Source organism: Phaeobacter sp. NW0010-22 (assembly GCF_040365955.1).
Classification (GTDB): Bacteria; Pseudomonadota; Alphaproteobacteria; order Rhodobacterales; family Rhodobacteraceae; genus OMPR01.
This window is the reverse complement of record NZ_BAABWT010000009.1, coordinates 1-230,686: the sequence shown is the minus strand read 5'-3', so window position 1 is coordinate 230,686 and position 230,686 is coordinate 1. Positions and strand designations below refer to the sequence as shown.

212 protein-coding genes, 1 tRNA gene and 2 pseudogenes (1 of these 215 cut by a window edge) are annotated in these 230,686 nt (G+C 54.5%); 97 read left to right on the top strand and 118 right to left on the bottom strand.

Going from position 1 to position 230,686, the window contains the following annotated elements; translation table 11 throughout:
* The 7 genes from soxB to ABWV33_RS19080 form a co-directional block, all read right to left on the bottom strand.
* Positions 1-1,625 carry the 5' portion of a thiosulfohydrolase SoxB gene (gene soxB / locus ABWV33_RS19110; protein ID WP_353333050.1) on the bottom strand. Its footprint begins 79 nt before the window's first position, so 1,625 of the gene's 1,704 nt are visible here — the first part of the coding sequence; the start codon lies at positions 1,623-1,625; its stop codon lies off the left edge, out of view.
* Between the two features lie 96 nt (positions 1,626-1,721).
* Positions 1,722-2,573: a sulfur oxidation c-type cytochrome SoxA gene (soxA, locus tag ABWV33_RS19105; protein WP_353333096.1), complete on the bottom strand. Its 852-nt coding sequence runs from the start codon at positions 2,571-2,573 to the stop codon at positions 1,722-1,724.
* Between the two features lie 39 nt (positions 2,574-2,612).
* Positions 2,613-2,942 carry a thiosulfate oxidation carrier complex protein SoxZ gene (gene soxZ, locus ABWV33_RS19100; RefSeq protein WP_113822624.1) on the bottom strand — a complete coding sequence of 110 codons (330 nt, stop codon included), beginning with the start codon at positions 2,940-2,942 and terminating at the stop codon, positions 2,613-2,615.
* Positions 2,943-2,976: 34 nt separating this feature from the next.
* Entirely contained in the window at positions 2,977-3,393 is a 417-nt protein-coding gene (soxY, locus tag ABWV33_RS19095) for a thiosulfate oxidation carrier protein SoxY (RefSeq protein WP_353333048.1), read from the bottom strand.
* A gap of 46 nt (positions 3,394-3,439) precedes the next feature.
* A complete protein-coding gene (gene soxX / locus ABWV33_RS19090; RefSeq protein ID WP_113822622.1) occupies positions 3,440-3,916 on the bottom strand; it encodes a sulfur oxidation c-type cytochrome SoxX in 477 nt (158 codons plus the stop codon).
* A gap of 176 nt (positions 3,917-4,092) precedes the next feature.
* Positions 4,093-4,671, bottom strand: a complete 579-nt coding sequence (locus ABWV33_RS19085; protein ID WP_164622191.1) for a thioredoxin family protein — start codon at positions 4,669-4,671, stop codon at positions 4,093-4,095.
* Between the two features lie 16 nt (positions 4,672-4,687).
* The gene (locus ABWV33_RS19080) at positions 4,688-5,425 is read right to left on the bottom strand and encodes a cytochrome c biogenesis CcdA family protein (protein ID WP_113822620.1); all 738 of its coding nucleotides are present in this window, start codon (positions 5,423-5,425) and stop codon (positions 4,688-4,690) included.
* Between the two features lie 96 nt (positions 5,426-5,521).
* Between ABWV33_RS19080 and ABWV33_RS19075 the strand changes: the two genes are divergently transcribed.
* The 3 genes from ABWV33_RS19075 (at position 5,522) to ABWV33_RS19065 (ending at position 7,488) form a co-directional block, all read left to right on the top strand.
* Positions 5,522-5,899, top strand: coding sequence for a thioredoxin fold domain-containing protein (locus ABWV33_RS19075; RefSeq protein ID WP_353333045.1), 378 nt, complete (start codon positions 5,522-5,524; stop codon positions 5,897-5,899).
* A 133-nt stretch (positions 5,900-6,032) separates the two neighbouring features.
* A complete protein-coding gene (locus tag ABWV33_RS19070; protein WP_164622189.1) occupies positions 6,033-6,368 on the top strand; it encodes an ArsR/SmtB family transcription factor in 336 nt (111 codons plus the stop codon).
* 61 nt (positions 6,369-6,429) lie between these two features.
* On the top strand, positions 6,430-7,488 hold the full coding sequence (locus ABWV33_RS19065) for a YeeE/YedE family protein (RefSeq protein WP_353333042.1): 1,059 nt from the start codon (positions 6,430-6,432) through the stop codon (positions 7,486-7,488).
* Positions 7,489-7,538: 50 nt separating this feature from the next.
* On the opposite strand, the gene ABWV33_RS19060 is transcribed toward ABWV33_RS19065, so the two are convergent.
* Positions 7,539-8,051: a PhnA domain-containing protein gene (locus tag ABWV33_RS19060; RefSeq protein ID WP_353333041.1), complete on the bottom strand. Its 513-nt coding sequence runs from the start codon at positions 8,049-8,051 to the stop codon at positions 7,539-7,541.
* 149 nt (positions 8,052-8,200) lie between these two features.
* On the opposite strand from ABWV33_RS19060, the gene ABWV33_RS19055 reads away from it, so the two are divergent.
* Positions 8,201-8,443: a CDGSH iron-sulfur domain-containing protein gene (locus ABWV33_RS19055; RefSeq protein ID WP_121999325.1), complete on the top strand. Its 243-nt coding sequence runs from the start codon at positions 8,201-8,203 to the stop codon at positions 8,441-8,443.
* 20 nt (positions 8,444-8,463) lie between these two features.
* Here ABWV33_RS19055 and ABWV33_RS19050 read toward each other — a convergent pair whose 3' ends face one another.
* The 4 genes from ABWV33_RS19050 to ABWV33_RS19035 all read right to left on the bottom strand — a co-directional run bounded on the left by ABWV33_RS19050 (position 8,464) and on the right by ABWV33_RS19035 (position 10,123).
* Positions 8,464-8,724 carry a DUF6455 family protein gene (locus ABWV33_RS19050; protein ID WP_113822614.1) on the bottom strand — a complete coding sequence of 87 codons (261 nt, stop codon included), beginning with the start codon at positions 8,722-8,724 and terminating at the stop codon, positions 8,464-8,466.
* Positions 8,725-8,729: 5 nt separating this feature from the next.
* Positions 8,730-8,990: a DUF6455 family protein gene (locus ABWV33_RS19045; RefSeq protein ID WP_121999324.1), complete on the bottom strand. Its 261-nt coding sequence runs from the start codon at positions 8,988-8,990 to the stop codon at positions 8,730-8,732.
* A 63-nt stretch (positions 8,991-9,053) separates the two neighbouring features.
* Entirely contained in the window at positions 9,054-9,425 is a 372-nt protein-coding gene (locus tag ABWV33_RS19040) for a YigZ family protein (protein WP_121999323.1), read from the bottom strand.
* Positions 9,422-10,123: a M48 family metallopeptidase gene (locus ABWV33_RS19035; protein ID WP_164622185.1), complete on the bottom strand. Its 702-nt coding sequence runs from the start codon at positions 10,121-10,123 to the stop codon at positions 9,422-9,424. The genes ABWV33_RS19040 and ABWV33_RS19035 overlap by 4 nt, the downstream gene beginning before the upstream one ends.
* 119 nt (positions 10,124-10,242) lie before the next feature.
* Between ABWV33_RS19035 and ABWV33_RS19030 the strand changes: the two genes are divergently transcribed.
* Entirely contained in the window at positions 10,243-10,500 is a 258-nt protein-coding gene (locus tag ABWV33_RS19030; RefSeq protein ID WP_113822610.1) for a DUF8831 family protein, read from the top strand.
* Between the two features lie 11 nt (positions 10,501-10,511).
* Here the strand turns inward: ABWV33_RS19030 and ABWV33_RS19025 are convergent, their stop codons facing one another.
* Positions 10,512-10,763, bottom strand: a complete 252-nt coding sequence (locus ABWV33_RS19025; protein ID WP_353333037.1) for a DUF167 domain-containing protein — start codon at positions 10,761-10,763, stop codon at positions 10,512-10,514.
* 986 nt (positions 10,764-11,749) lie between these two features.
* Between ABWV33_RS19025 and ABWV33_RS19020 the strand changes: the two genes are divergently transcribed.
* Positions 11,750-12,328: a nitroreductase family protein gene (locus ABWV33_RS19020; RefSeq protein ID WP_113822607.1), complete on the top strand. Its 579-nt coding sequence runs from the start codon at positions 11,750-11,752 to the stop codon at positions 12,326-12,328.
* Positions 12,325-13,020: an EI24 domain-containing protein gene (locus ABWV33_RS19015; RefSeq protein WP_353333035.1), complete on the top strand. Its 696-nt coding sequence runs from the start codon at positions 12,325-12,327 to the stop codon at positions 13,018-13,020. Before ABWV33_RS19020 ends, ABWV33_RS19015 begins: the two co-directional genes overlap by 4 nt.
* A 10-nt stretch (positions 13,021-13,030) precedes the next feature.
* Here the strand turns inward: ABWV33_RS19015 and ABWV33_RS19010 are convergent, their stop codons facing one another.
* Together ABWV33_RS19010 and mce are read right to left on the bottom strand one after the other, a co-directional pair.
* Positions 13,031-13,306 carry a DUF1467 family protein gene (locus tag ABWV33_RS19010; protein WP_113822606.1) on the bottom strand — a complete coding sequence of 92 codons (276 nt, stop codon included), beginning with the start codon at positions 13,304-13,306 and terminating at the stop codon, positions 13,031-13,033.
* A 49-nt stretch (positions 13,307-13,355) separates the two neighbouring features.
* Complete coding sequence (mce, locus tag ABWV33_RS19005) at positions 13,356-13,760, bottom strand: methylmalonyl-CoA epimerase (protein WP_121999317.1); 405 nt, start codon at positions 13,758-13,760, stop codon at positions 13,356-13,358.
* A gap of 145 nt (positions 13,761-13,905) precedes the next feature.
* Between mce and ABWV33_RS19000 the strand changes: the two genes are divergently transcribed.
* Positions 13,906-14,625 (top strand): response regulator, encoded by a 720-nt coding sequence (locus ABWV33_RS19000; protein ID WP_353333032.1) that lies wholly within the window; start codon positions 13,906-13,908, stop codon positions 14,623-14,625.
* A gap of 264 nt (positions 14,626-14,889) precedes the next feature.
* On the opposite strand, the gene aspS is transcribed toward ABWV33_RS19000, so the two are convergent.
* The 3 genes from aspS to ABWV33_RS18985 form a co-directional block, all read right to left on the bottom strand.
* Positions 14,890-16,743, bottom strand: coding sequence for an aspartate--tRNA ligase (gene aspS, locus ABWV33_RS18995; protein WP_353333030.1), 1,854 nt, complete (start codon positions 16,741-16,743; stop codon positions 14,890-14,892).
* A 159-nt stretch (positions 16,744-16,902) separates the two neighbouring features.
* On the bottom strand, positions 16,903-17,547 hold the full coding sequence (locus ABWV33_RS18990; RefSeq protein WP_353333028.1) for an aminotransferase class IV family protein: 645 nt from the start codon (positions 17,545-17,547) through the stop codon (positions 16,903-16,905).
* Positions 17,502-18,623 (bottom strand): aminodeoxychorismate synthase component I, encoded by a 1,122-nt coding sequence (locus ABWV33_RS18985; RefSeq protein WP_353333026.1) that lies wholly within the window; start codon positions 18,621-18,623, stop codon positions 17,502-17,504. The genes ABWV33_RS18990 and ABWV33_RS18985 overlap by 46 nt, the downstream gene beginning before the upstream one ends.
* A 181-nt stretch (positions 18,624-18,804) precedes the next feature.
* Here ABWV33_RS18985 and carB point away from each other — a divergent pair, with 181 nt between their 5' ends.
* The gene (gene carB, locus ABWV33_RS18980; RefSeq protein WP_215193501.1) at positions 18,805-22,149 is read left to right on the top strand and encodes a carbamoyl-phosphate synthase large subunit; all 3,345 of its coding nucleotides are present in this window, start codon (positions 18,805-18,807) and stop codon (positions 22,147-22,149) included.
* An 88-nt stretch (positions 22,150-22,237) separates the two neighbouring features.
* Here carB and ABWV33_RS18975 read toward each other — a convergent pair whose 3' ends face one another.
* The 6 genes from ABWV33_RS18975 to ABWV33_RS18950 form a co-directional block, all read right to left on the bottom strand.
* Positions 22,238-23,647 carry a bifunctional enoyl-CoA hydratase/phosphate acetyltransferase gene (locus tag ABWV33_RS18975; protein ID WP_353333024.1) on the bottom strand — a complete coding sequence of 470 codons (1,410 nt, stop codon included), beginning with the start codon at positions 23,645-23,647 and terminating at the stop codon, positions 22,238-22,240.
* 8 nt (positions 23,648-23,655) lie between these two features.
* A complete protein-coding gene (gene fabI / locus ABWV33_RS18970) occupies positions 23,656-24,423 on the bottom strand; it encodes an enoyl-ACP reductase FabI (protein WP_353333022.1) in 768 nt (255 codons plus the stop codon).
* A gap of 3 nt (positions 24,424-24,426) precedes the next feature.
* The gene (locus ABWV33_RS18965; RefSeq protein ID WP_353333020.1) at positions 24,427-26,193 is read right to left on the bottom strand and encodes a PHA/PHB synthase family protein; all 1,767 of its coding nucleotides are present in this window, start codon (positions 26,191-26,193) and stop codon (positions 24,427-24,429) included.
* 290 nt (positions 26,194-26,483) lie between these two features.
* Positions 26,484-29,516 (bottom strand): efflux RND transporter permease subunit, encoded by a 3,033-nt coding sequence (locus tag ABWV33_RS18960; protein ID WP_353333018.1) that lies wholly within the window; start codon positions 29,514-29,516, stop codon positions 26,484-26,486.
* Positions 29,517-29,527: 11 nt separating this feature from the next.
* Positions 29,528-30,568, bottom strand: a complete 1,041-nt coding sequence (locus ABWV33_RS18955) for an efflux RND transporter periplasmic adaptor subunit (protein WP_113822595.1) — start codon at positions 30,566-30,568, stop codon at positions 29,528-29,530.
* Entirely contained in the window at positions 30,565-31,038 is a 474-nt protein-coding gene (locus tag ABWV33_RS18950; protein ID WP_251134213.1) for a MarR family winged helix-turn-helix transcriptional regulator, read from the bottom strand. The genes ABWV33_RS18955 and ABWV33_RS18950 overlap by 4 nt, the downstream gene beginning before the upstream one ends.
* A gap of 168 nt (positions 31,039-31,206) precedes the next feature.
* Between ABWV33_RS18950 and ABWV33_RS18945 the strand changes: the two genes are divergently transcribed.
* Entirely contained in the window at positions 31,207-32,331 is a 1,125-nt protein-coding gene (locus ABWV33_RS18945; RefSeq protein ID WP_353333015.1) for a beta-ketoacyl-ACP synthase III, read from the top strand.
* A 127-nt stretch (positions 32,332-32,458) separates the two neighbouring features.
* Here the strand turns inward: ABWV33_RS18945 and ABWV33_RS18940 are convergent, their stop codons facing one another.
* Entirely contained in the window at positions 32,459-32,917 is a 459-nt protein-coding gene (locus ABWV33_RS18940) for a hypothetical protein (protein WP_113822593.1), read from the bottom strand.
* A gap of 352 nt (positions 32,918-33,269) precedes the next feature.
* On the opposite strand from ABWV33_RS18940, the gene ABWV33_RS18935 reads away from it, so the two are divergent.
* On the top strand, positions 33,270-33,869 hold the full coding sequence (locus tag ABWV33_RS18935) for a thymidine kinase (protein ID WP_113822592.1): 600 nt from the start codon (positions 33,270-33,272) through the stop codon (positions 33,867-33,869).
* 58 nt (positions 33,870-33,927) lie between these two features.
* Here ABWV33_RS18935 and ABWV33_RS18930 read toward each other — a convergent pair whose 3' ends face one another.
* From ABWV33_RS18930 to ABWV33_RS18910, 5 genes are all read right to left on the bottom strand, one after another.
* On the bottom strand, positions 33,928-34,878 hold the full coding sequence (locus tag ABWV33_RS18930; protein WP_353333012.1) for a 2-hydroxyacid dehydrogenase: 951 nt from the start codon (positions 34,876-34,878) through the stop codon (positions 33,928-33,930).
* The gene (locus ABWV33_RS18925; protein ID WP_113822590.1) at positions 34,878-35,216 is read right to left on the bottom strand and encodes a tRNA-binding protein; all 339 of its coding nucleotides are present in this window, start codon (positions 35,214-35,216) and stop codon (positions 34,878-34,880) included. Before ABWV33_RS18925 ends, ABWV33_RS18930 begins: the two co-directional genes overlap by 1 nt.
* Positions 35,209-36,024: a pyrroline-5-carboxylate reductase gene (gene proC / locus ABWV33_RS18920; protein ID WP_353333010.1), complete on the bottom strand. Its 816-nt coding sequence runs from the start codon at positions 36,022-36,024 to the stop codon at positions 35,209-35,211. The genes ABWV33_RS18925 and proC overlap by 8 nt, the downstream gene beginning before the upstream one ends.
* 37 nt (positions 36,025-36,061) lie before the next feature.
* Entirely contained in the window at positions 36,062-36,562 is a 501-nt protein-coding gene (locus ABWV33_RS18915) for a type III secretion system chaperone family protein (RefSeq protein WP_113822588.1), read from the bottom strand.
* Between the two features lie 320 nt (positions 36,563-36,882).
* Positions 36,883-37,131, bottom strand: coding sequence for an accessory factor UbiK family protein (locus ABWV33_RS18910; RefSeq protein ID WP_113822587.1), 249 nt, complete (start codon positions 37,129-37,131; stop codon positions 36,883-36,885).
* A 96-nt stretch (positions 37,132-37,227) separates the two neighbouring features.
* Between ABWV33_RS18910 and lgt the strand changes: the two genes are divergently transcribed.
* From lgt to ABWV33_RS18885, 5 genes are all read left to right on the top strand, one after another.
* Entirely contained in the window at positions 37,228-38,118 is an 891-nt protein-coding gene (gene lgt, locus ABWV33_RS18905) for a prolipoprotein diacylglyceryl transferase (RefSeq protein ID WP_353333007.1), read from the top strand.
* A complete protein-coding gene (locus ABWV33_RS18900) occupies positions 38,115-39,182 on the top strand; it encodes a class I SAM-dependent methyltransferase (protein ID WP_353333005.1) in 1,068 nt (355 codons plus the stop codon). Before lgt ends, ABWV33_RS18900 begins: the two co-directional genes overlap by 4 nt.
* Positions 39,179-39,934, top strand: coding sequence for a peptidoglycan editing factor PgeF (gene pgeF, locus ABWV33_RS18895; RefSeq protein WP_353333003.1), 756 nt, complete (start codon positions 39,179-39,181; stop codon positions 39,932-39,934). The genes ABWV33_RS18900 and pgeF overlap by 4 nt, the downstream gene beginning before the upstream one ends.
* Positions 39,935-40,084: 150 nt before the next feature.
* Positions 40,085-40,234 carry a hypothetical protein gene (locus ABWV33_RS18890; RefSeq protein ID WP_162930747.1) on the top strand — a complete coding sequence of 50 codons (150 nt, stop codon included), beginning with the start codon at positions 40,085-40,087 and terminating at the stop codon, positions 40,232-40,234.
* Between the two features lie 352 nt (positions 40,235-40,586).
* The gene (locus tag ABWV33_RS18885) at positions 40,587-41,369 is read left to right on the top strand and encodes a Hint domain-containing protein (RefSeq protein WP_353333001.1); all 783 of its coding nucleotides are present in this window, start codon (positions 40,587-40,589) and stop codon (positions 41,367-41,369) included.
* Positions 41,370-41,461: 92 nt separating this feature from the next.
* On the opposite strand, the gene ABWV33_RS18880 is transcribed toward ABWV33_RS18885, so the two are convergent.
* On the bottom strand, positions 41,462-41,962 hold the full coding sequence (locus ABWV33_RS18880; protein ID WP_113822582.1) for an Lrp/AsnC family transcriptional regulator: 501 nt from the start codon (positions 41,960-41,962) through the stop codon (positions 41,462-41,464).
* A gap of 213 nt (positions 41,963-42,175) precedes the next feature.
* On the opposite strand from ABWV33_RS18880, the gene trxB reads away from it, so the two are divergent.
* The 3 genes from trxB to ABWV33_RS18865 all read left to right on the top strand — a co-directional run bounded on the left by trxB (position 42,176) and on the right by ABWV33_RS18865 (position 45,310).
* Positions 42,176-43,120, top strand: coding sequence for a thioredoxin-disulfide reductase (gene trxB, locus ABWV33_RS18875; protein WP_353332999.1), 945 nt, complete (start codon positions 42,176-42,178; stop codon positions 43,118-43,120).
* Positions 43,121-43,125: 5 nt separating this feature from the next.
* Complete coding sequence (locus ABWV33_RS18870) at positions 43,126-43,461, top strand: ribonuclease E inhibitor RraB (protein ID WP_353332997.1); 336 nt, start codon at positions 43,126-43,128, stop codon at positions 43,459-43,461.
* A gap of 169 nt (positions 43,462-43,630) precedes the next feature.
* Positions 43,631-45,310: an adenylate/guanylate cyclase domain-containing protein gene (locus ABWV33_RS18865; RefSeq protein ID WP_353332995.1), complete on the top strand. Its 1,680-nt coding sequence runs from the start codon at positions 43,631-43,633 to the stop codon at positions 45,308-45,310.
* Positions 45,311-45,379: 69 nt separating this feature from the next.
* On the opposite strand, the gene ABWV33_RS18860 is transcribed toward ABWV33_RS18865, so the two are convergent.
* The 4 genes from ABWV33_RS18860 to ABWV33_RS18845 form a co-directional block, all read right to left on the bottom strand.
* Positions 45,380-46,249 (bottom strand): hypothetical protein, encoded by an 870-nt coding sequence (locus ABWV33_RS18860; RefSeq protein WP_353332993.1) that lies wholly within the window; start codon positions 46,247-46,249, stop codon positions 45,380-45,382.
* Entirely contained in the window at positions 46,246-47,136 is an 891-nt protein-coding gene (locus ABWV33_RS18855; protein ID WP_353333094.1) for a PhzF family phenazine biosynthesis protein, read from the bottom strand. The genes ABWV33_RS18860 and ABWV33_RS18855 overlap by 4 nt, the downstream gene beginning before the upstream one ends.
* Before the next feature lie 168 nt (positions 47,137-47,304).
* On the bottom strand, positions 47,305-47,529 hold the full coding sequence (locus ABWV33_RS18850) for a DUF1150 family protein (RefSeq protein ID WP_113822577.1): 225 nt from the start codon (positions 47,527-47,529) through the stop codon (positions 47,305-47,307).
* A 4-nt stretch (positions 47,530-47,533) separates the two neighbouring features.
* Positions 47,534-47,947: an Hsp20 family protein gene (locus ABWV33_RS18845; protein ID WP_174217219.1), complete on the bottom strand. Its 414-nt coding sequence runs from the start codon at positions 47,945-47,947 to the stop codon at positions 47,534-47,536.
* 165 nt (positions 47,948-48,112) lie between these two features.
* Here ABWV33_RS18845 and ABWV33_RS18840 point away from each other — a divergent pair, with 165 nt between their 5' ends.
* From ABWV33_RS18840 to ABWV33_RS18830, 3 genes are all read left to right on the top strand, one after another.
* Positions 48,113-48,337, top strand: coding sequence for a YdcH family protein (locus ABWV33_RS18840; RefSeq protein WP_113822669.1), 225 nt, complete (start codon positions 48,113-48,115; stop codon positions 48,335-48,337).
* Between the two features lie 78 nt (positions 48,338-48,415).
* Positions 48,416-48,904, top strand: coding sequence for a 5-(carboxyamino)imidazole ribonucleotide mutase (gene purE / locus ABWV33_RS18835; RefSeq protein WP_113822576.1), 489 nt, complete (start codon positions 48,416-48,418; stop codon positions 48,902-48,904).
* Positions 48,897-49,970, top strand: a complete 1,074-nt coding sequence (locus tag ABWV33_RS18830) for a 5-(carboxyamino)imidazole ribonucleotide synthase (protein WP_113822575.1) — start codon at positions 48,897-48,899, stop codon at positions 49,968-49,970. Before purE ends, ABWV33_RS18830 begins: the two co-directional genes overlap by 8 nt.
* Before the next feature lie 91 nt (positions 49,971-50,061).
* On the opposite strand, the gene ABWV33_RS18825 is transcribed toward ABWV33_RS18830, so the two are convergent.
* From ABWV33_RS18825 to ABWV33_RS18795, 7 genes are all read right to left on the bottom strand, one after another.
* Positions 50,062-51,213, bottom strand: coding sequence for an alpha-D-ribose 1-methylphosphonate 5-triphosphate diphosphatase (locus tag ABWV33_RS18825; protein WP_353332990.1), 1,152 nt, complete (start codon positions 51,211-51,213; stop codon positions 50,062-50,064).
* Entirely contained in the window at positions 51,210-51,980 is a 771-nt protein-coding gene (locus ABWV33_RS18820; RefSeq protein WP_164622151.1) for an alpha/beta fold hydrolase, read from the bottom strand. Before ABWV33_RS18820 ends, ABWV33_RS18825 begins: the two co-directional genes overlap by 4 nt.
* Positions 51,981-52,019: 39 nt before the next feature.
* On the bottom strand, positions 52,020-52,859 hold the full coding sequence (locus tag ABWV33_RS18815) for a DMT family transporter (RefSeq protein ID WP_353332988.1): 840 nt from the start codon (positions 52,857-52,859) through the stop codon (positions 52,020-52,022).
* 52 nt (positions 52,860-52,911) lie between these two features.
* The gene (locus tag ABWV33_RS18810) at positions 52,912-53,490 is read right to left on the bottom strand and encodes a GNAT family N-acetyltransferase (RefSeq protein ID WP_353332986.1); all 579 of its coding nucleotides are present in this window, start codon (positions 53,488-53,490) and stop codon (positions 52,912-52,914) included.
* A 180-nt stretch (positions 53,491-53,670) separates the two neighbouring features.
* Positions 53,671-55,320 (bottom strand): chaperonin GroEL, encoded by a 1,650-nt coding sequence (groL, locus tag ABWV33_RS18805; RefSeq protein WP_113822570.1) that lies wholly within the window; start codon positions 55,318-55,320, stop codon positions 53,671-53,673.
* Positions 55,321-55,372: 52 nt separating this feature from the next.
* Positions 55,373-55,660, bottom strand: coding sequence for a co-chaperone GroES (locus ABWV33_RS18800; RefSeq protein ID WP_113822569.1), 288 nt, complete (start codon positions 55,658-55,660; stop codon positions 55,373-55,375).
* A gap of 150 nt (positions 55,661-55,810) precedes the next feature.
* Complete coding sequence (locus ABWV33_RS18795; protein ID WP_353332984.1) at positions 55,811-56,482, bottom strand: DUF2161 domain-containing phosphodiesterase; 672 nt, start codon at positions 56,480-56,482, stop codon at positions 55,811-55,813.
* 109 nt (positions 56,483-56,591) lie between these two features.
* Between ABWV33_RS18795 and ABWV33_RS18790 the strand changes: the two genes are divergently transcribed.
* From ABWV33_RS18790 to ABWV33_RS18765, 6 genes are all read left to right on the top strand, one after another.
* Positions 56,592-57,512: a manganese-dependent inorganic pyrophosphatase gene (locus ABWV33_RS18790; RefSeq protein WP_353332982.1), complete on the top strand. Its 921-nt coding sequence runs from the start codon at positions 56,592-56,594 to the stop codon at positions 57,510-57,512.
* A gap of 680 nt (positions 57,513-58,192) precedes the next feature.
* A complete protein-coding gene (locus tag ABWV33_RS18785) occupies positions 58,193-59,068 on the top strand; it encodes a TIGR01459 family HAD-type hydrolase (RefSeq protein WP_121999287.1) in 876 nt (291 codons plus the stop codon).
* 101 nt (positions 59,069-59,169) lie between these two features.
* Complete coding sequence (locus tag ABWV33_RS18780) at positions 59,170-59,613, top strand: MaoC family dehydratase (RefSeq protein ID WP_113822565.1); 444 nt, start codon at positions 59,170-59,172, stop codon at positions 59,611-59,613.
* Between the two features lie 48 nt (positions 59,614-59,661).
* Complete coding sequence (locus ABWV33_RS18775; RefSeq protein ID WP_113822564.1) at positions 59,662-60,594, top strand: bifunctional riboflavin kinase/FAD synthetase; 933 nt, start codon at positions 59,662-59,664, stop codon at positions 60,592-60,594.
* The gene (locus ABWV33_RS18770) at positions 60,591-61,061 is read left to right on the top strand and encodes a YcgN family cysteine cluster protein (RefSeq protein ID WP_353332979.1); all 471 of its coding nucleotides are present in this window, start codon (positions 60,591-60,593) and stop codon (positions 61,059-61,061) included. The genes ABWV33_RS18775 and ABWV33_RS18770 overlap by 4 nt, the downstream gene beginning before the upstream one ends.
* Entirely contained in the window at positions 61,061-62,098 is a 1,038-nt protein-coding gene (locus tag ABWV33_RS18765; protein ID WP_353332977.1) for a threonine aldolase family protein, read from the top strand. Before ABWV33_RS18770 ends, ABWV33_RS18765 begins: the two co-directional genes overlap by 1 nt.
* Before the next feature lie 55 nt (positions 62,099-62,153).
* On the opposite strand, the gene ABWV33_RS18760 is transcribed toward ABWV33_RS18765, so the two are convergent.
* Together ABWV33_RS18760 and ABWV33_RS18755 are read right to left on the bottom strand one after the other, a co-directional pair.
* Positions 62,154-62,966: an alpha/beta fold hydrolase gene (locus ABWV33_RS18760; protein WP_353332975.1), complete on the bottom strand. Its 813-nt coding sequence runs from the start codon at positions 62,964-62,966 to the stop codon at positions 62,154-62,156.
* Positions 62,963-63,565 carry a 2-hydroxychromene-2-carboxylate isomerase gene (locus tag ABWV33_RS18755; protein ID WP_353332973.1) on the bottom strand — a complete coding sequence of 201 codons (603 nt, stop codon included), beginning with the start codon at positions 63,563-63,565 and terminating at the stop codon, positions 62,963-62,965. Before ABWV33_RS18755 ends, ABWV33_RS18760 begins: the two co-directional genes overlap by 4 nt.
* 108 nt (positions 63,566-63,673) lie before the next feature.
* Between ABWV33_RS18755 and ABWV33_RS18750 the strand changes: the two genes are divergently transcribed.
* Positions 63,674-64,693 (top strand): ribose-phosphate pyrophosphokinase, encoded by a 1,020-nt coding sequence (locus ABWV33_RS18750; protein WP_113822559.1) that lies wholly within the window; start codon positions 63,674-63,676, stop codon positions 64,691-64,693.
* A 97-nt stretch (positions 64,694-64,790) separates the two neighbouring features.
* On the opposite strand, the gene ABWV33_RS18745 is transcribed toward ABWV33_RS18750, so the two are convergent.
* From ABWV33_RS18745 to ABWV33_RS18710, 8 genes are all read right to left on the bottom strand, one after another.
* Positions 64,791-65,303 carry a GNAT family N-acetyltransferase gene (locus ABWV33_RS18745; protein ID WP_353332971.1) on the bottom strand — a complete coding sequence of 171 codons (513 nt, stop codon included), beginning with the start codon at positions 65,301-65,303 and terminating at the stop codon, positions 64,791-64,793.
* Between the two features lie 108 nt (positions 65,304-65,411).
* On the bottom strand, positions 65,412-65,762 hold the full coding sequence (locus ABWV33_RS18740) for an H-type lectin domain-containing protein (protein WP_113822557.1): 351 nt from the start codon (positions 65,760-65,762) through the stop codon (positions 65,412-65,414).
* Between the two features lie 116 nt (positions 65,763-65,878).
* Positions 65,879-66,283 carry a F0F1 ATP synthase subunit epsilon gene (locus ABWV33_RS18735; RefSeq protein ID WP_121999281.1) on the bottom strand — a complete coding sequence of 135 codons (405 nt, stop codon included), beginning with the start codon at positions 66,281-66,283 and terminating at the stop codon, positions 65,879-65,881.
* Between the two features lie 12 nt (positions 66,284-66,295).
* Positions 66,296-67,720, bottom strand: coding sequence for a F0F1 ATP synthase subunit beta (gene atpD, locus ABWV33_RS18730; RefSeq protein WP_113822555.1), 1,425 nt, complete (start codon positions 67,718-67,720; stop codon positions 66,296-66,298).
* A gap of 17 nt (positions 67,721-67,737) precedes the next feature.
* Positions 67,738-68,613 carry a F0F1 ATP synthase subunit gamma gene (locus ABWV33_RS18725; protein ID WP_353332968.1) on the bottom strand — a complete coding sequence of 292 codons (876 nt, stop codon included), beginning with the start codon at positions 68,611-68,613 and terminating at the stop codon, positions 67,738-67,740.
* A gap of 12 nt (positions 68,614-68,625) precedes the next feature.
* On the bottom strand, positions 68,626-70,164 hold the full coding sequence (atpA, locus tag ABWV33_RS18720; protein ID WP_113822553.1) for a F0F1 ATP synthase subunit alpha: 1,539 nt from the start codon (positions 70,162-70,164) through the stop codon (positions 68,626-68,628).
* Entirely contained in the window at positions 70,165-70,725 is a 561-nt protein-coding gene (locus ABWV33_RS18715; RefSeq protein ID WP_113822552.1) for a F0F1 ATP synthase subunit delta, read from the bottom strand.
* Positions 70,726-71,142: 417 nt separating this feature from the next.
* The gene (locus ABWV33_RS18710) at positions 71,143-71,889 is read right to left on the bottom strand and encodes a class I SAM-dependent methyltransferase (RefSeq protein WP_353332965.1); all 747 of its coding nucleotides are present in this window, start codon (positions 71,887-71,889) and stop codon (positions 71,143-71,145) included.
* Between the two features lie 62 nt (positions 71,890-71,951).
* Between ABWV33_RS18710 and gloB the strand changes: the two genes are divergently transcribed.
* The 3 genes from gloB (at position 71,952) to ABWV33_RS18695 (ending at position 76,175) form a co-directional block, all read left to right on the top strand.
* Positions 71,952-72,719: a hydroxyacylglutathione hydrolase gene (gene gloB, locus ABWV33_RS18705; RefSeq protein WP_353332963.1), complete on the top strand. Its 768-nt coding sequence runs from the start codon at positions 71,952-71,954 to the stop codon at positions 72,717-72,719.
* A 175-nt stretch (positions 72,720-72,894) separates the two neighbouring features.
* On the top strand, positions 72,895-75,216 hold the full coding sequence (gene clpA / locus ABWV33_RS18700) for an ATP-dependent Clp protease ATP-binding subunit ClpA (RefSeq protein ID WP_113822549.1): 2,322 nt from the start codon (positions 72,895-72,897) through the stop codon (positions 75,214-75,216).
* A gap of 62 nt (positions 75,217-75,278) precedes the next feature.
* Complete coding sequence (locus ABWV33_RS18695) at positions 75,279-76,175, top strand: M23 family metallopeptidase (RefSeq protein ID WP_353332961.1); 897 nt, start codon at positions 75,279-75,281, stop codon at positions 76,173-76,175.
* A 6-nt stretch (positions 76,176-76,181) separates the two neighbouring features.
* On the opposite strand, the gene ABWV33_RS18690 is transcribed toward ABWV33_RS18695, so the two are convergent.
* The 3 genes from ABWV33_RS18690 to ABWV33_RS18680 form a co-directional block, all read right to left on the bottom strand.
* Positions 76,182-78,524: a peptidoglycan -binding protein gene (locus tag ABWV33_RS18690; RefSeq protein WP_353332959.1), complete on the bottom strand. Its 2,343-nt coding sequence runs from the start codon at positions 78,522-78,524 to the stop codon at positions 76,182-76,184.
* A 3-nt stretch (positions 78,525-78,527) separates the two neighbouring features.
* The gene (locus ABWV33_RS18685) at positions 78,528-79,712 is read right to left on the bottom strand and encodes a biopolymer transporter ExbB (protein ID WP_353332957.1); all 1,185 of its coding nucleotides are present in this window, start codon (positions 79,710-79,712) and stop codon (positions 78,528-78,530) included.
* A 71-nt stretch (positions 79,713-79,783) separates the two neighbouring features.
* The gene (locus ABWV33_RS18680) at positions 79,784-80,314 is read right to left on the bottom strand and encodes a gamma-glutamylcyclotransferase (RefSeq protein ID WP_113822545.1); all 531 of its coding nucleotides are present in this window, start codon (positions 80,312-80,314) and stop codon (positions 79,784-79,786) included.
* Between the two features lie 68 nt (positions 80,315-80,382).
* Between ABWV33_RS18680 and ABWV33_RS18675 the strand changes: the two genes are divergently transcribed.
* Positions 80,383-81,384 (top strand): DUF2125 domain-containing protein, encoded by a 1,002-nt coding sequence (locus ABWV33_RS18675; RefSeq protein WP_353332955.1) that lies wholly within the window; start codon positions 80,383-80,385, stop codon positions 81,382-81,384.
* Here ABWV33_RS18675 and ABWV33_RS18670 read toward each other — a convergent pair.
* The 4 genes from ABWV33_RS18670 to ABWV33_RS18655 all read right to left on the bottom strand — a co-directional run bounded on the left by ABWV33_RS18670 (position 81,381) and on the right by ABWV33_RS18655 (position 85,791).
* Positions 81,381-82,190, bottom strand: a complete 810-nt coding sequence (locus ABWV33_RS18670; RefSeq protein ID WP_353332953.1) for an extensin-like domain-containing protein — start codon at positions 82,188-82,190, stop codon at positions 81,381-81,383. The two genes, ABWV33_RS18675 and ABWV33_RS18670, sit on opposite strands and share 4 nt — an antisense overlap.
* A 101-nt stretch (positions 82,191-82,291) precedes the next feature.
* Entirely contained in the window at positions 82,292-83,215 is a 924-nt protein-coding gene (locus tag ABWV33_RS18665; protein ID WP_164622122.1) for a prephenate/arogenate dehydrogenase family protein, read from the bottom strand.
* A complete protein-coding gene (gene hisC, locus ABWV33_RS18660; RefSeq protein WP_353332951.1) occupies positions 83,212-84,297 on the bottom strand; it encodes a histidinol-phosphate transaminase in 1,086 nt (361 codons plus the stop codon). The genes ABWV33_RS18665 and hisC overlap by 4 nt, the downstream gene beginning before the upstream one ends.
* A gap of 63 nt (positions 84,298-84,360) precedes the next feature.
* Positions 84,361-85,791, bottom strand: a complete 1,431-nt coding sequence (locus tag ABWV33_RS18655) for an aminotransferase class V-fold PLP-dependent enzyme (protein WP_353332949.1) — start codon at positions 85,789-85,791, stop codon at positions 84,361-84,363.
* 100 nt (positions 85,792-85,891) lie between these two features.
* On the opposite strand from ABWV33_RS18655, the gene ABWV33_RS18650 reads away from it, so the two are divergent.
* Positions 85,892-86,353 carry an Lrp/AsnC family transcriptional regulator gene (locus tag ABWV33_RS18650; protein ID WP_113822541.1) on the top strand — a complete coding sequence of 154 codons (462 nt, stop codon included), beginning with the start codon at positions 85,892-85,894 and terminating at the stop codon, positions 86,351-86,353.
* Here the strand turns inward: ABWV33_RS18650 and ABWV33_RS18645 are convergent.
* The 5 genes from ABWV33_RS18645 to ABWV33_RS18625 all read right to left on the bottom strand — a co-directional run bounded on the left by ABWV33_RS18645 (position 86,348) and on the right by ABWV33_RS18625 (position 91,378).
* Positions 86,348-86,863 carry a toxin-activating lysine-acyltransferase gene (locus ABWV33_RS18645; RefSeq protein WP_113822540.1) on the bottom strand — a complete coding sequence of 172 codons (516 nt, stop codon included), beginning with the start codon at positions 86,861-86,863 and terminating at the stop codon, positions 86,348-86,350. The two genes, ABWV33_RS18650 and ABWV33_RS18645, sit on opposite strands and share 6 nt — an antisense overlap.
* Positions 86,860-87,807: a Hint domain-containing protein gene (locus ABWV33_RS18640; protein ID WP_353332947.1), complete on the bottom strand. Its 948-nt coding sequence runs from the start codon at positions 87,805-87,807 to the stop codon at positions 86,860-86,862. Before ABWV33_RS18640 ends, ABWV33_RS18645 begins: the two co-directional genes overlap by 4 nt.
* Positions 87,808-87,961: 154 nt before the next feature.
* The gene (rpsD, locus tag ABWV33_RS18635; protein ID WP_113822538.1) at positions 87,962-88,582 is read right to left on the bottom strand and encodes a 30S ribosomal protein S4; all 621 of its coding nucleotides are present in this window, start codon (positions 88,580-88,582) and stop codon (positions 87,962-87,964) included.
* A 186-nt stretch (positions 88,583-88,768) separates the two neighbouring features.
* Entirely contained in the window at positions 88,769-89,833 is a 1,065-nt protein-coding gene (locus tag ABWV33_RS18630) for a Hint domain-containing protein (RefSeq protein ID WP_113822537.1), read from the bottom strand.
* Positions 89,834-90,730: 897 nt separating this feature from the next.
* Positions 90,731-91,378 carry an NUDIX hydrolase gene (locus tag ABWV33_RS18625; RefSeq protein ID WP_353332944.1) on the bottom strand — a complete coding sequence of 216 codons (648 nt, stop codon included), beginning with the start codon at positions 91,376-91,378 and terminating at the stop codon, positions 90,731-90,733.
* A gap of 1,593 nt (positions 91,379-92,971) precedes the next feature.
* Here ABWV33_RS18625 and ABWV33_RS18620 point away from each other — a divergent pair.
* Both ABWV33_RS18620 and ABWV33_RS18615 read left to right on the top strand, forming a co-directional pair.
* Positions 92,972-93,874, top strand: coding sequence for a YegS/Rv2252/BmrU family lipid kinase (locus tag ABWV33_RS18620; RefSeq protein ID WP_353332942.1), 903 nt, complete (start codon positions 92,972-92,974; stop codon positions 93,872-93,874).
* Positions 93,871-94,716, top strand: coding sequence for a YihY/virulence factor BrkB family protein (locus ABWV33_RS18615; protein WP_353332940.1), 846 nt, complete (start codon positions 93,871-93,873; stop codon positions 94,714-94,716). The genes ABWV33_RS18620 and ABWV33_RS18615 overlap by 4 nt, the downstream gene beginning before the upstream one ends.
* 46 nt (positions 94,717-94,762) lie before the next feature.
* Here ABWV33_RS18615 and ABWV33_RS18610 read toward each other — a convergent pair whose 3' ends face one another.
* A complete protein-coding gene (locus ABWV33_RS18610) occupies positions 94,763-95,761 on the bottom strand; it encodes an AraC family transcriptional regulator (protein ID WP_353332938.1) in 999 nt (332 codons plus the stop codon).
* Between the two features lie 272 nt (positions 95,762-96,033).
* On the opposite strand from ABWV33_RS18610, the gene ABWV33_RS18605 reads away from it, so the two are divergent.
* The 9 genes from ABWV33_RS18605 to ABWV33_RS18565 all read left to right on the top strand — a co-directional run bounded on the left by ABWV33_RS18605 (position 96,034) and on the right by ABWV33_RS18565 (position 104,822).
* Positions 96,034-97,611 (top strand): arylsulfatase, encoded by a 1,578-nt coding sequence (locus tag ABWV33_RS18605; RefSeq protein WP_353332937.1) that lies wholly within the window; start codon positions 96,034-96,036, stop codon positions 97,609-97,611.
* A 147-nt stretch (positions 97,612-97,758) separates the two neighbouring features.
* Positions 97,759-98,268 (top strand): DUF1269 domain-containing protein, encoded by a 510-nt coding sequence (locus tag ABWV33_RS18600; RefSeq protein WP_353332935.1) that lies wholly within the window; start codon positions 97,759-97,761, stop codon positions 98,266-98,268.
* An 84-nt stretch (positions 98,269-98,352) separates the two neighbouring features.
* Positions 98,353-98,763, top strand: a complete 411-nt coding sequence (locus ABWV33_RS18595) for a PRC-barrel domain-containing protein (RefSeq protein WP_353332933.1) — start codon at positions 98,353-98,355, stop codon at positions 98,761-98,763.
* Between the two features lie 103 nt (positions 98,764-98,866).
* Entirely contained in the window at positions 98,867-99,421 is a 555-nt protein-coding gene (locus ABWV33_RS18590; RefSeq protein WP_353332931.1) for an HdeD family acid-resistance protein, read from the top strand.
* A gap of 70 nt (positions 99,422-99,491) precedes the next feature.
* Entirely contained in the window at positions 99,492-101,210 is a 1,719-nt protein-coding gene (locus ABWV33_RS18585) for an alkaline phosphatase family protein (RefSeq protein ID WP_353332929.1), read from the top strand.
* A complete protein-coding gene (locus tag ABWV33_RS18580) occupies positions 101,207-101,992 on the top strand; it encodes a hypothetical protein (protein WP_353332927.1) in 786 nt (261 codons plus the stop codon). Before ABWV33_RS18585 ends, ABWV33_RS18580 begins: the two co-directional genes overlap by 4 nt.
* Positions 101,993-102,038: 46 nt before the next feature.
* Entirely contained in the window at positions 102,039-102,896 is an 858-nt protein-coding gene (locus tag ABWV33_RS18575; RefSeq protein ID WP_353332925.1) for a hypothetical protein, read from the top strand.
* A gap of 114 nt (positions 102,897-103,010) precedes the next feature.
* Positions 103,011-103,250 carry a hypothetical protein gene (locus ABWV33_RS18570; protein WP_353332923.1) on the top strand — a complete coding sequence of 80 codons (240 nt, stop codon included), beginning with the start codon at positions 103,011-103,013 and terminating at the stop codon, positions 103,248-103,250.
* 282 nt (positions 103,251-103,532) lie between these two features.
* Complete coding sequence (locus tag ABWV33_RS18565) at positions 103,533-104,822, top strand: AI-2E family transporter (RefSeq protein ID WP_353332921.1); 1,290 nt, start codon at positions 103,533-103,535, stop codon at positions 104,820-104,822.
* 60 nt (positions 104,823-104,882) lie between these two features.
* Here ABWV33_RS18565 and cls read toward each other — a convergent pair whose 3' ends face one another.
* Positions 104,883-106,292 (bottom strand): cardiolipin synthase, encoded by a 1,410-nt coding sequence (cls, locus tag ABWV33_RS18560; RefSeq protein WP_353332919.1) that lies wholly within the window; start codon positions 106,290-106,292, stop codon positions 104,883-104,885.
* 462 nt (positions 106,293-106,754) lie between these two features.
* Here cls and ABWV33_RS18555 point away from each other — a divergent pair, with 462 nt between their 5' ends.
* Entirely contained in the window at positions 106,755-107,699 is a 945-nt protein-coding gene (locus ABWV33_RS18555; protein WP_353332917.1) for a mechanosensitive ion channel family protein, read from the top strand.
* A gap of 8 nt (positions 107,700-107,707) precedes the next feature.
* Here ABWV33_RS18555 and ABWV33_RS18550 read toward each other — a convergent pair whose 3' ends face one another.
* The 4 genes and pseudogenes from ABWV33_RS18550 to ABWV33_RS18535 form a co-directional block, all read right to left on the bottom strand.
* The gene (locus ABWV33_RS18550) at positions 107,708-108,169 is read right to left on the bottom strand and encodes a hypothetical protein (RefSeq protein ID WP_353332915.1); all 462 of its coding nucleotides are present in this window, start codon (positions 108,167-108,169) and stop codon (positions 107,708-107,710) included.
* Positions 108,170-108,178: 9 nt separating this feature from the next.
* The gene (locus tag ABWV33_RS18545) at positions 108,179-108,448 is read right to left on the bottom strand and encodes a hypothetical protein (RefSeq protein ID WP_353332913.1); all 270 of its coding nucleotides are present in this window, start codon (positions 108,446-108,448) and stop codon (positions 108,179-108,181) included.
* A 199-nt stretch (positions 108,449-108,647) separates the two neighbouring features.
* Positions 108,648-109,325, bottom strand: a pseudogene (locus ABWV33_RS18540) (IS3 family transposase); the annotation flags it as partial.
* 186 nt (positions 109,326-109,511) lie between these two features.
* Entirely contained in the window at positions 109,512-111,794 is a 2,283-nt protein-coding gene (locus ABWV33_RS18535; protein ID WP_113822536.1) for an adenosylcobalamin-dependent ribonucleoside-diphosphate reductase, read from the bottom strand.
* Between the two features lie 178 nt (positions 111,795-111,972).
* On the opposite strand from ABWV33_RS18535, the gene ABWV33_RS18530 reads away from it, so the two are divergent.
* Both ABWV33_RS18530 and ABWV33_RS18525 read left to right on the top strand, forming a co-directional pair.
* Complete coding sequence (locus ABWV33_RS18530) at positions 111,973-112,404, top strand: DUF1489 family protein (RefSeq protein WP_353332911.1); 432 nt, start codon at positions 111,973-111,975, stop codon at positions 112,402-112,404.
* 220 nt (positions 112,405-112,624) lie between these two features.
* Positions 112,625-112,801 carry a hypothetical protein gene (locus ABWV33_RS18525; RefSeq protein ID WP_162930744.1) on the top strand — a complete coding sequence of 59 codons (177 nt, stop codon included), beginning with the start codon at positions 112,625-112,627 and terminating at the stop codon, positions 112,799-112,801.
* 87 nt (positions 112,802-112,888) lie between these two features.
* Here ABWV33_RS18525 and hisG read toward each other — a convergent pair whose 3' ends face one another.
* From hisG to ABWV33_RS18505, 4 genes are all read right to left on the bottom strand, one after another.
* The gene (gene hisG, locus ABWV33_RS18520; protein WP_113822534.1) at positions 112,889-113,587 is read right to left on the bottom strand and encodes an ATP phosphoribosyltransferase; all 699 of its coding nucleotides are present in this window, start codon (positions 113,585-113,587) and stop codon (positions 112,889-112,891) included.
* Positions 113,584-114,672, bottom strand: coding sequence for an ATP phosphoribosyltransferase regulatory subunit (locus ABWV33_RS18515; protein WP_353332909.1), 1,089 nt, complete (start codon positions 114,670-114,672; stop codon positions 113,584-113,586). The genes hisG and ABWV33_RS18515 overlap by 4 nt, the downstream gene beginning before the upstream one ends.
* A gap of 3 nt (positions 114,673-114,675) precedes the next feature.
* A complete protein-coding gene (gene hisS, locus ABWV33_RS18510; protein WP_353332907.1) occupies positions 114,676-116,172 on the bottom strand; it encodes a histidine--tRNA ligase in 1,497 nt (498 codons plus the stop codon).
* Between the two features lie 143 nt (positions 116,173-116,315).
* A complete protein-coding gene (locus tag ABWV33_RS18505) occupies positions 116,316-117,119 on the bottom strand; it encodes a crotonase/enoyl-CoA hydratase family protein (RefSeq protein ID WP_353332905.1) in 804 nt (267 codons plus the stop codon).
* Positions 117,120-117,217: 98 nt separating this feature from the next.
* Here ABWV33_RS18505 and ABWV33_RS18500 point away from each other — a divergent pair, with 98 nt between their 5' ends.
* Positions 117,218-117,412, top strand: coding sequence for a SlyX family protein (locus ABWV33_RS18500; RefSeq protein ID WP_121999265.1), 195 nt, complete (start codon positions 117,218-117,220; stop codon positions 117,410-117,412).
* A 12-nt stretch (positions 117,413-117,424) separates the two neighbouring features.
* A complete protein-coding gene (locus tag ABWV33_RS18495) occupies positions 117,425-118,042 on the top strand; it encodes a glutathione S-transferase (protein WP_353332903.1) in 618 nt (205 codons plus the stop codon).
* A gap of 1 nt (position 118,043) precedes the next feature.
* Here ABWV33_RS18495 and dnaE read toward each other — a convergent pair whose 3' ends face one another.
* Complete coding sequence (dnaE, locus tag ABWV33_RS18490) at positions 118,044-121,547, bottom strand: DNA polymerase III subunit alpha (RefSeq protein ID WP_353332901.1); 3,504 nt, start codon at positions 121,545-121,547, stop codon at positions 118,044-118,046.
* Positions 121,548-121,971: 424 nt separating this feature from the next.
* On the opposite strand from dnaE, the gene xdhA reads away from it, so the two are divergent.
* From xdhA to ABWV33_RS18455, 7 genes are all read left to right on the top strand, one after another.
* A complete protein-coding gene (gene xdhA, locus ABWV33_RS18485; protein WP_353332899.1) occupies positions 121,972-123,351 on the top strand; it encodes a xanthine dehydrogenase small subunit in 1,380 nt (459 codons plus the stop codon).
* The gene (xdhB, locus tag ABWV33_RS18480) at positions 123,348-125,660 is read left to right on the top strand and encodes a xanthine dehydrogenase molybdopterin binding subunit (RefSeq protein WP_353332897.1); all 2,313 of its coding nucleotides are present in this window, start codon (positions 123,348-123,350) and stop codon (positions 125,658-125,660) included. The genes xdhA and xdhB overlap by 4 nt, the downstream gene beginning before the upstream one ends.
* A complete protein-coding gene (xdhC, locus tag ABWV33_RS18475; protein WP_353332895.1) occupies positions 125,650-126,585 on the top strand; it encodes a xanthine dehydrogenase accessory protein XdhC in 936 nt (311 codons plus the stop codon). Before xdhB ends, xdhC begins: the two co-directional genes overlap by 11 nt.
* Positions 126,582-128,099 (top strand): ABC transporter ATP-binding protein, encoded by a 1,518-nt coding sequence (locus tag ABWV33_RS18470; RefSeq protein ID WP_353332893.1) that lies wholly within the window; start codon positions 126,582-126,584, stop codon positions 128,097-128,099. The genes xdhC and ABWV33_RS18470 overlap by 4 nt, the downstream gene beginning before the upstream one ends.
* A 54-nt stretch (positions 128,100-128,153) precedes the next feature.
* Positions 128,154-129,236 carry an ABC transporter permease gene (locus ABWV33_RS18465; RefSeq protein WP_353332891.1) on the top strand — a complete coding sequence of 361 codons (1,083 nt, stop codon included), beginning with the start codon at positions 128,154-128,156 and terminating at the stop codon, positions 129,234-129,236.
* Positions 129,236-130,156: an ABC transporter permease gene (locus ABWV33_RS18460; protein ID WP_353332889.1), complete on the top strand. Its 921-nt coding sequence runs from the start codon at positions 129,236-129,238 to the stop codon at positions 130,154-130,156. Before ABWV33_RS18465 ends, ABWV33_RS18460 begins: the two co-directional genes overlap by 1 nt.
* Positions 130,157-130,223: 67 nt before the next feature.
* On the top strand, positions 130,224-131,297 hold the full coding sequence (locus ABWV33_RS18455; RefSeq protein WP_113822521.1) for a BMP family ABC transporter substrate-binding protein: 1,074 nt from the start codon (positions 130,224-130,226) through the stop codon (positions 131,295-131,297).
* A 136-nt stretch (positions 131,298-131,433) separates the two neighbouring features.
* On the opposite strand, the gene ABWV33_RS18450 is transcribed toward ABWV33_RS18455, so the two are convergent.
* Both ABWV33_RS18450 and ABWV33_RS18445 read right to left on the bottom strand, forming a co-directional pair.
* On the bottom strand, positions 131,434-132,672 hold the full coding sequence (locus ABWV33_RS18450) for an HlyD family secretion protein (protein WP_353332887.1): 1,239 nt from the start codon (positions 132,670-132,672) through the stop codon (positions 131,434-131,436).
* Positions 132,673-132,675: 3 nt separating this feature from the next.
* Positions 132,676-133,110: a hypothetical protein gene (locus tag ABWV33_RS18445; RefSeq protein ID WP_353332885.1), complete on the bottom strand. Its 435-nt coding sequence runs from the start codon at positions 133,108-133,110 to the stop codon at positions 132,676-132,678.
* A 130-nt stretch (positions 133,111-133,240) separates the two neighbouring features.
* Here ABWV33_RS18445 and ABWV33_RS18440 point away from each other — a divergent pair, with 130 nt between their 5' ends.
* The 4 genes from ABWV33_RS18440 (at position 133,241) to ABWV33_RS18425 (ending at position 136,313) form a co-directional block, all read left to right on the top strand.
* Positions 133,241-134,179 (top strand): aldo/keto reductase, encoded by a 939-nt coding sequence (locus ABWV33_RS18440; RefSeq protein WP_353332883.1) that lies wholly within the window; start codon positions 133,241-133,243, stop codon positions 134,177-134,179.
* Positions 134,176-135,246: an NAD(P)/FAD-dependent oxidoreductase gene (locus tag ABWV33_RS18435; protein ID WP_353332881.1), complete on the top strand. Its 1,071-nt coding sequence runs from the start codon at positions 134,176-134,178 to the stop codon at positions 135,244-135,246. The genes ABWV33_RS18440 and ABWV33_RS18435 overlap by 4 nt, the downstream gene beginning before the upstream one ends.
* Positions 135,246-135,899 (top strand): DUF938 domain-containing protein, encoded by a 654-nt coding sequence (locus tag ABWV33_RS18430; protein ID WP_353332879.1) that lies wholly within the window; start codon positions 135,246-135,248, stop codon positions 135,897-135,899. Before ABWV33_RS18435 ends, ABWV33_RS18430 begins: the two co-directional genes overlap by 1 nt.
* A 75-nt stretch (positions 135,900-135,974) precedes the next feature.
* Positions 135,975-136,313, top strand: a complete 339-nt coding sequence (locus ABWV33_RS18425) for a carboxymuconolactone decarboxylase family protein (protein WP_113822516.1) — start codon at positions 135,975-135,977, stop codon at positions 136,311-136,313.
* An 89-nt stretch (positions 136,314-136,402) separates the two neighbouring features.
* Here the strand turns inward: ABWV33_RS18425 and ABWV33_RS18420 are convergent, their stop codons facing one another.
* From ABWV33_RS18420 to ABWV33_RS18405, 4 genes are all read right to left on the bottom strand, one after another.
* Entirely contained in the window at positions 136,403-138,910 is a 2,508-nt protein-coding gene (locus ABWV33_RS18420) for a GcvT family protein (protein WP_353332877.1), read from the bottom strand.
* 228 nt (positions 138,911-139,138) lie between these two features.
* Entirely contained in the window at positions 139,139-140,536 is a 1,398-nt protein-coding gene (locus tag ABWV33_RS18415) for an FAD-binding oxidoreductase (protein WP_121999251.1), read from the bottom strand.
* Positions 140,537-140,636: 100 nt separating this feature from the next.
* Complete coding sequence (gene ggt, locus ABWV33_RS18410) at positions 140,637-142,430, bottom strand: gamma-glutamyltransferase (protein WP_353332875.1); 1,794 nt, start codon at positions 142,428-142,430, stop codon at positions 140,637-140,639.
* Positions 142,431-142,628: 198 nt separating this feature from the next.
* On the bottom strand, positions 142,629-143,615 hold the full coding sequence (locus ABWV33_RS18405) for a 2-hydroxyacid dehydrogenase (RefSeq protein ID WP_121999362.1): 987 nt from the start codon (positions 143,613-143,615) through the stop codon (positions 142,629-142,631).
* 139 nt (positions 143,616-143,754) lie between these two features.
* On the opposite strand from ABWV33_RS18405, the gene ABWV33_RS18400 reads away from it, so the two are divergent.
* Positions 143,755-144,276 (top strand): SH3 domain-containing protein, encoded by a 522-nt coding sequence (locus ABWV33_RS18400; RefSeq protein WP_404932670.1) that lies wholly within the window; start codon positions 143,755-143,757, stop codon positions 144,274-144,276.
* Positions 144,277-144,303: 27 nt separating this feature from the next.
* Here the strand turns inward: ABWV33_RS18400 and ABWV33_RS18395 are convergent, their stop codons facing one another.
* Entirely contained in the window at positions 144,304-145,212 is a 909-nt protein-coding gene (locus tag ABWV33_RS18395; RefSeq protein WP_113822511.1) for a haloalkane dehalogenase, read from the bottom strand.
* Positions 145,213-145,528: 316 nt separating this feature from the next.
* Here ABWV33_RS18395 and ABWV33_RS18390 point away from each other — a divergent pair.
* From ABWV33_RS18390 to ABWV33_RS18375, 4 genes and pseudogenes are all read left to right on the top strand, one after another.
* A tRNA-Gln gene (locus ABWV33_RS18390) sits at positions 145,529-145,603 on the top strand.
* Positions 145,604-146,556: 953 nt separating this feature from the next.
* Positions 146,557-146,820: pseudogene (locus tag ABWV33_RS18385) on the top strand (DUF1330 domain-containing protein); the annotation flags it as partial.
* 103 nt (positions 146,821-146,923) lie between these two features.
* Positions 146,924-147,367 carry an MBL fold metallo-hydrolase gene (locus tag ABWV33_RS18380; RefSeq protein WP_353332872.1) on the top strand — a complete coding sequence of 148 codons (444 nt, stop codon included), beginning with the start codon at positions 146,924-146,926 and terminating at the stop codon, positions 147,365-147,367.
* A gap of 787 nt (positions 147,368-148,154) precedes the next feature.
* Positions 148,155-149,327, top strand: a complete 1,173-nt coding sequence (locus tag ABWV33_RS18375; protein WP_353332870.1) for an NAD-dependent epimerase/dehydratase family protein — start codon at positions 148,155-148,157, stop codon at positions 149,325-149,327.
* Here ABWV33_RS18375 and ABWV33_RS18370 read toward each other — a convergent pair.
* The 3 genes from ABWV33_RS18370 to ABWV33_RS18360 all read right to left on the bottom strand — a co-directional run bounded on the left by ABWV33_RS18370 (position 149,324) and on the right by ABWV33_RS18360 (position 154,049).
* Positions 149,324-151,180 (bottom strand): glycosyltransferase family 2 protein, encoded by a 1,857-nt coding sequence (locus ABWV33_RS18370; protein WP_353332868.1) that lies wholly within the window; start codon positions 151,178-151,180, stop codon positions 149,324-149,326. The genes ABWV33_RS18375 and ABWV33_RS18370 overlap by 4 nt on opposite strands.
* 4 nt (positions 151,181-151,184) lie before the next feature.
* Positions 151,185-152,822, bottom strand: a complete 1,638-nt coding sequence (locus tag ABWV33_RS18365; protein ID WP_353332866.1) for a hypothetical protein — start codon at positions 152,820-152,822, stop codon at positions 151,185-151,187.
* Positions 152,823-152,888: 66 nt separating this feature from the next.
* Complete coding sequence (locus ABWV33_RS18360) at positions 152,889-154,049, bottom strand: hypothetical protein (protein WP_353332864.1); 1,161 nt, start codon at positions 154,047-154,049, stop codon at positions 152,889-152,891.
* A 958-nt stretch (positions 154,050-155,007) separates the two neighbouring features.
* On the opposite strand from ABWV33_RS18360, the gene ABWV33_RS18355 reads away from it, so the two are divergent.
* The 8 genes from ABWV33_RS18355 (at position 155,008) to ABWV33_RS18320 (ending at position 164,494) form a co-directional block, all read left to right on the top strand.
* A complete protein-coding gene (locus ABWV33_RS18355; RefSeq protein WP_113822505.1) occupies positions 155,008-155,220 on the top strand; it encodes a periplasmic nitrate reductase, NapE protein in 213 nt (70 codons plus the stop codon).
* A gap of 18 nt (positions 155,221-155,238) precedes the next feature.
* The gene (locus ABWV33_RS18350; protein ID WP_353332862.1) at positions 155,239-155,709 is read left to right on the top strand and encodes a ferredoxin-type protein NapF; all 471 of its coding nucleotides are present in this window, start codon (positions 155,239-155,241) and stop codon (positions 155,707-155,709) included.
* Positions 155,702-155,959, top strand: a complete 258-nt coding sequence (locus tag ABWV33_RS18345; protein WP_164619152.1) for a chaperone NapD — start codon at positions 155,702-155,704, stop codon at positions 155,957-155,959. Before ABWV33_RS18350 ends, ABWV33_RS18345 begins: the two co-directional genes overlap by 8 nt.
* Before the next feature lie 50 nt (positions 155,960-156,009).
* Complete coding sequence (gene napA / locus ABWV33_RS18340; protein ID WP_353332860.1) at positions 156,010-158,505, top strand: periplasmic nitrate reductase subunit alpha; 2,496 nt, start codon at positions 156,010-156,012, stop codon at positions 158,503-158,505.
* A gap of 2 nt (positions 158,506-158,507) precedes the next feature.
* The gene (locus tag ABWV33_RS18335) at positions 158,508-158,975 is read left to right on the top strand and encodes a nitrate reductase cytochrome c-type subunit (RefSeq protein WP_353332858.1); all 468 of its coding nucleotides are present in this window, start codon (positions 158,508-158,510) and stop codon (positions 158,973-158,975) included.
* A complete protein-coding gene (locus ABWV33_RS18330; protein ID WP_113822500.1) occupies positions 158,975-159,658 on the top strand; it encodes a NapC/NirT family cytochrome c in 684 nt (227 codons plus the stop codon). The genes ABWV33_RS18335 and ABWV33_RS18330 overlap by 1 nt, the downstream gene beginning before the upstream one ends.
* Positions 159,659-159,928: 270 nt before the next feature.
* A complete protein-coding gene (locus ABWV33_RS18325; protein ID WP_353332856.1) occupies positions 159,929-160,630 on the top strand; it encodes a vWA domain-containing protein in 702 nt (233 codons plus the stop codon).
* 441 nt (positions 160,631-161,071) lie between these two features.
* Positions 161,072-164,494 (top strand): adenylate/guanylate cyclase domain-containing protein, encoded by a 3,423-nt coding sequence (locus tag ABWV33_RS18320; protein ID WP_353332854.1) that lies wholly within the window; start codon positions 161,072-161,074, stop codon positions 164,492-164,494.
* A 617-nt stretch (positions 164,495-165,111) separates the two neighbouring features.
* On the opposite strand, the gene ABWV33_RS18315 is transcribed toward ABWV33_RS18320, so the two are convergent.
* Positions 165,112-165,633 (bottom strand): GNAT family N-acetyltransferase, encoded by a 522-nt coding sequence (locus ABWV33_RS18315; RefSeq protein ID WP_353332852.1) that lies wholly within the window; start codon positions 165,631-165,633, stop codon positions 165,112-165,114.
* Between the two features lie 8 nt (positions 165,634-165,641).
* On the bottom strand, positions 165,642-165,899 hold the full coding sequence (locus ABWV33_RS18310) for a YjhX family toxin (protein WP_353332850.1): 258 nt from the start codon (positions 165,897-165,899) through the stop codon (positions 165,642-165,644).
* Positions 165,900-166,133: 234 nt separating this feature from the next.
* Here ABWV33_RS18310 and ABWV33_RS18305 point away from each other — a divergent pair, with 234 nt between their 5' ends.
* Positions 166,134-166,778, top strand: coding sequence for a hypothetical protein (locus ABWV33_RS18305; RefSeq protein WP_353332848.1), 645 nt, complete (start codon positions 166,134-166,136; stop codon positions 166,776-166,778).
* Positions 166,779-167,455: 677 nt separating this feature from the next.
* Here ABWV33_RS18305 and ABWV33_RS18300 read toward each other — a convergent pair.
* Entirely contained in the window at positions 167,456-168,394 is a 939-nt protein-coding gene (locus tag ABWV33_RS18300) for a LysR family transcriptional regulator (RefSeq protein WP_353332846.1), read from the bottom strand.
* 90 nt (positions 168,395-168,484) lie between these two features.
* Between ABWV33_RS18300 and ABWV33_RS18295 the strand changes: the two genes are divergently transcribed.
* Complete coding sequence (locus tag ABWV33_RS18295; RefSeq protein WP_353332844.1) at positions 168,485-169,330, top strand: TauD/TfdA dioxygenase family protein; 846 nt, start codon at positions 168,485-168,487, stop codon at positions 169,328-169,330.
* 13 nt (positions 169,331-169,343) lie between these two features.
* Positions 169,344-170,975 (top strand): arylsulfatase, encoded by a 1,632-nt coding sequence (locus ABWV33_RS18290; protein ID WP_353332842.1) that lies wholly within the window; start codon positions 169,344-169,346, stop codon positions 170,973-170,975.
* 325 nt (positions 170,976-171,300) lie between these two features.
* On the opposite strand, the gene ABWV33_RS18285 is transcribed toward ABWV33_RS18290, so the two are convergent.
* Positions 171,301-172,374 (bottom strand): LysR family transcriptional regulator, encoded by a 1,074-nt coding sequence (locus ABWV33_RS18285; protein WP_353332840.1) that lies wholly within the window; start codon positions 172,372-172,374, stop codon positions 171,301-171,303.
* Here ABWV33_RS18285 and ABWV33_RS18280 point away from each other — a divergent pair.
* Positions 172,360-173,940, top strand: a complete 1,581-nt coding sequence (locus ABWV33_RS18280) for an arylsulfatase (protein WP_113825049.1) — start codon at positions 172,360-172,362, stop codon at positions 173,938-173,940. The genes ABWV33_RS18285 and ABWV33_RS18280 overlap by 15 nt on opposite strands.
* A gap of 774 nt (positions 173,941-174,714) precedes the next feature.
* Here ABWV33_RS18280 and ABWV33_RS18275 read toward each other — a convergent pair.
* Positions 174,715-175,902, bottom strand: coding sequence for a carbohydrate porin (locus ABWV33_RS18275; protein WP_353332838.1), 1,188 nt, complete (start codon positions 175,900-175,902; stop codon positions 174,715-174,717).
* 89 nt (positions 175,903-175,991) lie between these two features.
* On the bottom strand, positions 175,992-177,383 hold the full coding sequence (locus ABWV33_RS18270) for a metal-dependent hydrolase family protein (protein ID WP_353332836.1): 1,392 nt from the start codon (positions 177,381-177,383) through the stop codon (positions 175,992-175,994).
* A gap of 151 nt (positions 177,384-177,534) precedes the next feature.
* Here ABWV33_RS18270 and ABWV33_RS18265 point away from each other — a divergent pair, with 151 nt between their 5' ends.
* Together ABWV33_RS18265 and ABWV33_RS18260 are read left to right on the top strand one after the other, a co-directional pair.
* The gene (locus ABWV33_RS18265) at positions 177,535-178,554 is read left to right on the top strand and encodes an AraC family transcriptional regulator (RefSeq protein ID WP_353332834.1); all 1,020 of its coding nucleotides are present in this window, start codon (positions 177,535-177,537) and stop codon (positions 178,552-178,554) included.
* 465 nt (positions 178,555-179,019) lie between these two features.
* Positions 179,020-179,199 carry a helix-turn-helix domain-containing protein gene (locus ABWV33_RS18260; RefSeq protein WP_353332832.1) on the top strand — a complete coding sequence of 60 codons (180 nt, stop codon included), beginning with the start codon at positions 179,020-179,022 and terminating at the stop codon, positions 179,197-179,199.
* Positions 179,200-179,282: 83 nt separating this feature from the next.
* Here ABWV33_RS18260 and ABWV33_RS18255 read toward each other — a convergent pair whose 3' ends face one another.
* The gene (locus ABWV33_RS18255) at positions 179,283-179,876 is read right to left on the bottom strand and encodes a TetR/AcrR family transcriptional regulator (protein ID WP_353332830.1); all 594 of its coding nucleotides are present in this window, start codon (positions 179,874-179,876) and stop codon (positions 179,283-179,285) included.
* Between the two features lie 104 nt (positions 179,877-179,980).
* Between ABWV33_RS18255 and ABWV33_RS18250 the strand changes: the two genes are divergently transcribed.
* Both ABWV33_RS18250 and ABWV33_RS18245 read left to right on the top strand, forming a co-directional pair.
* Complete coding sequence (locus ABWV33_RS18250; RefSeq protein WP_353332828.1) at positions 179,981-180,436, top strand: cupin domain-containing protein; 456 nt, start codon at positions 179,981-179,983, stop codon at positions 180,434-180,436.
* Positions 180,437-180,496: 60 nt separating this feature from the next.
* The gene (locus ABWV33_RS18245; RefSeq protein WP_353332826.1) at positions 180,497-180,919 is read left to right on the top strand and encodes a hypothetical protein; all 423 of its coding nucleotides are present in this window, start codon (positions 180,497-180,499) and stop codon (positions 180,917-180,919) included.
* 113 nt (positions 180,920-181,032) lie between these two features.
* On the opposite strand, the gene ABWV33_RS18240 is transcribed toward ABWV33_RS18245, so the two are convergent.
* Together ABWV33_RS18240 and ABWV33_RS18235 are read right to left on the bottom strand one after the other, a co-directional pair.
* Positions 181,033-181,512, bottom strand: coding sequence for a GNAT family N-acetyltransferase (locus ABWV33_RS18240; RefSeq protein ID WP_353332824.1), 480 nt, complete (start codon positions 181,510-181,512; stop codon positions 181,033-181,035).
* 15 nt (positions 181,513-181,527) lie between these two features.
* A complete protein-coding gene (locus ABWV33_RS18235) occupies positions 181,528-182,304 on the bottom strand; it encodes a methyltransferase domain-containing protein (RefSeq protein WP_353332822.1) in 777 nt (258 codons plus the stop codon).
* A 54-nt stretch (positions 182,305-182,358) separates the two neighbouring features.
* Here ABWV33_RS18235 and ABWV33_RS18230 point away from each other — a divergent pair, with 54 nt between their 5' ends.
* Positions 182,359-182,538: a hypothetical protein gene (locus tag ABWV33_RS18230; RefSeq protein WP_353332820.1), complete on the top strand. Its 180-nt coding sequence runs from the start codon at positions 182,359-182,361 to the stop codon at positions 182,536-182,538.
* Between the two features lie 453 nt (positions 182,539-182,991).
* On the opposite strand, the gene ABWV33_RS18225 is transcribed toward ABWV33_RS18230, so the two are convergent.
* From ABWV33_RS18225 to ABWV33_RS18210, 4 genes are all read right to left on the bottom strand, one after another.
* On the bottom strand, positions 182,992-184,623 hold the full coding sequence (locus ABWV33_RS18225; protein WP_353332818.1) for an oleate hydratase: 1,632 nt from the start codon (positions 184,621-184,623) through the stop codon (positions 182,992-182,994).
* A 419-nt stretch (positions 184,624-185,042) separates the two neighbouring features.
* Positions 185,043-186,551 carry an acyl-CoA synthetase gene (locus tag ABWV33_RS18220; protein WP_353332816.1) on the bottom strand — a complete coding sequence of 503 codons (1,509 nt, stop codon included), beginning with the start codon at positions 186,549-186,551 and terminating at the stop codon, positions 185,043-185,045.
* Between the two features lie 500 nt (positions 186,552-187,051).
* A complete protein-coding gene (locus ABWV33_RS18215; protein WP_353332814.1) occupies positions 187,052-188,485 on the bottom strand; it encodes a sensor histidine kinase in 1,434 nt (477 codons plus the stop codon).
* A 3-nt stretch (positions 188,486-188,488) separates the two neighbouring features.
* Positions 188,489-189,247 carry a response regulator transcription factor gene (locus ABWV33_RS18210; RefSeq protein WP_353332812.1) on the bottom strand — a complete coding sequence of 253 codons (759 nt, stop codon included), beginning with the start codon at positions 189,245-189,247 and terminating at the stop codon, positions 188,489-188,491.
* 134 nt (positions 189,248-189,381) lie between these two features.
* Here ABWV33_RS18210 and ABWV33_RS18205 point away from each other — a divergent pair, with 134 nt between their 5' ends.
* From ABWV33_RS18205 to ABWV33_RS18180, 6 genes are all read left to right on the top strand, one after another.
* Positions 189,382-190,638: an ABC transporter substrate-binding protein gene (locus ABWV33_RS18205; protein WP_353332810.1), complete on the top strand. Its 1,257-nt coding sequence runs from the start codon at positions 189,382-189,384 to the stop codon at positions 190,636-190,638.
* 101 nt (positions 190,639-190,739) lie between these two features.
* Positions 190,740-191,615: a carbohydrate ABC transporter permease gene (locus ABWV33_RS18200; RefSeq protein ID WP_113825091.1), complete on the top strand. Its 876-nt coding sequence runs from the start codon at positions 190,740-190,742 to the stop codon at positions 191,613-191,615.
* Positions 191,608-192,495, top strand: a complete 888-nt coding sequence (locus ABWV33_RS18195) for a carbohydrate ABC transporter permease (RefSeq protein ID WP_353332808.1) — start codon at positions 191,608-191,610, stop codon at positions 192,493-192,495. Before ABWV33_RS18200 ends, ABWV33_RS18195 begins: the two co-directional genes overlap by 8 nt.
* 4 nt (positions 192,496-192,499) lie before the next feature.
* Positions 192,500-193,615 (top strand): ABC transporter ATP-binding protein, encoded by a 1,116-nt coding sequence (locus ABWV33_RS18190; protein WP_353332806.1) that lies wholly within the window; start codon positions 192,500-192,502, stop codon positions 193,613-193,615.
* Between the two features lie 50 nt (positions 193,616-193,665).
* On the top strand, positions 193,666-194,628 hold the full coding sequence (locus tag ABWV33_RS18185) for a glucokinase (RefSeq protein WP_353332804.1): 963 nt from the start codon (positions 193,666-193,668) through the stop codon (positions 194,626-194,628).
* Between the two features lie 11 nt (positions 194,629-194,639).
* Positions 194,640-195,662: an oxidoreductase gene (locus tag ABWV33_RS18180; protein WP_353332802.1), complete on the top strand. Its 1,023-nt coding sequence runs from the start codon at positions 194,640-194,642 to the stop codon at positions 195,660-195,662.
* On the opposite strand, the gene eda is transcribed toward ABWV33_RS18180, so the two are convergent.
* From eda to ABWV33_RS18125, 10 genes are all read right to left on the bottom strand, one after another.
* On the bottom strand, positions 195,659-196,303 hold the full coding sequence (gene eda, locus ABWV33_RS18175; RefSeq protein WP_502930923.1) for a bifunctional 4-hydroxy-2-oxoglutarate aldolase/2-dehydro-3-deoxy-phosphogluconate aldolase: 645 nt from the start codon (positions 196,301-196,303) through the stop codon (positions 195,659-195,661). The two genes, ABWV33_RS18180 and eda, sit on opposite strands and share 4 nt — an antisense overlap.
* Before the next feature lie 2 nt (positions 196,304-196,305).
* Positions 196,306-198,123, bottom strand: coding sequence for a phosphogluconate dehydratase (gene edd / locus ABWV33_RS18170; RefSeq protein ID WP_353332798.1), 1,818 nt, complete (start codon positions 198,121-198,123; stop codon positions 196,306-196,308).
* Between the two features lie 33 nt (positions 198,124-198,156).
* Positions 198,157-199,608, bottom strand: a complete 1,452-nt coding sequence (gene zwf / locus ABWV33_RS18165) for a glucose-6-phosphate dehydrogenase (RefSeq protein WP_353332796.1) — start codon at positions 199,606-199,608, stop codon at positions 198,157-198,159.
* A gap of 13 nt (positions 199,609-199,621) precedes the next feature.
* Positions 199,622-200,659: a type I glyceraldehyde-3-phosphate dehydrogenase gene (gene gap, locus ABWV33_RS18160; protein WP_353332793.1), complete on the bottom strand. Its 1,038-nt coding sequence runs from the start codon at positions 200,657-200,659 to the stop codon at positions 199,622-199,624.
* Between the two features lie 584 nt (positions 200,660-201,243).
* Positions 201,244-201,801 (bottom strand): CIA30 family protein, encoded by a 558-nt coding sequence (locus ABWV33_RS18150; protein WP_353332791.1) that lies wholly within the window; start codon positions 201,799-201,801, stop codon positions 201,244-201,246.
* A gap of 14 nt (positions 201,802-201,815) precedes the next feature.
* Positions 201,816-202,268, bottom strand: a complete 453-nt coding sequence (locus tag ABWV33_RS18145) for a TspO/MBR family protein (protein WP_353332789.1) — start codon at positions 202,266-202,268, stop codon at positions 201,816-201,818.
* An 81-nt stretch (positions 202,269-202,349) separates the two neighbouring features.
* The gene (locus tag ABWV33_RS18140) at positions 202,350-202,865 is read right to left on the bottom strand and encodes an aggregation factor core (RefSeq protein ID WP_353332787.1); all 516 of its coding nucleotides are present in this window, start codon (positions 202,863-202,865) and stop codon (positions 202,350-202,352) included.
* A gap of 276 nt (positions 202,866-203,141) precedes the next feature.
* Positions 203,142-203,783 (bottom strand): GNAT family N-acetyltransferase, encoded by a 642-nt coding sequence (locus ABWV33_RS18135; RefSeq protein ID WP_353332785.1) that lies wholly within the window; start codon positions 203,781-203,783, stop codon positions 203,142-203,144.
* A gap of 447 nt (positions 203,784-204,230) precedes the next feature.
* The gene (locus tag ABWV33_RS18130; protein ID WP_353332783.1) at positions 204,231-204,968 is read right to left on the bottom strand and encodes an SDR family NAD(P)-dependent oxidoreductase; all 738 of its coding nucleotides are present in this window, start codon (positions 204,966-204,968) and stop codon (positions 204,231-204,233) included.
* A gap of 121 nt (positions 204,969-205,089) precedes the next feature.
* Entirely contained in the window at positions 205,090-205,665 is a 576-nt protein-coding gene (locus ABWV33_RS18125; RefSeq protein WP_353332781.1) for an NAD(P)H-dependent oxidoreductase, read from the bottom strand.
* A 116-nt stretch (positions 205,666-205,781) separates the two neighbouring features.
* On the opposite strand from ABWV33_RS18125, the gene ABWV33_RS18120 reads away from it, so the two are divergent.
* The 3 genes from ABWV33_RS18120 (at position 205,782) to ABWV33_RS18110 (ending at position 210,203) form a co-directional block, all read left to right on the top strand.
* Complete coding sequence (locus ABWV33_RS18120) at positions 205,782-206,699, top strand: LysR family transcriptional regulator (RefSeq protein WP_353332779.1); 918 nt, start codon at positions 205,782-205,784, stop codon at positions 206,697-206,699.
* Positions 206,700-207,714: 1,015 nt separating this feature from the next.
* Positions 207,715-209,763: a molybdopterin oxidoreductase family protein gene (locus tag ABWV33_RS18115; protein ID WP_353332777.1), complete on the top strand. Its 2,049-nt coding sequence runs from the start codon at positions 207,715-207,717 to the stop codon at positions 209,761-209,763.
* The gene (locus ABWV33_RS18110; RefSeq protein ID WP_353332775.1) at positions 209,757-210,203 is read left to right on the top strand and encodes a pyridoxamine 5'-phosphate oxidase family protein; all 447 of its coding nucleotides are present in this window, start codon (positions 209,757-209,759) and stop codon (positions 210,201-210,203) included. Before ABWV33_RS18115 ends, ABWV33_RS18110 begins: the two co-directional genes overlap by 7 nt.
* Positions 210,204-210,747: 544 nt before the next feature.
* On the opposite strand, the gene ABWV33_RS18105 is transcribed toward ABWV33_RS18110, so the two are convergent.
* Together ABWV33_RS18105 and ABWV33_RS18100 are read right to left on the bottom strand one after the other, a co-directional pair.
* Entirely contained in the window at positions 210,748-211,092 is a 345-nt protein-coding gene (locus ABWV33_RS18105; RefSeq protein WP_353332773.1) for an antibiotic biosynthesis monooxygenase family protein, read from the bottom strand.
* Between the two features lie 87 nt (positions 211,093-211,179).
* Entirely contained in the window at positions 211,180-212,367 is a 1,188-nt protein-coding gene (locus tag ABWV33_RS18100) for an MFS transporter (protein WP_353332771.1), read from the bottom strand.
* A 556-nt stretch (positions 212,368-212,923) separates the two neighbouring features.
* Here ABWV33_RS18100 and ABWV33_RS18095 point away from each other — a divergent pair.
* From ABWV33_RS18095 to argE, 3 genes are read left to right on the top strand one after another with little or no spacing between them, the layout of a single operon-like run.
* On the top strand, positions 212,924-214,297 hold the full coding sequence (locus ABWV33_RS18095) for an aspartate aminotransferase family protein (RefSeq protein ID WP_353332769.1): 1,374 nt from the start codon (positions 212,924-212,926) through the stop codon (positions 214,295-214,297).
* Between the two features lie 21 nt (positions 214,298-214,318).
* Positions 214,319-215,503 (top strand): M24 family metallopeptidase, encoded by a 1,185-nt coding sequence (locus ABWV33_RS18090; RefSeq protein WP_353332767.1) that lies wholly within the window; start codon positions 214,319-214,321, stop codon positions 215,501-215,503.
* 3 nt (positions 215,504-215,506) lie between these two features.
* Positions 215,507-216,667, top strand: coding sequence for an acetylornithine deacetylase (gene argE / locus ABWV33_RS18085; protein WP_353332765.1), 1,161 nt, complete (start codon positions 215,507-215,509; stop codon positions 216,665-216,667).
* A gap of 38 nt (positions 216,668-216,705) precedes the next feature.
* Here argE and ABWV33_RS18080 read toward each other — a convergent pair whose 3' ends face one another.
* A complete protein-coding gene (locus tag ABWV33_RS18080) occupies positions 216,706-217,266 on the bottom strand; it encodes a hypothetical protein (RefSeq protein ID WP_353332763.1) in 561 nt (186 codons plus the stop codon).
* A 140-nt stretch (positions 217,267-217,406) separates the two neighbouring features.
* Positions 217,407-218,306, bottom strand: a complete 900-nt coding sequence (gene gcvA / locus ABWV33_RS18075) for a transcriptional regulator GcvA (RefSeq protein ID WP_353332761.1) — start codon at positions 218,304-218,306, stop codon at positions 217,407-217,409.
* A gap of 121 nt (positions 218,307-218,427) precedes the next feature.
* On the opposite strand from gcvA, the gene ABWV33_RS18070 reads away from it, so the two are divergent.
* The gene (locus ABWV33_RS18070) at positions 218,428-219,135 is read left to right on the top strand and encodes an SDR family oxidoreductase (RefSeq protein ID WP_353332759.1); all 708 of its coding nucleotides are present in this window, start codon (positions 218,428-218,430) and stop codon (positions 219,133-219,135) included.
* A gap of 95 nt (positions 219,136-219,230) precedes the next feature.
* On the opposite strand, the gene ABWV33_RS18065 is transcribed toward ABWV33_RS18070, so the two are convergent.
* From ABWV33_RS18065 to ABWV33_RS18045, 5 genes are read right to left on the bottom strand one after another with little or no spacing between them, the layout of a single operon-like run.
* Entirely contained in the window at positions 219,231-220,901 is a 1,671-nt protein-coding gene (locus ABWV33_RS18065) for a thiamine pyrophosphate-binding protein (RefSeq protein ID WP_353332757.1), read from the bottom strand.
* 4 nt (positions 220,902-220,905) lie between these two features.
* Positions 220,906-223,317, bottom strand: a complete 2,412-nt coding sequence (locus ABWV33_RS18060) for a GcvT family protein (RefSeq protein ID WP_353332755.1) — start codon at positions 223,315-223,317, stop codon at positions 220,906-220,908.
* A complete protein-coding gene (locus tag ABWV33_RS18055; protein ID WP_353332753.1) occupies positions 223,314-225,713 on the bottom strand; it encodes a GcvT family protein in 2,400 nt (799 codons plus the stop codon). The genes ABWV33_RS18060 and ABWV33_RS18055 overlap by 4 nt, the downstream gene beginning before the upstream one ends.
* Positions 225,710-226,999 (bottom strand): aspartate aminotransferase family protein, encoded by a 1,290-nt coding sequence (locus tag ABWV33_RS18050; protein WP_353332751.1) that lies wholly within the window; start codon positions 226,997-226,999, stop codon positions 225,710-225,712. The genes ABWV33_RS18055 and ABWV33_RS18050 overlap by 4 nt, the downstream gene beginning before the upstream one ends.
* Entirely contained in the window at positions 226,996-228,540 is a 1,545-nt protein-coding gene (locus ABWV33_RS18045) for a trimethylamine methyltransferase family protein (RefSeq protein WP_353332749.1), read from the bottom strand. Before ABWV33_RS18045 ends, ABWV33_RS18050 begins: the two co-directional genes overlap by 4 nt.
* Before the next feature lie 108 nt (positions 228,541-228,648).
* Here ABWV33_RS18045 and ABWV33_RS18040 point away from each other — a divergent pair, with 108 nt between their 5' ends.
* Positions 228,649-229,533 (top strand): LysR substrate-binding domain-containing protein, encoded by an 885-nt coding sequence (locus ABWV33_RS18040; RefSeq protein WP_353332747.1) that lies wholly within the window; start codon positions 228,649-228,651, stop codon positions 229,531-229,533.
* 36 nt (positions 229,534-229,569) lie between these two features.
* Here the strand turns inward: ABWV33_RS18040 and ABWV33_RS18035 are convergent, their stop codons facing one another.
* Positions 229,570-230,385 carry a hypothetical protein gene (locus tag ABWV33_RS18035; protein ID WP_353332745.1) on the bottom strand — a complete coding sequence of 272 codons (816 nt, stop codon included), beginning with the start codon at positions 230,383-230,385 and terminating at the stop codon, positions 229,570-229,572.
* Between the last annotated feature and the right edge of the window lie 301 nt (positions 230,386-230,686).

Genomic DNA, 230,686 nt, shown 5'->3' with positions numbered 1-230,686 from the left:
TCCCAGATCTGTGGCCCTTCGGTGCCCTCGTTGACGCTGGCCCAGCCAGCGACGACATAGTTTTTATCGGCTTGAAGCTCTTCACCTGTTTTCAACAAAGTCAGATCGCTGATGCGTTCGCCCTGTGGCTTGGTGACGTCGATACGATAGCCAAGACCGCCGACGCGCACCATGTCGCCGCCCTGCTGATAGTACGGATCAGGATTGAACAGGTTGTCGCCAACGTCCTCAAGAATAACTTTGATGAACTCGCCGGTCATCTCACTGCGATAGGCCTCCCCATAGCTCATCGAGGTAACGTTCCAGATGTCCTCGCGGGTGATCTCTTGCCCCGGCAGGATCGACGGTCCCCAACGCACGCCGGGCGACATGGCAATGTCAGCCTCGCGTTCGCTCAGCAACGCATCACAGATCAAATCATCCCACGTGCCATTGAAGTTGCCCCGACGATAGAGCGTCGATGCATCATCGGTACGGCCAATCACTTCGCTCAGTTGATCCGCATAAGGCGCGCGCTGTTCGTCGATCAGCTTGGTGATCGTCGCGTCAGGCGCAATCACGTCTGAGAAAATCGGGATCAGCTTGTGCTTGAGGCCCATCAACTGACCATCCCGCACGTCCAGATCAACCCGGCTAACGAACTTGCCGTTGGAACCAGAGGCGATGATGTGGGTTTTTTCTACCAGAACCGGCTCGGGCAGCGCATCATGGGTATGGCCCGACAAGATCACGTCGATGCCCTGAACTCGACCCGCCATTTTCTTGTCTACATCAAAGCCGTTGTGAGACAAAACGACAACCACATCGGCCCCGGCCTCGCGGACCTCATTCACCATATCCTGCATGTTCTCATCCCGAATACCAAACGAGTATTCTGGGAACATCCAGCGCGGGTTGGCGATGGGCATGTAAGGGAACGCTTGGCCGATCACAGCGACTTTGGAACCGCCCCGATCAAAGAATTTGTAGGGTTTAAACAGCTCAGCTGGTTCATCCCATTCGGAATCAAAAATGTTCTGGCCAAGGGCGGCAAACGGCAACCCCTCTACGATCTCATTCACCCGGTCTGAGCCCAAGGTGAATTCCCAATGGAATGTCATTGCATCCGGTTTCAACGCGTTCATCACGTTGACCATGTCCTGCCCTTCGGTGTGGTGACAGGTGTAAGACCCGTGCCATGTATCGCCGCCATCCAGTAACAAAGCATCAGGGCGATCCGCGCGAATGGCGTTGATCACAGTGGATACGCGATCCAGACCACCAACGCGGCCATAGGTTTTGGCAAGCGATGCGAAATCATTGTATGTCAGAGCATAGGCAGACGGCGATCCGTCTGCGATACCATAGGCCTTGCGGAAATCCGCGCCGGTCACGTGTGGCATCTGGCCATTTGCGGCACCAATGCCCAAATTCACCTCGGGTTCACGGAAAAAGATCGGTTTCAGCTGCGCGTGAATGTCGGTGATATGGATCAGAGAGATATTACCAAAGGTATCAAACTCTAGCAGCTGGTCCTGCGTCAGCGACTGCTGCGCCGCCAGACGGGCCCAATTGCCGAAACCAGAGGCCCCAACCATGGCAGATGCCGCCATAGAGACCTGAAGAAAATCACGACGAGAGATCATGAGGAGCTGCTTTCCATACTTCACGCATTCACATTTGTGAATTCATTTGAATAAAAATGACCCCGCACCGGAAAGCCGGCGCGGGGCAAGGGGATATTAGTTGCGCACCGAAGGGGCTTCGACCGACAGGCCGTTGCCACGTGATGCTACATAAAGCTCAAGTGCGACAAAATCCGAACCGCCGGGCTTGTAAGTCTCGGCGCGGGTGTCACGTACACAGCCTTTGAAACGGGCATGCGCATTGTTGAGCTTGGTGTTTTTCAAGCGATACACCGGAAAGCCGTTGATCTGGCCTTGGCTCAGGTGGTCAGCACGGATCATGTTGCCATAATTGTCTTCATGGCAGTTCGCGCACGACAGTTCGAGCTGACCAGTACGCGTGTAATACATTTCCTTGCCTTTTTCCCAAGCCGCCTGGGCCGGACCATCAATGGCAACATTGACGGGCATGCCGCGCGACTGAACAGAGATCAGAGCCTCCATCGCGGTCATTTTGCCACCCGTGTATTTCCACTTTTCGGCACCCATCTGGTTTTCACGACAGTCGTTGATCTGATGCGCGAGGGTGCGCACTTCGCCGGCTGTCTCGTTCCATTTGGGATAGACGGCGCGAACGCCGGCCATGCTTCCCTCGACATCGTCATGGCAGGACGCGCATGACTTGCCTTCGGATCCGTCAACCTGGTCCCACGTTTCCAATGCCTGATCGACAAAGATCATGCCCGGATTGTCGAAATCGTCTGTCTGCAACGCCTGAGTTTCGTCAGAGCGATACAGCCAACCCGAATTGATCTCGTCCATAACATCGGAAATATGCGCCGGAGCTGCGGTCCGGGTGACCATGTCGATCTCCCCGTTCACCACCAGGCTTGCGCTTTCGTCGGCCATAGCAGGCGCTGCAAACGCGCAGGCTGCCACGGCGATGGCTGTGAGGGTTTTGGTCCCCATTGGCTTTGTCATTATGCGTGTCCTCCCTGTATGTACGATTCAGCCGATTGCGACTGATTTCTTGGTGTCGTAGACCGAACCGTCATCGTCATACCAAGTGAACACAAAGTCACCGGCTTCGGGCACGGTGGCCTCGAACTGGAAGTAAGGGTTGGTCGAAATCGCCGATTCCATTTTGACGTCGACAACCGACTGGCCGTTGAACTCACAGGTAAAGCGATTGATGATCGAGCGCGGGATGAGGTTACCCTCTTTGTCCTTGCGCTGGCCGCTTTCCATTTTGTGGCTGATCAGGGTCTTGATCGTGATCGCCTCGCCAGCAGCGGCTTTTTTCGGGACCTTGACGCGGGGTTTTACACCAGATGCCATTTTAAATTCTCCTAAATATCAACAGGGGCAGCGTTTAGCCGCCACACCCGCCGATGGTCACTTTCACAGTCGAGCTGGCTTTGACGAATGAACCGTCAGCCATCTTGGCGAGCGCGATAACGTCCTGCGTGCCCGCCAGACGAATCCGGGTTGCGGCAGCCTGAGACGCGGCCAGAGGACCAAAGTTAAAGGTCGCAACACCCGGTGTCGGGTTCCCTGCAGCCAGAACCATGATCGACACAGCACCGGGGGCCGATACTTCGATCGGAACAGTGTTGCCGTTTTCAGCGATTTCCGGCGCGGTCAGGGTGATACCACCCTCGTCCACAGCGGCACCGCCGGTGAATTCTTCGATAGCAGCGTCTGACGAAGCCGACACCCGAAAGGGCAGCACTGTCAGAGCCGCTGCGCCCAGGGCCAGGCCCAAGGTGTCACGACGTGAGAAATCCATATTCTCTACTCCTTTACAAATCATAAGCTCGCGGCAGAGACGCGACTTATTCGTCTTTCAGTGTCACGAGGAAGGCGACCACATCTTCGATTTCCTGAGCTGTCAGGATCGGGGTCAGTGCCTCGGTCGGGGCTTTGCCGGTATAGGCATCACCGGGACGGATGAAGCCATCCATTTTGTAGAACGCAGGCATCATTGTGCCCTCAAAGGTCATTTTGGCATTTGCAACCAAACCGCGCAGCTCTGCTTCGGTCCAGCGATCACCAGCTCCATCCATCAGCGGGCCAACTTCACCGTGGAATGGCACATCAGCCAGCGCAGTGATTTCATGGCAAGCAACACAGTTGCCTTTGGATTTGGTACCCATAATGATCGCGCCGTTGGCTGCGTCTCCGGCAGTGCCGGTGAGCGAGGCTTCGATTGCGCCATCTTCGGTGAATGCGACCTCTTTAGGTCCAACTTCGCCTGCGAGTGCGGCGCCACCGAACAGCGCAGCGGCCAGTGTCAGAGATGTAAGCTTCATGTTTCCTCCCATTGGCTGCCACGCGTTGCGCGGCTAACTTAGCTTTGCATACCGTAGGCTACCGGGCGGTCAGAACGCAACAACAAATTCACGAATATGAATTGTTATAATCTTTTGTCGCAGATCGAAAATATTTCCGAATGTTTTCAGGTGCCCTAGGGGCATCTTTCCCAGAGTTACCGGGTGTCGCCGTCGTCACGCTCTCGAATCATACGTGCGTGATAGCGTTGAAAATCTTCTTCAGATTGATCTAGGTAACGTTCTTCTGCCACCCAATTCAACAGATCAAATGTCGTTCCCGCTGAAAAAGCACCCGGCATCATGGCGACGGCCTGCTGGGACACGGGCAGGGACGGGTCCAACTCGGTCGGTAAAAACACCATAGTCGGCGTGAAAAGTACCCCCCAACGGCGTGTTGCCTGCTTTTCCGTCAGGCTTTCCCCATCCGCATCAATTACTTCGGTGTCGCCATGCAAATTGATTTGCACAGGGAAATACGCATCTTCCAACATGGATTTCACGCGCGGATCCGAAAACGTGTTTTCGTGCATATCCTGACAGTACAGGCATCCACGTTGTTCGACGATCAAGAGCAGGCGCTTGCCTTCTGAATTTGCTTCCTCGAAATCTTCTTGCAGATCCTTAAAGGTATCGCGCATCCAGTCTGCTTTGTGCAAACCATCATCGCCAATTTCGGACGCAGCCAAAGGCGCCGCAAGACACAGAGCAATCACACCCGCAAATAGTCGATTCATCACTTAGTCTCCTGTTTTAACCAACATTCACAAAGCCCGGCACCCATCGGATCATCGCATCCGCAATCAGACTAACACCTCCGGTGGCGATCAGAATAGCAAATACGATCAACATGACACCCATGCCCTTTTCAACCCAGGCAAAGGCCGCGCGATGTCTTTGAACCCAAGCCAGAAACGGTTTGGCGAACAAAGCCGCCACGATAAAAGGGGCCGTCATCCCTGCCCCGTAAAAGAACAACAAAACCGCCCCGCGCCAAATGTCACCCATGCCGCTGGCGATCATCAAGATCGACGCAAGCGCGGGTCCGACGCATGGGGTCCACCCAAACCCAAATGCCAGCCCCATCAGATATGCACCCAGCACGGTAGTGGCTTCGGCGCTGCTTTCCATTCGGGCCTCACGGTACAGCAAGGGCACTTTGATGACGCCCAGAAAGTGCAGACCAAAAACCAACAGGATGACCGCCGCCACATATGACAAGGTGTCTAAATACTGACCCAACACCTGCCCTAATGCGGTTGCCCCCATGCCAAGCAACATGAAAATCGTGGTCACCCCGGCGGCAAACATCACGGCCGAAATCAACAGTCGACGCTGCGCACCCGGCGCAATTTCACCATCCCCACGCAATTCAGACATGCTGAGGCCGCCCATATACGACAGATAAAATGGCACCATTGGCAGGATACAAGGCGTAAAAAAGCTAAGAAGCCCTGCAAACGCTGCGCCATAGATGGAAACTTCGAGCATATCACGACCTCTTTACCCTGATGCACAGGGGCGCAACTTGAATCATTCACACATTCAGATTACGTTGTGTGACAAATTCAGGTCAACGGGTTCCCTATGTTCAAACTCAACAATCTTTTTGCGTCGGCGCTGTCAATCTGCTTGGCGCTGCCCGTCACGGCTGCTGACCTTGTCATGGTTGAGCAGACAGGGTGCAGCTGGTGCGAGAAATGGAACAACGAAATCGGTCCGATCTATCCCAAAACCAGCGAAGGCAAGTTTGCCCCGCTCAGCCGGGTTGATTTGCGCAATATGCCCTCAGCCCTGAAGGTTGCACGACGCGTTACGTTTACACCGACGTTCTTGTTGGTCGAAGACGGACAGGAAATCGGACGGCTCGAAGGGTACCCCGGTGAAGATTTCTTTTGGCCTGTGCTTGAACAACTGCTGATAAAACACACAGACTATATCGCCCCCCCGAAGATCAACGGATGACGCTGCGACCCAAGATAACGCGAACGTGTACGCACACATGGAAAAGACCCAATACATAGTGTAGCTATCACGACGTTTGAAACAGACGATGACACGGGAGAACCTCCACCAACCGTGGAGAGAGGAAAACAAAATGGCCCTGCCTCAGTTTAATGCCGACATGGCAGAAGAAGAACTCGATCAAATGGTCGACAATGCGACCACTGCATCCAACTTCCTCAAAGCGATCAGCCACGAGGGGCGGTTGATGATCCTGTGTCATCTGGTCTCTGGCGAAAAATCGGTCACCGAGTTGGAAGAGCTGCTTGCAGCGCGTCAAGCTGCCGTGTCCCAGCAATTGTCTCGCCTGCGTCTTGAAGGTCTGGTCATCCCGAGGCGCGAAGGCAAAGCAATCTATTACCGTTTGGCGGACGAACGGCCGCGACGGATTCTAGAAGTTGTATATGAACTATTCTGCGAAAAAGCCTGATCCGCGCCGCATTTGAAAGTCGGACGTCAAAGACGCAGCCACACATGGGAGATTGGAAACCATGTTCGCTTGGATGACAGACAGTCAGCTTGTTGCCCTGATTGGTATGTTCGGTGGCATTCTGCTGGGTCTGGCCGCGCGCTTGGGCCGGTTTTGCACGCTGGGTGCCATTGAGGACCTTTTGTACGGCGGCTCTGACACACGGTTGCGTATGTGGGGGTTGGCGGTTGGCACTGCCGTCATCGGCAGCTTCGCCCTCATCGGTTCGGATCTGTTGCATGCTGAAGAAAGCTATTATCTGTCGATCCGGTGGATGCCTCTGGCGTCCATCGTAGGTGGATTGATGTTTGGCTATGGCATGGCCCTGTCCGGAAATTGTGGATATGGGGCGATTGCGCGTCTTGGCGGTGGGGATCTCAGATCTTTTGTCATCGTTCTGGTGATGGGAATTTCGACCTATGTGACGCTGTACGGTCCCCTCGCCCCCATTCGCAACGCCCTGTTTTTCCAACATGAACTGACCAATGACACACCGCCGGGGCTTGCTCACTATATTGCAGGTTGGAGCGGGTTTGCCTTGGCTCCGATTGGCATTAGTGTTGGTTTAGCCATTTGCGCCACCGCCCTTATGTCCAAATCGCTGCGCCAAGAACCCAAAGCGATTTTCTGGTCTGTTATGGTGGGGATTGCCATCACCTCTGGTTGGGCGGGCACACAATGGGTTTCGGAGGCCGGCTTTGAGGCTTTGCCCGTTGTCTCGCATAGTTTTTCAGCTCCCGTAGGGGAAACCATCCTGTTTGCCATGACCGGGAGCTTGCGTCCCATCTCCTTTGCGGTTGGGTCGGTTGCTGGCGTCTGGTTTGGTGCGTTCATAGGTTCGATGATACGCGGGCATTTCCGTTGGGAGGCCTGTGACGACCCGCGCGAGTTGCGCCGACAAATTGTTGGGGCCGCCATCATGGGGTCCGGTGCCGTGATCGCCATGGGCTGTACAGTTGGACAAGGCATGACCGCCTTTAGTTTGCTGGCGATCAGCGCACCGGTAACGGTTCTGGCTATCTTCGCAGGCGCCGCATTTGGGCTGCGCCAACTTATCGAAGGGTTCCGGGTTGCCGAGTAATCCGATCTAGACCGCGGGCGCAGACTGAAATGCGTGCAGCTTCGCGATGGTCAGCGCTTTTTGACAAACTTGGTCAGGATCACAATGCGCTGCCCGTCCACACGCCCTTCGATATGTTCCGGATTATCCAGAACCAACGAGATTGAGCGCACCGCCGTGCCCCGCTTGGCTGTGAACCCTGCGCCTTTGACAGGCAGATCCTTGATCAACACAACAGTATCGCCCTGCACCAGCACGCTGCCGTTGCTGTCCCGGTGTCCGGTATCGGCGACGATACCCGCATCGACCCAGACCTGCATTTCATCATCCAACCAAAGCTGTTCAGACAAATCACGTGCCCAATCCTGGTCCGACAAGCGGGCCAACAAACGCGCCGACAGCACCTGAACTGCAGGCTGGTCTGACCACATAGAAGCGGAAAGACAGCGCCAGTGGGTGGGGTCCAACTCACCATTGATCTGATCGGTGCAGAGTGAACAAATCTCAGCATCTGCATCGTTTGGGCCACCAGTCACGGCAAAGACTGCAACAGGGGCATCAGCGGAGCAAAGAGCGCAAGACATGTAGGATTCCGATCGTCTGAATGAGCTTTCTCGGCGTTCTATAGGCAACGAACACACGGAATGACAGTTAGAAGACCATCCAGCCCTATGCTTTTTGAAACGTTACGCTATCTTTCCCGGAATGTTAGCCATCCCAAGAGGAGAGCCAGATGTCAGATACCCCCGTCGTCGCACAAAAATCGCCATTTCCGGTCGAAGTGACCGAAGGCAAAACCTATTTCTGGTGTTCCTGCGGTAAGTCCAGCAAGCAACCTTTTTGTGATGGATCACATAAGGGCTCCGACTTTGCACCGGTAAAATTCACCGCCCCGGCGGATAAGAAAGTGTTCTTTTGCGGTTGCAAAGCGAGCGCTAAATCCCCGCTTTGCGACGGCAGCCATTCCAAACTCTAGGAGGCGGCCAAGTTAGTTATCTAACACCGCAGTCCGTTCAAAACCTCTGCGTTTACACAATGCATCGGGGCCTCTTCGGCTTTGGTCGTTTGACTGGCAAGCCACAACTGGCAGGTGTCCGCACACTCAGCACTGCGGCAGCGCGTGACGAGCGTTGCATAGTCGGCTTCGCTCAGCTGCCCCTCAGCCATGGCTTGAGACAGGGAGACCCCCATACACCGTGCGACAGAGCGGGTCAGCCAAAAGTGGCGATTGATCGGACCAAGAGTTGCGCGTGTCATGATGTTCAACGGTCCTTTGCGGCAAGTGTGTCAAACAGCCTGCTGTTCTGACAATATTCCGGGCTGATTGCAGAGAGGCTGCGCTGATCTAACCAGCGGCTGCAATTGGCTGGGTTTGAACACTGGGTGCAATTCAGCACCGCCTCCGAGATATCATCAATAGACACCTCTCCGGCCAAGGCTTTGTCTTGCAAATCAATCCCGCGGGTCGAAGCCATGCGATCCACAAGAATGGCATGGCGTTTGAGTTGGGCTCGGTCAGACATCTGCGTATCCTCTGCTTCTGCCCGAACCTTAGTCCCACGTCTTTGAGCGGCCCATGACTCAGATCAAGAGGCCGCAATCCCTTGATCTTCGAAATAGGCCCGCACCGCATCCTGCACCCGTCGAAATCGATCACCGCCCAACTTTTTCCCACCGTACCATCGTGTTACGATGATCACGTGGTCCTTCAGTTCTGCTCGTTCCATCATTCTGAGGATCACGATACCTGCACCGGACTCACCATCATCAGCCTTGAGCGCGCCTTGCGGCAGCACAGCTGCCCAAGTGTTATGGGTCGCTTTGGCATAGGCTTTGTCTCTCTTCAGCTCAGCCAGAACCGCGTCAACGTCTGCCCGAGATTGGACGCGAGCCCCTGTCACCGCGTATTTTGACCCTCGGTCAGTCAAAATGACGCCCAAACTAATCAAGTTTGTCATTGCGCCCTCGTAAGCTTGGTCACAGTTGCCTGAACCAATGCGATACGCTCCTGGTTCGGCGGATGTGAGCCAAAGAATTTATCACCGGGGTCAGGCAATCTCGCAAAGAAATTTGCACCCGCCAAAGGATCATATCCAGCGCCATAAGCGATAACTGTGCCCAGTTCGTCCGCCTCAAGTTCGAATTCCTTTGAGTATTCAACCGCCCCGACCGCTGCGCCCAGCTTCTTTGCGTATTCAAGCTCGCGTTTACTGGTGTTTCCAGTACGTCGGGCCAGTTTTACAAACTCATCCGCCCCTCGAGCTGCATTTTCAGCCTGCCGATCCAGATGTCCCAAAATATGATGCGCAGCCTCATGGCTCATGACAAAGGCCAGTTCGTCTTTGTTCCCGGCCTCTAGGATCATCGCAGCGGTAAACGTAATCACAGGCCGCCCTTGATCATCCACGCTTTGATAGGCATTGGCCTGCGCCCGAGGATCTGGATCAACCCCAATGCGAAAGTCGCAGTTCACCTTTTTTGCTCGGGCACGGCATGCCTGAACAGCGCGCGGGCCAATCGTCTGGCTAACCTCGGTAAAGCTGCGGATCGCGACATCGACGCGTGATCCGGGCACGATGTCAGACGGCTGTCTGGTCAGGGGAACAGGAGCACATGCCGAAACGAGCCCCGCAATAAGCAAGATCAGGCGGCGCATGAGATGACCTTTCAGCAAGAGCAATTGACGATAGATTACCCCGCTCTTTCCGGGGCTTCTACCCTTGTCTGTTTCATATTGGGGTTGCAAAGAATGCGACGCGTCGGCACTCTGAGCTTATGTTTACAATCGAGCATGAATTTGACGCCACTGTGATCACCTTGGTGGACGAAGGCGAAGTCCCTCTGCAAGAGGATGTGACGATAAACTCGTTTGCAGAATGCATCACTATTGAACAAGTGAACCCTCGTACCGATCAGATCCAGACCATTACCCTGTCGCCGGAACAATTGCGCGACCTTGCGGCCGCACTTGATCTGCCCGAGGGGGTATATCAACTGCGTTTGACCCAGACAGACGATCAGCCTTCTTCGTAAACAAACGTTTTTTACCGCGCGGTTTGCCCTCGGATCAGATTAAGGCGCGTTTGTGCCACCCCCATCGCTGCTGCCAGAACATGACGAACAGCCGCATTTGCTTTACCGTTTTCGGGTACGGTGGTCACCGTCATGCGCAACCCCTCAGCCGTCGCGATCAGACTAGTCCGCGCCGCTTTGGGTGTGACGCGCAAGCTGATCTCTTGTCCGGGAACGGCAAGATGGCTGAGGTCAGGCAGGTTCTTAAGTTTTGGTTTGGCCATGGCCTGTTATGGCAGGAACAGCCCAAGTCTGCAGCCCCCTGCAAAACGGGAAATGTGCCGGAATTGCGTGAAGCAAGGGAAGCGCCAGAAACTCTGATTGAACTTTGCTCATTCCCTTCGCTCTCTACTGCGGAACGTACAATGTGAACGAATGAGGCAGTGCACAATCACATCCACAGGGTTCTTTTGGGACGAGCGGCATTTCTGGTACTTAGGCGGGAATTACGCCTTTACGCTGCCGGTCAATGGGCTGGCACTACCTTTGGTGACACGGGGAGGGTCAGAGGGCCCTGAGACCAAGCGCCGTTAGAATAAACTCATGGATGTGACGGGGTTGTCCACCGATCTGGACATACAAGAGGCAATGCCAGCAACGCGTGATGATCTGCTGCGCGCGGCTGGCACACGACCTTGATGGCTTCAAACGTCTGTCAGATGCGGAGTGTGGGGAAGCGCCCAAAGGCGCTCCATTTGGGGCAGGTGTTTTCTGATATTGCGGCGCTTTCAACTGGATTGAGTAAAGCAGATGACCCGCCGGTAGAGGTTTTGCAGGCCCTTCAACCTTCGTTCAAATTCGATGCTTTCCTAAAAGAACTGGTCACTGACATTGCAACTGAATTGTCCCCGCCACCCTTGCATCAGAATAATCAGAACTCATCCCCGCGCGGCCCACGGTAATAATCCTTGCTCGCCCGCCGTTCTGCAGCGGTTCGGCCCGGCGGCGGTGGCAGGCTGCCCGCAGATGTCGAGATTCCGAAGGAGGCGTTACCTGACACACTCGGCTGGCAGGCCGTCAATACCAGTGCGGCGCAGGCAACAAGCGGGAAGATTTTGAGCATGATACATTCTTACTGTTTGATCCTGTTGCTTATGCAGTTAAACCGAATTCAGCAACGCACAACCCCAATGAACATTATATGTTTCCTCTTGAAAACTGTACGCAGCCATCCGAGATAATAGAAACTAAATGTAAATAGGCTTCACATATGTCCCTTCACAGCCCCGCTGCTTTGGAATTTCTACTCTCCCGTCGCTCTCGTCCTGCAAAGACCCTGGTTGCCCCTGCCCCGACCCGAGATGAACTCGCCCCGCTGCTTACTGCTGCGGCCCGATGCCCCGATCATGGAAAATTGGAGCCTTGGCGTTTTATTGTGCTTGAGAAAGGTGCCATGGCGCGTTTGTCTCAGCTTACAAAAACCCGTGGCCTTGCTTTGGGAAAATCACCAGAAGAGATTACCAAAGGCCAGAGCCAATTTGATCTTGGGCACCTTGCGGTTGTTGTGATCGAAGTCCAAAAACCATCCGCAAAAGTCCCCGCCATTGAACAAACCTATTCTGCTGGTGCTGTGTGCCTTTCCCTTCTTAACGCGGCTCTTGCTGCTGGATGGGGGGCGAATTGGCTGTCAGGCTGGATTTCACACGATCGCTCATTTTGCGAAGAAGGGCTGGGCCTTGCCCCAAATGAAAAGGTCGCTGGCCTCATTCATATCGCCACCCAAGGTGCGACCCCGCCTGAGCGCCCACGCCCCGATCTGAGCACTATGACCGAGTGGATTTCTGAATGATTATTATCTCTTCGTTTCTCAAGGCGCTTGGGCAAATCCCTGACCCACGCTTTCGCAAAGTGCTATTCATGGGCATCGGTTTGACCTTTGCGCTGCTGATTGCCGCCTACGCGGCGTTCCTGTGGGTGATAGAAATCTTTGTTGGTCCCGAAGCGACCCTGCCGGTCTTGGGTCAGGTGACATGGCTGAACGACTTGCTGAGCGTTTCGTCGTTTATCTTCATGATGGTTTTGTCAGTATTTCTGATGGTTCCGGTTGCCTCGGCAATCACATCAATGTTTCTGGACGAGGTCGCTCAAGCCGTCGAAGACAAGCATTACCCGCACTTGCCAGCGGTTCCCAAAGTTCCTTTTGCGGATACCCTGCGCGATACGGTGAATTTTCTGGGACTGCTGATCGCGGCCAATATTATTGCCATAGTGCTTTATGTTTTCTTGGCACCGCTGGCGTTGTTCATTTTCTGGGGCATGAACGGATTTCTGCTGGGGCGAGAATACTTCACTCTTGCAGCCATGCGCCGTGTCGGACGCGAACGCGCCCGCGAACTGCGCTCAAAACATATCTGGACCATTTGGATGGCCGGTGTTTTGATGGCGATCCCCTTGTCAGTGCCCTTGGTTAACTTGCTGATCCCCATCCTAGGCGCTGCTACATTCACCCACATTTACCATGGGTTGACCGACCGCCGCTAAGCGGTCGGCGTTATTCTAAAGGCGCGATAACCGGCAGCAGGTCAAGTTCCGAAATCGGAAACTTACCTGATAGAATAATCCCGGATATCGCGACTGTAAGAACCAGAGCCACACCCGTCGTGATCCATGCCTTTTTCTTGAGGTGATGTTCTTGAGGCGCGCCTGCGTGGGTTCCGGGCTCGATTTTACCTAGGTCACCCTGCGTTTTCACGCGAATAGGCAGGGCAATCAGAAACGTCAGAAACCAAATAACCGCAAACAGAACAAGGGCCGAAGTGATGGACATGGGATGCTCCTGTTGCCCCTGACAGTTCAATCAAGGGCTACCGTTAGATTTAGACCTGCTCGAGTTCGACCAAGCAACCATTGAAATCTTTGGGGTGCAGGAACAAAACAGGCTTCCCGTGTGCGCCTATTTTCGGCTCCCCGGATCCGAGTACCCGCGCGCCTGTCTCTTTCAGATGATCCCGCGCCGCGATGATATCATCAACCTCGTAACATACATGGTGCATACCGCCCGAGGGGTTCTTTTCCAAAAAGCTCGTGATCGGGCTGTTATCCCCCAACGGATAGAGCAGTTCGATCTTTGTGTTCGGCAGTTCAATAAATACGACAGTTACACCGTGATCTGGCTCATCCTGAGGAGCGCCAACTTTGGCCCCCAGCGCATTGCGGTATTGGTCAGATGCGGCCTCAAGATCAGGCACAGCGATGGCTACATGGTTCAAACGACCGATCATGGCGGGTCTCCTCGCGAAATTGGGTTCGCGGCGTTATGCGGACTCCCCTGCCAAAGGGCAAGTGCGCCAATCCGCCCGATGCCATTAACCCCTTGTTAGCCAGCACTGCCTAGCCTGTTCAGGAGTTAGTCAGAGGAGCAATAGCATGGACGATTCGGACCCGTTTGCCGCACCACACCGCATTCCCAGTTCCACCCGCCCTTTGTTGGGCTTAACAATCCTAGCTGTCGAAGACAGCCGGTTTGCGTGCGAAGCAATGCGCTTGCTCTGTTTGCGCAGCGGCGCTCGAATTCGGCGCGCCGATTGTCTTACTTCTGCGCGTCGCCACCTTCAGATCTATCGCCCGTCTGCCATTATCGTGGACATGGGGTTACCCGACGGATCCGGCGCAGACCTTATCGAAGAGCTTGCCCACACCAGCCCGCGAATCGGGGTCATTCTTGGCACATCAGGAGATGACTTTGCTGAGGAGACCGCACTTTCCGCAGGCGCGGATGGCTTTTTGGCAAAGCCCGTCAGCTCGCTGGGCGCCTTCCAACGCGCTATCCTCTCTCTGCTGCCTGGTGATAGACAGCCACTGGGGCCGCGGCTGCTAACCGATGAGCACGTGCACCCAGACCCGATTGCCTATCAGGATGATATGGCACATGCGGCGGACGTATTATGCGACCTGAATGACACGCGCGGTCTCGACTACGCAGCGCAATTTCTAGGCGGCGTCGCCCGCAGTGCCAAAGATCACGTTCTTGCCTCAGCAGCCGAAGGGTTAGCGCGCGCGCGCGCCAGTGGGGCGCCAGTAACCAACGATGCTGCCCGCTTGGCTGGTCTTGTTCAAGAGCGACTGGAACGGCGGTTGGCAATCTGAGATGGCAGAGGTTTTTCTGGTCGCCCTGAGCTCGCTTGGCATTGTGTTGTATATTCAAGCCAGACTCGCCGCCCGCGAAATCCGCCGCAACCGGGCGAAAGATACAAGAGATAATTCCGTGACGGCCCGTTCCTTGGGGTAGCAATAATCGGGGACAGACGTGTCCCAGCACCCCAAGCTTAGGCCGGGCACACTGCAAAATTGACAACAAAAAAGGCGACGCACTTTCCATTGCATCGCCTTTTCGTTTTCTAGAGCGGGCTTTTACTGCTCTTGCGGGATCACACGGAGCCCCAGATCCATCAACTGGTCCGATGTGGGATCAGACGGTGCATCCATCATAAGATCCTCGGCACGCTGGTTCATCGGGAACATGATGACTTCGCGAATGTTCGCCTCGTCCGCCAACAACATAACGATCCGGTCGATACCAGCCGCACAACCACCGTGTGGAGGGGCACCGTACTGGAACGCGTTGACCATCCCGCCAAAGCGTTTTTCGACTTCTTCTTTGCCGTAGCCAGCAATTTCAAAGGCTTTGAACATGATTTCGGGACGATGGTTCCGAATTGCACCGGAAACCAGCTCAAACCCGTTACACGCGAGGTCATACTGATAGCCAAGAACGTCGAGCGGGTTGCCCAGCAACGCCTCCATGCCACCCTGCGGCATTGAGAAGGGGTTATGTTCAAAGTCGATCTTACCGGTCTCTTCGTCCTGCTCATAGATCGGGAAATCCACGATCCAAGCAAAGGCAAAGCGGGTTTTGTCTGTCAGGCCCAGCTCTTCGCCAATCACATTCCGGGCCTTGCCCGCAACGGTTTCAAAGGCTTTGGGCTTGCCGCCCAAGAAGAAGGCCGCATCGCCCACGTTCAGGCCCAGCTGCTGGCGAATGGCTTCGGTCCGTTCAGGGCCAATGTTCTTGGCCAACGGTCCTGCCGCTTCCATTCCACCTTTGACCTCGCCAGATTTCAGTTTGGCCTGCGCTTCTTTCACTGAAATACCCAGCTCTTGCGCCACCGCATCCGCCGTTTTTTCACGCCAGAAGATATAGCCCATGCCGGGCAGACCTTCTTTTTGCGCAAACACGTTCATCCGGTCGCAGAACTTACGCGAACCGCCTTTAGGGGCTGGGATGGCGCGAACTTCGGTGCCTTCCTGCTCAAGCAGTTTGGCAAAAATCGCAAATCCGGATCCGGCAAAATGCTCGGACACGACCTGCATCTTGATCGGATTACGTAGGTCGGGCTTGTCCGAGCCGTACCAAAGGGCGGCATCGCGATACGAAATCTGCGGCCACTCCTGATCCACTTTGCGACCACCGCCGAACTCTTCAAACACTCCGGTCAGAACAGGCTGAATAGTGTCAAAGATGTCCTGCTGCTCGACAAACGACATTTCGAGGTCGAGCTGATAGAAGTCGGTTGGTGACCGGTCTGCACGTGGGTCTTCGTCGCGGAAACACGGCGCGATCTGGAAGTATTTGTCGAACCCAGACACCATGATCAGCTGTTTGAACTGCTGTGGGGCCTGCGGCAGCGCATAAAACTTGCCCGGGTGCTGACGCGATGGGACCAAGAAGTCGCGCGCGCCTTCGGGGCTAGAAGCGGTAATGATCGGGGTTTGGTATTCGCGGAACTGTTTGTCCCACATACGACGGCGCATCGACGCAACCACGTCGGACCGCAGGGTCATATTGCGCTGCATCGCTTCACGACGCAGGTCAAGGTACCGGTAACGCAGGCGCGTTTCTTCGGGGTATTCTTGTTCGCCGAACACCATCAACGGCAGTTCTTTGGCGGCGCCCAGCACTTCGATGTCACGAATAAAGACTTCGATCTCACCGGTTGGAATCTTGGAGTTGATCAAGCTCTCATCGCGAGCTTTGACCTCACCGTCGATCCGAATGCACCATTCGCTGCGGACTTTTTCAATCTCTGCAAAGACGGGGCTGTCCGGATCGGCCATAACCTGTGTCATGCCATAATGGTCACGCAGGTCGATGAACAACAGCCCACCGTGATCGCGGACGCGATGCACCCAGCCCGACAAGCGGACATTCTGGCCCACATGGGATTTGTTTAGTTCAGCGCAAGTCTGCGAGCGAAAGGCATGCATAGGATAAGTCCCTCAAGGGCGGAAAATCGTCGCGCCGATACACCGCGCCTAGGCGCAGAAGTCAAGGGAAGTCACATACCAAACCCAAGGTTCAGCACCTCTTGGGCGGAATTAGGTACGGAATCGTCTCCTGAGCCCTAAATTCACCGCTGTGCCGGCTCAGAGTGCAATCACTCTTACAGGGATGAGACCACGAAGCGAATTCCCCATATGGACCACTGAAGCGCTCTCTAGGTCCGTTCTTGTCAGCACATGTTCTTGCAAGTCTCGCCCCTCTAACAGCGTCTGTCGTAGGATACCCGGCAACAGACCCGACTCTACGGGTGGGGTCATCCAACTTTTAGAAGTCTCAACAAAGATATTGGTAATCGTACCTTCGCAGACTTCGCCGCGTTCATTCAGAAAGATCCATTCATCAATGGCACCTGGCAAAGTCGCGCGCGCCTGATCGTAGAACGCGCGCCGTGTTGTTTTGTGCCGCAACCACGGATCTGCGGACTTCAAAGCGATCGGCGAAACCGCAACACGCCAAAATGGCGGGTTTGCGTCCAATGGTGCCGTCGTCAATGCAAATTCCCCGCCTCGTTCCAATGTCAAACGACAGCGTGTTGGCGTGTTCATCGCAAGTTCCGCCACCAAAGCGGTTGCCTGTTCGCGATCAAAGCTGACAGCCAATGCCGCAGCCGAACGTTGCATCCGATCAAGGTGGCGACCAAGAGCAACCGCCCCGTGTCCGGGATGAAAGCCAAAGGTTTCGATCAGGCGAAATTCAGGCTCAGTTGGCGTGCAAAGCGCGCTTTCCATAGGGCTTCCTCATATTCCGATGGTGCGGTGCTGTCCCAGATCACACCGCCGCCCACATTCAGGGTGGCTTGGCCTTGGTCGACCGTCAAAGTCCGGATCGCAACATTGAATTCTGAGCGTCCATCCGGCGCAGCCCATCCGATTGTCCCACAGTAGATATCGCGTGCCCACGGTTCCAGATCAGCAAGGATTTCCATCGCGCGTATCTTTGGCGCCCCAGTAATTGAGCCACAGGGAAAGAGCGCACGCAAAATATCCCCTAAACCAATCTGAGGACGCAGCTGAGCCCGCACTAACGACACCATCTGGTGCACCGTTGCATAGGTTTCGACCTGAAACAGTTCCGGCACTTTAACGGATCCCGGTTCGGCCACACGGCTGATGTCATTCCGCAAAAGATCCACAATCATCAGGTTTTCAGCCCGGTTCTTCTCGTCAGTAGACAAGAACGTTTTGCGACGCACATCTTCGACCGGGTCCGAGCTGCGCGGCTGCGTCCCTTTCATGGGGCGCGTTTCAATTACTCCGTTTGCATCGGTTCGAAAAAACAATTCTGGCGACCGGGACACCACATCAGGCAATCCCTCCTGTTGGATCAACGCCCCGTGGTGTACGGGCTGCGCCTTGCAAAGTGCGGCATACAGCTCTTCACTGGTTCCTTCGACATCAAGGTCGATGGGAAAGGTCAGGTTGGCCTGATAGATGTCCCCCGCCCCGATTGCCTCTTTCACGAGCTTGAACGCCGCAGAGTAACGCCCCTCGAGCCAACGCGGCGCAAATCGGGTGACTCCGCCGCGTGCAGCGGCCAAAGGTCGCTGGGTCGGCGCATCAAAAACCCCAAAATGGATCAGTGGTAATCGCCGATCCAAAGGCAGTCGTTTTGCAAGCCTCGGCTCTAACGCATAGCCCAGCTCGTAACTGGCATACCCAGCCAGCCATGCCCCGTCTGCACGGGCCGCATCAATTTCTCTCAATGCCTCAGGCACCTGTGACGGTTCATCGGCGCGGATCACCCGAATGGGCGCCGAAAACGACGTTCCTGGCCCTGCCGGTCCTTGATCAAAATCTATCTGCAATTTTCACCCCATTTCGTCAGGCATTGGCATATAGTCCACCTTGCGTAAACCGAAAGAGGGAAAGCGGCAGATTGCAGTCTGTTTCCGATCCCCCTTGCACCTTTTCGCGCGGTGCCTATAACGCACGACAATTTGGGCGCATGGGGGCGCTCGACGACTCGCACATCAAAGGAATATGGCCATGCCCAAAAGAACCGACATTCAGTCGATTATGATTATCGGGGCGGGCCCGATCGTTATTGGGCAAGCGTGTGAGTTTGACTACTCTGGCGCACAGGCCTGCAAGGCGCTGCGCGAAGAAGGATACCGGGTCATTCTGGTAAACTCGAACCCCGCCACGATCATGACGGACCCCGGTCTTGCAGACGCAACTTACATCGAGCCGATCACGCCCGAAGTCGTCGCCAAGATCATCGAAAAAGAACGCCCCGACGCATTGCTGCCGACCATGGGCGGACAGACCGGCCTGAACACCTCGCTCGCGCTCGAAGAGATGGGTGTACTCGACAAATTCGGCGTCGAAATGATCGGTGCAAAGCGGGACGCCATCGAAATGGCCGAAGACCGCAAACTGTTCCGCGAAGCGATGGACCGGCTGGGCATTGAAAACCCCAAAGCCACCATTGTTACCGCCCCCAAATTGCCCGACGGCAAAGCTGACCTGAACGAAGGCGTGCGTATCGCGCTGGAATCGCTCGAAGAAATCGGCCTACCCGCAATCATCCGCCCTGCCTTTACCATGGGTGGGACCGGCGGTGGTGTTGCGTATAACCGCGATGATTACATGCACTTCTGCCGCACGGGTATGGATGCGTCACCCGTCAATCAAATCCTTGTTGATGAATCGCTGCTGGGTTGGAAAGAGTTCGAAATGGAAGTGGTGCGCGACACCGCTGACAACGCGATCATCGTCTGTTCCATTGAAAACATCGACCCAATGGGCGTGCACACGGGCGATTCGATCACCGTGGCCCCGGCCCTGACGTTGACCGACAAAGAATTCCAGATCATGCGGACGCATTCGATCAATGTTCTGCGGGAGATTGGCGTTGAAACTGGCGGGTCCAACGTTCAATGGGCGGTGAACCCAGCCGACGGTCGTATGGTTGTGATCGAGATGAACCCGCGCGTGTCGCGCTCTTCGGCTCTGGCCTCCAAAGCGACCGGTTTCCCGATCGCCAAAGTGGCTGCGAAACTGGCCGTAGGCTATACGCTGGACGAGTTGGACAACGACATCACTAAGGTGACACCAGCCAGCTTTGAGCCGACCATTGACTATGTCGTCACAAAAATTCCGAAATTTGCCTTTGAAAAGTTTCCGGGTTCCGAACCTTATCTGACCACAGCGATGAAATCTGTGGGCGAGGCAATGTCGATCGGTCGCACCATCCACGAATCGCTGCAAAAAGCATTGGCGTCGATGGAATCCGGCCTGACCGGCTTTGACGAGATCGAAATTCCCGGCGTGTCAGTCGGTGTCTGGGACGTCACCGATGACAAAGCTGCGGTGATCAAAGCCATCAGCAAGCAAACTCCTGATCGGATGCGGACAATTGCCCAAGCCATGCGGCATGGTTTGTCTGACGATGAAATCCACGGTGTAACCATGTTTGATCCATGGTTTTTGGCCCGTATCCGTGAAATCATCGAGGCCGAACGCGATGTGCGCGAAAATGGCCTGCCTGAAACCGAATACGGCGTACGCGCCCTCAAAATGCTGGGCTTTACCGACGCACGCCTCGCCAACCTGATTGATGGCAAAGAGACTGCCGTGCGCAAAGCGCGGCGGGATCTGGGCGTAACAGCAGTTTTCAAACGCATCGACACCTGCGCTGCCGAGTTCGAGGCGCAAACGCCTTACATGTATTCCACCTACGAGGCCCCAATGATGGGCGAAGTGGAATGCGAAGCCCGCCCAAGTGATCGCAAGAAGGTTGTTATTTTGGGTGGCGGTCCAAACCGGATCGGCCAAGGGATCGAGTTTGATTATTGCTGCTGTCATGCCTGTTTTGCGCTGACTGATGCGGGTTATGAAACCATCATGATCAACTGCAACCCCGAGACCGTGTCGACTGATTATGACACTTCGGACCGGTTGTATTTTGAGCCGCTGACGTTTGAACACGTGATGGAAATCCTGTCGACCGAACAGGAAAACGGCACACTTCATGGTGTGATCGTTCAGTTCGGTGGCCAGACCCCACTGAAACTGGCGAACGCGCTGGAAGCTGAAGGCATTCCGATCCTCGGCACGACACCCGACGCGATTGACCTGGCCGAAGACCGCGAGCGGTTCCAGGCATTGGTCAACGACCTAGGCCTCAAACAACCGCACAACGGCATCGCTTCAACAGATGCGCAGGCACTTGAAATCGCTGGCGAAATCGGCTTTCCACTAGTGATCCGTCCGTCGTATGTTCTGGGTGGTCGGGCAATGGAAATCGTCCGCGACATGGCGCAGCTAGAACGTTACATCGCTGAGGCGGTTGTCGTGTCGGGTGACAGCCCCGTCTTGCTCGATAGCTATCTAGCAGGTGCGGTCGAATTGGACGTCGATGCCATCTGTGACGGCAAAGACGTGCATGTTGCTGGCATCATGCAGCACATCGAAGAGGCCGGCGTACACTCAGGTGACAGCGCGTGCTCCCTACCGCCCTACTCTTTATCCGACGAGGTTCTGGAGCAGATCAAAGAGCAAACCTTTGCTCTGGCCAAAGGGCTGAACGTTGTCGGATTGATGAATATTCAGTTCGCAATCAAAGACGGTGAGATTTTCCTGATCGAAGTGAACCCCCGCGCCTCGCGGACTGTTCCCTTTGTTGCAAAATCCACCGACAGTGCCATCGCTTCGATCGCGGCCCGGGTTATGGCGGGCGAACCGCTGTCAAACTTCCCGATGCGGGCGCCTTACAAAGACGGCGATGATTTCAAGATGGCCGACCCAATGACGTTGGCGGATCCGAACATGCCTTGGTTCTCGGTCAAAGAGGCGGTGTTGCCCTTTGCACGTTTCCCCGGCGTTGACACGATTTTGGGCCCAGAAATGCGCTCAACCGGCGAAGTCATGGGCTGGGATCGTGATTTCCCACGTGCCTTCCTCAAGGCCCAAATGGGTGCAGGGATGGTTCTGCCATCATCAGGCCGGGCCTTCATTTCGATCAAGGATGCAGACAAGACTGCCCTGATGATCGAAGCGGCACAGGTTTTGGTCGCACAAGGCTTTACCCTGATCGCAACCCGCGGCACGCAAAGCTGGCTGGACGGCCACGGTGTGCCTTGCGAATTGGTGAACAAAGTCTACGAGGGTCGCCCTGACGTGGTCGATCTGCTGAAAGATGGTCAGGTGCAACTGCTGATGAACACCACTGAGGGCGCGCAAGCGGTAGAAGATTCCAAAGGAATCCGGTCTGTCGCGCTCTACGACAAGATCCCGTACTTCACCACAGCAGCCGGTGCCCATGCCGCCGCATTGGCGATCAAAGCACAGGCAGAGGGCGATGTAGAAGTGAAAAGCCTGCAAGGCTGATCATATCGCTTTACTGAATAGAATTTGGGCCACCGCATTTTCTGCGGTGGCCCTTATCTTTTCCAAACTGCGGGTATGCCCTAAGGGCCTATAAGCCCAGCGTGCCCGGCGCGGCGCCATCCCGATGACGTACATAGAGTTGCGCCAAAGCGGCAGACGCCACGCGCGACATAATTCCATCTGCACGGCTGGTCAGCATGATGGGAACCCGAGCGCCCAATACGATCCCAGCGGATTCTGCGCCTGCCAAATACATCAGCTGCTTGGCGACCATGTTGCCGGACTCAAGATCCGGTGCCACCAGAACATCCGCCTGCCCCGCCACAGGTGACGTGATCCCCTTGGTCTTAGCCGCAGCCACAGATATCGCGTTGTCAAAAGCCAACGGCCCATCCAAATCAGCACCGGTGATCTGTCCACGATCCGCCATTTTGCACAACGCAGCCGCCTCGACCGTCGAAGGAATGGAGCGCATCACCGTTTCCACCGCCGAGAGGATGGCAACTTTGGGTCGCTCAACACCAAGCGCATGGCACAGATCAACCGCATTCCGGATCATATCCGCCTTGATTTCTAAATCCGGCGCTATGTTGATCGCCGCATCGGTAATGAACAGCGTTTTGGGGTAACTCGGCACATCCAGGGCAAAGACGTGGCTCATCCGACGTTCGGTCCGCAGACCTGTCGCCGCATCAACCACTGCCCCCATCACCTCATCTGTGTGCAACGCGCCTTTCATCAAAGCCACTGCTTGCCCTTGATGGACCATCTCAACCGCGCGGTCTGCCGCTGCGTGGCTGTGTGGAGCAGCAACAATTTCGATCCCGGTCAGATCCAAGCCTGCTTCGGCCGCAGCTGCATTTATCCGCGCGGGAGGGCCAATGAGGATGGGTGTAATCAGCCCCTGCGCATAGGCCTGCACAGCACCCTCAAGCGAGGTGGCATCACACGGGTGCACCACGGCCGTACGAATTGGATCCAGAGCTTCAGTCATGGCCAACAGCTCGGCATAGCCAGCCCCGGAATGATGCAAGTGAACCTCGGGCAATTGTGTTCGCGGACGTCGAACCTTTTCTCGAGGGGCGATCACTTCAGCCTCGCCTATGATCACCGGTTTACCATCACCGTTGATGCATGTGCAGTCGAGTATCAAACGCGCTGTTTCGGGGTCGCGTTCACGCACACTGACACGAACCGTAACGGTCTCGCCTACCCCAACAGGTTTTCGAAAACTCAGGGACTGATTGAGATAGATCGTCCCCGGTCCGGGTAATTCCGTCCCCAATACGGTTGAAATCAACGCCCCGCCCCACATGCCATGCGCGATGACTTTGTGGAAAACATCATCTTTGGCATAATCTGGGTCGACATGCGCCGGGTTCACATCGCCGGACATCGCTGCAAACAAATCAATGTCTTGGGCGCTAAGTGTGCGGGTCAATTCCGCATGGTCCCCGACCGAGATTTCATCGAATGTTTTGTTTTCTATGTACTGCATCGCTGACCTCAGGACATGATGTGATAGCCGCCATCCACATAGGATACGTTGCCGGTAATGGCAGACCCTTGTGGTGACAACAGGCAGGCGGCCATCTGGCCGACCTCTTGGATCGTGACAAGGCGGCGCAATGGTGCACGCGTTTGGGCTTCGTCTACCAGCGCATCAAATTTTTCGATACCGCTGGCTGCACGGGTCATCAACGGCCCCGGTGAAATTGCATTCACCCGGATCCCTTTGGGACCTAGTTCAGCCGCCATATATCGGCTCACGCTTTCCAGAGCGGCCTTAACAGGGCCCATGACGTTATAGTGATCAACAACCTTTTCGGCTCCATAATAGCTGACCGTCAGGAGCGACCCGCCATTGCGCATCAAAGGTTCCGCGCGCCGCGCCATGCGTGTGAACGAATGAACCGAGATATCCATGGCCTGTGTAAATCCATCACGCGAACAATCCGTAACGCGACCATGCAGGTCCTGCTTGGGGCAAAACGCGATAGAGTGGATCAGGAAATCCAATTCCCCCCACTCTGCCTTGATCCGGTCGAACGCCGCATCCATTTGGGCATCGTCCGTTACATCGAGCGGCATCAACAACTCGGCCTCACACGCCTCGGCCACGGGGTCCACATGGGGTTTGGCCTTGTCCGACAAATAGGTCAACGCCAACCGTGCACCTTGCTCTTTGGCGACCATTGCACAGCCCGACGCGATGGACTGATCGTTGGCAACCCCAACGATCAATCCTTTCTTACCTTGCAAAAATCCCTGCATTGCTCACTCCATCATCACGTAGGTGCCAGGTGCATCGCAAATTGATTTCCCTGATTTTGGAGGCGCACACTGCGTCCCAGAGCGTTCGCTGAGCCAAGTGCTCCATTCTGGCCACCAGCTGCCTTGCTTCATTTCAGCGAGCTCAAGCCATTCATCAGGCGCCACATTCGGGGCGCTATCCGGGTTGGTGTGAACACGGAAATGACGGCGGGGATGCCCCGGTTCAGAAATAACACCGGCGTTGTGCCCACCATTGGTCAGGACAAATGTCACTTCAGAACGGGACAAGGTGTCGATCTTGAACACTGATTTCCAAGGCGCAACATGGTCTGTCTCAGTGCCGACCGCAAAAATTGGAATCCGCAGATCAGTGGGCGTAACAGATCTGCCCCCCACTTCGAAATGGCCCGCTGCAAAGGCATTGTTCAAAAAGAGATACCGCAGGTATTCAGAATGCATCCGGTAAGGCATCCGCGTCGTATCTGCATTCCATGCCATTAGATCGTTGCCATGAGGGCGCTCGCCCATCAGGTATTCGTGCTGCATCCGGGACCAGATCAGATCGCTCGACCGAAGCAGTTGGAAGGCCCCGGCCATTTGCGCCGCATCAAGATAGCCATTTTTCCACATCATATCTTCGAGAAAAGCGACCTCGGCTTCGGAGATAAACAGCATCAATTCCCCGGCTTCGGTGAAATCAGATTGCGCCGCAAACAACGTCAACGACGCCAAACAATCATCGCCATCCCGTGCCATGGCCGCCGCCGCAATAGACAGCAAGGTTCCCCCCAGACAGTAGCCAACGCCATGCACTTTTTCTGCGCTGGTAATTTCCAAAACTTGATCCAGCGCTGCCATCGGCCCCTGTTCCCGGTAATCATTCATCCCCAGATCGGCGTCTTCTACGCCGGGATTGCGCCACGAGATCATGAAGACTGTGAACCCCTGTTCGGTCAGGTACTTCACCATCGAGTTTTCGGGGCTGAGATCCAGAATGTAGTATTTCATGATCCACGCCGGGGTGATCAAGATCGGTTCTGGATGCACTTTTTCTGTGACCGCATCGTACTGGATAAGTTCGATCAAGTGGTTGCGAAACACGACCTTGCCCGGTGTTGCCGCCAACTCGCGCCCGACCCGAAATTCTTCGGTAACAGCCGGTTTCTCATGAAAGAAATAGCGGCGAATGTCTTCTTGGAAATTCTTGGCCCCTTCAGCGAAATTGTGCCCCTTTGTTTCTCGGACTTTGTCCAGAACCTCGGGGTTCGTCAGAGGAAAGTTTGCAGGTGACATCGCGTCCAGAAACTGGCGCGCAGTAAAGTTGATCGCTCGTTCATTGGCCTTGGTCACACCGCGTACATTTGTGGTCGCATCATCCCACCACTGCTGGGTTAGCAGGAACCCCTGCTTGTAAACGTTGAACGGGAATTTTTCCCAGCCTTCGTACCGAAACCGGCGGTCGCGCGCATCAGGATGGACACAGCCCTCGGCCGGGACATCCAAGGCGCATCTGGCCAGATATTGACCAAAATCGATCATATTGTGCGCAGCATGTTGCGTCAGCTCCGACCGCTTTCCGGGCAGCGTCGACAAGTGCGTCATCCAATTGAAATACAGCTGAGCCAAGGCATTGGGGGACAGCCCCCCGGTCAGTTCACTTAGCCCTGCCCGATAGGATGTATCGACCATATCGGACAGATCATTATCCGGGTCATGCATCCGACGTCGATTTGGCCCTTGCGGCAATTTAGAAGAAACGGAATCTGTCATTTTGGATGTCCTATTCACACGCGGCGTACCGAGGAATTCTAACATGATATCAATTATGTACGGAGGCGGAGCTCCTCAAGATGCTGCATTGCGGCAAATTGTCAATTCAGATCTCTTCGAACGCTCAGTGAGCGCTTAAAGTTCCCCAAAAGGCCTAGAAAACTCAATGGTTCCCACCATTCCAATGATTATGAGACCAATGTCTGCAAACCACGTGACACGGTCATGACAAAGCCAAGGACCGGCAAAAATTGGCCGAAGCGCGCATGTTTGCACGCTTCGGCCCGGTTTTAAGCAGCTTGTGGTTCGCTGCGGCCAAAAAAGATCAGGTAGAACACTGGTGCGGCTACCAACGTCAGAATCGTCGCAAACGCCAATCCACCCATGATGGTCACCGCCATAGAGACAAAGAACGCATCCGAAAGCAGTGGCGCCATGCCAAGAATGGTTGTGACCGCCGCAAGCATAACGGGGCGCAAACGCGATACTGACGCTTGCACAATCGCCTCCCGCAACGGGAGCCCCTCGGCCCGCACCAAATCGATCTCTTCGACCAATACGATCCCGTTCTTGATCAACATGCCCGACAGGCTGAGCAACCCAAGCAGCGCGGTAAAGGTGAACGGCAGTCCCGTCCCCAGCAACCCAATCACAACGCCATTCACCGACATCGGCACCAACAGCCAGATAATCACAGGCTGACGGACCGCATTGAACAGCAGAACCGAAATCAACACCATGATCAGCAAGCTCAGCGGCAATTGCTTGCCCAGACTTTCCTGAGCATCACGGGAGCTTTCGAACTCCCCTCCCCACGCCATGCTGTATCCGGGGGGCAAAGGCATCTCTTCGATCACGCTACGGATTTCGCCATGCACTTGGGCCGCCGTCAGATCCGGTGGGATATCGGCGCCGACAGTGATTGTCGGAACCCGATCCCGCCGATGAACCAAAGTGTTTTGAACCCTGTACTCAAATCCATCGACCATCTGTTCTATAGGCATGAATTTTTGCGCCTGCGCCGAAAAAACCACCTGATCGACAATGCTATAGGGCCCATCTGCGGGACGCCGCACATAGATCGGGATCAACCGTTCTCGTTCACGAAAGACCCCCCCCCGCTGGCCATCGGTGGAAAACAGCAACATATCCGCAATGTCATCGCGTGTTACGCCCGCAGTTTGCGCCCGGTTGGTGGCATAGATTGGCAAGACTGCCAATTCTTGTTCCCGCCAATTCGTGCGCACCCCGATCAAATTGTCCGAGGCGGCCTCCATCCGTCGTTTTGCCTCAGCTGCCAGTTCTCTGAGCACCTTAGGATCATTGCCCGAGAAACGCGCCTGAATCGGGTCACCGCCACCGGGACCAAAGACCAGCCGCTTGGTCCGAAACTCACCTTCGGGAAAGCGGGCCTGCCCAAACGCCTCAAGATCAGCCTGCAACGCTGGGATATCCTCCAGCGACGCCGTGCGGATGATCATGTGCCCATAAGACGGGTTCGCCTTTTCTGCCGAATAGGTCAGCATGAACCGGGTTGCCCCCTGCCCGACAAACGTGGTCGCAGACACAACATCATCTCGTTCAGCCAGCCACGCCTCAACCGTTTTCAGGTGATCTGATGTCAGACTAATCGGCGTCCCCTGCGGCAACTTGTAATGCACAAAGAACAGCGGCGTGTTCGAGTTGGGAAAGAACTGTTGTTTGACCGACGCAAAGCCCACGAAACAAACAACAGTCACCCCGACCAGCCCCACAACAACCAGCCAACGCAGCTTGAGCGCCGCGCTCAGTGTCGCGCCATAGGCCCGGAACATAAGCCCGCCATAGGCGTCACCGTCACCTTCTTTGCCTTGCTTAAAGAAATAATGCCCAAGCAACGGTGTGACGGTCAGCGCCAAGATCCAGCTCAGCAACAGCGAGATGCCGATAACAGCAAAGAGTGAGAACAGGAATTCGCCTGTCGCATCCGGGCTTAACCCAATACCCGCGAAGGCCATGATGCCGATAATCGTCGCCCCCAAAAGTGGGATCTGCGTTTTGCTGGCCGCATCCTGCGCCGCATCGTGCGAGGTCTTCCCACGCTGCATCGAGATCTGCATGCCCTCAGCCACCACAATGGCATTGTCGACCAGCATCCCCATCGCAATGATCAGCGCGCCGAGTGAAATCCGTTCCATCTCAATCGAAAAAATCGCCATGAATAGCAACGTGCCGACCACTGTCAGCAGCAAGGTTGAGCCCACAACAACGGCAGCCCGCCACCCCATGAAAAGCGCAAGAACCGCAACCACAATGGCAACGGACATGGCAAGGTTCACGAGAAACGCATTCGAGGCTTCTTCGACCACCACATGCTGTTGATAGATCGGCAGAATTTCGACGCCAAACGGGATGTCTTGATCAAGCTCAGCCATCTTCGCATCAACGCGCTTACCGACTTCAACAATGTTTTCAGTCGCCAAACCCGCAACACCAAGCGTGAACGCCTCAACCCCATTGAAACGCACCATGAGTTCCGGGTCGACAACACGGCCACGATGCACCCCCGCCATATCAGACAGGTTGATCACACGTCCCTGTGTTCCAACTGACAAGCCAGCAATTTCAGAGACGCTGTCTGATCCTTCGGCAGTCAAAATCGCTGTCGCCCGATCATTCGCCCGTACGAGCCCAGAGTCCTTTACCGAATCCGCAGTTGCAATTGCTTCTGCTATCGCTTGCATGCTGACGTTCTGGTTCACCGACAAAGCAAGATCTGGTTCTACAAAAATCGCTTCTTCGGGTAGCCCGGCGATATCAACATCAGCAACACCATTCACAGTCAGCAATTCACGCCTGAGAAAAGTTGCCAGTTCGTGTTTTTCCGCGTCCGAAAACCCCTCGGAAGTGACAGCATAGAACAGGCCAAACACGTCCCCAAAACTGTCGTTCACATAGGGCTGGCTTACCCCCGTCGGTAAACCACGAGCTGCGTCACCCACTTTTGCACGCAATTCCGTCCAAATGGCAGGGAGTTCAGTGCCGTCATAGGTCGACTGGATCTCGACCTCGATAATGGACCGCCCCGGTTGGTTGATCGACGTAATCTTGTCGACCTCGCCCATTTTCTGGATCGCGGATTCCAAAGGTTCCGAAACTTCCAAAGCAACCTGTTCCGCATCCGCACCGGGGTACTGGGTCACAATCACAGCTTGTTTAATGGTAAAGGCGGGGTCTTCGAGCCGTCCCAGTGACGTAAATCCCCAGATACCCCCAAACAGGGAAATCAGAATTATAAGCCACGTGTACAGCGGCTTTTCGATTGATGCGCGTGCGATATTCATCCGCCCGCCCCTTAGTTCGCAAAGCCGGCAAAGCGGCGAACGGGTTGACCATCGTCCAGCGCATTGCCACCCGTTACAACAATTTCATCACCATCCTGCAGGCCAGAGGTCACCCGAACACCCCCTGCTTGAGTGGGTTCAATCTCAACCACGGTAAAGGCCACAGTGCCTTCGTTCTCGCCCTTTGGGGAAAAGACCATGACACCAATCTCACCCGAGGGGGGGGTCACAATGGCTGTTGGCGGGACGATAATCCCCGTCCGCCCATCCTGCACCTGAACATTGACCGTTACAGAAGACCCCGGAAATACCTGCAGATCATCGGGTTTCGGGAACCCAAAGTTGATGCGGAATGTTTGCCCAACGCTTGAAGTTTCGGCATCAAACTCACGAATTTGGAGGGGAAAGAGTTCATCCGATGCTGGAAACTTTGCGGTGATTTCGACGTCATCCTGCTGTCCAGCGCGTTGAAACAGGATTTCCGGAACGTCCACTTCGATCCGCAGCTCTGACATATCATGGATACGCACAACGGGTGTTCCGGCCGAAACAGTCGTAAAGGCCGCGACGGTTCGGTGTGCAACCAAAGCATCAAACGGGGCCGTCAATGTTGCATGTTCCAGAGCGTATTCAGCATCCCGCAGTGCGATTGCACTCAGCGCGGCAGCCGTTTCTGAATCATCCAACGATACCTGGCTGACGGTAGTTCCTTTGAGGCGGTTCAAACGCGCAACCGTGCGATCCGCTTGCTCTTTCTGAAGGCGTGCCCGGTTCAATTGTAACTCAAACGGTTCTTGATCCAATCGGGCGATCAGCGACCCCTTCGGTATGACGACACCCTCGTTCACTGGCAGTTCCAAAATCTGTCCAGAGACCTGAAATGCAAGATCAACAGATTGGCGCGCTGCAACCTGCCCAAAGAATTGTCGCGAAAAACCCGGTGCTGTTTCGCTAACTTCGATCAGTTTCACGGGTTTGGGAGCTTTATCTTGCGCCAATGCGCCCCCTGAAAGGGCGATCAAGGCTGCGCTGACTACAGACACTAGTTTCATTTCTTCAGTCCCTCAGGAATTCCTGTTTTCAGGATGTTTTTTCGGATTTTGCGCGCCAATCGCGCGAATTCTTCGGTTTCTTCGCTGTTCAATCCCGATGCTTGGTGAAACATCTCACCCGCGCGGGTCACGACCGTTTGTCGAATATCTTGGCCTAATGTTGTCAAAACCAGCAACCAAGCCCGGCGATCACTTGGGTCTCGCTGGCGTTTCAAATAGCCTTTGGCCTCAAGGTTATCGGTCGTCGCCGTCAAGGTTGACGGAGCTGCCAAAAGATCCCGTGCCAACACGCCCATGCGTTTGGGTCTGTCCAACTTTACCATCAAATGCAGTTCATTGCGCGACAACTCTGGATCAGTGGCCAGATCATCGATGGTTTCTTCCAGCTTCCAATAAAGCGCATGAACGCCCATCATCGCTTGAATTTCAGGACTGAGTCCCTCCATCACAAAGGTTTCGTCGTTCGGCATGGAGGTTTCCTAGGCAATGTAGCGCGCGATATACTTCGGAATCCGAACCATTCAAGATGCAAAACAGTTTTTTTCTTAATCTCACGGGCTTCCCTGAGGGCACCCACCCTTGATCCTGAACCAACACAGCGGCATTTTATGCCAACCGGTAACCTTGAGGAGCCCGCAATGTACAAAACAGCCATCACCGGAACCGGGGTGTTCACGCCTAGTCAGGTCATCACCAACGCCGAACTCGTCGAAGCCTTCAACGCCTATGCAGATAAAACCAACACTGAAAACGCCGAGGCGATCACCGCAGGCGAAGTTGAGCCCCTGCAGCATTCATCGGTGGATTTCATTTTCAAGGCGTCAGGCATTGAACAGCGTTTTGTAATGGACAAATCAGGTATTCTGGATCCGGACGTTATGCATCCGCAGTTGCGTCAACGCAGCGATGACGAACCCGGCATCATGACCGAAATGGCTGTGGACGCGGCAAACAAAGCTTTGGCACAAGCCGGTAAGACGGCGGCCGATGTGGATGCAGTGATTTGTGCAGCCTCAAATCTGGAGCGCGCGTATCCAGCGGTCGCCATCGAAGTTCAAAAGGCGCTTGGGATTCAAGGGTTTGCCTTCGACATGAATGTTGCCTGTTCTTCTGCGACCTTCGGAATTCAAGCCGCTGCAGACATGGTTCGGTCGGGATCGATCCGCTCTGCCCTCGTGGTGAACCCAGAAATCTGTTCCGGCCATCTGGAATGGCGAGACCGTGATTGCCATTTCATTTTCGGAGACGTTGCCACCGCCACGTTGATAGAACGAGAAGAAAACGCCACGGGCCCCCACTTCGAGATCCTATCAACACGTTGTGCAACCGACTTTTCCAACAACATTCGCAATAACAATGGATTCCTGCGCCGCTCTCGCCCCGATGGCGTAGAGGACCGTCGCGACATGCAGTTCATGCAGAATGGGCGCAAAGTTTTCAAAGAAGTTCTGCCAATGGTCAGCCAACACATCTCTGAGCATATGACAGACATCGGCGTCGCCAACACCGATCTGAAACGTCTTTGGCTGCATCAAGCCAACAAAACAATGAATGATTTCATCGGGAAAAAGGTTTTGGGGCGCACTCCGGACGATGGGGAACAACCAAACATCTTGCAAGATTACGCCAACACGTCTTCTGCGGGATCCATTATTGCTTTTTCGCAAAACTCGGACGACCTGCACGAAGGCGACCTTGGGCTGATCTGTTCGTTTGGAGCGGGGTATTCAGTCGGGTCCGTAATTGTGCAGCGTCACAGCTGACCTGATCGGGCAGACAATTCACTCTGCAAAATTGCCCGTTCTTAAAAAGAAATGGCCCCCTGCGCATCTACGCAGGGGGCCTATTAGATACCAGCGAAACCCAAACGAAAAGTCCGGTGTTTTCCAATCAGGCGCTTTCTTCTTCCAAGTGAAGCTTCATATCAATCAGGACCTGCTGCAACAAAACGGTCTCACGCAATAAACGTTTCGCTTCGTTTACAGTGATGATCCCGTCTTCGATCGCTGCCTGGTATTCGCTCATCAACATCGCAAATCGCTGGCTCAGGGCAATGACATCGGCGTTCACACCACCTGTGCGTTGCTCATTTGGCTTACGATCATCATAAGACAGTGTGATGCTCTTTAATTCGGCCAAAGCCGATGTCACGTGTGGGTAGCTTGAAGCCTGTTCCAGCTTTGCAACCGCATCCACCGGCATAAACCGGTCCGCATGTTCTGCGTTCTCAGAATAGTAACGCCCCAACGTCGCTTTGGATTTGCTGGTCAATTCACAAGCGGCTTCGATTCCCACATCTTTGACCAGGGCTTCTGTATGTTTTTTTAAATATGCCCCAATGTCGGCCATTATCACCCTTTCCAGCACCAAGGACCCTATTCGCTCTAAGCGGGGAAAGGCCCAAAAAATTTCCCATTCCTGACACTTAATCGAAATGCGATACATTGGCTATCCCTCAGGTTTTTTGGGATTTTCGTGAGTGAGCAGTCATATTCTGGGCTGCGTAAGAGTTGATCCGGCAAGCAGTTAAACTGGTTTGGCAGATCATGGGCCAATATAGGTTCCCTGGTGTCGTCTTTGAGACTTTGCAACCATCCATCCCCATTGGCCTCGGCCAAGGATAACAGCAAGATCAAAGGCGACACACTTAGCAAGGTTTCGACCTCTTGCCCCTCTTCCCGGCTGCCACTAAACCGGGCGCATGGCTAAACTTTACTTCAATTACTCGACCATGAATGCCGGGAAATCCACGGTACTTTTGCAGGCGTCGCACAACTACCAAGAACGCGGTATGGACACCTATCTGCTGACAGCTGCTCTTGATGGGCGCGCAGGCACAGGCCGGATCGCGTCACGCATCGGTATCGGCGCCGAAGCAGATGTATTTACTGCAAACGACAATATTTTCGACATGATCCAGAACCGCCTGAGCCAAAGCTCGGTCGCTTGTGTCTTCGTCGACGAAGCCCAGTTCTTAACGCCTGATCAGGTTTGGCAACTGGCCCGCGCTGTGGATGATCTCAAGATTCCAGCGTTGTGCTATGGCTTACGAGTCGATTTCCAAGGCAATCTTTTCCCTGGGTCCGCGACCCTGTTAGCCTTGGCTGACGAAATGCGCGAAGTGCGTACCATCTGTAAATGTGGCCGCAAAGCAACCATGGTGATCCGCCAAGACGACAGCGGAAACCCGATCACGCAGGGCAAACAGGTTCAGATCGGCGGCAACGAAACCTATGTTTCGTTATGCCGAAAGCATTGGCGTGAAGCCGTTGGCGACACGCCGCAAGAGACTGCTAAATAAGGGAAAGCGCCTGATCCAAATCGCTTTGATGAGATCACGCGCCTTCAGATCCGCCTCGTCAAACGGGATTGGGCAAAGCCAAGCCTTTGGAAAATGCGCTTACATTATCCAAAGCCATGTGTCCCATATTTGTCCGGACTTCTGCCGTCGCGGTGCCCAGATGGGGAAGCAATGTCACATTATCCAGTGACCTCAGCGATTCGGGAACTGCAGGTTCGAACTCGTAAACGTCCAATCCAGCCCCAGCAATCCCACCCGTTTCCAGGGCCTGTACCAAGGCAGTTTCCTCCACAATCTCACCGCGGGCGATATTTATAAGGTGGGCACTGGGCTTCATCACCTGCAAGATATCAGCGTTGATCAGATGATAGGTTTCCGGGGCACCCGGCACCGCCACCACCAAAATATCGACCATCCCAGCCATAGCTGTCAGATCTGGGGCACGGGTCGCATCAAAATCCAGATCCTTTTCAGACCGCGCGACATAGCAAACGTCCATGCCAAAACCGAAATGGCACCGCCGGGCAATGGCCTGCCCAATGCGCCCCATGCCAACAATTCCAACAGATTTTCCGGTCACGTGCTGCCCAAGCATCTGTGTTGGGTGCCAGCCAGACCACTCCCCGGAGCGAACCAATCGCTCGCCTTGTCCGGCGCGTCGTGCGCTCATCAGGATGAGCGTCATTGCGATATCTGCTGTTGCATCCGTCACTGCGCCGGGCGTGTTCGTCACCTGAATTCCCGCATCGCGTGCCGCTGAAACGTCGATATGATTGTATCCGACGCCAAAATTAGCCAGCAACTTGCACTGCGGCGCCGCGACTGCCGCAAAAACATCGGCGTTGAACCGGTCCCCAAGTGTTGGCACCACGATATCAAAGGTTTGCAACGCATGCGTCATCTCTGAAACCGTCAGAGGAGTGTTGCTCTCGCGGATTTCAACGTCGAAATCCCGACGCGCGCGCACTTCAATTTCAGCCGTCATCGGACGCGCAATCAGAACTTTCATTAGTGCATCCGCCCGCCAACAGGCACCTTGCCATCAGGCCCGATCAAGACAATCTCCCCCGCCTCATCAGGCAAGCCCAGAACCAGCACCTCGGACATGAACTTTCCGATCTGGCGCGGAGGGAAATTCACCACCGCCATCACTTGCTTACCCACAAGCGTGGATGGATCATAATGTGCCGTAATCTGAGCCGAGGTTTTACGCTCTCCGATGTCACCGCCAAAATCGATCCACATCTTGATCGCGGGTTTGCGTGCCTCTGGATAAGGTTCGGCGCGGATAACTTCCCCCACCCGGATATCGACTTTCAGGAAATCATCAAAAGAAATATCAGCCACGCGAAAGCTCCTTGGATCGCTCGGTTGCTGCGGCAACTGCCCGAGTCAGCAACGCAGGAAACCCATCGGTTTCGTTCATCAACACCTCTAAAGCGGCCTGTGTGGTTCCATTGGGCGACGTCACATTGACCCGCAATTGTCCCGGGCTGTCCTCTGCCGCTTCGGCCAAGGCCCCGGCCCCTGCAACGGTCGCTTTGGCCAGCTGCATCGCCAACTCAGGGGCCAACCCCTGTGCTTCACCCGCAGCGGCAAGTGTCTCAATAAGATGAAAAACATAAGCGGGACCAGATCCGCTGACACCCGTGACGGCATCCATCTGTGCCTCGCTGTCCAATCGTACTGTCTGTCCAACAGCGGACAACAACCCTTCGGCCAGATCCACGTCGCCTGAGGACGTATGCGCATTCCCAATCAAAGCCGTTATCCCACGCCCTACTGCCGCAGGTGTATTGGGCATCGCCCGAACAATCGGAGTACCTTGGCCCAAAATACCCTCAAACGTAGCGATCGAAGTGCCCGCAGCGACAGACACAAACAGCGTCCCTCCGCCGCCCAGCGCTTGCAGTGTAGGCAAGGCTTCACCCATCATCTGAGGTTTCACAGCAATCAAAACAATCGCGGGCTGTGCCGGTAAATCTTCGTTTAAATGCACGCCTTGCGATTTGACCCAATCAGATGGAAACGGATCAATGATCCACACTGACTCGGCTGGTAACCCGCCCTCAAGCCAGCCCGCCAACATAGCAGAACCCATCTTACCGCATCCCAGCAGCACCAGACCCTGCTCTGCGACCTTTGACATTTCCATGAAAACCCCTCTCCTCACTTAGGTTCAGGGCTAAGCTTTACGCGCGGCCGTAGGCCTCTGCAATGGCGACCTGCAAAGCGTCTTTCGGGGTGCGATTGCCCCAAACCATCAGCTGAATCGCAGGATAGTATCGCTCGGCACTCAGAACGGCCGTGTTGATCATCGTATCAATTTGCTCTGGCCCCGCGACCTGCCCGCCCGCCAGAACCAACCCATAGCGATAAACCATCAGCTTTTGTTCTTTCCAGTAGGTAAACCCACCGACCCAGCTTTGATCATTCATAGCGTTGATCAGCTCGTACAGCTTGCCAAGTTTCTCTTCGGGTGGGTCCATCTCAAAGGTGCACACCATACGCAGGGTTTCATCATACCCTGACCACGCAAGTGTCAAAGAATAGGTGCGCCATTGGCCTTCGACGGCCATCGCGATTTGATCGTCACCAATACGGTCGAAATCCCACTCATGATGGGCGGCCAAATTCTCAACGATGTCGATAGGGTGAATGTCTTCTTCCAGATACTGCTCGGAAAGGGCCATGATACCACCTCACTAATCTCTAGCGGAACGGGGCTGGCAGCGCCCCAGCGCTAGATGCCTGCTCAACAAACCGGGGCGATCCCCCGTGCCTATACTAGATATGGTGCTGTGTAGCGCCCATTCTGGCAAGCCCTATTTTTGGGGATAACAGCAATAAGTTGTGGACAAGCCTCGCCATACCCCCAAATGTTGGCCAATTCTCGCGCATTGCACCCTGTCCCTAAAGACGCGAAACCGCGCAAGTGGTAAACTTACGCGGTAGATCAGCAAAGTGCTGAATAAAAGCGGCGCGGCAGCGCCTCAATTTAACAACAGACAAATCAGCTGTTTGATTTGCCTTCCAGCGCGTCCAGCCGCGCCGCAAGCGCCATATTCTCTTCGCGGGCCTTCTGCGCCATGGCGCGCACGGCGTCGAACTCTTCGCGTGTCACAAAATCGCGATCCGCCAGCCAGCGGTCCATCAGCGACTTCATCGCGGTATCGGCCTCATCCTTTGCGCCTTGGGCTACGCCCATGGCATTGGTCATCAGCTGAGAAATATCGTCCAAGATCTTGTTGCGGCTCTGCATCTGTCATCTCCGTGTCGAAGCTGCCTTCTATATGGGCAACATCCCGCCCGGCGGCAAGGTTGACTTGCCCTCCTTTCCAAAGGCATTCAGACGCACATGCAGGCCATGATCCCTTTCCCCGACTTTTCGCCCGAGCTGTTTTCGATCTCAGTGTTCGGATTCGACCTCGCCCTGCGCTGGTATGCGCTCGCCTATATCGCTGGCATTTTGATTGCCTGGCGCCTTGGCGTGATTGCTTTACGCAACACCAAGCTCTGGGCCAATGACACGCCCCCGATGTCTCAGCAGCACCTCGAGGATTTGCTGACCTGGATTATCTTGGGGGTCATCCTGGGTGGTCGACTTGGGTTTATCCTTTTCTACCAGCCCGTTTATTACCTGCAGAACCCGGCAGAGATCCTGATGGTGTGGCAAGGTGGCATGGCTTTCCACGGAGGCCTGTTGGGCGTTGTCATCGCTAGCTGGATATTTGCAGTACGCTATGCGATCCCAAAACTTAGCCTTGCAGATTTAGTCGCCCATGCGGTGCCACCGGGATTACTGCTGGGGCGTCTCGCGAACTTCATCAATGCCGAACTTTGGGGCCGTCCAACCGAAGCCCCTTGGGGCGTCGCATTTCCCAGTCCCTATGCGCAAGATTGCCCCGATATTGCGGGAATTTGCGCAAGGCACCCGTCTCAGCTTTATGAGGCTGTTCTTGAGGGCCTCCTGCTTGGCGCATTGCTGCTCTGGCTCGCTTATCGTCGCGGTGCGTTCAAAACTCCGGGACGGATCGTTGGGACATTTCTGACCGGTTACGGCCTTGCGCGCTTCATCGTAGAGTTTTTTCGTCAGCCCGACGCGCAATTTGTGTCGGTTGGAAACCCCTTGGGACTTGCCTGGCATATGGGTGGCTATGGGCTCACCATGGGACAGCTCCTGTCCCTGCCGATGATCACACTAGGGCTCTGGTTTATCTGGCGCAGCTCTCAAAAGGCGGCGACATGATCCTGCACGATTTGATCAAGGACAGGATCATTCAGAATGGCCCGCTAAGCTTGGCAGATTATATGTCAGACTGCCTGCTTCACCCTGAACACGGCTACTACACCACCCGTGACCCTTTGGGCGCAGACGGCGATTTCACCACCGCTCCGGAAATCAGCCAAATGTTCGGGGAATTGATTGGTCTATGCCTTGCGCAAGCATGGATAGACCAAGGATCGCCTGCTTCGTTTTCATTGGCCGAACTTGGTCCCGGGCGTGGCACTCTGATGGCAGATGCCCTGCGCGCGACGCGCTCTGTTCCCGGATTTCATCAGGCCGCTCAACTTCATTTGATCGAAGCCTCTCCGCCCCTCAAAGAAGCCCAACGCCAAGCACTAGCCCCCTTTGCTCCGCAATGGCACGACACGGTTGAAACCCTCCCCGAACTCCCGCTGTTCTTAATCGCCAACGAATTTTTCGATGCCCTGCCTATTGCCCAATTTGTACGTGATGAGGATGGCTGGCGGGAACGCCAGATTGGCTTGCAAGACGACGCGCTTGTCTTTGGGCTAGGTCCACGCACTCAGCTCACAACCCTGCAGCACCGTTTAGAAGATACCCAACAGGATGACCTCGTAGAGCTTTGCGCCGCTGGCGTACCCATTCTGTCCAATATTGCGCATCGGATCGCAGAAACGGGTGGGGCTGCCCTGATTATCGACTATGGGGATTGGAGGTCTCTCGGCGATACGTTGCAAGCCTTGTGCGGCCATACCCCGACCGATCCACTTGGTGCACCTGGTCAGGCCGATCTCACTGCCCACGTTGATTTTGAAGTCCTTGCCGCCACAGCCAAGGCAGCGGGGTGTGTGCATAGTCGCGTCACCCCACAGGGGGTGTTTCTCGAACGTCTTGGCATCACAACGCGGGCGCAGGCTTTGGCACAAGCGTTGATAGGCAAGCGATTAGATTCGCACATCAGCGCACATCGGCGCTTGACGCATCCTGAGGAAATGGGAAACCTGTTCAAAGTTCTGGGCCTCTTCCCAACACACACGCCACCGCCTCCGGGATTGGAATCATGACCTTGGAAATTCTCACCTCCGACAGCCTCGCCCCGATCCAACACGGCTTTTTCACTCGCCGCGGCGGCGCCTCTTCCGGCGTCTTCTCTGGCCTGAATTGCGGCACTGGATCAACAGACCAAAGCGAAGCCGTTGCGATCAATCGCGATCGGGTGGCCCAAGCTATGAACGTGCCGCCCGCCGCGCTGGTTGGCGTCCACCAAATCCATTCAGCAGACGTCGTCGCCGTCACAGAACCTTTGACAGACAAGCCCAAAGCAGACGCATTGGTTACTGCCACTCCGGGCTTGGCACTATCGATCCTTACCGCAGATTGTCAGCCCGTTCTGTTTTCCGATCCTGTTGCGGGCGTGATCGGTGCCGCCCATGCAGGTTGGCGCGGAGCCCTGGATGGGGTGTTAGAAGCCACCATAGATGCGATGGAGGCCCTTGGTGCCCAGCGCGCAGATATAATCGCAACCGTTGGCCCAACGATTTCCCAACGAGCCTATGAAGTCGGGCCGGAGTTTCTGGATTACTTCAAGGCGGAATCACAAGACAACACCCGCTTCTTTGCCAATGGCACGGGGGATCGAATGCTGTTTGACCTGCCAGCCTATGGGGTCCACCGGCTCCGTTCCGCTGGGGTTGGCGATGCAAGTTGGATTCGCCATTGCACCTATTCTGATCCAGATCGATTTTTTTCCTACAGACGCGCAACACACGCAAAAGAAGCGGATTACGGGCGGCTGATCTCAACCATTCGGCTCTGAAACGTGGGGCTCGGCCCCTATTTCCGCCACATTTGCGCCCAATCCGTCTCTTATTTTCCCCGGATAGAACAAATGCCTGCCCCAATGCAGCGTCATGTTGGTGTCATCAACCAATAAGGCCAATGCGCCGCTCGAGGCAGGAGAAACAACATGAAACCCAAGGCACGCTTTATCGCCTCCGTTATCGCCACTTCAAAGGCGCAGGAGATCCAAATGCCATGGGCACGTGGCGCACGCCGCGCCGCCATGATCGCCCGTCGCAATGGCACAGATACAGAACTACAGGCAAAATCAGCCTGATCAAAGAAAACCAAAGGGGAGCTTAGCTGCCAATACGCTTCTCCAAGGACCCGCTGCCGGACTGCTGCCCCTGACCGGCCGGGCACAAGAGCCCGCCTCACCAAATTGGTGAGGCGGGTGTTGGGGCAAATGTAATGAGTTGAGGTGTATTACACGCCTTTTTGGAAACAGTTTTTAAAGGTTCGCAAGATTAGCCCCCGGAGCGCACCATTTGAGGTGCAAGTTTTGACAAAGTCCAAAAATTCCCGGAAAAGATTAACCGACTCAGATGATGACCAATTAACCAGTCTATCTGACGTTGTCGGTGGGGGCCGACGCAGATGCGACCCGAATGGAAAGGGCCGAAATCGTTATGACGATCCCCCACTCGCTGACTCGTGCAGCGCGCAATGCCGTTGAGACGCGTTCTATCCTTCAAGATCCCGCTGCCCTGCGCGGCGCAAACCGGCCACAGTTGCGACGCTATGAAATCTGTTCCCTGCTTGAGAACGGAAACGTAGTTCAGACACGCCAAATTGCCCCTGCGTTGCCGCTGTTTGAGGATGCCGTTTGTGCCTTTTCGCGTGGCTCTGTCATTGAAACAGATCACGGACCAATGGCGATCGAAGATCTCCTGCCCGGCGACTATGTCATCACCCATGATGGATCAGCTCAGGAGGTTGTCTGGAAGGGGTCAACAGCAATTGTTCCCGGTCGTCCGGACCAAAAGGGGCGCACCCATCACCTGAATCGCATCATGGCCGACACGTTCGGGATGCAACGCCCATTGTCCGGTGTCGTTGTTGGGTCTTCAGCCCGTCTGCTGGCCACACCGAGTCACTTGCGTGCCATTGCAGGACCACAACCAGTTTTGACACCAATATCTGAATTCGTAGACGGCATGGGCGTTATTGAAACGTCTCCGCCAACACCGATCGAACTGTTCCACATTTGCTTGAGAAAACATGCTGTTATCAAAGTGGATGGTTTACAATTCGAGACCTACCATCCAGGGATTAACGCCGTGCGGGTCATTAGCCACGCAATGCGGTCGCTGTATCTCAATATGTTCTCACATATCGACAGACTAACTGACTTTGGTCCGCAGGCCTTTCCGCGGATCGGTGACGGTGAAATCGACGCCATCGCAGTCTGAGGTTTTTATGGGAATGTTGATCTTTTGGGGAATCAGCATCGTCGTTTTGATGTTGCTTCCACCAACAACCACGCCGCGCATTGATTCGACAGTCAGGCTAAGCGGCTCAGCCGTTCCTCGAGGATATCAAAGGGAACACCGGGTTCATCCTTCGCACCGCGAATAACAAGAGATGTCTTAACACTGGCCACGTTTGGCGTGGTCAGCAAATCGCCAGTCAAAAACGTCTGAAAGCTGCTCAAGTCTGGGGCGACACATTTCAGAATAAAGTCCACCTCACCATTCAGCATGTGGCATTCACGGACCAAAGGCCAATTGCGGCACTTTTCCTCAAATGCGCTCAGCTCTGACTCGGCCTGACTGTCGAGACCAACCATGGCAAATACTTGAACTTCAAAGCCAAGTTCGCGCGCATTCACATCCGCATGGTAGCCCTTGATCAGACCCAGATCTTCAAGCGTGCGCACTCGTCGCAAACAGGGCGGCGCCGAAATCCCGACCCGCTTTGCCAACTCCACATTCGTCATCCGGCCATCTGCCTGTAGCTCGGCCAGGATTTTTCGGTCAATCGGGTCAAGACGTGTAGCGACCATGACAGGCTCCCTCATATTGGCGTTTCTTATAACAGCGCCCTGAGCGCGCGCAATATTGTTTCGCCTTCACATATTTTCTTTGTTTAGTATTTCCACCTTGTGATGGTCAGATTTCAGGCTTTCACGATTGTGGGGTTTAAGACCTAGGACCGCACCGCTATATCCATTGCCCGAAGGCGGCTGGCCGCGAAACAAATGCAAATGGGGGCCCAAATGGCCGAGACACGTCACACCAAGGTTCTGATCATCGGCTCTGGTCCTGCGGGATACACCGCAGGGGTTTATGCAAGCCGCGCCATGCTGGAACCCATTTTGGTACAGGGCATCGAACCCGGTGGCCAGTTGACCACGACAACCGAAGTTGAAAACTATCCCGGCTTCACCGAAGTGCAGGGCCCCGATCTGATGATCAAAATGCAAGAACACGCACAAGCGATGGGTTGTGAGATCATCGGTGACATCATTACCGATCTGGATCTATCCAAGCGCCCCTTCACCGCCAAAGGCGACAGCGGCAACACATACACCGCCGACGCCGTTATCCTGGCAACCGGAGCCCGCGCCAAGTGGTTAGGCATGGAGAGCGAAGAAAAGTTCAAAGGCTTTGGTGTATCGGCCTGCGCGACCTGTGATGGGTTCTTTTACCGCAGTCAGGAAATCGTTGTCGTGGGCGGTGGCAATACCGCTGTAGAAGAGGCGCTGTTCTTGACGAATTTTGCCTCAAAAGTGACCTTAATCCACCGACGCGATGAACTGCGTGCAGAAAAAATTCTCCAAAATCGCTTGGAAAAGAATCCAAAGATCGAAACCCTTTGGTTCAACCAACTGGACGAAGTGTACGGAACCGATGCCCCATTGGGCGTTGAAGGTGTCAAAGTCAAAAACGTAAAAACCGGCGAGATCACCGACATCCCTTGCAAAGGTGTGTTTATTGCGATCGGACATGCACCCGCAAGTGAGTTGGTCAAAGACACGCTGGACACCCACATGGGCGGCTACGTTGTGACCAAGCCGGGCACCACGCAAACATCTGTTCCCGGCGTGTTTGCCGCTGGCGATCTGACGGATCACATCTACCGTCAGGCTGTGACGAGCGCTGGCATGGGCTGTATGGCAGCCTTGGACGCGGAACGCTTTTTGGCAGAACAGGACGACTAAGCGCCATGTCGCACGATTTCCCCGCGCAACGCGCTGAAACTTTGTCTGTTTACTCAGACCTGCAGGCCAAACATGGCCTGCCCGACATCGCGGACGTGGATTTCTTTTTCGTTCCCGTTTCTGAATCATCTGATTGGCGGCCCCTTGCTGAACACCTCAGCAATGACGGCTATGAATGTCAGTACGTCACGGCCCAGGAAAAAGGCGACGCGCCTTATCTTGTCGCCACGCTATCTGAGCAAATCATATCTGCATCCGCCATCTGGATCAGCGAAGAGGTCGCAACGCGAGCCGCGTTGGAACACGGCTTTCGCCCTGATGGATGGGGCTTAGAGGGCTAAGCGCGTAAGTGCTTAGTCCAACTGTAGTACCTGTCCGCGAGAAACCGCGCCCAAGGTTCTTCGGTTGCACCCCTCTTTGTGACCCGGTGCACACAGACTGTGCCTTGACCGCCTCCCCCCGACCCCGCACATTTGCTGCATCGTGAAACCCACGCAACCGGAGGAACCGTTGAGCAGCGTTTTGTGGCGAGGCAATTGGCAAACCCGTGCTAGGATCATCTCGGGGTTGGTCCTGTTCACCTATGCATTTTTCCACTTCATCAACATCGGGCTTGGGCTTCTTTCACCCGCATTGATGGACCAAATGCAGGACGGGATGACAGCCGTTGTTCGCAATCCGATCATGAGCACGGTCTTGTACGCCTCACTGAGTGTGCACGCCGGATTGGCCTTGGCAAAACTCGCCAACCGGCGCAACCTTCGCATGCCCTTCAGCGAAATCCTGCAGGTTACATTAGGGCTGATCATCCCGCTTCAGTTACTCGCCCATTTGGTTCAGACCCGATACGCCCACGAAGTTTTCGGCGTCAATGACGAGCTTAGCTACCTTATCATTCTGATGTGGCCCAATGACTCAATCTGGAAACAAAGCCTGCTCATGCTGGTGGTTTGGGTGCATGGCTGCATCGGTTTGCATTTCTGGCTCCGCTTGACCACGTGGTGGCGCACCGCTTTTCCCTATCTCATCGGGTTGGCAGTTTTAGTGCCTGCTTTTGGACTTGCCGGCGTTTTGACCGAAGGGCGGCGCATGTTCTCGATCTTTATTGACCCCGAACAACGCGCGCCCCTGATGGAGCAGTATAACTGGCCCTCTTCAGAGACGTTTCAGGCGCTCTTTGAAACCACAACCCAGTCCACGCGCCTGTTCTGGGCATTGTTGTTCTTAACCCTTTTCACATACGGGGTTCGCAAACTCCTGCGTCGTCGAAAATCAATCCGGATCCGATATGTGGATGGCCCCGAGGTTACCTCTGAAAAGGGAATGACTTTGCTGGAGATTTCGCAGGCCAACGGCATTCCCCACACGGCCCTTTGCGGCGGGCGGGGTCGATGTACAACGTGCCGCGTTCAAGTTGAGCATGGCATTGATTTGCTGCATCCCCCGTCCGATGCGGAATTGCGCAGCTTGCGTGCCGTGAATGCCGGGCCGGACACCCGGCTGGCTTGTCAGATCCGCCCAACACACCCGGCAACCGTGTTTCGTGTCTTTCGCCCCGAAGGTGGGCGCCACCGGGCCCATGCCAGCCAGGGGCAAGAACGTCAGCTGGCCATTTTGTTTCTGGACATGCGCGGTTTCACAGCGCGCACAACGGGCCAGCTGCCTTATGACGTGGTATTCCTGCTGAACCGCTTTTTCGACGCGATCGTCCCGCAAATCATCAAAGCCGGTGGCGAAGTTGACAAATATTTGGGCGACGGGCTGCTCGCGGTGTTTGAAACCCGCGACGCAGAGAGTTCAGCCAAAGCCGGGCTGCAAGCCACTGCAGCAATTAGCAACGCTCTGGTCCAGTTCAATAAAACACTTGAAAGCGAAGGCAGCCAGCCCGTGAAGATTGGCATGGGGCTCCACTTGGGCAATCTCGTACTCGGAGAGATTGGCGCTGCAGGGAACGCCCCGCGCACCCTGATTGGGGATACCGTCAATGCCGCAAGCCGATTGGAAAGCGAAACCAAGCGTCTCGGGGTTGAGCTGCTTGTCTCAGCTCAGGTGCTAGAGGCCGCGCAGCTCATTGATGACGACTTGCCGTTGCAGGAATTCACATTGAGAGGTGTCTCAGAGCCAATTTTTGCTCTGCCTTGCCCCAGCGGCACGCGCCTGATTGACGATCTCAACAAAGCAAAGATGTAACGCATCTGGAATCGCGCCAGTGGTTCCGCACCCCTCACTAAATTAGCGCGGCACGGTCACCGCCCCCCCTTACTCTTTCAGGCAGGCGCGCAAAGCCTTTACCGCACGCCCTTCAATGTCGCCGAAATCTGCCATTTGGGATTGCAAAGCTTGAATTTTGGGCAGCCGGGCGCTGTAATCCACCTCTGATGCATTCTGAACCGCTTGGCGAATGTCAGCTTCGGACTGACATTGAATAATCCCGTCTGGATCGAAAAATCGGTCCAAATTGGGGCAACCCCAATAAATCGGAACTGTATAACACAAGATCGTATCCACCAACTTTTCTGAGAAATAGTTCGGCTCTTGTACGTTCTCGATCACTACCGAGTACCGATACGGACCAAGACCGTCAGCCTTGTGATCAAATGGCAAATACCCCCGCCCCATGACATCAACATCTTGGGCCCCCTGACGCACCCAATCAACAACCGCATGACGCAATTTATGCCCCGTGCTGTCCCGCTTAGCCGAAGCAATCAATGAGCACGATTTATCTTTGGTGTAGTGAAATTCTCGCCACCCCGGAACCCAGGTTGACCCGAACGGAAAGAAAACTCCGTTTGGAATGCGAGAGAGCAACGTTTCATTAAAGGTTAGAACCTTGAAGAACCGTCGATGGGTCAAGCGCAGCATGGTGAGATGTTTCACACTGATTTCAGACGGTTCACCCAAAATCAGCGAAATTTGAGCACGGGTCCCGAATTTCAGGCGAAAATGCACGTCCGTCTTTGGAAAGACCAACAGGTGATCACTTGGCAGGAAATCGGCCACAGTCTTGCCCAACAATCGCTCGGGGCACCCCTCAGGCCATGTCAGCGCATCCAAGGAAACCGCTGCCAAATTTGCCCCCAGATGGGTCCCGTACGGCAGCACGGCAATTGCGGGTTTCTGGCTCATTCGGCACTCTCGTTTGCTAAAGCCACCTGACCACGCATCAATACAAACCCCTGACCCGCAACACGAATACCTGTCATTGCCTCTGACGGTCCGACACGTGTGACTTGCGCTTGCCCGGGACGCCCCATGCCGTGCCCTTGTTCGGCAATGAAACTGTCTTTCTCCATCAACCCATAATGCCACAGATAAGCTGCCATCGCGCCGGTGGCTGATCCTGTGAATGGGTCTTCTGGCGGGCTGGGTGGGGCCAACAACAATCTGGCCGAGGTATCCCCTTGCTCTGTCGATCCGCTCAGCGTGACTAAGAAAGGTTCCATCATATCGGTTCCAGCATAACCCTGATCCGCCAACATCATGCGCAGCGCGTTGGTATCCAGCTTCGCCGATTTAAGTGCGTCTTGATCCTTGAGGACCGTAATACAGAACGGCAGCCCTGTAGAAACAACTTGAGGCGGGGAAATAATGGCGTCTTTCGGTAGGCTGATTACCTCAGCCACCAGATCAGCAGGCACCAAAGCACCAAATTCCGGGGCGATCTGTGTCATTTCAATATTGTCGCCATCCAACCGGATGTGAACCAGCCCTGCGCCTGTTTCCAATGTCAGCGACTGACCTTCAATCAAACCGCGCGACCGCATGGCGGCGACAGTGGCAATCGTCGGATGCCCAGCAAACGGGATCTCTCGGCTGGCCAGAAAGTAGCGCACTTTGATATCTGCGATCTCTGATGGTCCGGTAAAGGTACACTCGACCAAGGAGGTTTCACGCACATAGGCCGTGCAGGTCGCGACTGACAGATGTGCCCCCCCATGCACCACCGCACAGCCGTTCCCCCCAAAGGGGCGGTCAGTAAAAGCATCGACCCAATCAAAATCAAACCAGTGCATTGTTACCTCCATGGTCCTCTCCCGCAATTGGCAGAGCTTTGTGGCGCATGTTATCCACCTGTTAAACTGCCATAATCACCCAGAAACAGCCAGCCCACGCCCCAGCAAAAAAGCCCCGGTTTTCCAACCGAGGCCCACATACCATTTTCCAAAACCGTCAGTCTGAGGTCAGTGCACAGCGACTGGCGAATAGTCGTGTTCGCGTGCAAGTACGAACGCCATATTGCGATCCGCAACCAGAGCCAATTGCTGACCCTTTTCGTCGTGCACGGCATAGAGTTGTTCCAACTCGCCTGCTTCTTCGCGCACTTGGTCGGGCAGGTCAGCAACATCAACGGTCTTTACATAGACCAGCCGACCGATTTCTTCATCAAAGTTCTGAGGAGTCTGCATCGATTTACCCTTTCTTTATATTGATGGTTTGCACCACAGTTTCCGGACGCGATTGCGTCAGGTCGACGTGTAACAGGCCATTTTCCATGACCGCGTCACCCACTTCGACCCCATCAGCCAAAACAAACATGCGCTGGAATTGGCGGGCAGCAATGCCGCGGTGCAAAAACACGCGCCCCTCGCTGTCATCGCGTTGACGCCCCCGTATCACGAGTTGGCGATCTTCGACTGTGATCGCCAGATCTTGTTCAGCAAATCCTGCAACTGCCAATGTGATGCGGTACGAATAATCGGATGTTTGTTCGATGTTATAGGGCGGATACCCTTCGTTGCCTGATTTCGCTGACCGCTCCAACAAGCGCTCCAGTTGCTCAAATCCAAGCATATGTGGGTATGAACCCAAAGTGAGTTTCGACACGTCTATCGTCCTTTTATGTCAAAGCGACGGGGCGCACGATCCCTAACGAGGCAATCGCACATCTCTGAATATGGGAAGAAAAACTACAATTCACAAGGTCTAGGCGAAAACAAGGTGAAGGCGTATCCTATGCTCAACAAGACCAACAAAATTCGAGTCGCCCCCATGAATGCCCCCACTGATCTTTCGATGAAAACCAACGACGTTCTCCGGGTCGAGCTAGAGGTGTTTCGCCGCCAGCACCGCGATCTGGATGAGGCGATTCAAGCCCTTTCCGAACGAGGGACCAGTGATCAACTGACCCTCAAGCGTCTCAAGATGCAAAAACTGCGCTTGAAAGATCTGATCACTCGGATCGAAGACCGCTTGACCCCTGACATCATAGCTTGAGGCATTTGGCCCCGGCTCATTGCCACGCAGGATGAATTGGCTATAGTGCGCGCTCTTTCGACAAAAGGGCGCTTGAATATGGCCGAGACACGAGTTGGAATTATCATGGGAAGCCAGTCAGATTGGCCCACCATGAAGGGTGCTGCCGAAATTCTGGATGAACTAGGTATTGCATATGAAACCCGCATCGTTTCCGCCCACCGGACACCCGATCGGTTGTGGGAGTACGGCAAAACTGCCGCAGATCGTGGTTTGCACGTCATTATCGCCGGTGCGGGTGGCGCGGCCCACTTGCCAGGTATGATGGCCTCTAAAACCCGTGTGCCCGTTGTTGGTGTGCCGGTTCAGACCCGTGCACTGTCTGGTGTTGATTCCCTTTACTCCATCGTGCAGATGCCCAAGGGCTTTCCGGTTGCAACAATGGCCATCGGGGCGGCAGGCGCCGCAAATGCGGGCCTGATGGCGGCTGGCATCCTTGCTCTGCAAGATTCAGATTTGGCGCAGCGGCTTGATGATTGGCGCGAGGCCCTGTCCGCATCAATCCCAGAGGAGCCTCAGGATGACTGATGTCTTAAAACCCGGGGCCACCATCGGCATTCTTGGCGGTGGTCAGCTTGGCCGGATGTTGTCTGTTGCGGCCTCTCGGCTTGGCTTTGTGACACATATCTTTGAGCCCGGCGCCAACCCACCAGCCGGGCACGTCGCAGATCAGGTCACGATGGCCAGCTATGATGATGCCGCTGCGCTTCAGACGTTTGCGCAATCCGTCGACGTTGTGACCTATGAATTTGAAAATATCCCAACTGCCGCACTGGATGTCATAGAGGCTCATTGCCCTATCCGCCCAGGCCGCGAGGCTTTGCGCGTCAGTCAGGATCGCCTGACCGAAAAAGGCTTTCTACAAGACCTTGGTCTTCAAACTGCGCCCTATGCCGATATCGTAACCCAAAGCGACCTCGAGGCCGCGTTAGAAACAATCGGTGCTCCGTCCATCCTGAAAACCCGGCGGTTTGGCTATGATGGCAAAGGTCAGGCCCGCCTAAAATCGACCGAAGACGCAGGTTCAGCCCTTGCCGACATGGCCGGTGCACCTTCGATCCTCGAAGGGTTCATCGAATTTTCTCACGAGGTATCCGTCATTGCCGCGCGTGGCATTACGGGTGAGGTCTCATGCTACGATCCGGGTGAAAATATACACCGTGACGGCATTTTGCATACCACCACCCTGCCCGCACGATTGACAGGGTCCCAACGTATGGATGCCATCCTGTTGGCGGGTAAGATCCTCAATGCGTTGGATTATGTAGGGGTAATGGGCGTCGAGTTGTTTGTGACGCCAAAGGGGTTGATCGTTAACGAAATCGCCCCGCGCGTCCACAATTCGGGTCATTGGACACAAAACGGCTGCGCCGTCGATCAGTTCGAACAGCATATCCGCGCCATCGCTGGCTGGCCTCTGGGTGACGGTCAGCGCCATAGCGACATTGTGATGGAAAACCTGATCGGTCACGACATGGATCGGCTGGATGATCTGATCAAACAAAGCGATACGGCGATCCACCTGTATGGCAAGGCGGAAACCAAGCCCGGTCGCAAAATGGGCCATTTCAACACCATACAACGCACCAGCTGATACAGGCGCAGCAAGGCCCCATCCGGGGCTTTGCGCGGTGCTGCGATGGCCCCTCTTGGGGCTTGAGCAGCACCGCTCGTGCCTCTCTGCGCTAGCCAATCAGCCGCGCAGCCAAATCTCCATTTAGATAACTGATGCGCCCACCGGAAAAAGCACCCGCAACCCGGTGTGTGCCTTGTTCGAGCACGACCAAATCCGCACGTGCGCCAACTTTAAGTGTCCCTCGATCCATTAATCCCAACACAGCCGCCGGGCCGCTCGACACCAATGCCCAAGCGTCAGCAAAATCAAGAACGCCAGTTTTTGCCAACATCAACGCCGCCCTGCGCGGGCTCGGGTAATGATAATCTGAGGCCAAAGCATCACACAGCCCCATCGCAATCAGTTCTGCCGCGCTGACATTGCCGTTGTGCGATCCCCCGCGCACCACATTCGGCGCCCCCAACACAATGGGGTCGCCTCCGGATCGGGCGGCTTCGGCGGCTTCGATGGTTTCAGGGAATTCTGACAACCAAACACCTCTCGCCCGCCAAATTGCGCGGCCTTCGGCGCTCTGGTCATCGTGGCTGCCCATCAGCACGCCCTGTTCAGCCAAAGCCGCACACAATTGATCCAACGCCTGCGGAACCTCAGGGCTGCGCCGGTGCATCTCCTGCATCATCTCAAGATGTTTCTCAGGGTTACGCCCCGCTTTTAGCGCTTGCCCGGTCAGCCGGGGCGGTTTTTTCCCTGCGGCCAGTTTGGCGTGTGGCAAGTGGTCGTTAAAAACCAAGTACTGGACACCCCAATCCCTGATCCGTTCGACCAATCCGGCATAGTCATCCAACATATGCGTCTCAAACCGGAGTTGCGGGATCAGATCTGTAACGACATCACCCTGCACAGTTTGAATGGCTTTGAACACTTGTGCCGCATACTCCGGCGCGCGCAGCCCGCCCTCCCAGCTATGGAATTGGGCCATAACTGCTGTTGTGATACCGTTCGCTGCCAGCTCTGCTTCGGCTGCAAGAACACCCTCATTCATCTGCTTCATCGCACCTCGACGCGGTGCAAGGTGGCGCTCAAATCCATCGCCATGCAAATCCACGATCCCGGGCAAAACGATAAAACCGCTTAGATCCACAACTTTCGCCGCCCGCGCGTCAACAACGCATCCACCCGCAATCGAAAGATCAGTTGACCGCAGGCCATCCGTCTCAGTCAGAACCTGCGCCCCAACCAAGGTTAGATCCAAAGCCGTCATTCTGTGATCTCCTTGTGCACCTGATCGCATTCCTCCCCCAGGCACATGTCATCAATTGTTCCCAGCACAGAATCCACCCACGAAATGTCAGCGTTAAAACGGCCGAACTCGATGAAGTGCACGACCTGTGCGATCACCCTCGGGTTATTCATCATAAAGGTATGCGTCACCGGTAAAACGATATGATCCGCCATGCCTTCAACCTTGGTCGATTGCACCGAAACTTTGCCGTCATCCGGTCCCGGAAGGATTGTAGAAAAGAGTGGATTTAGCGAGTTATCCCCCGCAATCACACCCAGTTCAAAATTTACAGGTGGCAATCGACGTGGCAGGCTGTTGGGTCCCGTGCCAAGAGACAATCCAGCCGGGCCATTCAGCAAACCAAAGGCCTCGAGATCTCCAAAACGGTCTACGATTTCGCTGCCCTGATTGGGCGGTCCCAGCATCACAACACGCCCCACCTGATCCGGTACGCCACCACGTAGCCAATACCGGATCAAAATCCCTCCCATCGAATGGGCAACGAAATGGACCGTCTGATCACCGCACGCTTGCACAGCGGCAGGCAAAGTCTGGGCCACAAGTTCGGGAATGGGCATATCCGTCGATGGGTACCCCGGCCGAACCACATCATAGTCCCGCAGCTCAAGCAATTCTTCCATGACAGCAAAAGAGGTCTCGCTGCGCGCCAATCCATGGAGCAACACCACACAATCCGCTAACGCAGAGGTAGGAAAAAGCAGCAACAGAAAGGCAATACAACGCATGGGGCACGAGATACTTGGAATTCTGACGCGAGAAAAGGTTCAGATCGCGCGTGGTTTGAAAACAGCCAGCGCAATTCCGCCAACGACCAGGATCGCCCCAACAAGCAAGCGAGTACCTGCAGCTTCGCCAAGCATCAAAACGCCTGCAAACAAAGCAATTATCGGTACGCTCAATTGAACCGTCGCAGCGACTGACGAAGCCAACTGTGGCACCACCCGATACCAAAGGGCATATCCCATTCCCGATGTCACTGCCCCCGACAGGATCGCCAGACCAACCCCTTCTGGGGTGGTCACGAAATCAGGACCGATGATCCAGATGGCCCCGGCAGTGATCGGCAGGGCGAGCACAAAGTTTGCCCCGGTTCCCGCCAACGCATCCGGTTCAGAACGTCCGGCCAGCGTGTAAAAGCCCCATCCAAGCCCTGCGAGTCCCATCAGGAGCGCCCCGGTCAAATCGACCTGCACGGTGCCTGTCGGCCACAAAACGACAGCCAGCCCACCAAATGCAACCAAAGCCCCAAGCCATTGGCGTGCCGGCGGCAGTGCTGACAGCGCACTCACCCCAAACATCGTCATTTGCACGACGCCAAACAAGATCAAGGCACCCAAGCCCGCATCCAAGGTCAGGTAGGCCATTGAAAATCCAACCATATAGAGGCTGAGCGTCCCTGCCCCAATCCATCGGCGCGGCACAAAAAGAGGGAGCGACTTTCGCTGGATCAGCACCAGAACCGCCAGCGTGACAGCCCCGGATAGCACCCGAATAACAGCAAAACTGCCCGGATCGCTAAACCCGGCTCCGACGGCAAGCCGGTTCAAAATTGAATTCGCAGCAAAGGCTGACATCGTAAGGGCGGTCAGAAGAAACAAGCGCATTCATTTGCCTTAGCCTGTTCCGGCCAGCACGAACACTCAAAACAACGTCAGCTTAATCTGAAAACGCCTTTGGGTAGATGAGCGTTTCACTGGGGATGTCATCGCCGCGTCGGAGGATGAGCGTGTGCTCCAACGGATAGGGGGAGATTAAATGCTGCGCCCGGGTCTTGTCGAATCCCCATCGACCGTAGAATGCAGGGTTTCCCAAAACCACCACGGTCTCTGGCAATCGTGCTTTGTACATTTCAGAGGGGATTTCGTACAAAACCTGCAGGTGCTGCAGCATCCTTGTTCCGATGCGCCACGGCCTACGGTAGGTTTCGTCCTGTGACCCTCTAACTGTCATGTTAGGGTTGTTCTCGGCAAGCTTGCCATCCTGCCACTCGGGCCTTACCGCCATTGGCGCCAAACACGCCCAACCGTAAGGCGCCTGCATCCGACTAAGGGCAAAGTAGCCACCGATCTTTCCCGCCCATGGGGTTTGAAACTCATGAAGCATATCGTCGTCCGCGCGCAGCCTGCGCACAAGACGTGCCTCGGAGTCCGTTGGGAAGGCTGCGCACAATAATGCGCCCACCTCATCAAACTGATCTTCGGTCACGACGCGCATTGTGTCTGGTCCAACACCCATGTTGCCCTCCCCCAACTCTGTTTTTCAATATGAGCGTCTTCAAGATCGGGACAACAGAAAAGGGGCCGCCCAAAAGGCAGCCCCTAAAATCATCCGGTTGGATGGTGATGCTTGGCCCGCCTAGCAGGCCTTCCAAAAGGAAGACTGCCTGTGGGCCTCACAAGTCCAAAGGACCTGTGATTACATCATGCCGCCCATGCCGCCCATGCCGCCCATGTCGGGCATGCCGCCAGCAGCCGCGCCGTCTTTGGCAGGCTTGTCAGCAACCATGGCTTCGGTGGTGATCAGCAGACCAGCAACCGATGCCGCGTCTTCCAGAGCGGTACGAACCACTTTGGCCGGGTCAATCACACCGAAGGAGAACATGTCGCCATATTCTTCGGTCTGTGCGTTGAAGCCAAATGCCGCGTCGTTGCTTTCGCGAACTTTGCCAGCAACAACCGCACCGTCAACACCAGCGTTTTCAGCGATCTGACGCAGAGGCGCTTCGATTGCTTTACGTACGATGACGATACCAGCGTTCTGGTCAGAGTTTGCACCTTCCAGAGTTTCCAGAGCTTTACCGGCCTGAACCAGAGCAACACCACCACCAACGATAACACCTTCTTGAACCGCAGCGCGGGTCGCGTTCAGTGCATCGTCAACGCGGTCTTTGCGCTCTTTAACTTCTACTTCGGTCATGCCGCCAACGCGGATAACAGCAACACCGCCAGCCAATTTGGCAACGCGCTCTTGCAGCTTTTCACGGTCGTAGTCGGAAGAAGTTTCTTCGATCTGAGCGCGGATCTGGCCAACACGGGCTTCGATCTCGGCTTTTTCGCCAGCACCGTCAACGATGGTTGTTTCGTCTTTGGTGATTTCGATTTTCTTGGCTGTGCCCAGCATGTCCATGGTGACGGACTCGAGCTTCATGCCCAGATCTTCGGAGATCACTTGACCACCGGTCAGGATCGCGATGTCCTGCAACATGGCTTTGCGGCGATCGCCGAAACCAGGTGCTTTGACAGCTGCGATTTTCAGGCCGCCGCGCAGTTTGTTCACAACCAGAGTTGCCAGCGCTTCGCCTTCAACATCTTCAGCAATGATCAGCAGAGGCTTCTGCGACTGGATCACCTGCTCGAGCAGTGGAACCATCGACTGCAGCGACGAGAGTTTTTTCTCGTGCAGCAAGATCATGCAGTCGTCCAGATCCGCGATCATTTTGTCTGCGTTGGTTACGAAGTAAGGGGACAGGTAACCGCGGTCGAACTGCATGCCTTCAACAACATCGGTCTCTGTTTCCAGGCCTTTGTTCTCTTCGACAGTGATAACGCCTTCGTTACCAACTTTCTGCATCGCGTCTGCGATCTGCTGACCGATTGCTGCTTCGCCGTTGGCGGAGATGGTGCCAACCTGAGCAACTTCGGCAGAGTCTTTGACTTCGCGTGCAGCGTCTTTGATGTTCGCAACAACAGTGGCAGTTGCCAGGTCGATGCCGCGCTTCAGGTCCATTGGGTTCAGACCAGCAGCAACCTGCTTCAGACCTTCGCGAACAATCGCTTGTGCCAGAACGGTTGCAGTGGTGGTGCCGTCGCCTGCTTCGTCGTTGGTACGCGAAGCAACTTCTTTCACCATCTGTGCGCCCATGTTTTCGAACTTGTCTTCCAGTTCGATCTCTTTGGCAACAGATACACCATCTTTGGTGATGCGCGGTGCGCCGAACGACTTGTCCAGAACCACGTTACGGCCTTTGGGGCCCAGGGTTACTTTGACAGCGTCAGCCAGAATATTTACGCCAGCCAGCATACGATTGCGGGCATCGGTGTCGAATTTGACGTCCTTAGCAGCCATGTTCTATTTCTCCTTGAGAAGTCTTAAAAGAGGGTCAGAGAAGCCGGATGGCTTACTCGATGATCCCCATGATGTCGGATTCTTTCATCATCAGCAGCTCTTCGCCGTTGACGGAAACTTCGGTGCCGGACCATTTGCCGAACAGCACTTTGTCGCCTTCGGCAACGTCCAGAGCGATACGGCCACCCTTGTCGTCACGAGCACCTGCGCCTGCAGCGACGATAACGCCTTCAGCTGGCTTTTCTTTTGCGCTTTCGGGGATAATCAATCCGCCAGCAGTTTTCTCGTCGCTTTCTGTGCGACGAACCAGCACGCGGTCATGAAGCGGTTTCAATGCCATCTTTGCAGCTCCTTAAGGCTCAAAGGTTATTATTCCTCATCTCGCACTCCCTTGGCGAGATCATTATCACTCAACTGTCCTGAGTGCTAACGGAAGCATAGCTAGGCACTGATTTTCACCGAGTCAACAGGTAGGATCAGAAAAATGAACCTATTTTTGGTCCCAGCTGTAAGCCCAATGCTTCAAGCCTTCGGAGCCTGCTTTGCTGAGCATATAGACACCGGTATCGACCTTTTCAAACCAACCATAGTGATTAATGCGCATAAGTCCGGTCGCCTTGGGAACCCCAGCGGCTTTGGCGACCTCCGCCCCTTTGGATGGGCCATTTTCAGCCAAATAGGCGGCGCAACGAAGGGCATCTTGCCTATAGGCGGTAACGATCCCATGCCGGGTCGCCCCGCCCGCGTTCGGATCCCCTTGCAAACGCTCAAATTCGCGCAGCAGTCGCTTTGTTTTCTGTTTGGATCTACGGGGTGCATAAAGACCAGGATCGCACTGAACTTCAACAACCTCATCTGGCCGGACCGTGATTAGCCCCACCCCTAAACGCCGACACATCAGCAAATTCTCTTTTAGCATGCGCCGCGCGCTCCGCCCTGTGGGCTTGGGCACGCCAATGTACACGGTCTCTGTTACCTTCAGTCGTTCGATGGCTTGATGATACAGGGATAGAGAAAAGCGGAGTTTCAACTCAACAATAACCGGGGGCTCTGCGTCCCGGCACGCCACGACGTCGGCCGCCCCAACTTCGCCTTTGACGACATAGCCTTGCGTTTCAAGGTACGCCTTGATCGGGGGATAAAGATCTTGCTCACGATTCATCCGCTCACCTTATGGGCCCTCGCGTCTATTTGCCACCAACGCGCATCGTGACAAGCCATGCCCCCGCCCGTATAACGCGCGCAAAATTGTATGAACGCAGGACGCTGACATGAACACCCAAGTTTTTGGCCACAAATCCCCTGACACCGATTCCACCGGCTCCCCTATCGTCTGGGCCTGGTATCTGAACGAAGTGAAAGGTGTTCCAGCAACGCCCGTTCTGTTGGGCGAGCCTAACACCGAAGCCGCGTTCATGCTGGAACGTTGGAACTTGGAAAAACCGACCATCATTACTGATATCGCCGACGGTCAGCCCTGTATCATCGTTGACACCAATAACCCTGCTGAATTGCCCGACAACATCAACGGCGCTGATATTCAGGCCATCATTGATCACCATGCGCTGGTGGGCGGTCTGAAAACCAAGGGCCCGATCCACATCACTATCCGTCAATTGGCCTGCACCGCCACCATCATGATTGACCTGATGGGTGAAGATGCTGCCAAAATGCCTGACGCGATCAAAGGTGCTGCCCTGACCTGCATCCTGTCTGACACATTGGAATTCCGCTCGCCGACCACGACTGACCATGATCGCGCCGTTGCCGAAAAACTCGCCGCGGACTTGGGAATCGACATCGCGGCCTATGCGGCTGACATGTTCGCTGCGAAATCCGACGTCTCCTCGTTTAGCGACGCTGAACTGTTGCGGATGGATTCTAAGGAATACGCAGTCGACGACACCAAGTTTCGTGTGTCCGTTCTGGAAACCACAGCGCCGGGCGTTGTGCTGGATCGCAAAGCATCCCTGATGGAAACCATGACATCAGTCGCGACCGAAGACGGTGTTGATCAGGTGTTGCTGTTTGTCGTCGACATCCTGAACGAAGAAGCGACCCTGCTGGTGCCCAACGACCTGGTTAAAGGTGTAGCTGAGAAAAGCTTTGGCGCCTCGGTCGACGGGGACGCGGTTGTCCTGCCCGGCATCATGAGCCGCAAAAAGCAGATCATCCCGAATCTCAAAGTCTGATAGAAAACACCATTTCTAACTGAACAAGGGCATCTCATTTATGAGGTGCCCTTTTTTGCGCGCTGCGCGCTTAACAGGGGTCGTGCGATCTTGGCGTTTTTCTATTTCTGATACATCTTGAAAAAATGTATATACAACAGCAATACAATGTAGTAACAAAATCTCATTCAGCTGATGCTGAACACTACACACTCTGATCTGACACTTTAGTGAACCAGATCGGCTCAAGCTATTGGTGTTTGCCGATTTTCGGGAGCATCTTAAGCTGAGGTGGTAGTTTTAAGAATTGAACAAGGGGACCTATCATGGCCAAAGACAAGAAGCTGAAAGAACTTAAAAAAGAAGTCAAATCGCGCGAAGGCAAAGTAGAACGCCAGCAGAGCAAGCTGAAGAAAGCCAAAAAAGCCCTGAAAAAGGCGAGCTGATTTTCGGCAAAAGGGGAACGCGCCCAAATCTTACTGTGATCTCAATCGAGCAAACACAACGACGGTGCCGCGCGTGATACCCCACCAGACAGTTAAGCACCGCCCCCGTCCTTGGATCGGGGCGGTTTTTTGTTTTTCTGAAAGCTGTGGAATACAATTTCTTATGAGCGCTTGCAGCATTGCCAAGCATGGTAACTGTTACAATTTTAGGCCATACACGCGAGCAACAATCACCCTTTTGCCCCAAGGTTCGCCATGACCCAGATCGTTACTGCCCTCTCCGAGATCTCTGACCGCTATCAGGCCTTGTTTGTTGATCTTTGGGGCTGTGTCCACAATGGGGTCACAGCGTATCCGTCAGCGGTTGCTGCCTTGCAAGAGTATCGCGCCAAGGGCGGCACGGTGGTGTTGGTGACCAACTCCCCCAAACCACGCGCAGGTGTTGCCACGCAACTGAGCCAATTCAATGTGCCGGATGACGCCTATGACATCATCGCCACCTCAGGCGATTCTGCGCGCTCGGCAATGTTTCGGGGTGCAGTTGGAAACAAAGTCTATTTCATGGGGGAATGGCAGCGCGATGCTGGGTTCTTTGAACCTCTCAGCCTGCTGGAGAACCCAGTCGAAATCGAACGTGTCGCCTTGCAGGACGCTGAGGGCATCGTTTGCTGCGGTCCCAACGACCCGATGGCTGATCCAGACGTGAACCGGGCAGATTTCCTGTACGCCAAAACCAAGGGCATGAAATTGCTCTGCGCGAACCCTGACATTGTTGTGGACCGTGGCGAGGTGCGGGAATGGTGCGCAGGTGCCTTGGCAGGTCTTTATACAGAGATGGGCGGAGAGAGCCTGTATTTTGGGAAACCCCATCCGCCGATCTATGATTTGGCCCGCCGTAGGCTTGCATCCTTGGGCAAGGATATCCCCGATTCCGAGATTCTTGCGATCGGAGATGGCGTGATTACGGACATTGCGGGGGCCATGGGCGAAGGAATCGATTCCCTTTTCATCACAGGGGGGCTGGCTGCATCAGAAACAAAAACTGGCCATCAACCTGACCCAGAAGCGTTAACTGACTACCTGACAAAGGAAAAATCGAACCCCACCTATTCGATTGGCCTGTTGCGGTAAGAAAAAAGTGCTTGATTTTCTGCACCTGCAAAGTAATAAAGTTGCCTCATACCGGCAGGGTGTGACTGATAATTACCCAGCCAGACAGAAAAGAGGACACTATGTTGGACAATCTGCCCCGCGGAACGATCTGCATTGAAGACATCGAAATGGGCATGACCCGGTACCTGCGCAAAGTGGTGACCGATGAAGACATCGAGATGTTTGCTCAGGTGTCCACGGACCGCAATCCGGTGCATCTGGACGATGAATATGCACGCGACACCATCTTTCAGGGCCGTATTGCCCACGGGATGCTGACTGCGGGGCTGATCTCGGCCGTGATTGGGGAACAACTACCGGGCCATGGCACCGTATACATGGGCCAGTCGCTGAAGTTCCTAGCACCGGTTCGCCCGGGCGACATGGTGTATGCCGAGGTCAAAGTCGTTGACATCGAAGTCGGCAAACGCCGTGTGAAACTGGATTGCCACTGCTCTGTTGATGGGAAAAAGGTCCTGATTGGCGAAGCGATGGTTCTTGCCCCCTCGCGTAAGTTCGACTGACCCAACGCAGTGCTTGCACGTCCCGCCTGAGAACGCTAGGCAACGCCTATGCGCATCATCCGGGACTATCAGTTTGTTGAACCTCAAGATCGCGGTGCTTGCGCCGCGATTGGCAATTTTGACGGCGTCCATCTGGGTCATCAATCGGTGATTGAACTCGCCCGGCAAGCCGCCCCAGACGCGCCTTTGGGTGTTCTGACTTTTGAGCCCCATCCGCGTGAATTCTTTGCTCCAGCCGCCCCATCTTTTCGTTTGATGCGGGGCTCTGCCCGCGCGCACCGGCTTGAGAAACTGGGAATCGAAAAGCTGTACGAGCTGAATTTCAACGCAACTCTGGCCAACCTCAGCCCGCGCGAATTTGCTCAGAACGTCGTTGCTGACGGATTGGGGCTGACGCACGTTATCGTTGGTGCGGATTTCTGTTTTGGCCAGGGACGTACAGGGAACGCCACTGATCTGGCAAATTTTGGTCAGGAAATGGGGTTTGGTGTCACCATCGCCCCGCTTTTGGAGCAATCGGAGGATATCGTGTCATCCACAGCCATTCGTAAGGCCCTGGCCGAAGGACGCCCACGGGATGCCGCGCGCATGTTGGGCCACTGGCATCGCATCGAAAGCGAAGTAATTGGTGGCGAGCAACGTGGTCGTGAATTGGGATTCCCCACCGCAAACATGTCCATCGACGGCCTGCACCAGCCCGCGTTTGGCGTTTATGCTGTTTTGGTTGATGTTCTTGATGGCCCCCATCAGGGCAGCTATCACGGCGCGGCTTCGATGGGTGTGCGTCCAATGTTTGGCGAAAACCGTCCCAATCTAGAAACTTTCTTGTTCGACTTTTCTGGCGACCTCTATGGGGCGACCTTGTCTATTGGCCTCGTGGACTATCTACGCCCTGAACAAAAGTTCGACGGGCTTGAGGCACTTATTGCTCAGATGGATAACGATTGCGCCCGTGCCCGTGAGATTCTAGGCGCGTTATGACCGATCCAATCGACCGCGATGGTCTTAAAAAACGTTTCTGGGAAAAGAAGCCCCTCAAGGACCTGTCCCAAAAGGAATGGGAAGCCCTCTGTGATGGCTGCGGTAAATGTTGCCTGAACAAATTGGAAGATGAGGAGACAGGCGAGGTCGCATTGACACGCGTTGCCTGCCGTCTGCTGGATGATTCCAGCTGTCATTGCGCGCAATACCCGATCCGACATCAGTTTGTACCTGAATGCATCGTGCTCAAGCCCGATAATCTGGATACCCATGCGTATTGGATGCCGCAAACCTGTGCCTATCGGCTGCTTTGGAAAGGAAAACCCCTTTACGATTGGCATCCGTTGATATCAGGTGACCCTGATAGCGTGCACAAGGCCGGAATTTCAGTCCAAGGGTGGACTGTATCGGAATTTGAAACGCCCGAGGAAGAGTGGGAAGACCACATAATCGAGGAACCAATCTGATGTATTTTGCCTCTGACAATTCAGGACCCGTCCACCCACAGGTACTGGAGGCATTGGCAGAGGCAAACCAAGGCTACCAGATGGCCTATGGCGCTGATGCTCTGATGAATGATGTGCGCGACAAGATCCGCGCCCTGTTCGAAGCCCCCGGAGCGGCGGTTTATCTGGTTGCAACGGGCACCGCCGCAAATTCGCTGGCACTCGCCACTTTGTCAGAACCTTGGCAGACCATCTTTTGCTCGCCTGTCGCCCATATCCACGAAGACGAATGCAACGCTCCCGAATTCTATAGCGGGGCCAAGCTGACGTTGGTTCCCGGTGGTGACAAGATGACGCCAGCTGCGCTGCGCCAGTCAATCGCAGGCGAAGAAACCCGTGGCGTACATGGCCCACAACGCGGGCCAGTTTCGGTCACACAGGTCACTGAACGTGGCACAGTTTATTCTCTGGATGAGCTACAGGCTCTGTGCAAGGTCGCCAAGGAGTTCGACCTTCCCGTCCATCTGGATGGTGCCCGGTTTACCAATGCTATGGTCGCTTTGGGATGCACGCCCGCAGAAATGACGTGGAAAGCCGGGGTAGATACGGTCAGTTTTGGCGGCACAAAGAACGGGTTGATGGGTGTCGAAGCGGTCATCTTCTTTGATGAAACGCGAGCTTGGGAATTTGAGCTGCGGCGCAAGCGCGGCGCGCATTTGTTTTCAAAACACCGGTACTTGTCTGCGCAAATGGATGCGTATCTGCGCGATGATCTGTGGCTGACCAGTGCGCGTCAAGCCAACGCCAACTGTGCTCGGCTGGCAGAGGGGTTGCGCGCGGCAGGTGCATCGTTCCTGCATGATCCACAGGCCAACATGATCTTTGCCAGTTTTCCGCGCGCCCAGCACAAAGACCTGCATGCTGCTGGGGCGGTGTACCATCTGTGGGGTGCAGAGCTAGAGGGCGACGACCCTGAAGAAATGTTGGCGTGCCGTCTGGTTTGCGACTGGTCGATCACAAACGCGCAAATTGGCCAGTTCCTGTCATTGCTTAGCTAACTTTGTTGGCCAATGGTGTCCTGCTACAGCATGGCTGTTCCGGACACTGCCCAAGTTAAGATCTTGACCAAAAATCCCGCAGCAGAGACGCCGTTGTTCCCGGATGCGAGATCGGGAGCATATGCCCAGCACCGGAAACCGGCTGTGACTGCGCATTGGGTAAGCGCTGTGCCAGCCCTTCGTTGATCATATGTATAACGGGTTGTGTTTCCGTCCCACGTAGCAACAAACAGGGCATTGTCGCGCGCTCCAAAATACCAGGGCTCAGTAACCCTGCCTGATCGTCATAAAGGCTCGCGTCACAGGCCGGGACCACATGGATGCTGCGTGTCATCGCGGCACGCGTGGCCTCTGGCATATCTGGCCACCGCGGACTTCCCGATGAGCTCCACATGCGGTTGAAAAGGCGCGCCCCCAGCGCATGGTCACCCGCAGCGATTGCATCCGCAAATGGCTTTGCATCTTTGCGCAATTGAGACACCAGGTCAGGTGCCTCCTGATCAGCAACTGCAAAGAAAACCGGCTCGATCAGAGTAAGGCTTCGAACCAGTTCCGGGTATTCAACAGCCAGCCGCAGGGCCACTGTTGCCCCAAAGGAGTGCCCAATCAGGTCCATAGGTTGTTGAAGCAGCATAGCCGCCGCTTCAACGTTTCTGTCTTGATAGCCCCCCTGCCCGTCCCAATCCGGGCTTTGCCCATGAGACAGCATATCAAAGGCGGTAAAGGTGGCCTCTTTGTCCAAGCGCCCCGCCACCCCCTTCCACGCGCCAGAATGGGCGATGGTACAGTGGATGGCCAGAACTTGACGCGGTCCACTTCCCAATTGGCGAACGTGAACCGGTTGCGGCAAAGAGGCCAGATCCTTCATGCTTTCAGCGTCTCCAGATGCTTGTCCAAGTCAGCCAACCTGTCTTGCCCCCAGAACCGTTGCCCATCTTCGGTGACATAAAACGGTGCACCAAAGACACCGTTTTCAACGGCCGCTTCGAGATTGGCAGCGTAGGTATCAGCCCCAACAAGCAGACCACTGTCGGCCAAGGCAGGATCAAAACCAGCGCCCTGTAGACATGCGCGCACGACGTCATCCTCGGCGATGTCTTTTTCTTCAGCCCAGCAGGCGCGCAAGATCAAGCGGCACAATTTGCCGACATCCCCGCCCCCGGCTTTGGAGGCCGCAATGATCGCATATGACGACGGTGCCGCATTGGTTGGCCAATGTGCTGGTTTCAGATTGAAGTCCATTTCCAGATTTGCCGAGCGTCGCATCAAATCCTGGGCGCGATATTCAATCCGCGACGGATGCCGGTCTTTGGGGGAAATCCCTCCGGTTCGACCAAACAAAGAAAGGATGTCCATCGGTTTATAGTTGATCGTTGCACCATGTTTGGCAGCAATTTCTTCCAAACCGTCCCCAGCCAGATAGGCATAGGGCGACAGTGTCGCAAAATAGTAGTCAATTTGGGCCATATTCACTTTCTCCGTAGCGTTACCTATGCGCGAAGCTAAGCCCATGCTAAGCGGTGTCAACATCACGAATCTGTCACATAGCCTTTGCTGCCTGGGGATATTCAGCTCATGCCGACACTTAACGAACCCAAACTCATCTCTGGGAACGCCAACCTTCCTTTGGCCGAATCCATTGCACGCCGCATGAGCCTGTACCGAGGTGTCGACCAAGGACTGGTCGATGCGCGTGTAGAGCGTTTCAACGACGGTGAAATCTTTGTCGAAGTTTTCGAAAACGTGCGCGGTGAGGACATGTTCGTCATCCAGCCGACGTCGAACCCGGCCAATGATAACCTGATGGAACTGCTGATCATCTGTGATGCGCTGCGTCGCTCTTCGGCCCAGCGGATTACCGCCGTGATCCCATACTTCGGCTATGCCCGCCAGGATCGCCGCACCAAAGCCCGCACGCCTATCACGGCGAAGCTGGTTGCCAACATGATGGTTGAAGCAGGCATTGAACGGGTTCTGACACTCGACCTGCACGCTGCTCAGATTCAGGGCTTTTTCGATATTCCGGTGGACAACCTTTATGCGTCACCCATTTTTGCGCTGGACGTTAAGCACCAGTTCAAGGACCGCATGGATGAGTTGATGGTGGTTTCGCCAGACGTTGGTGGCGTGGCCCGTGCACGTGAACTCGCCAAACGCATCAACGCACCGCTTTCGATCGTTGATAAACGTCGCGAAAAGCCGGGTGAAGTTGCCGAGATGACCGTTATCGGGGACGTTTCCGGTAAAACCTGTCTGATCGTGGATGACATGTGCGACACCGCTGGCACGCTGTGCAAGGCGGCTCAGGTGTTGTTGGACAATGGCGCCAAAGAGGTACACTCCTACATCTCGCACGGCGTCATGAGCGGCCCAGCGGTCGAGCGTGTAACCAATTCGGTTATGAAGTCACTGGTCATCACAGATTCGATCCAGCCCACTCAGGCAATACTGGATGCACCAAACATCCGGATCGTCCCAACGGCCCCGATCTTTACCCAAGCAATCTTGAACATCTGGAACGGGACGTCTGTCTCATCCTTGTTCGAGGACAAGACACTGACACCGATCTACGAGTCGCTGTACCATATGGACTGATCAGTCAGGGCATTCAGTAAAATCAAAGGCGGCCAATGGCCGCCTTTTGCATTTGTAGATCCAAGATCTTTGTCGCAATTCACCTTTGCCCAAAAGCCTAGGCAAGCTTTAGCTCGAGATAGACAAGATATGGATCCAGTTCCGGGGCGTTTGCATTTTCAGGGTATCGAGCAATGTAGCGAAACCCAAATCTTTCATACATCGACAACATCGCCGCATTGCCAGTGATTGTGTCCGCGTACAGAGCCGTGCAACCCATCTTTCGTGCCTCAGCTATCCTAGTCTCAAACAGCTGCCGCCCTAACCCGCTGCCTTGCGCGCTGGGGCGTACATACATTCGTTTCAATTCAGCAGCATCTGCTCGAATTTTTCGAAGAACACCGCATCCAACCAGCGCTCCATCTGACTGTGTTGCCAACAGTATTCGCCCCTCGGGTGGGGTTAATTCATCCAAATGATCCATAGTATCAGACGCCAAATCAACAGCAGAGAGAGTGGGGCCGCCTGCCCCCACCAACTTGTCGATCATGATCTGATAGTATTCCACCATCAAAGCTTGGAAAGCCGGCGGGTCAGGTAAGGCAGTGACGAATTCAAGTTTGTAGGTCATGGAACCTCCCAGTCGGCTAATCTGCATGATGCGCGTGGGAATGTTCAAGAGCAAGACGTCACTCAAAGGGGACGATCCCCTGACCTGAGGAATGACAATCTGGGGGTTCTACGAAATGTCCCAATCATCATCATCTGAGACATCCCCGATCGCCATCCAAGCCACCCGCACCCGCGCGACACGCGTGTCAGCCCAAGTATGGAACACAATATCAAAGCCAGTGGTTGATATCTGCTCCGCTGTGACCTCGGCCCGTACAGCAAAGGTCGTATCAACGTCCCACAAAGATATGTGAGCCTGCACAGCAGGAGTTGATCGAAATGGTTCTTGAAAGGTGACTGCCAGGCGTCGTTCGCGTGTCCCGGATCCGGTCCACATCTCACCACCATTTTCGAAATCAGAAAACAGCTGCTCATCGCCCTGAGCAATGGCAATCGGGTGGGTTTTGAAAAACTTCATCTCGTCATTCTAATCTTCAAGCATGGCCATGCAGCACTATCTACGGCAGGCCAAAAAACACAAAAAAAGCCGGCCCCGTCAAGGGCCGACTTTCTATTCGTTCGCTAAGACGCCTGTCACAGGCTCATATGGGTGCCGAGGGCTTCCATATCAGCCAACAACTTGGCGGCCTCATCTACGATGCTTGGGTGCGCCTGGGCAGCCTCATGCGATGCGCGCGCTTCGGCGATCAACTCGTCGATATGTGCGCGTGTCACTTCGGATACCGGCGTTGCTTTTTCAGCCAGCACGGACAGGGAGCCTGCGCCAATCTCAGCGAAACCGCCGGTTACCAGGTATTCACTGGAACCTTCGGGGCCTTCGATCCGCAGGATGCCTGGACGCAATGTGGTGATGGTCGGAGCATGATCAGGCATTGCTGTCATGTCGCCATCTGCGCCAGGGATCTGCACCGCGCTCACCTGAAGCGAAGCAAGGCTCCGCTCTGGTGAGACAAGGTCAAATTGCATGGTATCGGCCATCAGGTATACTCCTTAGGCGGCTTCAGCAGCCATTTTTTCGGCTTTAGCGATCACTTCGTCAATGCCACCAACCATCAGGAAGGCCGCTTCGGGAAGGTGATCGTATTCGCCAGCCACAACAGCCTTGAACGATGCAATGGTCACGTCCAGAGGAACCTGAACACCGGGCGAACCGGTAAAGACCTGAGCAACGTCAAACGGCTGCGACATGAAACGTTCGATCTTACGCGCACGTGTCACGGTCAGTTTGTCTTCTTCTGACAGTTCGTCCATGCCGAGGATCGCGATGATATCCTGAAGCGATTTGTAACGCTGAAGGATCTGCTGAACTTCGGTCGCAACCGCATAGTGCTCTTCGCCAACGATGGCTGGGTCAAGCAGACGCGAAGTCGAGTCGAGCGGGTCAACAGCAGGGTAGATACCCTTTTCCGAGATCGCACGGTTAAGAACGGTTGTCGCGTCCAAGTGCGCAAACGATGTGGCCGGCGCAGGGTCGGTCAAGTCATCCGCGGGAACGTATACGGCCTGAACCGATGTAATCGAACCGGCTTTGGTCGATGTAATCCGTTCCTGCATCGCGCCCATGTCGGTCGCCAGTGTGGGCTGATAGCCAACCGCCGAAGGAATACGACCCAGCAGAGCCGAAACCTCGGAACCAGCCTGTGTAAAGCGGAAGATGTTATCCACAAAGAACAGAACGTCGGTACCGGTCGCATCACGGAACTGTTCCGCCAGGGTCAGACCCGACAGAGCAATACGCATACGTGCCCCGGGAGGCTCGTTCATCTGGCCGTAAACCAGAGCAATTTTCGAGTCTTCCAGTTTCTCAGGAACGATAACACCGGATTCGATCATCTCGTGGTAAAGGTCATTGCCTTCACGCGTACGCTCACCAACACCCGCGAACACGGACACGCCCGAGTGCACTTTGGCGATGTTGTTGATCAGTTCCATGATCAGAACGGTTTTGCCAACACCGGCACCACCGAACAGACCAATTTTACCACCCTTGGCGTAAGGCGCCAACAGGTCAACAACCTTAATGCCTGTAACCAGAACTTCGGATTCAGTTGCCTGATCCGCAAATGCTGGCGCATCCTGGTGGATGGCACGGGTTTCGGTTGTTTCAACAGGACCTTTTTCGTCGATGGGCTCGCCCACAACGTTCAGGATCCGGCCGAGCGTCGCGGTGCCAACTGGAACCATGATCGGTTGACCAAGGTCGGTCACTTCGGCGCCGCGAACGAGGCCTTCGGACGCGTCCATCGCAATGGTACGGACTGTGTTTTCACCAAGGTGCTGAGCAACTTCCAACACCAGCTTTTTGCCGTTGTTGGTGGTTTCCAGCGCGTTCAGAATTTCAGGCAGTGCGTCATCGAACTGGACGTCGACGACGGCCCCGATGATCTGCGTGACTTTGCCTTTTGCATTCGCCATGTTTCGTCTCCGGTTTCTTAAAGCGCTTCAGCGCCCGAAATAATTTCAATCAGCTCGTTGGTGATTACGGCCTGACGCGAGCGGTTGTACTGGATCGTCAATTTGTCGATCATTTCGCCTGCGTTACGGGTCGCGTTATCCATCGCGCTCATCCGGGCACCCTGTTCAGATGCGCCATTCTCCAGCAGAGCAGAGAAGATTTGGGTCGCAACTCCACGGGGCAGCAGATCGGCCAAGATGGCCTCTTCGCTGGGCTCGTAGTCGTAAAGCGCCGTATCTCCATCACCCTCAACTTCGTCGAACGAAGCTGGAATGATCTGCTGTGCGGTTGGGATTTGTGTCACAACATTCACGAACTTCGCGTAGAAGATCGTCGCAACATCAAACTCTTCGGCATCAAAGCGCGCCAGGATGTCCTTTGCGATGTCTTGCGCATTGGAATAGCCCAAACGCTTGACTTCGCTCAGGTCAACGTGACCCACAAAGTATTCCCCAAGATCCCGTTTGATCGCATCGCGGCCTTTTTTGCCCACGGTGAGGATCTTGACGGTTTTGCCTTGCGCCTGCAGCTCAGCTGCTTTGGCACGGGCCAGTTTGGAGATGTTGCCGTTGAAGCCGCCACAAAGGCCGCGTTCAGCAGTCATGACAACCAACAGATGAACCTGATCACTACCGGTTCCCCGGAGCAATTTGGGGGCGCTATCGCTGCCCCCAACCGACGCAGCCAAACCCGCCATGACCGCGTTGAAACGCGCGGTATAGGGGCGTGATGCCTCGGCAGCCTCTTGGGCGCGGCGCAATTTTGCGGCCGCGACCATCTGCATGGCTTTGGTGATCTTGCGGGTCGATTTGACCGACTCGATCCTGTTTTTAAGGTCCTTTAGACTTGGCATTGCCGCGTCTCCTTAAGCGAAGGTTGCGGCGAATTCGTCCAGAGCAGCCTTGATCTTGTCCGCAGCGTCACCCTTGATCTTGGGATCTTCGTTGGTGATCCAGTCCAGCAGATCCTGGTGCTTGCCACGCAGGTGCGCCAGCAGGCCAGCCTCATAACGGGTCACATCGGTTACATCGATTTTGTCGAGGTAAGCGTTGGTACCAGCAAAGATGACGCAAACGATTTCGGCGTTTGTCAGCGGTGCGTACTGTGGCTGTTTCATCAGCTCGGTCAGACGGGCACCACGGTTCAGCAACTGCTGAGTGGCGGCGTCGAGGTCCGAACCAAACTGCGCAAAGGCAGCCATTTCACGATACTGAGCCAGTTCCAGTTTCACCGGACCCGCAACCGACTTCATCGAGTTGGTTTGAGCCGACGAACCCACACGAGAAACCGACAGACCGGTGTTCACAGCAGGACGGATACCTTGGTAGAACAGTTCGGTTTCCAAGAAGATCTGACCGTCGGTGATCGAAATCACGTTGGTTGGAATAAACGCGGAAACGTCACCACCTTGGGTTTCAATAACAGGCAACGCGGTCAGCGAACCGGAACCGTTATCTTCGTTCAGCTTGGCCGAACGCTCCAGCAAGCGGGAGTGGAGATAGAAAACGTCACCAGGGTAAGCTTCACGTCCGGGCGGACGACGCAGCAGCAAGGACATCTGGCGATAGGACACGGCCTGCTTGGACAAGTCATCATAGATGATCAGAGCGTGACGGCCGTTGTCGCGGAAGAATTCCGCCATCGCGGTCGCGGCGTAAGGTGCCAGGAACTGCATAGGTGCTGGATCAGAAGCGGTCGCAGCAACAACGATCGAATATTCAATCGCACCGGACTCTTCGAGCTTTTTAACCAGCTGAGCAACGGTCGAACGTTTCTGACCGATCGCAACGTAAACGCAGTAGAGCTTCTTGCTCTCGTCGTCGCCAGCAGCTTCGTTAACCGATTTCTGGTTCAGGATCGCGTCCAGAGCAACGGCAGTTTTACCGGTCTGACGGTCACCAATGATCAGCTCACGCTGGCCACGACCGATTGGGATCATCGCGTCAACCGACTTGAGGCCAGTCGCCATCGGCTCGTGAACCGATTTACGTGGGATGATGCCCGGCGCTTTAACGTCTGCAACACCGCGCGCGGAAGATTCGATGGGGCCTTTGCCGTCCAGGGGGTTGCCCAAGCCGTCAACAACACGACCCAGAAGACCGTTGCCGATTGGCACGTCCACGATCGAGTTGGTCCGCTTAACAGTGTCGCCTTCTTTAATGTCCCGGTCGGAACCAAAGATAACCACACCAACGTTGTCTGTTTCCAGGTTCAGGGCCATGCCCATAATGCCACCTGGAAATTCGACCATTTCACCGGCCTGAACGTTGTCGAGACCGTAAACGCGGGCGATACCATCGCCAACGCTCAGCACGCGACCGATTTCGGCCACTTCTGCGTCCTGACCAAAGTTCTTGATCTGGTCCTTCAGGATTGCAGAAATTTCTGCAGCTTGGATACCCATTTATCCGACCTCTTTCATTGCATTCTGGAGGGAGTTGAGCTTGGAGCGGATCGACGTGTCGATCATCTTCGAGCCCACTTTAACGACAAGACCGCCAACGAGGCTTTCGTCGACGGTCGCATTGATTGTAACGGTTTTGCCAACACGCTCGGACAGCGTCTTTGACAGTTTTTCGGTCTGAGCCTTGGTCAACGCTTTGGCTGATGCGACATCAGCGGTGACTTCACCGCGTGCCTCTGCCAACTGATCACGCAGAGCGTTCAGCAGCTGAGGAACCACAAACAGGCGACGCTTTTGCGCCATCAGAGCCAGTGCATTGCTCAGCACAGGATCCAAACCCATTTTTCCGGCTACAGCCGAAATCGCGGCTTCTTGCTCAGCGCGTGACACCAGCGGTGAATTCACCAACTGACGCAACTCTGCACTATCGCTCAACGCGGCAGCCAAATCTTTGACGCCGGTTTCAAGACCATCGAGGTTATTGTTCTCTTTCGCGATCTCAAAGATCGCGGTGGCATAGCGCGCAGCGATGCCTACGGAAATCGAAGCTGGTTCGGACACGTCCACCCTTCCGACAATTGGCCCCGGTTTCGCACACCACATACGCAGCCCGGGGGCGTGAAGAAGCCCCGCCAAAACGGCAGGGCATCAAAATCAGCGTGGATGTAACAGAGCCCACTCAACCAAGCAACATAGTATAGCGGTAACAGGTTTATCCACAAAACAAGTGTTTTCAAGGAGTTAGCAAAACTGCGACCCTTTGCACCGGCTTTGGACGTGAAAAATGTTACTAAAACTCAGGTTTTTTCGATTCTTGTGACGGATTCCCTAGCGTCACACCTCCAACTGGCATCTTCGATAAGTCCAGTTTACCCACCTGCTGAAGCTGATAGTTAAAAAATGAGATCCATTGAAGTGCAACCCCCGGATCTGAACTAAATGAGACAACCGGATGCCGAGATCGGATTGAACAATGACTTAGGCCGGCTTGGGACGCGGGTTAGACAGCCCTTCGAGAATGCGAATGCGGGATGGAGCTTTGTCACGGATCTTGGCCCCACTGGGCGGATGCAATCGCTTACTCACCTCAACGATAAAGACCCCGCCCGCCATAACCGTCGGAACACGCGTGCCTGTGCGCTCCATCAAGGCACCTGATTTGAGCCAGAACCGCTTTGAAGAGGGGGGCTGATACAAAGCGGAACAGTGGAATTCTGGCAAGAATTCATGGATGCGCAGTTGTGTCTCCAATTGCCCCAAAGAATACGGCCGTCCAAAGCCAAACGGTGTCTTGTCCGATCGAGACCAAAGCCCGGCCCGGTTCGGCACAATGAACAGGGCTTTTCCACCCGGCCCTAGAACACGCCAACATTCCTCTAGCAGTTGCGAGGGACGCTCGGACGTTTCCAGCCCATGCATGACGATCAGTTTATCAACATGGCCGGTATCAATTGGCCATTTGGTTTCTTCGGTCAGGACCGAAACGTTCGCCATGCCAGCAGGCCAGGCCATCACCCCTTGAGGCCCCGGCATCAGGCCGATCACGCGCCGAGCGTCAGAGAGATACGGGCGCAACAAAGGCACAGCAAAGCCAAAGCCTGCAACGGTTTGGCCACTGGCTTCGGGCCAAATATCCAGCACCCGATCCCGGATTGATCTTTGCGCGGCACGACCCAGCGTGCTGCGATAATAGAAATTCCTCAGATCTTGTACATCAAGGTGCATTGCAGGTGCCTGTGTGATCGGCCAGTTTAAAGGTCACTCTAGCAATGAAGGAGCAAAAGACCATGCCTCTCGAGATCCTAACTATTCCATGTCTCAGCGACAACTATGCCTTTATTGCCCATGATGCGGCAAGCGGGGAAACAGCCCTGATTGATGCCCCCGAAGCTGCCCCTATTTTATCGGCTCTTGCAGAACGCAATTGGCGCTTGAGCCACATCCTGCTGACGCACCACCATTGGGATCATGTCGAAGGTCTGGCTGATATCCTGAAAGCGCATCCAGCCAAGGTGATCGGTGCAGCCGATGACGCCTATCGCCTACCCCCTTTGGACATAGAAGTCCGTGAAGGAGATGAGCTGACATTTGGTGGGGAGCCAATACAGGTTCTGGATGTGTCTGGGCACACTATCGGCCATATCGCATTTCACATACCAAATAGTGCGGCCGTGTTTACCGCTGATAGCCTGATGGCTTTGGGATGTGGCCGTCTGTTCGAGGGCACCCCAGAGCAGATGTGGGAGTCGCTGAGCAAGTTGGCTGCTCTGCCCCGCGAAACCGTCGTATATTCGGGGCACGAGTACACTCAATCGAACGGGCGCTTTGCTGAAACCGTTGATCCGCACAACCCTGACCTGAAAACACGCATTGCAGATATCGCCTCAGCACGCGCTGCAGGCAAAGCCACCGTTCCATCCACTTTGTCACTGGAATTGGCAACCAACCCCTTTTTGCGGGCCCAAGACCCCGCTATTAAGACGCACCTGGGCATGGAAGAGGCCGATGCAGCTGCGGTTTTTACCGAAATTCGTGCACGCAAAGATCGCTTCTAATCCCCTATAGACAGGACTTCACAGCCGCACTCACAGGAAATGTGACCCAAAAATGAAAGAAAACCCTTGAAGCTGCGGCTCTATCAACCAAACTCTAATACTATGAGGACATGGTTGGTACGGGGGAATGATCGCAAATCATCCCCTTCCCGACCCAAGACAGAGGAGCACCCGCGTGCCTTCATTCTCGAGCACACTTGAACACGCCATTCACGCAGCCCTGGCTGCTGCCAACGAACGGCACCACGAATTTGCAACGCTGGAGCACCTTTTGCTGGCGCTGCTTGACGAGCCCGATGCGGTGCGCGTCATGAAAGCTTGTAGTGTGGATCTGACAGATCTTCGCAGCACTTTGGTCGAATTCATCGACGAAGACCTGTCTAATCTGGTCACTGATATCGATGGGTCCGAAGCGGTTCCAACTGCTGCGTTCCAACGTGTGATCCAGCGCGCTGCAATCCACGTCCAAAGTTCGGGCCGCACAGAAGTCACCGGCGCCAACGTTTTAGTCGCGATCTTTGCGGAACGCGAAAGCAACGCTGCCTATTTCCTGCAAGAACAGGAAATGACACGGTATGACGCGGTGAATTTCATTGCGCATGGCGTCGCCAAAGATCCCGCCTTTGGGGAAAACCGCCCTGTAACCGGAGCGACTGAAAGCGAAGAAGAACCACAGCCGACTGTTGAGCCCGACAAAAATGAGAGCGCGCTTGCCAAATATTGCGTCGATTTGAACGCCAAATCCCGCGAAGGCGATATCGACCCTCTGATCGGGCGTGATCAAGAAGTCGAGCGCTGCATTCAGGTTTTGTGCCGCCGTCGCAAAAACAACCCCTTGCTGGTTGGTGACCCCGGTGTTGGCAAAACAGCAATCGCCGAAGGTCTGGCCCGCAAGATCGTCAATGGCAAGACCCCCGAAATCTTAGCCAACGCAACTATCTATTCGCTCGATATGGGCGCATTGTTGGCTGGCACCCGTTATCGTGGTGATTTCGAAGAGCGGCTTAAAGCCGTTGTGACAGAGCTTGAAGATCATCCAGATGCAGTTCTGTTCATTGACGAAATCCACACGGTCATCGGCGCTGGTGCTACCTCTGGTGGCGCAATGGATGCTTCTAACCTGCTGAAACCTGCGCTGCAGGGCGGCAAGTTGCGTACTATGGGATCGACAACCTACAAAGAGTTCCGCCAGCACTTTGAAAAAGACCGAGCGCTGAGCCGTCGTTTCCAGAAAATCGACGTCAGTGAACCAACGGTCGAAGACAGCATCAAGATTTTGCGTGGTCTGAAGCCCTATTTTGAAGAGCACCACGATATCAAGTATACAGCCGATGCGATCAAATCGGCGGTAGAATTGGCGGCGCGTTATATCAATGACCGGAAATTGCCGGACAAGGCGATTGACGTCATCGACGAAGCAGGCGCAGCCCAACATCTGGTTGCCGAAAGCAAACGCCGCAAGACCATTGGGGTGAAAGAGATCGAAGCCGTCGTGGCCAAAATCGCGCGCATTCCGCCGAAGAATGTCACCAAAGATGATGCCGAAGTTCTGAAAGATCTCGAAAACTCGCTGAAACGCGTCGTATTTGGGCAAGATGATGCAATCGACGCTTTGTCGAGCGCTATCAAACTGGCGCGTGCCGGACTGCGCGAACCAGAAAAGCCCATCGGGAACTATCTGTTCGCGGGCCCAACCGGCGTCGGTAAAACCGAGGTTGCCAAGCAACTTGCGGATACGCTGGGCGTTGAATTGCTGCGGTTTGATATGTCTGAGTACATGGAAAAACACGCCGTCAGCCGTTTGATTGGCGCCCCTCCGGGTTATGTCGGATTTGATCAGGGCGGTCTGTTGACTGACGGTGTTGATCAGCATCCACACTGCGTCTTGCTGCTGGATGAGATGGAAAAAGCCCACCCCGATGTATATAACATCTTGTTGCAGGTGATGGATAACGGCCAGCTGACAGATCACAATGGCAGAACCGTGAACTTCCGCAATGTTGTGTTGATCATGACGTCAAACGCAGGTGCCTCAGAGCAGGCAAAATCTGCGATTGGGTTTGGTCGGGATAGGCGCGAAGGTGAAGATACCGCTGCGATTGAGCGCACATTCTCACCAGAATTCCGCAACCGTCTGGATGCCGTGATTTCGTTCGCACCTCTGCCCAAAGAAGTCATCCTGCAAGTTGTTGAAAAGTTTGTTCTTCAACTCGAAGCGCAGCTGATGGATCGTCACGTTTCAATCGAACTGACGCGTCCGGCCGCCGAGTGGCTTGCTGACAAAGGGTATGATGATCGGATGGGGGCCCGTCCTTTGGGACGTGTCATTCAGGAATACATCAAAAAGCCACTCGCTGAAGAACTCCTGTTCGGCAAACTGGCCAAAGGTGGTGTTGTCAAAGTCAGCCTCAAAGATGGAAAATTGGATCTAAAAATCGACGGTCCAGATCAGCAGCGCATCTCGGGCGACAAGCCGCCCCTGCTCACAGCTGAATAATGCGAGCGGCCTTAACGGCTCTCTTTGCACTCGTCGCAGGATCTGCGGCGAGTGCGCCTGTTTTGAGCCTCCCGATTGACTGCGAACTTGGTGTGAATTGCCATATCCAACAATACCCGGACAGAGACCCCGGTCCCGAATTTCGAGACTTTCGATGTGGCCAATTGGCCTATGACGGGCACAAGGGAACAGATTTCTCCCTCCCCACGCTAAAAGCGATGCAAGAGGGCGTAAATGTCCTTGCTGCCGCACCCGGAGTTGTGCGTGGTTCTCGCGATAGCATGCCCGACAAATATTTCACAAAAGAACATGCCGAGGACGTCAGCGGGCGCGAATGTGGCAACGGCGTTGTCGTGCGTCATGCGGATGGATGGGAAACGCAGTATTGCCACATGAAACTGGGCTCGATCCGTGTCCAGAAAGGGAACCGCGTCAAACAGGGCACTATCTTGGGCGAAGTTGGGTTAAGTGGTAAAACCCAGTTTCCTCACTTACATTTATCCGTGCGTCAGAATGGTCAAGTGGTTGACCCTTTTGACACCAGCGACACTTCACTGTGCGGCCAAGCAGGGAACAGCCTATGGCACTCGGAGCTGCCGTACGTGCCTGGCGCGCTGATTGACATTGGGTTCAGTCCCAATCTCCCCAAATACGAAGACATTCACGCTGGGTCTGCCAAAATGAATTCCCTTCCGGCAGAATCTGAGGCGCTTGTGTTATTTGGTTTTGCATATGGCGGGCTAAAGGGGGACATTATGCGTCTCTCAATCTCTGGCCCAAATGGGTTTTCACTGTCTCATGATGCAGAATTAGAAAAGAACCGCGCTCGGTTCTTTAGGGCCTATGGCAAACGCTTGAAACAAGCCGCATGGCCCCAAGGAACCTATCGTGGGACCGTCAAAATGATCCGAGACGGTGCGACGCTCAGCGAGCAATCCATCAACATGATCATCGAATAACGAGGCCTATTTCTCGGTCAGTTTCAACTCAATCCGGCGGTTCTGGGCGCGGGCCTGGGCCGTATCTGCCGTATTGATCGGCTGAAACTCACCAAAGCCATTTGCGGACAACCGGCTGGGTGAAATTCCCAAATCAGACACCATATAGCGCACCACAGAGAGCGCTCGCGCTTGGCTCAGTTCCCAATTGTCTGCAAATTGCCCCGTGCCGGACAGCGGCACATTATCAGTATGCCCATCAACCCGGATCACCCAATTGATTTCTGGGGGAATGTCCCGTGCAATCGTGCGCAGAATAAGCGCAATCTTCCCCATCTCGATTTCGCCAAGGGCAGACAGTTCGGCACCGCCCGGTGGAAAGAGAACCTCGGAGGAAAACACAAAACGATCCCCCTCGATGCGGACCCCTTCTTGCGTCCCCAAAACATCCCGCAAACGTCCGAAAAATTCCGACCGATAGCGTTGCAGATCTTTTGTTTGTGCGGCCAAGGCTTTGGCCTCTTCCTCGAGGGCAAGGGCCTCAGCTTCCAGCCGTTTGCGCTCAGCTTCTTCCAGCAACCGCCGCCTACGCTCTTCTGACGCGGCGCGTGCAAGGGCTGCGTTCAGGTTTTGACCAAGGTTCTGCAGTTGAACCTGTGCGGCTGTATCGCGTGCTTTGAAATCATCCAACAGGGCTTGCAATCCACCCAATTGCGTCCGCAAGGCTGCTACCTGCTGGTTCAACAAGGCTCTTTGTTTTTGCGCCTCGGTCGAAATTGCTTTTTCATCGGCCAATTCGGCACGCGCCTGAGCCAGCAAGGCAGCCCTCTCTTCGGCCAGAGATCGTTGCGCTTCGGCTGATACGCCTGCTTCTTCTTGACCAGCGATTGCCGCCAACAGCCGACGTTGCAACACATCCCGGTCCGAGGACGCGGCCTGCGCTTGCTCCAGCGATTGAAGGGCAGCAAGTAGTTGCGCTTCTATCGACGCTTGATCCTGCGATGATGTTTCGATGGTAGACCGCAGACTTTCCAAATCGCGTGTGGCCCGCCCCAATTCTGCACGCAACTGATCCGTTTCGGACTGGGCTTGTGCCAGTTGATCTTGCCAACCTTGCCGCGCCTCGATTGCACGTGTTTCACCCTCGGCAATCTGCGCCTCCAGCGCACGTCTGGCTGCGGCCTGATCACTTTGTAGCTGGGCCAATCGTTCTTGATATTGGGATTCGGTTTGAACGCTGGACGACTGCAACGCAGCAATTTCGGCTTCAAACTCAGCCCGGGCCTGCGCCGCTTGCGCGCGCGTTTTGGTCAACTGGTCTATCAAGTCCGCTTGCGTCGTTGCGCTGTCCGTTCTCAGCCGATCCAATTCCGCCTCTAATGCGGTTACACGATTTACACCGTCAGTTTGCGTAACCTCCATCTGCGCAAGAACCCGTGTCAAACGCTCGGCCAACTCATCCCGATCGCGCGCTTGTGCTTTGGCCGCTTCGATCTGGTCCAAGGCTTGGGCCAATGCCTGATCAAGGGCTGCCTTCGCCTGATCTGCTGCAGCCAGCAGGATTAATGTCTCTTCTGCGTCCTTGCGCTGCGCTTCCAAAGACAAGGTCATCGCAGTCAATTCAGCATCTGCGTCCGCCAATTTGTCACGCAGAGCCTGTGCCGCCGCCGCCTCGACCAGACGGGCGGCCTCTTCTTCATTCAGTTCATTTTGCAGCGACTGCGTCAGCTCAGACTGCTCTTTGCGCTTTTGTTCAAGGTCCGCCACCATCGATTCGAGCGCTTCACGACGGGCAGCTGCCAGTCGGGCAGCCTCGACCTGTGCATCTACCTCTGATCGGGATTGGGCCAACGCAAGATTCAGGGCCTCTTGCTCGGATAACAGGCTGTCTGTTTTTGCGCGCAGATCAGCCCGCTCTTGCTCCAGCGCTGTAATATCTCCAAGTGCGCGCTCCTGATCTGCAAGCAAGGTCGCGACCTGTGCTTCGAACGCTGTGATCCGGGTGTTGGCCGCTTGGATTTCATTGCGTTGCGCATCACGTTCAGCCGTTAAATCCGAAATGATGGATCGGGCTTGGTCCAAATCGCCCTGCGCCTGATTGAGGGTCGAATTCAAGGCCCCCAAGCGCGCCTGCAACTGATTGGCTTCTCGCTCTTCTAGCCCTAGCGCAATCGCCAACGCTTCAACTTCGCTCGCCAAAACATCCAGCTCGACCTCTTGTCCAGAGATTGTTTCGCGAAGAACGAACTGCACCACCATAAAAATGGTCAAAACAAATGTCAGGACCATCAACAGCCCTGTCATCGCATCCACAAAACCGGGCCAAACAGAGCCCTGGAATCGTTGACCAGTACGGCGGGACAGGGCCATCGCTTACTCCCCGTCCGTGCCCCGGACGCGTGTTTGCCCCCGCGGCTGCGACAATGCATTGGCCAAAAGGTCAATGTCTTTGCGCAATTCAACCATGGTTTCCTGACGCCCGGCGGACATCTCTTCCAAGATGCGTAACATTTGCACATCAATCGAGCGTAACCGCATCCGGCTTTCAGCATCTATGCCTTCGTTCTCACCTTGGGCCCGGATCACATCGACCAATGTCTCTTGCACCGCGGCCACGCGGTCCAGGGCGATGGCAGTGTCCTGACTTTCGGCAGCACGGTGGTTCATGTCCGAAATGGACTCGACCAACTGTGAAAGCTTAGCATTAACCGCCGTGTTTTCTTCGCTAGAGGCAGCGAACATCCCCTGCAAGGACTCCATCTGCTCCCCCATTCGATCCATCACATGTGTGAGCATCGCATTGTCTGATCCGCTACTGTCTTCACCCGAGGCAAAGCCAAGCCGTGTGATCGTGGACAGCCATTCTTCCAATTCGCGGTAGAACCGGTTTTGCCCATGTCCTGCAAACAGTTCTAGCAACCCAACAATCAGAGATCCGGCCAAGCCGAGCAGCGAGGACCCAAAGGCGACCCCCATCCCGCCCAGCTGCGCTTCAAGCCCTGTCATGAGACGGCCAAAAACAGCCAGCCCCTCTTCGCCTTCTTGCGGAGCGAGGCTGCGGATGGTGTCGACAACAGCAGGAATCGTAGTGGCCAGGCCAAAAAATGTGCCCAAAAGGCCCAAATATATCAGAACGTTGGTGATATAACGGGTTATCTCACGTTCTTCTTCGATCCGTTCAGCCACCGAGTCCAAGATTGAGCGGGTTGATGTTGAGCTGATATGCATCCGAGCCGCGCGGCTCCGCAACAGCGACGCCAACGGGGTCAATAGCTGTGGCGGTGCTATGCCCTCACGCTCGTTCCCACTTGCAAATTCTTCGATCCAGCGCACGGACCCGATCAGCTGAATCACTTGCCAAAAACAAGCGAACACACCGATCACAAAAACCAGCAGAATAAAGCCGTTTAGGTAAGGGTTGGCCTGGAACACCGGCAAAACGCGCGGCAGCGCGACGAATATTCCAAAGCCGGATAAGGCAATTACCATCAGCATCATCGTGATCTGACGGATGGGTTGCGAGAACTGAGGTCTCACTTCACTGTCTTGTTGCGCCATGCGCTTGTTTCCTGGCACGTTTGTCTGCTCAGCTACAAACTTACCGGCAAATTGCGCATAACGCCAAGGCTTTATGCAACCAAAGCCCGCACACGATCAGAAAGCCAGTTCAGATCCTGATCGTGCAAGCCGATATCAGCCAGATGCTCAGCCGTGTTGTAGAGGTATTCAGTATTTGGTCCGCGCCCCCCGACAGCATGTGCAATAATCTGCGCCTGTTCTTCCAAGGGCATTCCACCACAATACTGCACATGATCCGCATCGATCACATAGGTCACGGCATTCACAACCTCACCCGTATCGAAATGCACATCCAGCATCTTTTCTAAGTAGGCTGACGACACCAATTCACGCTCTCGTAGCTCTGCAAGCGTACGTTCTTCGTGTCCCGCTTCAACCGCAAAGGCAACGCCTTTGCAAAACGAAGCCTCAATCGCGTCCAGCGCCAACACCAGTCCGGGGTTCTCTTCGGTACCGCGATGGTGGATAGAGCTCATGCAAAAAGACCGTGCGTACCCTTTCAGTGTCGCCAGTTCGCTGCGTGCAACCGGAAAGCCCGGGTTCCACAATAACGACCCATATCCAAATACCCACATTGTCATCACTATGGTCCTTGCTTGTTTCGCCCTATAAACATCAAAATCAGAGCAGGAAAAAGGGGCTTTGGCCAATGTTGCGCTTGATCCGTGTTGTGATTGTCTTGAGCTTGGTCTGGTGTGCCTATTGGTACGCGGCGGGATATGGCTTGCGTTCAGGTGTGATTGGCTGGTTTGAGAGCCAACGGTTGCGAGGGTGGCAAGCCGATTATGCCACGATATCAACCTCTGGCTTTCCCCTTAGCCACAAAACCCTACTTACCAATCCTGCCTTGGCAGATCCGAGCAATGGCACAGCTTGGCAGGCCGACTGGTTGGAATTGGATAGTCCAGCGATCTGGCCCGGTCGGCAAACTGTTCGCTTTTCAGAGACACCGCAGCGATTGTCCTATCTGGATCGCCACCTGATCCTCCAGGCTCAAAAGATGGAAGCGCTGCTGCACCTTCAACCCGGTGTTGCTTTGACACTGAACCAAATGTCTGTGACTGCGAACCGCTGGACCATATCGGATGGGACGGGACCTATGCTGGGAGCCGAAGACCTGACCCTTGCGATGGTGCAGACCGATCGACCAGATACATATACCTACGACATCGAAGCCGGGCATTTCACATTGGGGGACGATCTGCGGCGACTGCTTGGGTCCTCAACCGCCCTGCCCCACAGCTTTGAGACACTCAAACTGGACACGACGATTCAGTTTGACAAGCCATGGAATCGATCAGCCCTAGAAGAGCGGCGCCCGCAGCCCACAAAGATCGACCTTGCTCTTGCCGAAATGCATTGGGGGGCTTTGCGTCTGTTCGCCACAGGTCAGCTATTGGTTGACGAGCTGGGTGTTCCCACGGGCGAAATTGCCCTCAAAGCCGAGAACTGGCGGGAAATGCTGACAATGGCCCATAATGCTGGCGCGATCCCGACACAGGCCGTGAACCCTGCAGAACGGGTCTTGTCCATGCTGGCAGGCCTGGGCGGCAATCCACAGGCATTGGATGTTCAGTTGAACTTCAGAGATGGCTATGTGGCTCTGGGGCCGATCCCTCTTGGGCCAGCTCCACGCATGATTTTGCGCTAGCGACAATACGGCCCGCCCCGGTGGCGCGCTGTATCCAGATGGAAATGATCCTGATGATAGCGGTCCGCCTTGGGTCCAAGCACCGTCCCAAACGGGCCGCAGGCTGCTTTCCACGTTCTTTGCAAAAGACGGCGGGAGCTGCCCCGTTTCCATCCTTGGAGAACAGTAATCTCCTCTCCGTCTTTCATAGTGAATGACGAAATGTCGATGGCCTTACCCTTGCCATGTTCGGAAATTTTGGCGCCCCTTCGGTTGTTTCGCGTCCGGCAAGAGTAGTGCGCCGCGACACGCATCTCAACGACCGGGCCACGGTTCCGAAATGTTGGCTTTACCCCGCGTTCAACCCATTGGTTTAATGCTTGTGCTGTATCACAAGTCATCACCGCACCTCGACTTAGCCGCACGCCTGAGATGGACGTCACACGAACCGCATCCTTGACACCACAGCCGTTCAGTTTTCCGGGAACCCGTCCGACTTTCTCGCCCTTGATATCCGCATTTCCACAGACCGACCCCTTACGGCTTTTACGCTTTTTGCCAAAGAAAACCTGCTGTTCAACGGCTTTCGGGCGCACGATAGGGCGCAAAGAGCTTGTCGGGCCAAATGTCTGCACCGCGGCCGCTTGGGCCACGACCGTTATCTCGGCCTCCCCCGGCTCTGCAGCCTTCGTGGGGCGGGGCGTCGGTCTCAACCTTACACCTTGAACCCTTGTCGCCACTTCTGAAACAGCCACCAATACAGCAGCCTCTTGCAATGCGGGGGATTGAGGCTCTTCCTGTGCCTCTGCCAAAGGTATCGGTGGCACGAATGCACGCCCAACCGGGCGCAACGATCGTTCAGGGGCACTCGCTGACGCGACCAGCGTTGTTGTTAACAACAACACAGTGCAAACGAGGCCCCACCGGATCACGATTTGGCCTTTCCACGCCCAAAATCTGGCGCGTCCGTATCTTGACCCGCTTCGATAATACCACGGCGAATGGCACGGGTGCGCGTGAAGTAGTCGAAAAGATGATCTCCGTCCCCAGTTCGAATGGCCCGTTGCAACGCAAACAGTTCTTCCGTGAACCGCCCAAGAATTTCCAGCGTTGCATCCTTGTTGCTCAAGAACACATCCCGCCACATGGTCGGGTCAGAGGCAGCGATCCGAGTGAAATCCCGGAAGCCAGCAGCCGAGTATTTGATCACTTCGCTATCCGTGACACGACGCAGATCATCCGCGACGCCCACCATTGTATAGGCGATCAGGTGCGGCGCGTGGGATGTGACCGCCAAAACCAAATCATGGTGATCTGCATCCATTTCTTCAACATTCGCGCCGATGCCTTCCCAAAGGGCGCGCAATTTTTCTACCGCAGCGCGATCAGAACCTTCGACAGGCACCAGTAGGCACCAGCGGTTGTCGTACAGTTCGGCAAAACCGGATTCTGGTCCTGAATGTTCGGTACCAGCCAGCGGGTGCGCCGGAATGAAATGCACACCTTCAGGAACAAAAGGTGTAACAGCATCAATGACATGCCGTTTGACCGACCCAACGTCGCTGATCGTTGCGCCCGGCTTTAGCACCGGGGCAATTTCTTGGGCCACTGCGCCCATTACACCGACAGGGACACACAAGACGACGAGGTCTGCGCCTTCTGCAGCTTCGGCGGCGCTGTCGCAAATACGATCACACAACCCGATCTGACGAGCCGTATCACGGGTCGCTTGTGAGCGGGCGTAGCCGGTCACTTCTTTGGCCAGACCAGAGCGTTTGATCGCCCAGAACATCGAAGAAGCAATAAGTCCCAAACCAATCAGGGCGACACGGTCATAAATCGGTTGGCTCATTTAGCGCCCCCTTTGAATGCAGCAACAGCGTCCACGATGCGCCGACAGGCATTTTCGTCACCAACAGTTATACGAAGTGCGTTTGGCAAGTTATACCCAGCCACCTTACGCACGATCAGCCCCTGAGATTGCAAATAGGCGTCGCAGCCTTCGGCCTCGGCCTGGTCAGAGAAACGGGCCAGGATAAAGTTCGCACACGAGGTATCTGATGGCACGCCCAACGCAGCAAGTGCCTCGGCTAACCAACCGCGCCACTTTGTGTTCTCTTCCAGACAGAATTCAACATAGGCGGTATCCCGGATTGCCGCCTCGGCTGCGACCAAAGCGGACGCTGAAACATTGAATGGGCCGCGCAAACGATTGAGAACGTCGATGATATCCTGTGGTCCATACCCCCACCCCACGCGAATACCCCCCAGGCCATAAAGCTTGGAAAACGTGCGGGTCATCACCACATTGCTGCGCGCATTGATGATCTCGACACCTGCGTCGAATCCACTGACATATTCGGCATAGGCCCCATCGAGAACAAGAATAGCGTGCGGCGGCAACCCATCCGCAAGACGGGCAACTTCGGCGGCTCCGATCATGGTGCCTGTTGGGTTGTTTGGATTGGCAATGAATACCAATTTGGTTCGATCCGTACATCCGGCCAACAAAGCGTCCACATCTGTGACTCGCTCACGTTCGTGCACCTCGACCGGAGTTGCACCAGCGGCCAAGGCGCTAATGCGATACATCGAAAACCCGTGCTCGGTATAGAGAACTTCATCCCCCGGACCAGCGTAAGCCTGACACAGAAAAGCAATGATTTCATCGCTCCCTGCCCCGCAAATCACCTGCTCGGGGTTCAAGCCGTGTTGTTCCCCAATCGCTGTCCGCAAACCGGCATGATCGCTGGATGGATAGCGATGCAACATCGCCGCACTGTCTTGGACGGCCGCGATGGCCTTTGGACTTGGTCCATAGGGGTTTTCATTTGAGCTAAGCTTGATGACATTGCTCACGCCCTCTACATGCGCCGTGCCGCTCTGATACAGTGCGATGTCCATAATGCCGGGCTGAGGGGTGATTTTCGTCATATTAGGGCTCCTTGATGGAACCCTAATAACGCTCTGCTTTCTCCGAGAAAAGCGGCAATGGCGTCACGCCGCTACAGATTGCCCACGAAACCGTGCGGTTGCAGGGTCCGCATCGTAATATTGCGCGAATTCCTCGGTCCGCTGACTCAGCTCGTTCACACTGTCGATGATGAACTGCGCCGACGCCGGATCCATCATGTAGCTAAAGTTCAGTCGCACCCAACCGGGCTTCAAAAGCTCTTTGCCCGCAGCAAGATCCGCATGCAGGGCCAGTGACGCCTCTTCATCAATCCCCAGCAAACGATGCGCATAAGGCCCGGCACAGGCACAACCACCACGGGCTTGGATTCCATAGATATCGCTCAGCATCCGTGTAAATAGCTGCTGATGAACGGGGTTCCCGGCCTTGTCTTTTACCAAGAAGGAAAAGATCGGCAGCCGATGGGGGTTCTCCGTTCCAAGCAGTGTCAGATGCGGATTGTTGCCCCACCCTTCTTGGGCCATCTGATTGAACTCAGCTTCGCGGCGGGTGATTTCCTCAACCCCGACCACATCTTTGACGATAAAGGCCAATGCGGCGCGAATGTCTCCGATGACATTCGGCGTCCCGGCTTCTTCGCGTGTCGCCAGATCCTCGGAATAGTCGTGGCCCCACGGTGAAACAAAGGACACGGTGCCTCCACCTGGCCAACTGGGGCAGGTCTGATGAACTGCCGTTCTGTTCACAACCAATACGCCAGAGGCGCCCGGCCCCCCAGGGAATTTATGTGGCGACACAACAATTGCATCTTTGCGTACGTCTGAGCCCGCGCCCATATCCATCTGCAGATACGGACCACCCCCTGCGTAATCCCAAACGGCAAGTGCCCCATGCGCCTTGAGAATTCGGGTTACCGGATCAGGGTCAGTAATGATGCCCGTGACATTTGAAGCGGCAGAAAAACTGCCGATTATCAAATCAGCATCTTTATGGGTCACCAATGCCGCTTTCAGCGCGAACAGATCCGGACCGCCTTCTGGCGCTTCTGGAATCTCGATAACTTCGGCTTTGCTTTCACGCCAAGGCAGAATGTTGGAATGATGTTCGTACGGACCAATGATTACAACCGGTCGGTCAGCTTGTTCCACCCCCAACAAACTAACCAACCGATTGAGCCCAGCCGTGGCACCCGAGCCGGTGAAGATCACCGCATCGTCTTCAGTGGCACCGATAAGCCGGGCTATCTCGGCTCGCGCCTCACGCCGTAACCGAGTCATGTATGAGCCGCAAAAGGAGGCTTCTGTGTGGCTATTGGCATAGAATGGCAACACGTGGGTCGCGACAAAGGTTTCTACCTGTGTCATTGCGCGCCCCGAAGCAACGTAGTCCGCGTAGACAAGCGGAACGTCCCCAAACAATCCGGGAATGCTGATTCCCTCTCCAATCATTCCATCCCGCAAGGACTTAGATTGAGTGGTGGCTGATAAGCCTTCGCGAAAATGGGTAAGGGTCATGTTCAAGCTCCTGTTACCCAACAAAGATGACCCCAAACAGGGCAAAAAACTTACCCGATTTTTGTATATTTTCCCAACTTTTTGTGTCAGATGATTGGATATGACCCATAAGATAGATCAAATTGACATCCTGTTGCTGCGTGAACTGCAAAAGAACGCCACATTGTCCCAAAGAGAACTCGCTGATCGTGTCGGCCTGTCCCAAAACGCCTGCTGGCGACGATTGAAAGCCCTTTCTGAGGCAGACATCCTTCAAGGTTCAAGCGCCCGCATTGCCCGCGAACGGCTTGGCCTTAATCTGGTTGTTTTTGTGATGCTACGGACCCGCCATCATTCGGCGGAGTGGTTGCAAGCCTTTCGCAGGCACGTCTTAACCATCCCCGAGGTGGTGGATTTTCACAGAATAGGCGGCGATTATGACTACCAACTCAAAGTCGTGACGCAAGATATGACCAGCTATGATCAGGTCTATCAGCGACTGATCGACAAGGTCGAGTTGGACAGCGTCACATCCTATTTTGCAATGGAAGCTATTGCGGAAAATCGTCCGCTCCCCTTATAAATCAGGGCCGGGCTCAAAGTCTTCTGGTTTCAAAAACCGCGCCTTACCATCTGGACGCTCAAAATCGATGTGCAAAATGCGGCGTGTCTTATTGCCGCCTTCGACCCTTCGAAACCAGAACTCTCTGTCGGCAAAATTTCCCGGCACCATGACCCAACGCGTCATCCCGGCGGCCATCCCTTTGTACGGGGCGATCAGATCAATGATCCACAACCTGTCACCTGATGTCCAATCTTCGTAACTCAGGGTTTTCCCAGCAACGAGCCGAGCCTCTGCCTCTGGCCCCAAATACGCCCAAGTGAACATTCCACGGGGCACGTCATCAAAGCGGAAAATGCGAAACTGCCCCAATTCAATCGCAGGCTCAATCGCCGCGCGCAGGTTCGCTATATTCATCGCTGCATGATGGGCGCTGCGCAGCGCCAGAAACATCACGTCGCCATATACGCGCAGTTTTTCCTGTGATGGGAACTCTGGCCCTGTGCCTTTGGGCGACGCTGTTTGGCTCATACCGCCGCAGTCTGCGTCATGAACATTCCTTCTTGCACCTTGGCGACATATTTCGCTGCCGGTCCATATGTTCCGTCATCCTCGTCCAATTCAGGGAACAACGCCAGCAACTCTGCCCGGGCATCTGGAGCAACGCCCCGCAAACTGAAACCAGTAGGATGGAAACTCTCGGTCAAGCTTCCTTCTGTAAAGATCACCTGATGCGTATCAAACAGAATGTGGAAATACTCGATTTCACTGTCCTCTTGCTCCCATCGGATCTTTTGCCCATCGACCAACCCCTTTGCTGGGACTAGGATCTCGTCCTCTCCAAAGAACAGCTGAGCGCGCCAATCCGACAACAGAACACGATGCTGTGGCGACACACGTAAATCCCGTCGCGGGCGCCCTCTTCCCAATGCCCCTGCCTTGATACGGATCGGGTGCCATTGAGGGTTTCTGCGCAATTCCTCTGCCTCTAGCAACCGTGACCCAATCCAGCGGATTGGCTGCGATCCATTGTCAAGCGTCGGAATCCAATCGCCGGGCTGGAGCGTTTCGACCGGCCGTCTCCCGTTTGCGGTTCTAATTGCCGTTCCCCGAGCGACACAAATCAGCAATGTGACCGAGACTTGATCATCATCAGATTGCCCACCTGACGTCCCCAGGATAGTGAACGAGACCGTCTGATTAGCGTCGCTTGCAAAAACTGCTGAGCGATCGATGTCAAAAGAAAAAGTGCCGTCAGCATTCAGTACGAAGTTGTCTGTGTAACTGTCAAAGTTCGCGCTTGTGCCTATTATGGAATAATCATCGGCTTCGCCGGTGCTTCCCCCGGTCAACAAGCTGACAACGTCAAAATCGCCCGATACGGTTGTCGCTGACGGATCCGTCAGATCCACTGTTAAAGACCAGTCAGACGGTCCGCCGCCGTACCCGGTCACCTCACCAATATTATAGCCCATTCTTCAGCCCTTCCATTCCCCCCAGGAAAAGAAGTTCAAGGTCAGAGTAACAATGTGGTCTCAACAAGGCAAGAAAGCCTACGCGTCTCGTTCACAACAAAAAAAGGCCGCGCAAAACGCACGACCTTTTGAAATCTTTGATGAATGGCGAAGATTAGTTCTTCGCGTAGAATTCCACGACCAGGTTTGGCTCCATGACGACTGGGTAAGGAACATCGCCCAGACCCGGCGCGCGCACGAATGTCGCGGTCATTTTGGAGTGATCTGCGTCGATGTAGTCAGGCACGTCACGCTCAGCCAGCTGAACGGCTTCGAGCAGAGCAACCATTTGCTTGGATTTGTCGCGAACCTCGATAACGTCACCTTCTTTTACACGGTAAGAAGGAATGTTGACGCGCTTGCCGTTCACTTTCACGTGGCCGTGGTTTACGAACTGACGTGCGGCAAAAACGGTTGCAACGAACTTGGCACGGTACACAACTGCGTCCAGGCGGCGCTCCAGCAGACCGATCAAGTTTTCACCAGTGTCGCCACCAACACGCTCGGCTTCGGCGTAGATGCGACGGAACTGCTTTTCGGTCAGATCGCCGTAGTAACCCTTCAGCTTCTGCTTGGCGCGCAGCTGAATACCAAAGTCGGACAGTTTGCCCTTGCGGCGCTGACCATGCTGGCCGGGGCCATATTCACGACGGTTAACTGGGGATTTTGCGCGGCCCCAGATGTTTTCGCCCATGCGGCGGTCAATTTTATGCTTGGCAGACGTACGTTTAGTCACGGCTGTTCTCCTTCTAAAAACGAAGCCCACCCCGAAACCGGTATGGGCTACTATGAAGGGCGTTGTCCTCTAGTCTGTTCAGACTTGACAGGAATCCCCTTGCGAGGGCCACCAACACCAATAGAGCCGCGCTTATATCTGCGCGGCCCTCAGAGTCAACACGGGATTGACCGAATTCTCAAAGTCCTAAGCCGCCTCATGTCGCAGCAACGCTGCTTCGGTATGAGAAAGGTTCCGACGCGCAAATCCACCGTACCCATGTGGGTCGCGATCCAAGCCCGGCAGATGCGCCAAAAGCCGGGTACGGTCCGCATCCGTCAAAGCATCCATAGAGGCATTCGCGGGATGATAGCTTTCGGTCTCAACACCATTTGCCCATAGAATCTGATGACTGGGCAAAAGCAGGTGAATGTAGGTAACCTGACGAACAGACAGATCCACCCCAACCGTTGTGCCATTGATCAGGTCACGAGCCGCCACCAAAACTTCGGGCGTATTGAAAAGGGCCTGCGCGGCAGCCCCACGCAACAGCATTCTATGCGCCGGAGAAACCAACAGCTCAGCATCAGGGCGGTCAATGCCAAGCGCCCCCGCCCGAATACGGATCGGTCGCAACTTGGGCATGACAAACAAGCGTGCGCCCGTCATTCGGCGATTCCCAATCCATTGTATTTGCTGAGGGCCGCTATCCCGCGTCTGTACCTTATCGCCTTCGCGCAAGTCCTCGACCAATCGCGGTCCCGTCGGTGTGGATATGCGCGTTCCCGGCGTAAAGCAGATCACTCCACCTTCACCAAGGGCATCATGCCCACGATCCGCACCTGTCAATGAGTGATGAACCACCCAGAGATCCGTATCCCGAGGTGGCATATGATCGAGGAACATTAGCAAGCGCGTGCCGCCGTTAGCCACCTCTATCACTGTCACTGTATAGCTTTGCGCCCCATTGGTTACGACAAAACTCTGGTCCATCAGGGGATCATCGACCTCAATCGCATCCACATCTGTCCGATTTTGAACTGCCGCACCAACCAGCCGGCGCACTTTGCGCGCCGCCTTTTTCCGTAACGTATCTTCACCGTCCGCCTGATCCAAACGCAACAGCCCTGCCGGGCCCTCTACACACACGGGTTCCCCGTGCCATGACCATACTGCCCCCGCAGTGAGTGACTCCAAAGGGGCGGCCTCAAGGCCATCTAGATCTGTTTGCGCCCAGGAAATGACGAACGTGCCACGAAAGCCCGTCTTCATCTGCCCGTATGCCTGCCATCTTTATTTTTTATTACCGCCAAGTTAACAAAACAGTTTGCTGAAAGGAAGCCAATTGTTTCCAAGCTTTTAGGCCGTGTTCTTAACGCCTCACTTCGTCTCATGTCGACAGTTCCCCGAACCAACGAAAAGGCGGAATTTACTCGCCCCCCGATTTTGTTCAGTCTGTTTTCGATTCAAATACAATCACTTGAAGCCCAGCAGCCAACAAACACCGGAAGGTATGCCTGATACGGCCCAAACAAGGAAAACTAGCTTGGGAAAGGTCCAGAGTTGCTTTCCCCGCCACATGACGCCAACGGCCACTGCGATACAATTGCGTCTGGCAGCAATCCCAAGCACAACTGTATCAACGCTTTGCTACAAGTCCTGAATATGAGCTGGGCTAGACCAAGCTTGACACCCATCTTCTGTATAAACCTCGGCGCATCTCAGCCAAAAGCCCATCGATCACCTGACTTGCGTCCGGAAAGCAAGATTTGACCTCCTCAGCAGCGACCAATGGCTTGTCATCCAAGCCAATCAGGTACTCGGCGATCCTCTTCCTTCAGGCAGCTCCAAGGGCAGCTGAAGCGCTTCCCTACTCAGCTTGAATTCCGACTGTTCTGTAATGAGAAGCAATCGACGCAGCACAGTGGCGGCCCTTCTCAGGCCCGAAAACCCTGAGTATTCCCAGGCCTCAAGGATGCGTTTTCCCAAATCTGCATCCTATGACTTTTGCCATTCTGCTGGATTACTCGCTTGACGAATGGCTACCTCGACCATCATGAAATCCACAATGTTCCAGCCTTCAAAAAGGTCTTTCAAACCAGCGGGTGTATAAACGGGTAATCCACCACCTTCTTCGGTCAGAAAGTCAGAAGTCCATTCGCTGCGTGGCTACTTCCAGGCAAAGGTGGGTTGATCATAATGCGAGACCCGGGTTGTCTTGCCTCGCAGCACGATCTCGCGAAACTGATAGAGAATGGCAGCCGTGGGCGCATACATGTAGTGCCCCAAAGTCGGGAAGAAGCCAGACAAAATCGGATGATCGCTGTTGTCGCTGTCCTCAAGTCTGGGAATGTCAGGGCTGTCCAGCTCGCGCAAAGGCAAGTGGAACACCTGCGCAACCTCTGAAGGGTCAGGGCAAAGCTGCACCTCTCCAGGGGCCCACACCACAATCGGCGAAACCCGAAACCCGGATCTGGTCGGAAACTGGTCAAGCTGACCAAGGACGTCATCTGCACCCAAATCGAGGCCCAGTTCTTCGTGCAGTTCTCTGAGGGCGGCATTGACTTCGAGCTCACCCTCGTCCAGGCGACCGCCCGGCAAAGCGTACTGGCCGCCGTGGCGGTTAAGTTTCGGAGGTCTCAGTGTCATCAACACGCAGGCCTCGCCCGTTTCCTTGTGCTCGGTTACTACGATTGCAACAGCGGCATCTCGCAATCCAGGTTGTTCTACGGTCAAGGCCTTAAAGCTTCCAAGGTTGGCCTGGAACCGAGACAACAGATCAGGGCCGAACACATAGGACTGCAAGAGACGATCCAATCTTCAGGTCTATAGGCCCAATGGCATCTACTCATCGCAATGGAGGGCACACAAGGCATGAGCGACGACCAAAAAACCCGCCGCGACTCATTCTTGCATCTTTCGACAGCAGATGCACTTAATGCTAGAGAACCGATACCTGAAGGTTGATCTCTCCGACGCCTCTCCCCCTATAAGGAGACGAATTCAGGAGGTAATGCAAACTGATGGGCAAATCGTGCAAACTTATGCGCAATCGCCGCGCAAGATTATGGGCGAGAATCGTGGTTTTTTTCCTTTAGATTCAATGATGGATGTGCAACGTTATGCGCGCACCTACAGAGTGTCTGGCATCTGGTCCGCAAGATTGCAGAGATGCGCTTGGCGAGGGCCGAGAGGCAAGCAAAATGCACGGAGATACGACGTCGATTACGGCTAACAGTTCCGATTGAGGTCGGTCGATGATCGCTTCAATTCTCACTAGATCAAGATAGACCGTGTTATCGATCATCTGATCAGACGACAAAGAAACTATGTGGTATTGTAAGCTGTGAGCACTGAAACCCTAATCAGCATAACCGTATCGTTTGTTCTCACCTGCCTAGCCTTTGGCTGATACGCCATGTTGTAAAAAATAGCGGGCAAGACAGGATAGTGGACCCAGAGGCCCTGCAAGAGTTGATGCGAACCATCGATTGGTCTCGACTCGATAGAGTCATGGATCGGCCCAGCGTCAGGCAGCCCGAAACCGATAAGGCGTAACGTTGGCTGACAGAGATCCACAACGGGCCCAACGACCAGAAATTCGCGTCAAGGCGGATGTGATTGCTGGCGTCAGGCCCTTCGGCGGTGATTACACCTAGTACCGCATCGAGACAGCCGCCCGCCTCGGCCCGGACCTTGCCATAAAGGTTTAGCCTATTGTTTGGCGCAGGTACGCCGCGAGCTCAAGGAAGTGCTTGAACGCGACGTCTCACCTCGCAGATATAAATATGCGAGCCCAACAACGTCGAACCCTATGCCTACCTAAAAGTCGCCTCAGCGGGCCATCCACGCTCATGGAGAGATGAGATCAAGTCGTGAACATTTGCTTGCCAATCGATCAATTCGACGAAGATAACGTTTCAATCTCTACGTCGATTTTCGAATTTGTATAGATACGTAAAGAAACCAAACCTGTTTTGATTTCGCTAAGAACTCGTCGGCGAACCCCTTCTGGCCGATTGCCATTTGCCGCGAGATCAAGCCTCTGACAAAATAGATTTTGCTTGAGCTCGAATTCATCCAACCAATTCGAACCGTTATCAAATATGCTGTCGTTAGCATCACCCAGACGATCTTCTCGGCAGGGCTTTTGCGCGTTAAATTTGTCTGTCTCATCTTCCACTCCTCAGTGGTTACGATGAGCCAAGAACATTCTCTTATCAGATAACGCTATTTAGACCCACAAGCGCTGACGTCAGACACATTCTACTTTATGAGGCCTAAATCTAAGCCATAGTTTTTTGTTGGTGATGACTTTGGTGTTTTCACCTACCCAGTTTCCATTTGACACTCTGACCACAACGAGTGAACCTTGGCGACTTTTCAAAATAAGAAAACTGCGGGTTATCGATGAGCAAAAAAACGCTACTTCTACTGAATGGAAAATCCGCCGTCCGCCCGGAAGTACGTGAAATACTGAAGGCGATTCAAAAGGACTTGGATCTCGAAGTTTGGGTGCCATGGTCGCGCAAGCAACTCAGCAAAATTTTGCGTCGCTCTCTTAAGAACGGGACAAAGCGCGTCATCGCCGCAGGTGGAGATGGAACTCTTAACAAAGTGGCAAATGCTTTGCTTAATTGCACATCTGACGTCGAAGTCTCGTTGGGACTGGTGCCGCTCGGAACGGCCAATGACTTTGCACGAGGCTATGGGGATTTAGGGAACGAATTAGAGCAATCCATCCGACGAGCAGTCACAGGAGGAGCCAGCCCCGTCGATGTGGGAAGGATCAATGGCACGTATTTTGTAAATGTCGCCAGCGGTGGATTCGGTGCCATGATAACGGCCACAACTCCGCAAGACGTTAAACGTAGGTTGGGGGGCTTGGCATACACTCTCGCAGGCTTGGCACGAATCTCCGAAATGCAGCCGGCACAGGCGTCGATCAGCATTGATGGAGAGCCACCCGTTTCGGCGTCTGTCACTGCGTTGGTGATTGCAAATAGTCGTTATGCCGGAGGCGGATTTGATGTGGCCCCCGACGCGTCTGTTTCAGACGGGTTGTTGGACCTCGGTGTGCTTTCTACAGAAAGCTTGCAAGCCGTTTCTTCAGGTTTGGCAGCGTTGTTGGACAGCAAAGATCCCGCATCGGCAATCGTGAACAGGTCGCAAGTGAAATCAGTTGTTCTGGAAACAAAGGAACCGTTCCATCTTAATCTCGACGGCGAGCCGATGATTGATACGAAATTCGAAATAGAGGTTTTGCCTAGGCGTCTAATGTTTGTCACACCTGAACAAAATGAAAGCAGATGAATGTAGGGCTAATTCTACGAGCCTTCTGGGCTGCACTGGTACGATACGACGGGAAATATGGGTGGAGTAAAAGTAGCCATATTGCCATGTCCATGATGTTGGCCTTGTTTCCATTTACGGTCTTTGCATTGTCTTTGACCCAAGCTGTTTCGGCCGAGTTTTCAAGCTTGGACATTGTCGAGTTCATCTATGGAACATGGCCAGATAGCATTGCAGAACCAATCGTACGAGAAGTGCAGGCAGTTTTGCGGGACAGCGGTGTCAAAGCCATGACCGTTGGTGGCCTTCTGGCCGTCTTCTTTGCCTCAAACGGTGTGGACGCTATCCGTCAGGCACTGACGGACGCCTATCGTGAAAACGATCCACGACCCCTTTGGAAATCACGTGCACTTTGTGTTGTCTTCGTCCTTTGCGGCTCTGCAATTTTGACGGTTGCTGCTCTTCTGACCTTTGCCGTTCCATTGTTTTTTGACTTTGTGGAAGCAAATGGGGAAACCCAAGATGCAACATGGCGCGGTTACGAAACCCTGCGCCTTGGGATCTCTTTTGTGTTGCTTATCTTTTCTGTAGTTGCCTGCCACCTTTGGTTGCCAGGCACGCATCACACAATAAAACAGGTGTTTCCGGGTGTGCTCCTCACAGTGGTTCTTTGGATTGTCGCAGGGAAAATATTTGCTCTCTATGTTACAAGCTTTTCTTCCTACAGCATTACATATGCCGGATTATCCGGGGTAATGGCGGCACTTGTCTTCATGTATTTAATGGCCACAATTTTTGTAATCGGGGCCGAGCTTAATGGACGTCTCATAGCAATCGGTGATGCAGATAAAATGGAAGAGTAAAACTATGGGAAAGCTATAGAATTATGAACGGGATCAACGAAGCACTTCAAGTTGGCAGATGCTCTCTTGTGAAAGCTGATGGGGAAATACCCTCCCAATTTGAAAATGCCTCTGAAAAGCTCTGCCGATGATCAAAACCAAGTATTTCAGCGGTTTCATCGATGCTTTTTCCAGCGATTAGAAGGCGCTTGGACGTGCGGTGCCGTTCGACCCTGACGATTTCTCGAAAAGAAGTCCCTTCAGATTTCAGGCGAAGTTGAAGCGTCCTCTCGTGTATGTCCAACGCTTGAGACGTGTTTACCAAACTCCACGGTGCAACCCCGAAAGAAGCACGAACGAGCCCGCCGACGAGTTCCTTCAAATTTGGTTTTTTCTCAACCATTAGAGATTTGTCAGCCAAATAGCGCGACAAGACTTCAACTTGTAACCTATCTGTTCCGGACATCCGCGATTGAAGCAATCTATCGTCGAAAGAAATATAGCCCTGTGCGGAGTTTCGAACCTGACTTATAGGCGCAGTGTATGGAAAATGAGACGGCGATCCATTTGGGTAAGCTATCAGGATGTCAGGATCGCTCTGAAATCTAGAAAGACAGATCACATTGGCTAACAAACTCATCGTGTACTGAACATCATGAACAGCTTGTCTGGCGTTAAAAGGATTGAAGTACCAAATGTGGCAACGCCCGTTGTAAACTCTTATCACCAATTCTGAGTCGCTTTGATAGTACAACAGCGCAGACCGTGCGATTTGCAAAGCATCCCACAAAGTTTCAGCAGAAATGATGGCACGGCCGAAAAAGCCCAAGTCTTCTACCTTTTGAGAATACCCAGCCCAGACAAAGAAATCACTATTGTCCGCAAGTCGTGTCAAACTTGTCATACCCTTTAAGTAGGCCGAAACATCGACAATCTCTTCGGGATCCGCTGGAAGACCGAGATCTTGAATCGTTGTTTGAAATTGTCGAGAGCCACTGGAAAGCAAAAGAGCGGGCCCGTGGAATGCGCCCGCTCGGATCGTAAACTCTTCAACCGAAACACTCATGCGTCGCAATCACTCTGCGGAATCTGATGTGCGCCAATGTGGTCGCTTGTCCGTGTCATGGGCGGCCTCTTCGAAGAATTTTCAGCGTTCACACGTCTAGCACACATTTTCTTGGGGAAAGACACAACAGAAATGTTCCTTTGATTCGTGTTTGCCGACAAGGCTTCTGAAATTCCCAGTAATCTCGCAACGCGCCGCGGCGAGTTGTTTCTGACCGCGTTGCCGCCAGCCGAGGGATCGATGTGGTGATTTTGAGAATTGCGGGAGACAACATGAAACACAAATTTGGCATAACAAAGACGGCGGTGTTGGGTGCCATATCCGCCGCCGCCCTCTTGGTTGGCGCGCCAGTTTCGGCGCAAGACAAACCAAACATCCTTGTGATTTGGGGGGACGATATCGGCCAATCGAATATCTCTGCCTACACACGTGGTCTGATGGGCTATGAAACGCCCAACATTGACCGAGTGGCTGACGAAGGCATGATGTTCACTGACTACTATGGTGAGCAGTCCTGTACCGCAGGTCGCTCGTCCTATATTATGGGCCAATCTGTCTATCGAACAGGCTTGTCCAAGGTTGGCCTTCCTGGGGCGGATCTTGGCATGCAAGAAGAAGATCCGACGATTGCGGGCCTTCTGAAGCCTATGGGGTATATGACCGGTCAATTCGGTAAGAACCACTTGGGCGATCAGGACCGGATGCTGCCTACGAACCATGGTTTTGATGAGTTCTTTGGCAACCTTTATCATCTGAATGCCGAAGAAGAACCAGAAAACCGCGACTATCCTGGCGATGCTGTTCTGGCGGACGGACAAACCTTCCGCGAAGCCTTTGGCCCGCGTGGTGTCATCAAATCATCAGCCGACGGAGCAATTGAAGACACTGGCCCGCTTACGAAAAAACGGATGGAGACTGTCGACGATGAAACCGTTGCGGCCGCTATCGACTTTATCAAGCGCGCCAATGAACAAGGCAAACCTTTTTACGTTTGGTGGAATGGCACGCGGATGCACTTTCGCACTCACATAAAAGACTCTCTTACCGGAATTTCAGGTCAAGACGAGTATGGCGATGGCATGGTCGAACACGACATGCATGTCGGCCAACTCTTGGATTTGCTTGATGAACTGGGTATCGCTGACAACACTATCGTGCACTACTCAACTGATAATGGGCCCCACAAGAATACCTGGCCCGATGCCGGTTCCAACCCGTTCTACAGTGAAAAGAATACCAATTGGGAAGGTGGATGGCGTGTGCCGTCGCTCGTGCGCTGGCCTGGTAAAATCGAACCTGACTCGGTTTCAAACGAAATCATGCACCACATGGATTGGTTGCCAACATTCTTGGCAGCTGCGGGCAATGATACCATCAAGGAAGATCTGAAAGCGGGCGGGGTTCAAGCTCTAGGTCGTGAGTACAAGGTTCACTTGGATGGTTACAACTTCCTGCCCATTCTGACAGGCGAAACAAAAGAAGGGCCACGTCACGAGATATTCTATTTTGCGGATACCGGAGAGCTGACAGCTCTGCGCTATGACGACTGGAAGCTGATTTTCCTCGAGCAAAAAGCGGTCTCGACGTTGCGGGCATGGATCGAGCCTTGGACACCACTTCGGGTTCCTTTGATCACCAACCTGCGACGGGATCCATATGAGCAAGCACATCTGACATCCAATACCTACTACGACTGGATGATTGACCGGATTTATTTCCTGGTGCCGGCGCAGAAATATGTGGGTCAGTTCTTGGCGACTTTCCAAGAATTTCCACCACGTCAGAAACCGGCCAGTTTCTCTATCGATCAAGTTATGGAATTGATGGAGGCAAACAACGGGAGCAAGTGATCCCAAGTTTGTAGAACAGAATACATGTGCGGTGTCGGGATGATGCCGCACATGGCCTCAAGCCAAAACAGCAACAATCGTTAGCATCGGGCATTATCGTGTGCCGCTGTGATGCCATCATGCGAGTTGCAGACAGGGAGATAGACAATGACCGACTTGGTAGTAATTGTTTTTGAAGGCCGTCATACGGCAGACGAAGCGCTTCTTCGCTTGCAGAAAATGAGCATGGATTGGGAAGTTGATCTCGACGAGGTCGCGATCATGACCCGTGACAAAAATGGTGTGGTGCGGACTCGCAACTCCGATACTCTTACCGCGGCGGGTTTCCTTGGAGGTACTTCCCTTGGAGCGCTGACGGGAACGCTGATCGGTGCTATGGCTGGTAACCCCGCCGCCGGTTTCGTCGCTGGATCGGCGGTTGGTGCCAGTTCCGGGACGTTGGCTGGTATGCTGGATCAGGCAGACGAAGAAGATGCATTGGCTGCCCGTGTTGGTTCAAAAATGGGACCTGACTCTTCCGCATTGGCTGTGATTGGATGGTCTAATCGCCCCACAAAGTTGTTGAGTGAATTGGAAGGCATGAAAGGCGAAGTCATCGAGACGTCTTTGTCTGTCGGCGATGAAAAAGAGCTTCGTGCAGCCCTATCCGCAAGCTAATTTGAGTTGATTTCTTTTCCGGTGAACAGAACGATTGCTCGCCGGAAAAGGAGTATTCCTAATATCGAAAACGGAATAGGTTACATGAGAAAAATCCGGACAACCGCAGCTATTTTGTGTGCATCTGCATTCGGAACTGTAATGCCCGCATCCGCAGAGTCCGCACCTCACGTGGCCGGTGGAGTAGTGGTAGAGTACAACAACTTGGATATTGCTTTGGTCGCTTCCGGATGGAGTGTCGTCAAGCTTCTGCGCGGTGATGTGTACAATGCGGGCGGTGATTTTGTGGGCTATGTTCATGATGCGCTCGTATTGCCAGATGGTGATACGACCTTTGTGATCGTCAATGTCGCCGGTTTTCTCAACATCGGTGAAAAATTGATTGCTTTGCCAGCTGGCGCTTTTGAGATCAACGCTGATGGCGACTTGGTTTTGCCCAATGCGACTAAGGATAATCTGAAAAGCTTGCCTCGATTCCACTACGCACGGAACTGAACGAAAATCGACCCGGCGAAGGTATTTGCTGATCCGGGTCGAGTTTGGCGAGCGAAGTTTCTTGACGAACAACAAACCAAATTTCCAAAAGAGAGGATAGTAAATGGGAAATACTACGAGCAAAATTCAAAAAAACTGGGGATGGTTTTTTGGACTCGGGATATTGTTGATCATCGGGGGCGTGTCCGCCATTTTTGCTCCGTTTCTGGTATCTCTTGCCATCGAGTTTATTGTGGGTCTGGTTTTTGCAGTCGGTGGTGCTGTGATGCTTGTGCACGTTTTCACGACCAAAGACGGCTGGAATGCAAGGCTCATCTATTCGATTCTAGGGGCCTTCAATCTGTTTGCGGGGCTGATGTTGATGTTTCGTCCGCTTGAAGGGCTCGTGGCGCTTACTCTGGTTATGATTGTCGCAATTTTTGTGAACGGCTTGATCCGAATCGCAGTGGGAGTGATGGCGCAACCAGATCAAGGGGCTGGATGGGTCATATTTGTTGGCTGTATTTCCGTGCTGGCATCAGTCTATCTGATGGCGATGTACCCCAAAGTAAGTGTGATCTTGTTGGGGGTTATTGCTGGAGCATCGTTGATTGCGGAGGGCGCTGGCTACATCAGGTTTGCCTACGGATTGAAAAACAATGTGTCAGTCGCTGTCTGAAATAACGGCAGGTAGCTGTGGTCAATATTGACCTAACTCCAACTCAGCGGCTGCCATAAGGAAGATGTAGATGAAAAAACCCAGAGTTTTATCCTTTCTGAGCAGTGGTGCTGTTGCCAGTTTGTGCCTAGTGGCTCCAACTTTATCAAATGCGCAAGAAAAGCCTAAGCTCGTACTTCAAATCACTGTTGATCAGTTGCGTGGGGATCTGATTGAGAGATACGGAGTTCACATTGGCGAAGGCGGATTTCGCTATTTGTTGGAAAATGGCGTCAATTTTGTCAGCGCCCATCACCGCCATGCCAACACTGAAACAATCGTGGGTCACACAACGCTCGCGACTGGCACGGATCCTGCAATCCATGGAATGGTTGCAAATCTTTGGTTTGATCGCAAAACGGGTATGCCGTTCTATAACGTGCAAGATCCAGACTATCCCCTGATTGGGGCTGCTGGGATTGATGCCGAAAATGAGATTGATCCAACCCAACGGGCGGCCACAACTGACGGGCGGTCACCACGCAATATCATCAGTTCAACAATCTCAGATGAAATTGCTTTGCATTTTGGTCCGGCTTCCAAAGTGTTTGGTGTGTCGGTCAAGGATCGCGGGGCGATTGCAATGGCCGGTCACGCTGGTGACGCATACTGGTTCTCAAAGTCAGAAGGCCGGTTTGTCACAAGCACGTTTTATCGCGATGCCTACCCACGCTGGATTGAGGGTTGGGAGGATAAGGGCATGGTTGCATCTTATGCCAACCGTGCGTGGTCCCTTTTGGGAAACATCGAGGACTATGCCTTTGGCGACCGCGATGATCAGCGATGGGAAACCGATTTGCCAGGGTTTGGACGGGTTTTCCCACATAACTGGGGGGCAAGTGATGGGAAGTACTTTACCACGTTGCTTACCCTCAGCCCGGCAGGGGATGAAATCACAGTCGATTTTGCGAAAACCCTGTTGGACGCCGAGCAGCTGGGCAAAGATGATGTGACGGATTACCTGTCCGTCAGCTTGTCATCCACCGACTATGTGGGACATATTTTCGGGCCTTCGAGCCTGGAAGCAGAAGACAATTTTGCACATCTCGACAGACAAATTGCTGACCTTTTGAAACATGTTGACAGGGTTGTTGGTCTGGAAAATACATTGATCGTTCTATCGGCAGATCACGGCGCACCCGAACACCCAGGGTATCTAGCCACCTTGGGGATTGAAGCTGGTTTGTTCGATTTTAATCGTGTCGATAAGGAACCGGGGTTTGTCCGCCTGCAAATGGATTTTGATGAATCAAACGATCTGGTTCAGAACTTTTCCAACCCTTACCTTTATTTGAACCAAGACCTTATTTCCGAACGCGGATTGGATCCTGTGGTCGTTGAACGAGCGGTCGCTGAGGAACTTCAAAAGCTACCAGGCATTGCTTATGCCATTGGTAGCTCAGATTTGCGAAATGGATCATTTGCCAGAACCAAAATTAGCGATGCCGTCTTGTCAAACTTCAATCCAGATCGTTCCGGAGACATCTATGTGGTGTTTGAACCGCATTGGTTTGTGGCTGATTTTGACGGGTTGCACGTTGCGTCTGCACATGGCTCTCCTTGGACGTATGATACCCATGTCCCCCTAATCATTTCCGGATCAGACATAGCTCCGAAGACGGTCGCACGACGGGTCGAGACCGTAGATGTCGCACCCACGATAGCGGCTATTTTGGGCACAAAGCCACCTTCTGGAGCAGTGGGCGCGCCCCTGCCTGAAGCAATGCCAATGACAAAGGAAGCGCCATGAAACCTTCACTCAAGCGCTTAGCTCAAATAGCCGTTTTGTGCGTAACCGGTTCGTCGGCGTTCGCTCAGTCAGATGCGGCACAAGCCAACAACCCGCTCGCGGATATCACCGCGTTCAATATCCAAAATTACTATTTCGGAGAATTTACCGGCCCCGGTGACTCCACGGGTAATCAGTTTGTCTTGCGTTACGCAAAACCGGTTTCAATCGGGGACACAAACTGGCTGATCCGGGCGTCGTTGCCGTACAATTCGCTCCCCGTAGGTGCAGGTGGACAGACAGTGAGCGGCATCGGGGACTTCGACATATTCGCTGCGTACCAGATTGATACAGGCAACCCCGGAGTTAGCTTTGCGTTTGGCCCCCAAGTGGTCGCCCCTACAGCGACGGACGACCGATTGGGAGCCGATCAATGGCAGCTTGGCATCGCGAATGTTTACTTTAACGCGACATCACCTGTGTTTCAGTACGGCTACCTTCTGACTTGGCGTGGTGGCGTCGGAGATACGAACGGCCGAACCCGAGCCAACCTTGGCGCTTTTCAGCCCTTTGTGTTCTACCAACTAGGCAATGGCTACTACACAGGCGGTGCTCCGATCTGGACCTACAATTTTGCCAATGACAGCTATTCGGTGCCGCTTGGCATTCGACTTGGGAAAGTCACCAAGCGCGGCAACACTGTCTACAATTTTTTCGTTGAGCCGCAGTACTCGGTTTTCAGCAAAGGCGCCGGCCAGCCTAAGTGGCAAATCTACATGGCCCTCAACATGCAGTTCCAATGATCACTTGAACACTTGGCAATCCAAAACAATAGTCAGGAACCAAAATATGGAAAAATTTATCGCTGTCGTTTTTGAAAATGATGACACTGCTTTCATGGGTGAAACAACCTTGCGGGGGCTACATTCCGATGGAGAGCTTGCCGTGTATGCGGCTGCCGTTATCGGAAAAGATCTCGATGGGAAAGTTGAGGTTAAGAAGCTCGAAGACGAAGGGCCGCTAGGCACAGCCCTGGGTTTAGTACTTGGTGGCATGGTAGGCGTTTTGGCCGGCCCGCTGGCCGTTGCATCCGGCGCTGCACTTGCCGGTTCTGCTGCCGCTGCGACAGCTGCTGCCTCGGGAATGGCCGTTGGATCGATGACTGGCGGTCTGTTTGGCGTTTACCGGGACCTTTGGGTCGCAGGAATTGACTCCGCGATGCTTGATGAGGTCAGCGTTGAACTTCTTCCGGGTAAGTCTTGCTTGGTCGCGTCGGTTGACGAAGTGTGGACATCGCCTCTTGATGTTAAAATGGGCGAGGCTGGTGGGGTGGTGTTCCGCAAAGCCCGCACCGATGCAATCGATGATCAATACGCTGCTGACATGACAGAGCTGGACCGCGAGATCGTAGAACTCAAGGATGAGTGGAGGCAATCGAGCGAAGAAACCAAACAGGTAATTCATGACAAGATTGATGAGGCAAAGGCTAAGGTCGCCGAAGCCAAGGAAAACATTTCACGTCGGATGGATGAACTAGACAGCCAAACGGAAGCGAGACTGCTGGCGATTGACGAGCAAATCTCGGCGGCCAACGAAAGCACCCGTCAAAAGTTTGAAAGGCGTAAAGCTGAAATTCAATCGGACTACAAAGAACGTAAATCCAAGCTAGATGCATCAATTGCTTTGGCAAAAGAAGCGTTAACCTAAGTCAAAATTCGCAAACGCGCTGAAGAAACCCAATCGATGTTTCTCGAAAATGGGTGACGCAGACTATCCCTCAAATTGTGTTGCGGTAGTCATACCGTAGAGAAAGGAAAAGAAATGGCTGATTTGAAGAGCATGATGGCTGAACTTCAACAAAAACGAGATGAAATCAAACTCCAGTTACACCTTGGGTCGATGGACGCCGAAGAAGAATGGGATTCTCTTGTATCTGAATGGGACAAATTCCTTTCAAAATCCCAGTTTGATCAAACTGCGGACGAGGTTGGTGAAGCTGCCCGTGAACTGGGGCTTAAGATGAAGGCTGCATATGACAATGCGAACAAAGCCGTCAGGTAAGGAGACGTTCAGGGAAATCCGGCTCCGGCTTGATGGTTGAAAGGCTTTCAGACCTCCCTAAAGGATGGCTTTAGTATAGGCTGCTCAACGAAGATACTTTAGTTGGTAGAGGGTGGTTCGATGCATGAACCACCCCTTTTTCACCAGTGCGATTCATTGAAATTGTTGATAGACATGCCCTATTCGCCGCTGGGAAGTGCTATCATTGCAGTTGAGCACTACCGATTGGTAGTTGCCGCTCTCCAAATTCAAATGGATTCACAATGCAAAGGGCCAAGACGAATGGCAGTTGATGCAAACGCCCCCGCAACCGAAGTTAAGGAACCCGTTTTGGTCGTTCCGCGGCAAATAATTGCATTGGCCTCGCTCTTAGCTTTGACACTCGTGATCAGCATTGTCTTTTTAGAACTCATTCGCCCTTTTCTAGGTGCACTGGCCTTAGCCGCAATTGTTTCTGCGCTTGTTCAACCGTTTTACAAGAGCGTGCTCCGCCGAACCGGTGAGCGGGAAGGCTTGGCGAGTACCATTACCGTGCTCGTTGGAATACTGCTCGTCGTAGGTCCACTGATTGGCGTCGGTTATCTTGCGGCGGATCAGGCATCCGGGTTGGTGGTTGATGCAGATCATGTCATAGCAGCTTTATCTGAAGATGTTGTCGCCTTGAAGGGAGGGACTTTTGAGTTCCCAAGCTGGGTGCCATTTGCGCAAGAATTAGCTCACGCTGGTCCCCAAATTTTTCAAAAAGCGGAAGAATTGTTGGGTTCGGCTGCCGCGTTCCTAACCTCTGAGTTGTCTCACTTAACCAACGGCACTGCGAAGTTTTTCCTGAGCCTCTTCACCTTCTTGTATGCGTTGTTCTTTTTCTTACCCCTCAAGGACTCCGCTTTCCGTCCAATTTTGGAGAACTCAGGGCTGAGTGTTGGGCTTCAGAACAAAGTACACGACAGAATTGTGTCAGTCAGCAGAGCAACGATAAAGGGAACCTTGTTGATCGGTGTGATACAAGGTGCTCTCGGAGGTTTCGGGTTTTGGATGGCAGGGATCGAAGGCCCTGCCTTTTGGGCCGTTGTGATGGCGATTGCAGCAGCTATTCCAGGTCTCGGTGCCACAGTCGTGGTTTTTGGGGGCGCTGCATATCTCGCTTTGCAAGGTGAGATTCCAGCCGCAATTGGGTTGGCACTTTGGGCCGGGTTGGTCGTTGGCACTATCGACAATGTCTTACGGCCGTCGCTTGTGGGACGGGATGCCCAGATGTCAGATCTGATGATCTTCGTCAGCACTTTGGGCGGGCTGGCTGTATTTGGGGCATCAGGTTTGGTTTTCGGCCCGGTCATCGCTGGTGTGTTTGTTACAATCTGGAAAGAAATACCTAGTTCGTTGAGACAGCCCGCTGAGAGCGCCGATGATGTCTCGGCTTCTTCACATGTTGCTAAAGAGGTTTCCCCCGGTGAACCGCAAAGCCTCAGCGAAAAAACTGCCCGTGCGAAGGGATTAAAATATACTGCGTCGAAGGCTGATTTGGAAATTGAAGTTGAGGCATTGAGACGAGAACTAGGCCTAGACAACACTTAGAACGAAAGCCCTTCAAATATTTACAAACACAAGTTCAATGTTCTAGCAGGCAGGCTGATTTCACAATACAGGAGAGAACAACCGAGCAACCGGCGCACCTATTCGGATGTGTTTAGGCTGCTCTGAAAGGTTTTTGTCCAGCTTGAACGCCCTCTCGAAATCCTTCTCCAAAAAGGCGGCAGTTTGCTTTGCGGCTTTGGAATCAAACATCACTGCCATTGCCTCAAAGTTCAGACGGAAAGAGCGGTTGTCCATATTTGTGGTGCCAATAGCCGCTAAACTCTCATCCACGAGAACCACTTTTTGATGCATGAAGCCCTCGGTGTAGCGCCAGACCTCAACGCCAGCTTGTCGAATTTCGTCGAAATAGGCAAAAGCCGCGAGCCAAGGTATTTTGTGATCTATAACTTCGGGAACCAAAATACGAACATCAACGCCTCTGAGCGCCGCATGTTTCAGGGCGGTCAAAACATCTGTGTCAGGTACAAAATAGGGCGAGGCGATCCAAACTCTTTCTTTAGCCGCACTGATCGCAGAGAAGAAGAACAGAGCGCCGGTTTCCATTTCATCACCTGGTCCGGTCGGGACAATCATACCGGTCATGTCCTCTCCCTCGTGAGGGACCTCCCAGTTCAGAGGGTCAACCATCAACTCACCCGTGGCCCAGTGCCAATCTTCCGCAAAAATAAGTTGTAACTGAGAAACAATCGGGCCCCTTAGCTTAACGTGCGTGTCTCTCCAAGCTCCGAACTTTTTGCTTTTACCCATGTACTCGTCGCCAACATTCAGCCCACCAGTGAAAGCAACGGTGCCATCGATAACAACAGTTTTTCGGTGGTTTCGAAAGTTGACTTGGAACCGGTTTTTTGGGCCCCGTGTGTCTCTTGGATCAATGGCCAAAACGCCCGAAGCACGCAGGTCGTCGTGATAGGTATTGGGCAAACCGATGCAGCCAACTGCATCAAACATCACTCTTACTGTGACACCGCGGTTTGCCGCAGCGATCAGATGCGCCTTTAGTTCGCGCCCAATCTCGTCATCATGGATGATGTAAAATTGTAGCAAAATATAATCAGTCGCGGCGTCCAGAGCCGTGAAGATAGCTTCAAACGTTTGTGCACCATCGATCAGAATCCGCATATCGTTTCCGCGAACAGCCGGAAGTTCTGAAATTGCCTCAAAGGGCTTTACGGGGAAATCTGGCACCGAAACAGGTGCGTTGGCAAGTTTGTAGTTTTGTACGCCTTCGATGATTTCCTCGCTGTCGCGACGCGCAACTAGATAATCTTTGAATTTGTGGTGCCCTAGAAAAAGGTACAGTGGAACCCCGAGATAGGGGGCGGTGATTAGGAACACCACCCAACCGACAGCGCCTTGAGACGTTCTCGATGACGACACTGCACGCCAAGCAAACCAAAAAGCAATAATTTCGAGAACGACTAAGGCTGCTATGGTGATTGACGCGAACATATTTGATATATCTCTTCAGGGGGTGTGAGGAACCTTGGGTGCTCTCACCGTATTATTCAAACCTGTGGCCGCCGAATACGCAAGGGAGCAATGAAATTCCAAGAAATGAGATGGGGATACGGGGATAGATGGTTGGGAAATATTGCGATGAAAATGTGCAGCCAATGAGGTAAAGGTTGAAATATTAGTTTTGAATTTCAGAAAGATAGCGGACAAATTTGGAACATGATAGAGTACCCCTTATCTTGACCCAGCCCGCCTGAAATCAACAGGTCCCAAAATTTGGAACGGTGGCCCCTTATGTCCATTAAAGATGCAGTTTCTGACCTTGTTTCTAGATTTCAAACTTGGCTTTCATCCACGGATCAAACGGGCGTTGCTGTTACCATCATTCTTATTGCGATTGTGATTTGGGCACGAAAGCCAATAGCAAAAATCGCTATTGTGGCCTTAGACAATCTCATGTGCCGCCTTTCGGTGGGTCTGTCGGATGAAACCAAAGCCGCACTGACTGTACCCACGTCTGTCCTGATCGTTACGTTGTCAATTTTCTTCGCCTTAGACGTTTTGCACCTTCCTGAATTTGCGGATGGTTTTGTACGCCGCCTTTTGACGTCCGTTGCAGTCTTAGCTGTGTTTTCAAGCTGGTATAATTTGTGTGGCCCCTTTGTATCTCTTCTAAGTGGCGATAGCCGTTTGGATCTGAAAATGGAAAGCGGCTGGATGGAACGAGTGGCCCGTTTTGGCGTCGTTTTGTTTGGGATCACGGCTCTGCTGACCGTTTGGGAAGTCGATATTGCTTCAGCCTTAACTGGCGTTGGTGTTTTGGGTGCAGGAGTGGCGATTGCCACGCAAGATCTTATCCGGAATCTTGTTGCCGGTATGAACAACATCAGCGAAAGACGCTTTTCGGTTGGGGATGTGGTTCAGATTGAGGGGGTTTTTGTAGGCACTGTTGAGCAGATTGATCTGAGGTCGACATTGCTTCGAGGTTTTGACCAAATTCCACGCTATATTCCCAATTCAGAGCTCGCAAATGCTGTGGTCCTAAACTATTCACAGCGCCGCAATCGCAGGGTCAAGCTGAGTATTCCATTGGTGCTTTCGACAAGCGAAGCCCAAGTTTCAGAGTTTTGCGACAACCTAAGAAAGCACTTGAAAGAAAGCGGTGACTTCGACGTGTCAGAAGGCGCACCGCAATATGTACATGTCGAAGGGCTATCGGACAGTGCAGTTTTGGTGATGTTCTATGCGTGGACCAACAATCCGGACTACGCCGATTATCTGTTGGTGAATGAGCGCCTTACACTGAAAATCATGAAACTGGCGAGCACTTGCGGTTCAGTACTCGCCTATCCCACACAGACGCTGAACGTGGCCGATAACACGCCAGAGATTGAAATTTGATTTAACAGTCAGCTTTTGAGATTTTTGATCACGGCTTTTGCGACAGTTCCCGCAACTCCAGGAGCAATGGCACCAAACGGATCACTTACCATTTTCTTGACTGCGTCTGCTGTTGCCTTGGCTTCTCCGGCCGCTGCACGTAGTTCAGCTTCGATGTCCTCAAGAGCCATGTCGCGTACTTCTGTGACAGGTGCGGTTTCTTGTTCAACATTTGATTTGTTCGCCAAAGAGAACAACAAGATCGCAAGCGCCATATTGACAAGAGCCACAATCAAAGCCGCCATTGGTTGTGATAGGGTATCTGACAAGGCGAGATACGCCGAGACATTGAGCATAATCAGGCCGACACCGGCTGCAATTCCGGCAGCCGCCATCAACCCGGTTTGACGACGAAGAACAGCAAGGTGCCGTTGAGCGATCAAGCGTTCTGCACGAAGTACGATTGAGAGGTTTCTTGAAATGCGGTTCATGATTATTCCCTATCTCGAACGGCCAACTAAATAGCCGACAGCGAAGGCCCCAAGCGCGAAGAGCAAGGGTTGTTTATGTGGCAGGTCTTCTAAATCAGCCATGATATCAGAAACTTCTTTGTCCCAATCGACTCGGTCGTTGGTGGCTTCTGATGAACTTGTGTCTGAAGCCCCTTCGGTGTGGTCTTCCTCGAGCGCTTCTAGCTGTTGCGAAGGGCGATCCGCCATTTGCCTCCTGAGGTCGAGAAGTTCTGCTTCCAGTTCGGCCTTTGTCGCCATTGATGCCCTCTTTTCTATGCTTTTTTGCGTCCGGTCTCGCTACCAGTGCTGCTTGGTATTCGTTCTGCAAGGATACCATCGCCTGACATGAGAATGGCAATGGCTCGCTTTGTAGGGATATGTGACATCACTATAAGGAAACAAACCGTCATTGGCACGCTCTAGAGATCAGCCGCACCTAAGTGGTCCAGTTTGAATGTTAATGCATGATTGGCTTGGGTTCCATTGGGATGATGGTTTCCGGGGCCGGTGGACGGTAGTCCAAGGCACTATGTGGTCGTTTTGTGTTATAATGTTTCCTCCATTGTTCGATCAGGATTTGTGCTTCCCGCAAGCTGTAGAAAACTTCGCCATTGAGCAATTCGTCGCGATATCTGGCATTGAAGCTTTCACAGTTTCCATTTTCCCAAGGTAACCCCGGTTCGATGTAAGCTGTCTTTGCTCCGACTACTCCTATCCAGTCCCGAACGGCCTGAGCTATGAACTCTGGGCCGTTGTCTGACCTGATGCAGGCCGGAACCCCGCGAATGATGAACAGGTCCGTCAACGCATCGATGACCTCGGTCGAGTCCAGCTTTCTCTGCACTCGGATCGCTAAGCATTCCCTGCTGTGTGCATCCAGGATGTTCAATGTCCGGAACGCTTTCCCATCATCGGTTCGGTGATGAACGAAGTCATAACTCCAGACATGGTTGCGATACTTTGGCCGTAGTTGAACGCAAGAACCGTCACTTAACCAGAGCCGCCCTTTCTTTGGCTGTCTCATCGGAACCTTGACCCCCTCGCGTCGCCACAGACGTTCGACACGTTTATCGTTCACTTTCCAGCCTGCATTTCTCAGCAAAGCGGCGATCCGACGATAACCGTAGCGCCCATAGCCGCCAGCAAACCGGCGGCCGCACGCTATCGTCGATAGCACCAGATTTTGGGCCTCAACTATAGTGATTTGTTTCAATAGGTTACGCGAACATGGGCGACAATCACTTGGCATATGGGCGACGAAATCGCCCATATGGGTTCTTTATGCCCACTGAAACAGAAACAACAGGCTCAACCTTTCACCTTATCCGCACTTGGAGTGACCGCAGCTTCCGCAAGTCATGCACCCTTCGACCATTCGCAGGTCGAACTGACCGCAACTTGGGCAGGCTTTACCGCGGTTGGTGTCCGTGTTGACGACTTGCGCTTGTGGGTCGGACTTAAGCCCCAACCCCTCTCCTTCGAGGAACCCGATCGCTACCAGATGTGTTTCGATCACGCCGCCAATCGCGGCCAGAATGGACGGGATATATTTTCCCTGCACCCATGCCCCACCGCGTGGATCAAACACCGCTTTCAGCTCTTCAACGACAAAGGACACATCCCCGCCCCGGCGGAACACCGCAGAAATCATCCGCGTTAATGCCAGGGTCCAAGCGTAGTGCTCCATGTTTTTAGAATTAATGAACACCTCGAATGGACGTCGGCGGCCACCAATAATGATGTCGTTGATAGTCAGGTAAATCGCGTGCTCACTATCGGGCCATTTCAGCTTGTAAGTATTGCCCTCTAGCGTCTGAGGGCGGTCCAGTGGTTCCGACATATAGATCACTTCGCCACCATCTACTTCGTGCGGCGCATCTGAGCTTTCACCCGGTGCTTTTTCCGAGCTTTCCGACACAGTCAGAACAGATCCCGTCACATCGTTGGGGCGATAGGTGGTGCAACCTTTACAGCCTTGATCCCATGCCTGCATGTAGACGTCTTTGAACTCATCGAACGAGATGTCTTCAGGACAGTTAATCGTTTTCGAAATCGAACTGTCGATCCATTTCTGTGCTGCGGCCTGCATTTTGACATGCGCCGCAGGGGCTAAGGTTTGCGCATTTACAAAGTAATCTGGCAGCTCTTTGTCGCCAAATTTATCGCGCCACATTTGCACAGCGTAATCAACAACTTCTTCTTCAGTGCGCGAGCCATCTTTTTGTAATACTTTGCGCGTGTACGCGTAAGCAAACACAGGCTCGATGCCCGAACTGACGTTGCCCGCATACAGCGAGATGGTGCCTGTGGGTGCAATAGAGGTCAGCAGCGCGTTTCGGATACCATGTTCCCGGATCGCGTCGCGTACATCTTCGTCCATCGCCTGCATGGTGCCGCTGGCGAGGTATTTTTCGGCGTCAAACAAGGGGAACGCCCCTTTTTCCTTAGCCAAATCCACCGACGCCAGATAAGCGGCGCGGGCGATCGCGTGCAACCAATCTTCGGTTTGACGCGCCGCCTCGTCAGACCCATAGCGCAGGCCCAACATCAAGAGCGCATCGGCAAGCCCCGTAACACCCAAGCCGATGCGGCGTTTCGCTTGGGCTTCGGCAGCCTGTTCAGGCAAAGGGAATTTGGAGGCATCAACCACATTGTCCATCATGCGCACGGCAGTCGCTACAAGCTCTTGCATGGCCTCTTGGTTCAAGGCTGCGTCCGCTTCGAACGGGTTGGACACAAGACGCGCCATGTTGATCGAGCCCAACAGACATGCGCCATAAGGCGGCAAGGGCTGTTCCCCACATGGGTTGGTGGCAGCGATGGTTTCAACATAGCTGAGGTTGTTGGCCTTGTTGATACGATCAATAAAGATCACGCCGGGTTCGGCATAATCATAGGTTGCCTGCATGATTTTGTTCCACAGATCCACCGCTTGGACCGTGTGATACACTTTGCCGTCAAACACTAGTTCCCACGATCCATCGGCTTTTACGGCATCCATGAAATCATCGGTGATCAACACGGACATGTTGAACATGCGTAAGCGGGCGGAATCTGATTTAGCTGTGATGAAGTCGTGCACATCAGGGTGGTCGCAGCGCATGGTCGCCATCATCGCACCCCGGCGCGAACCGGCGGACATGATTGTGCGGCACATGGCGTCCCAAACATCCATAAAGGACAACGGGCCAGAGGCGTCAGCAGCAACCCCCTGCACGTCCGCACCACGCGGGCGGATGGTCGAGAAATCATACCCGATCCCGCCACCCTGCTGCATGGTCAGCGCCGCCTCTTTTAGCATGTCGAAAATGCCGCCCATACTGTCAGGGACGGTCCCCATGACAAAGCAGTTAAACAGGGTCACCTGACGCGCAGTCCCAGCCCCGGCGGTGATACGACCCGCGGGCAAATATTTGAAATCTTCGAGGGCGCCAAAAAACTGCTCTTCCCAATGGGCCGGGTCACTTTCGACGCGGGCCAGATCGCGAGCGATCCGGCGCCAGCTGTCTTCGACAGTGACATCAATCGGCGAACCGTCGGCTTGTTTGAAACGGTATTTCATGTCCCAAATCTGCTCGGCGATGGGGGCAGCAAAACGGCTCATAGATCGAATCCCTCGTGGTGTTAGAGTGGCTGAGTTACAATGATTTTCGCTCAAATCACAACACTACAATTAGTGGTGAATGTCGATTTTAACTCAACATACCACAAGACCTTGTCATTCCCAACAACTGCGTTAGCGTATATGCTTTGAAGCCTGAGGACGACTCTGGGGATGATGTGTGGATAAGTATGTAAACCTCATCAAGCTATCCGTGGGAACGGAAAGTGTTGAATCGCTAGAGGACTGGCACCGCACCAAAGTGGCCCAGACCAAAGACGGGTTGCCGCGTCATGTCACCCGCATGTGGCCCAAGCGTGAGGCGGAAATTCTGAGTGGCGGATCAATCTATTGGGTGATCAAGGGTGTGATCCAGTGCCGCCAGAAAATCTTGCGAATGGATGAGGTTTTTGGCAGTGATGGGATCCGACGTTGTGCCATTGTTCTGGACCCGGAATTGCACCGCACCCAATCAGCGTTAAAGCGCCCGTTTCAAGGCTGGCGGTACCTTAAGTCTGAGGACGCACCACCGGATCTGCCCAAAGGACGCGAGCAGGACGACATTATTCCAGATGATCTAAACCGGGCGCTGGCTGAAATTGGGGTGCTTTAGCGCAACACCTGCGAAACAAAAATCCGTCAGATCCGCGAATCGCCGGTTAACGCCCTAAAAAACAGAGCGAACGCTGCTGTCCTTAACAATTCGTAAAGAATGCATGCCCAGAGAGCCGCAACCGTCGTTCTGGGTTGAGCTTACCAAATTGTTCTCTAAGGTTTCCCTAGACCTGCGAGACGCGTGACAGGTGCGCATTCATCAAAACAGGATTGACCAAATGAAACATGTTCCCAAAGAAACCACGGACGACGCCCTCATTCAGGAATTCCTGAACAAAGGCGGGAAAGTCAGCGTGGGCAAGACCAAGCCGCCTAAACCCGAATTGGGGTTGAGTAAGAATGTTTGGAACAACAAGCTTACCAAAGAAGAAAAAGCGGCGCGCGACAAAACCTAACCTGCGCACCTCAGATCCAGTAGGTGAGTTGGATGTGTCAAGCACATAGGCATGAGGTGAACGGTGTCCATTCACCCCATTTGTGCTTTATCTTGCGCTGTCGAACTTCTCGATCAGGGCGTTGAGAGTTGCCTTTTCCGCAGGTGAATAGTTGGCCACGCGGCTGCGCCAGAGTGTTGCCTGCGACCGCAGGATCAACCCATCTGACAGGATTTTAAGGTGGTTGGCCCGCAGGGTTTCCCCCGTAGATGTGATATCGGCGATGCCTTCGGCGGTTTCATTCTTAACGGTGCCTTCGGTGGCGCCCTGGCTATCGACCAGCGCGAAATCAGCAACTCCGCTTTCAGTCAGAAATTCGCGAACCAAACGATGGTATTTGGTGGCAAAGCGCATCCGGTGGCCGTGCGCGTCCCGAAAGGCGGCGGCGGCGGCATCCAAATCATCCAGTGTTTCAACATCAACCCAACAGGCCGGAACCGCGATGATCAGATCTGCCTGACCAAAACCCAGCTGCGCGATTTCTTCGAGTTGCTGTTCCCAACGCGGCAGCTTTTCGTGCACCAGATCCGTTCCCGTGACCCCCATATGAATCCGGCCTGCGGCCAGTTCTCGCGGGATTTCACCAGCGGAGAGTAACACCAGAGACACATCATCGATGCCTTCGACTTTGCCGGAATATTCCCGATCAGATCCGGTGCGTGTCAGGGTGACGCCGCGCTTTTCGAACCAAGAGAAGGTTTTTTCCATCAGACGCCCTTTGGAGGGCACACCCAGCTTCAGGCTCATGCGGTACCCTCTTCGATTTCGAGCATCAAATCGGGGCGCAGCACGCCACCGACGGCAGGGATTTCGGCACCATTGCCCAATTTTCGGGTCAGCGCATCATAGCGACCACCGGTGGCAATAGGAGGCAGATCAGGACGGCGCTCCGCATAAAAGCCAAACACGAAGCCGTCGTAGTATTCCATAGAGGTGCGGCCATAAGAGGCCTCAAAATCAAGGCGTTCTACATCTACGCCCCGCGCCGCGAGGGCAGCGATACGCGCTTCGAGCCGGTTCAGAGCTGGCGAAATCTGTGGGAGATCCACCGCGATATCGCGCAGCTGTTCCAACGCAAAGGGCATGGTTTCACGCACGGCAAGCAGACTGTCGAGCCCTGCCATTTCACTGTCTGAAATCGGTCCCACCTCGGCATCGGCGCGCAGCGCTTCGATCCGGGCAGAGATTTCGGCGGCGCTGCGTTTGCCTATGACCGGGGCGTCAAAGCCCATCGGGTCGGCATTTGCAAGCAGCGCCAGACGGCTGGCCGGTTCAGCGGTGCGCCCGGCAAACCGGTCCAGCAGGGCGCGGAACCGACGGGGTTTCCACAAATGGCGCATCAGCGCGGCCTTGCGTCGATCCGTGGTTTTTAGACCCTGAACGGCGGCAATCAGAATACCGATGTCCCCCGTGGCAGCACGCAGGGATAAGCCCCTGACCTGCAAAGCAAAGAGTGAGAAGACCTCGGCATCGGCCGCGGCGGGATCGACGCGATCGAATACTTCGTATCCGACCTGCACGTATTCATTGGCCCGATCCGGGTCGAGTTCCTGACGACGGAACACTTCGCCGGAATAGGTATAGCGCGCGGGTTCAGCCCCGTCGCGCATGTGCATCTGCACCACGGGCACGGTGAAGTCGGGGCGCATCATCTGCTCACCGCGCAGCGCGTCGGTGGTTACATAAGCACGCGCACGGATGTCTTCGCCGTACAAGTCCAGCAAGGTGCCAGCGGGTTGCAACAGAGGGGGATCAACGACGTGAGCCCCGGCTGCCTCGAACCGCACGCGCATCATCGCAGCGCGGGCCTGAATTTGAGAACGATTTGGCATGGGTCAGTCCTGTGTGTCCTGCGTGGCGAAGATTTCGCGCACCTTGGCGACCAGTTGATCGCGGGGCACTTCGAACTGGCTGGGCCGTTCTTTCCATTCCTCAAGCGTGGCGCTTTCGGCGATTTTAGCGCCTAGGATCAGATCCTTGATCTGGATCACCCCATTGGCCTTTTCGTCGCCGCCTTCGATCACTGCGATGGGCGAATTGCGTTTGTCCGCGTATTTCAGCTGGTTGCCGAAATTCTTGGGATTGCCTAGGTAAACCTCGGCCCGGATGCCTGCGTTGCGCAGCTCTGCCACCATGGCCTGATAATCGGCCATGCGGGCGCGATCCATCACGGTGACCACGACAGGTCCGGTTTCCACGGCTTGGATACGGCCCTTTTCGCGCAGGGCGGCCAACAGGCGGTCCACGCCGATGGATACGCCGGTTGCAGGAACTTCCTGACCGGTGAAGCGTTTCACCAGATCGTCATAGCGTCCGCCCCCTGCGACCGAGCCGAACTGGCGTTTGCGTCCCTTTTCGTCGAAGATTTCAAAGGTCAGTTCAGCCTCGTAAACCGGGCCGGTATAATAACCGAGACCGCGCACGACCGAAGGGTCGATTTCGATGCGATCCGCGCCATAGCCGCCAGCGGCAAGCAACTCACCAATCTGTTCCAGCTCGTTGATGCCATCAGCGCCCGCTTTGGACGCGCCGACAGCCGCGCGCAGATTGGCCAGCGTTCCGGCTGCATCTGCGGCTTTGGAGGTGAGGAAAGCAATCACAGGCTCGGCCTGATCTTCGCTGAGCCCCACACCATCGATATAGGCACCAGAGGCGTCCAGTCGTCCTTTGGTCAGCAGTTCGCGCACGCCGGATTCACCGACTTTGTCGAACTTGTCGATGGTGCGCAGAACGTTGTTGCGGGCGGCTTGGTCATCGCCAAGGCCCATAACTTCGAGTACGCCATTCATGACTTTGCGGTTGTTGACGCGCACCAGATAGTCGCCGCGCGGAATTCCGACGGTTTCCAGCGTATCGCTGAGCATGGCGCAGATTTCAGCGTCTGCGGCCATCGACGCAGTGCCGACGGTATCCGCGTCGCACTGATAGAACTGGCGATAGCGTCCCGGACCCGGCTTTTCATTGCGCCAGACCGGCCCCATCGCGTAGCGGCGATACGGTGTCGGCAGATCATTGCGGTGTTGCGCATAGACGCGGGCCAAAGGCGCAGTCAGGTCATAGCGCAGCGCCATCCAATCGCCGTTGTCTTTTTCGTCGAATTCCTGCCATGCGAACACACCCTCATTGGGGCGATCCACGTCGGGCAAGAATTTACCCAAGGCTTCGACCGTTTCAACGGCACTGCTTTCAAGCGCATCAAATCCGTATCGATGGTAGACCCCGGCGATTTGCTGCAGCATCTCGGTGCGCTGCGTGACCTCGGAACCGAAATAGTCGCGGAACCCTTTTGGCGCGGCGGCCTTGGGGCGGGGCTGTTTCTTGGTCTTTGCCATGGGAGCATCCTCAGGGGGCTTTACTGTCGGGGCGGGGTCTAGCCCATGCCCCGCTGCGGGGCAAGTCACTGCACTCCTGCCGCGCGGTTTCGCGCAAGTAAACGTTGGAAAAATTTCACCGATGCCCACAGGACAGGCAGTGATCAGATGCTTTCGAAATCGCCTGAGCGGCCTTTGCCTGCTGCAAAACGCGCTGCACCTGCCTGCCCTTCGGCCGCAAAGGTCGCCATCGACGCCCATTCGCGCCGCAATGCCGCGGCAAGATCTGCCAGAGCCAATCGGGACGACAGGTGATCTGCAAGCATGCAAGCCTGTGGAAAGCGGATCAATTCGGCGGCAAGATCACGCGCAACGGACAACGCCTGCCCCTTTGGGCAAGTGCGATTGGCAAATCCCATCGCCAACGCCTCGGATGGATCAACAGAGCGCCCGGTCAGGATCAGGTCGCTGGCGCGCCCCTGCCCCAGAATGCGCGGCAACCGGATCGTGCCGCCATCAATCAAGGGCACCCCCCAGCGCCGACAGAACACGCCGGTGACAGCGCCTTCGGCCATCACGCGCATGTCGCACCACGCTGCAAGCTCCATTCCGCCGGCCACTGCGGGTCCTTCGATGGCGGCAATCACGGGTTTGGACAGCATCAGGCGCGATGGGCCCATTGGGCCGGGAATCGGTTGGGCCATCGGGTCGGTCCAATCCTGAGGAATCGCGAGCGCGGCCATCCAGTCACTGGCCGCGCCTGACCCGGCTGTTTTCAAATCAAATCCGGCGCAAAAATAACCACCCGCCCCTGTCAATACGGCCACTCTTTGCGTTTCGTCCGCCTCAAAATCCAGAAAGGCATCAAAGAGCAGGCGCGCAGTGGCGGGATCAACGGCATTGCGCGCGCTCGGGCGGTTGATCGTAAGGGTTGTGATGCCGTCCGATTTGTCGATGATGATGGTCATGGCTCTCTCCCTTTCCACACAGCTTCGAAGCACAGGCCAAGGGCTGGCAAGTGTGACGTTGCGCCTGTATGACAGGGCCAAAGCCTAAGGAGCCCGTCATGCAACATCTCGAGGAACAGATCGCCCACTTGACCAAGACAGTGGACGAGATGAGTGCCGTCATGGCGCGTCAGGAGCGTGAGCTTGCCGTTCTGACGCGGCGGGTGCAGATGTTGATGGAACGTGAAGCCCATCGCGAACAGGATGGCGGTGGTGGCGCGGTGTTTGGCAACGAACGCCCGCCGCATTACTGAGGTAGCAGCGGTATGACGCCCATCCTCTATTCCTTTCGGCGGTGTCCCTATGCGATGCGGGCGCGATTGGCCTTGGCGTCCAGCGGGATTGAGGTTGCGCTGCGCGAGATTGTTTTGCGCGACAAGCCAGCGGCGTTTCTTGAGACTTCGCCCAGTGGAACGGTGCCCTGCCTGAAGGTGGGGGGTGTTGTGATTGACGAAAGTCTGGATGTGATGGTCTGGGCGCTGGGGCAACAAGACCCTGAAGGCTGGTGCGACATGCCAGACGCCGGATGGGCGTGGATTGAGCGTGCGGATGGGCCGTTCAAGCATGCGCTGGATCGTACCAAATACGCGACGCGCTACCCCGATCAGGACGCCGACACGCATCGCGCGGCGGCGGCGGCGTTTTTAAAAGGCCTGGATGCACAAATCGGGGATTGGATTTTTGATCGCCCCACATTGGCAGATTATGCGATCCTGCCGTTTGTGCGCCAGTTCGCCTTTATCGACAAAACCTGGTTTGACGCGCAGCCCTGGCCCGATTTGCAGCGCTGGTTGGAATTGTTTCTGGTATCAGACCGGTTTAAAGCGATCATGACGAAGTATCCGGCATGGGAGCCAGATACAGCTGTTGTGACATTTCCCTGACTTACAGTTCTTCGACTGTCATCACCCCGTCTAGCGATTTGATGGCACTTTTAATCTGAGGGCTGATTGGGAAATCCTGCCCCAGATCCATTTCGACCTCACCCGGGAGACCCGCAGCCAACAGGCACACCGTAATCGGGCCTTTGTTGCCGCCTTTGGTGGTTTGCATCGCATTTTCCAGAACCGAGGCGACAGTGGGTACTGTTTCGGGAACTTCGAGATACACCTTGAGACCACTGGATCCGCCCGCCTGCGCAATGGCCGCATCAATGGGGCCAACGGAGCGGCCGAGCAGCTTGAGCTGATCGCTTTCCATTGTCGCCTCGGCCGTGATCACAACATGGGCACCGGTTTCAAGAAATTCGCGGCATTTCTCCAACGTGTCCGAGAACAGGGTGATTTCATAGGCCCCGGTGGGGTCGCTGAGTTGCGCAAACGCAAAACGATTGCCGCGCGCGGATTTGCGCTCTTGTCGTCCGGCGACAACACCGGCCATTTTGGCCAACATCGGACCACGCTCGGCTTTGGCGAGCACCTCGTCCAAGGTCAGAACATCCTTGCGTTTCAGCGAGGGCATGTAGTCGTCCAAGGGGTGACCGGACAGGTAAAACCCGATGGCCTTGAATTCTTCACTCAGGCGTTCAGCTGGCAGCCAATCGGGGGATTGCGACATGCGGGGTTCGGGCAGGTCATCGCCTGCCTCGCCAAACAGCGACACCTGATTGGAGTTCTTTTGTTCAAAGATCGCAGCGGAGTAATTCACCAGCGCATCAAGGCTTTCGAACACACGGCGGCGGTTGCCATCGAGTTGATCAAAGGCACCGGCACGGGCCAGCATTTCGAGCGGACGTTTCCCGACCCGTTTCAACTCGACCCGGCGTGCCACATCATAGAGCGTTGCAAACGGTGTTTCAGCCCGACCCGAAACAATGAGGTTCATCGCCTCGACACCGACGTTCTTAAGAGCGCCCAGCGCATAGACCAATTCGCCCTTCACGACATTAAAGGTCGCGAGAGATCGGTTCACGCAGGGTGGAATATACGGCAACCCAAGGCCCTTTTTCACCTCTTGAAAATAAACTGCCAATTTATCCGTTAGATGGATATCGCAATTCATCACGCCGGCCATGAATTCAACCGGGTGATTGGCCTTGAGCCAACCGGTTTGATAGCTGACCACCGCATAGGCAGCCGCGTGGGATTTGTTGAAGCCGTAGTTGGCGAATTTTTCCAGAAGGTCGAAAACCTCAGAGGCTTTTTTTGCCGGAACGCCGTTTTCAGCGGCCCCTTTTTCGAATTTGGGGCGTTCGGCGTCCATCGCCTCTTTGATCTTTTTACCCATCGCACGACGCAACAAATCAGCGCCGCCCAACGAATAGCCCGCCATGACCTGCGCAATCTGCATCACCTGTTCCTGATAAACGATGATGCCTTGGGTTTCCTCAAGGATGTGGTCAATCAGCGGGTGAACGGATTCGATTTCCTTAAGGCCGTTCTTGACCTCACAATAGGTCGGAATGTTCTCCATCGGGCCGGGGCGGTACAGCGCCACAAGGGCCACGATGTCTTCGATACAGGTCGGTTTCATGCGCTTGAGCGCATCCATCATGCCCGACGATTCCACCTGAAACACGGCGACGGTTTTAGCGGCGGAATAGAGATTATAGGTGGCTTCGTCATCCAAGGGGATGGCGTTGATTTCGTTTATGGCGCCTTCGGGTGGCTCATAAAGCTCGGTCCCGTCTGCAGCCACATGCAGATCGCGCCCGGATTGGCGAATCAGATCAACAGCGTTTTGAATCACGGTCAGGGTTTTGAGGCCCAGAAAGTCGAATTTGACCAGCCCGGCCTGTTCCACCCATTTCATGTTGAACTGGGTTGCGGGCATATCGGATCGTGGATCCTGATAGAGCGGCACAAGGTGATCCAAGGGGCGGTCCCCAATCACAACACCCGCCGCGTGGGTTGAGGCGTTCCGCAGTAACCCTTCGACCTGCTGGCCATAGGTCAACAGGCGGTCAACGACCTCTTCGTTCTTGGCTTCTTCGCGCAGGCGCGGTTCGTCTTGCAGCGCTTTTTCGATCGAAACCGGTTTGACGCCTTCGACCGGGATCATCTTGGACAGGCGGTCCACTTGGCCATATGGCATTTGCAGAACACGCCCGATATCACGCACGGCCGCTTTGGACAGGAGCGCACCAAAGGTGATGATCTGCCCCACCTTGTCGCGGCCGTATTTCTCTTGCACGTAGCGGATCACCTCTTCGCGGCGGTCCATGCAAAAGTCGATGTCGAAGTCAGGCATTGAAACCCGTTCAGGGTTCAAGAAGCGTTCGAACAGCAAGGAATAGCGCAAAGGATCAAGGTCGGTCACGGTCAGCGCATAGGCTACAAGTGATCCCGCGCCAGAGCCCCGGCCCGGTCCGACGGGAATGCCCTGATCCTTGCCCCATTGAATAAAGTCCGCAACGATCAGGAAATAGCCGGGGAACCCCATGCCTTCGATGATATCAAGCTCGAAATCGAGCCGGTCTTGGTACGCTTCAACGGACACAGCATGTGGAATCACGGCCAGACGGCGCTGCAAACCCTCGTTGGCCTGACGGCGCAGTTCCGCGACTTCGTCATCGGCAAACTTTGGCAGGATCGGATCCCGGCGGTAGGTCATGAAGGCGCAACGCTGCGCGATCTCGACCGTGTTTTCGATCGCTTCGGGCAAATCCGCAAACAGGGTCGCCATCTCTTGCGGCGTCTTCAGGTAATGTTGAGCTGTCAGGCGGCGGCGGCCCTCTTGCTGATCCACATAGGCGCCTTCGGAAATACATATCAGCGCATCATGCGCTTCGTACATGTCCGAAGTGGGGAAATAGACATCATTGGTCGCAACCAAGGGCAGGTTTTTTGCATAGGCCATTTCGATATGGCCCCGCTCGGTCAGGCGTTCCGCCTCGGGTTGGCCCCCCTCGCCCGGATGGCGCTGAAGCTCGATATAGAGCCGGTCGGGGAAAATAGAGGCAAGCCGATCCACCATCGCCTCGGCAGCAGGGCGTTGGCCTGCTTGCAACAGCATTCCAATCGGCCCATTCGGGCCACCCGAAAGACAAATCAGACCCGCGGACAGCGCATCAAGTTCATCCAGCGTCACTTGTGGCAGTTGCCCCCCCTTGTCCACATACAGACAAGAGTTCAGCTTCATCAGGTTTTCATACCCCAGTTCGCTTTGTGCGAGCAGCACCAGGGGGGCTGGCTCTTTCGGTTTTTCGCCCGGCTGTGCCTTGTTGTAAGTTAGGTCTACCTGACAACCAACAATCGGCTGAACACCCGCATCACTGGCCCCGACGGAAAATTCGAGCGCGGCGAACATATTGTTGGTGTCCGTCACAGCAACCGCAGGCATGCCCATCTTTTCGCACAGTGCCGGTAGCTTTTTCAGCCTGATTGCTCCCTCGAGAAGGGAATATTCAGTGTGAAGGCGGAGATGTATGAATCGGGGCGTGCTGCTCATTTGTGTAAGCTATCCCAGCACGACAGAAGCGGAAAGAGACAAGCGTCGCTGAAAGGCGAATGATCGCTGCAAGCTAAAAAATCTGCCTCGCTTTTGTCGGTTCTCAACGGGCAAATGTCGATTCCTCGATTGCCATCGCGCATCTGATAATCGCACGACACTTTCTTGAAAATCCGAAAGGTGTTTCTAAGGGTTATTTTGAGACCCAAGTGCAAGTTGTTGAATACAAGCATCTCTTTTGAACAATTACTGTGCACAATGGTGCACCAAAACTGAAAATACTGCAGTGCAGAAAGAGTTTTTCTTGCCAGAGCCCCTAGGGCCTTTCTAACCTAAGTCTCAGCACACTTGCCCGCCACTCTTTCTACGTCGCATCGAAGGAGGGCATCCAAGGGCACAACGGGTAACGCGACGGGTTTCATTTATGAATATCACGTTTCTTCTGAACGGAGAGACTGTAGAGCTGGCAGGGGTTTCCCCCACCGCGACGCTGCTGGATTGGTTGCGCGAAGAGCAGCTTTTGACCGGAACCAAGGAAGGGTGCAACGAAGGCGATTGTGGTGCCTGTACCGTCATGGTGTCGGACCCGTCCGGTGCCAAAGCGTTGAACGCCTGCATCCTGTTTCTGCCGCAGTTACACGGCAAAGCTGTGCGCACCGTCGAAGGTGTTGCTGAGGTGGATGGGGCTTTGCATCCGGTCCAAGATGCGATGGTCACGCATCACGGGTCACAATGTGGGTTCTGCACGCCCGGTTTTGTGATGTCGATGGTAACGGCGCATGCCAATGGCGCGACGGATCATGATACGCAGCTGGCAGGAAACCTGTGCCGGTGTACCGGATACGCGCCGATCATTCGTGCGGCCGAGGCCACCGAAGGGGCGCCCGTGCCTCAGTGGGTGAGCACGGATCGTGCCTTTCGGATGCCGGAGGCGGCTCCGGCCCGAGACAATGCGTTTTTACCCACATCTGCGGATGAATTGGCGACGCTTTATGCCGAACATCCTGATGCCACGTTGGTTGCGGGGGCGACGGATGTGGGGTTGTGGGTCACCAAACAGTTGCGTGATTTAAGGCAAGTCATCTTTCTGGGCGGGTGCGAGGATCTGAAACAGATCCACATCACCGAGGATACGGTGCGGTTGGGCGCAATGGTGGACATGAACGCCATGGGTGCGGCGATTGATCCGCTGCATCCCTCTTATGGGGAAATGATCCGTCGTTATGCATCGGTGCAAGTGCGTGGTGCGGCGACAGTTGGGGGCAATATCGCCAATGGGTCACCCATCGGAGACAACCCGCCCGCATTGATCGCATTGGAGGCGACGTTGCATTTGCGTCAGGGCGATGCCCGGCGCGATGTCGCGTTAGAAGACTACTTTGTTGATTACGGCATACAGGATCGCCTACCCGGTGAGTTTGTCGAGGCGGTGAGTTTCCCGCGTCAGGACGATAGGCTGAAGTGTTACAAGCTGAGCAAACGGTTTGATCAAGATATTTCCGCCGTGTGTGGGTGTTTCAATATCACGGTCGACGAGGGTGTTGTTTCGGCTGCGCGGATTGCATTTGGTGGCATGGCCGGGACGCCTAAACGGGCAACAGCGGTTGAGGCGGCTTTGGTCGGTCTCCCCTGGGCAGCTGAGACGGTGAGCGCGGCACAGGCCGAGTTTGCAAAGGATTACGCCCCGATGGACGATATGCGCGCCTCGGCCGCGTATCGACTGGATAGTGCGGCCGCGATGTTGGCGCGGTACTTTGCCGAAAACCAGGGCCAAGCGGTCAATGTGTTGGAGGTGTCGGCATGAGTGTTTCGAAACCCCTCCCCCATGATGCCGCCCGCCTGCATGTCACCGGAACGGCGCGCTATGTGGATGACATCCCCACTCCGCGCGATACGCTGCATTTGGCTTTTGGGTTGAGCCCGATTGCCAAGGGCAACATCACGGCAATGGATCTGGAGGCAGTGCGGACCCTGCCCGGTGTGATCGCGGTGCTAACGGCTGAGGATCTGCCGTTTACCAATGACGTCTCGCCTTCGATCCACGATGAGCCGCTGTTGGCGGACGGCACAGTTCACTATGTGGGGCAGCCAGTATTTCTGGTGGTGGCAAGAAGCCATCTGATCGCGCGCAAAGGCGCGACATTGGGCAAAGTTACATATGACGAACAGACACCGATCCTGAGCATGGACGAGGCGCTGGCGGTGGACAGTCGGTTCGAAGACGGCCCACGCATCTATGAAAAGGGCGATGCCGAGGCCGCCATTGCAGCAGCCCCGCGTCTGATTGAGGGCCTATTTGAGATCGGCGGTCAGGAGCATTTCTATCTCGAAGGTCAGGCCGCTATGGCGCTGCCGAACGAGGGTGGCGATATGCTGGTGCATTCATCCACTCAGCACCCCACCGAGATTCAGCACAAAGTGGCCGAAGCGATTGGCATGCCGATGCACGCGGTCCGGGTTGAAACCCGACGTATGGGCGGTGGCTTTGGCGGCAAGGAAAGTCAGGGCAACGCCTTGGCCGTGTCTTGCGCCGTGGCCGCACGGCTGACCGGGCGGGCGTGTAAAATGCGCTATGATCGGGATGACGATATGGTCGTGACCGGCAAGCGGCACGAATTTCGGATCGGCTATCGTGTTGGATTTGATGATACGGGCCGCATTCAGGGCGTTTCGTTTCTGCATCATACCCGCTGTGGTTGGGCGCAGGATTTGTCACTGCCGGTTGCGGATCGCGCCATGCTGCATTCGGACAATGCCTATTTGTTGCCTAACTGCCGGATCGAAAGTCATCGGTTAAAGACCAACACTCAAAGTGCCACTGCCTATCGTGGTTTTGGTGGCCCGCAGGGGATGATCGGTGTTGAGCGCGTGTTGGATCACATCGCACATGATCTGGGGCTGGACCCTGTCGAGGTGCGGATGCGCAATTATTACGCCGCACCAGAAGACATGGCTGAAGGGGTTGATAACACTACACCCTATGGCATGCAGGTCGAGGATTTTGAGCTGCACGGGATGACCAAATCGCTGATGGAAACATCAGACTATGCAGCGCGCAAGGCGGCGATTGATGTCTGGAATGCCGAAAATGCAGTGATCAAAAAGGGCATCGCCTTTGCGCCAGTCAAATTCGGGATTTCCTTTACGCTGACTCACCTTAATCAGGCGGGGGCGTTGGTGCATGTGTATCAGGATGGCTCGGTTCACCTGAACCACGGTGGTACCGAGATGGGCCAGGGCTTGTTCCAGAAGGTCGCGCAGGTTGCAGCGTCGCGGTTCGGCATTGGTTTGGACGCGATCAAGATCACCGCGACGGATACGGCCAAGGTGCCTAATACGTCGGCGACTGCGGCTTCTTCCGGGTCGGATCTGAACGGGATGGCGGTCAAAGCCGCCTGTGACACCATTCGCGACCGGATGGCCGCGTTTTTGGCTGAGCGGCATCAGGCAGATGTTACCTCGGTCCGGTTTGGAGATGGGCATGTTGAGGTCGGCGAGGCGCGCTATACTTTCGCCGAGGCGGCGGCACTGGTTTATCAGGGGCGGGTCAGCCTGTCGGCGACCGGCTTCTATAAAACGCCCAAAATCGAATGGGACCGGATCAAGGGCCAAGGACGACCTTTTTTCTATTTTGCCTATGGCGCGTCGATCACTGAAGTAGCGATCGACACGTTGACCGGGGAAAACCGGATTTTGCGGGCGGATATCCTGCATGATGCTGGGGAATCTTTGAACCCGGCGTTGGATGTGGGGCAGGTCGAAGGCGGCTATGTGCAAGGCGCGGGCTGGCTGACGACAGAAGAGTTGGTTTGGGACGACAAAGGACGGCTGCGCACCCATGCGCCATCGACCTACAAAATCCCGGCCTGTTCAGACCGCCCGGATGTGTTCAACGTCGCGCTTTGGGCTGGGTCCAATCGGGAAGAGACGATTTATCGTTCTAAAGCCGTTGGCGAACCACCCTTTATGTTAGGGATTTCGGCCTATCTTGCGCTCAACAACGCGGTTGGGGCCTGTGGCGATGCCTATCCGGCGCTCAACGCGCCAGCGACCGCCGAAGAAGTTTGGCGCGGTGTCCGTCGCGTGCACGCAGGAGGTGACAGTGGGATTTGATCTGGAGGTCTTGAGGGAGGCTGTCAAAACCCATGGGCGTGTGACGCGTGTGGTGATTGCCAGTTTGCGCGGGTCCTCCCCGCGTGAAGTGGGGGCCGCGATGTTGGTCTGGAAGGATGGGCAATCCGGCACCATTGGTGGTGGCACGTTAGAGTTTCAGGCGGCAGACAGCGCACGACGCCAAGACGCAGCACGGATTTTGAGCCACCACGCGTTGGGTCCTGATCTGGGCCAATGCTGTGGAGGCGCCGTTTCGCTGCTGAGCGAAGTTTACGATGCGGCCGCGATTGCCGAACTGGATCAAGAGATCATCGCGCGGCCTGTTGCGGAGGCCGTACAGCCGATTTTGGTGACACGCCTGTTGGCGAAGGCGCGCGGACAGGGTGTTTTACCCGAACCTCAGTTGATTGATGGGTGGATGATCGAGCCAGTTCATCGCCCGGCGCGACAAATCTGGATCTGGGGTGCGGGTCATGTGGGTCGGGCGATGGTCGATGTTCTGGCCCCCCTACCCGATTTGGCGATCACCTGGGTTGATACCGGCGCAGAGCGGTTTCCGGCGGATGTGCCTGCCGGTGTCACCGTTTTGCCAGCCGCCAAACCGGCGAAATTGGTGCGCCATGCCCTCCCCGAGGCCGAGCATCTAGTGCTGACTTACTCACACACTTTGGATTTAGAACTGTGCAACCGATTGCTTTCGCACAGTTTCGCCTTTGCGGGATTGATTGGCTCAGCTACCAAGTGGGCGCGATTCCGGTCGCGCTTGGCAGCGTTGGGGCATAGCCCGGCGTTGATCAGCCGCATTACCTGCCCAATTGGTCGTCCTGATCTGGGTAAACACCCGCAGATGATCGCCGTAGGCGTTGCAGCCGAATTGCTACAGCCTGCGCAACACGAGACACGACAGAAGGATATGAGCGCGTGACAGCCCCTCTTTTGAGCCTGCAAGGGCTGACCAAAGCCTATCCCGGAGTGATCGCTAACAACAACGTGTCGTTCGATATCGGCGAAGGCGAAGTGCATGCCTTGCTGGGGGAAAACGGCGCGGGCAAATCCACGCTGGTCAAAATGATTTATGGGTTGGTCAAGCCCGACAGCGGCACCATGCTGCTGCGCGGCCAACCCTTTGCACCGGCGGAACCACGTGCGGCACGCGCAGACGGGATCGCCATGGTGTTTCAACACTTTTCCCTGTTTGATGCACTGAATGTGGCCGAGAACATCGCCTTGGGCATGGAGAACCCACCTGCGATGAATGATCTGGCCGCGCGCATTCGCGAAGTGTCAGAGAATTACGGCCTGCCACTGGATCCGTTTCGTACGGTTGGAGATCTGTCTGCAGGGGAACGCCAGCGGGTCGAGATCATTCGCTGTCTGTTGCAAGATCCCAAACTGTTGATCATGGATGAGCCCACATCGGTTCTGACCCCGCAAGAGGTCGAGATCTTGTTTGAAACGTTGCAAAAGTTGCGGTCCGAGGGGACCTCGATCCTGTATATTTCGCATAAGCTCGAGGAAATTCGGACCCTGTGTGACCATGCGACCATTCTGCGGTTGGGCGAAAATGTGGGGGAATGCACCCCGGCTGAGACGTCCGCGCGAGAGATGGCCGAATTGATGGTTGGATCAACGTTGCAGACACCGGAACGGTCAGGGCGCGAATTTGGCGAAGTGGCGTTGGATATTTCAGGCCTGTCGGTGCCGTCCCCGTCAGAATTTGGCACCGCGTTGAAAAACCTGCATCTGGTGGTCCGCAAGGGCGAGGTGCTGGGTGTTGGTGGCGTCGCGGGAAATGGTCAGGATGAGTTGTTGGGCGTGCTGTCGGGTGAAATCCTAACCGCAGCCGATGCGGTTAAGAAGGACGGGCAACCTGTTGGGCGGATGGGGCCAACCGCACGGCGCAAGATGGGGCTGTTAACCGCGCCAGAAGAACGTCTGGGCCATGCGGCTGCCCCGGATATGAGCCTGACGGAAAACGCGCTGCTCACCGGATCGGTGCGTGAAGGGTTGGAAAGCAACGGATTCCTCAAGTGGGGTCTGACGCAGAGTTTTGCTGAGCGGATCATCGAAGCCTTTGATGTGCGCACGCCGGGGCCGGACAATGCGGCGCGGTCGCTTTCGGGAGGGAACCTGCAAAAGTTCGTGATTGGTCGCGAGGTATTGCAGGACCCGGATGTGTTGGTAGTGAACCAACCCACATGGGGTGTCGATGCGGCTGCGGCAGCGTCCATCCGACAAGCGATTTTGGATCTGGCGGCCAAAGGTGCCGCGATTGTCTGCATCAGTCAGGATCTGGATGAGTTGATGGAGATTTCCGACAGCTTCGCCGCCTTGAACGAAGGCCGCCTGAGCGCGCCCCGCGAAACCACCGGTCTGACGGTCGAAGAGATCGGTCTGATGATGGGCGGCGCACACGGAATGGAGGTGGCACATGTTTAAGGCCGCCCCTCCGACATCACACAAAGAAGAACACGCAAGCGGGAGAGCCAGCGCATGATCGTTCTGGAGAAACGGCCACAGCCGTCACAAGCATGGTCGATGGCAACGCCCGCCGTTGCGGTCCTGGCAACCATGGTTTTCGGCGGGGTGTTGTTCGCAGCCCTCGGTAAAAACCCTATTGAAGCCATTCAAACCATTTTCTGGGAACCGTTGTTTGGCGAGCACGCCTCATATTACCGGCCCCAATTGCTGATCAAAGGCGCGCCTTTGGTGTTGATCGCGATCGGACTGTCGCTGGGATTCAAAGCCGGGATCTGGAACATCGGGGCCGAGGGTCAGTACATCATGGGTGCCACTGTCGGCGCGGGTGTGGGCCTTGCGTTCTACCCGCTGGAAGCGTGGTACATCTTTCCTCTGATGATCATGGGCGGGGCCTTGGGCGGGTGGTTCTGGGCGATGATCCCGGCCCTGCTGAAGGTAAAATTCGGCACCAACGAGATTTTGGTTTCGCTCATGCTGGTCTATGTGGCCGAGCAATTACTGGCGTCCATGTCGTTGGGATTGTTGAAGAACCCCCAAGGATATGGGTTTCCCGGCTCGCGCAACCTGCAATCCTATGACAGCGCGCATAATGCCGAACTGTTCGCCGGAACAGGGATGCACTGGGGCGTTGTCGCGGCGTTGATCGCGGTGATCTTTGCCTATGTTTTGCTGAACCGTCACATGTTGGGCTTTCACATCCGCCTGACTGGCGAGGCCCCGCGCGCGGCTAAGTTTGCCGGGGTACACCCGTCACGCCTGATCCTGTTCTGTCTGGGTACGTCGGGCATGTTGGCCGGGTTGGCCGGTTTGTTCGAGGTTGCTGGACCAGCGGGTCAGATCACCATTGATTTCAATGTCGGCTATGGCTTTACCGCGATCATCGTTGCCTTTTTGGGGCGACTGCATCCAGTGGGGATTTTGCTGGCCGGGGGCGTGATGGCGTTGACCTATATTGGCGGCGATATCGCACAGTCCAAACTGGGGCTTCCAGCCTCGGCCATTCAGGTATTTCAGGGGATGTTGTTGTTCTTCCTGCTCGCGCTTGATCTGTTGACCAACTACCGCATCCGTGCGGCCCGGAAGGAGGTCGCATAATGGACCTGTCTGCAATTAACCCCGTTTTGCTGATCGCCTCGCTTATGGTGGCAGCTACTCCGATCCTGCTGGCGGCCATTGGTGAATTGGTGGTGGAAAAAGCCGGTGTTCTGAACCTTGGTGTCGAGGGCATGATGATCGTTGGCGCGATCAGCGGTTTCGCGATTTCTGTCGAAACCGGATCGCCTTGGCTGGGCTTTCTCGCCGCAGCCATTGGCGGAGCAGTTCTGTCGTTGTTGTTTGTGCTGCTCACGCAAGTGGCGCTGGCCAATCAGGTGGCCTCTGGTCTGGCGTTGACGTTGTTCGGGCTTGGGTTCAGTTCGCTGATGGGTCAGGGGTATGTGGGGGTCAAACCGCCACAAATGGACAAGCTGAATATTCCCATCTTGACCGATCTGCCGGTTATTGGACCAATCCTATTTGGACATGATCCGGTGTTGTACCTCGGCATCGCACTGACCGCCGCCGTGTGGGCAATGTTGAAATACACTCGCATGGGACTGGTTTTGCGGGCCGTGGGTGAAAACCACGACGCCGCGCACGCACTGGGATACAAAGTCGTGCGCATCCGCATCATGGCCATCATGTTTGGGGGCGCTTGTGCCGGTTTGGGCGGGGCTTACATCAGCTTGATCCGCGTGCCTCAATGGACCGAGGGCATGACCGCCGGGGTTGGCTGGATCGCACTGGCACTGGTGGTGTTTGCCAGTTGGAAACCATGGCGCGCTTTGCTGGGTGCCTATCTTTTCGGCGGTGTTACAGTTGTGCAGCTTAATCTGCAGGCCGCAGGCGTTGCCATTCCGGTCGAGTATCTGGCAATGTCGCCTTATCTGATCACGATCCTTGTGTTGGTGATCCTTTCGGCAGACAAAAGCCGCGCGCCTGCGTCACTGGGCCGAATTTTCCACGCCACCCACTAAGGGTAGCACTTTAAACCAAGCCCCCCGTTCAAGGGGGGCATACGAAACCAACCTGGGGAGTAACCTAATGAAATTAACTTCACTTCTTGCGACAGCTGCACTGGGCCTTGGCCTTGCAACTGCGGCAGTTGCCGAAGACAAAACCAAAGTGGGCTTTGTCTATGTTGGCCCCGTCGGCGACGGCGGCTGGACCTATGAGCACAACAAAGGCCGTTTGGCTGTAGAAAAGGAATTCGGCGATAAAGTCGAAACCGTGTTTGTTGAAAACGTGGCCGAGGGCCCCGATTCCGAGCGCGTGATGACTCAGATGGCGCTGGACGGTGCGGATCTGATTTTCACCACCTCGTTTGGCTACATGGATCCGACCATCAACGTCGCCAAGAAATTCCCCAATGTGAAATTCGAACACGCGACCGGCTACAAGCAGGCGGACAACGTGTCGGTTTATTCCGCACGTTTTTATGAGGGTCGCGCCGTTCAGGGCACCATCGCGGGTCGCATGACCAAGTCCAACATCGTGGGTTACATCGGCTCGTTCCCGATCCCCGAAGTTGTGCGTGGCATCAACTCGGCCTACATCCACGCCAAGAAGGTTAACCCCGACGTTCAGTTCAAAATCATCTGGGCCTTCACATGGTTTGACCCTGCGAAAGAAGCCGATGCAGCCAAGGTTCTGATTGAACAGGGCGCAGACGTGATCCTGCAGCACACCGATTCAACCGCCCCACAGGCCGCGGCACAGGCTGCAGGCAACGTGATTACCTTTGGTCAGGCCTCTGACATGAGCGAGTATGGCCCCATGCCACGCGTCAGCTCGATCATTGATGACTGGGCGCCTTACTACATCGCGCGGACTGCTGCGGTCATGGACGGCAGCTGGACCTCGACCAGCACATGGGACGGTATTGGTGCCGGCATGGTTGGCATCGGTGAAATCTCGGACGCGGTTCCTGCCGACGTCAAAGAAGAAGCACTGGCGTTGAAAGCCGCACTGGCCGATGGCAGCTATCATGCCTTCACAGGCCCCATCACCAAGCAGGACGGCAGCGCTTGGTTGGGTGACGGTGAAACTGCAGATGACGGAACACTGGCTGGTATGAACTTCTATGTTGAAGGCATCGAAGGCGACATCCCGCAGTAAACGGATCGCTCAGAAAGAGAACGAAGGCCTCGCAGCGATGCGGGGCCTTTTTTGTTGAGCGCCCCGATGTTGATAAAGGTTGAAACAACAAAGGCCCGCCAGATCCGGCGGGCCTTCGCTTTGAAACAACCTTGGATCAGTGCCCGCCAGAGAACACCAATGTCTGAACAGGCATCAAGATCATCCGCAGACGCAACCCCGCCGCGTGAACAACGCCGATGGTATCAACCACATGTAAGAAGATGCGCTTGCCAGTCGACAGATCCTTATCATGTTCAAGCTGGTCGTGGTTGTTGGTGTAGACATTGGCCAAGCAGTTGCTACCCGGTGGCAGATCCGGAGCCTGATCAGCATAAAGCGCCTCCATCATCACGACGATGCTTCCGGGGACTTGATTAAACTGAGGGTCGAAGATCCTATCCGAAGGCCGCAGTTGCCCTGATGCAATCACATCCTGGACAGCCACAACTACCATTGGATAAACGGTAAAGGGCTGTGTCATACATCCGATTTCTGCCACCATTCCGGGTTTTATGACCTGAGCGCCCATCTGATTAAACCCTGCTTGGAACCGTTTGTGACCTATGCTGTCAGGCACGAGAATGCCCGCGGGACGCAAGACCGGGCTAACATAATCGCCCACTTGCAGGCTGAGCTGTTCGATGGTCCCGTCAACACCTGCCACGATCAGTGTTTTGTCCAACTCGGCCTGTGCCTGTGCCAACTGAGCCTCGGCGCTGTCGCGTTGTGCCGGGATCACCACATCAATCCGTTCATTGACGGACGCAAATTGGGCTTCGGCGGCTTCGACCAATGCTTCGCGCTCATGCACAAGGTTTTGCAGGCGCTCAATTTCGGTCAATTTGACAGCACTTGAACCACGCGCCAACAAAGTTTGGTTGCGCGCCAAATCTTCGTTCGATTGGGTAAGAGCAGCATTGGCCTGAACGATCCCTGCCCTGGCCGCAGCCAAATCAGTTTGCGCAACTTTGACCGAGGCGTCGACCTCGGTAATTGCTGCTTTGGCGGCTTGTACAGTTGCTTGTTGTGATACGGCGTCCAGACGGAATATTTTATCGCCTGCTTTGATCTTTTGGTTGTTCTCAACAAAGATCTCGGACACACGCCCACCAAATTGTGGCAGGATCGTCAACGTCCGATAGTACGACGAAACCGTGCTTGTCGCAGGGTGGAAATAAAACAGAACCGTGATCACCGAAATCGCAGCGATCGCACAGCTCGTCAGACCATACCGCAGTTCATACCACATGGAAAACAAGGTCAGCTCATGTCCGATGCGTTTGCCTTGCACGTACCGGCGGAACAGATAATCGGGCAGGATCGTAAACAGCGCACAAATTAGTGTCTCAAGCACAGCTTAGCCCTCCTTTTCTGGAGTTGGCACGACCGTGGGTTCGGGTTCGGGTTCGGAGGGAGTTGCCCCTTCGAGATTGGGTTCAAGGCTCTTTAAACCGGGCAAGCGCGACAAGGATTGCGCAATAGATTCCATTGGTGTCAGGTAATCAGGGAAACGGAACCCTGCAATCACGATCGCTATCACCCAAAATACATTGTTGTGCGTAAACAGCGCCAGCAGGGCCAGAATGCCCACAATCTGAAACTGAGAATGGTTGGAGGCGTGGGCCATTTTTTCAGGAATTGAATGCAGTGTGAAATATCCGATGCCAAGCAACAGGATCAGACCAAGAGTAAAAAATACCATGAATGTAAACAGGTAGTCGCTGCCATCAGCGGCGACCACGTAATCTGGGATATGCCCTGTGGCCATCGGATGTAATGCGGGGTTGTCCAAGGTAAGCTCCTTATGACGGTGAATGAAATTTGCGCCTAGTATGTCCTTATTGAGGGCTGCGGTGCAAGATGTTGAAAAAAGGGATTTTTGGGGGCTTTCAGATGGGCAATCTCCGTGTAATTGTCTGGGGATGACACAGACCCTGATCAGCCTTGATGGCACCCCCGCCAGCACCTTTGCCTTTGGCGCCATGCAATTTGGTGGCAAGGCAGACGTCACTCAATCCCGGGCCATGTTCGATGCCTGTAGGGTTGCGGGCGTGACACATTTCGACACGGCCCATGTCTATACCGATGGCGCATCTGAGACGCTGCTTGGGGACATGATCCGGTCTGAACGAGAGGCAATTTTGGTCGCATCCAAGGTTGGCTATAGCGGCGGTGCTGGTGCGCAAAACCTCCGCGCGCAGTTTGACGTTTCTCGGCAGCGGCTTGGGCAGGATATGATCGACATCCTGTATTTGCATCGTTTTGATCCCGACGTTGATCTGCACGAAAGCCTTGGGTGTTTGGCTGAGATGAAACAAGCCGGACAGATCCGGTATATCGGTCTTTCCAATGCCGCTGCGTGGCAGGTAATGAAAGCCGTTTCCGTTGCCGCGCAGTTCGATCTGACAATCGACATTCTGCAGCCCATGTACAACCTGATCAAACGTCAGGCCGAGGTTGAGATCCTGCCCATGTGCGCCGATCAAGGGATTGCTGTGGCCCCTTACTCCCCGCTTGGTGGCGGAATGCTGACCGGAAAATATGCGCAAGGCGGGACGGGACGGCTCAGCGAAGATCACCGCTATGCGGCGCGGTATGGCTTGGACTGGATGCCAGAAACAGCGCGCGCACTCAGCCAGCTTGCCGACGAAGTGGGTGTTCCTGCGGCAACCCTGGCTGTTGCATGGGTCGCTGCTAGCCCGTATTCCCCGATGCCGATCATTTCAGCCCGCACAGCTGAACAACTGGTCCCATCGTTGGCAGCATTGAACTTTGACATGCCCGGCGAACTGTATAACCGGATGTCTGCGCTCAGCCCGACCCCTGCCCCGGCAACGGACCGTATAGAGGAACAGCTATGATTGATTTTCTCGTAATAGGTGGGGGCATCGCCGGCCTGAGCGCGGGTGCGCGTCTGTCCACCATGGGAATCGTCACCGTATTGGAAGGCGAAGACGCGCTTGGTTATCACTCCTCAGGACGCTCAGCCGCCCTTTTCGAGGCCAATTATGGCTCTGGTCCTACAGTCGCGTTGAGCCGGGCAAGTGCGGATTACTTCGTCAGCGCCAACGGTGGCTACCTTACACCGCGGGGCCTGATGCTGATCGCAGGTGCCGATGAAAAACCGGGCTTCGAGGCGGATGCGATTGAATTAGGAATGTCGGCGATCTCGGTTGAGGCCGCGATGGAACATTTCCCGGTTCTAAACCCCGATGTCGTGACCTATGCGGCCTATCACGAAAACGCGTTGGATATCGACACGGATCGCATGATGCAGGATTTTGCCAAGGTGATCCGGGCAAACGGGGGGCAGGTTCTGACCAAACAACAGGTTACAGAGATCCAGCACGACCAAATCTGGCGTGTTACTGCGAAAGAAACCTTTGAAGCACGCAATGTGGTCAACGCTGCAGGTGCGTGGGCAGATGTGGTCGCGACTATGGCCGGAATTGATCCCATCGGATTGACCCCCTGTCGCCGATCTATGGTCCGCATTCCCGCTCCCGGTGGGTTGGATGTCCGAACTTGGCCAATGCTGATGGGGGTTGGGGAAACGTGGTACGCTAAGCCCGATGCAGGCAGTTTGCTCGTCTCTCCTGCGGAAGAAGACCCCGTGGATCCCCACGATGCCTATACAGATGACATGGTACTTGCCGAAGGGTTGGCGCGCTATGAACACTGGGTCACCGAACCCGTGACACGTGTCGAAAGCAACTGGGCCGGCTTGCGCAGCTTTGCCCCGGATCGAACATTGGTCTTGGGACCGGACCCGGACACGCCTTCGTTCATTTGGTGTGCCGCCCAAGGTGGTTATGGGTTTTTGACCGCCCCTGCAGCGTCTCAATTGATAGCAGATCTGGTTTCTGGGACGCAGCCAGAGCTGGAGGCCGAAGCTGTGTCCGCGTTGCGCCCGGATCGGTTGCGCTGATGTCTAGCAGAGTTCCCCCGAAAACCGCCAGCATTGCCACCCCAGCCGAGGGGGCAAAGCTCGTCGCGCCCGCCGCAAGCAGAAATGTACAGGCCTTATGCGCCTTGCTGGATCAAGTGGCTCCGTCAGGAGCACGCGCGCTGGAATTGGCAAGCGGCACCGGACAGCACATCGTTGCCTTTGCCGCTCAACTGCCGAGGTTCCAATGGCAACCCAGTGAAATAGACGCGGTTAGGCGTGCCAGCATTGATGCCTATGCTGCAGGGGTCGACAATGTCGCCCCGGCGATGGCGCTTGATGCCACAACACCGGATTGGGGTGCACAACATGGGGGGCAAGATCTGATCGTTCTGGTCAACCTATTGCACCTGATCAGTACGCCGGAAACGGAACGCCTGATTTCGCAAATTGCCCCCGCTTTGAACCCCGGTGGCCGTGTGGTGCTGTATGGACCGTTCCTAAGGAGTGGCGAGCTGATCAGTGACGGCGACAAGGCCTTTCACGCATCGTTGGTCGAACAGGACCCCGAGATCGGATACAAGGACGATTTCGACGTAATGGATGTGCTGCAGGGCGCGGGATTGGACATGGCCGAGGTCATCGAAATGCCCGCCAACAATTTGGCTTTGGTGGCAGAAAAGCCATCCATCTGATCAAGATCAATGTCACACTTGGGCAAAGGTTGAATACATCAGGAAATTAAGATGTATCAACATAAGGGCGCCCAGATGTCTTGGAACGAAAAAATCTCACAAACCCGTTCGGGGTTGCGGAATCTTAACAGCGCAATTCCCGAAACCGCCCGTGCCTTTGGCGCGCTTGGTAAAACGGTCAAAGAAGGCGGCACGCTCGACTTCAAAACCAAGGAGTTTGTGGCTCTGGGTATTTCCATCGCATCGCGGTGCGAACCCTGCATTTCCTTGCATGTCGAAGCTTTGGTAAAAGCTAATGCCACCCGCGAAGAGCTGTCTGATGTGCTTGCCATGAGCATCCAGATGGGCGGTGGACCTTCGATGATGTATGCCGCCAAAGCGTTGGAATGTTTTGACGAATTCTCTGCAAAATAAAACTCGTGCGCTGATCTGGCCCGGCTACCATGCTCAAATAAAAACGGCGACCCAGTGGGCCGCCTTTTTTTGTTTCGCGAATATGAAAGTTACCCGTTCATACGGATGGTTTCGTTCTTAGGATCGTAGGGGCTGTCGACGGTGATTTCCGCATCCCACAACTCATCCTGCATCCGCACCTTGAGTTTGGTGCCGGGAACCGCCAGCGCGGGCGGAACGTAGCCCATGCCGATGCTCTTTTCGAACGCAACCGAATAGCCGCCCGACGTCAGACGGCCCACGCGGGTGCCGTCCTCGGCATAAAGCGCCTCGCGGCCCCATGGGTCGGCGTCTGCGGGTCCGTCGATCAGCAAGGTGACGCATTTGAACCGCACACCGGTTTCAACCATGGCATCCTTGCCGTTGAACTCTTTGCTGAGGTCAATAAAGCGCGGCAAATCGGCTTCGGCCGGGGTCGCGTCGCGCCCCAGTTCGTTACCAAAGGCGCGATAGGATTTCTCCTGACGGAGCCAGTTCTGCGCCCGTGCACCCACCAGTTTCATACCGTGCTTTTCACCCGCTTTTTCGAGCAGATCGAAAAGGTAATTCTGCATTTCCATCGGGTGGTGCAATTCCCAGCCCAATTCTCCGGTATATGCCACACGGATCGCATTCACAGGGCACATGCCCAGCTCGATCTGCTTGGCTGAAAGCCATGGGAAGTTCTTGTTGGTCAGCGCAGTTTCCGGGTCTGCATCAACAATTACCTCTTTCAACACATCGCGGGCTTTGGGGCCTGCGATGGCGAACACGCCCCACTGCGTGGTGACATCCTGAATCTCAATGTAACCGAATTCTTCCATTTTATCTTCGGCGGCTTTGCGCAGGAAGTCGGCGTCATATTCGGTCCAGGCACCAGCAGAGACGAGGTAGTAGTTGTTTTCGCCGTTGCGCACGATGGTGTATTCTGTGCGTGTGGTGCCTGCCGAGGTCAGGGCGTAAGTAAGGTTGATCCGGCCAACCTTGGGCAATTTGTTACAGGTGAACCAGTCGAGGAACTGTGTGGCACCGGGGCCTTTGACAACATGCTTGGTGAACGCGGTTGCATCGATCAGGCCCACACCTTCGCGGATCGCTTTAGCTTCGTCGACGGCGTGTTGCCACCAGCCACCACGACGAAACGAGCGCGCGTCATGGTCAAAGTTTTCAGGTGCATCCAGTGGGCCATAATAGTTGGGGCGTTCCCAACCGTTGACCCAGCCAAACTGTGCGCCACAGGCTTTCTGACGGTCGAATGCAGGTGCAGTCCGCAATGGGCGTGCTGCGGGACGTTCTTCGTCTGGGTGGTGCAAGATATAGACGTGCTCATAGCACTCTTCGTTCTTGCGCGCCGCAAACTCGGTGGTCATCCAGTTGGAGGAATACCGCTTGGGGTCAAGGGAGGCCATGTCGATCTCAGCTTCACCATCGACCATCATCTGAGCGAGGTAATAGCCTGTACCACCTGCCGCGGTGATCCCGAACGAGAACCCTTCCGCAAGCCACATGTTGCGCAAACCCGGTGCGGGGCCAACCAGTGGGTTGCCATCCGGTGTGTAACAGATCGGGCCGTTGAAATCGTCCTTGAGGCCCGACTCGGCGCAGGAGGGCACACGTTCGGTCATCGCCATGTACTGATCAGCGATCCGGTCCAGATCCAGCGGGAACAGATCAGCGCGGAAGCTGTCTGGCACACCATGTTCAAACCGCGCAGGCGCATCTTTTTCATAGATACCAAGAATCCAACCACCCCTTTCTTCGCGGGCATAGGATTCATTGTCGGCGTCACGCACAACGGGGTGCTCAGGGTTACCTGCCTCGCGCCATTTGACCAGCTCGGGATCTTGATCCATGACGATGAAGGTATGTTCCACCGGAATCGCAGGCATTTTGATGCCCAACATCTTGGCAGTGCGCTGTGCGTGATTGCCCGATGCGGTCACAACATGCTCGGCGGTGATCACAACCTGTTCGTCGGACGGAACAAGGTTACCGCCCTTTTCCACCATTTTGGTGCATGTGACTTCCCAATGGGTACCGGTCCAGTGGAAAGCATCTGCCTGCATCTTGCGCACGATGTCGACACCACGCTGACGGGCACCTTTGGCCATCGCCATGGTGACGTCGGCCGGGTTAATATAGCCGTCCTCGGTGTGATAGATCGCACCTTTCAGGTCATCGGTGCGGATCAACGGCCAGCGCTCTTTGATCTGGTCAGGAGTCAGCCATTCGTAAGGCACATCGCAGGTTTCTGCGATCGAAGAATAGAGCATATATTCATCCATACGCTCTTGTGTTTGTGCCATACGCAGGTTGCCTACGACGGCAAAACCCGCGTTCAAACCAGTTTCTTCTTCCAATTGCTTGTAGAAATCGACCGAGTATTTGTGGATGTGGGTTGTCGCATAGGACATGTTGAACAATGGCAGCAAGCCAGCCGCGTGCCATGTGGAGCCCGATGTCAGCTCGTCACGTTCGAGCAGCATAACGTCATCCCAGCCTGCTTTGGCCAGATGGTAGGCAATCGAGGTTCCAACGGCGCCACCGCCGACAACCAGTGCTTTGACTTGGGTTTTCATGTGCCCGCTCTCCGGATTGAGTCTATTTACACGGGTTTATGCCCAACCCGGTACGCCCGGGCCAAGTCCAGCCGACGCAAAAAGGGGCAAAACCGACCTGCGCGCGCTTCTAAAGCGGACAGAGGTCGGATTCTTTCGCGTCGAAAAAGGTGAAGTTGATTTGCACCTTCACCTTTCCCTTTTGCACCTCATTGTTACGGGCCTTCTGCGCCCAACCCGGGCCCTCTGTTACAGGATCTTGCCCGGGTTCATGATATTGTCCGGATCCAGCGCCGCTTTGATCGCTTTCATATAGGTGGTTGCCGCGCCAAGTTCTTTGATCAGGTAGGGGCGTTTCCCCTGCCCGATGCCATGTTCACCGGTGCACGTGCCGTCCATCGATATCGCCATATCGTTCAGCCAGCCGACAAATTCATCCGCCTTTGCCTTTTCGTCTTGGTTTTCCATATCAATCAGCAACAAAGTGTGGAAATTACCATCGCCCACGTGCCCTACGGTTGGCCCCATCAGACCCAATTCGGCAACCTTGTCTTGTGCAGCCGTCACACATTCCGCCAAGCGGGAAATGGGTACGCAAACATCCGTGGAAATACCGCTGGCACCGGGGCGTAATTGCAGCGAAGCCCAGTACATATCGTGGCGCGCCTGCCAAAGCTTGTTGCGTTCCTCGGTCGAGGTCGTGGCCTCAAAATCGACACCGCCAAAGTCTTCGGCGATGGAACCAAAGGTTTCGGCCTGCTCCACGACGCCTGCCTCTGAGCCATGAAACTCCAACAACAACAGCGGCGTCTCTGGCAACGACAGTTTGGAATAGGCGTTCGCGGCCTGAACCGATTGCACATCCAGCATTTCAATCCGGGCAACGGGAATACCAAATTGGATCGTCATCATCACCGCACGGCACGCCGCATCAACCGTCGGGAAGGAACAGCGCGCTGAGCTAATCGCTTCAGGGATGCCCTGTAATTTCAAGGTAACTTCGGTAATCAGGCCCAGTGTGCCCTCGGATCCGATCATTAGACGGGTCAAGTCATACCCGGCCGACGACTTTTTGGCACGTTGGGCTGTGCGGATCACTTCGCCATCCGGCATCACCACCTCAAGCGCCAGAACATTGTCTTTCATCGTGCCATACCGGACTGCATTGGTGCCCGACGCACGGGTCGACGCCATCCCCCCAAGCGAGGCATTGGCCCCCGGGTCTATGGGAAAAAACAGCCCCTGATCGCGCAAGTGCGTGTTCAGCTGTTCGCGCGTCACCCCCGGTTGGATTACACAATCCAGGTCCTCGGAATTGACGGTCAAAATCTGGTTCATCTGCGAGAGATCGACAGATATCCCACCTGCTGGTGCGTTCACATGCCCTTCAAGCGAGGTGCCGGTGCCAAAGGGGATAACGGGGACCTTATGCGCGGCGCAGGCTTTGACGATTTCAGACACCTCAGCGGTGGATTCCGGAAACACCACCGCATCCGGGGATTGGTTCACGATCCAGGTGGTCGTATGCCCATGTTGTTCGCGAATTGACTGCCCGGTTTGCAACCGGTCCCCAAAACGTTGTTTGAGGATTCCGAGGACTGTTTCGATACCGACCTCGTTGCGCGGCAATGCGGTGGCTTGAACCATAAGATGTCTCCTGAGACCGTAGTGCCGGAGCACTTTGATTGTCATGTTAACTTAGCGGGTTCGATTGTGGGCAATCAATACCCACAACCCCGTAGTTCCATCACTCGCCCAGCGCGATTCCTTCGCGACGCGGATCTGCCCCACCTTTGAGGGTCTCTCCGATCTCAATCGCGTGCAGGCCGGAATTCAGGCCGCGAATCTTGACCTCGAACCCCATGGCGCTGAGCGCATCGGCCTGTGCGCTGGCTGTAGTGCCGTCCTCTAGATCATAGGTCCCAAAGCGGTTCACCAGATGCGGCATCGACAGAGCCTCTTGCACATTTAGCCCCCAATCGGCCCAGCCGATAATGGCGGTTGCGACATACCCAATGATACGACTACCTCCGGGGGACCCAATCGCAAGAACAGGCGCGCCGTCTTGCATCACAATAGTGGGCGCCATGGACGAGCGCGGGCGTTTACCCGGTTCAAGCCGGTTGGCAATTGGTACGCCGTCCCTGTGACTGCGGAACGAGAAATCCGTCAGCTCATTGTTGAGCAGAAACCCATTCGTCATCAACCGGGAACCAAAGGCATTTTCGATGGTCGTCGTCATCGACAAAACGTTGCCATAGGCATCGACAATCGAAATGTGGGAGGTCGACGGCAGCTCGATCGCTTCGTCATCGGCCCAGTTGGAGGCATGATCAAAGGTTGGGTTGCCCGGTGCGACTTCGGGCAATGCATCATCACCCGCCAACAATTTGGAACGCGTTGTCAGATATGCGGGATCAACCAACCCTTTGGTGGGCATTGGCACATAGTCACTATCGGCCATGAACCGACCCCGGTCAGCGAAAGCCAGCCGCGAAGCATCCCCTATCAAACGCCAGCTTTCCGGGTTTTCTGCACCCAGCGCGGCAAGGTCATAAGGTTCCAGCAAGCCGAGGATCTGCCCAACGGTCAAGGCGCCAGATGATGGTGGGCCCATGCCACACACATCATGCGCCCGGTATGTAACACAGACAGCATCCCGTTCTTTGACCTGATACAGCGACATATCAACTGCTGACAACACTCCCGGATTACCGGGCGCGGATTGAACCGTTCGCACGATATCAGCGGCAATCGGGCCAGCATAAAACCCATCTGCACCCTGCTCGGCCAAGGTGCGCAGCGTTTGACCATAGGCCGGGTTCTTTAAGGTATCACCGGCTTGGACACCCTGCCCGTTTGGCAAGAAATACTCTGCCGTGGCCGGGAACCGGTTCAGACGGTCTGCGTCCCGTTCAACCAAACCCGCCAACCGCGGCGAGACTGTGAACCCCTCTTCGGCAAGTTGCGTTCCGGCCGTAAACAACGAAGGCCACGGCGCACGTCCCCAGCGGCGATGTGCTTGGGCCAGCAAAGCCGGGGTGCCCGGTGTACCCACAGACCGCCCGCCGACCACCGCATCAAAAAACTTAAGCGGCTGACCCTCTGAATCCTGAAACAGAGTCGGAGTTGCGTCCAAGGGTGCTGTTTCCCGACCATCCAGCGTGGTCATTTTTTTCGACGCCGCATCATACCAAACTAGGAATGCGCCCCCACCTAAACCCGAAGATTGCGGTTCGACCAGACCCAACACAACCTGCACCGCCACCATCGCATCGGCCGCGCTGCCGCCCACCCGCAAAACATCCGCTCCGGCCTGAACTGCCAATGGGTTCGCAGCCGCAACCATCCAGTTATCAGACACCACCGGTTGCCCCGCCTCGCGCGCAGCATAGGCATCTGCAATCACGGATGACACGGCCTGAACAGAGCCCTCGGTCGCGGACTCAGGGGCGACACTGTCGGCAGTTTGTTGCGCCACCAAGGGTGCGCCCACCACAAAAGCTGAGGCCAAAATCCCGAACTGCCAAATGCGTTTCATGTTATCACTCTCCTGAAATATGTTTGGGGTACTGCGCAGGATCAGCGCTGGGGCTCATATCCCGAATACCTACTGATCGTAGTTGGATTCGTCCGCTCTGCAACTCTTTCCGAGATAAGGATTGCAACCAGTGGCCCTGCCTATACGGAAAACGGGGACAGTTCCCTGTCCCCGCTCAATAATCTCTGGTCGTTTAGGTCACAGCATCGCTGGTACGACCTGATCCGGTGGCCTGTGTCCATCTTCGTAGGTCTTGATGTTGATGATGACTTTTTCGCCCATCTCAATCCGGCCTTCAAGCGTCGCCGACCCCATGTGCGGCAACAACACAACGTTTGGCAGCTCTCGCAAGCGCGGATTCACCTGCGTGCCATGCTCATATACATCCAGACCCGCCCCCGCGATATCACCGGCACGGATCATACGAGTCAGCGCGTTTTCATCAATCACTTCACCGCGCGAGGTGTTCACAATCACCGCTGAGGGTTTCATCAGCTTAAGCCGCCGCGCATTCATCAGATGAAATGTGCTTGGTGTAGAGGGGCAATTGATGGACACCACATCCATTCGCGCCACCATCTGGTCGAGGCTTTCCCAATACGTTGCCTCTAAATCCCGCTCCACCTCGGGGCGCAGGCGTTTGCGATTGTGATAATGAATTTGCATCCCAAAAGCCGCAGCACGGCGGGCAACGGCCTGCCCAATACGCCCCATGCCCAGAATACCAAGCCGACGCCCGCTCACACGACCGCCCAACAGCGCGGTTGGAGCCCAGCCTTCCCACTCGCCCTTTTGCATGAGCGCCAAACCTTCGGGAATACGACGGGTAACGGCCAGAATCAGCCCCATAGCCATATCAGCGGTATCGTCGGTCAACACACCGGGCGTGTTTGATACAAGGACCCCACGTTGACGGGCGGTTTGCACATCGATGTGATCAACCCCCGCACCATAGCTTGCGATCAGCCGCAATTGCGGTCCGGCCTGCCCCAGCACGCGCGCGTCAATCTCATCCGTCACGGTTGGCACCAGCACATCAGCGGTTTGCAGCGCCTCAACCAACTCACTGCGCGACATCGGCGTGTCATCATCGCGCAGTGTGACATCAAACAGTTCGCTTAACCGGGTTTCGACCGCTTCTGGCAACCGTCGCGTAACAACAACACTCAGACGTTCTCTTGGCACTTGAGGCCTCCCACTGCTTTGCAATTTGGTGCGCGTCGTGTCATCGTGACCCATGAACAGGCCGGGCACAAGAACCCCTCGCGCAAATTTAGCAGCCTTTTTCAAGAACCTTACACGCAGGCATTCAGGCGGGCAGGCAGTGACGTATTCCATTTTGGTAAACGGCCAGCGATTGGTCGCAATAGCGGCTTTTGTAGCCACATCCTTTTCCACCCCAGTATTGGCCGAAGACGAACGGGGGCCAGTTACGAACCTCCCCCTGCCCCGTTATGTTTCGATGAAAGCGACCGAAGGCAACGTGCGCCGAGGGCCATCGCTGACCCATCGGATCGATTGGGTTTTCAAGCGCCGCGATATGCCGCTTCAGGTCACGGCTGAACACGGCCATTGGCGCAAGGTTCAGGATCGCGACGGCGCTGGCGGCTGGGTGCATTATGCTCTGTTGTCTGGCGTGCGCACTGTCCTGGTCGAAAAAGACATGATGCCCATCTATTCTAGTGCTGATCCGCAATCCACGATTTCCGCGCACTTTGAATTGGGTGTCGTCGCGCGTCTGGGCAGTTGCGTTCAGGATTGGTGCCGGATTTCCGCTGGCGGCTACCGAGGGTGGGCACCGAAAACTGACCTCTGGGGGGTCGCCCCAAAAGAGCTGCGGGACTAAGCCCCGTCAGCTCTGACCACTGCACAATTACGACGTGGCTGCGATGAACGCATTTGTTCGATCTGCCAGTGCATCACCAACATCCTCTTGCAAGAAATGTCCGGCATTAGGCAAAACGACGTGTGCCTGCCCTGCGGCACCCGGGCACAGTTTTTGGAAAACTTTCTCGACCCCCGCCATTACCTTATCTTCGGCGCCAAATACAGTCAGGACTGGTGTATCCAAGGTTTTCAGAACCTCCCAAGCCGCCCGGTTTTCAGTTGTCGATGGCGCATCCGGCGTATCCGGTACAAGCGTGGGAAATTGGCGCGCACCAGCTTTATAATCCTCATCCGGGTACGGTGCGTCGTACGCGGCGATCTCTGCTTCGGTCAATTTATTGACGGTGCCGCCGTACACGATTTTGCCAGCAGGGAACACGGGAACATCCTGACTAAAGGCCCGCCAAGCGCGAAAAGCTTCGCTCATCGGGTGATCTCCGGTCGGAAGGGCCGTATTGGCAATCACAATGCGGGCAAACCGATCAGGCATCTCAGCCCAAAGCCGCAGCCCGATCAAGCCACCCCAGTCCTGACAAACCAAAGTGATATTGCGCAGATCCAATTGTCGCAATACCGACCCCATCCACGCAACGTGGCGCTCATAGGTGTAATCTTCACGCTCGGTCGGCTTGTCTGATTTGCCAAATCCAATAAGATCCGGCGCGATCACCCGATGGCCTGCTGCCGTAAACCGAGGGATCATATGACGATACAGATAGGACCAGCTCGGCTCTCCATGCATCACCAAAACCGGCGCAGCATCAGGCGGTCCTTCGTCCAGGTAGTGGACCCGCAACGCACCGCCTTCGGTATCGTCCACTTCCAGATAGTTGGGAGCGAATGGGTAATCCACCAACTCATCAAAACGCTCTGGTGGTGTTCTCAGTGCCTTCATGTTCGATTCTCCTCCCTCGGGTGAGGTCAGCCTAACGGGTGAAACCCAATCGCCCAGCAGGAACGTAACGGCACAGGCAAGTCTTTGAACACGCAACAAATCCCATAGTTCTCATTAGCATCCGGATGTCAGCCCCGAGAAACGCCACGGCCTATGCTTCTGAAGCCCATGGCTCCCAACTCATGCAAAGGAGCGGACATTACGTCACGAAATCAGTGTTTTAGAGCAAAATGAAAAAAAATGGCTCAAAGGGTGATTTTTTTGAAAAAGAGCCCTTGATCCCCCCCCGCACTCCAAGTAGACACCGCTTCACTGATGGGGTGTGGCCAAGTGGTAAGGCAACAGTTTTTGGTACTGAAGATCGTAGGTTCGAATCCTACCACCCCAGCCAGTACTTCCTAACATGACAGTAAAACCGAGTGGCGGGTTCTGAGTGAGTCAGAATGCCCAAGTTTATGCCCCAGCGCCTGCATAGCGGATTAGGATTTCAACAAATGGCTCCTATTGCTCCAATATTCAGCTTACCCCCTAAGAGAGGTCCTATTGTTCTCATAAGAGGAAGAGGGATAGGCCATGACTTACACTCCATCTACCCAAAAAGATTAAGGTGTTGCGTCGACCCGTTTAAATCGCCGGTAAAAGAACGGGCGTTTGCTTCGCTGGAACCAACGACGGCTAAACGCTCTTTACCACTGTTTCGTTGGCCGCTTCCTCTTCCAAGTATCTCGGCCCAGGTCAGTTTTTGCCGATCACGACGCTTGGGTCGCCCAATTTGCATGTATTCATTGACTGGCAACCACATCCGAAGCGGCCCACCAATCGATCCCAAAGACATTACAGACGCGCCATGCGGTCGTCCAACTCATCGGTACAACGAATGGAAAGTGTTTCCCACGCTTTACGGCGACTTTTGTTTCCGGGGGCAAGAAGTTCATGGCATCTGCGATTTCTCTCCATGGGCTCCAACAGGCTGAGCTACCTGAATTTGCGCAAGACCGTTGGCGAATAGCATCGGTGGTATGCTTCGTTGCACGCTGAGGAGATAAATCCTTTGCGTCTGAATAATTGCTCCGCCGCCACGGCAATGCCACGACGTTCAGCTATTTCGCCAACAGTTAGACCGCCTCTATGTCTCATTCACTTCTTCCGTTCCCCCATTGACTTGAATTTAAGTTGAGGAAGAACCAAGGCAACAGGAAGCCAGAATCAATGAGAAATACGGGGTCGAGAGATTTCGAAACAGAAACCGGCCTATCTGGTTGCCAGTTCATTCATGCTAAACGGCCATAGGACGCTCGCCCCCTATGGGGAAGCGACACACCCTTTGATGGAAAATGGGGTGGAGAGCTCATCGTTGCGGGAGAAACGGCGCAATTTCTGGATCACTTTGGGGGTGAGTGGAAGGATGATGCCCGTTTCACTCTGCCCAAGATTCCTTCAATGGAAGTGTCGCAGGGATTCTGGAATTCGGACGAGTACCAAGCCATCAAGCACCTCCGTACCGACGTGATCCCGCCCAACTTTACATTTGCGGTGGAAAGCTTTGACGCTGAAGAACGGACAGCGCAAAACCTGATCGCATCTATGTCGTCAAAGACTGAAACTTGAGCTTCATGAGGAGTGAGGGTGCACCTCCCCAGCTCAACACTTCAGAAGTAGGATCATACTGATGAAACAACTATTTCCTGGCCTTTAGAAAACCCCAGTCGAATTGCGATTTGGGACGCTCATCAGCCACGCCTATGTCCTTGAGAACAGAGCAGGGCGTGACCTGATCTATGTTGCAGTATACCCAGAAAGCCGCACTGCAATTCGGGCGTTAGGTCAGGTGGATCACCTGCATTTGAGCCACAATCACGAGATCAGCAAAGGGCTTGCTTATGCCAAAACCGCCCTTGCCGCGGATCTTGTCGGACATCGGGAAATGCAAAAGTACTTTCCCAATGACCTGTCGTTGGATCGAACCATTGAAACAGAAGGAGAGCTTTTACGCGATGCAAGGGTGACAGCGATTTACACCCCGGGTCATACAGACGACAACATCTGCTACCGATATGCCTCGCCTCATGGTCGAACGTACCTGTTTGTTGGTGACACACTCTACCCCGAACATGGCGCGTGGAAGGCTCTATTCATGACAAGCCACGGAGGTTGACAGGGACATGCTCGTCAGGGCCCTTGAGAAGCTTAAGAATGTTCAGACCGACGTAATTATCCCAAGCCTTGCGGTGAGGCAGGACTTGATTGCGGAAATGAACAGAGCTGAATGGCACATGGCTCTTGATGCAGCCATTTCCTCCTTATACGAAGGAGTGAACCCCCAATAGCCCAGAAACTAGTTCTCCTGTACGCACCGCGGCCAAAGCCCACCAATATCTAAGTCCGGTTTGCGCACGCCTCTCCCGCTCCGTCACCTTTTAGAGTATTGCAGTATGGGTTCGAAGCTGCCTTTTGGCGGTGCAGCGCCACAATTATCCAACTGGACCTGACCAACGCTACCGAGGGTTACAGCAGCCGACCCAAAGCTGGCATTGTGTGCAAGCAAGTTAGAGTAGAGAGCGGCTGCTTGATGCTTCTGCTTTCTTCTATTTCCAAATTGGTGAAAACGGTCATTGAAGGCTGGCATAACCACTCGCGGGCGCTGCTAACAGCACTGATGTCAGCTCTAGGCAAAAAACTGACTTTGCAAAGCACTTCATCTTTTTTGAAGGTCGGCGTTTGACGGAATTATCACAAACGGTGCGCCACTTTTGTACGACGTTTGGATTTGCAATTCCCCGCGACTTTCGAAGCAAACCTTATGCTTCTCGACGAATACAATTGAAAATTGGTTTTTGGAGCGCTCCGGATCAGCTGCAAAACTTTCTAAAACTTGACAGGCTTAAACATAATCCTAGGCTTACTCAATCAAATACCAACAAAAATAGATTTGGATCCAATCGATGAAAATTCTAGTTCTGGGGGGCGATGGGTTTTGCGGCTGGCCCACAGCGTTACATTTGTCCAACAAAGGTCACGAAGTCATTATTGTGGACAACCTGTCTCGGCGAAAAATCGACATTGAATTGGAAGTTGAGTCATTGACGCCAATCAGACCCTTGGGGGAGCGATTGGCGACATGGGAAGAGCTAACGGGCAATAAAATAGCCCATGAAGTATTTACTGTCGGACAGCACTACCACCGCTTACTTCTTCTGTTGGAGACAGAAAAACCAGACGCAATCGTGCATTTTGCCGAGCAACGTGCTGCGCCCTATTCGATGAAGTCTTCTTATCACAAACGCTATACGGTCAATAACAACCTGAATGCCACCAACGATATTCTGGCGGCTATCGTCGAAAGCGGCGTGGACTGTCATCTGGTGCACTTGGGAACCATGGGTGTTTACGGATACGGCACGGCCGGGATGAAAATCCCCGAAGGCTATTTGAAAGTCCACTTGGACACTGACGATGGAAAAGAAATCGATGCCGAGATCCTTTATCCGGCAAATCCGGGGTCGATCTATCACATGACGAAAACTCAGGATCAGCTGTTTTTCTTTTTCTACAACAAGAATGATGGAGTGCGGGTGACGGACCTGCATCAAGGCATCGTATGGGGCACTCAGACGCCTGAAACTAAGATGGACGAAAGGCTGATCAATCGGTTCGACTATGACGGCGATTATGGCACCGTCTTGAATAGATTCCTGATGCAAGCTGCCGTCAACTACCCGTTGTCCGTGCACGGAACGGGCGGGCAGACCCGCGCCTTCATCCACATCCGCGACACCGTAAAGTGCATCGAACTGGCCCTCATCAACCCGCCCAAGAAAGGCGAACGGGTCAATATCCTGAATCAGATGACTGAAACTCACCGTGTTCGCGACCTGGCGCAACTTGTTTCCGATAAGACCGGAGCCGAGGTTTCATTCATTGACAACCCACGTAACGAGGCTGACGAAAATGAGTTGTACGTTGCCAATGACCGCCTTTTGAACCTAGGGCTCAAGCCCACCTATCTTGCCGATGCGATTTTAGAAGAAGCACATGAGATCGCCGAGAAATATGCGGACCGTTGCGATCAGTCCAAAATCCCCTGCGTTTCGCTGTGGAACGAGCCGGAACCCTAAGCCTCGCGGATGGTTTTGCCTTCTGGGCGGACCAACGCGCCCTTTGAGTACATATGTTGACCATGGTCTTTGACCGTAATCGTCAGATTGCTTTCCAACGTGAAATAGGCGCGCAGCAGACGAAACAAAAGGTATTCCGGGACGTAGAGCAGGCCCTTTAGCGACCGGTTTAGCAGCGCGCATAGGATTGACATTAGGGCGGGCGCGCCGATGGCAACAGCTAGGATCGCCTGCCACGGGATGGCGCGCGCCTCTGCTCCGGGGCCAACGCCAATCAGAATGCCAAACAGGATCATCGGGACCATCATCGCTCTCATGGCCGAATTCAACAACATAAAGGGCAACAGCACTTTACCGCGAACGCTCATACGACCCGAGTAGATCAGGTCGCGACATCGAGCCGAGACATGGAAAACGCTTCGGAACCACCGCAGGCGCTGCTCGCGCATATGCTTGTATGACGCGGGTACTTCGCTCTTGAATTGGATCCTAGGATCGACGATCAGCTGATATCCCAATTCTCCGATCCGCAAGGACATATCGGTGTCTTCGCCATTCATGCCTTGAACAAAGCCACCCAACTTGCGCGGCAGCTCGGCTCGGTAAGCCGCAAACATCCCCGGCACACCCACGACAGAGTTCACCGCGCTTAACCCCACAGAATAAAACCCGTGTTTAACCAACAGTTCCAGTAGGCGGGGCCGATCAAAAGGGCCACCACCCGGGGGCACGGGCAACCCGCCTACCACGCCCACATCCGGGTTCCGCATCCTGAGCATAGCAAAAACCAGTGCATTCTGATCGATCTGGGTATCGGCGTCGATGCGGATCACATACTCGGTCTGGGTTGCCTGCAATGCCGCATTCAATGCATGGGCTTTGCCGGGCGTGCGTTCCAGAATCACGCGGCCCAAAGCGGATTGGCACGCGTTCAGCGCCTCAGTTGCCACTTCGCTAGTACGATCGGAAGAATTATTATCCATTACCAGAATGGACACGGGGCCACCATATTCGGTTGCCGCAATGTCGATCGCAGCAATCGTATGGGAGATGATGTATTCTTCATTATGGGCTGGAATGATGATCGTCAACGCGGGGGTAAAGGGGGTCTTGTCCACGCGCGAGGTGTCGATGCGCGCCAGCACGTATAGCAGCAGGAAAACCAACGGCAGGAACAGGAACACGCCGGGGCCAATTCCACCCAACAAGGCATATTTGCGAGCCGCTGTGATTGTATTGGGTAGGGTGTTGTCGGCGGTGATGGTCAAAACGGCTGCGACCAGAAGAACCAAAACCAGACGGAACATCATGCGTTTATTGCGAGTTGTGCCGCGCTCAATCTTGATCCGTGACGGCATGTTGCCACGTTCCAACAGTTTGAACGAATAGATCGCATACCCCAGGAACCCTGACAGGATCTCGATCACGTACAGATGTATCGACACCCCTAAAATCAAATCGAACAATAAGGCCGTTACGTCAATCAGCGCGCAAAATGCCAGAAAAGTAATAGTCAAATCCGCAGTAAAACCCAGCCGCCAAAGCAGCGGACCGTTGGACATCAGGCCAAAGGCAATCATGTAAGACAGAACAAAAAGGCGCAGAGGCATCGAGTGGCCGCCCGCAATAGGCGCCGTAACTAGGTCCCCACCCTGAAAGATACTTTGAAACCACGCCACATGTTCCAGAGCATAAAGACCCGTAAACGAGACCAAGACAAACAGAACCAACAAAACCGGCGCGCGCCACATCGGCACGTTGGTCGAGAACCCCACAGGTGCTGAGTCAATCGACACAAACTCGTTTTGAGAACGTCCACTTGAGTTCGAGTTTGGCTGATCGGGCGCAGACATCGCTTTATTGCTCTTGCGTCGCGGGAACGACAATCAACGCGCTTTGAGGGCGATGCAGGTCAATCGCAGCCATCAAGTTCGGATCGTCACCGACAAAGGCAAAGGTCACGGGGTTTGGGTCCGCAGTTAGAGTTGAATAGGCCACCCAAAACGGATCAGCTATGCCAGCAGCCTGCTCCAATGCGGAAGTCAGGTTTTCAATCGCAACTATGGACACACTCGGTCGCGTGCGATCCAGATTGTCCAGCCCGCCCTCGCGGTAATCAAAGGTATTGTGCAGAAAGATAGTGGACAATGCGAGAAACCCAAAGTTCAGGTCATGCGCTGTCATGGGCTTTTGGATCGACAAAGAAATCTCTGGCGTCATGGCATCTAGAACACCAGCATAGAGTTCATCCGTGTTTGATCCTCGGCGATCAAGCTGGGTGCCCGCTTTGATCTTGGCGGCTGCAGGGCGACCTTGTACACATCTGCCGTTTTTTTCCTCGTCGCTGATCAGACTGATCCGAAGTTCGTTGTCGATGGATTGAATGTTCTGCGGCAAAGCGATGCTGTGTTCGAATGTGGTTTGGGTGGTCGGCAAAGTCTGTGAATAGACGATATCTCCATTCAAGAGAACGATCAGCAACCACGATGCCGAAGTATCCGTCGAGATCATCTCCATCTGCAGGTCCAATGTATCGGGTAACTGCAAATCCGGCAGCGAGGTGGGCGAGTATCGATGCACCCAACTTGTTCGATTGCGGAACTCGCGGCTGGCGGCCCCACCGTCCTGCCCAACGATGGGCAGTGGCCAATTCAGGTTGTTTTCCCCTTCAAGCTCGCGCCGAGTGATTTCCTGCTGAACCACTCGCTTGTGCAGCTCAACCAAGTCTCCGATAGGGACTTCGACGTCCTTCTCACGTGCTGTGGCCTTATCGACAAAGCTTGCCTTGGCCAGAAAAGGCTGCCATTTCCACGAAATCTCCGGATTGGTTGTTGTACTGGGTTCAGTTGTCTCTGAAGGCCAGACAATACGTACCGGAAAGCCGGAGACTATCAGCGCGTCCCCCCTTGAAGAGATCGGCTCGTCCAGCGCAACTCTAACATGGGTTTCAGGTTCAATCGTAACAACAACTCCGCCCGTCCAACCGTCTGCGCACTCGGCTTTGGGGTTTTCACCATCAACTTTGATGTTCACGTCAACCAACTGCCGTGCCAAATCAAGCGAGTCGAGCGGAATTCTGATGCGCATGCTGGTCTTGCCCGGGTCCAGAACGATTTCGCCCCGACGTCGTCCGTTGACCTCAAATTGCAGGCGCCCGGCCGTTTCAATCTCCAGCTCAGTATTGGCAAAGATTTCCAGTACTGCAGCTGAAAAGGCGGTCTCGCGGGGGAGCGGCAAAGTGAACCGACGATGCCCTGAAAACCCTGCGAGAGCGGTCCATTCGTCGGATTGCAGTAACTCTAGATCCACAAACCCAGCCGTGCCCGCGACTTTTTTCGGCAGTCGGGCCTCGCCTGTTTCCAGTTGATAAACCTTCCGCCCTTCGCGGATGTCCTTAAGCCCGCCTATCTCAAACAGATCTTCGCTACGATTGACGGCAATGGCGACAAAGGCAAACAGGATCAAAGTTAGGACCGCAATTCCTATTAGTCTCAATTCCCCCCCTTTCACCCCGCCAGTATTCCACGCGGCATTTGGGTGTAAAGCTAACAAATGACGTCGTTAAAATCGCCAACGAATCCCCGTCATGACTGCATAGCTGTCAAGATAGTCCGCGGTATCATCATCATAATCGTAGTTTCGGATGGTTGCATAGATTTCGAATTTCTTTTTTTTGAATTGCTGGACCGCTGCTAGACCGATGGAATTCCCAATCTGATTGTTATGTCTAGGGTCTTCGTAGTAATAGTAGTCCAAAGACACTGCTGTCCAACCATAGGGCAGGAATTTGTACCACCGGCGACCGAATTTTGTATAAGCATAATAGCCCGCGTTTTGTTCGGTCCCATACGCCAGTGTCAGGTTGTACCGAGATGGTTTGTGCAGAATTGAACCGGATGCAATAAAACTTAGCTGTTTTTGTCGAAATTGCGTATTGTCATAGCCCCCTGCCCAGCGAATAGCTGCAGCTCCGCGATAGCGCCAGTCACCTTGCTGACCGTCATAACGAACAGCTGCATCTGCATAGTAACGGCCATCTCTGTCATCTAGGACCTCACGACCTGCGGCGATGGAAAACGACAAGTTGTTCCTGATCGGGCTGTCATATCGCACCCGCAGCCTGCGGCTGCTCCCAAAGGTACGAAAACGGTTCAGGATACTGAAATTCGTGAGCGTGCCGTCCGTCCGACGGAAATGGAACCCGCCAGCAACATCCTTGACCGCTGCACCTGCGACAACATTCGTCAACGACAAATCCTGACCGGTCACGCCATCGCTGGCCATGGCGCCTTGGCCCAAAAAGAAAACCCCACGCTCGGGATGAGAGAACGAAACCTCCAACTTCCGTAGGGGTTCCGAAGCATTGCCGAAGCTTCCCGAAAAACCATCCACTTGATTAATCGCGTTGGTTTCGCCCCAAACCAGCCCAACCTCTCCGCGGGCCTGGAATTGCCAACCGTTGCGCAAAGGAGCGTCGTACGTCATGCCAAGTCGAGAGACCGATTTTGAATTATCGACAAATGGATACACGTCGCGTTCTGCACCATCATCAAAGAGCAACATGGCACGATTTATCTGTCCATAGACGTTGACCTGCTGCTCTTGGTTGACCTCTTCAGCGTGCGCACTCTGCGAAATAGCCCAGACCATACCGCATAAAACCCAAATTAGGATCAGGTTTAAAACCGGGGTGGTCCTGTTCGCAACAAATGCTTGGGCCATGCTTGTATCCAATCGGTTTGCAAGAAACGGTGGGCAGACGCCCAGTTAACGCAATAAAGTGAACTGTATGGCCCGCTAACGCCTGCTGCCAAGACTGGTGAACGACAAATTCTGAGTGTGGTGCATATTGGGAAAGTTTGAGGCCTTAGAAAGGTTCGGAAAAATCGCTTTCAGCTCATACCGTCGACAATAATGGCAACTGGTTAGTCCCCTAAAGTTTCAGAAGTGATGCGATTTCTGGGCCGCTCACAGTTATTTGGGTAGCGCAGGGACAGATAGGTTGCTTTGGAGGATTTGTGCCGAAAGGCATAAAGCACGCTAAGCGCTGCCTCTAGCCCACACTGGTTAACAGTTGGATGGCAGTTCTATTTGCAATCTTTGAATACGCCGCATTCGCGGTTCTACACTGCGGCGAAGGGCAGGCTTTGTGAAACTGCTGTGGCGTCGGTGAACCGTACGAAAATCTCCTATGGGCCTTTCGTTTGACTTTGCAAAGGTCACCAACTGAGCAGCACCGCCTTCCGTGCCTGTCAGAGTGCGATTCTCTTGGTCGGGTGACAGCCATCAAGATATTGAAGATCTACTATCAGCCCAAAGTGGACATGAATTGCTGACTTTTCGATTGTTAAGAGGCTTTGGGCGTAGTGGTTCGGTGGTTGATGGAACCGAAGCGAAAGGATCAAACGAAAGCCCCCCCTAAACGCGGCGCTCGCATCACTGCAAATACCCGGCATAAGCAAACCAATCAGGTGAGCCAAACGCTCCTTTAGGTTAGGCTGTAGTTGGTGCTAAAAACCCTGACGACGGGCACCCAAATGAAGAAAACTGCAACAACTGAACAGGAGAGTGACAACTCTCAGCTTAGCCCGGAAACAGGTATTTCCCCAGCAACAACATCGAGATACCTCCATCTTCTACAAAACCAGTCTCTGAGTTATTTGTTGCTTATGTAATCCAAATGGGCAAACATGTATTTTCAAGTAATCTTATTGGGAGAGATGCCTTGTCAGAAAATACAACCATTGCTCTCAAAACGCGCAAGCAACGCGAATGGCTCGTGTTCCTTTTCCTTGCTGTATGCCTTGCTCCAATTTTGGCGGTTGCTCTGGTTGGAAGTTGGGGCTTCATCGTTTGGTTTTCCCAGATGATTTATGGCCCTCCGGTGCATTAGAACGAGGTCCGGAATAACATGCTGAGAGACGCCAAAATCCAGAAAGTTGGAAATGTCCGTCCTCCGCATGCGAGCGAACAGGCGATCAGATCACATTGCACGGGGTGCAAAGACTGTATCTCCGCTTGTCCCGAGGCAATTTTGGTTACGGGGCGTGGGAATACACCCTTCGTTGACTTCAATGAAGGCGGGTGCAGTTTCTGCGGTGTTTGCGCAGAGGTCTGCAAAGAGGATATTTTTGATCTCGAAGCCGCCCCTTGGCAACACGTAGCTTTGATTGGCGAGGGATGCTTTTTGAACCTTGGGGTTGCCTGCCAAAGCTGTACTGATGCCTGTGATACAGGGGCTTTGACCTTTAATTTTCGCCATGGTCCCGTGGGCAGCATTCAAGCAAATGCAACGTCATGCACCGGTTGCGGTGCCTGTCTGTCAATTTGCCCAACTAAAGCCATTGACCTGGTTCCAGAGAAGGCACTCGCGCATGTCTGAACTGGCACATATTTCTAGCCTTCTCTTACGCGCGGACCCAAACAAACTGGCGACGGTCTGTCGTCAGATTGAAAGTCTTCCCGGTGGAACAGTCGCCCTAACTGATCCCAATGGGAAAATAATCGTCACTCTGGAAACCGGGTGCGAAAAAGAAATTGTCGACCACATGAATACTCTCAGCCTCATCGATGGCGTAGTGAGTGCGGCGCTCGTTTATCACGAAACCTTTCACGAGTCCGCTGCCCACTGACTGCACTATTCGATGTCCGCACCCAGCCTTAGCTAGGAAGGATCATTGGAATGATTTCAAGACGAGACGTTATCAAAGCACAGGCCGTTGCGGCTGCTGCCGCCGCCGCCGGGCTGCCAGTTCCTGTCGCTGCACAAAACCTTGTCACCGATGCTTCACTGACGGAACTCAAGTGGTCCAAAGCGCCTTGCAGGTTTTGCGGGACGGGCTGTTCAATCATGGTCGCGACCAAGGCAGGCCGTGTTGTCGCCTCGCACGGGGATGCAAAGGCTGAGGTGAACCGGGGTCTCAATTGCGTCAAAGGCTACTTCCTATCGAAAATCATGTATGGCAGCGACCGACTGACCCAGCCTTTGATGCGCAAAACCGATGGCGTTTACGACAAGAACGGTAACTTTGAACCCGTAAGCTGGGACGAGGCCTTTGATACGATGGCCGCGAAATGGAAAGAGACGCTGGCCAAGAAAGGACCGCAGGGCATCGGCATGTTTGGATCGGGCCAGTGGACCGTTTTTGAAGGCTATGCCGGGGTTAAGCTGATGAAGGCGGGGTTCAGGTCGAACAATATTGACCCGAATGCACGCCACTGCATGGCCAGCGCAGTCGTTGGATTTATGCGCACCTTTGGCATTGATGAACCCATGGGTTGTTACGATGATTTCGAGGCTGCAGATGCGTTTGTCTTGTGGGGCTCGAACATGGCCGAGATGCACCCGATCCTGTGGACGCGGATCGCGGACCGGCGGTTCAGCCATCCCCACGTGCAGGTCGCAGTGCTGTCCACGTTCAAACACCGCAGCTTTGATCTTGCCGATATCCCGGCGATCTTTACGCCGCAGACCGATATGGTGATCCTGAACTATATCGCCAATCACATCATCCAGGCTGGCGCCGTCAATAAAGAGTTTATTGCCAAACATGTCAATTTCCGGCTGGGTGCCACTGACATTGGCTATGGGCTGCGCGATGAAAATCCGCTGCAGATGGAGGCTGCCAACCCGAACTCTGGCGCCTCCGAGCCGATGACATTCGAGGATTTCGCCGAATTTGTTGCACCTTATACGCTGGAAAAAGCCGAAGAGATGTCCGGTGTTCCGGCGGCCACGCTGGAAAAAATTGCCGCGCTCTATGCAGATCCCGATACGAAGGTGATGTCCCTTTGGACAATGGGGGTGAACCAGCACACCCGCGGTGTCTGGGTCAACAATATGATATACAATATCCACCTGCTGACGGGCAAAATTTCGACACCCGGCAATTCCCCTTTCTCGCTCACGGGGCAACCTTCGGCCTGTGGAACAGCCCGAGAAGTGGGAACATTCTCGCATCGTCTGCCTGCGGATTTGGTAGTGACCAACCCCGAACACCGCGCCCACGCTGAGGAGATCTGGAAAGTGCCCCCGGGAACGGTGCCCGATTGGGTTGGGGCCCATGCGGTAGAGCAAAATCGCCAGCTCAAGGATGGTAAGATCAATTGCTATTGGGTTCAGGTGAACAACAACATGCAGGCCGCACCCAACATCATGGAGGAAGGGTTGCCGGGGTATCGAAATCCCGAAAACTTTATTGTGGTCTCAGATGCCTACCCGACAGTGACGGCGGAAGCTGCCGATCTGATCCTGCCCGCCGCGATGTGGGTTGAGAAAGAAGGCGCCTATGGCAATGCTGAGCGCCGCACCCAATTCTGGCACCAACTGGTGAACGCTCCGGGGGAGTCTAAGTCAGACCTCTGGCAGCTGATGGAGTTTTCCAAGCGGTTCACTACGGATGAGGTTTGGCCTTCTGAATTGTTGGACAGTTCGCCTGAATTTAAGGGCAAAACCCTGTTCGAAGTGCTGTTTGAAAACGGAAAGGTGGATGCATTCCCGTTGGAACAAACCGCTGAAGATTATGCGAACCACGAATCCGAGGCCTATGGATTTTATGTGCAAAAGGGATTGTTCGAAGAATATGCAGAATTTGGTCGCGGCCATGGCCATGATCTTGCGCCCTTTGACCGTTATCACGAAGAACGCGGACTTCGTTGGCCTGTTGTCGACGGCAAAGAGACCCTGTGGCGGTTTAAGGAAGGCTCAGACCCTTATGTCAGTGCCGGAGCAGATTTCGAATTTTACGGCCATAAAGACGGCAAGGCGCGGATTTTTGCGCTGCCTTACGAGGCCCCACCAGAGGTGCCGGACGAAGAATACCCTTTCTGGCTGTCCACCGGCCGTGTGTTGGAGCATTGGCATTCGGGGTCAATGACGCAGCGCGTTCCTGAACTTCACAAAGCGATCCCTGATGCCTTGGTCTATATGCATCCTGATGATGCCACAGCGCTGGGAGTGCGGCGTGGCTCTGAAGTCAAACTCAGTTCACGACGAGGCTTTATCCTGTCTCGGATTGAAACACGAGGGCGCAACAAACCGCCGCAAGGATTGGTTTTTGTGCCTTGGTTTGATGCCAGACAGTTGATCAACAAGGTCACATTGGACGCGACTGACCCACTCTCTAAACAGACCGATTTCAAGAAGTGCGCGGTCAAGATAGAGCCGGTAGGAGCTTGATCATGAAAAGATTTCTCTTTCTCTCGCTTCCTGCACTCATAGTGGTCACGGGTGTTGTAGCTCAGGAACAAGTGGCGACTTTCCGGCAAGGTACGCCGTTGCATGAAAATGCAACGCCACCTGCAATAGCAAAGGTCAATAATTCGGATTTGCGACAAACGCGGAACTATCCTGAACAACCGCCACTTATCCCGCATAAAATCGATGGCTACCAGATCGACGTTCATGTGAACCAATGCCTGCAATGCCACAGCCGCGCCGCGACCGAAGTGAGCCAGGCACCAATGGTTTCGATCACCCATTTCATGAACCGCGAAAACCAGTTTCTCACCTCGATCACGCCGCGGCGCTATTTTTGCAATCAGTGCCACGTCACGCAAGGTCAAGTGCGCGAGCTGGTCGGCAACCAATTTATTGACGTGGACACTGTGTTGGATATCGCTCGTCAGCCCCAAGACGGAGGAGACTGATGTTTGGTCGTTTAATAGCTCTGCTCAAAACCACCTGGACCATAATTTCCACACCCAGCGCCTTTATCAGCCTCGGCGTGCTAACGATGGGCGGCTTCCTGATGGGGGTGATCTTCTGGGGTGGTTTCAACACCGCGATGGAGGTCACCAACACCGAAAAGTTTTGCACCAGCTGTCACGAGATGCGCGCCAATGTGTACGAAGAACTGAAAGTAACCATCCATTATTCCAACCGATCAGGTGTCCGGGCGATATGTTCGGATTGCCATGTACCTCATGGTTGGACATCAAAAATTGCCCGAAAAATGCAGGCCTCTAAAGAAGTTTGGGGGAAAATTTTCGGCACGATCAATACACGTGAGAAATTCCTAGCCAAGCGGCTGGAACTGGCCCAGCATGAATGGGCACGGCTCGAGGCCAATGACTCACTGGAATGCCGAAACTGCCATTCAGCCGAGTCGATGGACATTACTCGCCAAAGCACCCGTGCCGCCGATATGCACCAGCGGTTCCTGTTTACTGGCGAAAAAACCTGCATCAGTTGCCATAAGGGCATCGCTCATGAATTACCTGATATGGGAAAAGTTGAGCACGCCGCAACGGGCAGCAAAAACCTAGATACCCGAGATATCGTAGTGTTTCTTTCCAAAACGGAAGAAATGACAAAAGGGTCCAAGGAATAGGGTGCAAAAAGCTGTGCCAAAAGGTCCTGCGCCGCACTCCGTCGCAGTCGTCACACGAGCTTAACTCAATTCCAGGTTAGGCGACGCTCCGGCGGAGCACGACCCAGAGCCGACCTTTTGGGCAAAACATGACTAAGAGCGGCTCAGCCCCCAGGAGTTGGTTTGAAGCCATTCCTAAAAGTGGATGTCAGAAGAACTTTCCGGCAGGTGTACGTAGGAGATCACCTCGCATATCTGGACAACCCTTGATGTCGATGCCAGACTTTTTCCATGAGAGCTATTTTCAAAAACGGATTACTCGCCGCCTCCGTCCTTGTATGCAGCATGAACGTGTCGTTGGCTCAGCTGAGTGATTGCTCGGTCGACGCCATGTTGGTTTTCGATGGTTCAACTTCAATGGGCGAAATCAACTTTGAGACTGGCCCCAACACCCGCATTGTCGAGGCACGGCAGGCAATCCGACATGCAATGCCCGGGATTGAGCAGTACCGCCGCGTTGGGCTTCTGATCTATGGACCAGGAAGTGGTGATGCTTGCAGAAACCTAGACTTACGTTTCGGCCCGATTGCCAACGCTGCAGCGCCGGTTATTGAAGCGGTCGACACCCTTATACCCGATGGCCTGACTCCTTTGACAGACGCTGTTCGTCAGGCGGCGGAAACATTGGACTATCGAAACAGAGCTGGCGTCGTGGTGGTTGTCACCGATGGTAACGAGACTTGTGGTGGCCGACCCTGCGAAATGGCGGTAGCATTGCAGTCGACCGCTCGCGATCTGACAGTCCACGTAATAGGATTCCGTGCTGAGGTTGATTTTTTTGCCTGGAACAACCCCGAACAGAATCCACGGAACTCTACTACTGTCGCACGATGCCTGTCTGATGAAACCGGCGGTCTGTTCGTTAAGACTGAAACGGTGGACGGACTAGTCGCAGCGTTACAACGGACGTTGGGTTGCCCTGTGATTGGGTGAACTCTGTCTAATAGGGTCTTCGCTCCTTGAAGGATGGCAGCCACCAAGACATTGAAGGTTAGATCCGGCCCAAAGCAGACATGGCCGCCCTGCATCTCGGGCGGGAACCGGACCTTCGCTGCAAATGCGCGGGCTCTGGGGCGATCTGGCGAAAGCGGCCGTTCAATGAGAGGTCAAAACCACGAATGCTGCAAACGATCTAATGGCGTCAGTGAGCCCGTAGTAGCCATTAAAAATTGGTTCGCGAAATCATCACCTTATAAGATCACAGTTTTTTCTATTTCGGCGGATCCGGCTTCGAGCCACGATTCGGAAACCGATACAATGCGTTAGGTTCTGAATCTAATTTCTTGCTGAAATGGGAATTTTCTGTGCTGATGATGGCGGAACTGCGCACCTTGATACCAATTCGGGCTGAGGTTTTCCGCAGCTGGGGGGCATATGGCAACCGAAATCAGAGTTTGGCTTGAGGGCAAGAACCTCGGCCAGTACGTCGATGCTTTCGAGGAAAACTATGTCGAGCTTGCCGATCTGCCCGAGTTGTCGGAGGACGATCTGAAGGAGCTTGGCATGGCCGCAATGGGCCATCGCAAGAGACTAATTAGGGCTGTGGCGGCGGATCGAGCTGACCCTAGCAACGCCGGTGATAGGGTTTCGGAAGCGGTTCAGACTCAGGAAGCCCAGACACCTGAGCCAGTTGCACCAGACCCGGCACAAAGCCAGCCGACTAGCCAATCCTCCTCGGCGGAACGGCGTCAGTTGACCGTTATGTTCGCCGACTTGGTCGGCTCGACCGACCTTGCGAGCCGTCTGGATCCAGAAGACGTACGTGATGCCATTACACTCTATCAAAAGGCAATCACCGACGTCACCAATACGTTCGGTGGTCATGTTGCCAAATACATGGGCGACGGTGTGCTGTGCTATTTCGGCTGGCCCCGTGCCAATGAGGACGACGCCGAACGCGCTGCACGTGCAGGACTGGAGATGATAAACGCTCTTGCGCCTATGACAGCGCCAAATGGTGAACCTCTGGTCGCTCGGATCGGCATCGCAACCGGGTTGGTGGTAGTCGGTGACCTTGTCGGTGAAGGCGGCGCGCAAGAGGAGGCCGTGGTCGGCGAAACGCCAAACCTCGCAGCCCGCCTTCAAGGGATCGCCGAGCCGGGTCAAGTTGTGGTCTCGGGCGCTACCCAAAGATTATTGAGCAATTCTCTCGATGTCGCGCATATGGGGGGCCATGATCTGAAGGGTATGTCCGGCCCAGTTGATGCTTACGCGGTGCTCGGCGAACATAGTGCGGGGACAGGGTCTTTGCTCGAAGGCATCGGAACGACGAACCGCATGATCGGACGCGACAACGAAATCTCTTTACTGATGGATCGATGGACCCGTGCTGTTGACGGCGAGGGACAGGTCTTTTTACTGTCCGGCGAGCCGGGTATCGGAAAAAGCCAGATTGGCGCTGGTCTACAGCAACAACTCGCCGAGCAGGGTGCGGAAACCCTGACATTGCAGTGTTCGCCCTATTATTCCAGTTCACCTTTTTATCCCGTGATCGGGTGCTTCGAGAGAATGGCTGGGTTCGACCGCGACGACAATGCCGAAGAGAAATTAGATAAACTGGAGGCACTGTTGCTCCGGGTACTTGGAGACGACGCACGCGCCTTTCCACTACTGGCGGCGATGATGACTTTGCCATTGGATCGCTTTCCGCCACTGGGCCTGGAACCTCTCAGGCAGAAGGCGCTGACGATCGCTGCTATCGTTGATTTCTTTGCGGCAACGTCCAACCGTTCCGCGTCGCTTGTTCGCTTCGAGGACGCCCATTGGTGTGACGCGACAACGTTGGAAATGCTGACCGCGCTGGTTCAAAAGGCGGAAAGGGTACCGGTCCTATTGCTGATCACCTACCGCCCCGAGTTCCAGCCACCATGGCTGAGCTATGGCAATGTCACTGTCTTCACCCTGAACCGCCTTGGGAGGCGCGACAGCCTTTCGATCATCACCGAGGTTACCGGCGGTCGATCGCTGCCGGACGAAATTGTCGCTCAAATTCTGACCAAGACGGACGGAATCCCGTTATTTGTAGAAGAGCTGACAAAGACAATTCTGGAAGCCGGGTTTCTGACCGAGACCGAGAATGCATTTGTCTTGGAAGGTCCCCTTCCACCCTTGGCAATCCCGTCGACCTTGCAGGATTCTCTAATGGCAAGGCTCGACCGGTTGAGCCCGGTGAAGGAAGTGGCGCAGATCGGGGCGTGTATTGGACGCGAGTTTCCTTATGATTTGCTGGCCTCTGTATCCCCGTTGCGCAGTAGTGAGTTGCGTGAGTCGCTGGTTCAATTGGTTGACAGCGAGTTGATATTCTCGCGTGGAACGCCGCCCGAGGCGACATATACGTTCAAGCACGCCCTTGTGCAGGACGCCGCATACAGCAGTATCCTTCACAGCCGTCGCCAACAGTTGCACGCTAGTATCGCCCAAGTTCTGGAAAGAGACTTTGCCGCTCTGCTGGAGACTGAACCTGAACTTGCAGCGCAACACTTTACCAAGGCCGGCTTAATGGCCAATGCCGTACCCTTCTGGTTGGCTGCAGGGCGCGTGGCGATTGGTAAATTCGCAAACGAAGAGGCTTTGAACCACCTTAACACCGGTCTGGAATGCCTGCTGACCCAGCCACAGGATAGCGCCCGCGACGAGCAAGAGCTGGTGTTACGGGCAACTTTGGGTGTCGCACAGTTCACAGCCCGAGGGTACGGCGCGCCAGAGTTGGGCGAGAACTACGAAAACGCACTGTCGATCGCGCGTCGAATTCGTGGGACACCGTTTCGCAGCCCGGCGATGTTTGGCGTTTGGGCTTATCATCTCATGCGAGTTGATCACACCCGGGCCGCTGGCGTCTATTCGGAATCGCTTCAACTGGCGCAGAACTCCGGCGTCGCGCACGAAATGAACGCGGCACTGGCCGCAGCGACGACCTCTTGCGTGTTCATGGGGCAGCCACAGAAAAGTCTCGACTTTGCCGACGCAAGCTGGACCGCTTACGACGTCGAAAACCACGGCGAACTTGTCGCGCTGTATGGTCAGGACACCGGGCTTTGGTGCGCGGACTTCGGTTCTTGGGCCGCTTGGTTGCTCGGCTATGCTGACGTCGCAGACCGCCGCTACGCGAAAGCCAATCAAACCGCCAAGGATCTGGGCCATCCACTTAGCCTTGCCAGTGGATTGGTGCACGCGTCCCTGCTTTATTCGATGGCTGGCGACGTTACAAGAACGCTGGACTACGCCGAACAGACCATCGAAGTGTGTGAAGAGGTTGGTATTCCAGCCAGACTGGTCGAGGCTTACATCATGAAAGGCTGGGCGCTTTCGGAGATGGGTCAAATTGAAGAAGGTATTGCGTTGACATCGAAGGGAATGGCCGGATGGCGTGGTGCGGGTGCCGAGATTGCGCGACCATGGTGGCTGGTCCTACAGGCGCAACAGTATCGTCGAAAGGGCGACAAAAGCGCCGCAATCGCGTCACTCGATGAGGGCCTCGAAACCGTGAAACGGACCGGCGAAAATGTCTGGGCGTCCGAACTGAACCGGCTGCGCGGCCAGATTCTTCTGGACATCGATCCCATTGATACTGCCATGGCTGAGACACATTTTCAAACGGCGATGGAAATCGCCCGGCGACAGCCTGCCAAATATTGGGAGCTTCGCGCTGCTAATTCCCTAGGACAACTATGGGCGGACCGTGGAGAAAACCAGCGAGCATTGGAGACCATCCGCCCGATTTATGACTGGTTCTCGGAAGGTGCCGACTCGGTTGACGTTAGAAACGCCCGAGAGCTAATAGCGCAGCTTGGTGATTGAATAATAAGTGAGGACATTCAAATCCAAAATGGAGGGATCAAGTTTTTGATTCCGGCAAAGCCAACGGTGCTGCCGAAAGGCCTTTTTTTGTGAGGGGGTATCGAAGCATTGTTTGCGGATACGCGAACATTTCCGCGAATGGTCGTTTTCAGCGCCTTGATTCTCAATGCCTACCTCAACAATCTGGAGGTAAGAAAATGGCGTTTCAACGACCTTTCAATGGTCGCTCCGCCGAGATAAGCCATGCAGTAAAAACTGCAGCTTCGCATTTGAGTGTAGAAATCGGCTCTCCGCAAAGGCATCCTCCGCATTTGCTATTGGCGGCTGTGTCCGCTCAGTCGACCTTCGTTGGGTCCTGCCGCGAAGGCTGCTCGCAGCCCAAAGCAGACATTCGTTGGGCAAGCAGCGGAGGGCAGCACCGCCATAGAGATTTCTCGCTGAGCGCGCTCGCAGCACAAAAAATCGCCGCATCGGCTTGGGTCTTGACGCTGCACGGCGGCAGGAAGTCCGGTCATTGGAGTACAGCGCGACGAGGATTAAGCATGCAATCAACAGGTCGCGGACGAACCAGACATTCAACAAGCACTGTCAAATGTCTGGCAGTTTTCAAAGTGCTGTTATCCGCGCCCCGATGTATCCCACCAATGCGATTGCATGAACGGTGGAATCGCTTTCGTTTGGCCACTCAGTCCCTTGGTTGCCCCCGGAGTCAACTCCAGTGCCATCCATGCTTCGGACGCCGTCAACAAGTCAGGGTATGGTGTTTGCTTGTCAGTCTGGGCAAATCCGTACCGAGGGTAGAACGTTGGCACGCCCAACACAAACACAGCGTCTGCTCCGATGGACTTGAGGTAGCGTATGCTCGTCTCCATAATCTCCTTACCAACACCGCGGCCTTGATATTCCGGTGACACGCCGCAAGGCGCGAGCAGGTAGCATTTTGTGGCAGGATGATCCTTGAAAATAAAGGGTGTAAACATAACGTTGCCCGCAACCTCCCCTGCGCGTTCGGCGCTAATTGAGATCGTATCCGGGTGATCGAGGAAGCCTTTGGCGAGCTGTGCGATTTCCGCGCCTTCAACCTCGCCAAATGCCAAACGATGAACTTCCATAATGGCGTCAATATCTGTTTGTTTCATGGGTTTTCCTATCTTTGGTTCATTTGCGCGCGCACGGATTTGATCCCTGACGCAGTTGCCCGGTAGGGTCGGCCACTCTTTGATTGAATGAAGCGCCGTTTCAGAAGGCGTTTAAAGACTTTGAGTGTGCAGTCTTCCAACACATGCCCGTTGCGGGTGTAGCATGTGATGGTGTGGATTTTACCGCTTTCCAAACGTTCGTGATGGATGAACCCGCCGAGCGCGAGTTCATGCAAAACACGCTGTTCGTGCTTTGAGATATTCATTGGGATGTCTCGAATTTATGAAAGTACACAAACAGGACACTCAACGTCGCGCGTGAGTGTGCCCATCAATGTTGGTGTTCCTGAATTTGCTTCGCTAGGAACGGGCGTTAGGCCCAGGACTCTTTCATAAAATCTCCATTGAGTGAGGCGCGTCGCCTCAGACGTCGACAATAAATAGGCCTTCATCCAAATCGGGTCAAGTTGGGTGGCAGAATATTTCAAGGGTGTCTCAATGTGGACATTCTCTGCGGCGCACCGCTGCCGGAGTTTGGGCTCCCTCGCCGTTTTCACCGTGATCTGCACCAAGGGCCAGTCTCGGACGGATCGACTTTCGTCGCGCGACGCCTAGACACGACAGACGAGGACTTGGAAGGTTTAGGCATCCAGCCGCCCGAAGTAGCCGTGGCCATCGTATCTGCCCTGACAACCAAAGCAGACGGAAAGTTTCATACCTCTCTCAAGACAGCCATCTTGCCTGGGGATGACCGATACGGAATGTTTACCTTGGCGGTGGGAGATGATGGGTTCATCGTGACCAAACAGGTTACTGTGTGTCCAAACAATCCGGCCGAGGGGGCTCCTGCGACTACCGGCGCAATCATGGTAATGGACGGGCAAACCGGGCTTCTCAGAGCGGTCTTGGGTGCGAACTGGATTTCGGCTGTCAAAACAGCGGCGTTATCAATGGTGGCTGCGCGTCGACTTGCAGACCCTGGTGCCGAGACGATTGCATTTGTAGGCGCGGGCGTGCAAGCCCACTCCCATTCAGTTGCATTTTCAGAGCTATTTCCCCTGAAAAGAATTCGCGTGTTCGGGCGTGGCAAGGCGAATGTCGACAAGCTCTTTGGTTATTCTCGCAATATGGGTCTCGTAGCTTAAACAGCCGCTAATACGAAGGACGCTTTTTGCGATGCCGATCTGGTCGTGACATCAATAACGTTGGATTACTCGGTTGGACCCTTCTTAGATGCCCGATGGCTTAAACCGACTGCCTTCGCCGCGATTACAGATGCCTTGCATCCCGTGATTTCCAGACAGCATGCCCGCTTTCAAAACTGTTGTTGTTGATGATCGAATACAGGAGATTGAAAGTGACAAGCCGATGCTGCCATACCAGCAGATAACCGGCGACTTAACAGAACTTGTCTCAGGGAAAGTCGTTGGCCGTTCACCCGAAACACCGGCAGCCTTCGCTTTCAGAGGGATTTCACTGGGAGATTATGCCACAGCAGTCCTCGCGGTTCGTCGGGCTGCTGACGTACGAAGGCAGTGGGGTTAGGAAATTGGGAACAGCTCCGGAAAATTCACTGACTGCTCTGGGTTCTTCACTGACTTCCGGTGTCGTAGCGAACTACGATGCTGGCGCGCTCTGAGACCGGTCTTTAGCCATATCGGCGCTCTTTTCGGCGAAACATCTGCAAATGCAAGGTTTTCCGGAATGATCACAATTATCAAGTACCGTTCGTTGTTTGACAGCAGGCTTTCCGACATTGAGCGGGGGATTCACCGAAAGAGCCCATTGCGACAAATGCTGCAGAAAACACAAAACGGCAGCATCACTGGTTTGCAGATTTTTGGATACCTGTAAGGTCGGAAATAGAGGTCGGCGACCTGCAGATCTCTAGAAACCGATCAATCAACGCTGTCTGCACTGCTTGGCGCGGGCGGGCAATCACCACCCTGTATTGCCCAATGCTTTCCTCGAGCGGTCGCGCAACGATCAGGTCGCCTTCAGTCGTACGGTCCTGTATGGGCGGGAAGCCTGCAAGCGTAAAACCGAACCCCTTGCCGACGTAAGCCTGCACAAGCTCGCGCGATTGGGACTGGAACGGCACTTCGGGGTGAACGCCCGCGGCCTGCAGCAGTTGCAAGTAGCTTGGGCCGGGGCCCGCGGGTGAAACAGCGATGTAGGGCAATCCACCGAGATCGCTCAGACTAATCAGTCTCTTCGCCGCCAGGGCGTTTGACGCTGACAACAGAACCAAAGGTCGCAGCTCCAAAAGAACTTCAGCCTCATGCCGCCCTTGATCAAGCCCCTGGTCAAAGACCACCAGAACGTCCACCTCGCCAGCATCCAGCATGTCAATCAATGCAGGGTAGTCCGCTTCCTTCACCTCGATACGGACATCGGGATGGCTTTTGCGGAAGGCGAGCACAGCAGGCAGAACAATCCGCTGCGCCAGTGCGTGATGGGTGCCGATGTGGAGCCTGCCAGCGCGGCCTGACGCTAGATCTGCGGCGTGCTGGTTCAATGTTCCTGCCTGCGCCAGCAGCGCATTGGCTTGGGCCGTGAATTCTTCGCCAGCGCGGGTCAACCGCATGCCCTGTGCCGGAAAGCGATCGAACAGAGTCAGCCCGGTGACGGCTTCCAGCTTGTCGAGTGCCGAGGCGATGGTTGCCGCGGAGATATTCAGCCGCCGCGCCGCTTGGGCAATACCGCCCTGCCGCGCAGTTTCAGACAGGTAGGTGAGCTGGCGCAGGGTGAAGCTAACCATTGAGAGTATCCATCTTTTTACCAAATTAAATCAGTTTTTTCTACTTTATGACAAGCCCTATGCTGCTTTCTGAACAGATTGGAGACTGATATGGAAATTTTGCCGCTGACAGGTGGACTGGGAGCGGAAATTCTGGGTGCGGATATCCGCCGCAGTGAGGATTTCGGCGCCATTCAGGACGCTTTTGCGAAGTACTCGGTGATCGTGCTTCGGGGGCAAAGCGCCGGGCCGCAGGACCACCTGGACTTTGCCCGCTGTTTTGGACCGGTGAACGTCAACCGGTTCTTCAAGCCGGTCGAGGGTCACCCGGAAATCGCCATGGTTCTAAAGGAGAAGGACCAGACGGAGGCCGTTGGTGAGGGATGGCATACCGATCATTCCTATGACCAGGAACCGGCGCTCGGATCCATCTTGCATGCCATCGAGATGCCACCCTATGGCGGCGACACGCTGTTTGTCTCCATGGGCACCGCCTATGAGGCGCTCTCAAAGCCGATGCGCCACTTTCTCGACCATTTGACAGCCGTGCATTCCTCACGCCATGTGTTCGGCACTGCCGCGATGGACAGCGAGGCGGCGAAATCCGGTCGTCTGAGCAATGCAGAGGCAGCGACCCAGGACGCCCGGCATCCGGTTGTCATCACCCATCCCTTGAGCGGGCGGCGCGGTCTTTTTGTGAATCCGGTCTTCACTACCCGCGTTGAAGGGCTGAACCCAGAAGAATCCTCGGCGCTTCTGGCCATGCTCTATGCTCACTGCCAGCAGCCGGAGTTTCAATGCCGGGTACGCTGGCGGGCCGGTGACATCACCATGTGGGACAATCGCGCCACCTGGCACAAAGCGATCAACGACTATCACGGCTTCCGGCGCCTGATGCACCGCGTCACTGTCGAGGGCGGCTCACTTGCGCCCCCTCCCCCGCAGCCTGCCCCTTAGTGAAAGCACCATTATGACTACCAACAACCCTCAGGTAGAAACCAGCCGCCCCAATGTTATTCTGATCCTCGCCGACGACATGGGATTTGCCGATCTCGGCTGCACCGGGTCGGAAATCCAGACCCCCAACATCGACGCCCTCGCGCGTGGCGGCGTGATGCTTTCAGCGATGTATAATTGCGCCCGCTGCTGCCCCACGCGCGCCTCGCTCCTTACCGGGCTTTATCCGCATAATGCCGGTGTCGGCCATATGGGCGCCAATCTTGGCACGCCTGCCTATCAGGGCTTCCTGCGCAACGACAGCGCCACCATAGCAGAGCACCTACGGGCCAGCGGCTATGCCACCCTGATGTCCGGCAAATGGCATGTGGCGGGCGACTTCGCCCCCCGCAGCGTAGACCACTGGCGGATCGGTGATGTCGAGCATCCGACCCCGCGCCAGCGCGGCTTCGACCACTTCTACGGGATAATGGACGGGGCCACCCACTTCTTCTCGCCGCATTACATGCTGGAGGACGACAGCCGGGTCGAAACAGTCCCGGATGATTTCTATTTCACCGATGCCATCACCGAAAAGGCCATCGGCATGATCGAAGGCGCGGTGTCGGACGAGAAACCCTTCTTCCTCTTCCTCGCTCATACCGCGCCGCACTGGCCGCTGCATGCCCATCCTGAGGACATCGCAAAATACGACGGCGTCTATAATAAAGGCTGGGATCATATCCGCACCGCGCGCCACGAAACGATGAACGACCTCAATGTGTTCCAGCGCAGCTGGGATATCTCCCCGCGCGACAGTTCCGTGCATCGCTGGGAGCAGGAAAAGAACCAGGACTGGGAGGCCAGCAAAATGGCTACCTATGCTGCGATGGTCGACCGCATGGATCAGTCCATCGGAACACTGGTCGCGGCCCTGAAACGGCTCGGGCAGTTCGACAACACGCTGATCCTTTTCCTCTCCGACAACGGCGGCTGCGCCGAATTCATGGCCGAGGATGGCTGGGCGAAATTCTACCCGGACAAAACGCACGACGGAAAGCAGATCACCATGGGCAACGTAGCCGGCCTGCGTCCGGGAGATGCACAGACCTTCCAGAGCTATGACAAGCCCTGGGCCAATGTCTCTAACGCGCCGTTTCGTCTCTACAAGCATTACGTGCATGAGGGCGGCATCTCGACCCCTCTCGTTGTTCACTGGCCAGAGGGGCTCAATCCACGCTGCACGGCCCATGTAGCCTGCCATGTGGTCGACATCCTGCCGACCATACTGGAAGCCACTGGCGGCGCCTATCAGACCGAAGTTGGCGGCCATGAAATCCAGCCGTTGCAGGGGGAATCGCTGCTGGGCCTCTTTCAGGGCAAGAACTGGCAGCGCGAGCAGCCGATTTTCTGGGAGCACGAAGGCAACGCCTCCATCCGGCTGGGCCAGTTCAAGCTGGTTCGACTGCATGATTGTTCTTGGGAACTCTATGACATCGAAACCGACCGCACCGAATTATCCGACCTTGCGGGCCGCAACCCTGCCCTTGAGAAAGACCTGATCCGCCAGTACCAGGCCTGGGCCGAAACCGTTGGGGTGCTGGACTGGAACGAAGCGCTGCCGAAATTGCTGGCGGCCTGGAAGATGGCAACCCAAAATGGCTGAAACTGATGGCTAAGCGGCTACTGAAGGTCTCCTGAAAAAGGACCGGGTTGTCCCCGCCTCGATGGTCGATCCCGCCTGCGGCGAAAGGACGGTTTGGATTTGGCCGAAATTTACACCGGTGAATGGCCGCAATTGGGAAATATGCCGCATCGCCGAGAACTCGCCGCTGCAAGTGCGAACCTTTCCTGCGTTAGCAATAGCCGCTTCAACAAAGGGCGGCTGTGTCCACATATCTGTCACTGGCCGTTCGGACGACGTTGCAAGGTCCGTTTTCTACACAATGCTGAGCTGTCCGCCTTGGTTGGTTAACCAAAAAACTTTTGCGTTACTCGTTTGCACTGTTCATCCTGACCAACGAAGACCAGAACAATTTGAGCGCCCTGGAATTGCCCTGCACTTTGCGGGACGCGCAAATGTTCCACTGAATAGAGGGGCTAACTGCGATTTCCTGAACCGTCTTCGTCGCAAGAACCTCGGCAAATGTCTCACGCATGCCACCAACAATAAACTCGGGCCCGGCAAGAAGCCCAGTTAAAAAACTGTAATCATCGCACTCAATTTGCGGTAATTTTTTTACCTTTTCTGCTGCATGTTGGTCCCCTCCTAACGCCTTAATCAGAGTAGCTTTCCAATGCTTGTGAAGGTGTGGTGACGCAAAGGGATATTCGAACAAATCTGCAAGGGATTGTGGGCCTTTGGTATGGATTTCATGCGACGCATGGGCCAGGAAAACGACGGGTTGCTTATCCATGACTACAATTTCGATATTTTCGGCCGCCGGTGTGTAGGTAAGATCACCGACAAATATGTCAAACTGTCCGCTTTGAAGGAGATCAAGGGGACGTCGATAGGCGCTCACCAGAACTTCGAAGCGTAAGTCAGGCAGTTGCTTACGCACCTGCTGGAGGGCAGGCATGATCAAAGTTCGGCTCGTCAGAGGGCCACATCCAATACGCAATACACCACGCCCGGCGTTCCGCATGTCGGCGACCTGCCTCGTGTAGCTCTCCAAGTCCGATCTAAGGCTCTGCGCCAAAGGCAGGAATTCCTGCCCTTCGCGTGTTAGGGTGCTGTTGTTTCGCATTCGATTGAACAACGTGAACCCAACTTCGTCTTCTGCTTGCGCGATGTATCGCGACAAAGACGCATTGGAGACACCGATTTCGCGAGCAGCCTCCTTAAAGCTCCCGGTTCGGGCCAAGCATAGAAAGGCGGATAGCGCATTCTCGTTAATCATTGTCATGCCTTGGTTCCAGGTTTTGGATAGTAAGTTCCAGAAGGTGCGATTGAGGTCAACTGATGTTGCGAGTTGAAAGCTGGCCCGGCTACCTTTTGCTCTTACACATTCATTTCGCACCGCCTTGCGATATCCTAAGGACTTTTCATGCTCAAAAAACACAAGGGCCTAATAACTGGCTTGGCGATCACCATTGCGTTCGGTGCCGCGCCTAACCTGGTACAGGCAGATACCGAACAGCCCAACATACTTGTTATCATGGCTGATGATGTCGGCTGGGCCAGTCTTGGAAGCTATCATCAGGGCGTAAAGAGCATCAAGACACCCAATCTAGACCAACTTGCTGCGGACGGGATGCGGCTGACGGATTATTATGCACAGCCAAGTTGCACTGCTGGGCGGTCCGCCTTCATCACCGGGCAATACCCTGTGCGCACAGGCATGCACACGGTTGGGCTTCCGGGTGATCCCGACAAGGGGTTGAGCGCTGACGACCCGACATTGGCCGTTATGCTTAAATCACTGGGCTACACGACCGGCCAATTTGGCAAGAACCACCTTGGTGACATGAATAAGTTTTTGCCAACGATGAAGGGGTTCAACGAATATTGGGGATGGCTCTATCACTTGAACGCCATGGAATACACGGTTGATCCCGATTGGCCGAAAGATACTGAATTCAACGATACATTCGGCCCCCGGAACATCATTCATGCCTATGCGACCGAGACTGTAGACGAAACAGTCGATCCACGATGGGGTCTTGTTGGTAAACAGCGTATTGTTGACGACGGTCCCGCTCCGCCAGAGCGACAGAAAACGCTCGACAATGAAGTTACGGCACACACTCTTGATTTCATTGACCGTGCCGTGGACAGCGAGACACCGTTCTTCGTTTGGATGGCGCCTGCACGAGCCCATGTTTGGACCCATCTTAGCCCCGAATACGAAGCACTTCTTGGCGATGGCCGCGGCTTGCAAGACGTAGTGATGAAAGAGCTGGACGACAATGTCGGCAAGGTCCTTGCACATCTCGACACGCTTGGGGTGGCTGATAACACGATCGTTGTTTTCACTTCGGACAATGGCCCCGAAACGATGACGTGGCCGGATGGTGGCACCACGCCGTTTCATGGAGAGAAAGGCACGACTTGGGAAGGGGGGTTCCGCGTCCCTGCCATCATTCGCTGGCCCGGGAAAGTTCCTGCTGGACAGGTTAACAATGGCATTTTTGATGGGTTGGACTGGATGCCTACGCTTGTTGCAGCCGCAGGTGGTCCGGATAACCTGCCCGCAACCCTTCTCGAGGGGTACGAGGGATATCAGGTGCATCTTGATGGCTATAACCAACTCTCATTCTTGACTGGCGAGACCGGCAGCAACCGCAAGGAGATCGTTTATTACGAAGGCCCTGACCTACAGGCTGTGCGTTACAATGATTGGAAGGCTCATTTCACGATTCAAACTCAGGGGTGGGCTGGACCCAAAGAGGAGTTGAATGCACCATTGCTATTCAACTTGCGTCGTGATCCCTACGAGAAAGCGGCAGATGAATCTGGCATGTACACGCGCTGGATGGGTAACAAAATGTGGGCATTCGGGCCGGCGGCGCGACTGGTTCAAAAGCACCTGTCCACGTTTGCCGAGTTCCCTCCTCGCGGGAGCGCAGTAACCAATGAGGCCCATGTGCAGGAGCAGATTTCCAGCGAAGGCGGGATGTCTCAGTAAAGGTTATCTGTTCTCGGGGGCAGCTTTCGGTTGCCCCCGACTTCACTAAACTTGAAACATTGTATATCGAAGTTTGACATTGGTGAATGGCATTTCTCATTGTTCGAATACGAACCGAACAGTCTCTTTCGAAGACAGAGAGTTCGTCCCTCGAATTTACCGCATGTGCGGTAGCATGCGTGCTCAAAAGAGAGACCTACTCTTTATGCAGGCGTTCAAATAGCTCTCGTCTACGCGAGCAAGTTGCCGATCTACTTGCCTTGCCGATGAAAAACCGCCTGCCCCATGCTGATGCTCACCCGCGAGAGAAGGCTCTCGCGTACTAATTAGCTGACGTTGGTTGACGTATAGCGACTGCTCAATTTGTCCCACTCACCCGTCATCGAGCGTTAGCAAAGTGAATGTCTACTTCTCGTGTAATGAGCTCTAAGCCTGTTATCCGCTTTGGACTGAAATCAAGCTCAGAAAAGAACTAGGGCGGTCGATCTTGACGACCCGAACCGCTCAAAGGCCGCCAATGCGCTGATAGCGACCTTTGCAAATTGGTAGCACTCAAAGACCGAGCCAGACTTTCTATGGACCATTCGAGATATAGGCATTGGGTTGAGAACGAACATTCGTTGTGTAGCCGAAACCACACTCTGCCAACAGGCGGTTTCAATATTCAAGAGATCATCAACGACTGCTCTTTTCTCAGCTGCCATGGAACAAAATTAGGCCCAAAGAAGAAGTCGTTATCTCGTGTTTGCGAAGAGAGGGCAGCCCATCTGAATCTCAAAACACAACCCGAGCGCGAAGCCCAACTAGGAAAATATTAGACTGTCCTGGGTTCAGTAGGGGATTGTCGATGAACTGAAGCGACGGGGTGATCTGAAGGCCAGGAGAGATCGAGAAACGATAAAAAGCCTCAAGTGTTGTCTGGCTACCCGGAACACCATTTGCCTCGGCCCAGTTGATGCCCACCCCGGCAAGGTCGGTGTTGCGCCCATAATATCCGACCCCAGCGGACACTGATTTTTCGTAAAGCGCTGCGGTCCCTTTGGATACCCCAGCCCTGACAAAGGGCATCCACTGATTGTCGAGGAACCAGGCACCCGAAAATGAAGCACCGTAGTCTTCGGCCCGGCTGCCATCATCAGCCGCATCCGCATGCCAAAGCGTTAAGTGAATGTTATCGAAATAGATGCGGTCAAAACCGCTCGTGTAACCGATTTCCAAACTCTTGAAGAGATTACCATGCGAAAACACGTCGAAGTCGGGCGATGTCGGGTCGGCATTTGCGTCCGCAAGACTGGCGACGGCATAGAAGTTTTCACCCAACTTCAGGCCGCCTGAAATGCCCAGACCAGGGTTAGGGGCATTGATCGTCGGGTTGGTGTTGAACGCCAGGTTTTGGAACGCGGTGTAAGGGCTGACCAGCCCGTAGATGTCCAAAAAGTCCGTGACGTCTATCTGCCCAAATTGCAACGTCCAGTTTCCATTGGTGTTGCGCTGGGTCCAGAATAAGTTGGTCAGCATGGTGCCATTGTCGTTGAACGCAGTGCCGGTTATCGAGATGGCGCCTCCATCCAGACCTAAAAACTGCGGGGCAACTGTACCGTAAGCGTTGCGGTGTTCCAATTTGAAGGTCAGCGACCCTTGTTCCGTTGCCTGCCAATTGCCATAAAACCGGGCAATGCCGCCACCTGCATCTCCGACACCAAGGTTTGACGACGAGTTTTGTCCTAGCGATAAATAATCGATGTTGAATCGAAAACCGCGTTCAGACAGCCCTTCCTTCCAAGCAAACCAAGCCGGTGCGATGTTTCGTGGGAAATCTGAGCGATACTGTGGGTCCGTCAACCCGTCGCCCGGCTCAAGATCAGCGATTGTAGAGGAAGGACCGGATAGCCCTTGAGCGAAGGTGCTTATTGGAAGCAACGAAATGACTATGCCAGCCGCAATAGATCGCAGGATACTCAAGCGCTTTCCCAAAATGTTTCCCTCTTCATTGCTTTTGATGGGTAGTGTTTATCAGGGCGGCCGAGGTAAAAGACCGCCCCTCCGGTTCATCAGTTCAGCGTATTTTTGTAAATTACACCGTCTTTCATGATGATCCGAATGCTTTTTGGACTTTCCGGCCGAGGCTCAGCACCGAACCATTGATCGCCTGTGCCAACGACCGAGAAATCTTCCAGCGGGTTTCCGTCAAGCAACAAGATATCGGCATAAGCGCCCTCTTCAATCACGCCAAGTTTGCCATCGGGATAGGGGTTCATGAAATCCCCGGTCATTGCAGCGATCTCTCCGCCAACCGACGTCATCGCAACCAGCGAGGTGTAGGCACCGAAGAACTCGTTCGCGAGATGTTTTTCGTAGGCAATCTGAATACTGCAGGCGGCAACTGTACCTACGCAGTCCGTGTGATGGCCGCGCTTTGCCGGACATTCTCGCATGTTGTCGAGGTAGTCACCAAATGCTGCCGAGGCTGATTTAGCCTTACGCAAGCTTGCAGGAACCTCGTTGATGGCAGGGATGTCGAAAAGATTTGGATCGAACGCAGTCAGGTTTGTCGTGATGTAAGCGTCCTTTTCCGCCATCAGAGCAGATATCTCGCAATCGAACATGAAGCCGTGTTCAATCGAACGGACACCAGCGTTCAAGGCGTTGAGGATCGCCTCTTTCCGGTACGAATGCGCCATCACATAGCTGCCATATTCGTTGGCAACCTGCACAGCCGCCTCGATCTCGGCCTGAGAACCTGCAATCAGTTGCCACGGATCAAATGCCGACACTACGCCTCCCGACTGCATGAACTTCAGTTGGCTGGCCCCCATACGGAAATTGTTGCGCCCAAATTTTTGAACATCCGCCACGCTGTCAACTTCCTGTGCCATGTTCAAGCGGCTGAAATTGGAGGACTCCCCTACCGGTGAGGTGTAATTCGCGAAATCCGCGTGTCCGCCTCTCGTCCCGAGAAAAGCACCGGACGGGTATACGCGTGGCCCGATAATCGTTCCGGCATTGATAGCGCGTTGCAAGCCGCCGTTCTGGCCTCCCGCATCGCGAACGGTTGTGAATCCCTGCATGAGATACATCTCGGCAGACGCGACGCCCGCGATCGCGAGGTCTTCCCAGGTACTATTCGCTTCCATCGATGGCAATGTCGGACCCGGCAACATCAGATGGACGTGGTTGTCGATAAATCCGGGGGTCAGCGTCCGGCCTCCGCCGTCGATCACTGTAGCAGTGCCAGGGCTTATGTCATCGGTCGAGATTGTTTTGATCAGGTTGCCCTCAACCAGAACGTTCGCATTTTCGATCCGCGCTTCGTTGATACCGTCAAAGACATGAACATTGGTGAACAGAACCTGTTGCCGCGCATCTTCCTGCGCCTGCGCGATGCTGAGCGGGGCAAGCGCGACGCTCGCAGCAACCACCGCCGTTTTGATTGAAATGGGCATTAAATTGACCTCCCCTGTCAAAAACTTCAGATGAGCCTAGCAGATCGACTGAGGTGTCGGTGGCCACTTTTCCTTCAATAAAGATGGTTTTGAAAACAAAACTGGCAACAATCGACAGAAATTCCGTTTATTCTAAGTCCAGGAGGTGCCCATGCCGCATACCACCATTTCGCAAGCCCATCAGGAAGGTTTCATCCGGCTGGCGCTAGCACTGCCTTTTTTGGACTATCTGAAAGCGCGCGACATCAACCCGCGCCCGACATTAGAAGAGTTTGGCGTAAGCGAAGATTTGATGCGCGACGCCAATATCTATGTGCATTCGGAACTAATTTTTGGACTGCTGAACAAACTTTCCGAGCGCGCTGGCGACCGCTACCTTGGCGTCCATGTTGGCGAAACATTTGATCTAAGAGCGTGGCCGCCGTTTTCCAATGCGCTTCAGTCACGATCCACCTTGTTCAGGTTCTTTTCCGACTTTGTGCGCTTGGTGCCCCGCGAATCCAGCTCTGTTCTTCATAGTCTTGTCGTCGAAGCCGACAGATCAATCTACCGGATCGCGCGACAGCAAGAGCCCTCGGTGCCGCCAGTTCAGGTCACAGGATTTGGGACAGCTGTTTATGTGCGTTTGCTGCAATCTGTATCCGGTACGAACTGGGACCCTTCGGTTGTAACCTGCGAAAGCCGCTATATTGTCGGTGTACCGTCAAACTATAACGGGATAAAGGCCCGTTTCGGGCCTGACCCTGGCATGCAGATTAGCTTCCCGACTGCGTGGTTGCATGAAGATGTTGTTCTGGAACCTCGCTTTCCTATGGTACAATCCGTGTCATCTGAACAGGATGTTAGTGTGGTGGCCGTGATGCGATCTGCCTTACGGGACAAACTGAACGAGATGGATCTGGAACCCGAGCCAATTGCCAAGCTTCTTGGCATCGATCCTGAATTATTTCTCAAGGCTTTGAAACATCACGGCACAACATTGCCGCGTGAGATCAAGCGTCTAAAGATAGACTTGGCCAAGGAGCGCTTGAAAGATACCACGCAAAACGTGGCACGCATCGGTGTTTCACTGGGGTACTCGGACAAGGCCCATTTTACACGTTTCTTCCGCTCTCAAACAGGAATGACTCCGACGCAATTCCGTATCAGTGCGACAGAGGAAAAGCCTTAAGCTGATCCACATATCGCTCCGTTACGGCATCTTGCAGCCATCCGCAAAGCCGGGTTTGGCCCGTTCGCGCGACTTTCTGCGCATTGCTGCCCTTCAGCTGGCTAGGGCGATAGAGCTCGCCAGTTCCCACTCGACACTAAAAGCAACTCACATCGAAAAGTGAACAAAGCCGTTATGCGCGACAATGCCGGAAATGGGCATTTACGCGGTTGAGGCGGAGCTCTGCAACGCGAGCTACAACTGACTTATATAATTGTTGGGCGATGACTGCTTCGTTGCGCATAAGTTTGGAACGCTTTTAACCCGATGGAAAAGTAAGAGGCGGGATAGCTCAACCTAACACATAAGAAGTTATCTCTTTGCGGCCATGGCAGTAAAAATATGGATACCGTATGACCCTTGAAAAACTCCGAATCTCCCTGTGGGTCGCCTGTTTGAGGGGGCTTTCGCAAAGCCGCCGACCGTTTGCAACTGTCTCAGCCATCGGTCTCGACGCGTATTTCAAACCTGGAGCAAGAACTTCGGGTACCCTTGTTTGAGCGTTGCCAAGGCGAGTTTGTACTCACTAAGCACAGCACCTTTTTGCTATCTTGTGCCAAACAGATGCTGTTTGTCGAAGAAGATGCTAATAGTGGTCATTTTTGACGTTAAATGTGTCCTCTGACTTTGCGAATATTAGTGTTCTACAGATGGGTCTTGGCACAACATTCGCCTGATAGCAGAAGTACTTAGCCTGCCTTTTCGAACGTTCGATCGATGATCGCATCGACCATGAAAGCTGTTGTTTCACGCGCTTGCTGCGGTGTCGCGCCTGCGACATCGATCAGGGCGATCATAGCTTCCAGACCGGTGGAGGCGGACAAGGCGCGCACAAGGATGTCGCTCTGTTCGCTGGACAATCCGGTATCGTGCTCTGACAACGCCTGCCGAAACATCTTGATGCGGCGACCGCCACGGGCAGTTGCCGTGCTTCCAGCTCGCCACCCTGTCATCGCCGCTGCTAAAAACTGCCGAAAACCCGCTTCGTTCTGTAGGGAAAGATCAAGATAATACAGGCAAATTGCTTTTAGCTTACTGCGCAAATCCTGCGCATCGGCAATGACTGCTTCATAGGGCTTCACCGAGACATCGAGGACTGCCTCGGCGACAAGAACGCTTGCATCGGAAAAGTACCGGTAACTCGTCGCCTTTGACACGCCATTTTCGGCAGCGGCTGCAGTGACCGTCACGGTTTTCCCTTCGGACAACAATTGTCTGGCACCCTCAAGGATCGCTTGTCGCGTTCTCTCCTGTTGGGCGGTTCGATTGTGAGGTTTGGTCATGCTCTATCTTTATACGGTTACGGTCTCTTTTCGTGAGACACTTGTCTTATTTTGAGACAGATGTATCATTAACAACAGAATCAGTCAAGCAAATGAGGACCGACATGGCGACCCGCCCGCGCACATATAACGTTCTGAATATTCTGACGAAGTTTCACGCATTTCCGTCGGAGGTTGATGGCAAGTTCTGCCTCGTCGAGTGCACCGTTCCGGTTGGTGCCGGAGCGCCGCCGAACCACCATGCAGGTGAAACCGAAGGCTTCTTCGTACTCGAAGGCCAGATCATGTTCGTGATCGACGGTGGTGAATATCCTGCAGGGCCAGGCGACTATATCGCAATCCCGGACGGCGCAGTCCACGCGTTTAAGGCTATCGGAGACAGTCCGGCAAGAGTGCTCATTCTGAACGCACCTGGGCATATGCACGAGGCATTTTTTACTGGGTTGGGGACGGTCCTCCCCGACGATCAGACCAAACTGCCAACGCCTAGTGAACCCGACTTAGGCGCCGTACTCAAAGTTGCAGGCGAAGTCGGAATGACCATCGTAGGCCCAGAATAGACTGCGAAATAACCCGATCTAGACAGGTCGACATCAGGTCGCAAATGCAAGGAGTGAGAAATGAAAAAACTACCGACATGGTTCTTTGCAACCGCCGCAATATTCGCTCTGTGCGGTATGATATGGGGCATCCAGATGTCTGCAAGCCACGATCACACACTGTCACCTGCGCATGGCCACTTGAACTTGATAGGGTTTGTCTCGATGTCGATATTTGGAACCTACTATGCCTTGACGCCGATGGCTGCTGAAAGCCGATTGGCAGTTGTCCATTTTGGGCTAGGATTCGTGACGGTTGTCGTCCTCACACCAGGTATTGCGTTGGCGATCGCAGATCAGAGCGAGGCGTTAGCTCAGATTGGCTCTGTTCTGGCGGTAATTTCCATGGCGCTCTTCGCCTTCGTCATTCTTCGCCATGGCGTCGGTAGCACAGAAAGCCACCCGTTCCAAGACCACGAGGGTCGACCAAAACCCGCCGAATAGGCCTCGTCTCCAGAGCTTTGCGTGGCATTGCGGCTCTGATCCCGGGGGTTGCGCACTCTGATAGACCGACGTTCACAAACGGTCGTTTCGTTTACCTTTTCAAAAGCGCGTTTCTAGAGTGTCATGGACATTTCATGCCATGTCATTCCACCATGATCAGAGGCTGACGGTCGCAAATAGCGATATCCGAACTTCTCATAGAGCGGCACATGGTGCTCTTTACACATCAGGTGGATCGTCGCCTTGCCCATCTGCCGCATACGCTCGACAAACTCGTCCATCAGTTTCCGTGACAACCCTCTGCCTTGGTGTGCAGGATCAACTACGACAGACATAATCACGACATTCGGAGCGTCAGGGTCGTGGCCGATTAGTTCCTTGAAATCTTCGTCCGACATCTCCACCTCGTCCGCGCACCCGCAATTGATAAATCCAACCACTGTGCTGTCTATTTCAAGCACAAGAAAACCTTCGGGATAGATCCTGATCCGTTTCGAAATCTTTTCATGGGTCGCAGCCTCATCGCCTTCGTAAGCGGAGGTCTCAATATCGAAGCAGCTATCTACGTCAGTTGGCCGGGCGTTTCGAAACATATGCATCTGTTACCACTAAGCTTTGATCGCACTCATCCTATAGTAGGTCAGCGAGAAGAAAAACCGCCCTTGCCTTGCGAGATCAATCTGTTCGTCAAACCAAGCTTTGGTTTCCTTCGTACTCATGCATCCATTTTCCGCAGCATATCGCGACATTAGATGCATCAGCATGAAAGCTATGCCATCAGGACGAAGGGTGACGTCGCAGAAGGTGAAAGGTTCGACGTCGACGGAGAAGAACCCAGCATCCCGCGTGAGCCGAGGCCAAAGTGCGGCGACGCGTGGTTCAATGTAGTGATGATCCCACGCATCCTGAACACAGCGCATGCGATCTTCATCCTCCGAAAACCAATCCAGTGTTTTGCATCCCGTATCAACGGCGATGAATCGACCACCCGTCCTTAGAACACGATGCGCTTCGCGAATGGCGGCTGGAATATCAGAGAGGTACTCAAGAACCTGAACAGCGACCGCTTTATCGGCTTCCCCGTCGTGGAGTGGCAGCACATCGGCCAATCCATCTTTGATCTGAGCGTTCGGGAACGCGGCGCACCTATTTGCTGCCGGCGTGCGCATGTCCGCGCTGGGATCAATGCCAATGACCCGTCCGCTCGCACCGATAGCGCGTGCAATCTCTTCCGTCAAAAGCCCGTTGCCGCAACCGATATCGGCGACGACATCTCCCTCGGACAGATGCAGGGCATCAAATGCCATCCTCCTGCGTCGGCTGACATCACCACCCTGATAGGCAATTTCAAGGAGTTTGGTCGTCGCTTCATCAAACCTCAGCATGTTTCATCTATAGTGCCAAAAGTAGAGGCGGAAAACCTTTGCCAAGACTTAGTCATGAAACACGGTCTTTATCGCCCGAAACAGAAACTCGCCAGCATGGCCATTCATCAAGACTCATTTCCCGGTTACACCGCTGTATTGTTCCTGGTTTATGTTGGCATGGAAACTGATCTGATCTTCACGCGTGGCGTCGATCTAACGGGCTTTGCTTCTTACACACTCTTAAGACAGTGAGTTGCTCGAAAGCCACCTCAAAGACGTGGGTGTGGTAGCAAAAGAGATGGGTACCGGCGTGATCTTTGAAAGCCCAACTAGAGTCGTGAACAATGACCGAAGCGCTGCAATCCGCTTTTCACCAAACACATTGAAACAACTCAATCAAAATACAGTGACCTTAATGGCAAAAGTGCCCACAGCCAGCGATGACGCCCCAACATTGATCAGCTCCAAACTCGGACCGCTCAGTAGTGCCTAGATCATTGCATCAGCGCGTGCGCGATCCATAAAGGATCTCAAGGTTGTGCGTAAATCTCTGACCAACGCAATTCTCCTGAAGCCAGATGATATCACTAGTGTGTGCAGAATGCGCATCTACGAACTGTCAGGCTGTGATTACCAATCTCCGGTTAGGTGGCGCTTGTGGCCAGCAGTCTAGTGTCACCATTTTGATAGGCCTATTACGCCGCCTTATCTCAGGATCGCCTTGGCCGTCGCTAGGTTCGTCCATGGATCATGTTGACCAAAGTACATCGCAGGGGGCTCGATCGAGGAATCTACCAGCCCCTTAATCGCCAAAATAGCACCAAGAACACTATACTCGGTGGTGAAGACGATCCCGTCAGGGATCTCCACAAACTGCCCCAACAATGCGAAATTCTCTGAACCTTCTGGAATTACCGGTGGACGATCACCGTCCGCCCGGGGCAAGAACTGAGAGATGCCATAGGGCAAGCGACAGGGGACACAATACGAAGTCTCGAGGAGTTCTGCTTTCTCGTCTTCGTCAAGGTCGCCCCAGAGATGCCCGAGAAGTTCCTCCAACATCTCGCGCCCCGTGCACTCGTACATGGGCTTTTGAACAAATTGCCCTTTGTTGTCCTCACCCAGCGCAGATACCCAAATCACGCAAGTGTCTGCAGCTTGGCCAGGAAAAAAGGGCTGCCGATAGGTGTGAAGATGCATGATCCAGGGCGATTGTGTCAGTGGCAAGGGGCTTTGCCGCCCCATCTGCCGTTCAACAAGCCATTGGAACTTTCGTTCAAACAGGTTGCCACGGAAGGTCACGGTGAAATGCATCATCCTTGAAAGCGAAATGTCGCGCAGGAAACGCTCGGGGCGCCCCAGATCAGGTTGCTTGGCGACTATTTTCTGCCAGAGCAAATAGCCTCCACCTGGCTTCTCCGGAGGCTTCATTGAGACAGGCTGATCGTGCGAACCATATTCGTGGTTGGATACGATCGAGCCTATAGTCAGGAACGCCCGGTCATGAGGCCGAACCTCGATCGCTTCCATGGGCTCACCTGCAGCGGTCTGCAGGTACAGGCGCTCAATCCACCGCTGCTCGCCGCTGACTTTGAAGTCCACGTCCGTGATGCGACAGCCATAGTGGATGTTCACTCCCTTCTCGGTCAGGAGGCGAAGCGCGGGCAGGACGAAGGAGTGGTAATTCGTATAGCGGGTACGTTCGAGAGAGGTCATCTTCTCCATGTCGGACATACGGTGGAAGAAGAGACGCATATAACGGCGCATTTCGACCGCCGAATGCCAGGGCTGAAAGGCAAATAGAGCGCGCCACATATACCAGTAATTACTGCGGAAAAAGGCTTCGCTGAAATAGTCGGTTATTTTGGCATCAGCTGGAATTGCCGACTCCGGTATTGCCATCAAGCGCGCCATCTGAACGGTTTCGACGGGGCCCAAGCCAAGGTCGTGGCCGCTGTCTTTTTCGCCATCTGCGTGCAGGAGACGGACTACGGTGTCGACGTCGCATTCTTCACGGTTGCGCTCGTGATCATCCAAGCAAGACCCATTTTCGTCATAGGGGATCAGCGACCAAAGCTCTTTGGTGCAGCAATAGACTTTGTCTTCGTACATCCGGCTGCCGCGCATGAAATAGACAGGTTTACCGTCGACAATTTTCGTCGAGGCATCCATGGAACCGCCGACAAGGTCCATTTCTGGATTTTGCTCGAAAATATGGATCCTCTTCGGGTCGAAACCGGCTTTCTGTACCAGATAAACTGCGGCCGATATGGAGCCCAAGCCCAGACCATTAAGATAGACCTTGGCGTCGTTCACGTCATCTTGCGTCTGGCTCATGTTTCTCTCCTATCCAAAGGGAAGAGTTAACTCTAGTGCAGCCATTGGCAAGTTGGGCTTTTGGTCAAGCCAACCGATATCCTTCAGATCGGCCCGATTGTTGCGGCGTTGTTGGCTTAACAATCTCCATATTCAAAGCTTGGGGCTTTCACGCTGTCTTACTGCAGAGACGAAGAACACGCATTTAGCCAGACCTGTCTGAGCTCTGGTCGTTCATCCCACAATTTTGGTTAAGCAAGCGTACGAATATTTGACGCGCATGACAGCTAGGCGGTCAACGTGGCGGTTCACTTTACCTGCATGATAGCGGCTTTCTAAAGCACAACAATTGTTACGAGAGCGTAGGTAGATGCCCAAAAATCGTACTGTCCTCCATCGATTTCGTGGCAACTCTATGGCTTGCTTGATTGGTCCAGACCCTAGATCTGGTCACGCAAAACTCTTTTCAACACTTTTCCCGTAGCGTTTCGAGGCAGAACATCCATGAAAATTGCACGAACAGGTATTTTGTACCGGGCAACTTTATCGTGGAAATGAGCGATAACATCATCCTCTGAAAGATCGACCCCTTCATTCAGAACGACAAACGCGACACCCACTTCACCCCAGCGATCATCCGGAGCGCCAACGATTGCGCCATCGGCGATACCTTCCAACGTGAACAGGGTGTTTTCAACCTCGGCGGGATAGACGTTTTCGCCCCCGGATATATACATATCCTTCCAACGGTCCACGATCCACAGATCACCGTCAGAATCCAGACGCGCTGCATCCCCGGTTTTGAACCAGTCTCCTACCCAATCTGAGGCTTTCGCCTCGGGCCGATTCCAGTACCCCGGAGTGATGTTTGGACCACGCACCCACAGCTCGCCAACCTCATCGGAATCGGCCTCTGTCGTTTCATTGCGCATGACCTTCAATTCACCATGCAATGCACATCGTCCTGCGCTGCCCGGCTTTTCAACCGCTTGCTCCATGGTTTGCCCCGATACCAACGGGCTGGTCTCTGACATCCCAAATCCCTGCGCCAGACTAATATTCTTTTTCAGATAGGTCTTAACCAAAGGAACTGGAGACGGTGCGCCACCGATACCGCAAGCAACCAGCCGCGAATAATCGGTTGTATCGAACGAGGGATGTTGGCTCATAAACAAATAGACGGCGGGAACACCAAAAAAGTGGGTAAGTCCGGTGCTCGGATCATCTATAATTTCAAGTATTTGCCCCGGATCTACGGTCCGCATGATCAGCGAGCAACCACCATTGTGCAGCATCACAGTCGTGAAGCAGTTTAATCCACCAGTATGAAACAACGGCAGGACTGTCAGGCCGATACTCTGGTGTGTAATACCCCAAGGACTACCCATGTTTACCGCGTTGATGAAAGCCATTCCATAGGTATTGATTGCACCTTTCGGCCGCCCCGTTGTCCCCGACGTGTAAAGGATTGTCCAAATGTCATCATGCGTAATTTCAGGCGTCGGATGTTTCCCATCGGACCCGGCAATGGCGCTTTCATACTCGCTATTACCACCCCCACCCGTCGTTTCGATCATCGCAGGAAGGGCTTCTGTCAACGCCTCTACCAACTCTTTGTTGGCGGTATCGTAGATCAAGACCTTGGGAGTACCATCCGACAGAATGAAATCCAGCTCTGGCGCTGCCAGCCTCCAATTCAGCGGCAGAAAGATCGCGCCCAATTTGGCGCAAGCAGCGTGGATCTCCATCATATCGGTCGAGTTCATGGCAAGGACGGCAACTCGGTCGCCTTTCTCTACGCCACAGCGTTGATCCAAATATGCGGCCAGTTTCTTGCTGCGGTCATTGGCCTGCTCAAAAGTGAAACTCCGTCTCGAGTGCAGATCGACCCAACATGCCTTATTTGGTGTCGTAAAAGCGTGAGACGCTAACCAATCATAGTGTCGCATGGAACCTCCTATTTGAGTGGCTCTCCACAAATGAAGCGCATGCGATAGAAGGGTGTCGATATCTTTTGCGTCGATCAAGTTTTTTCTGGTTTGAACGTCGGTACAGTCTGCAACTCAGCCATAGGTCCATCAAAACTCGCAGCGTTTCACCAAAACGCATCTGTGGCCTAATGATAGAGGTCAAGATGAGGTCACCGGCGGTAGAAATTTTATTGTGGCCTCAAACAAGATTTTGCGCCTAATAAATTGCTACCCCCTTCTCTCGGCTCCGAGTTACTTAGACAAAGCTCCTACTTGATCGTTTCCTGCCTCGTTTCAACGCAAAATATAACACGCAGGAGACGCTGTTCCTGACAATCCAAACTTATCATTGATGCGTCGTTGCAGTACTCTTTTTCAAAGAGTCCGATTTGTTCTACAGCCAGTGTCTCTGCATTAAGAATCCGCGATCACGACGGCCGCTGAAAAAACGGAACTTACGCCGTCAAAACAGCTTCAGTTCAATCCGCTCCACGAGAAACAAGCGCTGTAACAAGTAAGCCCGGTTCCAAGTTGGTAAACTCCAAAGTGCCACCGTGAAGCTCAATCAACTCAGTCGCAATTGAGAGCCCCAAGCCGAACCCACGCTCGGACTGGCTTGTGTGCCCCCGGACAAATGGAAGCCGCACACGCGCGACCTCGTCTGGTTCAATTCCCGGTCCAAAGTCCCTGATGTCTACACCAATCATGTCATTGGAAAGCGGCTTTACCTCGACAACAGCCCGCCCACCATATTTCAAAGCATTGTCGATCAGGTTTGAAAACGCACGTCTCAACTTATCCGGTTGACCAAAAATGAGGCAGGTATTGTCAGTCCGAATGCTAACATCTTCGGGAGATGTGAATATCGACGTGGCTGATTGCAATTCAACCGCCTCAGGGGCGAAAAATGTGACGTTCTTACCGGTATCGCTATAGTCATTCACAAGACTTTCCACCAATGACGCAAGTGAAAATTGGTAGCTCTCTTCTGGCTGGGAACGAAGACTAAGCAGATCAAGCGCCCCATCAATGATCGAGGACACATCATCAAGGTCAGCTTCAAAACGGTCTCGCAAATCCCCCTCTGGGAGGAGCTCAGTTCGCAAACGCAGTCGGGTTATTGGCGTTCTGAGATCATGCGATATCGCAGCAAGATCACGTTCCTTTTTTTCCTGCTCAGCGGCATATCGCTCCGTCAGACGCGTGATCTTATCCCTAATCAAATAGGCTTCGGTCGAGGCTAACGGATCTGTTGGTCCTGAAACCGGGCCTCTTGCAGCCAGCTTCTTAAAAGGCGCGGCAAGGTTGAGCGCCAACGGGATCACAAGCGACAGACCCAGTACAAAGGCGGCAATCCCAATAATCGCAATCCATGTTTGCCCGGGTCGCGATTGCCAGATTGTGGGGGCGGAAATGGTCACAACCACATCCGACGGCATAAACACATGAAGCGCCGCAGTCTGATCTTGGCGGGCAATACCACGAGACAACTCGGCAAGGCGCGCGGTGGCGGTTTGCACCTCATTGCGAGCGCTTAGAGCTTCGGGCAGTTTTGGCGGGCTGTTAAAGGCTACGGCAGCACGCAATCGTTCACCATTGAGTGTCAAAATCAAAGGCACGGAATATGGTGGTAACGCATCGTGCAATTCCGGCCCACGGCGCATTTCAAACAAACCAGAAGAAATCACGTCACCGTCCGGCAGATTTTGCCACGTCTCTTTACCAATAAGGTCACGTAGCACCTCTCCCGAAGTTTCGGCCTGAGTGAGGGCAATACTCCGGTTGTAAAAGTTCTGCATCGTCCAACCGGTCACCACAGCGCCAAACAAAAAAGACAGGATCGCAAGTAACGGCAGACGTTTGGCAAGCGAACGTGGGAGCAGTTTTATAACGGCTATAAGGAATGCGCCCATTGCCTAGTCCATATCTTGCAAGTCAGCGCAAAATTGATAGCCGCGATTGCGCACGGTGCGAATGAAATCCGCATCATGCTGGATTGCAGACAGTTTCTTACGCAACCGACTGACGAGAATATCGACACGGCGGTCCTCTGGGTCAAGCGCGACATTCAAGATTGCACTGCCGATATCTTCGCGGCTCACTGGTTCAGGCACGGCGGCAATCAATATTGAAATCAGCTGATATTCAGTGGAACTGAGCGGAACATGAAGTGCGCCGGGTCCGTGCAGTTTTTGATGGGTGCGATCCAAAACCCAACCAGAAAATCCAACCTTTCCTGTAAAATGGTTCCGCCCGCCGACGCTACTACGGCGCAAGAGGGCGTTCATCCGCGCCAACAATTCACGTGGGTTGAACGGTTTTTCCAAATAATCGTCCGCGCCAAGTTCAATGCCATGAATGCGCTTCGCATCGCCTTTTTCGGCTGACAAGATAATAATCGGAACATCAGACGTGTTGCGCACCCATTGGCAAAACCTTAGCCCATCAATGCCCGGAAGCATGATATCGACAATAAATATGTCAAAGTTTGTTGGCTTATGAGCCTTGGCATCTTCCGCGCTTGATGACACGTGACATTCAAACCCACGCCCCGTGAGATAGGTCGACAAGAGCGACGAAATTTCAGTGTCGTCTTCGATGATGTGAACACGTGACAGTATACTGAACCTCTGATCCGCGGGCCATTTCTTGGTCGCTCCAACACACTGTATCACTTTTTTCGCTGCTCAAAGAGATAGTTATAGGGTCATTACAAAACGCAACAAAACAACAGGTGGCCAAAAAAGGTCTTGGTCTTAACCTTCTGGAAGAGTTGGCATTGCCAACAATCGATTCTGGGAGGAATACAATGAAATCTTTCGCCAAGGCGCTTGTTAGCGCTGCCGCCATCACTGCGGCATTCAACGCCGCTCCGCTTCAAGCCGACCCAAAAGCAGAGGTTCTGCATTACTGGACATCAGGCGGCGAAGCAAAAGCTGTGAAAGCCCTGCAAGAGGCGTTTTCCGCGCGCGGCGGTGAGTGGGTTGATGCACCGGTTGCTGGCGGTGGTGGCGATGCTCAGGCCGCTGTATTGCGGGCCCGCGTTTTGGCAGGGGATCCACCAGCAGCAGTTCAGATCAAAGGCCCAAACATTCAGGAATGGGCAGAAGCTGGTGCATTGGCTGATTTGTCCGGCGTCGCTTCAGCACAAAACTGGGATGGGGTTCTCCCTGAGACAATCCAGAACATCGTCAAATATGAAGGCAAATATGTTGCTGTTCCGGTCAACGTGCACCGTGTGGACTGGATCTGGGCCAACCCAGAGGTTCTGGCCAAAGTTGGCGCAGGTGTCCCGACAACTTGGGATGAATTCAACGCAACCGCCGACAAACTACTAGCCGCAGGTATCATCCCATTGGCACATGGTGGACAGCCTTGGCAGGATGCGACCGTGTTTGAAACCGTGGTGCTTGGCATTGGTGGCGTCGATTTCTACCGGAAGGCACTTGTAGATCTGGATATGGACGCGCTTGGGTCTGACACTATGGTCAGCGTCTTTGATCAGATGCGCAAAATGCGCGGCTATGTTGATCCTGATTTCCCGGGTCGGGACTGGAATCTCGCAACGGCGATGGTCATGCGTGGCGAAGCAGCGATGCAAATCATGGGTGACTGGGCCAAAGGCGAATTCGCAGCAGCCGGTAAAGTGCCCGGCAAAGATTACATCTGCGCATCAACACCATCTGAAAATGGATACCTGTTGAACTCAGACAGTTTTGCGATGTTCAACGTCAAAGGCGATGATCTGGTTGCAGGTCAGAACCTGCTTGCGGAACTGATCCTTGGCACAGAGTTCCAAGAAACTTTCAACCTGTTCAAAGGGTCAATCCCCGCCCGCACAGATGTGCCGCGCACCGAGTTTGACGATTGCGCGATCAAATCAATGGATGACATGGTTTCAGCTGCCGAAGGTGGGACCCTGCTCGGTTCCATGGCGCACGAAATTGCGCAAGCTGGTGCGGTTCGCGGTGCTTTCATCGACATTGCCACTGCCCACTTCAATTCTGACATGTCTTCGCAAGACGCTGTTGAGAAGTTGGTTAAAGCCATCAAACTGGCTCAGTAACCTGCCTGCACTTCTCTTTGTGGCCTGCTCACCCTGTGTGGGCCACAACCCCTGTCTCGGTTGCCCGCAGGAGACCCCTCGTGACCCGCCCCCCTTTAAAATTGACAGACAGGATTGCGCGCACGCTACCGCAGATCGTTGTAGCGCCTAGTTTCGCGCTGATCCTGTTCTTCGTATACGGCTTCATCATTTGGACCGGTTATATTTCGCTGACCAAATCCAAGATGCTGCCGAACTATAATCTGATCGGTTTTCGCCCTTATGAGCGTCTATTCCAAATGGATCGCTGGACCGTGGCGCTGGAAAACTTGTTCATTTTCGGTTTTCTATTCATCTTTGTTGCCATTGTTATTGGGTGTTTGCTGGCCATCCTGCTGGATCAAAAAATCCGCGCCGAAGGCTTTATCCGCACAATTTACCTCTACCCGATGGCAATCTCGTTCATCATCACGGGTACAGCTTGGAAATGGATCATGAACCCGTCTTTGGGGCTTGAAACCGTTATTCGCAGCTGGGGCTGGGAGAGCTTTTCCTTTGGCTGGACCAACAGTGAAACCATGGCGGTCTATGCGTTGGTGATGGCCGCCGTTTGGCAAAGCGCCGGCTTCGTCATGGCGCTGTTCTTGTCAGCGCTGCGCAGCGTTGACCAGGATATCATCAAGGCGGCGAGTCTTGATGGGGCCTCACCTTGGAAAATATACCTTCGTATCATCCTGCCATCTATGCGCCCTGTGTTCATGAGCGCGGTTGTGATCCTTGCCCATCTGGCAATCAAAAGCTTCGATTTGGTTGTGGCTCTGACAGGGGGCGGACCAGGCTATTCCTCAACCCTGCCCGCAAATTTCATGTACGAAATGACATTCCGCCGTAACGAGATTGGCGTTGGTGCCGCTTCGGCGATGATCATGCTGGCCACCGTGGCTGCGATTATGGTGCCCTATCTCTATTCCGAACTGAGGGGTAAGAAACATGTCTAACTCAAAGACATTCGTCCCTGCACAGAACAGATCAGTGCTTTGGATGCGCCTGTTACTTTGGACCATCCTGCTCCTGTTTGCGATCTGGTTCCTATTGCCCGCTTATGTGGTGGTTGGCACTTCTCTCAAGGACCTCGCTGAAATCCGCGGCGGATCACTACTGGCACTGCCGCATGAGTTAAACTTTACGGCCTGGTGCCACGCCTGGAGCGGAGCCTGCATCGGCGTGACCTGCACCGGGCTTGAGCCATATTTTTGGAACTCGGTAACGATGGCCCTGCCCGCAGTTACGCTATCGACGCTCTTGGGGGCCTTGACTGGATATGCTCTGACCAAATGGCAGTTCAAAGGCGCAAACTTGGTTTTTGCCCTGATCCTGTTTGGCTGTTTCGTACCGTTTCAAGTTGTGATCTTACCGATGGCCCAGACATTGGGACTTATTGGCATCACCAACACAGTCTACGGGTTGATCCTTGTGCACACCGTCTATGGCCTCGCGTTTACTACTTTGTTTTTCCGCAACTATTATGTCACCATTCCTGACGAACTGGTACGGGCTGCGACGATTGATGGTGCGGGTTTCTTCACAATCTTTCGCAGGATAATCCTGCCGCTCTCACCACCGATCATCGTTGTATCAGTGATCTGGCAGTTCACACAGATCTGGAACGATTTCCTATTCGGCGCCAGTTTCACCACCGGTGGGGCACAGCCCATTACGGTGGCAATGAACAATTTGGTCAACACAACAACGGGCGTCAAACAATACAATGTAGATATGGCAGCAGCCCTGATCACTGCGGCCCCTACACTTTTCGTCTATATCGTCGCGGGCCGCTACTTTGTACGCGGACTGACTGCTGGCTCGGTCAAAGGATAAGAACATGGCTTCTCTGACAATCAAAAACGCCGTTAAACGCTATGGAAATGTCGAGGTTTTGAAAGGCGTCGATATCGACTTAGAAGATGGTGAATTCCTGGTGCTTCTGGGGGCTTCGGGCTGCGGAAAATCCACTCTGCTAAACATGATCGCTGGCTTGGAAACAGTAACCGAAGGTGAAATCTCCATTGGTGATCGGGTGATCAACGATGTGCACCCCAAAGACCGCGATATCGCGATGGTCTTTCAGTCTTACGCACTTTACCCGAACATGACCGTTGGGAAAAACATAGCCTTTGGTCTGGAAATGCGTGGCGTCCCCAAACCCGAGCGTGAAGCAGCCGTTTTCGAAGTTGCCAAGATGCTGCAAATGGATCACCTGCTGGATCGCAAACCCAGCCAACTGTCTGGTGGGCAAAGGCAACGGGTGGCCATGGGACGCGCTTTGGTGCGACGCCCCGAAGTCTTTCTTTTTGACGAGCCGCTCTCGAACCTTGATGCAAAGCTGCGACTTGAAATGCGGACCGAGATCAAACGCCTTCACAAGCGGTTGAATGCGACAATGGTCTATGTCACCCATGACCAAATCGAAGCTCTGACGCTTGCTGACAGGATTGCGATCCTGAAAGACGGTGAAGTTCAGCAATTGGCGAGCCCTGCTGTAATCTACGACCGCCCCGTCAACATGTTTGTTGCCGGTCTCGTTGGGTCGCCTCCGATGAATTTCATCACGACCAAGGTATCGCGCACAGAAAAAGGTTTCGGGGCTGAGATTTATGTGCGTGCGCACGGGGCAGAGCACCCAATTTTGTTGGATCTCACAGATCATTCGACAAGTGTGGCCCCTTTTGTCGGCCGTGATATCGTAATTGGACTGCGTCCCGAGGCGATCACCCAAGCAGGTGTCGGTAGCGTCGAAACACAAAGCTTTGCCTCAGAGGTCGACGTGACCGAGGCGACGGGTGCCGATACTTTGTGCATCCTGAATTGGAACGGCAAAGAGGTCATGGCCCGAGTTAGTTCTGGGTATGCACAGATCATTGAGGGCACTATGGAATTCGCCGTAGATATGTCGCGCGCAAGCCTGTTCGATCCGGATACCGAAACGAGGTTGGATTGAATGGTGCCCAACAATGAGCGAAAGCCAGCGACAAAGAGCAAAGGCGCATTATGTGGAACCTCGTAGCAGATGTCGGCGGCACCAATATGCGCATCGCCGCAATTTCAAATGCTGGTTCGATTGTTGATCAAAGATCCTTTCATTCCAAAGGCGATCTTGATTTCTTGCAAGCCTGCACAGCGTTTGTAGCCGAACATGATCGACCACCAGAGGGCGTGGTAGTTGCTGCCGCAGGCGTTGTGGCCAACGGATCTGTTGAGTTGACGAATTCGAACCAAAAGTTCTCAGAAGTTGAACTTGCCCAAGTCTGCAAGGCTTCCAGCGTCAAGATTTTGAACGACTTTGAAGCAGCCGCTTGGTCGCTGGCCACGATAACGCAGTCCGATGTGCTGGCCTTGCAAGGCAGCACAGACATTCCACACGGTCCCCGGGTGATCATTGGTCCAGGAACGGGACTTGGTGTTGGTGCTCTGATCTGGGTGCACGGTCAACCGCATGTTGTGCCCGGAGAAGGTGGTCATGTCAGCCTTTCGCCGCAATCAGCTCAAGAAGTAGGTTATTTCGAAGAACTGGTGGATTTGTGGCCTGAGGTAAGGATCGGCGCCGACCTTGCTGTCGAAGCCGAAGCAATCGTGTCAGGAACAGGTGTCCCGGTATTGTATCGCGCAATCGCAAAAGCCCGAAACACGCCGGTTGAGCCCAAGACATCTGAACAGGTGTTTGCTTTGGCAAAGGCGGGGGCAGACCAAAATGCAGTCATCGCTATAGATTTGTTTCGCCGTTTCCTGGGACAGATTGCAGGCGATTTGGGTCTGGTCTTTGGCGCAACGGGTGGGGTTTTTATCAGTGGCGGCGTAGCCCTTTCAAATCCGTGGGTTTTTGATGACAGCTTCTTAGCTGCGTTTAACGCAGGTGGGCGCCACAGCAGTTGGCGGACAAAAATGCCGGTATACCTCTACCAAAATCCTGACTTCGGCCTTCTTGGCGCGCGAAACTATATTTCCACTCGGTAAGGAGAACCCCGATGTCAAAGCTCAAAGTCGGTCTTTTGGGCTATGGTGGTGCCGGCCGTGTATTCCATGCCCCACTGATAGCGGCTGAACCCCGCTTACACCTGCACCGTATCGGGAGCCGGGATTTCACAAACAAGACTCTGCCTCACGGCGTCACTGGCGCGCCTATTGCAGAAGTGATCGCGGATCCGGAGGTCGATCTGATCGTTATCGCGACGCCAAATGACAGCCACGCATCGCTGGCCGAGCAAGCCTTGCGCGCTGGTAAGCACGTAATTGTCGATAAGCCTTTCACCCTCAATAGCAACGAGGCGGCATCGGTTGTTGCGATGGCCGCAGACACCGGCAAGGTGCTGAGCATTTTTCAGAACCGCCGTTGGGATGGCGGTTTCCTGACCGCGCGCAAGGTGTTCAATGACGGCCATCTCGGCTCTATCAACTACGGCGAATTTCATTTTGACAGATACAGCCCCGCGATTAAAAATCGTTGGCGCGAATGGGAAAGGCCCGGCGCGGGGATCCTTTATGATCTTGGCCCGCATCTGATCGATCAGATCATGTGCCTATTTGGGAAACCAGATGCCGTGACCACCAATGTGGCGCATCAAAGGACAGGCGCACAGGTTGAAGATTTCTTTCACATCATTCTTGAATTCGGACCCGCGCGGATCGTTGCGCATGCCAGCTCCTTGATGCCTGATCACCTGCCCCGCATTTCGCTCTTTGGCGAAAAGTCGAGCTTCTTTCAGTTTGGTTTTGATGGGCAAGAAGCGGCCCTAAAACGAGGGCAGCACCCCGGTGACGTGCATTGGGGCGCAACCCCAAATGCCGAGCTTTATCTGATGGACACAGACGGGGCACGCACGGATGTTCCTATACTGCCCGGCCAGTACGAAGCATTCTATGAAAACATCGCGGATGCCATTTGTGATGGTACAGAACTGGCTGTCACAGGTGCACAGGCACTGAACGTAATGCGCGTTCTAGATGCTGCACAACTGTCTGCCAAATCAGGCCATAGAATCCGGCTCTAATCTCTGCCCAATTGGCTAGCGGCGCGCGCTAGCTTTTCAATTTCGTCCCAATTGCCACTTTGAACCAACCGATCAGGTGTAACCCAGCTTCCACCGACACATATCGTATTGGGTAAACTTAGGTAGGATCCAACGTTAGATGGGCCGACCCCTCCGGTAGGGCAGAAACTGATATGCGGCAACGGAGCTGCGAGCGCACGCAGCATGGCCGCCCCACCAGAGGCTTCTGCAGGAAAGAGTTTCAACATGTCATAACCGCGTTCGGCAAGGCACATTGCCTCTGATGCGCTGGCGGCTCCCGGTAAAAGAGGCAGGTCGGCTTCTTCAGTTGCCGATAGCAGGGTATCGGTCGATCCTGGCGACACACCGAATTGTGCGCCAGCATCTTTGGCCCGATGCACATCTTCTGGTGTCAGCAAGGTTCCGGCCCCAACAGTGCCACCGGCAACAGACGACATTTCGCCGATCACTTCTAGCGCAGCGGGTGTACGCAATGTCACCTCCAACACTGGCAGACCGCCTTTTACCAATGCCTCAGCCAAAGGCTTAGCATGCGCCGGATCATGTACGACAAGAACAGGAATGACTGGCGCAAGTCCGCACAGTGCGCGTGTGCGATGGCTGGCTTGGCTCGGTGTCATATTCACACTTGGTCTCCAAAGATGCTTGCACCTTGATCTGCAGGACCAACAGCGGCCCGAAACGTCGCGAAAAGCTCGCGGCCCACACCAAATTGCCCTGATGCTTGGCTGGCAGAAACTGGTGAACGCTCCGCTACACCTTCAGTGAGAATATCCAACGTACCCGCCAAAGCGTCGATCCGTAGCACATCACCGTCTCGCAACTTAGCAATTGTGCCGCCATCAGCGGCTTCGGGACAAACATGAATGGCCGCCGGCACCTTGCCCGAAGCACCTGACATCCGCCCGTCCGTTACGAGTGCAACCTTCAAACCGCGGCCTTGTAAGATCGAAAGAACCGGGGTCAGGCCATGCAGTTCGGGCATGCCATTACACTTTGGCCCCTGAAAGCGAACGACAATGATAGTATCGGTTGTGAAGTCGCCTGCCTTGAACGCGGCTTTTACAGTGCCTTGGTCGTGGAAAACACGCACAGGTGCCTCGATTAAGCGATGCTCAGCTGCCACAGCCGACACCTTCATCACCGAAGACCCCAACGGCCCCTGCAAATGTGATAATCCGCCTGTAGACTGAAACCCTTCTGTCGCTGGGCGTAGGATCGCTTGCTTCAGGCTTGCATCCGCACCCTGCACCCAAGTCAACTCTCCCTCTGAAAGCTTTGGATCAGAGCGGTAAGCGGCAAGCCCGTCGCCAGTGATGGTCTTCACGTCAGGGTGCAACAACCCGCTATCTAACAATGAGCCTATCATGAAACCCAATCCACCGGCCGCATGGAAATGGTTCACGTCAGCCAAACCATTGGGATAGATCCGCGCCATCAGCGGGACAACTTTTGACAAATCCGCAAAATCACGTGGCTCAAGCACGATACCGCCGGCGCGCGCCATAGCGATCAAATGAATAAGCAGATTGGTCGACCCCCCAGTCGCCATCAATCCGACAATACCGTTTACATAAGCCTTTTCGCTGAGAACATCGCAAACCGGCGTATAGGTATCACCCAAAGCGCTAAGAGAGAGCGCGGTCTGAGCGCCGTGTTGCGTAAGGGCGTCCCGCAACGGGGTGTTCGGAGATACAAAACTAGCCCCCGGCAGGTGCAACCCCATGAACTCCATCAGCATCTGGTTGGTATTTGCGGTGCCATAAAATGTACATGTGCCGGGCCCGTGATAAGCAGACATTTCTGCCTCCATCAACGCTTGGCGGCCTACGTTTCCTGCAGCAAATTCCTGACGAACTTTGGCCTTTTCGTCGTTGCCAAGACCACTGGTCATGGGCCCCGCAGGCAAAAAGACCGCAGGCAAATGCCCAAAGCTTTGTGCTGCGATCACAAGGCCCGGCACGATCTTGTCGCAGACCCCCAGAAAGGCAACTGCATCATAAGTGTTATGGCTCAGCGCAACAGTCGCCGCCATTGCGATCAGATCACGGGAAAACAGGCTTAGTTCCATACCCGCCTCGCCCTGAGTTACCCCATCACACATGGCCGGAACCCCGCCTGCGACTTGAGCGGTACCGCCAACTGCGCGAGCAGCTTCCTTGATAATCTCGGGATATCTTTCAAAAGGTTGGTGAGCTGACAACATGTCATTGTACGCGGTCACAATGGCCAGATTTCCAGCCTGCATATCCACCAGCGTTTGCTTGTCCTGATCCATCGCGGCATAAGCATGCGCTTGCCCACTACATGACAAATGCCCACGTGATGGGCCCTTCGCCGCTGCCGCACGCATACGCTCTAGATAGGCGGATCGCCTCGCGAAGCTGCGTTCAATAATCCGGTCAGTGACGAGTTGCAGTGTTGGATGCAAATGAGCCATGAAAGGTCTTTCTTAATGGAAACGAGAGGGAATTTAGCGTCCAATAGGTCGCCAACGCCGTCCATCTCGGTGAATAAGCAACAGTGAATCTTCGGGACCTGATCCGCCGACATCGTAAGTCGAAGGCGCAAAGCGTTTTTCCTGCCATGCCTCAATAATTGGATCGGTCCATTCCCATGCCGCAACGACCTCGTCACCGCGCATGAAAAGGGTTTGATCACCCCGCACGACATCCATAATTAGACGTTCGTACGCATCTTGTGACCGCTCGGTGGGCACACGGGTATCTGCGAAACTCATGTCCAGAGACGCATCAGCCAGACGCATACCCCCAGGACCGGGGTCTTTGATGGTGGTATGAAGCGTTATACCTTCGTCAGGCTGCAATCGAATGACAAGCGTGTTGCCCTTGTGCCCCTCGGTACCATCAAAAATCATGTGCGGCGGGTCGCGAAACTGCACTACGATCTCTGACACTCTTTCTCTCAAACATTTACCTGTACGCAGGTAAAACGGCGTACCCGCCCATCGCCAATTCGCAACCTGAACCTTCATGGCAACAAAGCTTTCGGTTTGGCTATGCGGATTGCCTGCATGGTCCAGATAGTCTTCCCCGGGCACGGAAGATACGTACTGTCCCCGGGCGATATTGGCGTTTGAAACTGGCTCTAGCGCTTGGATTACTTTGACTTTTTCGTTGCGTACCGCTGTTGCCGAGAATTTTGATGGGGGTTCCATCGCAATCAGACACAACAGCTGCATCAGGTGGTTTTGCACCATGTCACGCATGGCGCCGGATTGATCATAATATTCGCCCCGTCCCGCAATACCCATGTCCTCGGCGACGGTGATTTGCACATGATCGATATGCGCGGCGCTCCAAAGCGGCTCAAACAGAGAGTTTGCGAACCTGAGAGCCATCAAGTTCTGAACAGTTTCCTTACCCAAGTAATGATCAATGCGGTAAATTTGATCTTCCTCAAAACTGTTCAGAAGCTCCTTGTTCAGCGCCTGTGCAGATGGCAAATCATGTCCAAAGGGCTTCTCTACTACGATCCGGCTTTCACGGTTCGAACACCCGCTGGCACGCAATCGCGAAGCAATAGTGCCAAACAATCCTGGGGCCACCGACAGGTAAAACACGCTGATAATCTGTGGGCGCATTTTTGAGGACAAGACATCCCAGCCCGTTTCGGTGCTCGCATCGATTTGCACGTAGTCAATGAGGCTCAAAAACCTTTTCACACAGCTTTCGTCTGCCGATGCAGTGTCGCTGAACTCTTCCAGACACTTTGCTACGAAACTACGGAATGCCTGCTTTGACATGTCGCTGCGTGACGCACCAATGATCCGACTTTCTTCTGAAAACTGTCCGACCTGAAATCGGTGAAACAGACTAGGCAGAACCTTTCTCCGCGCTAGGTCACCCGTGGCGCCAAACAGGACAAGATCAAAGGTAGAGACAGGTATGACGCGAGAAACCATGAGACTTTTCCGACTAACTGTTGACGCAAATAGGCTGGTTTGCCTGTTGCATTAGACTAGCCATATAAGCCCCTGTGTCGATCATCCTGTTAGAGAAACCCCACTCATTGTCGTACCAGCACAGCACCCGGATCATGCCGTCCCGGGTGACCGCAGTTTGAGCCGGGGCAAACACCGAAGAGAATGAGTTGTGATTGAAATCACTGGAAACCAATGGCGCGGCCTCAAACCCGAGGACACCTTTTAAAGGCCCAGTTGTGGCAGATTGGAGGACCTTGTTCACGGTCTCAACATCCGTTGACCTCCGAGGCATGAAGCAGAAGTCGATGAGTGACACATTCGCCGTCGGCACCCGTATCGCAGAGCCTTCAAGACGGCCCTCCAATTTGGGCAAGACTTGTGAAATCGCGCGGGCGGCGCCAGTGGACGTGGGCACCATAGACAACCCAGCAGCACGCGCACGATAGAGATCTGAATGATCGCGATCATGCGAAGGCTGGTCACCGGTATACGAATGAACGGTTGTCACGTATCCGGTCTCAATACCAAATGCAGCATCTAATACCTGCGCCACAGGAGCCAAGCAGTTGGTTGTGCAAGACGCGTTCGAAACAACGATATCCGTGCTCTCAATCTCCAAATGGTTGACGCCAAATACGACGGTCCGGTCGGCATCAGAAACAGGAGCTGAGACTAGTATTTGTTTACTGCCATTGGCTAGATGCCGCGCCGCTTTTGCCCGTTCATTGAAATGGCCAGTGCATTCGAAAACGATGTCTACATCATGCCAATCGAGATCCTCAGGGCTTCGACAAGACGACAACCGGACCGTTTGATTTCCGGCGTGCAAAAGCTGGTTCTGGTCGCACGAAACATCGCCCGCGAACCGGCCGTGAACGCTGTCATATTTCAATAAGTGGGCGACATGATCAGCCGGAGCCAGATCATTTGCTGCCACGACTCGGATATCTGACCGGTTCTGTTCAGCCAAAGCACGCAATACGCACCGTCCGATCCGCCCAAGTCCGTTGATTGCAATCTGCGTTGTCATAGACACGTCCCCCCTCTTAGTAGCTGGAAAGCCACTTGGACTGTTAGCGTTAACAAAGTTAGCGGTAACATAGAGAAGTGGGCGAAAAAGGCAATGGGTGTTACAAAACTCAATATTTCCCGAGACCAAGACATGGGAAAGCGCAGTAAGCGACCTTTGCAACATCTGGGCAGTGGTACCCAAGTATCCCAAAAGGTCGGCCCTTGCAGACGTTTACAAATCTCTTCGACGCGGCACCGTCAAAGCGGACATTGGCACCCACGAAACTGCCAAAATCTAATCCGCGTCAAACTCCAGTCCGGATTAATCAGCGAAGACCTGCAATAGTCCCATACCTGTTGACCTGCAAACATTCCGATTTGGGTTGAAAGAACGGTGCACCATCCAAGTTCAGTGCCACCGATGATATCGGTGTGTAATGTATTAGCAATCATGGCGATGCGATTTGGTGGGATCCCACCAAGCGAAGCTTCTTCGAGCGCGTAGCCTTCAGCGAATGTATTACTAATTAAACCGAATACGCACCATTCCCTTGGTCCAAAGTGCAGAAAACCGTCAAGACTGACCTAGAAGAAACTCGATGTTCAGTAGAAGTCGATTTCTTGCACATCAATTTGGGCGCTGTGATCACGTCCAAATGCAACTACACCGATGGAGGAAATGGATCTCGCAGTTGGTGTCTTGCGCAACAATCGACCTGAAGGTTCAAAAGACGTGAGAGGCAGTCGGATTTCAGACCATCCCTCCGTCGAAGCAAAGTCTGCCTGATAATATTGCCACGGGAGAATTGTACCCGTGGTTCGAAGGTGAATGAAATAGCTTTCGGAGTTACCGCGCAACACCACCCGGACACCCACAACAGTGTCCGACAACGGTTTTTCCAATTGCCGTCTGAACTGAATAAAACCTCCATTGTTTTCTGTACTCACTGCTCCCGTTAATCTTGCGAACGACACACCTTGTTCTTGCACGAACTCGACGCTTCCGGTGGAGACTCCGCCCATCACTGTATCAGCAACGAATCCCCATCGTTTTGCAGGTTCAGCCTCAAAGTCTTCGAACATGCGTTCTTCGGCTTGAAGCCCCGCACCCCAACCCAATATGAAAACAGCCGCAAAGAATGATTTCTTAAAACGTGGCATAAGCCACCCTCCCCTCAGTTCAGGACTGCTATGGACAGGTTTAAAGCGGATGCAAAGCCAACCCACAACGCATAGGGTACCAAAGAAACCGCAGATACCCGATCCGCGACCCAGCTGAGGCGTATGAAGGCTAGAATTACGGCCAAGAGCGCCAAAATGATGGCAAAGGCTATCCACGGCTGCTGCATCGCGAAAAAGGTCGGAGACCAAAGAAAGTTTAAGCCCAACTGTGTCCACCAGAGCTTCATCTCGGGCGAGGATCTGTTCGCTTCCCATGCCCGCCATCCGGCCATGGCAATGAGAACATAAAGGGTGGTCCAGACGGGGCCAAAAACCCAGCTTGGCGGGTTAAACGATGGTTTGGCCAGGCTGGCGTACCAATCCCCGGGAGCAGTGAGTGTACCAATGAGTATTCCACTCGCGATAACCAGAAACAGAAACGCAGCGCGTGTCGTGATGTTTGTCATTCGACCGACATCCCTTTGTGATGAGAGACCCAGCTCATTTGTTCATTTTGCTGGGTCAAAATTGTCGCTGAAGGTCGACGTTTAACAGTTTGGCAATCGAACCTCAGCCTCAGAAAGAGTAGAGAACATTGCGGACTCCTTGGCCTGAGCATCCGAGTAGGAAACAACAGCGCCTTCTATTTCAGAGCCTGACACTGTAATCGCACGCTGACCGCGCGTGTCATCTACGTCGATCGTGAAAGCGATCGCTTCACTTGGAGCGAGGCTCACAATATCCAGCCTGACTTCAGTTTGCCCGTCCGTCACAATTGGTACCCCACCCAGGGCCTTAGCACCCTCCACCAATTCAAAGGGTTGAAACACTTCGACACCTTCACCTTGCGAGGTTACGTCAAAAATCAACCCACCCTGAGACGTCGAAAGATCGACCATCACAGAGGCATTGGAAACCGCGCACTGGCCAATGTTTTCGATCCGAAAGCGATCTTTTGGCGCACCCTCATCGAAGCTTACACGCAAGTCCGCTTGGGCGGTTGATGCAATCAATAAACAGGAAAAAAGACTTGTCGCGCGAAGCAGACGGAAAACAGTCGGCATTGGAAACCTCCATTCGTGGTTTGATTTATGAAGGAGTTACGTCTCGACCCGGTCATTGGATCAAGAATTTGAAGAAATACCTTCGCCGTAGTCTCCCAATCGGCCTTTGTTCCGATGATCAGTCAGACGCAGCTTCGATTGAGCAAGCGTCAAACGGCCATTGTTTCTCTGCACAACATCCCAAGCGGGCGGCTCACATTTGGTGATCGCAAAACCAACTTCCGCTTTGGGCCCTGATCAGATTACTTCGCTTTTTGCCCTTCGCAAAAATCAGGTTCAGGCCAAAAGATCGAGTTCCATTAGCACACAAGCTCCTTCGTGCTTGATGTCCAGAAAAGGCAGTTGCCCGTCTAGCTCGAAGTCTTCGTAGCCAATTGAATGAATGCCTGCGAAACCGGCATTAATAAATAGCCTTTGTGAAAAACGGTTTGTCGCTTCGGCAAAAGCAATCCGGTACCCAGATCTCTCGGCTTGCATTAAACAAGACGCCAGTAACTTCTTCGCGATTCCCCTTCTAGCGAAATCATCACGCACGGCGATCATAAATATATGGAGAAATTTTTCTGGCTTAATGTCGTGGGCATTCGAAAAAACGGCTTCCAACTGGTCAATTAGCGTGATGACTGGCTCAGAGCCTAAATCGACTGCATCAATTCCATCAGGAGGCGGCTGACCGAAATCATGTGCCAAAACCGCACCCACTATTTCACCGGAAGCTTCATCAAGCGCGACAGACGACAATCCTTCCTTTGCAGATTTCATCCCAAATAGAGCGGCAATTTTTTCGAGTTTCTCAGGCGAGAATTTGGTTGCAACGGCGGGAGGATCTCGCTGGCTGAAAACATTGCCAAGCAGTTTGGACATTTCCCCATTGTCTGTTTTTGACATTCGTCTAACCACGACTTCTGAACGAGCCATCCGTCAAATCCCCCAACAAATGCTGTTAACACTCACATGCACACTCTGCTGAGTCCAACAGTTTCACTTTGGTCGTGATCGTCCGGATTGCCTCTGTCCGAAGCGGACATGCCGCTTTGACACCAAGGGCGGCTTCCGGTCGTACGCTGCATCACCGTAGGTCGGCTCCGAGACCAGCGTATCGAATGCTGCGCGATGTTCGAACTGGTGCAACGCACCCTTTGCTGACATTGCTTAACGAAAGTGTGGGCAAGCCAGTCGCTCGTGCTTGGGCGACTAGAGGTTGATCCTTGAGGTGATATTTAGCACCCACTCGCCTCAACGCGAGACGCCGCATTGTGGATAGCTGAGAGCCGGACAACATTGTTTTGAAGTTGCTGTCCGGCTACGAGCATTTGATTGCATGCGAATGCCTGAGAAATAATGAAATCTTAACTCTATCTCGCCTTACAACATTAGACCGCCACCAGCTTGAACAATTTGCCCAGTGATCCAACCTGCGCGGCTGCTCGACAGCATTATAACCGCATTTGCGATGTCTTCTGGCTTGCCAAGGCGACCCATTGGCGTTTGAGCGATGATCATCCCGAGTATCTGTTCATCTGATTTAACGTCAGCTGATATGTCTGTATCGGTCATGCCTGGCGCAACTGCATTGACCCGGATACCCATTGGGCCAAGTTCAGCCGCGAGCAGTCTGGTGGCATGGTTACCGGCCGCTTTTGATGAACTGTAAACCGCAGACCCTGGAAACACCCCATGCGACATTGTTGAAGAAATGTTGATGACGGCCCCCTTGGTTTTGGCAAGGTGCGGTGTTGCTTCCCGTATAAGGGCCAGTGGTGCAAACACATTGGTCTGATAAATACGCTGGATCTCTGCGTCAGAGGTTTGAGACAAAGGCCCCATAGCCCCGGTGCCAGCATTGTTCACCAGAACATCCAGTTCTCCGAATTTAGCGATGGTCTCTTCAACAATTCGGGCCGGTTCACCGTTCTTGCTGACATCACTGCTGATATAGTGGGCTTGCGGGCTCAGTTCCTGAGCGGTGGCCTTAAGAACGGGCTGGCGCCGCCCAGTTATCACCACTTTTGCACCCAGAGCGACAAAGGCCGAGGCCGAAGCCTTCCCAATCCCTGTTCCGCCGCCGGTGATGAGCACCACTTTGTTTTCAAAGTTATCCATTTCAGTTTCCTAACTGTAGAATTACCGGGCATGCCTCTTGTTGAGGTCACCCGCATTTTTGATTGTTGTCCGTTTGAGTGAGCGAAGCGCGCTGATGGGTGCGAAGCCTGTCGAGGCGCAATCAGCGCCCAACAGCAAGGCTTGCGACCGTCGTCTTGGCGCTTTGGCCCGGCCGCGGGTTCGTCACATATTTGACCAAAACCGGTTCACTGGCATTCAGCCTGGTGCGGTCTCGACTCATGGCGCTATGGAGCACAAATGGTGGCAGATAGGTCATACCGACCATGAGGGCTGTTTGCTGAAAAGGTGCCAGAAATTCGAGCATGGAAAAGCTGTTAAATCCTTCGCTCTGATAGCTTTCCGCCGGACCGCCAGTAGAAACCACAAGCATCAGCTCTTTTCCATGCAACTGAGTACCACCGGGTCCATAAGCAAACCCGGCCAGCAACACTTGATCCAGCCAAGCCTTGAGAACAGGCGGTGATGAGTACCAGTAGAACGGGAACTGCAACACGACCCGGTCAGCTTGCCGAAGAAGGGCTTGCTCGACTGCGGGGTCAAATTGCATTTCCGGCCCACCGACCGCCATCAGGTCACGAGTTGTGACACCTTCTACAGTCGACAATGCGTTAAACCACATTCGATTGACCGAAGAGGATGCGAGGTTCGGGTGTGCTGTCAAAACCAAAGTATTCATAGGATGCCTTTGCCTCTGTGGTCGTGTGATGTGTTTACTTGTTAAGCAAATCTAGATATTTCCAATCAAACAACAATGACCCCATTTTTCACTTCCATGATGTAGGAGGTACACCAATGCGCCTACCTCTCTCCATGCTTGAAGTGTTCAATGCCATTGCCCAGCAGGGAAGCCTGAGCGCCGCTGCGCAAGAGCTGGGGCTCAAACGGTCTACGGTCAGTCACCAGCTCAAAAACCTTGAAGGTAGGCTTGGAACGGCGTTGTTCATTCGCACAACACGTTCGATCAATCTGACCGAGGCCGGACGGGCGTTGGTACGAAGCTCAGGCCCGGCATTTGAGCAACTATCTGACGGGGTTGAAAGCGCACAGACGGTAGGGCACGGGGCGCGGGGTACGCTAAAACTCGCTATTCCTGAGGTTGCCTATCATCTGCTGATCCGTGAAATGCTGGCACCATTTCAGGAGCGTTACCCTGAAATTGAAATCGAACTTTTGCTGACGGATGCTTTGTCGGATGTTCTTGGCGAGGGGTTGCATGCGGGGTTTCGCATTGGAGGTTTGATTGCGCAGGATATGGTCGCCATTAGCCTGACAGGCCCGCTGACAACCGCCGTGGTGGCAAGCCCAAAATACCTTAATGAGAAGGGCACACCGGAGAGTCCAAACGAGCTATTGCAACACAATTGCCTGCGCTATCGCTTTCAAAGCTCAGGCCAAATTGCACCCTGGACTTTTTCCGGCCCTGAGGGGGATTATCAAGTCAACGTGCGCGGAAGCTTGGTTGCCAATTCCTCGCCGGTAACGGTCGAAATGGCGGCTCGCGGGTTGGGCATTGCCTATACCTTTCGCGACTCTTGTTTGGACGCGTTGGAAACCGGACAAGTCAAAGAATTACTGAAAGGTCACCGAATTTCTATCCCCGGCATTAATATCTATTTTCCAAGGGAATACCGCTCGATGACACCGCTTCGACTGCTTGTTCAATACCTGAAAGAAAACCCAAGAAGCGCTTCAACGGCAGAGGCGGATTGAACCTTTCCGCGATTTGCCCTTCTGGAAAAAAATGCATGACGCTCTGAGAGTTGCCATTGAACTGCATGAAGCCAAATCTCACTTCGTCCCGCTTAGCAGAACTTCTATCCGAAATCTCGCTGCATAGCTCATCCCAAACCGACTTTCTCGCGACGTGGCAGCGTGCTCATTCTGTGTTGGCTGAATGATCGTGGGTTTTGCAAAGATCGCGATCTGCGCAATGCCGGCATATCCGCCCCGATGAGATAACAAAAGAACCCACGATCATAATCCGTCTCGGCATCTCCTCGTATCACCGGAGACATGCCCCCACCTGAGTGTTTTTAAAGGTGTCGATTCAACCCATGTACCCGACACATCGCATCCCCTGCGAGTTCTCGAGGTGCTCCTGAAGTTTCACGTCCGACATATCCGCGTATTCGGCATGTCTGGTAGTTTGATGGAGGCAGGCAACGCCAGGCCACCATTGCGCCTGATGCCTCAGCCATCATATCTCGAAGTTCAGACACACGCATTTGGTCGATGAAAAAGCTGGCATGCACTGACAGAACGGGCACACCTTGCTTGGTGAAGTAGTCATGGATACGGGCGGTGTTTTGATTGCCCGGATAGGTAGGCTGAAGGCCCTCGTCACTCGACCGCGTTCACCGAGCGCAAAGCGTCTTATGCGAACCACCCTTCTTGGGCGCATCACGACAGCGCAACCCATTGTGGTTGATAAATTTAACACTGACCAAAACCCGCGGATCATCGCCCCTTAGCTTGCCCTGGACCTTGAGGGAAAATGGCTCAAGCCAAACCATAATCCCCTCACGCTACCCGCAAGGATCAAACGTGTCACCGCTTCGTTTTCCGGACCTGCGCGCCATCTAGTGAACCAGAAATCAGTAGATCATGGCCCCAGCCAACAGCACACAGATGAAAATTGGTTTGCCAAAATTGTCAATTTTTGGAACTTAAGGCGCATCCCTTTTGGGCATAGCAAAGGATGGAGATCAATTGCACGAGGCCCGCCATGAACAAGCAAGCCAATAAAAAAACCCTGCCCAGCGTCTGCCCACTGGACTGCCCGGATACCTGCAGCCTGAACGCGCAGGTCCAAGACGGGACATTGATTGCCGTGAAGGGATCAAAGGCAAACCCCTACACAGATGGCGTGATCTGCAACAAAGTCGCACGCTACTATCCTGATTTCGTACATGGCCAATCTCGTCTGACCCATCCCCTAAAACGGGTCGGACCACGTGGATCGGGCGATTTCGAACGGATCAGCTGGGACGAGGCGCTTGATCTAATTCACGAGGCCTTCGCTGCGGCTATCGTCAAATACGGGCCTGAAACGATCCTGCCGTTCAACTATGCGGGCCCCCACGGTGAACTGGGCGGAGGGTCAATGGATCGCCGATTTTTCTACAATATGGGGGCGACCATGCTGAATCGCGGCCCACTTTGCGGTGCGGTACGCGGCGGTGCTTACGCCAGTGTATTTGGCAATGCACCGGGGATGCCTCCAGTTCAGGTGCTGCTTTCGGACCTTGTGCTCGTCTGGGGCAATAACGTGACCGTCTCAAACCTGCACCTTGCGCCGCTTTTGAAGGAGATGCGTAAAAAAGGTGGCAAGCTGGTCATCATCGATCCAAAACGCATCAAGATCGCAGAACAATGTGACATGCATATTCAGATCAGGCCCAACACGGATGTAGTGTTTGCGATGGGGCTGGCGGCTGAACTGGAACGACGCGATGCATTGGATCACGCTTTCATTGGCGATTGGGTGGTCGGGTTTGACACCTACATGGCGCAGGCGCGCGACTACAGCCTTGAACAAGTCGAAGAAATCTGTGGGATCAGTGCCAAAGAATTCCATGCTGTCGCCGACCTGATTCAGGCTGCAAAAAACATGGCCTGCTCTTTTGGCAACGGGATTGAACGGGGACGGTCGGGCGGATCCGGTTTGCGTGCGGGGATGATCCTGCCTGCGCTGACAGGGCATCACGGGCGTTTGGGCGCGGGGGTGGTTGCAAAATCCGGAGTCGCCACACCGAAAAACCAACCACGACTACATGGCGATCACCTGATGAAACCCGGCACCCGCGTGTTCAACATCGTTGATCTGGGCATGCTGTTGCAAGACGATACGTTGGAACCTCCGGTCACCGCCGCAATGATCTACAACCACAACCCGGTGGCCACGCACCCGGATCAGGTCAATCTGATAAAGGGCCTGATGCGCGAGGATCTGTTTCTGGCAGGCAGTGATGTTGTCATGACAGACAGCATGGCGCTGTGTGATGTCATTTTGCCAGCGTCATCGCATTTTGAGCATAACGATGTGTTCGGAGCCTATGGCCAAAACTATTTACAACGCGCAGAGCCCGTTATTCCCTGCGTAGGTGAAAGCCTTCCCAACACGGAAATCTTCCGCCGCCTCGCTGCCCGCTTTGGCTATGACGATCCGATTTTCAAAGCCGATGATGTTCAGTTGATGGATGACGCCATCAATTCGGACCACCCCCAGCTGAAAGGGATCAAAGGCAGCGCACTGCCGCTGGACAAGGCGATCGAGATGAAAGCCCTGAACGGCGAGCAGATGATCATGTGCCAGAATGTGATCCCGGCCACCCCCTCGGGTAAGATTGAACTGTTTTGTCAGGACTACGAGGACCGGTTTAGTTTTGGTGTGCCACGCTATGATCCGGTGCCGCAGGACCGTCCCTTTGTGATCATCACCCCCAGTTCGGACAAACGGACCAACGCCACCTTTGGCAGCCATATGGCCTCGCAAGGGCTGGAAATGGTTGAGATGCACCCATTGGATGCCGCTGAACGCGGGTTAAATGATGGAGCAAAGGTCACTGTATTCAACGATCTGGGTAAAGTGACACTGCAGCTAAAAGTAACTGACGCCACCCGCCCCGGGGTGCTCTATTCCCCCAAAGGCACTTGGTGCGCCACCTCTGACACTGGGCTGACCGTGAACGCGCTGATCCCGTCGGATGTGCGCACCGATATCGAGCACGGCGCAGCGTACCACGAAACTTTTGTGGAGGTGAAACCATGCTAACCGACCCCATGAAGTCCCTGATCCGAGCGTTTTCGGCCGGATCAGTGGCCACAGTGAATACAAATGGCACCCCATCGGTTTCTCCCAAGGCGACCTTTGTGATTTTGGATGATCAAACGCTGGCCTATGGCAACATTCGCAGCCCGCGCACATCAGCAAACCTGCGCGCCAATCCGGCGGTCGAGGTTTGTTTCACCGATGTCGTGCACCGGCGAGCCCTGCGGATCACCGGCACAGCCGAGATCCTCCGCGCGGCAGATGCGGGGCCGGACATTCACGCCGCCTTTGCTACCAGTTGGGCGGATTACAAATCGCGCATGTCGTCCTTTGTAGTGATCCGTATCACCGACGTCGAAGAGATCACATCACTCGCCTATGATGTTGGCATCACCGAAGCTGAACTAAAGGCGACGAACCTGGAAAAACTGAACGCGCTCTAAATCTCCCTGTTGGCGCGCTGGACTCCGGGAGGTCTCGCACATCCGGCTTTTTAGTTGGAGATTGGATATACCCCGCCCCCAAACGATCCCGGACATGATATTCCAAACGCGGGTGCGCAATGCGGACCTCGGCGAGCCATACCCCATCAAGTGAAAAGGACACCCTTCGGCAGAAATGCTAACAAGCCGCAGTATCATATTGGTTGCCCTGTCCTACGCCCTCACCCCCGCCAGCCATTTACCCCGAAACGAGACACATAATGCTGCATCCCAGACTCTGGGCATTGGCGTTGCTGATCTACCTGCCGGTCAAAGATGCCTGTGCCGTGTTCCAATGGGACAAGGCGTAAACATCGAAAAGGTGCGCATGCTGCCGAATGAAAATAGCAATTTCACGCAAGCAATTGGGATATTGGTCTCACGCAGCAAACAAGGTTTGGGAAATCTCAGTTAGCGACACTTGATGCATGTCGAGGGTGTGCGCATCCAAAAATCCTTTTTGGGTCCCGGGACGATACTGAATCCTTTGGGCGGGCCCTGCCTTTTAACCATGAATGCTCACGCTGTCATCCGGGGCTTCGGCCCTGTCAAACATCCCATAGTCACGGATCACCCCGGCAACGCGCAACCGGTATCCCGCGAAAATGCCATCCCGGCCTTTGGCCTGTCCCTCGCGGTGTCGCGACAAGCTGCGCCATTCTGCAACAGCGGCCTCGTCCCTGAAAAAAGAAAGCGACAACAGCTTGTCAGGATTGGTCAGACTTTGAAACCGCTCGACCGACAGGAACCCGTTGACCTGCTCTAGCAACGGCTTCAGATCAGCGGCGACCTCAAGATAATCCTGTTTACGCCCCTCACCGATTTCGACTTCAAATATGACTGCTATCAAGCGAGACACTCCCATTCTTTCTCTGACCCAATGCCATTCGGCAACAAGATGTATTTACCGAAAATACAAAGTTGAATCAAAGCATCGTCATGATGCTTTCTGAGCAGGCACTACACGGTTCTGCAATCCCCGAAGGCCGGCCATCGTTGCCTCGATCCCAGCCAAGGCCGCCACCAACATCAACAAGGCGCTACTACCCATCTCAACAATCATCCAGCCAGCCACCAGCGGAAAGCCAAAGATGCCAATGAAATAGCTAAGCGCGAAAAACTGCAGAGTCTGTGGCAGCAACGCGGGATCGGCATCATTCGCCGCCATTGCGGCAAGGATCGGATAGCTGACGCCATAGCCAATGCCGAACAAGAAAGCGACGACCAGATACATCGGCAAGTTGCCTCCAATTCCGAGGAACAGAACCACGGAGCCAAACATCACATATTGCAGGGCTGCGATGGTCAGATAAGGATTTGCCCCCCCCTTGAACCGCGCCAAGGCCACGCGAAACAAAACCACAGTCAGAGTGTAGGCAAGGAAATAGTCGGCATAGTTCAACCCACGTTGATCCGCAAAAACCGTCTGGAAATTGTTCATCCCCGCAAAGACCGAGGCCCCAAGGCAGACCATAATTACCGGCAGCCGGGCACGAGACCCAATGATCGCCGCGACGGCAGGTAGTGACAGTGAGGAACGCAGCTCAGGACCATTGGCAGCCGAATGCATGCGAACCGCACTTATGATGACAAAAAAGATCATCCCCGCCACCCCGCACAACACGGCCGTCAGGAAAAAGGCATCGTTCACGGTCAGCTCCGCAGACTCCATCATCGATGCCATCACCGGCGAAAGGCCAAACCCAGCCATCAATGCCACTGACAGGATTGCAAAATACCGCACGCGCTCGTCTGAAGTGACCAACCGTGTCAGCACAATGGGCGACAGCGCATAGGTCAATCCCCAGCCAGCTCCCAATGCAACGCTCGCAAAGATCAACAGCCCACCGATTCCATCTGCCAACCCATAGGCCGCCAGCGCGGTTGCAATCGCCAGACACGCCACTCCCAACGTGCGTACCCGGCCAAACCTGTCCGACAGGTGCCCCGCGTAATAGACCGTGATCAAAGTTGAAATCGTGGTGAGGAACAACATCACCCCAACGATCTTTTCGTTTGCGCCAAAGCCTTCAAACAGGCGTGGCAACATGAACGTCAAACCATAGGCCCCCGCCTGTAGGAAGCTAGCCAGATAAAACAAAGTGAACATCGTCAAACGGTTCATATCACTGACTCCATTTGTAATATTTTCACCCGCTGGAACAGAGGCAAAACAGAACTCAAGCGACACACCAACACCCGCCCAAGGTCCTGTACACACGTAAGCTGAGGCCACAGAGTTAATCTACGGGAAACCGAAATAATGGGCATGGCGGTGATCCTTTGGATTTTCGACACTGAAAGATGTGCCACGCCTTTGGATAGCTCTAAATGTCCAAAATATGAAAAAATGAGCATACCAAAATTGATCATTCAATCAGCCCATGCTTTCATCTGGCAGACACTCAAAAAAAACCGGCCCTGAACACTTCCGGTTCACCCCTCATCCGCACGCATCGTGCCGACATGAATTGAGATCTACACCTTACATTTTTGTTGCGTTTGAATGTCCTTGTATGCTCCTACTGCGGGATGACCCTGGCAATAAAGGCATTGCGCGCTGCTGCTTGGGTGAGCGGAGCCTTTCTGCTCGAAATCGAGGCCCCTATTGGCCTTGAGCGTGCATCTGGCTCCTTACTTACATAATCAGGCGGCGCGCCGCCAAGACAGGAAACTGGGCCATGCGACACAACGATCACCTTGAACAGTGGGACCGCGACAACTTTTTTCACCCCTCTACCCATCTGGCAGAATTTGCGCGGGGCAACTTGCCCCATCGCGTGATTACGGGCGGCTCTGACTGTCACATAGAAGACCGAGACGGCAACCGTTTGCTGGACGCATTTGCTGGGTTGTACTGTGTGAACGTCGGTTATGGTCGCCCTGAAATCGCCGACGCCATCGCCGATCAGGCCAAGGAACTGGCCTATTACCATTCCTATGTGGGCCATGGCACCGAGGCCTCGATCACCTTGGCCAAAATGGTTCTGGACCGGGCACCCGATCATATGTCCAAAGTCTATTTTGGCCTGTCCGGCTCGGATGCGAATGAAACCAACATCAAATTGATTTGGTATTACAACAACATCCTTGGTCGCCCGGAAAAGAAAAAGATCATCTCACGCTGGCGGGGGTATCACGGATCAGGCCTGATGACCGGATCTCTGACCGGGCTGGAACTGTTTCATAAGAAGTTCGACCTGCCCTTGGCACAGGTGCTTCACACCGAAGCTCCCTATTACTTCCGTCGCGCGGATCAGAACCAGACCGAGGCTGAATTCGTCGCTCATTGTGTCGCTGAATTGGAGGCGATGATCGCGCGCGAAGGTGCGGATACTATCGCCGCCTTTATCGGTGAACCCGTGCTGGGCACCGGCGGGATCGTGCCCCCGCCTGCCGGCTATTGGCCCGCAATTCAGGCCGTGCTGGATAAACACGACATCCTGCTGGTGGCTGACGAAGTGGTGACAGGATTTGGCCGATTGGGCAGCATGTTTGGGTCCGATCACTACGGCATGCGCCCCGATCTTATCACCATCGCCAAGGGTCTGACCTCAGCCTATGCACCGCTGTCTGGGTCAATTGTGTCGGACAAAATGTGGGCGGTTCTTGAACGTGGCACCGACGAAAATGGGCCGATTGGCCATGGCTGGACCTACTCGGCCCACCCCATCGGGGCGGCAGCCGGGGTGGCAAACCTGCAGCTGATCGACACGCTTGGCCTCGTTGAAAACGCGGGGTCTGTCGGCAGCTATCTGAACACCACGATGCAAGACGCCTTGGCCGATCATCCCAATGTTGGTGATATACGCGGCGAAGGGATGCTGTGCGCAGTTGAGTTTATGGCGGACAAAGAAAAGGGCACTTTCTTTGACGCAAGCGACAAGATCGGGCCACAGATTGCCGGTAAACTGCTAGAGCAGGACAAGGTGATTGCGCGAGCCATGCCACAGGGCGACATCCTTGGGTTTGCTCCCCCTTTCTGCCTGACCCGTGCCGAGGCCGACCAAGTGGTCGCCGCAACTCTGCGCGCCGTCACATCCGTTCTGGGCTAACATCACAAAAGGAGCCACCAAATGACCACGTCCAATGTGCCTTTTGGCCTCGCGGAATATGATCGCAGATTGAAAAAGACCCGTGCCGCCATGGCGGCCGCGGGTCTGGATGCGCTGTTTGTGACAGACCCCTCTAACCAAGCCTGGCTCACCGGGTATGACGGGTGGTCCTTTTATGTGCACCAAGGGGTGATCCTCACCATGGAAGGCGAACCCATCTGGTGGGGGCGCTACATGGATATGATGGGCGGTCGCCGCACCTGCTGGATGGCACACGAAAACATCCTTGGATACGGCGATCACTATATCCAATCCACTGTCGTTCACCCGATGCAGGATTTGGCACAGCAGCTCGCGTCGCGGGGTCTAGTACAGGCGCGCATCGGCGTGGAAATGGAAAACTACTACTATTCAGCCAAGGCCCACGCGGTCTTGGCTGAGGAACTGCCAAATGCGACGCTGGTGGATGCAACCGCTTTGGTGAATTGGCAACGCTTGATCAAATCAGACGACGAAATCGGCTTTATCCGAAAGGCCGCGCGCATCTCGGAAAAGGTGATCCACACCGCCATGGATCGCGCCGCACCGGGGGTACGCAAAAATGATCTGGTCGCGGATATCATACATGCCGGGATCACCGGTGTTGACGATGATTGGGGCGATTATCCCGCTATCGTCCCACTGACCCCATCTGGTCTGGACGCCACTGCTGCCCACCTGACATGGAACGGTGCCCCCATGCGCGAGGGCGAAGCGACCTTCTTTGAACTGTCAGGCTGTTATCGCAGATATCATGCGCCGATTTGTCGAACCATCTTTCTAGGCACCCCCTCGGATGAGATGCGCCGCGCAGAAGAGGCCCAGATCGAAGGCATCAACGCCGGGTTAGAGGCGGCGCGCGCAGGCAACCGCACCTGCGATATCGCCAATGCCTTTATGCAGGTCATAGCCAAACATGGGATCGAACGCACCGGCCGCATGGGCTATCCTATCGGGCTTAGCTATCCGCCCGACTGGGGCGAACGCACCGCATCCATCCGCAGCGAAGATGAAACCGAACTGGTTCCGGGCATGGTGTTCCATTTCATGCCTGCCCTTTGGATGGACAGCTGGGGATTGGAAACCACCGAAACTATTCTGATCCGCGACACCGGCGCGGCGGAACCCCTGTGTAATGTTGAACGCAAGCTGTTTGTCAAAGGCTAAGAGATGATCGAAGACACCAAGCGTATCCTGTCCGACCTGATCGCCTTTCCGACGGTGTCTGCCGACAGCAACCTTGAGATGATCGCCTATCTGGCGGATCGTCTCGCAGGGTGCGGGGCCAAGGTCGATATTCAGACGGATGAGACGGGGCGCAAAGCCAACCTGTTTGCCACGCTTGGGCCAGACTGCGACGGGGGCATCGTGTTGTCAGGTCACAGCGATGTTGTTCCTGTCACCGATCAGGATTGGACCAGCGACCCGTTTGTCATGACTGAACGCGACGGGCGTCTTTACGGGCGCGGCACCTGCGACATGAAAGGGTTCATCGCCGCGACCCTAGCCATGGCCCCGACGTTTGCGCAACAGGTGCAAGACAAGCCTGTGCATTTTGCCTTCACCTATGATGAGGAAACCGGCTGTATCGGCGCAGGCCAGCTGGCCCAATCCCTGATCGCACGCGAGATTAAACCGAGGCTCGCCATTATTGGCGAACCCACCGAAATGCGGGTCATCGAAGGTCACAAAGGCTGCTGTGAATACACCACGCGCTTTCAAGGGCTCGAAGGGCACGGTTCCGCCCCGGATCTAGGGGTAAATGCTGCCGAATACGCCGTGCGCTATGTGTCGCGCTTGCTGGACCTGCGCGACCGGCTGCAAGGCATGGCCCCGGAAACCAGCCGCTTTGAACCGCCATGGACCACGATCAATGTCGGCGCACTCCACAGCGGCAGCGTGCATAATGTGATCCCACCGAAGGCGCAGATTGATTGGGAAATGCGCCCGGTCCAGACCTCGGATGCGGATTTTGTCAAAGATGCAATGACCCGCTACTGCAACGACGTCCTGTTGCCCGCGATGCGCAGGGTGCACCCAGATGCCACCATCGAAACCGAGGTGATTGGAGAGGTTGCCGGCCTTGTTCCAACTGAGGTGAACGAAGCCCGGCAAATTCTGTTAGAACTCACTGGGGTAAACGGCACGGATCTTGTCCCCTTCGGAACCGAAGCTGGGATTTTCCAGTCCCTCGGGATGGATGTGGTTGTCTGCGGGCCAGGGTCGATCAATCAAGCGCACAAAGCGGATGAATATCTGGCGCTCGATCAACTGGCTCAATGCCTGACGGTGCTGGAAAAACTGGGCCACAAGCTGAAAAGATCCCACTAGCGCTTTGTCAGTCGCACTATCCCCGGACTGAGATGGGCCTACCGAAACTCGGCCATATCTGATTTCTTGCGCTTCATGGCATGAAAGTTTTCCATCGTGAACGCAATCTCGGCCCCGCTAGTCCAGTCAAAGAGAGACCGCTCTACCTGCGTCAGCGGCCCCTCATAAATATGGATAGCATGGCTCTGCCCTTCCCCCTCGGCCGTGATCGCATGGATCGCGTCAGGACCCAACCGCGTGACGTCCCCGGCGGACACATTGCGATTTCCACCATGGCGCAGCCTATCCTGTTCCTGCTTATACAAGACTTCCACCTCGGTCCCGCGATACACCGCGATGTGAACAGGCATGCAATGTTCGTGAGGGGCAAGAACCACATCAGCGTCATATCGACAGGTCCAGATCGAACAGGTCTCATCCTCAAACAACATGACTTCGTCTTCGGCCATTGCTGCGATCGCATCGGCAAACGCGTTAGCCTGTAGCAGGCTCTTGCGCAACACATCGCGCAGATCTGCCGAACAGGAATCCGAAGCAGCAGCGGCACGTGCACGCGTGACAAAATCTTCCAAAATGGTCTGGGTCCGTGATGTCGTCATGGATCATCCTCACAGGTATCAATAGCCTAAGGCGGGGGCGCACCATCCCGCACCAGAAAGTAGCGCACACGTATCCCCACAGGGTTCGTTCAACGTAGGTAAACCGTAAAACAGAGCCAGTTAACCCCTTTCCCTGCGGTTCAGGAAGCAGAGCCATCCGAACTGACATGCGGGATCTGCCTGACCAACCACTGACGCACATCGGAAACGATTGTAGGATTGCGCGGTGCGCGTGGCGCAACAGTATAAAACCCTTCCTCTGTGACCATCGAAAACGGGACCGGCTGACACAGGCGGTTCGCCTTGAGATCTGCATCCACAAACGCGCGATTGGTCAGGGCGACCCCCTGCCCCGCAAGAGCTGCGTCGATCGCCAATGAGGTCTGGCTGAACGTTATGCGTCTCATCTCAGAACTCGTGCCACCCAATGCTTTTTCAAGAAACAGCGGCCACCGCCCATGCGTGTCTTCCAGCAACACATGGTGGCATAAGTCCTGAGGGGCAGAGATCGGATACTGCCCCTTGCATAGATCAGGATGGCAAACTGCAATCACTTCGGACGCAAAAAGAGGCTCTGCCACCAAGCCAGGTCCAAACGGGGGCGTTCCCAACCTAATCGCAATATCCACCCCATCCGTTTGGAAGTTGGACAGCGTGTTTGAGGCATCAAGCCGAATGCGAATATCAGGGTGTTCTTGGGCAAATGCCCCAAGTCGTGGCACCAGCCATTTTGTGGCAAAGGACGGTGTTGTGCTGATGGTCACAACAGCCTCCCGAGGAGAGAGGTTTTCTGTAGCCTCTGCAATCAGATCAAAAGCACGGCGAACAGGTGGCAGGTACCGTCGACCTTCATCTGTCAAAGAAAGCCCGCGCGCGCGACGTTCAAACAGTTTGATTTTCAACAAGGCTTCTAGCGCGCGAACATGTTGTGCAATAGCGCCCTGTGTTACGCCAAGCTCCTCTGCCGCACGGCTGAATTTCAAATGCCGCCCCGAAGCTTCGAACGCCTTAAGTGAATTGAGCGGCGGCATCTCACGCATGGACAAGCTCCCTAAGGTGATAGTTATTCTACAGCATTAACGCAGAATTACTGATTGGTCAAAACCACCAGACGGGCTCAGATTAAGCACAGAGTAAATGTTAGAACCCACGGAGAAGAAAATGGCTGACACAAAAGTAGCGATCATCACGGCCGGTGGCAGTGGCATGGGGGCAGACAGCGCACGCAGGTTGGCCGCAGATGGGTTCAAAGTTGCGATCCTGTCCTCCTCAGGCAAGGGCGAGGCTCTGGCAGCAGAGTTGGGCGGCATTGGCGTAACAGGATCAAACCAGTCAACTGGTGATCTGACCCGACTGGTCGATGCCACCATGGAAAAATGGGGGCGCGTCGATGTGCTGGTCAACTCCGCCGGGCATGGCCCCCGCGCACCGGTGCTGGAGCTGACCGATGAGGATTGGCACGTTGGCATGGATGTCTATTTCCTGAATGCAGTCCGCCCAACACGTCTGGTTGCCCCGATCATGATTGCGCAAAAATCAGGAACGATCATCAACATTTCCACCTTTGCAGCCTTTGAACCGGACCCGGTTTTTCCCACCTCTGGCGTGATGCGCGCAGGCTTGGCTGCTTTCTCGAAACTGTTCTCGGATAAATACGCCGCTGACAATGTCCGCATGAATAACGTTCTGCCCGGCTTTATCGACAGTCTGCCAGAAAACGCTGATTTCAAGGCTAAGATCCCGATGGGCCGATACGGCAAATCTTATGACGAAATAGCCGCCACTGTCGGATTCCTCGCATCAGAGGGCGGTGCCTATATCACTGGACAGAACATTCGGGTCGACGGCGGCATCACACGCTCGGTTTGACCCACGCAGTCAAAAGGTCCGCCTAGGGTCAACAAAACGCAGTATTCAGCGATCCAAGGTGTATGCTTTGGATCGCTTCGTCGCATCATGACCGTTCACGCTTTCGGCGGGACCTTGAACAGATCCTTGCGCAACGTCATCAGCGCACCCGGATCAATCCGGGCTTGAATGACAGTTGTCTGCTTCGAAGCGATCGCCGCTTCCAATGCGGGTCCCATCCCCCCCGGCCCGTCTACCCAAATCCCTTTTCCGCCGCACAGTTCCGCGAATTTGTCGTATCGGGGTGATTGAATTTCTGCACCCATCAGGCGACCGCCGTAGAACTCTTGCTGATACGCTTTCTCGGCTCCCCATGCCTGATTGTCCAAAACGATCACCACGATGGGCAATTCATTCTGTATGGCGGTCTGGATTTCGATCATCGTATACCCAACAGCGCCGTCGCCCATGATTGCAACAACGGGTCGCTCGGGTGCTGCGGCTTTGGCACCGATGGCGGCAGCCAGACCAAACCCAACAAGGCCAAAGTCCAACGGTGTAATCAGCGACATCGGCGCATAATGGGCCAGTCGGTCAGCCGCCTGCAGACACGTGTTGCCCGTATCCAAAGTCACAATCGCATCTTTCGGCAAAGTGGCGCGAATTTCCCCCAAGGCCCGGCGCGGGTGCATCGGCACTGTCTCAAGCCCCGCTTCAACCTGCCGCTCTGCGGCAAGGCTGGCCAAGTCTGCCTGAAACGCTGCGCGCCACTCATCACATGACGGGCGCCTGGTAATGTCGATCAAAGCCTCCGCGGTCAAACGGGCATCGCCCTGCGCCGCGATCTCGGCTGGGAAATAGCGCCCCACGGCCGAACCTTCGACATCCACGTGAGCGATGCGCGTGTCCGCACCGACATAGTCGTTGGAATGAAAGGTCGAGTTGAACCCCAGACGTGCGCCCAGCACGACCATTACGTCAGCCTCCTTGGTCAAACGACTGGCGACCCTATTGCCACGCGGACCCGCCTGCCCTGCAAACCAAGGGTGACCGTGACACATAACATCCGCATGTCCGGTCGAGGCGACAACAGGGATTTCTAGCTTTTCAGCTAACGCCGTCAGCGCCTCGCGCCCAGCGCCCCACTTAAAGCCCCCACCGGCAAAGATCACCGGGCGTTCCGCTTGGGCCAAAAGATCGGCCATGGCATCCACATCTGATGGCGCCGCGGGACCGGGGCGGGCGATGTTCACCGGCTGCGGTGTGACCCCGGGAATATCCGTAGCAAACAGATCACGCGGGACATGCAGCACCACAGGACCGCGTCGCCCGGTGTTCGCAAGCCGGATCGCATCTTCGAGCATGGGCGCCAATCGCGACGGGTCGGTGACCATGACAGATCGCTTTGAAATCGGCGCAAACAGCGCCACCTGATCGATTTCCTGAAACGTATCCTTGCACTGATCCGACCGGGTAATCGCACCTGCGATCACCACAAGCGGGGAATAGGCCAACTGCGCTTCGGCCACAGCTGTCACGATGTTCACAACGCCCGGCCCGGCCTGAGCCCCCAACACAACACCCGGTTTGCCCGTCATCCGGGCCCATGCATCCGCCATATGCCCCGCTGCACGTTCATCGCGCGCGCCGACATAGGCAATATCGCCCCCTTGATACATCGCATCGTAAAGTTCCAACATCGACCCACCCAACAAGCCAAACACAGTGTCGATGCCGTTGGCCTTTAGGACGCGGTACACGGCTTCGCCGCCATTAATGGTTGTCATGATTTCAGTCCTCGGATCGGGGGCATTGGTTTTGGGGATCAAACAGGGCTTGGGGGTGAACAGTCACGGGAATATCGCGGTTCTGGATTTGTACGCTCAAGCCAGTGGACGGCGTGCCCTTGCGCACGAATAGCCAGCCGAGTGATTTTCCGATTGTGTACCCATACCCACCTGACGTGGTCTGACCGACCGGTTCCCCATTAAACAGAACAGGTTCCCCGCCGTGGATATCGATGTCATCGGCATGGAGCTCGGCGTAGAATAACTCCCATTCTGGCTCGCGGTTGAGCAGCGCCTCACGCCCGTTGAAATCACGCCCCTCACTGACGACAAAGCGGTCCAGTCCAACGTCCAATGGGCCAACATCCGTGGTCAATTCGCCACTGGCCCGATACGCTTTTTCCAGACGCATCCCGTTAAATGCATAAGACCCAATATCTGTTAAGCCATGCGGTTCCCCCGCCACAAACAGCGCGTCATACAGCACGCCGATCTGATCCAGCGGCGCGTGCAGCTCCCAGCCCAGCTCTCCCACAAACGAAACCCGCAAAGCATAGCAATCGATACCCGCCACGTTGATTTCCTGCCCCGAAAGCCACGGAAACGCTTTGTTAGACAGATCAACATCAGTCAGCCCTGACAGAATGCGGCGCGACGCAGGACCAGACATGGCCAACATGCCCCAATCACTGGATCGGTTGATCATCTGAACGTCTTCGTCATCCCGGATATGCGCTCTTATCCACTCGAAATCAGGGGTCGCACGCGCAATCGGTGATCCGGTGAAATACCGATCTTCAGCGATGCGCCAAATCGTGATTTCCGTTTCAAATCGACCATGTTCAGTCAGCAAATGGTTCAGGCTCATCCGGCCGTCTTTGGATGGGATGCGGTTGGTTGAAAGACGATCCAAAACAGCGCCCGCGTCCTTGCCGATGATTTCGAACTGCGCAAATGCACAGAGATCAATCACCCCCGCAGCGGAACGGGTGGCCTTGGCCTCGGCCATGGCGTTTGCATGCCAAGACTGGTGCCCCCATCCGATCTGCTCGACTTCACCAACCGCGCCAAAGTACCGAGGCCGTTCCCAACCCGAAACCTCTCCAAACACCGCGCCCTTGGCGGCGAGACGGTCATACAGAGGGTGACGTTTCAAAGGGCGCAGGCTATTGAACTGCTGTCCCGGGCTGGGCGTATCGTGGCGGCGCATGAATTCATCTTTGGTGCGCTCCACGATGAAGGTATCACTGGCAAAGTCCCCATACCGGCGTGGATCGAACCCGCGTGTGTTGATCTCGGTCTCGCCATGCACCATCCAATCCGCCAGCACTTTGCCTCCGCCACCGCCCCAAGCCAGCCCAATCGATGATCCACAAGAGAGCCAGACATTCGGCGCTCCAGACGGGCCAACAAGCATTCCCCCGTCAGGGGTATGGGTGATCGCACCGCGCACCACCCGCTTGATCCCCAGCTCTGCCAGAATTGGCATCTTGCTGAATGCCACCAAGAGAAAATCGCCAATCGAGTCATAATCCCCCTGAAATAACTCGTTCTCTGCCGCCCAAGGCGCGCCTTGGGGCATTTCCCAGACGGTGGGGCAGACATGGCCCTCATAAATACCGATCAGCCCAGATTTCTGTTCCTGCCGGATATAGCCGCCAAAGGCATTGTCCCGCATCACGGGCAATTCCGGGCGCCCTTCGAATTCGGGGACTGTATCCGTGACCAGATAATGGTGCAGGCAGGATACACTGGGAATCTTGAGTCCAAACCATTCGCCAACCTGATTGGCATAAGACCCGGCGGCGATGACAACATGTTCGGCCAGCACATCGCCCTTTTCGGTTTTCAGCAGCCACATATCCCCTTTGCGAGAGGCCCCGATAACACGGTTGTTCCGCTCAATCACGGCACCCCGTGCCCGCGTCGCTGCCGCCAGCGCCATTGTCACACCGGAGGGGTCGATATGCCCGTCCGCATAGGTTCGGATCGCCGCCTTAACATCATCCACCTTGTAGAATGGGTTGGCTTTTGCCACCTCTTCCGGTCCGACCAGATCCATTGGCAGGCCCAGTAGCTTTCCCACTCCCATGATCGAGTTCATCCAGTCGACTTCGGCATCCGTTGTGGCGATGCGCAAACCCCCGACTTCGTGCCAGCCAATGCTTTGCCCGGTCTCTTTCTCAACCCGTTTGTAGGTCTCGATGGATGTTTTGTTGATCCAGCCCATCACCCGACTGCCCACCGCATGGGCAATCTGCCCAGCCGCGTGCCAGGTCGAGCCGCTGGTGAGCTCTGCCTTTTCAAACAGGATGCTATCGGTCCAGCCATTTTCAGCCAATTGGAACTGGGCCGCGACACCCATAATGCCACCGCCGATAATGGCGACCTGAGTGGTTCGGATACCCTCGCTCATACGAACGCCTCCTTTGCGGGTTTGAGTGAAGCTTTTGCACTGAAGCGGGTGCAGGCGATTTCCACCTCAAACCCATCCACAACGGTGTGTGTGTCCAACTGATCCAAAGGGGCGGTGACCATCGCCAGCGCGACCGAGCGACCAAAGCGATAGCTCCACGCCGCGGATGTAATCTGTCCAACGACCTGCCCGGCGAAATAGATCGGTTCATCGTGGATCGGGATCGCATTCGGGTCATCAAACAGGATCGACACAATGCGGCGATTGACGGCCCTATCCTTGACTGCCTCTTCGCCAACAAAGCCTGTGCCAAAGGCACAGAACGCGCCCAAACCAGCCTCTTGCGGCGTTGTACCGGGGGACAGTTCATGCCCAAACGCGCGATACCCGCTCTCGATCCGCAGACTGCCGCTGGCATACAGTCCCGCGTGGGAGGCACCGGCAGCGACAAGCGCCTCGTGTGCCGCCATGGCCATGTCGGATGGGATGTACAATTCGTACCCCTCTTCGCCAGTAAAGGACAATTTCCCAACCCAACAGCGTGCAAGACCAATTTCAAACGGTGCAAACTGGAACCTCTTCAACACTGGGAAGTGTACATTGGTGGTGGCCTGCAAAACACGTTTGGCGTCCGCCCCAGCCAAACCGAGGATGGCATATCCGCTGGTCACATCAGTGAATTCAACATGGTGGGAGCCCTTGGTTTCCCGCATCCCCTTAAGCACACGAACGACCTCAGCAGCGCCTACAACAAGCAGATAGCAGTCCGCCCCGTGCCGCTGCACGGTCAGGTCGCTTTCCACGCCGCCTTGTGCGTTCAAGATCTGCGTATAGGCAATGCGACCCAGTGCGACGTCCATCTGGGCCGCGCACAGGTGATTGAGGAACGCACAGGCATCCGGCCCCTGCACCATGACCTTGCCAAAGGCGCTTTGGTCCAGAATGGCGGCACCGGTTTTACACGCCTCGACTTCTTGCCCGACTTGATCGCGCCACGTAGGGATACCAAAGCTCAGCGGAAAATGTACGTTTTCACCGCCAAAGTGTACGACCCGTTCCCATCCCCCGCGCGCCTCAAATCGCGCGCCAGCGGCCACAAGCCCTGCATGGATCGGGGACCGGCGCTGGCAGCGTGCCGTCTCCATCGACCGGCCCGGATAGGGGTTGTCGTAGTGCCGCCCAAGAACCTCGGGGATGCGCGCCTCGAGCGCGCCCAACACATTCATTTCGGGACTGAAGCGGCGAATATCGACTTCGTTCAGTTCCATTGTGGGTTCACCTGCGATGATCCATTCCGCCATCGCTTTGCCAGCCCCACCGGCCAATGCGATCCCCGTCGAATTCATCCCACCCATCAAAAACAGGCCGGGCACTTCGGGGCTTTCGCCAAGCATGAACTGACTATCCAGCGTAAAGCTTTCCGGCCCATTCAGCAGCATGCGAACCTCGGCCTGTTCCAATGCAGGAATTCGGCGCAATGCGTTTTCCATCATTGGCATAAAATGGTCCCAATCTTCGTCGAGCAGGTCGAACGAAAAATCGGCAGGCAACCGGCTCATTGGCAACCCCTTGGCATGTGGTTCAAACGATCCGACGAGCAACCCTTCGACGTCATCACGGGCATACAGGAACGCGTCCTGATCGTTTAACGTTGGCAGGTGCGCGCCCTTGCCCAGCGCCTGCACCTCGGCCAGCGGTTTGGTCAGAATATAGAAATGTTCACAGGCATAGAGCGGCATGTGGGCACCTGCCATTTCGGCCACGTCGCGTGACCACAGCCCGCAGGCGATCACCACCTCGTCCGCTTCGATCACATGCGGTCCGATTTCAACGCCAGATATCCGCCCGCCTTTCTTTTGCAACCCCGTGACGGCGGTATCTTCAAAAAACTTAACACCACGCGATTTGGCCCCTTTTGACAGAGCCAACGCCACATCAGAGGGATTGACCCGCCCATCTGATGGGGACCAAACGGCCCCGATCACATCGTCCACTTCAATCAGCGGCCAGAGATCTTTGGCGCGGGCGGCATCCACCACCTCGGCCTCGAGCCCAAAGGCGCGGCCCAGTGACACCTGACGTTTGATGTTCGTCAGCCGATCCGGGTTTGTTGCAAGTGTCAGAGACCCGGTTTGGGTCCACCCGGTGGCCTGACCTGTTTCACGCTCCAACTCACCATATAGATCGATGGAATAGTTGATGAGCTTGGTCAGAGTGGCAGACGGGCGCAATCGCCGCACCAACCCAGCAGCGTGCCACGTGGTCCCGCTGGTGAGTTTGGACCGTTCCAGAACAACGATGTCTGTGCGCCCTTCGCGGGCGAGATGATAGGCGATGGAACACCCGATGACACCGCCACCGATGATGACGGTCCGCGCATGTGTAGGCAAAGTCACGACAGCACTCCGTCGTGGATCATGGCGGTCAGGGTGGCGCAGAACCCATCCAGCGCTTCGTCAATCAGGTCTGGGGTATGGGCCGCCGATGTCAGGCCCGAGGTATAGGCCATCAGGTCAACACCGTGTTCCAGCATGCCATCGCGGTAGGCTTTGACCTGCGGTTTGGGCAAGCTGCGGATCTGGGCCGCTGACAACCCATCCAGACTGGTCCGACCAAAATACAAATGAAAGATTGAGCTTTCGCCATAGGCCAGCCCAACCACGCCAAGATCATGCAGGGTCTTGTTCATACCATCGCGCATGCGGGTTGCCATGGCATCGGCCTGCGCCTGCGCCTCACCCGTTGCCAATAATGGCATCGCGGCGCAGGCAGCCGCAGCGACCAGCGGGGAGCCATTGAATGTCCCTTTGTGGCTGACGGCTGGAGCAAGCCCCTCACGCTGGGTTTCGTTGTTCATCAGCTCCATGATTTCGGCACAACCACAGACAGCCCCGCCGGGCAGACCACCTGTCACGGTTTTGGCGAGCGTGGTCAGATCCGGCACGATACCGTCCCGCGCCTGACGCCCACCGGGGGACCAACGGAAGCCCGTTATGATTTCATCAAGGATCAGCACCACCCCGGCGGCGCGCGCAACGTCATGCAAGGCGCGCAGGTTTTCGGTGGCAAGCGGAACACAGCCATAGTTTGCCCCTGATGCCTCGACGATAACCGTCCCGATGCGCGCATCCTGCAATATCGCTTCCATCGCTTGGGGATCAGGCGAGCACACATGGATCAGATCATTCACGGCATCCGGAATACCAAGAGAAGAGGCCCGATCGCTGCCCGGCATAGCGCCCTTTAAGGCATGGTCGTGCCAGCCATGAAAATGCCCATCAATGCGCAAAACATGATCCTTGCCCGACCAAGCCCGCCCCAACCGCAGGGCCAGCATCGTGGCTTCGGTTCCCGAGGCTGTAAAGCGGGTGCGTTCTGCCGAAGGATACAGATGATTGACCCATTCTGCCCACGTCGCCTCAGCCGCGTGACAATCTGCGGAAAAGATCGACCTTTCAGCCTGTTTTTGGATGGCTTCAACAATGGCGGGGTGGCAATGGCCCAGCATCTGGCTGGCGGATCCCATCTTGAAATCGATGTAACGGCGCCCTTCTACATCCCATTTTTCAGCGCCCTTAGCATGGTCGATAAAGACAGGATGCGGGGTGCTATATCGCAATTCGTGACTGACACCGCCGGGCAACGCGGCCCGGCTGCGGGTAGAAAGATCTGTGTTGCTCATGCCGATCTGCCGATCTGTTCGCGTGTCAGACGGATGTTGAAGCTGGCGCGCACTGAGCGGTCAACGGCATCCGGAATGTGGGTTGGAAAATGACTGGCCAAGAGGTCACGTGCCTTTTCCCGGGCAACGTCGCCAATCGGTTGTGCCCCGTCTTCCTGCCATTCACGCGGGGTGCGGCGGTCTCCGATATCGGGGTAGTAGTAATCCGACTTCATGCGGTTGAATGTGTGTTTTTCACCCAAATAATGACCCTGGCCCCGGCAAACTTGGGCAATCACGTCGGCTGCGATGTTGTCAGGTGTAGCTTCGATACCGCGTATCGTGCGCAGGATATTCCCGAGCAGATCATTGTCACTGACATAGGCCGCATGGCTGACACCCAACAGGCTGGCCTGCATGCCTGCAGCCTGTGTGACAATGTTCGATCCCGCATGGGCCGCCATTGCCACCGCGAGCGATTTTTCCGCGCCATATTGCGCATCAAGACATTTGGAGTCCGTGATCCCCGCGATGGATGAGGTTGGCAGGTCGAAATGTCGGCCCATTTGCGCCGCCCCTGCCATCAAGATCGCCTGTTCACCGCCGCCCCCGCACATCGAGCCCGTGCGCAAATCCGCGACAAGCGGTTTGGGGGCAAAGATCGCTTTAACTTCGGGATCGACCAGCTGTGCAAACACCAAACCCGCCAAGGTTTCCGCCACGGCCTGCACCAAAGACCCTGCGATGGTAGCCGGACTTGTGGCACCAGCCTGGCCTGCACTGATCAATTGAACCGGAAATCCAGCCTTGATCGCGGCCTCTAACACCTCGCAGGCTTCCTCCGCAAAGCGCATCGGTGGCACCACATGGCAAACCATCACCGTCAGGAACGGACGCGTGCGAAACGCCGCTTCGCCGCCGGCAATAGCATAACACAGCGCAGCAATGGCGGGCACGTTTTCGGGCTCACTGATCGAGATCGAAACATGTTTGGACGTGCCCATCAAACAGGCGTACGCAGTGTTGAGATCCATCTCGGCGTTGTCGGGAATATCACGGGCCACCACGGATCGGCTGAAATGGTGGATATTGTCCATCTGATCAACAATACGGGCCGCATCATAGAGGTCGGCCAACGTTGAATCCCGATAGTCCCCGGTTTCAAGGTCAAACACACCCGGAGCCGCCCCGCCCGTGGACATATGTACGCGGGCCCCATAGATCCGCAGATCCCGTTCCGGGGTCTGACCACACAGGGTAAATCCCCTTTGCGCGCTATCTATCGCGCCCATAACCAAGTCACGGGGGAACAACAATCTGCCGTCTTCGGTCAACGTCCCCCCGGCGGCAGTAACCTTTTCGATCATGGATGTAATGGCCTGGCTCAGCCCCAGGGTTTCCAACAACGACAGCGCAGTTTCTTCGACCAATGCGACCTCTTGCGGTGACAGCGGCTTAAGCCGTGCCCCTAAAACGCCGGGCCACACCGGTGGGTTGTCATCGGGAATATCCGCTTGGTTCAGGCGTTCCTTGCGACCGCGCCGTCGGGGTGTTGCTGCCATTGTCTCATGAGTCCAACTTGTTGCTTTCCAACGATGCAAAGAAAGAAGCCGCTTTACAAATGGTCATTCCTCAACCAGAGATGAGTTAAACTCATCTGTGAGGTTTATGTGTTACCGTCTCTCTCAGCGTTGCGGGCGTTTGATGCGGCCGCCAAACGCGGCAGCTTTCGCGCCGCGGCCGAGCATCTGTCCGTCACACCAACAGCCATCAGTCACCACATTCGGGGGCTTGAGGATCAGTTGGGCGTCAAACTGTTTGAACGGGCCGGTCGTGAGGTTGCGCTGACCGAGGATGGAAGGCGTCTGGCTGACACGACACTGCAAGCGTTTGGGATGCTCGACGAGACGGTGCGCGCCTTACGGCGCACCTCGCGCAAAGTGGTGCGCCTTGCAGCAGGTCCAATTTTCACCGCGCGCTGGCTTATGCCTCGGATCAGCGACCTATGGGACCAACATCCAAAGATCGAACTGGAGGTGGTCCCCTCCTATCGCCCGCGCATGGGGGATCAGACCCATGCGGATATCGTGATCAGCTGGGAACGTTTGGGGGATATGCCTGAGCGGGCTGACAAACTTCTTGAATTGCGCCCGGTGGCCATCGCAAGCGAGGACTACATTCTGCAGCATGGCCCTATAAGAGATCCTTCCGAGTTGCTACAGAAACCCATTTTACACCAACGCAACCATTGGGGCTGGTTAGATTGGTTTGCCGCGATGGGTGTTCAGCCCAAAACTCAGTTGCGGGGGGCTGTTTTTGAAGATGCCAATATCTTGCTGCGGGGCGCCGCCGAAGGGCAAGGTGCTGTTGTTGGCTGGCTGCCTCTGATTGATCAAGACCTGAGAGAAGGGCGCGTTGTGCGCCTGTTTGACGAGACGATCACGCCCACACATGGGTATTTTGTCGAAAGCCGGGACCGGGCGCAGACTCGTCCTGAGACCCAAGATGTCATAGATTGGCTATTGTCGCAGAACCGAAAATCCGCACAGGATTAAGCGCCCCACAATATTGGTGAGTAGGCGCCGCCGGTATCAGGCCCGTCGTCTCAGGAGATGCTCATCGCCGCGTTCCAAGGCGGCTGCTCCACTCACTGTTGAATACACCTTGGACGCCGTTTCCGAATAATAACTGCTCTCGGAAACGTGTAGATCTTCATCCTTCAGCCATGGTCTATGGAAAGCTGAATAGCCTTCTTTAGCCATGCGGATCGAAGGCAGCCGTGTTTGTCTGCGGCCATGCAAACTGAAACACTTATGTGGGCCGTGGGGCGGAACATACAGGAAAAACGTCGTGTCGACGACAGCCTTGAAAACGCCCGGTTCCAATTCTCGCTTCCAGTTTTTCCGCTCTACTTCGCGGACGGTTCTGTTCAGATAGGCAGGCCGATCAAGATCAATGTACTCGGGGTTAAGATCCAGTGCCAAACCGACTTTGAGGCGCCGATACCACCGTCCTATTCGAAACATGTTCGTGAGGAAGAGAGGGTCAGGGTTTTCAGGCAACAACAGGTCAGGGTCTGTGAAAATGAAACCATCATAGGTTTCCGGCAGTGCTGACATTTTTTCCAACGTTCGGCGTGGCCCGGCATTCACCCCCATACGGTGCAGGGTGGCGCGGCGTTTAAAAGCCCGGGTTTCGAAATAGGCTAATAGATCCGGATGGTTCGAGTCATTATCCACCACTGTGACATTGCGAAACCCGTTCCGACAGAACCAATGAAGGGTATCACGCAAATACGTTAGCTGATTGTACGAATTGATAAATACAGGAATTCTGCCACGAATTTTTCGTTCGGGCATACCTGAATAGGCACTCGAGATGATGTTCTCGGCAAGTTCTGCTGTCATGGCACCAAAAGCCTGTATCGTTTTTTTGAATTAAGCTTGCCCCAACCAAACTGCTCTTTGGCTGCCTGCACGCAGGCCTGAACGACACAAGACTTATTCTTTTAAAGAATTATGCGTCTGATGTCGGGCCTCTGACAAGCCCTCGCAAAATATCAACTAATTTATGGAAATTTTTAGAAACTTAAATGTCACCCCTATGACCAAACTGCAGAAAGCACCCACTTGCCTGATAAGAGAATGGCATTACTGCGCCCCAAAACGTGGCAACACACATTGGGGCGCAAAAAGATTGCCGTCTACG

Excerpts from the sequence above, each read along its gene's own strand:
- soxA (WP_353333096.1), bottom strand. The coding sequence starts at position 2,573 with ATGGGGACCAAAACCCTCACAGCCATCGCCGTGGCAGCCTGCGCGTTT.
- soxZ (WP_113822624.1), bottom strand. The coding sequence starts at position 2,942 with ATGGCATCTGGTGTAAAACCCCGCGTCAAGGTCCCGAAAAAAGCCGCT.
- soxY (WP_353333048.1), bottom strand. The coding sequence starts at position 3,393 with ATGGATTTCTCACGTCGTGACACCTTGGGCCTGGCCCTGGGCGCAGCG.
- soxX (WP_113822622.1), bottom strand. The coding sequence starts at position 3,916 with ATGAAGCTTACATCTCTGACACTGGCCGCTGCGCTGTTCGGTGGCGCC.
- ABWV33_RS19085 (WP_164622191.1), bottom strand. The coding sequence starts at position 4,671 with ATGAATCGACTATTTGCGGGTGTGATTGCTCTGTGTCTTGCGGCGCCT.
- ABWV33_RS19080 (WP_113822620.1), bottom strand. The coding sequence starts at position 5,425 with ATGCTCGAAGTTTCCATCTATGGCGCAGCGTTTGCAGGGCTTCTTAGC.
- ABWV33_RS19075 (WP_353333045.1), top strand. The coding sequence starts at position 5,522 with ATGTTCAAACTCAACAATCTTTTTGCGTCGGCGCTGTCAATCTGCTTG.
- ABWV33_RS19070 (WP_164622189.1), top strand. The coding sequence starts at position 6,033 with ATGGCCCTGCCTCAGTTTAATGCCGACATGGCAGAAGAAGAACTCGAT.
- ABWV33_RS19065 (WP_353333042.1), top strand. The coding sequence starts at position 6,430 with ATGTTCGCTTGGATGACAGACAGTCAGCTTGTTGCCCTGATTGGTATG.
- ABWV33_RS19060 (WP_353333041.1), bottom strand. The coding sequence starts at position 8,051 with ATGTCTTGCGCTCTTTGCTCCGCTGATGCCCCTGTTGCAGTCTTTGCC.
- ABWV33_RS19055 (WP_121999325.1), top strand. The coding sequence starts at position 8,201 with ATGTCAGATACCCCCGTCGTCGCACAAAAATCGCCATTTCCGGTCGAA.
- ABWV33_RS19050 (WP_113822614.1), bottom strand. The coding sequence starts at position 8,724 with ATGACACGCGCAACTCTTGGTCCGATCAATCGCCACTTTTGGCTGACC.
- ABWV33_RS19045 (WP_121999324.1), bottom strand. The coding sequence starts at position 8,990 with ATGTCTGACCGAGCCCAACTCAAACGCCATGCCATTCTTGTGGATCGC.
- ABWV33_RS19040 (WP_121999323.1), bottom strand. The coding sequence starts at position 9,425 with ATGACAAACTTGATTAGTTTGGGCGTCATTTTGACTGACCGAGGGTCA.
- ABWV33_RS19035 (WP_164622185.1), bottom strand. The coding sequence starts at position 10,123 with ATGCGCCGCCTGATCTTGCTTATTGCGGGGCTCGTTTCGGCATGTGCT.
- ABWV33_RS19030 (WP_113822610.1), top strand. The coding sequence starts at position 10,243 with ATGTTTACAATCGAGCATGAATTTGACGCCACTGTGATCACCTTGGTG.
- ABWV33_RS19025 (WP_353333037.1), bottom strand. The coding sequence starts at position 10,763 with ATGGCCAAACCAAAACTTAAGAACCTGCCTGACCTCAGCCATCTTGCC.
- ABWV33_RS19020 (WP_113822607.1), top strand. The coding sequence starts at position 11,750 with ATGTCCCTTCACAGCCCCGCTGCTTTGGAATTTCTACTCTCCCGTCGC.
- ABWV33_RS19015 (WP_353333035.1), top strand. The coding sequence starts at position 12,325 with ATGATTATTATCTCTTCGTTTCTCAAGGCGCTTGGGCAAATCCCTGAC.
- ABWV33_RS19010 (WP_113822606.1), bottom strand. The coding sequence starts at position 13,306 with ATGTCCATCACTTCGGCCCTTGTTCTGTTTGCGGTTATTTGGTTTCTG.
- mce (WP_121999317.1), bottom strand. The coding sequence starts at position 13,760 with ATGATCGGTCGTTTGAACCATGTAGCCATCGCTGTGCCTGATCTTGAG.
- ABWV33_RS19000 (WP_353333032.1), top strand. The coding sequence starts at position 13,906 with ATGGACGATTCGGACCCGTTTGCCGCACCACACCGCATTCCCAGTTCC.
- aspS (WP_353333030.1), bottom strand. The coding sequence starts at position 16,743 with ATGCATGCCTTTCGCTCGCAGACTTGCGCTGAACTAAACAAATCCCAT.
- ABWV33_RS18990 (WP_353333028.1), bottom strand. The coding sequence starts at position 17,547 with ATGGAAAGCGCGCTTTGCACGCCAACTGAGCCTGAATTTCGCCTGATC.
- carB (WP_215193501.1), top strand. The coding sequence starts at position 18,805 with ATGCCCAAAAGAACCGACATTCAGTCGATTATGATTATCGGGGCGGGC.
- ABWV33_RS18975 (WP_353333024.1), bottom strand. The coding sequence starts at position 23,647 with ATGCAGTACATAGAAAACAAAACATTCGATGAAATCTCGGTCGGGGAC.
- fabI (WP_353333022.1), bottom strand. The coding sequence starts at position 24,423 with ATGCAGGGATTTTTGCAAGGTAAGAAAGGATTGATCGTTGGGGTTGCC.
- ABWV33_RS18965 (WP_353333020.1), bottom strand. The coding sequence starts at position 26,193 with ATGACAGATTCCGTTTCTTCTAAATTGCCGCAAGGGCCAAATCGACGT.
- ABWV33_RS18960 (WP_353333018.1), bottom strand. The coding sequence starts at position 29,516 with ATGAATATCGCACGCGCATCAATCGAAAAGCCGCTGTACACGTGGCTT.
- ABWV33_RS18955 (WP_113822595.1), bottom strand. The coding sequence starts at position 30,568 with ATGAAACTAGTGTCTGTAGTCAGCGCAGCCTTGATCGCCCTTTCAGGG.
- ABWV33_RS18950 (WP_251134213.1), bottom strand. The coding sequence starts at position 31,038 with ATGCCGAACGACGAAACCTTTGTGATGGAGGGACTCAGTCCTGAAATT.
- ABWV33_RS18945 (WP_353333015.1), top strand. The coding sequence starts at position 31,207 with ATGTACAAAACAGCCATCACCGGAACCGGGGTGTTCACGCCTAGTCAG.
- ABWV33_RS18940 (WP_113822593.1), bottom strand. The coding sequence starts at position 32,917 with ATGGCCGACATTGGGGCATATTTAAAAAAACATACAGAAGCCCTGGTC.
- ABWV33_RS18935 (WP_113822592.1), top strand. The coding sequence starts at position 33,270 with ATGGCTAAACTTTACTTCAATTACTCGACCATGAATGCCGGGAAATCC.
- ABWV33_RS18930 (WP_353333012.1), bottom strand. The coding sequence starts at position 34,878 with ATGAAAGTTCTGATTGCGCGTCCGATGACGGCTGAAATTGAAGTGCGC.
- proC (WP_353333010.1), bottom strand. The coding sequence starts at position 36,024 with ATGGAAATGTCAAAGGTCGCAGAGCAGGGTCTGGTGCTGCTGGGATGC.
- ABWV33_RS18915 (WP_113822588.1), bottom strand. The coding sequence starts at position 36,562 with ATGGCCCTTTCCGAGCAGTATCTGGAAGAAGACATTCACCCTATCGAC.
- ABWV33_RS18910 (WP_113822587.1), bottom strand. The coding sequence starts at position 37,131 with ATGCAGAGCCGCAACAAGATCTTGGACGATATTTCTCAGCTGATGACC.
- lgt (WP_353333007.1), top strand. The coding sequence starts at position 37,228 with ATGCAGGCCATGATCCCTTTCCCCGACTTTTCGCCCGAGCTGTTTTCG.
- ABWV33_RS18900 (WP_353333005.1), top strand. The coding sequence starts at position 38,115 with ATGATCCTGCACGATTTGATCAAGGACAGGATCATTCAGAATGGCCCG.
- pgeF (WP_353333003.1), top strand. The coding sequence starts at position 39,179 with ATGACCTTGGAAATTCTCACCTCCGACAGCCTCGCCCCGATCCAACAC.
- ABWV33_RS18890 (WP_162930747.1), top strand. The coding sequence starts at position 40,085 with ATGAAACCCAAGGCACGCTTTATCGCCTCCGTTATCGCCACTTCAAAG.
- ABWV33_RS18885 (WP_353333001.1), top strand. The coding sequence starts at position 40,587 with ATGACGATCCCCCACTCGCTGACTCGTGCAGCGCGCAATGCCGTTGAG.
- ABWV33_RS18880 (WP_113822582.1), bottom strand. The coding sequence starts at position 41,962 with ATGGTCGCTACACGTCTTGACCCGATTGACCGAAAAATCCTGGCCGAG.
- trxB (WP_353332999.1), top strand. The coding sequence starts at position 42,176 with ATGGCCGAGACACGTCACACCAAGGTTCTGATCATCGGCTCTGGTCCT.
- ABWV33_RS18870 (WP_353332997.1), top strand. The coding sequence starts at position 43,126 with ATGTCGCACGATTTCCCCGCGCAACGCGCTGAAACTTTGTCTGTTTAC.
- ABWV33_RS18860 (WP_353332993.1), bottom strand. The coding sequence starts at position 46,249 with ATGAGCCAGAAACCCGCAATTGCCGTGCTGCCGTACGGGACCCATCTG.
- ABWV33_RS18855 (WP_353333094.1), bottom strand. The coding sequence starts at position 47,136 with ATGCACTGGTTTGATTTTGATTGGGTCGATGCTTTTACTGACCGCCCC.
- ABWV33_RS18850 (WP_113822577.1), bottom strand. The coding sequence starts at position 47,529 with ATGCAGACTCCTCAGAACTTTGATGAAGAAATCGGTCGGCTGGTCTAT.
- ABWV33_RS18840 (WP_113822669.1), top strand. The coding sequence starts at position 48,113 with ATGAATGCCCCCACTGATCTTTCGATGAAAACCAACGACGTTCTCCGG.
- purE (WP_113822576.1), top strand. The coding sequence starts at position 48,416 with ATGGCCGAGACACGAGTTGGAATTATCATGGGAAGCCAGTCAGATTGG.
- ABWV33_RS18830 (WP_113822575.1), top strand. The coding sequence starts at position 48,897 with ATGACTGATGTCTTAAAACCCGGGGCCACCATCGGCATTCTTGGCGGT.
- ABWV33_RS18825 (WP_353332990.1), bottom strand. The coding sequence starts at position 51,213 with ATGACGGCTTTGGATCTAACCTTGGTTGGGGCGCAGGTTCTGACTGAG.
- ABWV33_RS18820 (WP_164622151.1), bottom strand. The coding sequence starts at position 51,980 with ATGCGTTGTATTGCCTTTCTGTTGCTGCTTTTTCCTACCTCTGCGTTA.
- ABWV33_RS18815 (WP_353332988.1), bottom strand. The coding sequence starts at position 52,859 with ATGCGCTTGTTTCTTCTGACCGCCCTTACGATGTCAGCCTTTGCTGCG.
- ABWV33_RS18810 (WP_353332986.1), bottom strand. The coding sequence starts at position 53,490 with ATGGGTGTTGGACCAGACACAATGCGCGTCGTGACCGAAGATCAGTTT.
- groL (WP_113822570.1), bottom strand. The coding sequence starts at position 55,320 with ATGGCTGCTAAGGACGTCAAATTCGACACCGATGCCCGCAATCGTATG.
- ABWV33_RS18800 (WP_113822569.1), bottom strand. The coding sequence starts at position 55,660 with ATGGCATTGAAACCGCTTCATGACCGCGTGCTGGTTCGTCGCACAGAA.
- ABWV33_RS18795 (WP_353332984.1), bottom strand. The coding sequence starts at position 56,482 with ATGAATCGTGAGCAAGATCTTTATCCCCCGATCAAGGCGTACCTTGAA.
- ABWV33_RS18790 (WP_353332982.1), top strand. The coding sequence starts at position 56,592 with ATGAACACCCAAGTTTTTGGCCACAAATCCCCTGACACCGATTCCACC.
- ABWV33_RS18785 (WP_121999287.1), top strand. The coding sequence starts at position 58,193 with ATGACCCAGATCGTTACTGCCCTCTCCGAGATCTCTGACCGCTATCAG.
- ABWV33_RS18780 (WP_113822565.1), top strand. The coding sequence starts at position 59,170 with ATGTTGGACAATCTGCCCCGCGGAACGATCTGCATTGAAGACATCGAA.
- ABWV33_RS18775 (WP_113822564.1), top strand. The coding sequence starts at position 59,662 with ATGCGCATCATCCGGGACTATCAGTTTGTTGAACCTCAAGATCGCGGT.
- ABWV33_RS18770 (WP_353332979.1), top strand. The coding sequence starts at position 60,591 with ATGACCGATCCAATCGACCGCGATGGTCTTAAAAAACGTTTCTGGGAA.
- ABWV33_RS18765 (WP_353332977.1), top strand. The coding sequence starts at position 61,061 with ATGTATTTTGCCTCTGACAATTCAGGACCCGTCCACCCACAGGTACTG.
- ABWV33_RS18760 (WP_353332975.1), bottom strand. The coding sequence starts at position 62,966 with ATGAAGGATCTGGCCTCTTTGCCGCAACCGGTTCACGTTCGCCAATTG.
- ABWV33_RS18755 (WP_353332973.1), bottom strand. The coding sequence starts at position 63,565 with ATGGCCCAAATTGACTACTATTTTGCGACACTGTCGCCCTATGCCTAT.
- ABWV33_RS18750 (WP_113822559.1), top strand. The coding sequence starts at position 63,674 with ATGCCGACACTTAACGAACCCAAACTCATCTCTGGGAACGCCAACCTT.
- ABWV33_RS18745 (WP_353332971.1), bottom strand. The coding sequence starts at position 65,303 with ATGACCTACAAACTTGAATTCGTCACTGCCTTACCTGACCCGCCGGCT.
- ABWV33_RS18740 (WP_113822557.1), bottom strand. The coding sequence starts at position 65,762 with ATGAAGTTTTTCAAAACCCACCCGATTGCCATTGCTCAGGGCGATGAG.
- ABWV33_RS18735 (WP_121999281.1), bottom strand. The coding sequence starts at position 66,283 with ATGGCCGATACCATGCAATTTGACCTTGTCTCACCAGAGCGGAGCCTT.
- atpD (WP_113822555.1), bottom strand. The coding sequence starts at position 67,720 with ATGGCGAATGCAAAAGGCAAAGTCACGCAGATCATCGGGGCCGTCGTC.
- ABWV33_RS18725 (WP_353332968.1), bottom strand. The coding sequence starts at position 68,613 with ATGCCAAGTCTAAAGGACCTTAAAAACAGGATCGAGTCGGTCAAATCG.
- atpA (WP_113822553.1), bottom strand. The coding sequence starts at position 70,164 with ATGGGTATCCAAGCTGCAGAAATTTCTGCAATCCTGAAGGACCAGATC.
- ABWV33_RS18710 (WP_353332965.1), bottom strand. The coding sequence starts at position 71,889 with ATGCACCTTGATGTACAAGATCTGAGGAATTTCTATTATCGCAGCACG.
- gloB (WP_353332963.1), top strand. The coding sequence starts at position 71,952 with ATGCCTCTCGAGATCCTAACTATTCCATGTCTCAGCGACAACTATGCC.
- ABWV33_RS18690 (WP_353332959.1), bottom strand. The coding sequence starts at position 78,524 with ATGGCCCTGTCCCGCCGTACTGGTCAACGATTCCAGGGCTCTGTTTGG.
- ABWV33_RS18685 (WP_353332957.1), bottom strand. The coding sequence starts at position 79,712 with ATGGCGCAACAAGACAGTGAAGTGAGACCTCAGTTCTCGCAACCCATC.
- ABWV33_RS18680 (WP_113822545.1), bottom strand. The coding sequence starts at position 80,314 with ATGACAATGTGGGTATTTGGATATGGGTCGTTATTGTGGAACCCGGGC.
- ABWV33_RS18675 (WP_353332955.1), top strand. The coding sequence starts at position 80,383 with ATGTTGCGCTTGATCCGTGTTGTGATTGTCTTGAGCTTGGTCTGGTGT.
- ABWV33_RS18665 (WP_164622122.1), bottom strand. The coding sequence starts at position 83,215 with ATGAGCCAACCGATTTATGACCGTGTCGCCCTGATTGGTTTGGGACTT.
- hisC (WP_353332951.1), bottom strand. The coding sequence starts at position 84,297 with ATGACGAAAATCACCCCTCAGCCCGGCATTATGGACATCGCACTGTAT.
- ABWV33_RS18655 (WP_353332949.1), bottom strand. The coding sequence starts at position 85,791 with ATGACCCTTACCCATTTTCGCGAAGGCTTATCAGCCACCACTCAATCT.
- ABWV33_RS18650 (WP_113822541.1), top strand. The coding sequence starts at position 85,892 with ATGACCCATAAGATAGATCAAATTGACATCCTGTTGCTGCGTGAACTG.
- ABWV33_RS18645 (WP_113822540.1), bottom strand. The coding sequence starts at position 86,863 with ATGAGCCAAACAGCGTCGCCCAAAGGCACAGGGCCAGAGTTCCCATCA.
- ABWV33_RS18640 (WP_353332947.1), bottom strand. The coding sequence starts at position 87,807 with ATGGGCTATAATATTGGTGAGGTGACCGGGTACGGCGGCGGACCGTCT.
- ABWV33_RS18630 (WP_113822537.1), bottom strand. The coding sequence starts at position 89,833 with ATGAAGACGGGCTTTCGTGGCACGTTCGTCATTTCCTGGGCGCAAACA.
- ABWV33_RS18620 (WP_353332942.1), top strand. The coding sequence starts at position 92,972 with ATGAGCAAAAAAACGCTACTTCTACTGAATGGAAAATCCGCCGTCCGC.
- ABWV33_RS18615 (WP_353332940.1), top strand. The coding sequence starts at position 93,871 with ATGAATGTAGGGCTAATTCTACGAGCCTTCTGGGCTGCACTGGTACGA.
- ABWV33_RS18610 (WP_353332938.1), bottom strand. The coding sequence starts at position 95,761 with ATGAGTGTTTCGGTTGAAGAGTTTACGATCCGAGCGGGCGCATTCCAC.
- ABWV33_RS18605 (WP_353332937.1), top strand. The coding sequence starts at position 96,034 with ATGAAACACAAATTTGGCATAACAAAGACGGCGGTGTTGGGTGCCATA.
- ABWV33_RS18600 (WP_353332935.1), top strand. The coding sequence starts at position 97,759 with ATGACCGACTTGGTAGTAATTGTTTTTGAAGGCCGTCATACGGCAGAC.
- ABWV33_RS18595 (WP_353332933.1), top strand. The coding sequence starts at position 98,353 with ATGAGAAAAATCCGGACAACCGCAGCTATTTTGTGTGCATCTGCATTC.
- ABWV33_RS18590 (WP_353332931.1), top strand. The coding sequence starts at position 98,867 with ATGGGAAATACTACGAGCAAAATTCAAAAAAACTGGGGATGGTTTTTT.
- ABWV33_RS18585 (WP_353332929.1), top strand. The coding sequence starts at position 99,492 with ATGAAAAAACCCAGAGTTTTATCCTTTCTGAGCAGTGGTGCTGTTGCC.
- ABWV33_RS18580 (WP_353332927.1), top strand. The coding sequence starts at position 101,207 with ATGAAACCTTCACTCAAGCGCTTAGCTCAAATAGCCGTTTTGTGCGTA.
- ABWV33_RS18575 (WP_353332925.1), top strand. The coding sequence starts at position 102,039 with ATGGAAAAATTTATCGCTGTCGTTTTTGAAAATGATGACACTGCTTTC.
- ABWV33_RS18570 (WP_353332923.1), top strand. The coding sequence starts at position 103,011 with ATGGCTGATTTGAAGAGCATGATGGCTGAACTTCAACAAAAACGAGAT.
- ABWV33_RS18565 (WP_353332921.1), top strand. The coding sequence starts at position 103,533 with ATGGCAGTTGATGCAAACGCCCCCGCAACCGAAGTTAAGGAACCCGTT.
- cls (WP_353332919.1), bottom strand. The coding sequence starts at position 106,292 with ATGTTCGCGTCAATCACCATAGCAGCCTTAGTCGTTCTCGAAATTATT.
- ABWV33_RS18555 (WP_353332917.1), top strand. The coding sequence starts at position 106,755 with ATGTGCCGCCTTTCGGTGGGTCTGTCGGATGAAACCAAAGCCGCACTG.
- ABWV33_RS18550 (WP_353332915.1), bottom strand. The coding sequence starts at position 108,169 with ATGAACCGCATTTCAAGAAACCTCTCAATCGTACTTCGTGCAGAACGC.
- ABWV33_RS18545 (WP_353332913.1), bottom strand. The coding sequence starts at position 108,448 with ATGGCGACAAAGGCCGAACTGGAAGCAGAACTTCTCGACCTCAGGAGG.
- ABWV33_RS18535 (WP_113822536.1), bottom strand. The coding sequence starts at position 111,794 with ATGAGCCGTTTTGCTGCCCCCATCGCCGAGCAGATTTGGGACATGAAA.
- ABWV33_RS18525 (WP_162930744.1), top strand. The coding sequence starts at position 112,625 with ATGAAACATGTTCCCAAAGAAACCACGGACGACGCCCTCATTCAGGAA.
- hisG (WP_113822534.1), bottom strand. The coding sequence starts at position 113,587 with ATGAGCCTGAAGCTGGGTGTGCCCTCCAAAGGGCGTCTGATGGAAAAA.
- ABWV33_RS18515 (WP_353332909.1), bottom strand. The coding sequence starts at position 114,672 with ATGCCAAATCGTTCTCAAATTCAGGCCCGCGCTGCGATGATGCGCGTG.
- hisS (WP_353332907.1), bottom strand. The coding sequence starts at position 116,172 with ATGGCAAAGACCAAGAAACAGCCCCGCCCCAAGGCCGCCGCGCCAAAA.
- ABWV33_RS18505 (WP_353332905.1), bottom strand. The coding sequence starts at position 117,119 with ATGACCATCATCATCGACAAATCGGACGGCATCACAACCCTTACGATC.
- ABWV33_RS18500 (WP_121999265.1), top strand. The coding sequence starts at position 117,218 with ATGCAACATCTCGAGGAACAGATCGCCCACTTGACCAAGACAGTGGAC.
- ABWV33_RS18495 (WP_353332903.1), top strand. The coding sequence starts at position 117,425 with ATGACGCCCATCCTCTATTCCTTTCGGCGGTGTCCCTATGCGATGCGG.
- dnaE (WP_353332901.1), bottom strand. The coding sequence starts at position 121,547 with ATGAGCAGCACGCCCCGATTCATACATCTCCGCCTTCACACTGAATAT.
- xdhA (WP_353332899.1), top strand. The coding sequence starts at position 121,972 with ATGAATATCACGTTTCTTCTGAACGGAGAGACTGTAGAGCTGGCAGGG.
- xdhB (WP_353332897.1), top strand. The coding sequence starts at position 123,348 with ATGAGTGTTTCGAAACCCCTCCCCCATGATGCCGCCCGCCTGCATGTC.
- ABWV33_RS18465 (WP_353332891.1), top strand. The coding sequence starts at position 128,154 with ATGATCGTTCTGGAGAAACGGCCACAGCCGTCACAAGCATGGTCGATG.
- ABWV33_RS18460 (WP_353332889.1), top strand. The coding sequence starts at position 129,236 with ATGGACCTGTCTGCAATTAACCCCGTTTTGCTGATCGCCTCGCTTATG.
- ABWV33_RS18455 (WP_113822521.1), top strand. The coding sequence starts at position 130,224 with ATGAAATTAACTTCACTTCTTGCGACAGCTGCACTGGGCCTTGGCCTT.
- ABWV33_RS18440 (WP_353332883.1), top strand. The coding sequence starts at position 133,241 with ATGACACAGACCCTGATCAGCCTTGATGGCACCCCCGCCAGCACCTTT.
- ABWV33_RS18435 (WP_353332881.1), top strand. The coding sequence starts at position 134,176 with ATGATTGATTTTCTCGTAATAGGTGGGGGCATCGCCGGCCTGAGCGCG.
- ABWV33_RS18430 (WP_353332879.1), top strand. The coding sequence starts at position 135,246 with ATGTCTAGCAGAGTTCCCCCGAAAACCGCCAGCATTGCCACCCCAGCC.
- ABWV33_RS18425 (WP_113822516.1), top strand. The coding sequence starts at position 135,975 with ATGTCTTGGAACGAAAAAATCTCACAAACCCGTTCGGGGTTGCGGAAT.
- ABWV33_RS18420 (WP_353332877.1), bottom strand. The coding sequence starts at position 138,910 with ATGAAAACCCAAGTCAAAGCACTGGTTGTCGGCGGTGGCGCCGTTGGA.
- ABWV33_RS18415 (WP_121999251.1), bottom strand. The coding sequence starts at position 140,536 with ATGGTTCAAGCCACCGCATTGCCGCGCAACGAGGTCGGTATCGAAACA.
- ggt (WP_353332875.1), bottom strand. The coding sequence starts at position 142,430 with ATGAAACGCATTTGGCAGTTCGGGATTTTGGCCTCAGCTTTTGTGGTG.
- ABWV33_RS18395 (WP_113822511.1), bottom strand. The coding sequence starts at position 145,212 with ATGAAGGCACTGAGAACACCACCAGAGCGTTTTGATGAGTTGGTGGAT.
- ABWV33_RS18375 (WP_353332870.1), top strand. The coding sequence starts at position 148,155 with ATGAAAATTCTAGTTCTGGGGGGCGATGGGTTTTGCGGCTGGCCCACA.
- ABWV33_RS18370 (WP_353332868.1), bottom strand. The coding sequence starts at position 151,180 with ATGTCTGCGCCCGATCAGCCAAACTCGAACTCAAGTGGACGTTCTCAA.
- ABWV33_RS18360 (WP_353332864.1), bottom strand. The coding sequence starts at position 154,049 with ATGGCCCAAGCATTTGTTGCGAACAGGACCACCCCGGTTTTAAACCTG.
- ABWV33_RS18355 (WP_113822505.1), top strand. The coding sequence starts at position 155,008 with ATGGGCAAACATGTATTTTCAAGTAATCTTATTGGGAGAGATGCCTTG.
- ABWV33_RS18350 (WP_353332862.1), top strand. The coding sequence starts at position 155,239 with ATGCTGAGAGACGCCAAAATCCAGAAAGTTGGAAATGTCCGTCCTCCG.
- ABWV33_RS18345 (WP_164619152.1), top strand. The coding sequence starts at position 155,702 with ATGTCTGAACTGGCACATATTTCTAGCCTTCTCTTACGCGCGGACCCA.
- napA (WP_353332860.1), top strand. The coding sequence starts at position 156,010 with ATGATTTCAAGACGAGACGTTATCAAAGCACAGGCCGTTGCGGCTGCT.
- ABWV33_RS18335 (WP_353332858.1), top strand. The coding sequence starts at position 158,508 with ATGAAAAGATTTCTCTTTCTCTCGCTTCCTGCACTCATAGTGGTCACG.
- ABWV33_RS18330 (WP_113822500.1), top strand. The coding sequence starts at position 158,975 with ATGTTTGGTCGTTTAATAGCTCTGCTCAAAACCACCTGGACCATAATT.
- ABWV33_RS18325 (WP_353332856.1), top strand. The coding sequence starts at position 159,929 with ATGAGAGCTATTTTCAAAAACGGATTACTCGCCGCCTCCGTCCTTGTA.
- ABWV33_RS18320 (WP_353332854.1), top strand. The coding sequence starts at position 161,072 with ATGGCAACCGAAATCAGAGTTTGGCTTGAGGGCAAGAACCTCGGCCAG.
- ABWV33_RS18315 (WP_353332852.1), bottom strand. The coding sequence starts at position 165,633 with ATGAAACAAACAGATATTGACGCCATTATGGAAGTTCATCGTTTGGCA.
- ABWV33_RS18310 (WP_353332850.1), bottom strand. The coding sequence starts at position 165,899 with ATGAATATCTCAAAGCACGAACAGCGTGTTTTGCATGAACTCGCGCTC.
- ABWV33_RS18300 (WP_353332846.1), bottom strand. The coding sequence starts at position 168,394 with ATGGTTAGCTTCACCCTGCGCCAGCTCACCTACCTGTCTGAAACTGCG.
- ABWV33_RS18295 (WP_353332844.1), top strand. The coding sequence starts at position 168,485 with ATGGAAATTTTGCCGCTGACAGGTGGACTGGGAGCGGAAATTCTGGGT.
- ABWV33_RS18290 (WP_353332842.1), top strand. The coding sequence starts at position 169,344 with ATGACTACCAACAACCCTCAGGTAGAAACCAGCCGCCCCAATGTTATT.
- ABWV33_RS18280 (WP_113825049.1), top strand. The coding sequence starts at position 172,360 with ATGCTCAAAAAACACAAGGGCCTAATAACTGGCTTGGCGATCACCATT.
- ABWV33_RS18270 (WP_353332836.1), bottom strand. The coding sequence starts at position 177,383 with ATGCCCATTTCAATCAAAACGGCGGTGGTTGCTGCGAGCGTCGCGCTT.
- ABWV33_RS18265 (WP_353332834.1), top strand. The coding sequence starts at position 177,535 with ATGCCGCATACCACCATTTCGCAAGCCCATCAGGAAGGTTTCATCCGG.
- ABWV33_RS18255 (WP_353332830.1), bottom strand. The coding sequence starts at position 179,876 with ATGACCAAACCTCACAATCGAACCGCCCAACAGGAGAGAACGCGACAA.
- ABWV33_RS18250 (WP_353332828.1), top strand. The coding sequence starts at position 179,981 with ATGGCGACCCGCCCGCGCACATATAACGTTCTGAATATTCTGACGAAG.
- ABWV33_RS18245 (WP_353332826.1), top strand. The coding sequence starts at position 180,497 with ATGAAAAAACTACCGACATGGTTCTTTGCAACCGCCGCAATATTCGCT.
- ABWV33_RS18240 (WP_353332824.1), bottom strand. The coding sequence starts at position 181,512 with ATGTTTCGAAACGCCCGGCCAACTGACGTAGATAGCTGCTTCGATATT.
- ABWV33_RS18235 (WP_353332822.1), bottom strand. The coding sequence starts at position 182,304 with ATGCTGAGGTTTGATGAAGCGACGACCAAACTCCTTGAAATTGCCTAT.
- ABWV33_RS18230 (WP_353332820.1), top strand. The coding sequence starts at position 182,359 with ATGAAACACGGTCTTTATCGCCCGAAACAGAAACTCGCCAGCATGGCC.
- ABWV33_RS18225 (WP_353332818.1), bottom strand. The coding sequence starts at position 184,623 with ATGAGCCAGACGCAAGATGACGTGAACGACGCCAAGGTCTATCTTAAT.
- ABWV33_RS18220 (WP_353332816.1), bottom strand. The coding sequence starts at position 186,551 with ATGCGACACTATGATTGGTTAGCGTCTCACGCTTTTACGACACCAAAT.
- ABWV33_RS18215 (WP_353332814.1), bottom strand. The coding sequence starts at position 188,485 with ATGGGCGCATTCCTTATAGCCGTTATAAAACTGCTCCCACGTTCGCTT.
- ABWV33_RS18205 (WP_353332810.1), top strand. The coding sequence starts at position 189,382 with ATGAAATCTTTCGCCAAGGCGCTTGTTAGCGCTGCCGCCATCACTGCG.
- ABWV33_RS18195 (WP_353332808.1), top strand. The coding sequence starts at position 191,608 with ATGTCTAACTCAAAGACATTCGTCCCTGCACAGAACAGATCAGTGCTT.
- ABWV33_RS18190 (WP_353332806.1), top strand. The coding sequence starts at position 192,500 with ATGGCTTCTCTGACAATCAAAAACGCCGTTAAACGCTATGGAAATGTC.
- ABWV33_RS18185 (WP_353332804.1), top strand. The coding sequence starts at position 193,666 with ATGTGGAACCTCGTAGCAGATGTCGGCGGCACCAATATGCGCATCGCC.
- ABWV33_RS18180 (WP_353332802.1), top strand. The coding sequence starts at position 194,640 with ATGTCAAAGCTCAAAGTCGGTCTTTTGGGCTATGGTGGTGCCGGCCGT.
- eda (WP_502930923.1), bottom strand. The coding sequence starts at position 196,303 with ATGACACCGAGCCAAGCCAGCCATCGCACACGCGCACTGTGCGGACTT.
- edd (WP_353332798.1), bottom strand. The coding sequence starts at position 198,123 with ATGGCTCATTTGCATCCAACACTGCAACTCGTCACTGACCGGATTATT.
- zwf (WP_353332796.1), bottom strand. The coding sequence starts at position 199,608 with ATGGTTTCTCGCGTCATACCTGTCTCTACCTTTGATCTTGTCCTGTTT.
- gap (WP_353332793.1), bottom strand. The coding sequence starts at position 200,659 with ATGACAACGCAGATTGCAATCAACGGACTTGGGCGGATCGGACGGTGC.
- ABWV33_RS18150 (WP_353332791.1), bottom strand. The coding sequence starts at position 201,801 with ATGCCACGTTTTAAGAAATCATTCTTTGCGGCTGTTTTCATATTGGGT.
- ABWV33_RS18145 (WP_353332789.1), bottom strand. The coding sequence starts at position 202,268 with ATGACAAACATCACGACACGCGCTGCGTTTCTGTTTCTGGTTATCGCG.
- ABWV33_RS18140 (WP_353332787.1), bottom strand. The coding sequence starts at position 202,865 with ATGCCGACTGTTTTCCGTCTGCTTCGCGCGACAAGTCTTTTTTCCTGT.
- ABWV33_RS18135 (WP_353332785.1), bottom strand. The coding sequence starts at position 203,783 with ATGGCTCGTTCAGAAGTCGTGGTTAGACGAATGTCAAAAACAGACAAT.
- ABWV33_RS18130 (WP_353332783.1), bottom strand. The coding sequence starts at position 204,968 with ATGGATAACTTTGAAAACAAAGTGGTGCTCATCACCGGCGGCGGAACA.
- ABWV33_RS18125 (WP_353332781.1), bottom strand. The coding sequence starts at position 205,665 with ATGAATACTTTGGTTTTGACAGCACACCCGAACCTCGCATCCTCTTCG.
- ABWV33_RS18120 (WP_353332779.1), top strand. The coding sequence starts at position 205,782 with ATGCGCCTACCTCTCTCCATGCTTGAAGTGTTCAATGCCATTGCCCAG.
- ABWV33_RS18115 (WP_353332777.1), top strand. The coding sequence starts at position 207,715 with ATGAACAAGCAAGCCAATAAAAAAACCCTGCCCAGCGTCTGCCCACTG.
- ABWV33_RS18110 (WP_353332775.1), top strand. The coding sequence starts at position 209,757 with ATGCTAACCGACCCCATGAAGTCCCTGATCCGAGCGTTTTCGGCCGGA.
- ABWV33_RS18100 (WP_353332771.1), bottom strand. The coding sequence starts at position 212,367 with ATGAACCGTTTGACGATGTTCACTTTGTTTTATCTGGCTAGCTTCCTA.
- ABWV33_RS18095 (WP_353332769.1), top strand. The coding sequence starts at position 212,924 with ATGCGACACAACGATCACCTTGAACAGTGGGACCGCGACAACTTTTTT.
- ABWV33_RS18090 (WP_353332767.1), top strand. The coding sequence starts at position 214,319 with ATGACCACGTCCAATGTGCCTTTTGGCCTCGCGGAATATGATCGCAGA.
- argE (WP_353332765.1), top strand. The coding sequence starts at position 215,507 with ATGATCGAAGACACCAAGCGTATCCTGTCCGACCTGATCGCCTTTCCG.
- ABWV33_RS18080 (WP_353332763.1), bottom strand. The coding sequence starts at position 217,266 with ATGACGACATCACGGACCCAGACCATTTTGGAAGATTTTGTCACGCGT.
- gcvA (WP_353332761.1), bottom strand. The coding sequence starts at position 218,306 with ATGCGTGAGATGCCGCCGCTCAATTCACTTAAGGCGTTCGAAGCTTCG.
- ABWV33_RS18070 (WP_353332759.1), top strand. The coding sequence starts at position 218,428 with ATGGCTGACACAAAAGTAGCGATCATCACGGCCGGTGGCAGTGGCATG.
- ABWV33_RS18065 (WP_353332757.1), bottom strand. The coding sequence starts at position 220,901 with ATGACAACCATTAATGGCGGCGAAGCCGTGTACCGCGTCCTAAAGGCC.
- ABWV33_RS18060 (WP_353332755.1), bottom strand. The coding sequence starts at position 223,317 with ATGAGCGAGGGTATCCGAACCACTCAGGTCGCCATTATCGGCGGTGGC.
- ABWV33_RS18050 (WP_353332751.1), bottom strand. The coding sequence starts at position 226,999 with ATGAGCAACACAGATCTTTCTACCCGCAGCCGGGCCGCGTTGCCCGGC.
- ABWV33_RS18045 (WP_353332749.1), bottom strand. The coding sequence starts at position 228,540 with ATGGCAGCAACACCCCGACGGCGCGGTCGCAAGGAACGCCTGAACCAA.
- ABWV33_RS18035 (WP_353332745.1), bottom strand. The coding sequence starts at position 230,385 with ATGACAGCAGAACTTGCCGAGAACATCATCTCGAGTGCCTATTCAGGT.